The sequence below is a fragment of the Bacteroidota bacterium genome, assembly GCA_020402865.1.
In the GTDB taxonomy this organism is placed as follows: domain Bacteria; phylum Bacteroidota; class Bacteroidia; order Palsa-965; family Palsa-965.
In genome coordinates this window covers 1-230686 of the sequence record JADBYT010000010.1, presented here as the reverse complement: position 1 = coordinate 230686, position 230686 = coordinate 1, and the positions used below count along the sequence as shown (strand labels likewise).

The 230686-nt window shown below is 49.0% G+C and carries 191 protein-coding genes, 1 tRNA gene and 1 pseudogene (1 of these 193 cut by a window edge); 93 read left to right on the top strand and 100 right to left on the bottom strand.

The annotated features are described in order from the left end of the window. The 5 genes from IM638_09040 to IM638_09020 form a co-directional block, all read left to right on the top strand. Window positions 1–1601 carry the 3' portion of a T9SS type A sorting domain-containing protein gene (locus tag IM638_09040; protein ID MCA6363172.1) on the top strand. 334 nt of this gene lie to the left of the window's left edge, so only the last 1601 of its 1935 coding nucleotides appear in the window; the start codon falls outside the window, past its left edge; its stop codon occupies window positions 1599–1601. A gap of 194 nt (window positions 1602–1795) precedes the next feature. Next, window positions 1796–2047, top strand: coding sequence for a hypothetical protein (locus tag IM638_09035; GenBank protein MCA6363171.1), 252 nt, complete (start codon window positions 1796–1798; stop codon window positions 2045–2047). A 397-nt stretch (window positions 2048–2444) separates the two neighbouring features. Next, the gene (locus IM638_09030) at window positions 2445–2939 is read left to right on the top strand and encodes a cytidine deaminase (GenBank protein ID MCA6363170.1); all 495 of its coding nucleotides are present in this window, start codon (window positions 2445–2447) and stop codon (window positions 2937–2939) included. Between the two features lie 100 nt (window positions 2940–3039). Next, entirely contained in the window at window positions 3040–4062 is a 1023-nt protein-coding gene (pdhA, locus tag IM638_09025) for a pyruvate dehydrogenase (acetyl-transferring) E1 component subunit alpha (GenBank protein ID MCA6363169.1), read from the top strand. Between the two features lie 64 nt (window positions 4063–4126). Continuing rightward, window positions 4127–5401 (top strand): pyruvate dehydrogenase complex dihydrolipoamide acetyltransferase, encoded by a 1275-nt coding sequence (locus tag IM638_09020; GenBank protein MCA6363168.1) that lies wholly within the window; start codon window positions 4127–4129, stop codon window positions 5399–5401. Between the two features lie 60 nt (window positions 5402–5461). Here IM638_09020 and IM638_09015 read toward each other — a convergent pair whose 3' ends face one another. After that, the gene (locus tag IM638_09015) at window positions 5462–5932 is read right to left on the bottom strand and encodes an SRPBCC family protein (GenBank protein ID MCA6363167.1); all 471 of its coding nucleotides are present in this window, start codon (window positions 5930–5932) and stop codon (window positions 5462–5464) included. Window positions 5933–5979: 47 nt separating this feature from the next. Here IM638_09015 and recG point away from each other — a divergent pair, with 47 nt between their 5' ends. Further along, window positions 5980–8085: an ATP-dependent DNA helicase RecG gene (recG, locus tag IM638_09010; protein ID MCA6363166.1), complete on the top strand. Its 2106-nt coding sequence runs from the start codon at window positions 5980–5982 to the stop codon at window positions 8083–8085. A 321-nt stretch (window positions 8086–8406) separates the two neighbouring features. Here the strand turns inward: recG and IM638_09005 are convergent, their stop codons facing one another. Next, window positions 8407–11535 (bottom strand): DUF2723 domain-containing protein, encoded by a 3129-nt coding sequence (locus IM638_09005; protein ID MCA6363165.1) that lies wholly within the window; start codon window positions 11533–11535, stop codon window positions 8407–8409. A 57-nt stretch (window positions 11536–11592) separates the two neighbouring features. Beyond that, entirely contained in the window at window positions 11593–12252 is a 660-nt protein-coding gene (locus tag IM638_09000; GenBank protein ID MCA6363164.1) for a hypothetical protein, read from the bottom strand. An 82-nt stretch (window positions 12253–12334) separates the two neighbouring features. On the opposite strand from IM638_09000, the gene IM638_08995 reads away from it, so the two are divergent. Then, window positions 12335–14818, top strand: coding sequence for a phenylalanine--tRNA ligase subunit beta (locus IM638_08995; GenBank protein MCA6363163.1), 2484 nt, complete (start codon window positions 12335–12337; stop codon window positions 14816–14818). A gap of 72 nt (window positions 14819–14890) precedes the next feature. On the opposite strand, the gene IM638_08990 is transcribed toward IM638_08995, so the two are convergent. The 3 genes from IM638_08990 to IM638_08980 form a co-directional block, all read right to left on the bottom strand. Beyond that, the gene (locus IM638_08990) at window positions 14891–16081 is read right to left on the bottom strand and encodes a hypothetical protein (GenBank protein MCA6363162.1); all 1191 of its coding nucleotides are present in this window, start codon (window positions 16079–16081) and stop codon (window positions 14891–14893) included. Window positions 16082–16116: 35 nt separating this feature from the next. Further along, complete coding sequence (locus tag IM638_08985; protein ID MCA6363161.1) at window positions 16117–16536, bottom strand: hypothetical protein; 420 nt, start codon at window positions 16534–16536, stop codon at window positions 16117–16119. 109 nt (window positions 16537–16645) lie between these two features. Then, window positions 16646–17041: a DUF983 domain-containing protein gene (locus IM638_08980; GenBank protein ID MCA6363160.1), complete on the bottom strand. Its 396-nt coding sequence runs from the start codon at window positions 17039–17041 to the stop codon at window positions 16646–16648. Between the two features lie 151 nt (window positions 17042–17192). Here IM638_08980 and IM638_08975 point away from each other — a divergent pair, with 151 nt between their 5' ends. From IM638_08975 to IM638_08965, 3 genes are all read left to right on the top strand, one after another. Beyond that, window positions 17193–17696, top strand: a complete 504-nt coding sequence (locus tag IM638_08975; protein MCA6363159.1) for a hypothetical protein — start codon at window positions 17193–17195, stop codon at window positions 17694–17696. A gap of 245 nt (window positions 17697–17941) precedes the next feature. Next, on the top strand, window positions 17942–19336 hold the full coding sequence (locus IM638_08970; protein ID MCA6363158.1) for a DUF1800 domain-containing protein: 1395 nt from the start codon (window positions 17942–17944) through the stop codon (window positions 19334–19336). 4 nt (window positions 19337–19340) lie between these two features. After that, window positions 19341–20579 (top strand): DUF1501 domain-containing protein, encoded by a 1239-nt coding sequence (locus IM638_08965; GenBank protein MCA6363157.1) that lies wholly within the window; start codon window positions 19341–19343, stop codon window positions 20577–20579. Between the two features lie 9 nt (window positions 20580–20588). Here the strand turns inward: IM638_08965 and IM638_08960 are convergent, their stop codons facing one another. Further along, window positions 20589–21191: a ribonuclease HII gene (locus IM638_08960; protein MCA6363156.1), complete on the bottom strand. Its 603-nt coding sequence runs from the start codon at window positions 21189–21191 to the stop codon at window positions 20589–20591. Next, complete coding sequence (locus IM638_08955; GenBank protein MCA6363155.1) at window positions 21184–22335, bottom strand: glycosyltransferase family 4 protein; 1152 nt, start codon at window positions 22333–22335, stop codon at window positions 21184–21186. The genes IM638_08960 and IM638_08955 overlap by 8 nt, the downstream gene beginning before the upstream one ends. Window positions 22336–22395: 60 nt before the next feature. Between IM638_08955 and IM638_08950 the strand changes: the two genes are divergently transcribed. The 5 genes from IM638_08950 to IM638_08930 all read left to right on the top strand — a co-directional run bounded on the left by IM638_08950 (window position 22396) and on the right by IM638_08930 (window position 26152). Then, the gene (locus IM638_08950) at window positions 22396–22830 is read left to right on the top strand and encodes a hypothetical protein (GenBank protein ID MCA6363154.1); all 435 of its coding nucleotides are present in this window, start codon (window positions 22396–22398) and stop codon (window positions 22828–22830) included. A gap of 54 nt (window positions 22831–22884) precedes the next feature. Next, window positions 22885–23061, top strand: coding sequence for a hypothetical protein (locus IM638_08945; GenBank protein ID MCA6363153.1), 177 nt, complete (start codon window positions 22885–22887; stop codon window positions 23059–23061). After that, window positions 23058–23621, top strand: a complete 564-nt coding sequence (locus tag IM638_08940; protein MCA6363152.1) for a hypothetical protein — start codon at window positions 23058–23060, stop codon at window positions 23619–23621. Before IM638_08945 ends, IM638_08940 begins: the two co-directional genes overlap by 4 nt. Window positions 23622–23726: 105 nt before the next feature. Beyond that, window positions 23727–25733, top strand: a complete 2007-nt coding sequence (locus tag IM638_08935; GenBank protein MCA6363151.1) for a urocanate hydratase — start codon at window positions 23727–23729, stop codon at window positions 25731–25733. 209 nt (window positions 25734–25942) lie between these two features. Further along, a complete protein-coding gene (locus IM638_08930; GenBank protein MCA6363150.1) occupies window positions 25943–26152 on the top strand; it encodes a DUF2892 domain-containing protein in 210 nt (69 codons plus the stop codon). A 190-nt stretch (window positions 26153–26342) separates the two neighbouring features. Here the strand turns inward: IM638_08930 and IM638_08925 are convergent, their stop codons facing one another. After that, on the bottom strand, window positions 26343–27461 hold the full coding sequence (locus IM638_08925) for a hypothetical protein (GenBank protein MCA6363149.1): 1119 nt from the start codon (window positions 27459–27461) through the stop codon (window positions 26343–26345). Continuing rightward, a complete protein-coding gene (locus tag IM638_08920) occupies window positions 27458–28027 on the bottom strand; it encodes a sigma-70 family RNA polymerase sigma factor (GenBank protein MCA6363148.1) in 570 nt (189 codons plus the stop codon). The genes IM638_08925 and IM638_08920 overlap by 4 nt, the downstream gene beginning before the upstream one ends. A 97-nt stretch (window positions 28028–28124) precedes the next feature. On the opposite strand from IM638_08920, the gene IM638_08915 reads away from it, so the two are divergent. Beyond that, entirely contained in the window at window positions 28125–29483 is a 1359-nt protein-coding gene (locus tag IM638_08915) for a T9SS type A sorting domain-containing protein (protein MCA6363147.1), read from the top strand. Here IM638_08915 and IM638_08910 read toward each other — a convergent pair. The 6 genes from IM638_08910 to IM638_08885 form a co-directional block, all read right to left on the bottom strand. Continuing rightward, complete coding sequence (locus IM638_08910; protein MCA6363146.1) at window positions 29480–30241, bottom strand: MerR family transcriptional regulator; 762 nt, start codon at window positions 30239–30241, stop codon at window positions 29480–29482. The genes IM638_08915 and IM638_08910 overlap by 4 nt on opposite strands. 106 nt (window positions 30242–30347) lie before the next feature. Further along, the gene (locus IM638_08905; protein ID MCA6363145.1) at window positions 30348–30899 is read right to left on the bottom strand and encodes a hypothetical protein; all 552 of its coding nucleotides are present in this window, start codon (window positions 30897–30899) and stop codon (window positions 30348–30350) included. A gap of 68 nt (window positions 30900–30967) precedes the next feature. Then, window positions 30968–32005: a 2-oxoacid:ferredoxin oxidoreductase subunit beta gene (locus IM638_08900; GenBank protein ID MCA6363144.1), complete on the bottom strand. Its 1038-nt coding sequence runs from the start codon at window positions 32003–32005 to the stop codon at window positions 30968–30970. A gap of 40 nt (window positions 32006–32045) precedes the next feature. Then, the gene (locus tag IM638_08895; protein MCA6363143.1) at window positions 32046–33893 is read right to left on the bottom strand and encodes a 2-oxoacid:acceptor oxidoreductase subunit alpha; all 1848 of its coding nucleotides are present in this window, start codon (window positions 33891–33893) and stop codon (window positions 32046–32048) included. Between the two features lie 126 nt (window positions 33894–34019). Then, window positions 34020–34292, bottom strand: a complete 273-nt coding sequence (locus IM638_08890) for a NifU family protein (protein ID MCA6363142.1) — start codon at window positions 34290–34292, stop codon at window positions 34020–34022. A 37-nt stretch (window positions 34293–34329) separates the two neighbouring features. Beyond that, on the bottom strand, window positions 34330–35415 hold the full coding sequence (locus IM638_08885; protein MCA6363141.1) for an Mrp/NBP35 family ATP-binding protein: 1086 nt from the start codon (window positions 35413–35415) through the stop codon (window positions 34330–34332). A gap of 13 nt (window positions 35416–35428) precedes the next feature. On the opposite strand from IM638_08885, the gene IM638_08880 reads away from it, so the two are divergent. Together IM638_08880 and IM638_08875 are read left to right on the top strand one after the other, a co-directional pair. Further along, window positions 35429–36001 carry a hypothetical protein gene (locus tag IM638_08880; GenBank protein MCA6363140.1) on the top strand — a complete coding sequence of 191 codons (573 nt, stop codon included), beginning with the start codon at window positions 35429–35431 and terminating at the stop codon, window positions 35999–36001. A 9-nt stretch (window positions 36002–36010) separates the two neighbouring features. Further along, a complete protein-coding gene (locus IM638_08875; protein ID MCA6363139.1) occupies window positions 36011–36847 on the top strand; it encodes an alpha/beta fold hydrolase in 837 nt (278 codons plus the stop codon). Window positions 36848–36853: 6 nt separating this feature from the next. Here IM638_08875 and IM638_08870 read toward each other — a convergent pair whose 3' ends face one another. The 6 genes from IM638_08870 to IM638_08845 form a co-directional block, all read right to left on the bottom strand. Next, a complete protein-coding gene (locus IM638_08870; protein ID MCA6363138.1) occupies window positions 36854–37411 on the bottom strand; it encodes a DNA-3-methyladenine glycosylase I in 558 nt (185 codons plus the stop codon). 1 nt (window position 37412) lies between these two features. Beyond that, window positions 37413–37757, bottom strand: a complete 345-nt coding sequence (locus IM638_08865; protein MCA6363137.1) for an MGMT family protein — start codon at window positions 37755–37757, stop codon at window positions 37413–37415. 232 nt (window positions 37758–37989) lie between these two features. Next, window positions 37990–39516: a TolC family protein gene (locus IM638_08860; protein ID MCA6363136.1), complete on the bottom strand. Its 1527-nt coding sequence runs from the start codon at window positions 39514–39516 to the stop codon at window positions 37990–37992. Then, window positions 39482–40873 (bottom strand): biotin/lipoyl-binding protein, encoded by a 1392-nt coding sequence (locus IM638_08855; protein MCA6363135.1) that lies wholly within the window; start codon window positions 40871–40873, stop codon window positions 39482–39484. The genes IM638_08860 and IM638_08855 overlap by 35 nt, the downstream gene beginning before the upstream one ends. A gap of 9 nt (window positions 40874–40882) precedes the next feature. Further along, complete coding sequence (locus IM638_08850; GenBank protein ID MCA6363134.1) at window positions 40883–42586, bottom strand: ATP-binding cassette domain-containing protein; 1704 nt, start codon at window positions 42584–42586, stop codon at window positions 40883–40885. A 506-nt stretch (window positions 42587–43092) separates the two neighbouring features. Further along, window positions 43093–43809, bottom strand: coding sequence for a TetR/AcrR family transcriptional regulator (locus IM638_08845; protein MCA6363133.1), 717 nt, complete (start codon window positions 43807–43809; stop codon window positions 43093–43095). Between the two features lie 341 nt (window positions 43810–44150). On the opposite strand from IM638_08845, the gene IM638_08840 reads away from it, so the two are divergent. Further along, complete coding sequence (locus IM638_08840; GenBank protein ID MCA6363132.1) at window positions 44151–44852, top strand: response regulator transcription factor; 702 nt, start codon at window positions 44151–44153, stop codon at window positions 44850–44852. Window positions 44853–44854: 2 nt separating this feature from the next. Here the strand turns inward: IM638_08840 and IM638_08835 are convergent, their stop codons facing one another. Continuing rightward, the gene (locus IM638_08835; protein MCA6363131.1) at window positions 44855–46096 is read right to left on the bottom strand and encodes a 3-phosphoshikimate 1-carboxyvinyltransferase; all 1242 of its coding nucleotides are present in this window, start codon (window positions 46094–46096) and stop codon (window positions 44855–44857) included. Window positions 46097–46119: 23 nt separating this feature from the next. Then, the gene (gene aroB / locus IM638_08830; protein MCA6363130.1) at window positions 46120–47196 is read right to left on the bottom strand and encodes a 3-dehydroquinate synthase; all 1077 of its coding nucleotides are present in this window, start codon (window positions 47194–47196) and stop codon (window positions 46120–46122) included. Window positions 47197–47364: 168 nt separating this feature from the next. Here aroB and IM638_08825 point away from each other — a divergent pair, with 168 nt between their 5' ends. Further along, the gene (locus tag IM638_08825; protein MCA6363129.1) at window positions 47365–48531 is read left to right on the top strand and encodes a proline dehydrogenase family protein; all 1167 of its coding nucleotides are present in this window, start codon (window positions 47365–47367) and stop codon (window positions 48529–48531) included. 49 nt (window positions 48532–48580) lie between these two features. On the opposite strand, the gene IM638_08820 is transcribed toward IM638_08825, so the two are convergent. The 11 genes from IM638_08820 to IM638_08770 form a co-directional block, all read right to left on the bottom strand. Next, window positions 48581–50065: an aminotransferase class V-fold PLP-dependent enzyme gene (locus IM638_08820; protein ID MCA6363128.1), complete on the bottom strand. Its 1485-nt coding sequence runs from the start codon at window positions 50063–50065 to the stop codon at window positions 48581–48583. Window positions 50066–50124: 59 nt separating this feature from the next. Beyond that, window positions 50125–50292 carry a hypothetical protein gene (locus tag IM638_08815; GenBank protein MCA6363127.1) on the bottom strand — a complete coding sequence of 56 codons (168 nt, stop codon included), beginning with the start codon at window positions 50290–50292 and terminating at the stop codon, window positions 50125–50127. A gap of 99 nt (window positions 50293–50391) precedes the next feature. Continuing rightward, complete coding sequence (locus tag IM638_08810) at window positions 50392–53493, bottom strand: M4 family metallopeptidase (GenBank protein ID MCA6363126.1); 3102 nt, start codon at window positions 53491–53493, stop codon at window positions 50392–50394. A gap of 297 nt (window positions 53494–53790) precedes the next feature. After that, window positions 53791–55935 carry a T9SS type A sorting domain-containing protein gene (locus tag IM638_08805; GenBank protein ID MCA6363125.1) on the bottom strand — a complete coding sequence of 715 codons (2145 nt, stop codon included), beginning with the start codon at window positions 55933–55935 and terminating at the stop codon, window positions 53791–53793. Between the two features lie 190 nt (window positions 55936–56125). Next, complete coding sequence (locus IM638_08800) at window positions 56126–56530, bottom strand: hypothetical protein (GenBank protein MCA6363124.1); 405 nt, start codon at window positions 56528–56530, stop codon at window positions 56126–56128. Further along, window positions 56530–57750, bottom strand: a complete 1221-nt coding sequence (locus IM638_08795) for an alanine dehydrogenase (protein ID MCA6363123.1) — start codon at window positions 57748–57750, stop codon at window positions 56530–56532. Before IM638_08795 ends, IM638_08800 begins: the two co-directional genes overlap by 1 nt. Before the next feature lie 125 nt (window positions 57751–57875). Next, window positions 57876–58202 (bottom strand): YegP family protein, encoded by a 327-nt coding sequence (locus tag IM638_08790; GenBank protein ID MCA6363122.1) that lies wholly within the window; start codon window positions 58200–58202, stop codon window positions 57876–57878. A 98-nt stretch (window positions 58203–58300) separates the two neighbouring features. Continuing rightward, complete coding sequence (tsaE, locus tag IM638_08785) at window positions 58301–58717, bottom strand: tRNA (adenosine(37)-N6)-threonylcarbamoyltransferase complex ATPase subunit type 1 TsaE (protein MCA6363121.1); 417 nt, start codon at window positions 58715–58717, stop codon at window positions 58301–58303. Further along, window positions 58714–60267: a bifunctional response regulator/alkaline phosphatase family protein gene (locus tag IM638_08780; protein ID MCA6363120.1), complete on the bottom strand. Its 1554-nt coding sequence runs from the start codon at window positions 60265–60267 to the stop codon at window positions 58714–58716. The genes tsaE and IM638_08780 overlap by 4 nt, the downstream gene beginning before the upstream one ends. Before the next feature lie 299 nt (window positions 60268–60566). After that, window positions 60567–61490, bottom strand: a complete 924-nt coding sequence (locus IM638_08775; protein ID MCA6363119.1) for an LD-carboxypeptidase — start codon at window positions 61488–61490, stop codon at window positions 60567–60569. Window positions 61491–61535: 45 nt separating this feature from the next. Next, complete coding sequence (locus IM638_08770) at window positions 61536–62351, bottom strand: phenylalanine 4-monooxygenase (protein ID MCA6363118.1); 816 nt, start codon at window positions 62349–62351, stop codon at window positions 61536–61538. A gap of 295 nt (window positions 62352–62646) precedes the next feature. Here IM638_08770 and metG point away from each other — a divergent pair, with 295 nt between their 5' ends. From metG to IM638_08755, 3 genes are read left to right on the top strand one after another with little or no spacing between them, the layout of a single operon-like run. Then, the gene (gene metG, locus IM638_08765; GenBank protein MCA6363117.1) at window positions 62647–64791 is read left to right on the top strand and encodes a methionine--tRNA ligase; all 2145 of its coding nucleotides are present in this window, start codon (window positions 62647–62649) and stop codon (window positions 64789–64791) included. Between the two features lie 5 nt (window positions 64792–64796). Further along, window positions 64797–65315: a hypothetical protein gene (locus IM638_08760; GenBank protein ID MCA6363116.1), complete on the top strand. Its 519-nt coding sequence runs from the start codon at window positions 64797–64799 to the stop codon at window positions 65313–65315. 9 nt (window positions 65316–65324) lie between these two features. Beyond that, entirely contained in the window at window positions 65325–66344 is a 1020-nt protein-coding gene (locus tag IM638_08755; protein MCA6363115.1) for an adenosine deaminase, read from the top strand. A gap of 9 nt (window positions 66345–66353) precedes the next feature. On the opposite strand, the gene IM638_08750 is transcribed toward IM638_08755, so the two are convergent. Continuing rightward, entirely contained in the window at window positions 66354–67031 is a 678-nt protein-coding gene (locus tag IM638_08750) for a hypothetical protein (GenBank protein ID MCA6363114.1), read from the bottom strand. A gap of 173 nt (window positions 67032–67204) precedes the next feature. On the opposite strand from IM638_08750, the gene IM638_08745 reads away from it, so the two are divergent. After that, a tRNA-Arg gene (locus tag IM638_08745) sits at window positions 67205–67276 on the top strand. Window positions 67277–67725: 449 nt separating this feature from the next. Here IM638_08745 and IM638_08740 read toward each other — a convergent pair. After that, a complete protein-coding gene (locus IM638_08740) occupies window positions 67726–68514 on the bottom strand; it encodes a hypothetical protein (GenBank protein ID MCA6363113.1) in 789 nt (262 codons plus the stop codon). Between the two features lie 320 nt (window positions 68515–68834). Between IM638_08740 and IM638_08735 the strand changes: the two genes are divergently transcribed. Next, window positions 68835–69800 (top strand): hypothetical protein, encoded by a 966-nt coding sequence (locus tag IM638_08735; GenBank protein MCA6363112.1) that lies wholly within the window; start codon window positions 68835–68837, stop codon window positions 69798–69800. A gap of 155 nt (window positions 69801–69955) precedes the next feature. Here the strand turns inward: IM638_08735 and IM638_08730 are convergent, their stop codons facing one another. Further along, window positions 69956–71731, bottom strand: coding sequence for a hypothetical protein (locus tag IM638_08730; protein ID MCA6363111.1), 1776 nt, complete (start codon window positions 71729–71731; stop codon window positions 69956–69958). Window positions 71732–71944: 213 nt separating this feature from the next. Continuing rightward, on the bottom strand, window positions 71945–73354 hold the full coding sequence (locus IM638_08725) for a hypothetical protein (protein ID MCA6363110.1): 1410 nt from the start codon (window positions 73352–73354) through the stop codon (window positions 71945–71947). A gap of 414 nt (window positions 73355–73768) precedes the next feature. Between IM638_08725 and IM638_08720 the strand changes: the two genes are divergently transcribed. Beyond that, on the top strand, window positions 73769–74725 hold the full coding sequence (locus tag IM638_08720; protein ID MCA6363109.1) for a sodium-dependent bicarbonate transport family permease: 957 nt from the start codon (window positions 73769–73771) through the stop codon (window positions 74723–74725). A 10-nt stretch (window positions 74726–74735) separates the two neighbouring features. Here the strand turns inward: IM638_08720 and IM638_08715 are convergent, their stop codons facing one another. After that, window positions 74736–76121, bottom strand: coding sequence for an MATE family efflux transporter (locus IM638_08715; GenBank protein MCA6363108.1), 1386 nt, complete (start codon window positions 76119–76121; stop codon window positions 74736–74738). 222 nt (window positions 76122–76343) lie between these two features. Here IM638_08715 and IM638_08710 point away from each other — a divergent pair, with 222 nt between their 5' ends. Then, window positions 76344–76835 carry a DUF1905 domain-containing protein gene (locus tag IM638_08710; protein MCA6363107.1) on the top strand — a complete coding sequence of 164 codons (492 nt, stop codon included), beginning with the start codon at window positions 76344–76346 and terminating at the stop codon, window positions 76833–76835. Between the two features lie 50 nt (window positions 76836–76885). Here IM638_08710 and IM638_08705 read toward each other — a convergent pair whose 3' ends face one another. Beyond that, window positions 76886–79177, bottom strand: coding sequence for a bifunctional SulP family inorganic anion transporter/carbonic anhydrase (locus tag IM638_08705; GenBank protein ID MCA6363106.1), 2292 nt, complete (start codon window positions 79175–79177; stop codon window positions 76886–76888). 65 nt (window positions 79178–79242) lie between these two features. Further along, a complete protein-coding gene (locus tag IM638_08700; GenBank protein MCA6363105.1) occupies window positions 79243–79578 on the bottom strand; it encodes a hypothetical protein in 336 nt (111 codons plus the stop codon). Between the two features lie 234 nt (window positions 79579–79812). Between IM638_08700 and IM638_08695 the strand changes: the two genes are divergently transcribed. The 4 genes from IM638_08695 to IM638_08680 all read left to right on the top strand — a co-directional run bounded on the left by IM638_08695 (window position 79813) and on the right by IM638_08680 (window position 82778). Continuing rightward, a complete protein-coding gene (locus IM638_08695; protein ID MCA6363104.1) occupies window positions 79813–80901 on the top strand; it encodes a glycosyltransferase family 4 protein in 1089 nt (362 codons plus the stop codon). Between the two features lie 469 nt (window positions 80902–81370). After that, window positions 81371–81604, top strand: coding sequence for a helix-turn-helix transcriptional regulator (locus tag IM638_08690; GenBank protein ID MCA6363103.1), 234 nt, complete (start codon window positions 81371–81373; stop codon window positions 81602–81604). A gap of 71 nt (window positions 81605–81675) precedes the next feature. Then, entirely contained in the window at window positions 81676–82083 is a 408-nt protein-coding gene (locus IM638_08685) for a hypothetical protein (GenBank protein ID MCA6363102.1), read from the top strand. 26 nt (window positions 82084–82109) lie between these two features. Further along, window positions 82110–82778 (top strand): hypothetical protein, encoded by a 669-nt coding sequence (locus IM638_08680; GenBank protein MCA6363101.1) that lies wholly within the window; start codon window positions 82110–82112, stop codon window positions 82776–82778. Window positions 82779–82910: 132 nt separating this feature from the next. Here the strand turns inward: IM638_08680 and IM638_08675 are convergent. Beyond that, window positions 82911–83177: pseudogene (locus tag IM638_08675) on the bottom strand (hypothetical protein). A 213-nt stretch (window positions 83178–83390) separates the two neighbouring features. Between IM638_08675 and IM638_08670 the strand changes: the two are divergent. The 10 genes from IM638_08670 (at window position 83391) to IM638_08625 (ending at window position 91646) form a co-directional block, all read left to right on the top strand. Further along, entirely contained in the window at window positions 83391–84521 is a 1131-nt protein-coding gene (locus tag IM638_08670; protein ID MCA6363100.1) for a Re/Si-specific NAD(P)(+) transhydrogenase subunit alpha, read from the top strand. Between the two features lie 20 nt (window positions 84522–84541). Further along, a complete protein-coding gene (locus tag IM638_08665) occupies window positions 84542–84850 on the top strand; it encodes an NAD(P) transhydrogenase subunit alpha (GenBank protein ID MCA6363099.1) in 309 nt (102 codons plus the stop codon). A gap of 19 nt (window positions 84851–84869) precedes the next feature. Next, the gene (locus IM638_08660) at window positions 84870–86294 is read left to right on the top strand and encodes an NAD(P)(+) transhydrogenase (Re/Si-specific) subunit beta (protein MCA6363098.1); all 1425 of its coding nucleotides are present in this window, start codon (window positions 84870–84872) and stop codon (window positions 86292–86294) included. Window positions 86295–86460: 166 nt separating this feature from the next. Beyond that, the gene (locus tag IM638_08655; GenBank protein MCA6363097.1) at window positions 86461–86847 is read left to right on the top strand and encodes a hypothetical protein; all 387 of its coding nucleotides are present in this window, start codon (window positions 86461–86463) and stop codon (window positions 86845–86847) included. 31 nt (window positions 86848–86878) lie between these two features. Then, window positions 86879–87580, top strand: coding sequence for a hypothetical protein (locus IM638_08650; GenBank protein ID MCA6363096.1), 702 nt, complete (start codon window positions 86879–86881; stop codon window positions 87578–87580). Beyond that, on the top strand, window positions 87526–88308 hold the full coding sequence (locus IM638_08645; protein ID MCA6363095.1) for a sensor histidine kinase: 783 nt from the start codon (window positions 87526–87528) through the stop codon (window positions 88306–88308). The genes IM638_08650 and IM638_08645 overlap by 55 nt, the downstream gene beginning before the upstream one ends. Beyond that, window positions 88308–88988 (top strand): response regulator transcription factor, encoded by a 681-nt coding sequence (locus IM638_08640; GenBank protein ID MCA6363094.1) that lies wholly within the window; start codon window positions 88308–88310, stop codon window positions 88986–88988. The genes IM638_08645 and IM638_08640 overlap by 1 nt, the downstream gene beginning before the upstream one ends. A 167-nt stretch (window positions 88989–89155) precedes the next feature. After that, the gene (locus tag IM638_08635) at window positions 89156–90601 is read left to right on the top strand and encodes a hypothetical protein (GenBank protein ID MCA6363093.1); all 1446 of its coding nucleotides are present in this window, start codon (window positions 89156–89158) and stop codon (window positions 90599–90601) included. Window positions 90602–90619: 18 nt separating this feature from the next. Then, window positions 90620–90874: a hypothetical protein gene (locus tag IM638_08630; protein ID MCA6363092.1), complete on the top strand. Its 255-nt coding sequence runs from the start codon at window positions 90620–90622 to the stop codon at window positions 90872–90874. Between the two features lies 1 nt (window position 90875). After that, window positions 90876–91646: a zeta toxin family protein gene (locus IM638_08625; protein MCA6363091.1), complete on the top strand. Its 771-nt coding sequence runs from the start codon at window positions 90876–90878 to the stop codon at window positions 91644–91646. 51 nt (window positions 91647–91697) lie between these two features. Here IM638_08625 and IM638_08620 read toward each other — a convergent pair whose 3' ends face one another. Beyond that, entirely contained in the window at window positions 91698–93836 is a 2139-nt protein-coding gene (locus tag IM638_08620; GenBank protein ID MCA6363090.1) for a S9 family peptidase, read from the bottom strand. 295 nt (window positions 93837–94131) lie between these two features. Between IM638_08620 and IM638_08615 the strand changes: the two genes are divergently transcribed. Further along, window positions 94132–95082: a hypothetical protein gene (locus tag IM638_08615; GenBank protein MCA6363089.1), complete on the top strand. Its 951-nt coding sequence runs from the start codon at window positions 94132–94134 to the stop codon at window positions 95080–95082. A gap of 177 nt (window positions 95083–95259) precedes the next feature. Here IM638_08615 and IM638_08610 read toward each other — a convergent pair whose 3' ends face one another. After that, on the bottom strand, window positions 95260–98280 hold the full coding sequence (locus IM638_08610; GenBank protein MCA6363088.1) for a histidine kinase: 3021 nt from the start codon (window positions 98278–98280) through the stop codon (window positions 95260–95262). 145 nt (window positions 98281–98425) lie between these two features. Between IM638_08610 and IM638_08605 the strand changes: the two genes are divergently transcribed. Both IM638_08605 and IM638_08600 read left to right on the top strand, forming a co-directional pair. Continuing rightward, window positions 98426–98752 (top strand): thioredoxin family protein, encoded by a 327-nt coding sequence (locus tag IM638_08605; GenBank protein MCA6363087.1) that lies wholly within the window; start codon window positions 98426–98428, stop codon window positions 98750–98752. Window positions 98753–98756: 4 nt separating this feature from the next. Then, window positions 98757–98999, top strand: a complete 243-nt coding sequence (locus IM638_08600; protein ID MCA6363086.1) for a hypothetical protein — start codon at window positions 98757–98759, stop codon at window positions 98997–98999. A gap of 15 nt (window positions 99000–99014) precedes the next feature. Here IM638_08600 and IM638_08595 read toward each other — a convergent pair whose 3' ends face one another. The 6 genes from IM638_08595 to IM638_08570 all read right to left on the bottom strand — a co-directional run bounded on the left by IM638_08595 (window position 99015) and on the right by IM638_08570 (window position 104139). After that, a complete protein-coding gene (locus IM638_08595; protein MCA6363085.1) occupies window positions 99015–100094 on the bottom strand; it encodes an acyltransferase in 1080 nt (359 codons plus the stop codon). 178 nt (window positions 100095–100272) lie between these two features. Beyond that, window positions 100273–100701, bottom strand: a complete 429-nt coding sequence (locus IM638_08590; GenBank protein MCA6363084.1) for a hypothetical protein — start codon at window positions 100699–100701, stop codon at window positions 100273–100275. 121 nt (window positions 100702–100822) lie between these two features. Next, window positions 100823–101935, bottom strand: coding sequence for an acyl-CoA/acyl-ACP dehydrogenase (locus tag IM638_08585; GenBank protein ID MCA6363083.1), 1113 nt, complete (start codon window positions 101933–101935; stop codon window positions 100823–100825). Beyond that, window positions 101932–103413, bottom strand: coding sequence for an amino acid adenylation domain-containing protein (locus IM638_08580; protein MCA6363082.1), 1482 nt, complete (start codon window positions 103411–103413; stop codon window positions 101932–101934). Before IM638_08580 ends, IM638_08585 begins: the two co-directional genes overlap by 4 nt. After that, entirely contained in the window at window positions 103404–103667 is a 264-nt protein-coding gene (locus IM638_08575; protein MCA6363081.1) for an acyl carrier protein, read from the bottom strand. The genes IM638_08580 and IM638_08575 overlap by 10 nt, the downstream gene beginning before the upstream one ends. A gap of 4 nt (window positions 103668–103671) precedes the next feature. Then, window positions 103672–104139, bottom strand: coding sequence for a hypothetical protein (locus IM638_08570; GenBank protein MCA6363080.1), 468 nt, complete (start codon window positions 104137–104139; stop codon window positions 103672–103674). Window positions 104140–104228: 89 nt separating this feature from the next. Here IM638_08570 and IM638_08565 point away from each other — a divergent pair, with 89 nt between their 5' ends. The 4 genes from IM638_08565 (at window position 104229) to IM638_08550 (ending at window position 109492) form a co-directional block, all read left to right on the top strand. Next, entirely contained in the window at window positions 104229–104900 is a 672-nt protein-coding gene (locus IM638_08565) for a gliding motility lipoprotein GldD (protein ID MCA6363079.1), read from the top strand. After that, on the top strand, window positions 104897–106261 hold the full coding sequence (locus IM638_08560) for an FAD/NAD(P)-binding protein (protein ID MCA6363078.1): 1365 nt from the start codon (window positions 104897–104899) through the stop codon (window positions 106259–106261). Before IM638_08565 ends, IM638_08560 begins: the two co-directional genes overlap by 4 nt. A 233-nt stretch (window positions 106262–106494) precedes the next feature. After that, the gene (locus tag IM638_08555; protein ID MCA6363077.1) at window positions 106495–106953 is read left to right on the top strand and encodes an SET domain-containing protein-lysine N-methyltransferase; all 459 of its coding nucleotides are present in this window, start codon (window positions 106495–106497) and stop codon (window positions 106951–106953) included. A 154-nt stretch (window positions 106954–107107) separates the two neighbouring features. Beyond that, the gene (locus IM638_08550) at window positions 107108–109492 is read left to right on the top strand and encodes an immune inhibitor A (protein MCA6363076.1); all 2385 of its coding nucleotides are present in this window, start codon (window positions 107108–107110) and stop codon (window positions 109490–109492) included. A 23-nt stretch (window positions 109493–109515) separates the two neighbouring features. Here IM638_08550 and IM638_08545 read toward each other — a convergent pair whose 3' ends face one another. Further along, window positions 109516–110568 (bottom strand): COX15/CtaA family protein, encoded by a 1053-nt coding sequence (locus tag IM638_08545; GenBank protein ID MCA6363075.1) that lies wholly within the window; start codon window positions 110566–110568, stop codon window positions 109516–109518. An 81-nt stretch (window positions 110569–110649) separates the two neighbouring features. On the opposite strand from IM638_08545, the gene IM638_08540 reads away from it, so the two are divergent. Together IM638_08540 and IM638_08535 are read left to right on the top strand one after the other, a co-directional pair. Next, window positions 110650–111897 (top strand): HD domain-containing protein, encoded by a 1248-nt coding sequence (locus IM638_08540; GenBank protein MCA6363074.1) that lies wholly within the window; start codon window positions 110650–110652, stop codon window positions 111895–111897. Window positions 111898–111906: 9 nt separating this feature from the next. Continuing rightward, window positions 111907–113127 carry a TCR/Tet family MFS transporter gene (locus tag IM638_08535; GenBank protein ID MCA6363073.1) on the top strand — a complete coding sequence of 407 codons (1221 nt, stop codon included), beginning with the start codon at window positions 111907–111909 and terminating at the stop codon, window positions 113125–113127. 219 nt (window positions 113128–113346) lie between these two features. Here IM638_08535 and IM638_08530 read toward each other — a convergent pair whose 3' ends face one another. Genes IM638_08530 through IM638_08505 form a run of 6 tightly spaced genes read right to left on the bottom strand, consistent with a single transcriptional unit; the run spans window position 113347 to window position 120099 of the window. Continuing rightward, a complete protein-coding gene (locus IM638_08530; GenBank protein ID MCA6363072.1) occupies window positions 113347–114717 on the bottom strand; it encodes a B12-binding domain-containing radical SAM protein in 1371 nt (456 codons plus the stop codon). Next, on the bottom strand, window positions 114714–115499 hold the full coding sequence (locus IM638_08525) for a class I SAM-dependent methyltransferase (protein MCA6363071.1): 786 nt from the start codon (window positions 115497–115499) through the stop codon (window positions 114714–114716). Before IM638_08525 ends, IM638_08530 begins: the two co-directional genes overlap by 4 nt. Then, complete coding sequence (locus tag IM638_08520; GenBank protein MCA6363070.1) at window positions 115480–116940, bottom strand: B12-binding domain-containing radical SAM protein; 1461 nt, start codon at window positions 116938–116940, stop codon at window positions 115480–115482. Before IM638_08520 ends, IM638_08525 begins: the two co-directional genes overlap by 20 nt. A 42-nt stretch (window positions 116941–116982) precedes the next feature. After that, window positions 116983–117906: a nucleotidyltransferase domain-containing protein gene (locus IM638_08515; GenBank protein ID MCA6363069.1), complete on the bottom strand. Its 924-nt coding sequence runs from the start codon at window positions 117904–117906 to the stop codon at window positions 116983–116985. Then, window positions 117899–118597: a methyltransferase gene (locus tag IM638_08510; GenBank protein MCA6363068.1), complete on the bottom strand. Its 699-nt coding sequence runs from the start codon at window positions 118595–118597 to the stop codon at window positions 117899–117901. Before IM638_08510 ends, IM638_08515 begins: the two co-directional genes overlap by 8 nt. Continuing rightward, window positions 118597–120099, bottom strand: coding sequence for a B12-binding domain-containing radical SAM protein (locus IM638_08505; protein ID MCA6363067.1), 1503 nt, complete (start codon window positions 120097–120099; stop codon window positions 118597–118599). The genes IM638_08510 and IM638_08505 overlap by 1 nt, the downstream gene beginning before the upstream one ends. A gap of 100 nt (window positions 120100–120199) precedes the next feature. Between IM638_08505 and IM638_08500 the strand changes: the two genes are divergently transcribed. Next, the gene (locus IM638_08500) at window positions 120200–121582 is read left to right on the top strand and encodes a hypothetical protein (protein ID MCA6363066.1); all 1383 of its coding nucleotides are present in this window, start codon (window positions 120200–120202) and stop codon (window positions 121580–121582) included. Window position 121583: 1 nt separating this feature from the next. Then, window positions 121584–122990, top strand: coding sequence for an MBOAT family protein (locus IM638_08495; protein MCA6363065.1), 1407 nt, complete (start codon window positions 121584–121586; stop codon window positions 122988–122990). Here IM638_08495 and IM638_08490 read toward each other — a convergent pair. Together IM638_08490 and IM638_08485 are read right to left on the bottom strand one after the other, a co-directional pair. Further along, window positions 122975–124996, bottom strand: coding sequence for a hypothetical protein (locus IM638_08490; protein ID MCA6363064.1), 2022 nt, complete (start codon window positions 124994–124996; stop codon window positions 122975–122977). The two genes, IM638_08495 and IM638_08490, sit on opposite strands and share 16 nt — an antisense overlap. Window positions 124997–125124: 128 nt before the next feature. Then, window positions 125125–127269: a T9SS type A sorting domain-containing protein gene (locus tag IM638_08485; GenBank protein ID MCA6363063.1), complete on the bottom strand. Its 2145-nt coding sequence runs from the start codon at window positions 127267–127269 to the stop codon at window positions 125125–125127. A 296-nt stretch (window positions 127270–127565) separates the two neighbouring features. Between IM638_08485 and IM638_08480 the strand changes: the two genes are divergently transcribed. The 16 genes from IM638_08480 (at window position 127566) to IM638_08405 (ending at window position 144075) form a co-directional block, all read left to right on the top strand. After that, window positions 127566–128363, top strand: coding sequence for a hypothetical protein (locus IM638_08480; protein MCA6363062.1), 798 nt, complete (start codon window positions 127566–127568; stop codon window positions 128361–128363). Between the two features lie 3 nt (window positions 128364–128366). Then, complete coding sequence (locus IM638_08475) at window positions 128367–129845, top strand: O-antigen ligase family protein (protein ID MCA6363061.1); 1479 nt, start codon at window positions 128367–128369, stop codon at window positions 129843–129845. Beyond that, window positions 129826–130770, top strand: coding sequence for an FkbM family methyltransferase (locus tag IM638_08470; GenBank protein MCA6363060.1), 945 nt, complete (start codon window positions 129826–129828; stop codon window positions 130768–130770). The genes IM638_08475 and IM638_08470 overlap by 20 nt, the downstream gene beginning before the upstream one ends. Then, on the top strand, window positions 130767–132347 hold the full coding sequence (locus tag IM638_08465) for a DUF2029 domain-containing protein (GenBank protein MCA6363059.1): 1581 nt from the start codon (window positions 130767–130769) through the stop codon (window positions 132345–132347). The genes IM638_08470 and IM638_08465 overlap by 4 nt, the downstream gene beginning before the upstream one ends. Beyond that, the gene (locus IM638_08460; GenBank protein ID MCA6363058.1) at window positions 132344–133486 is read left to right on the top strand and encodes a hypothetical protein; all 1143 of its coding nucleotides are present in this window, start codon (window positions 132344–132346) and stop codon (window positions 133484–133486) included. Before IM638_08465 ends, IM638_08460 begins: the two co-directional genes overlap by 4 nt. A 76-nt stretch (window positions 133487–133562) precedes the next feature. After that, window positions 133563–134528 carry a T9SS type A sorting domain-containing protein gene (locus IM638_08455; GenBank protein MCA6363057.1) on the top strand — a complete coding sequence of 322 codons (966 nt, stop codon included), beginning with the start codon at window positions 133563–133565 and terminating at the stop codon, window positions 134526–134528. A gap of 93 nt (window positions 134529–134621) precedes the next feature. Next, complete coding sequence (gene lpxD, locus IM638_08450) at window positions 134622–135659, top strand: UDP-3-O-(3-hydroxymyristoyl)glucosamine N-acyltransferase (protein ID MCA6363056.1); 1038 nt, start codon at window positions 134622–134624, stop codon at window positions 135657–135659. A 21-nt stretch (window positions 135660–135680) separates the two neighbouring features. Then, on the top strand, window positions 135681–137111 hold the full coding sequence (locus IM638_08445) for a bifunctional UDP-3-O-[3-hydroxymyristoyl] N-acetylglucosamine deacetylase/3-hydroxyacyl-ACP dehydratase (protein ID MCA6363055.1): 1431 nt from the start codon (window positions 135681–135683) through the stop codon (window positions 137109–137111). Continuing rightward, entirely contained in the window at window positions 137108–137884 is a 777-nt protein-coding gene (gene lpxA / locus IM638_08440; GenBank protein MCA6363054.1) for an acyl-ACP--UDP-N-acetylglucosamine O-acyltransferase, read from the top strand. The genes IM638_08445 and lpxA overlap by 4 nt, the downstream gene beginning before the upstream one ends. A 372-nt stretch (window positions 137885–138256) precedes the next feature. Next, window positions 138257–138877 carry a hypothetical protein gene (locus IM638_08435; GenBank protein MCA6363053.1) on the top strand — a complete coding sequence of 207 codons (621 nt, stop codon included), beginning with the start codon at window positions 138257–138259 and terminating at the stop codon, window positions 138875–138877. 77 nt (window positions 138878–138954) lie between these two features. Next, window positions 138955–139506, top strand: a complete 552-nt coding sequence (locus IM638_08430) for a hypothetical protein (protein MCA6363052.1) — start codon at window positions 138955–138957, stop codon at window positions 139504–139506. A 26-nt stretch (window positions 139507–139532) separates the two neighbouring features. Beyond that, entirely contained in the window at window positions 139533–140147 is a 615-nt protein-coding gene (locus tag IM638_08425) for an ATP-binding cassette domain-containing protein (GenBank protein ID MCA6363051.1), read from the top strand. A 2-nt stretch (window positions 140148–140149) separates the two neighbouring features. Further along, a complete protein-coding gene (locus IM638_08420; protein ID MCA6363050.1) occupies window positions 140150–140605 on the top strand; it encodes a hypothetical protein in 456 nt (151 codons plus the stop codon). Between the two features lie 62 nt (window positions 140606–140667). Continuing rightward, window positions 140668–141231: an elongation factor P gene (efp, locus tag IM638_08415; protein MCA6363049.1), complete on the top strand. Its 564-nt coding sequence runs from the start codon at window positions 140668–140670 to the stop codon at window positions 141229–141231. A gap of 568 nt (window positions 141232–141799) precedes the next feature. Then, window positions 141800–142738, top strand: coding sequence for a UDP-3-O-(3-hydroxymyristoyl)glucosamine N-acyltransferase (locus tag IM638_08410; protein ID MCA6363048.1), 939 nt, complete (start codon window positions 141800–141802; stop codon window positions 142736–142738). Between the two features lie 98 nt (window positions 142739–142836). After that, entirely contained in the window at window positions 142837–144075 is a 1239-nt protein-coding gene (locus tag IM638_08405) for a PP2C family protein-serine/threonine phosphatase (protein MCA6363047.1), read from the top strand. On the opposite strand, the gene IM638_08400 is transcribed toward IM638_08405, so the two are convergent. The 4 genes from IM638_08400 to IM638_08385 all read right to left on the bottom strand — a co-directional run bounded on the left by IM638_08400 (window position 144072) and on the right by IM638_08385 (window position 149247). After that, window positions 144072–145541 carry an O-antigen ligase family protein gene (locus tag IM638_08400; protein MCA6363046.1) on the bottom strand — a complete coding sequence of 490 codons (1470 nt, stop codon included), beginning with the start codon at window positions 145539–145541 and terminating at the stop codon, window positions 144072–144074. The two genes, IM638_08405 and IM638_08400, sit on opposite strands and share 4 nt — an antisense overlap. Further along, a complete protein-coding gene (locus IM638_08395) occupies window positions 145531–146475 on the bottom strand; it encodes a hypothetical protein (protein MCA6363045.1) in 945 nt (314 codons plus the stop codon). The genes IM638_08400 and IM638_08395 overlap by 11 nt, the downstream gene beginning before the upstream one ends. 7 nt (window positions 146476–146482) lie before the next feature. Continuing rightward, window positions 146483–147511, bottom strand: a complete 1029-nt coding sequence (locus IM638_08390; GenBank protein MCA6363044.1) for a hypothetical protein — start codon at window positions 147509–147511, stop codon at window positions 146483–146485. Between the two features lie 161 nt (window positions 147512–147672). Continuing rightward, on the bottom strand, window positions 147673–149247 hold the full coding sequence (locus tag IM638_08385) for an oligosaccharide flippase family protein (GenBank protein ID MCA6363043.1): 1575 nt from the start codon (window positions 149245–149247) through the stop codon (window positions 147673–147675). 176 nt (window positions 149248–149423) lie between these two features. On the opposite strand from IM638_08385, the gene IM638_08380 reads away from it, so the two are divergent. The 8 genes from IM638_08380 (at window position 149424) to IM638_08345 (ending at window position 160687) form a co-directional block, all read left to right on the top strand. Beyond that, window positions 149424–149774: a hypothetical protein gene (locus tag IM638_08380; GenBank protein MCA6363042.1), complete on the top strand. Its 351-nt coding sequence runs from the start codon at window positions 149424–149426 to the stop codon at window positions 149772–149774. A gap of 163 nt (window positions 149775–149937) precedes the next feature. Next, on the top strand, window positions 149938–151539 hold the full coding sequence (locus tag IM638_08375; GenBank protein MCA6363041.1) for a SulP family inorganic anion transporter: 1602 nt from the start codon (window positions 149938–149940) through the stop codon (window positions 151537–151539). Window positions 151540–151550: 11 nt separating this feature from the next. Beyond that, on the top strand, window positions 151551–152888 hold the full coding sequence (locus IM638_08370; GenBank protein MCA6363040.1) for a hypothetical protein: 1338 nt from the start codon (window positions 151551–151553) through the stop codon (window positions 152886–152888). 29 nt (window positions 152889–152917) lie between these two features. Next, window positions 152918–155422, top strand: coding sequence for a DUF2309 domain-containing protein (locus IM638_08365; GenBank protein ID MCA6363039.1), 2505 nt, complete (start codon window positions 152918–152920; stop codon window positions 155420–155422). Window position 155423: 1 nt separating this feature from the next. After that, entirely contained in the window at window positions 155424–157289 is a 1866-nt protein-coding gene (locus tag IM638_08360; GenBank protein MCA6363038.1) for a hypothetical protein, read from the top strand. A gap of 154 nt (window positions 157290–157443) precedes the next feature. Beyond that, entirely contained in the window at window positions 157444–158313 is an 870-nt protein-coding gene (locus tag IM638_08355; GenBank protein ID MCA6363037.1) for a pyridoxal-phosphate dependent enzyme, read from the top strand. 80 nt (window positions 158314–158393) lie between these two features. After that, the gene (locus IM638_08350; protein MCA6363036.1) at window positions 158394–159257 is read left to right on the top strand and encodes a hypothetical protein; all 864 of its coding nucleotides are present in this window, start codon (window positions 158394–158396) and stop codon (window positions 159255–159257) included. Between the two features lie 632 nt (window positions 159258–159889). Then, complete coding sequence (locus IM638_08345; GenBank protein MCA6363035.1) at window positions 159890–160687, top strand: glucosaminidase domain-containing protein; 798 nt, start codon at window positions 159890–159892, stop codon at window positions 160685–160687. Window positions 160688–160693: 6 nt separating this feature from the next. Here the strand turns inward: IM638_08345 and IM638_08340 are convergent, their stop codons facing one another. From IM638_08340 to IM638_08325, 4 genes are all read right to left on the bottom strand, one after another. Further along, on the bottom strand, window positions 160694–161185 hold the full coding sequence (locus IM638_08340) for a hypothetical protein (GenBank protein ID MCA6363034.1): 492 nt from the start codon (window positions 161183–161185) through the stop codon (window positions 160694–160696). Continuing rightward, on the bottom strand, window positions 161182–162432 hold the full coding sequence (locus IM638_08335) for a hypothetical protein (GenBank protein ID MCA6363033.1): 1251 nt from the start codon (window positions 162430–162432) through the stop codon (window positions 161182–161184). Before IM638_08335 ends, IM638_08340 begins: the two co-directional genes overlap by 4 nt. Before the next feature lie 3 nt (window positions 162433–162435). Beyond that, complete coding sequence (locus tag IM638_08330; GenBank protein MCA6363032.1) at window positions 162436–162936, bottom strand: hypothetical protein; 501 nt, start codon at window positions 162934–162936, stop codon at window positions 162436–162438. Between the two features lie 233 nt (window positions 162937–163169). Beyond that, entirely contained in the window at window positions 163170–164399 is a 1230-nt protein-coding gene (locus IM638_08325) for a hypothetical protein (protein MCA6363031.1), read from the bottom strand. Window positions 164400–164523: 124 nt separating this feature from the next. On the opposite strand from IM638_08325, the gene IM638_08320 reads away from it, so the two are divergent. Further along, on the top strand, window positions 164524–164859 hold the full coding sequence (locus IM638_08320) for a hypothetical protein (GenBank protein ID MCA6363030.1): 336 nt from the start codon (window positions 164524–164526) through the stop codon (window positions 164857–164859). A 15-nt stretch (window positions 164860–164874) separates the two neighbouring features. Then, window positions 164875–165027 carry a hypothetical protein gene (locus tag IM638_08315; protein MCA6363029.1) on the top strand — a complete coding sequence of 51 codons (153 nt, stop codon included), beginning with the start codon at window positions 164875–164877 and terminating at the stop codon, window positions 165025–165027. A gap of 18 nt (window positions 165028–165045) precedes the next feature. On the opposite strand, the gene IM638_08310 is transcribed toward IM638_08315, so the two are convergent. From IM638_08310 to IM638_08295, 4 genes are all read right to left on the bottom strand, one after another. Beyond that, entirely contained in the window at window positions 165046–165603 is a 558-nt protein-coding gene (locus IM638_08310) for a gamma-glutamyl-gamma-aminobutyrate hydrolase family protein (GenBank protein ID MCA6363028.1), read from the bottom strand. Window positions 165604–165703: 100 nt separating this feature from the next. Beyond that, the gene (locus IM638_08305) at window positions 165704–168238 is read right to left on the bottom strand and encodes an OmpA family protein (protein ID MCA6363027.1); all 2535 of its coding nucleotides are present in this window, start codon (window positions 168236–168238) and stop codon (window positions 165704–165706) included. Between the two features lie 102 nt (window positions 168239–168340). After that, on the bottom strand, window positions 168341–171043 hold the full coding sequence (locus IM638_08300) for a DUF3352 domain-containing protein (GenBank protein MCA6363026.1): 2703 nt from the start codon (window positions 171041–171043) through the stop codon (window positions 168341–168343). 79 nt (window positions 171044–171122) lie between these two features. Further along, the gene (locus tag IM638_08295) at window positions 171123–171683 is read right to left on the bottom strand and encodes a hypothetical protein (protein ID MCA6363025.1); all 561 of its coding nucleotides are present in this window, start codon (window positions 171681–171683) and stop codon (window positions 171123–171125) included. A 171-nt stretch (window positions 171684–171854) separates the two neighbouring features. Here IM638_08295 and IM638_08290 point away from each other — a divergent pair, with 171 nt between their 5' ends. Beyond that, window positions 171855–172487, top strand: a complete 633-nt coding sequence (locus IM638_08290) for a peroxiredoxin (protein ID MCA6363024.1) — start codon at window positions 171855–171857, stop codon at window positions 172485–172487. A gap of 65 nt (window positions 172488–172552) precedes the next feature. Here the strand turns inward: IM638_08290 and IM638_08285 are convergent, their stop codons facing one another. Together IM638_08285 and IM638_08280 are read right to left on the bottom strand one after the other, a co-directional pair. Beyond that, on the bottom strand, window positions 172553–173575 hold the full coding sequence (locus IM638_08285; GenBank protein ID MCA6363023.1) for a hypothetical protein: 1023 nt from the start codon (window positions 173573–173575) through the stop codon (window positions 172553–172555). A 95-nt stretch (window positions 173576–173670) separates the two neighbouring features. Then, window positions 173671–175020: a DUF4932 domain-containing protein gene (locus tag IM638_08280; protein MCA6363022.1), complete on the bottom strand. Its 1350-nt coding sequence runs from the start codon at window positions 175018–175020 to the stop codon at window positions 173671–173673. Between the two features lie 168 nt (window positions 175021–175188). Between IM638_08280 and IM638_08275 the strand changes: the two genes are divergently transcribed. The 4 genes from IM638_08275 (at window position 175189) to IM638_08260 (ending at window position 179136) form a co-directional block, all read left to right on the top strand. Continuing rightward, window positions 175189–176085 (top strand): SprT-like domain-containing protein, encoded by an 897-nt coding sequence (locus IM638_08275; protein ID MCA6363021.1) that lies wholly within the window; start codon window positions 175189–175191, stop codon window positions 176083–176085. Window positions 176086–176272: 187 nt separating this feature from the next. After that, entirely contained in the window at window positions 176273–177526 is a 1254-nt protein-coding gene (locus IM638_08270) for a pyridoxal phosphate-dependent aminotransferase (GenBank protein MCA6363020.1), read from the top strand. A 24-nt stretch (window positions 177527–177550) separates the two neighbouring features. Next, window positions 177551–178639 carry a mannose-1-phosphate guanylyltransferase gene (locus tag IM638_08265; GenBank protein ID MCA6363019.1) on the top strand — a complete coding sequence of 363 codons (1089 nt, stop codon included), beginning with the start codon at window positions 177551–177553 and terminating at the stop codon, window positions 178637–178639. A 5-nt stretch (window positions 178640–178644) separates the two neighbouring features. Further along, a complete protein-coding gene (locus IM638_08260) occupies window positions 178645–179136 on the top strand; it encodes a hypothetical protein (protein MCA6363018.1) in 492 nt (163 codons plus the stop codon). A gap of 11 nt (window positions 179137–179147) precedes the next feature. On the opposite strand, the gene IM638_08255 is transcribed toward IM638_08260, so the two are convergent. The 7 genes from IM638_08255 to IM638_08225 all read right to left on the bottom strand — a co-directional run bounded on the left by IM638_08255 (window position 179148) and on the right by IM638_08225 (window position 186089). Further along, window positions 179148–179765, bottom strand: a complete 618-nt coding sequence (locus IM638_08255; protein ID MCA6363017.1) for a hypothetical protein — start codon at window positions 179763–179765, stop codon at window positions 179148–179150. Window positions 179766–179855: 90 nt separating this feature from the next. Then, window positions 179856–181253 (bottom strand): class II fumarate hydratase, encoded by a 1398-nt coding sequence (gene fumC / locus IM638_08250; GenBank protein MCA6363016.1) that lies wholly within the window; start codon window positions 181251–181253, stop codon window positions 179856–179858. Window positions 181254–181272: 19 nt separating this feature from the next. After that, window positions 181273–181845 carry a hypothetical protein gene (locus IM638_08245; protein ID MCA6363015.1) on the bottom strand — a complete coding sequence of 191 codons (573 nt, stop codon included), beginning with the start codon at window positions 181843–181845 and terminating at the stop codon, window positions 181273–181275. Next, window positions 181845–183005 (bottom strand): AAA family ATPase, encoded by a 1161-nt coding sequence (locus IM638_08240; GenBank protein MCA6363014.1) that lies wholly within the window; start codon window positions 183003–183005, stop codon window positions 181845–181847. Before IM638_08240 ends, IM638_08245 begins: the two co-directional genes overlap by 1 nt. A 13-nt stretch (window positions 183006–183018) precedes the next feature. Next, complete coding sequence (gene arsC, locus IM638_08235; protein ID MCA6363013.1) at window positions 183019–183375, bottom strand: arsenate reductase (glutaredoxin); 357 nt, start codon at window positions 183373–183375, stop codon at window positions 183019–183021. Between the two features lies 1 nt (window position 183376). Beyond that, window positions 183377–184496 (bottom strand): peptide chain release factor 2 gene (gene prfB / locus IM638_08230; GenBank protein MCA6363012.1). Its coding sequence is split into 2 segments (ribosomal slippage): window positions 183377–184441 and window positions 184443–184496, totalling 1119 coding nucleotides; the frame shifts between segments, so codons are not numbered across the junction. Between the two features lie 294 nt (window positions 184497–184790). Next, complete coding sequence (locus IM638_08225; protein ID MCA6363011.1) at window positions 184791–186089, bottom strand: T9SS type A sorting domain-containing protein; 1299 nt, start codon at window positions 186087–186089, stop codon at window positions 184791–184793. A 260-nt stretch (window positions 186090–186349) separates the two neighbouring features. Between IM638_08225 and IM638_08220 the strand changes: the two genes are divergently transcribed. Continuing rightward, window positions 186350–187600 carry a T9SS type A sorting domain-containing protein gene (locus tag IM638_08220; protein MCA6363010.1) on the top strand — a complete coding sequence of 417 codons (1251 nt, stop codon included), beginning with the start codon at window positions 186350–186352 and terminating at the stop codon, window positions 187598–187600. A gap of 61 nt (window positions 187601–187661) precedes the next feature. Here the strand turns inward: IM638_08220 and IM638_08215 are convergent, their stop codons facing one another. Both IM638_08215 and gcvP read right to left on the bottom strand, forming a co-directional pair. Then, entirely contained in the window at window positions 187662–188699 is a 1038-nt protein-coding gene (locus IM638_08215) for a T9SS type A sorting domain-containing protein (GenBank protein ID MCA6363009.1), read from the bottom strand. A 437-nt stretch (window positions 188700–189136) separates the two neighbouring features. Next, the gene (gcvP, locus tag IM638_08210) at window positions 189137–191989 is read right to left on the bottom strand and encodes an aminomethyl-transferring glycine dehydrogenase (protein MCA6363008.1); all 2853 of its coding nucleotides are present in this window, start codon (window positions 191987–191989) and stop codon (window positions 189137–189139) included. Window positions 191990–192168: 179 nt separating this feature from the next. On the opposite strand from gcvP, the gene IM638_08205 reads away from it, so the two are divergent. Together IM638_08205 and IM638_08200 are read left to right on the top strand one after the other, a co-directional pair. Further along, window positions 192169–192738 carry a DUF1003 domain-containing protein gene (locus IM638_08205; protein MCA6363007.1) on the top strand — a complete coding sequence of 190 codons (570 nt, stop codon included), beginning with the start codon at window positions 192169–192171 and terminating at the stop codon, window positions 192736–192738. Window positions 192739–192836: 98 nt separating this feature from the next. Further along, window positions 192837–193094 carry a hypothetical protein gene (locus IM638_08200; protein ID MCA6363006.1) on the top strand — a complete coding sequence of 86 codons (258 nt, stop codon included), beginning with the start codon at window positions 192837–192839 and terminating at the stop codon, window positions 193092–193094. A 137-nt stretch (window positions 193095–193231) separates the two neighbouring features. On the opposite strand, the gene fbp is transcribed toward IM638_08200, so the two are convergent. Next, window positions 193232–194248 (bottom strand): class 1 fructose-bisphosphatase, encoded by a 1017-nt coding sequence (gene fbp / locus IM638_08195; protein MCA6363005.1) that lies wholly within the window; start codon window positions 194246–194248, stop codon window positions 193232–193234. Window positions 194249–194583: 335 nt separating this feature from the next. Between fbp and IM638_08190 the strand changes: the two genes are divergently transcribed. Genes IM638_08190 through IM638_08170 form a run of 5 tightly spaced genes read left to right on the top strand, consistent with a single transcriptional unit; the run spans window position 194584 to window position 202208 of the window. Next, window positions 194584–197238: a T9SS type A sorting domain-containing protein gene (locus IM638_08190; GenBank protein MCA6363004.1), complete on the top strand. Its 2655-nt coding sequence runs from the start codon at window positions 194584–194586 to the stop codon at window positions 197236–197238. A 58-nt stretch (window positions 197239–197296) separates the two neighbouring features. Further along, window positions 197297–199957: a T9SS type A sorting domain-containing protein gene (locus IM638_08185; GenBank protein MCA6363003.1), complete on the top strand. Its 2661-nt coding sequence runs from the start codon at window positions 197297–197299 to the stop codon at window positions 199955–199957. A 47-nt stretch (window positions 199958–200004) separates the two neighbouring features. Beyond that, a complete protein-coding gene (locus tag IM638_08180) occupies window positions 200005–200478 on the top strand; it encodes a GNAT family N-acetyltransferase (protein MCA6363002.1) in 474 nt (157 codons plus the stop codon). 11 nt (window positions 200479–200489) lie between these two features. Next, a complete protein-coding gene (locus IM638_08175) occupies window positions 200490–201773 on the top strand; it encodes an aspartate kinase (GenBank protein ID MCA6363001.1) in 1284 nt (427 codons plus the stop codon). 54 nt (window positions 201774–201827) lie between these two features. Then, window positions 201828–202208, top strand: a complete 381-nt coding sequence (locus tag IM638_08170; protein MCA6363000.1) for a DUF1987 family protein — start codon at window positions 201828–201830, stop codon at window positions 202206–202208. Here the strand turns inward: IM638_08170 and IM638_08165 are convergent, their stop codons facing one another. The 14 genes from IM638_08165 to kynU all read right to left on the bottom strand — a co-directional run bounded on the left by IM638_08165 (window position 202209) and on the right by kynU (window position 217450). Continuing rightward, window positions 202209–203159 carry a hydroxyacid dehydrogenase gene (locus IM638_08165; protein MCA6362999.1) on the bottom strand — a complete coding sequence of 317 codons (951 nt, stop codon included), beginning with the start codon at window positions 203157–203159 and terminating at the stop codon, window positions 202209–202211. It abuts the gene before it with no gap. 3 nt (window positions 203160–203162) lie between these two features. Further along, a complete protein-coding gene (gene mgtE, locus IM638_08160; GenBank protein ID MCA6362998.1) occupies window positions 203163–204557 on the bottom strand; it encodes a magnesium transporter in 1395 nt (464 codons plus the stop codon). 76 nt (window positions 204558–204633) lie between these two features. Beyond that, window positions 204634–205425: a 16S rRNA (adenine(1518)-N(6)/adenine(1519)-N(6))-dimethyltransferase RsmA gene (gene rsmA / locus IM638_08155; protein MCA6362997.1), complete on the bottom strand. Its 792-nt coding sequence runs from the start codon at window positions 205423–205425 to the stop codon at window positions 204634–204636. A 1-nt stretch (window position 205426) separates the two neighbouring features. Continuing rightward, entirely contained in the window at window positions 205427–207379 is a 1953-nt protein-coding gene (locus IM638_08150; GenBank protein ID MCA6362996.1) for an AAA family ATPase, read from the bottom strand. Window positions 207380–207467: 88 nt separating this feature from the next. Then, window positions 207468–207770 carry a DUF4286 family protein gene (locus tag IM638_08145; GenBank protein ID MCA6362995.1) on the bottom strand — a complete coding sequence of 101 codons (303 nt, stop codon included), beginning with the start codon at window positions 207768–207770 and terminating at the stop codon, window positions 207468–207470. Next, window positions 207770–209629, bottom strand: a complete 1860-nt coding sequence (locus IM638_08140; GenBank protein MCA6362994.1) for a tetratricopeptide repeat protein — start codon at window positions 209627–209629, stop codon at window positions 207770–207772. The genes IM638_08145 and IM638_08140 overlap by 1 nt, the downstream gene beginning before the upstream one ends. 2 nt (window positions 209630–209631) lie before the next feature. After that, window positions 209632–210258, bottom strand: a complete 627-nt coding sequence (locus IM638_08135) for a hypothetical protein (protein ID MCA6362993.1) — start codon at window positions 210256–210258, stop codon at window positions 209632–209634. Between the two features lie 11 nt (window positions 210259–210269). Further along, entirely contained in the window at window positions 210270–211544 is a 1275-nt protein-coding gene (gene serS / locus IM638_08130) for a serine--tRNA ligase (protein MCA6362992.1), read from the bottom strand. A gap of 44 nt (window positions 211545–211588) precedes the next feature. Next, window positions 211589–212338: a sulfite exporter TauE/SafE family protein gene (locus IM638_08125; GenBank protein MCA6362991.1), complete on the bottom strand. Its 750-nt coding sequence runs from the start codon at window positions 212336–212338 to the stop codon at window positions 211589–211591. Window positions 212339–212423: 85 nt separating this feature from the next. Further along, window positions 212424–213692 (bottom strand): carboxylesterase family protein, encoded by a 1269-nt coding sequence (locus tag IM638_08120; protein MCA6362990.1) that lies wholly within the window; start codon window positions 213690–213692, stop codon window positions 212424–212426. 135 nt (window positions 213693–213827) lie between these two features. Then, window positions 213828–214091, bottom strand: a complete 264-nt coding sequence (gene rpmA / locus IM638_08115) for a 50S ribosomal protein L27 (GenBank protein MCA6362989.1) — start codon at window positions 214089–214091, stop codon at window positions 213828–213830. Between the two features lie 28 nt (window positions 214092–214119). Then, window positions 214120–214674 carry a 50S ribosomal protein L21 gene (rplU, locus tag IM638_08110; GenBank protein ID MCA6362988.1) on the bottom strand — a complete coding sequence of 185 codons (555 nt, stop codon included), beginning with the start codon at window positions 214672–214674 and terminating at the stop codon, window positions 214120–214122. A gap of 145 nt (window positions 214675–214819) precedes the next feature. Further along, window positions 214820–216163 (bottom strand): FAD-dependent monooxygenase, encoded by a 1344-nt coding sequence (locus IM638_08105; protein ID MCA6362987.1) that lies wholly within the window; start codon window positions 216161–216163, stop codon window positions 214820–214822. Window positions 216164–216175: 12 nt separating this feature from the next. Further along, window positions 216176–217450: a kynureninase gene (kynU, locus tag IM638_08100; GenBank protein MCA6362986.1), complete on the bottom strand. Its 1275-nt coding sequence runs from the start codon at window positions 217448–217450 to the stop codon at window positions 216176–216178. A 219-nt stretch (window positions 217451–217669) separates the two neighbouring features. On the opposite strand from kynU, the gene hemL reads away from it, so the two are divergent. Beyond that, a complete protein-coding gene (gene hemL / locus IM638_08095) occupies window positions 217670–218968 on the top strand; it encodes a glutamate-1-semialdehyde 2,1-aminomutase (GenBank protein ID MCA6362985.1) in 1299 nt (432 codons plus the stop codon). Here hemL and IM638_08090 read toward each other — a convergent pair. Together IM638_08090 and IM638_08085 are read right to left on the bottom strand one after the other, a co-directional pair. Then, window positions 218958–219923: a hypothetical protein gene (locus IM638_08090; protein ID MCA6362984.1), complete on the bottom strand. Its 966-nt coding sequence runs from the start codon at window positions 219921–219923 to the stop codon at window positions 218958–218960. The genes hemL and IM638_08090 overlap by 11 nt on opposite strands. Before the next feature lie 10 nt (window positions 219924–219933). Next, window positions 219934–220410: a hypothetical protein gene (locus IM638_08085; protein MCA6362983.1), complete on the bottom strand. Its 477-nt coding sequence runs from the start codon at window positions 220408–220410 to the stop codon at window positions 219934–219936. Window positions 220411–221113: 703 nt separating this feature from the next. Between IM638_08085 and IM638_08080 the strand changes: the two genes are divergently transcribed. Beyond that, window positions 221114–230686, top strand: a 9573-nt coding sequence (locus IM638_08080) for a PKD domain-containing protein (protein ID MCA6362982.1), incomplete at its 3' end; no start/stop codon positions are given.

Sequence of the window (230686 nt, the reverse complement as noted above, 5' to 3'; positions counted from 1 at the left end):
CTGCAACGTATTATGACTTGTTTGGAATAAGTCCGTCGAATTTTTATGCTATGTGGGATACCAACTTCACGGCAGAGTTTAAGCGTTTTCTGCTGGCATTCAAAGCGAGAAACTATCTTGCCAACCCCAATGTAAAGTTCATGTATGTGCCCGGAGGCTGGCGGTACAACGAATGGAATCTCGGCGAAATGGTTGACGAAATTAATGCCAACGCACCCATCAGCCCGGCAAATTTTATAGTGTGGTTTCAGCAGCACCTTGATGATTATGCGGATGCATCAAACGGGTATCCGCATAAAATGATGTTCACCGGGTTTGGCAAAATTGAGAATCCGGCGCTTTATGGCACAAATGCAAACTGGTTTTTTGCTGCAAACGATACCGCACAAGGAAACAACATACTTACAAGTTATGCAGTGTCTATAGGAATGAGTGTGCGTGAAGGAGCGCAGGAATATTTCAATACAAGTTCAGATATGTTTGCGTGGGGCGCTCCGTCTGAGGCAATCAACAACATCAGCTATCAGTATATCAATGAAAGCCATCCGCTGCATTCAGATTCATTGCGCAGGATCGGTACTGAGAATGAAGGCTTTTGCGATCCGCTGATGTTGCAGGGGGGAGTATGTTCATATTATCATATCAAAATGAGTACACTCAAAGCGTTGCAACTTCGTGTAAACTGGCTCAATTCGCGCGATAATCTTGTGGCCTACGATACCAGCCTGTTTGCCTATGCACGCAAAACAATGAACAAAAACGTGCATAATTCGCCTGATGTATGGGTCGCATTGAGGCAGGTGCATGATCCTTTTTTCAGTGCCATACCTCCAAATCCTGTTTACAATTCGCCGCTCTGGGTGCACAGGGTTACATTGCCTTTCAGAAACTGGGAGAAATGGTTGTATCAGCGCGAGGTGGCTCCCGATGGTATGGTAGTTCCTGTGTATCAGCTTTCGTCAAGTACAGTTTTTGATTATTATAATTTCTACGCCTTTGAAGCGCTTAGAACCGACAGGGTAAACGGGTCGGATTATATTTATTTTGATGTGGATTCAGGTTTTATTTCAGGAGGAGTAAATGATGTGCAGCTGAAAATTACCTATCTCGATAATTTCAGCGGCACTTGGTGGGTGGAGTATGATGATTCAGGAGTACAACCATACAAGCCGTCGCAGCCAATTGTAAACCAGAATGATAATTCGTGGAAAACGGTTACACTCAGTTTTCCGGATGCCGGATTTTTCGGAAGACAAAACGGAGGCATGGATTTCAGGATTTACAACGGGGGCAACAGCGATATTCAGGTGCGTTTTGTGAGGCTGGTAAAGAACAACGATCCGCTATCGGTTTCATCAACAGAAGCTGGCTTCGGTCCGCTGAATCTGGTGCCGAATCCGGCCGCGTCACAGGTACGTATCCAGACTGAAAAGGAAATAGAACAGATTGAAGTGTTTGATCTGCTCGGTAATGTGGTGTTGAGTGTACGCACAGGTGCGCATGAGCTGAACATAGAAGGTCTGGCACAGGGAATGTATTTTGTATCTGTTCGTTTTCGTAACGAACCGCATGTTCACACCTGTAAGTTGCTGAAGGAATAACGGTAGCGGTTTCGGTGCTGTTTATATATCTTTACCAGTAAATACAACGCCTATGCGCACCTTTCAGGTAACCACTACCGTTACCGGATACGCTTCTGATGCAGGGCTTCCGGCCGGAAATATAATGTAGCCTGTGCATGTCTGGTAATTGAATTATCAAGGTTTTTGTTAACTTTATAGGAAATACACACATTATGACTTCTGCACAACTGAGAGCGCAAATTGCACAGTATGTTCATCAGGTTGATGAGGAGTACCTGACTGTACTTAAAGTTATTCTTGAAGACAGGCTTAAAGTAAAAAAAGCGGGTGCCGGTTTTTTTACGAAAGAGGAAGAAAACGAACTTGAGAGACGTGAGGGGGAGTATCTGAAAGGTAACATGCCATCTGATACGCTTGAAGTTGTAAATGAACGGGTATTGAAATACATCAGAAGGAGTCGTTAGCCGTTTTTCTTTTTTTGAATAATCGTGACCTGTATTTTGAAAACCCATCCATGCGTTCAAAAAAAGTCACTAAAGTTATTCTACTGGAGTCGGCCGAAATTGATTTTCAGTTATTTGCCGAATATTATGAAACACAACAACCTGGGCTTGGAGAACGATTTATTATCGAATTCACAAACCAGCTGGAGTATGTAAAGCAGTTTCCGTCTTCTTTATCAATACAAGTTCAAAAGATTCAGGGTTGCACATCTTCCTGTATTTCCATGTATAATTGTTTACAAAGTGATTCATGCTTCAATAGTCGTACATGCAGTTATGCATAATCGTCAGAATCCGCTTCGGCTTCTGAAAATGAAGTAGCTTTCTTTCTCTATCTTTACCAGTAAATACAACGCCTATGCGCACCTTTCAGGTAACCACTACCGTTACCGAATACGCTTCTGATGCCGAGCTTCCGGCCGCCGACCTTGAACTGCTCAATGCTGCACGGGCCATTTCAAAAGATGCCTGGGCGCCATACTCGCAGTTTTACGTAGGCGCGGCGTTGCGTCTGGCCAATGGCGAAATTGTTACCGGGAACAATCAGGAAAATGTGGCTTATCCATCCGGCCTCTGTGCCGAGCGCGTGGCCATTTTCTCGGCGGGGGCGCTTCACCCCGACGAGCCTGTGACCACCATTGCCGTGAGCTGCCGCTCAAGCCAGTTTGAGGTAAACAAGCCCATGTCGCCCTGCGGCGCCTGCAGGCAGGCCATGGCCGAGTACGAAACCCGCTGGAATCAGCCCATCCGCGTTATTCTGGCCGGGCAGCAAGGCGCTGTACACGTGGTTAACAGCATCCGCGACCTGCTCCCGCTCATGTTTGAGGCCGGCGAACTGCGCAAAGACCGCTAACCCTCGCTTCACTGCTTTTTAATGCCGCCCGGCAGCCACCATTCTGCCAAATGCCATTTTCCGTTATCTTTGTCAACCTTGTACTAAAACAGCGCTACTGATGGCGACCAAAACAAAGAAACAAGCGGCCGGAGCTGCCCAATTTGACAAAGCAACTTACCTCACCTGGTACGAATCGATGCTGCTTATGCGCCGGTTTGAAGAAAAATGCGGTGAACTTTATATCCAGCAGAAAATCCGCGGCTTCTGCCACCTTTACATTGGGCAGGAAGCACTGGTAGCCGGTGCCGAATCGGCCATTACCAAAGACGACCGCATGATTACGGCTTACCGCGATCATGCGCACCCCATCGGCCGCGGCCTGCATCCCAAATACATCCTCGCAGAGCTTTACGGTAAAATTACCGGCTGCTCAAAAGGCAAAGGCGGCTCCATGCACCTGTTCTCCAAAGAATTCAATTTCTACGGCGGACATGGCATTGTAGGCGGACAAATTCCCCTCGGCGCGGGCATTGCCTTTGCCGATATGTACAACAATAACGGCCGCGTTACGCTCACCTACATGGGCGACGGAGCCGTGCGTCAGGGCGCGCTGCATGAAGCGTTTAACATGGCCATGTTGTGGAAGATTCCCGTAATCTTCATTATCGAAAACAACAACTACGCCATGGGTACGTCGGTTGAGCGTACCAGCAACGTTACCGACCTTTACACCCTCGGCGAATCATACGACATGCCTTCGTGGGCGGTTGACGGCATGAGCTGCGAAGCCGTACACGAAGCCATTGCCAAAGCAGCCGAGCATTGCCGCGCCGGAAAAGGCCCCGTGCTGCTCGAAATGAAAACATACCGTTACCGTGGTCATTCCATGTCTGATCCCGCCAAGTACCGCACAAAGGAAGAACTGGAAGAGTACAAGCGCCAGGATCCGATTGAGCGTGTAATTACCACACTCCGCGAAAATGGCTGGATCGACGATAAAGGCATTGAAGACATGGAAGCCAAAGTGGAAGCCATTGTAAACGAATCAGTGAAGTTTGCCGAAGAGTCGGATTTCCCGGCCGTGGAAGAACTTTACAAAGACGTGTACATGCAGGCCGATTATCCCTATATCATGGATTAATCTTCCGCGTTCACACAATCATCTACAAATTACCCGAATACAACGCACTCAAGCATAATACCAAATGGCAGAAGTAGTTCGAATGCCCAAACTCAGCGATACCATGACCGATGGTGTGGTAGCGTCGTGGAACAAGAAAGTAGGAGATACCGTGAAACGCGGCGATTTGCTGGCCGAAATTGAAACCGACAAGGCCACTATGGAGTTCGAGTCGTTTTACAATGGCACGCTCTTGCACATTGGTGTGGAAAAAGGGCAGGGTGCTCCGGTTGATGCCATTTTGGCTATTATCGGTGCTCCGGGCGAAGATATTTCGGCCTTGCTTACCGCTGCTCCCGCAGCGCCCAAAGCAGAGGCACCTAAAGCCGAAGCTCCCAAGGCCGAAGCACCGCAGCCTGTGGCCGAAGTGAAAGCGGCTCCCGTTACTGCGGCTCCCGTGGTTCAGGTGGCAGTTGCTGCCGCTTCTGAAAATGGTGATGCCCGCGTGAAAGCTTCGCCGCTGGCCAAGAAAATGGCTGCCGAAAAAGGCATCGACCTCCAGCAGGTAAAAGGCTCGGGCGATTACGGCCGCGTGGTAAAACGCGATGTGGAACAGTGGCATCCTTCCATGGTGCCGCCCGCCGCACAATTCCTCGCTGCACCGGTTGTGGCCGGACAGGAAAGCTACACGGAAGAGCCTGTGTCGCAAATGCGCAAAACCATTGCCCGCCGTCTGGCCGAAAGCAAATTCAGTGCGCCGCACTTCTACCTCACCATGGAAATAGACATGGAAGAGGCCACCAAAGCCCGCGAGGCAATCAATGCCGTGTCGCCGGTAAAAGTGTCGTTCAACGATATCGTAATCCGCGCCGTAGCGGCTTCGTTGCGAAAGCATCCCAAAGTAAACAGCTCCTGGCTGGGCGATAAAATCCGCTACAACCAGCACGTACACATCGGTGTAGCTGTGGCTGTGGAAGATGGCCTGCTGGTTCCTGTGGTGCGTTTTGCCGATCAGAAATCACTCTCGCAAATTGCTTCTGAAGTGAAAACCGCTGCGCAGAAAGCAAAAGACAAAAAGCTTCAGCCTGCCGATTGGGAAGGAAATACTTTTACCATTTCCAACCTCGGCATGTTTGGTATCGAAGAATTTACCGCCATCATCAATCCGCCCGATGCGTGCATCCTCGCAGTAGGTGGCATCAAAGATACACCTGTGGTGAAAAACGGACAGGTTGTTCCGGGTAAAGTAATGAAAGTAACTCTCTCCTGCGATCACCGCGTGGTGGATGGTGCAAGCGGTTCGGCTTTCCTGCAGTCGCTTAAAGCTATGCTCGAAAATCCGGTGACCATTCTCGTATAAATCATTACAATAATCACACAAAACAGGCTTCGGATTTTCCGAAGCCTGTTTTGTTTTTTGTTATTCTCCCGGCTTTTCTGCAACTGCTTCTGCCATTTTTTTTAATTCTTCATTTCGGGTGAGCAAGAGTCGGGTCATGTATTTTTTCAGGAAGAGATATTCTGCAATTTTCCCCGCAAAACCAAGCGGCGCTGCGCATTCAAATACATCGCGCATGATTGTGCCTGTTCCGCCGGCTTCAAAGTAGTGATGATGTTTCAGTGATTTGAAAGGCCCTTTTACCTGTTCATCGCAAAAGTAATTTGGCACTTGCATAGCTGTAATTGCAATGGTCATGTGCTGTGTAAAACCGAAATGGCGAGCTTCCCAGGTCACAGTATCGTTTAGTTTAAGCAGGCCTGAAGTGCGGCCGGCAATGGCTTTTTCCGACGTGTGGGAAAGCGAGGAAAGATGTGCATCCACACTGCGCGAGAGGTTGAAACAGGTTTCGGCAGGTGCATGTATGTGCGTGATTAATTCAATGTGTATCACGCCATGAAGATAACTCAACTGCAGAAACTCTTTGTATTTTCGCAACAGTGGATAACAGTTTTCTCGACAATCCGGTTGAGTATTTAAAAGGCGTGGGACCCGAAAGGGCCAAGCTGCTTAAATCAGAACTCAGCATTGCCAGCTATGGCGATTTGCTGCGCTGGTATCCTTACCGTTATGTGGACCGCACACGGTTTTACCGCACCAACGAGATTAATGCTGATTTGCCTTACGTGCAGTTGCGCGGTCAAATTCTGCATGCCGAAATTGTGGGGCAGAAGCAGGGCCGTCGGTTGGTGGCACATCTTACGGATGCACATGGATCAGTGGAACTGGTGTGGTTTCAGGGATTGAAGTGGCTCGACGGGAAGTACAAGCCGGGGAAAGAATACATTGTGTTTGGAAAGCCTTCGGTGTACAATGGCCGCATCAATATTGCGCACCCCGAAGTGGAAGAGGTGAGTGAAGAGTTGCTGAAGCGTGCAAGTGCCCTGCAGCCCATGTATTCGTCAACTGAGAAAACTAAAATGAAAGGGCTGGATTCAAAAGGAATTTTGAAACTGCTCAAAGTACTGGTGCCTCAGATTGCGGGTAAAATTCCTGAAATTCTGCCCGCTTCGCTGCTTGAAAAGTACAAGCTGCCCGGCCGCGAGGAGGCGCTGCGTGAAATACATTTTCCGACTGATTTAAAAAAGCTCGAACGTGCGCAGAAGCGGATCAAGTTTGAAGAATTTCTCTTCATCCAAATCAAGCTGCTGCGGGTGCGGCATTTGCGGCAGGATAATGTGCAGGGGCATGTGTTTAACCGCGTGGGCGACATGTTCAATACGTTTTTTGAACAGCACCTGCCGTTTCCGCTTACCAATGCGCAGAAACGTGTAATACGAGAAATACGCGGCGATATGGGCAGCGGTAAGCAGATGAACCGTTTGCTGCAGGGCGATGTGGGCAGCGGTAAAACTGTGGTGGCGCTCATGTGTATGCTGCTCGCAAACGACAATGGCTTTCAGGCCTGCCTCATGGCTCCCACTGAAATTCTCGCGCAGCAGCATTTTCTCACACTCACACAACTTACAGGCGATATGCCGGTGCAGATAGGCTTGCTCACCGGCAGCACCAAAACGGCCGCACGAAGGCAGTTACACGCCGCTCTGCGCGCCGGCGAAATGCACATACTCGTAGGCACGCATGCGCTCATTGAAGACGAAGTGCAGTTTGCCAACCTCGGCCTTGTGGTCATCGACGAGCAGCATCGCTTTGGGGTGGAGCAGCGTTCCAAACTCTGGCGTAAAAATGTGCACCCTCCGCATATTCTGGTTATGACAGCCACGCCTATTCCGCGTACGCTGGCCATGACACTCTACGGCGATCTTGATACATCAGTAATCGACGAATTGCCTGCAGGCCGAAAACCCATTCGCACACTGCATTTTTACGACTCGGCACGCGAACGGTTGTTTGGATTTATGCGCGAGGAAATAGCCAAAGGCCGTCAGATTTATGTAGTTTATCCGCTCATTCAGGAGTCGGAAAAGATGGACTATAAAGACCTGATGGATGGCTACGAAAGCATTTCGCGCGCATTTCCGCTGCCCGAATTCCGCGTAAGCATTGTGCATGGAAAAATGAAACCGGCCGACAAGGATTTCGAGATGCAGCGTTTTGTGCGTGGCGAAACGCAGATCATGGTGGCCACTACGGTAATTGAAGTAGGCGTAAATGTGCCCAACGCGTCGGTGATGGTGATTGAAAGTGCCGAGCGTTTTGGCCTTTCGCAGCTGCATCAGTTGCGTGGCCGTGTGGGCCGTGGTGCAGAGCAATCGTGGTGCATACTCATGAGCGGCCCCAAGCTGGGCAAAGAATCGAAACTACGCATGGACACGATGGTGCGCACCAACGATGGTTTCGAAATTGCCGAAGTGGACCTTCAGCTTCGCGGCCCCGGTGATCTTGAAGGCACCCGCCAGAGCGGCACACTCGGCCTGCGTCTCGCCGACTTAACCAAAGACGGCCCCATCCTCCAGCATGCCCGCATAGCAGCCTCCGAAATTCTCGAAGCCGACCCGCAGCTTGCTTCACCCGCCAATCATCCCCTTCGCGATGAACTCAACCGCGAGCACAACGACTCCGTAAACTGGAGCAAAATCTCCTGAGGAAATATCCCGCAAGCCCCACTCCTGGCGCGATGCTCGCACCACAGCAGATCCCCGTAATGGCGCGATGCTCGCGCCATAGTACAGTGCCATAGTACAGCGCCATAGTACAGTGCCATAGTACAGCGCCATAGTACAGCGCCATAGTACCGCGCCATAGTACAGCGCCATAGTACAGCGCCATAGTACAGTGCCATAGTACACCGCCAAAGTACAGCACCAAAGTACAGCGCTATAGTAAAAACTCCACAATACAGCCGCCAACATAATCCGTCGCCCCCCCCAAAAAAAACATCCTACCCCAAACACACACAAAAAAAACTACCTCAACGAATCCAAACTATCCTTATCCCGCAAACTATCTACTCCCGGCGTCATCTCCTGCGGTAACCCAAGCTCCACATACGGCGCAGCCGTAGTGTAAATTTCATCGGCCAGTTTTTCGTTGCCCGCAAGCAGCGCAAGCTCGTATAATTTCTGCAACGTAGCCTGCTGCTCATAACGATCATAAGGCGGGATGTGCATAAACGAATACCAGCGCAAACTTTCTACGGCGTGCGTGAGCGAAATACGTGTCATTTTTTCAGCCAGCGCATCGTTGCCGCTTGCAAACGCCACAGCAGTAAGGGCAGTCCAGTATTCATCGGGCGGGGTTTGTGTGTGCGGAATTTCTTCTATGCATTGTGCAATAAGTTGAGCGGCCTGTTCCGGTTTGTTTTCACGCATCAGCACCTCGGCAGCCACGGCACACATGCTGCGCATGGGAGAGCAAAACATGCGTTCCACGGTTTCGTCGGCATACACGCGTTCGTTTTTCAAACCGCCCCAGCCAAACTTCTGTTGAAACAGTGTAAATGTTTTTGAAGTGGCACAGGCCGGATCAGTCGTCAGGTTGCGGTCGGCGTCGGGATGAAAGAAAGGAGTGAGGCGCCACGCCAGCCCTTCGGCTTGCAGATAGTCGTTCAATCCGCTGTAGGCCGAACCGGGCATGCCGGGTGCAAAGTACACCGGCCGCTCCCAGTTGTGATGCGCAAGAATGTCAAGCACCACAAGCTGGTCTTTCATCATGTAGCTGTTTGAGAATGACCACACAATAGTATCGTGTGCCGCCTGCATTTCTGATGTGCTGAGGCCGGCCTGCTTTGCATACGCAGTTTTGTTTACAGGCAGGTAGGCCGCCTGAGCCGGAATGATGCTGCTTGTGTCGCCGTAACTGTCAATGCGAAATTCGCCTTTACGTGTGCTGGTGGCGTAGGCAATAATGCTGTCGGCCCGCATGGGAAGTATGGTGCGCGGATCAATATTTACGTAATCGCGCTTGCCTTGTTTGTAGTGGTGGTGCTGCATGCTGATAGGCAGCGGCGCCGAAGTATATTGCCGGCGTTTCATCTGGTCGATGTACCAGTCGTTTTGCAGCAGCGAGAGGCACACTACCCGCACATCGCGTCGTATGCCAAGCACTTCCTGCGCAAACCAGAGCGTAAATGTGTCGTTGTCGGCATACGTAATTAATATCGCATTCTCAGCGCACGATTCGAGCAGGTTGATGGCAAAATCGCGCGCTGCGGTGCGTCCCGATCGGTTATGATCGTCGTAATTCTGTTGCAGCAAAATTACCGGCGAAAGCATCGATACAACTAATGTAACGCTTAATGCAGCCGGAATTTTTTTCAGCATTGTGTGTATCCATTCGAACAACGGAAACACACCAAGCCCGATCCAGAATGCCCAGGCATAAAAAGAACCCACAAACGCATAGTCACGTTCGCGCGGCTGCCACGGCGTCATGTTCAGATAAACTGCAATGGCAAGTCCGGTAAACAAAAACAGCAGCAGTGTGATAAATCCATCGCGGGAGGAAACTTTGAAATGCCAAACAATACCCAGCAAGCCCAGCAGCAGCGGAATGTAGAAATAGAAATTTGACGCTTTGTTATTTCGCTGCGCCTGCGGCATAAAGTGTTGGCCTTTGCGCACGTCATCTTTGCGCATACTCCAGCGCACATTGCCTTCGGCATCATTACCACTGCTGGCGTGGTCGTTTTGTCGGCCCACAAAATTCCACATGAAATAGCGCGTGTACATCCAGCCAATCTGCTGTCCCCAGAAGTATTTCATGTTTTGTCCCTGAGACGGAATTTTCACATACTCGCCGCCATTGCCGGTTAAACTTACATCTGCACTGTCTGCAGGTTCACCCGTAAAACTTTTGTACGCCTGGGCGTGTCCGGAGCTCCACATACGCGGGAAAAACATGCTGGCGCGGTCGTCGTAGTTGGCTACCGCTGCTTTTCCGCTGAAACTGATGATATATTTCCCTGTGCGTTCATCGCGCGCATAAACAGGATTTGCGTCAACCCACGGCTTTTCCGCATCAAGCGGAGTGGCGTAGGTGCGTCCGTAAAGCAGCGGCCAGTCGCCGTATTGCTCGCGGTTGAGGTACGAAAGCAGGCTTACGGCATTGGAGGTGTTGCCTTCGTTAATTGGCGGTGAAGCCTGCGCGCGGATAATGAGAATAAAGAAACTCGAATAGCCGATGAGCAGCGTAGTAAGTGCAAGCAACGAAGTGTTAAGCACCCTGTATCTGCGCAGCTGTGTAAAAAGGATGCCACCTGCAAGCAAAACAGTAAGCAGTGCAAAATAAAAAATGGTGCCACTGTTGAACGGTAAGTTCAGCTCATTCACAAAAAACAATTCTGTTTTTCCGCACAAGTTCACCACACCCGGAATCAGCACATTCTGAATCCCCCCCAGCAGCAGCAGTGAGGCACTTCCCGCCAGCAGCAGACCAAGTCGTGTAACATGGGTGTAGGTTCTGAAATACCAGATAAATACCAGCGCCGGAATACAAAGCAGGTTAAGCAGATGCACGCCAACCGAAAGGCCGATCATGTAAGCAATAAACACCAACCAGCGATCAGCGCCGGGTTCGCCGGCCACTGCTTCCCAGCGCAGCATGCCCCACACCACAATAGCCGTAAACAGCGACGAAAGCGCATACACTTCACCCTCCACTGCCGAGAACCAGAACGTATCGGTAAATGCAAACGAGAGTGCCCCAATTGCGCCCGCCAGCAGCGGCAGGTATTGTAGCAGCGGAGTTTGATAACGGTCTGCGCGTTTACCGGCCGCTTTGCGGGCAAGTGCTGCAATGCTCAGATACAAAAAGAATATAGTAAATGCACTGGCCAGCGCCGAAAGCAGATTGATGAGTAATGCCACATGCCCGGTATTGCCGAATGAAAGCAAACCCGCAAGGCGTCCAAGTAGCAGAAACAGCGGCGCTCCGGGCGGATGCCCCACTTCAATGCCCCATGCACAGGCAATGTATTCACCGCAATCCCAGAAACTGGCTGTGTCTTCTACCGTGCGTGCGTAAACAATAAAAGCAATCAGAAATACAATCCAGGCCGTAAACCGGTGCAGTCGCTGGTGAGGGTAAACTGTCATTGACATGCACAAATATACTCAGTATGGCAGGTGCGCTGATAAGTGTGTGGGTTGTGTTTACAGAAATATTAAGAGGAGGATAATTCCAAATAGCAAAACAGGCAGCATCATACAGGCAAAGGAAATCCAGAATGTACGCCGGACTAACAGGTAATTGTCAGGGCTGTAGGTGCCTTCGGGTGCATTGCGGAGCCGGGCATAGGCAACCCACAGCAGAATAAGTGAAATAAATGCGAAAAAAGGGCCTATGCCGCTCAGTACCAAAGTAGCCAAGCCGATTATCATAAATGTATTTGCTGTTTCAAGCGGAGGCACAATGGGTAAGCCTTCGGGATCTTTATTGTATTTAAGCAGGTGTTTGATGCGTTGTTTGGGACTTAATTCATTTCCCTGCTCTTCCTCTACAATAAATGTATCGGGCACGTGCGCTGATTCACGTATTGATACCTGATTGTATGTGGTAGAATTTGCAGGTGTTTCGGGTGATGCTGTTTCGGATGTGTTTTCTGTGTGACTGGTTGGCTTAACAGGCGAAGCGTCGTCCAGCGAATCGGCATTTTTAGCTGAAACGGTGCGATTATGTTCGCGAATAAGTGAATGGCGCTCAATATAAAATCCATCACGGTAACGACGTTTCTGAATGCTGCAGGATTGAACAAACGTAACAAGGAGAAGAAGGTAAAAGAAGGGGAGACGAAAAGTAAACAGGCGTATCATTTGAATAATATTTTGAAGATTACAAGGTACAGTTTCCCGTGAAACCCTACAAATTCCTACTTTTGAGGCTCTAAATTAGATCATGAAAATAGCCTATACCTGGCTTCGGGACTATCTGCCCGAAACCGAAACGAACCGTACTGCTCAGGAACTTTCTGTTTTACTCACCGGTTGCGGTCTTGAAGTAGAAAGCGTGGAGCCCTTTGAGCGTATCCCCGGCGGCCTGCGCGGTTTAGTAGTGGGTGAAGTAATCAGCTGTGCGAAACATCCCAATGCCGATAAACTTTCGCTCACTTCCGTAAATGTGGGGGCTGAGCAGCTTCTTTCCATTGTGTGTGGTGCGCCTAACGTGGCCGCCGGCCAAAAGGTAATTGTGGCTGTGGTTGGTACTACAGTGCATCCCGTAAGCGGCGAACCTTTTGAAATAAAAAAATCTAAAATACGCGGCGAGCTTTCCGAAGGCATGATCTGCGCCGAAGATGAAATTGGTCTCGGCCAGTCGCATGCCGGTATTATGGTGCTGGATGCTTCGGCGGTGCCCGGAACGCCAGCGGCTGAGTATTTTGGCTTGGAAACCGAAGAAGTTTTCGAAATCGGTCTTACGCCCAACCGCGCTGATGCGGCTTCGCACTACGGTGTGGCCCGTGATCTCAACGCCGTTTTTCTGGCGCAGGAGTTGCGCAATAATCCGCTTGCCGAACCGGCTGCGCTGCGTTTTCCCGAAGTGTTTTCGTTTACCGATGAACTGCCCGCATCGCCGGTTACTGTTCAAGTAGCCAACCCTGAAGCCTGCGCACGCTATGCCGGCATTCATCTCACAAACATTACCGTAAAGCCTTCGCCCGAATGGATGCAGCAGCGTTTACGCGCCATTGGTCTGCGACCCATCAACAACGTGGTGGACATTACCAACTACGTGCTGCACGAACTTGGTCAGCCCCTGCATGCGTTTGATGCTGCACAAATTGCTGGCAAAGGCATTGTGGTACGCAAAGCTGCTGCCGGCGAAACATTTGTTACACTTGATGGTAACGAACGTAAACTGCATGAGCAGGATCTGATGATTTGCGATGCCGCTGCGCCCATGTGCATTGCCGGTGTATTCGGCGGTTTGCACTCGGGTGTGACCGAAGCTACCACCGAAATTTTTCTCGAAAGTGCTTACTTCGATGCGGTGCATGTGCGCAAAACCGCCAAGCGCCTCGGCCTGAAAACCGATTCGTCGTTCCGCTTCGAACGCGGGACTGACCCCGATATGGTGATTCGTGCGCTTGAACGTGCCGTGTGGCTGCTTCAGGAGCTTGCAGGCGCCGAAGTAATTACTGCTCCGGTTGATATCTATCCGCAACCCGTGCAGCCGGTAGAAATTGCATTTACCTACAACCGTTGCGATACACTTATTGGCAAATCCATCGACCGGAACACCATCAAGCGTATCATTGAGGCGCTGGGTATGGAAATTGAAAGCACCGGCAACGATACGCTGCTGCTGGCCGTGCCGCCGTTTAAAGTAGATGTTACACGCGAAGCCGATGTGGTAGAAGAAGTTCTGCGCATTTACGGCTATAACAACATCGACTTTCCCGAACAGGTGAAAAGCTCACTCTCGTGGAGCAAAAAGCCCGACGGCGAACAACTGCGCGAACGAATCAGCGAAATGCTGGTGGCTGCCGGATTTATCGAAATGCTCAATAACTCACTCACCCGCGCCGCCTACACCGATGGTATAGAAGGTATGGCGGCTGGTAATGTGGCGCTGCTCAATCCCCTCAGCAGTGATCTCGGTATTCTGCGCCGTACACTGCTCTTTGGCGGACTCGAAACCATTACCTACAACCAGAACCGCAAAGCAGCTGATTTACGCCTGTTCGAATTTGGTTCAGTGTACAGTCGTTTGACCGAAACGGCAGGCCCCGGTCGTTTGCCTTATCACGAGGAATTTCAGCTTGGGCTTTGGCTCACCGGAGGCCGCCACACCGAAAGCTGGAACCACACCAAAGGCAATGTAACTTTCAGCGACCTTAAAACTGCTGTTGATCAAATTCTCGCACGCACAGGCGTACAGGAGCTAAAAGCCGAAGCACTGCAAAACGACACCCTGCTGGCCGAAGGCGTTGTACTGCTCAACCGCAAAACTGAAGTGGTGCGCTACGGACGTGTGCGCACCGCGCATCTGAAAAGCACCGAAACATCAGGCGAAGTGTTTTACGCCGCATTCAACTGGAATGCACTGCTGCAAACTATAGCTAAAACTCCCGCCATACGCTTCACCGAAGTGCCCAAGTTCCCCGCCGTGCGCCGTGATCTTGCACTCGTAATCAGCAAACAGGTAAACTACCGCGATCTCGAACAGCTTGCCCTGCAAACCGAAAAACAATTACTGCGCAGCGTAAACCTGTTTGATGTGTATGAAGGTGAAAAATTAGGCAGCGACAAAAAATCATATGCGCTCAGCTTCATCCTGCAAGATGAAAACGCTACGCTTACCGATAAGCAAATTGAAAAGGTAATGGAAAAACTGACCAAAGCCTTTACGGAAAAACTGGGCGCAGTAATTCGTTCATAAAATCTGCTTCGCGATAAAATAACAACGGCTGTCATTGCAAAATGACAGCCGTTGTTATATAAGAATATTTAATTACTTTACTAACTGCGTATTTATATACGTACGGATACGATCAGCATTATTCTTCGAAAAATCCTGATACTGCTCGCGGAAGTTTACGTGATACATGCTCACAAATACATAGCAGTCGAGGTAACCTTCTTTCTCCATTTTACGGGCAAAGCCAAACTCTTTTTCGTCAGAATCATCTTTCTTGAGCATATATTCCCAGCTATACACTTCCATGTATTTCTGGTTGGTAAGCTCTGTTGATTTATTGATTACACCGTCGTCGTTGCAATTGTCCACAATTTTATCTTTTGCGGTGCGGTAAAACGACCAGGGCTCTTTGCTGGCAGCTTCCTGATTGGTGTTCATGCGGTTGGGCAGGTAGGTGCGCGACATCCAGTGGCGGTTGAAACTCTTGCCTTGCTTCTCGCAGATTTCACCCAGCGACTCGAAATAATCGTTGTCGGGATAATTGATGATACCTTCCACGCAGGCATTATAGGCATCATCCCACCGCTTCAGTTTCGAGTAGGCTTCGATAAGACCGGAGTAAGGTTTTGTGCGGGTGGGCTGCATCCGTTTTGATTTTTCGTACCAATTGGCCGCTTTTTCCCACTCCTCCATTTTCTCGTAGGCCATGGCAATACTTACTGTGGCATTGTAGTAAGTGCTGTCTTCGCGCAGGGCTTTTTGATATTGCTTAATGGCTGCACTCCAGTTTTCCTGACTGTATTCTTCATCCCCTTGCCGGTAGGCCGAGCGGGCATCATCGGAAACAGCCGTATCCACTTTTGTGGCCACCAGTTCGTCGAACAGGATAGTGGATGCAAGACCTTGTTTTTCGCAAAGCAGGGTAGCCAGTTTGCATTGTGCAATCATCTCAATATTGTACTGTACAAACTTGAGTTTATCCACGTTTACCGTATAGGTTTTCGGGCTGTTCGCTTTGCGGATCAGCTCCTGCATGTCGGTATTGTATTGCACTTTATAGCGGATGTACTCATAAAGTACACGCAGATCCCAGATGGAATTATCATAGAGATAGCTGGGATTAGCCTGCACTTTAGCCAGCGTAGTGACTGCTTTATCGTATTTCCCTTTTTTGAAATATTCTTTCGACTTCTCGATTTTTTTTGCATCAGCTGCCGCATATTGAGCCGACAGGCCTGTAAACAGCAGGATGCCAATGAATAGTGCTGAAATTTTTTTAAACATCAGGTAGCGTTTGGTTAAGTATGGAGGGATTGGAGTTATTGACGTGTACAGGTGGCCGTACAATTGTCAATGGTAGTTCCGTTGTTTACTGTGTAGGTGAGTGTAAATGTATTGTTACCGGAAAGTGTGCCCGAACCGCTGAGCTGGTTTCCGTTAAGGGTTTGCTGCGGTATGGTGAGGGTATTTCCGCTCACGCTCATGCGAGCTTTGTGCTGGTTGCCGAGATCGTAAAAATTCTCCAGCAGCACTTCCGAGGAGTTCGTGGTTGATTTGCTGATGAGCACCACGTAGTTGCTGGTGCCAGCCTGTGAGCTGTTTTCGGCCACATTCCAGCCGTCCACAAATTTATCCCGCTCATCGGCAGGGTCGGGTGTTTCTTCCGGCGCACAGGATGGCAGGAAGGCAAGACTAAGCATTAGAATGCCTGCGGCAAGTGTGGTACGTTTTCCAAACATGATGAACAAATATGGTGAATTTCATTCACCCGATCAAAAGCAGTGCCAACTGTAGCTATGCTTTTGAGCATAAATACCGGCATGAGGAAAAGTAACACCTGAAAATGAATCAGACAGGCTGATTACGGAGTTTTTGCCGAAGCTCAGGGTCGAAACGCACAAAAATATTCAGCCAGATATTGCGCGACCAGCGGAAAACCAGCGGGAAAGAGAGGATATAAATACCTAACACAGTACCTAAAAGCAGCGGAAAAGCGGCGTTAAATCCGAAGTAAAGCACTGCGGCCGGAATAAACATCAGAATAATAGAAACACCATAACTCACATACATGGCGCCATAATAAAAACCGGTTTCCGGCTCATAGGGCTGATTGCAGCAGGAGCAGCTTTTACGCATTTCACCTAACTGGCGGAGGTGGAAGGGATTATTATCCACATACAAATCACCAAGATTGCATTTCGGGCATTTCGACGCAAAAATGCTGTAAAGTGGGCCTTGTTTCATAGATAGCGGGCTTTCGGATGCAAAATTAACTTAGCTGCATGAGTTTAAAAGTGACCAAAATCACCTAATACGCCGGTTTTAGCCGGTTTTTGTTCAATAAACCAGCTTTGAAAGTCTGAAAAATGTGTATAATTGAACAAAACCAGACTACATGAAACACTATTTCCTTGCCATTACAGCAGTGTTTGCACTGCTCATTACCTCCTGCGGCCCCACCCAAAAAGATGCTATCGCTTTTAATGACAAACTAGTTGATCTGAGCGATAAGGTAAATGACCTTTCCGATCAGATGGCTGATCAGCTCGACGGGCATAACCTTGATACGCTCAATGCTGTTTATGGTAAATTTTCGGCTGCAATTAAAAATGCCCTCGCCGAAACCAAACAGATGAAGCCGATTGATGAAAAAGATCCCGGCTACTACAACGCTGCGATTGCACATTTTGAAAACATGAGCAAATTATGCGACGCGGAAGTGAAACGGATTGTAGCCACTACGGCTAAATTTGCCAGCGGCGCCGAACCCACAGAGGAGGAGCTGGCTTCACTTGAAACCGATATTCAGAACTACGACAGCCAGTCGCAGAAAACGATGGATGCTGTAAAAGCCGAGCAAAGGAAGTTCAGCCAGAAATGGGACTTTATGCTGCGCTAAATAAAAAATACTAACAGTTACTTAGAAGCGGACCGGAACAACACCGGTTCGCTTTTTTTATGCAGGTGTGCAGCCGCCCACATACTGGATATATAATACAGGCGTTTGATTTACATCAAACAAATTATGCTTCGACGCTTGGTCAGGGGTAAAAGTTACAAGCGTATAAAAATTTATCCGGCACAGGAATTGCCATTGCATGGTATAGGAAATCCGGATTATCTTCAACCAAAATACACACCACAATGAAAGGAAAAGCACTGAGCAGACAGGAACTACAGCATCTGATGCTGCGTGCCGGTTTTGGCGTCCGACCTTCTGATCTTGTAAGGTTTGAAGGGAAAACTCGTGAAGAAGCGGTGGATATGCTTTTTCAGGATGCCACCATCAACCAGCCCATTCTTTACATTCCGCGCCCCGACACTAAAGACAATGGCGAAGTGTCCACCCTCAAAGCCCTGCTTATGGTGCTTAAATCGAAGGAAGATACTGAAAAACTGAATCTGGCCTGGCTCGACAGGATGGCTGTGGCACGGGCAGTACTGCGCGAAAAAATGCTTCTTTTCTGGCACAATCATTTTGCCACCGGCACTGCATTTGCCTGGCTTATGCAGGTGCAGCACAATATGCTTCGTGATCATGCGCTGGGTAATTTCCGCACCATGCTTCACGCGGTGGCGAAAGATCCTTCCATGATTATTTATCTCAATAATCAGCAGAACAAGAAAAAAGCACCAAATGAAAACTTCGCCCGAGAAGTAATGGAGCTTTTCACACTTGGCGAAGGACAGGGTTATACCGAGTTTGATATTAAAGAGGCTGCACGCGCGTTTACGGGATGGACCGTAAACATGAAAGGCGAATATGAGTTCAAGCCCGAAGATCACGACGAGGGCGAAAAAACGATTTTCGGCAAAACAGGTCGTTTCAGCGGCGAAGATGTGCTGGAAATGCTGCTCGAACGAAAGCAAACCGCCACCTATGTGTGCCGGAAAATGTATCGCCTTTTCGTAAACGCAACCATAAATGAAGATCACGTGGCCGAACTGGCTAAGGTATTTTACAATTCCGGCTATGATATTTCGGCCACGGTGAAGTATATGCTGCTTGCCGACTGGTTTTATGCGCAGCGCAATATTGGCTGTATCGTTTCATCGCCCACTGAATTAATAGTACGCTACAAACGTTTGCTTAAACTCGATACTGAAGATAAACAGGTACTGGCCTTGCAGGATATTCTTGGACAAACGCTGTTCTTCCCGCCTAACGTGGCCGGATGGAAAGGCGGCCGGAACTGGATCGACAGTCTCTCGCTGCTTTACCGCGTGCATCTGCCCACTGCAATTGTGCAACAGGGTACCGTGAAAATAAAACGCAAACCGGCGTTTGAAGAAAAGAACGACGGAAAAAGCCGCGAGGAAAAACGTATCAATATTAAATCAGACTGGAGTGAACTGGTACAGTTTTTCAAGCCTTCGAAAGACCTTACCAACGATGTAATTGCTTACTTCATTCAATCGCCGCAGATGCGTATTGACCGCAAGGCCATTGAAGCCGAAGTGGACAACTCAACGCCCGAACGACGCATTATCACCACCATAGCAGCCGTAATGAAGCTGCCCGAATATCAACTCATTTAAGGCCATGGGAACGTACTCAAGAAAAGACTTTTTGCGATTGAGCGGACTGGCATCTGCCTCGCTGCTGTTGCCCAATTTCCTCAAAGCGGCAGCCGAAGCCGATGTGCAGCGTAAACTGCTTGCCGGAAATACCAACGGCCGCATCCTTGTGGTGATCCAGCTTTCGGGTGGAAACGACGGCCTGAATACACTTGTGCCCTTTGGCGATGATCTCTATCACAGCAACCGCCCCGGCATTGGCCTGAAGGCAAATGATATTATCACCATCGACAAGCATTTTGCCTTTAACGGAGTGATGAAAGGCTTGGCTGATTTGCACAATGCCGGGCATCTGGCCATGTTCAACAGCGTAGGCTATCCCAATCCGAACCGCTCGCATTTCCGCTCTACCGACATCTGGCAAAGTGCCAGCGGGGCCGATCAGAACTGGAGCACCGGCTGGATTGGCCGTTACCTCGACAGCTGCTGCATGGGGCAGCCGCAAAAGCCGCACCTCGCGCTCGAAGTGGACGAAGTGCTCAGCATGGCGCTCAAAGGCAACATAAACAGCGGCATTGCAGCCGGCAACCCGAAACGCCTGTACAACCTCAGCAACGACAAACTCGTGCGCAACGTGTCGGCCGCGTATGTGCCACACGATCACGGGCATGAGCACGATGAACATAATGTGGAGTATCTGCACAAAACGCTTGCCTCCACTATTCAAAGCGCCGATTATCTGCACACACATGCCGACGGCTTCCGCTCAAAACGCATCTATCCGCAGCACGAGTTTGGCCGGCAAATGAAAATGATTGCCGAACTCATCCGCGCCGAAAGTGAAACCGTAATTTATTACGTATCACTCCCCGGCTTTGATACGCACGTATCGCAAAACGGTCAGCAAAACCGTTTGCTCAATGTGTATAGCGATGCCCTGAAACAGTTTGCCGAAGACCTCAAGGAAGGCGGCCGCTGGGACGATACCGTGGTAATGACTTTCTCCGAGTTTGGCCGCCGCGTAAAACAAAACGCCGGCAAAGGAACCGATCACGGCACCGCAAACGTGCTTTTTCTGGCGGGCGGAAGCCTGCAGCAGAAAGGCATCCTCAACGAGGCACCCGACCTCAAAAATCTCGATAACGGCGATTTGATTTATAAAGTCGATTTCCGCGAAGTGTATGCCACACTGCTGGAAAAATGGTTGAAAACGGATGCCGAGAAAGTGCTGGGCGGACCGTTTAAGCTTTGGGATTTTGTGTAGGGTGAAAGCTCAAAACTTCAGTTCCAGCTGATCGGGCAACTGCCTGAAACTCTTGCGGTGATGCGCCGTGAGGCCGTATTGCACAATGGCCGCACGATGTTTGGCCGTGCCATAGCCTTTGTTCTTCAGCCAGTCGTACTGCGGAAATTCTTCGTGCAGCGCATCCATGTAATCGTCGCGGTAAGTTTTGGCGAGGATGCTGGCGGCAGCAATACTTTTGTATTTTCCGTCGCCGCCAATGATGCAGGCATGCGGAATGCCTGGATAAGCCGGCTTGAAGCGGTTGCCATCAATGAGCAGGAAGCCGGGCGTGGTTTTTAGTTGCGCAATGGCTTTGTGCATGGCGGCAAACGAAGCGCGGAGAATATTCAGTTCGTCAATTTCATCCACACTCATGCTGGCCACGGCCCAGGCAATGGCTTTTTCTTCGATGTACGGACGTACTTCGCGGCGCTGGGCATCGCTCAGTTGCTTCGAGTCGTTAAGCAGTTTATGCTTGAAATCGGGCGGAAGAATAACTGCGGCAGCATATACCGGCCCGGCCAGACAGCCGCGCCCGGCTTCGTCGCAGCCGGCTTCGGTGTGTTCGTGCTGATACCGGTTTTTAAGCATGCGTGTGTACACATTGTTCCATGCACGTCCAGATTTTTTCGGCCGACTCTTGCCATGAAAAGGCCTTGCTGCGTTGGGCGGCTTTATCAATGAGCTGAGCGCGCAGGACTTGATCGTTGTCTATTTTTTCCAGTGCGGCTGCAATGGCCGCTACATCAAACGGGTCGGCATAAAGTGCCGCATCGCCGCCCACTTCGGGCATTGATGTGACATTGGCGGTGAGCACGGGCACGCGGCAGGCCATGGCTTCCACAATGGGAATGCCGAAGCCTTCGAAGTATGGCAGATAGGTCACAGCATGCGCCGCTCCTGTAATGCGCACAAGTTCTTCGTCGCTGAGGCGGCCGGTAAATACCACTTCTTTTTTATCGGGCAGTTGTGCCAGCAGCGAATCAAGCGCGTGGTATTTCCAGTAAGGCGCACCGGTAATAAGCAGTTTGGTGGCCGTAGGGTGTTTTTGTTTGTACTGCACGAATGCTTCTACCAAACGCACTAAGTTTTTGCGCGGATGCAATGCGCCTACAAACAAAAAGTACGGTGCACCGCCGCTGTACTGCTCGCGCACGGCCTTCACGGCATCTGCTTCCAATGGCTGAAAAGCTTCGGAGGCCGCATTGTAAACCACATCAATTTTTGTCGCATCAATTGTATAACGGTCTGCAATATCCGCTTTCGAAAATTCGGAAACAGTAAGAATGCGTTCGCCTTTTTGCGCAAACAGCGGAAAGTTTTTACGATACCATTTCGAATATTTCCGCGAAAGATCCTGCGGATAATGCTCGAAATTGAGATCATGAATTACCGGCAAACAGGGCGTTTGCGTATTGAGCGGTAAAAATCCGTCGGGCGAATAAAACAGGTCAGGCTTCAGATCGCGCAGCACACCGCGCACCGACCAGTTGAGCCAGAGGTTATAAAGCCACGGACGGCGTGCCGGGGGAAACAGCTTTACAGGTGTTATATTGTCGGAATAAATGAAACGCTCATCCACTTCGCGGTCAAACAAAAACACAAAATGATCGTCGGGACGCATTTGTGTAATGCGTTTAAGCGTTTCATCCGTAAAGCGGCCAATTCCGTCGAGCCTGTCGGGAATAAGCAGGCGTGTATTTACAACCACAAGCATGGCGGCAAAGATAACCAAGAGTTTACCACTTTCAGGTGAATACTTTGTATCTTCACAGCTCACATATAACACACGCCCATGCTTGATAATCTGATCAATCTGGTAAAAGAACACGCCGGCGATGCAATCGTTAACAACCCGGCCATTCCCAACGAGAAAAACGACGACGCCATCAAAACCACCGGCGAGTCAATTCTCAATTCACTCAAATCACAAGCCTCCGGCGGCGATCTCAGCAGCCTGATGAATATGTTCAAAGGCGGTGATGCCGCTTCAAGCCCTGTGGCCAGTGCCGTACAAGGAAATGTAGCGGCTGATCTTGCCAAAAAATTCGGCCTCGATTCAGGTGCCGCCGGCAACATCGCTTCTTCACTCATTCCCATGGTGATGAATAAATTCGTAAACAAAACCAACGACCCCAACGACAGCAGCTTCGACCTCGGCGATATTATGAAAAATATCGGTGGCGGCGGCGGCGGAATTGGTGGTATGATCTCCAATTTCCTCAAGTAATTAATCCTGTAAATTTGTACCGCCGGAGCACCAGCTTCGGCGGTTTTTACATCCATGTCGCGCTTCGATAAATTAGATCCCGATGATTATTATATGAATGAAGACGGCTATGTCGTGTTCACCGAAAAGTATCATCTTAAACGTGGCTATTGCTGCAAGAATGGCTGCAAGCATTGTCCGTACGGGTATAATAAGAAGACGGGGAGGTTTGATAAAAAGAAGGAAAAATGAAGTTACCGAATTTGATATTGGTCGTGTTTAGCCACTTGCTTTTTTTGTCTTCAGATTTATTTGCACAATCTGATTCATTGTCTTCTCAGCTTGTTTCATCAGCGATTGTAGATTCATCAAAAACGATAAGTGAGACCGATTCATGCCATTTATTTGCTGAGTATGTGTACAAACTTTTTCTTGACCACAATATTGATTCATTGAAATTGCTCTGCAATGTTGACTGTGTTAGTGGAGTTGATAGAATTTATGTATCTCTACTAAATGAATGGCCATTGAAATCGGTTTTGAATTATCAAGATACCAGCCGTCTGATTTCTAATAATAATTGTTTGTTTTCAATTGATGTGATTGACGAAAAAAACTTAGATTTAAGAATTAGAATCACTATTTACCAAGGTCGTCTTTCGAACGGTGAAATGCTCATTTCAAAGATTACGTATAAGCGTTTAAATATGCCAGAGCTAAATATTCATGAATTCAATCGTGAACTACAACGGAAATTTTATAATCAGATAGAATACCGTCATCAACAAGATAGGCGTTACAGTCCTCGTTGATATTGGTAGTTTGTATTTTAATGTTAAAAAGATGCACCTGCGCAATGCTTGTGCATCATGTTAAAATCTCAGGATTCGTATTTTTACACATATTTTAGATAATCTATGAACACAGCCGAATTTCAGGCCGCTATTCTTCGCGGTATTCCCGATACGCTTCCCGAACCCAAGCCGTTTGATGCGGCGCTCAATCACGCACCCAAACGGAAAGCCATACTCACTCCGGCTGAGGAAAAGCTGGCCCTGCGCAATGCGCTGCGTTATTTCGACGCAAAGCATCATGCTGTGCTGTCGCCTGAATTTGCACAGGAACTGAAAACATACGGGCGGATTTACATGTACCGCTTCCGTCCCGACTATAAAATTTTCGCACGCCCCATTGCCGAGTATCCGCAGCGTTCGGTGCAGGCTGCAGCTATCATGCACATGCTGAGCAACAACCTCGACTATGCCGTGGCGCAGCATCCGCACGAACTTATTACTTACGGCGGCAATGGAGCCGTGTTCCAGAACTGGGCGCAGTATCTGCTTACCATGCAGTATCTCGCCACCATGACCGACGAACAAACGCTGGTGCTGTATTCAGGCCACCCGCTCGGTCTTTTTCCTTCGCACAAGGATGCGCCGCGCGTAGTAGTGACCAACGGCATGATGATTCCCAATTACTCGAAGCCTGACGACTGGGAACGTTTCAATGCGCTGGGCGTAACGCAGTACGGACAAATGACCGCCGGCTCATTCATGTACATCGGGCCGCAGGGCATTGTACACGGCACCACCATTACGGTGATGAATGCTGCGCGTAAAATTGCCGCTAACGAAGAAGACCGAAAAGGCCGCCTGTTTGTGACCTGCGGCCTTGGCGGCATGAGCGGTGCGCAGCCTAAAGCCGGTAAAATTGCCGGGCTGGTGGCCGTGGTGGCCGAAGTAAATCCGAAAGCCACACACACACGTCACTCGCAGGGATGGGTGGACGAAGTGTATGAAAATATTGATGAGCTGATGGCGCGCATTGCCAACGCGCAGGCCGCAAAAGAAGCAGTGTCGCTGGCTTATCAGGGTAATGTGGTGGATTTGTGGGAACGCCTTGTGCGCGATAATGTGCATGTGGATATTGGCTCCGATCAGTCGTCGCTGCACAACCCGTGGGCGGGCGGTTACTATCCGGCCGGGCTTTCGTTTGATGAAGCCAACCGCATGATGGCCGAGGAGCCGCAGAAATTTCACGGCATTGTGCAGGAGTCGCTGCGCAGGCAGGCGGCTGCAATAAATACACTTTCGGAGCGCGGCATGTATTTCTTCGATTACGGTAATGCATTTTTGCTCGAAGCCATGCGCGCCGGGGCCGATATTGTGAAGGAAGACGGCACATTCCGCTATCCTTCCTATGTGCAGGATATTCTCGGCCCCATGTGCTTCGACTACGGCTTCGGGCCGTTCCGCTGGGTGTGCACTTCGGCCGATGCCGCTGATCTGGCGGTAACCGATGCGCTGGCGCTGGAAGTAATGGAAGATATTTACAAAACTGCACCTGCCGAAATCAAACAGCAGTTGCACGACAATATCCTCTGGATACGCGATGCCATGCAGAACAACCTTGTGGTTGGTTCGCAGGCGCGTATTTTGTATGCCGACAGTGAAGGACGTATCCGCATTGCATCGGCCATTAACAAAGCCATACGCGAAGGCCGTGTGAAAGCACCTGTGGTACTTGGCCGCGATCACCACGATGTATCGGGCACCGATTCGCCTTACCGCGAAACTTCCAATATTTATGATGGTTCGCGCTTCACGGCCGACATGGCCGTGCAGAATTTCGTGGGCGACGGCTTTCGCGGCGCTACATGGATTTCATTGCACAACGGTGGCGGCGTAGGCTGGGGCGAAGTGATCAACGGCGGCTTCGGACTCGTACTCGATGGCAGCGACGATGCCGAACGTCGTTTGCAGAGCATGCTGTTCTGGGATGTAAACAACGGCATTGCCCGCCGCAGCTGGGCGCGTAACGATGAAGCCATTTTCGCCATCAAACGCGAAATGGAACGCACGCCGCAGCTGAAAGTTACCCTGCCCAATCTGGTTGACGACAGCCTGCTCGACGGGCTGGTTTGACCGGCCTCATTTTCTTTACTGATTTCTCTCAGGTTGCTGTGTAACTCCGGTCACAGTGATCCGAAATTGCATGTAGTTACTTTGATGTATCCACATGACAAACAAACAAAAGCTCTTCCGATTGTTGCTGGTGTGCATCACCTGCGCGGCGCTGGTCACAGCGGGAGTGCTCATTTTCGGATAAACAATTAACCAAACACTACACAACCATGAAAACCAACGTAGGAAACATCGACCGGATCATCCGCCTTATTGTGGCAGTACTCTTTGCCGTACTTTATTTTGGCGGATTTGTTACCGGCACCATCGGACTTGTACTTGTAATTCTGGGGGGCGTTTTTGCAGTTACTGCAGCCATTGGATTTTGCCCGCTGTACAGCATTTTCGGACTAAGCACCTGTCCGGTGAAGGCGAAGTAGGTAAGGAGTAAACAATTTGAATAAAGTAATGTGAAGCGGAGAAGAGTTGACGTGCGGTGCGAAGTTGATTTGAGAAGTTGAATGAAAGAGGGATGCAGGAATTGTTGCGGAAGATGTGAAGGGAGAGGGTTGAAGTGAAACAGCCCGTTTGGCAGTTGTGCTGAACGGGCTGTTTTGTAGAGTGGAATTATTAAAGTGTCTTTAGTTTTTCAGCGGCCTGCTTACTGTAAAATGTGTTGCCGGCGGCAATTTTTTTGAGCAGTGTTTCGGCTTGTTCATTATCGCCGTTGCCAATGAGGGCGATGGCTTTGTACCATTCGGCTTCTTCGCGGAAAGCATTGTTTTCAGCGGTTATCACGGCATCCAGAAGCGGAATTGCTTTGCTGTGCATTTCGAGTTTAATGTACGATACGGCCATGTAGAAACGCGCATTCACATCGTCGGGCGAATTTTTCAGCAGTATTTCAAACTTGCTGATGCAGCGTCCGTAGCGTTGTGTGCGAAACGCTTCCAGTCCTTCACGCATAACCTGATCAGCCATGATTACAAAATCTTCTTCGCGGCCGCCTTCGGTTCTGCGTTCATCTTCGTTGGCGGGTGTACCGCTCACGCGGAGTTTCTGCGTTTTGAGCGGACGGTTGTAAAGCCTGTCGTAGTCGGTAATTTTTAAATCGAGGATGTAGCGGATGGGGAAATTGTACACAGGTTCACGGAGCTTTTCTTCGGCCGGTGCAGGCTGGGGAGCGGGCGGAAGTGCGGGTGGAGCGGGTGGCTGTACTTCGGGCGGAAGCGGAATGCCTTGTACTTCGGGCAGCGGCTCGGGTGTTTGTGTGGCATCAACCGGTTTGGCCACCACGGGTTCGGCTTTCGGATTTACGAAATGATCGGTGGCGGGGTTGAGTACAATTTCCTGTGGTGTGGCAGCGGGTGGTGTGCTGGAAGGTTTGGCAGCCACTACAGGCTGATTGCTTTTTGGTTTTTCGTTGGCGGGCCAGAAAGCAATGGCGGCAACTACTACGGCAGCCACGCCCGCACCGCCTGCCAGCCAGTTGAGCCATGATTTGGAAGCTGCTGCGCTGCCGCCACTCATGCCGCTGCGTGCAGCAATTTCGGCCTGCAGCGCAGTTACATCGGCCAGCGCATCGGGAAATGCCGCAAAACCGGCTGCAGCTGTGGCGGCAAGCTCGTCGTTACCCAGCAGGCGCTCTACACGCTGCCGCTCCTCCGGGCCGAGACGGTTGTGCACATAATCGTGCAGCAACGCGGCGCTGAGGGGGGTAACGATGTGGGAATGTGTATCTGGTTTCATTGGTTTCCGGTTAAGGCCAGCTTTAAATTACGCTTGCCGTTTTGCAGGTGGCTTTTCACTTCCTTCTCGCTGAAGCCCGTGAGCTCGGCAATTTCGCGGTACGATTTATCGCCGAAATAAAACAGTTCAATGCAGCGGCGCTGTTCTTCACCCAAACTGCGCACCGCCTGCTCCAGTCGTTTAAGCTGGTCTTCACGCTGCGCGGGGTCGGTGTCGTCAAGCAAATCGCTTTTGCTCTCTGCTGCATATGCCTCATCGCGTCCGCGCTGTACCTGTTGTTTGCGCAGCTCCGAAATGCAGTGGTTGCGCGCTACCGTATTTACCCACACGCCAAAATTATCGGGCTGCTGGGTGCGCAGCGATTCAAACAGCCGCTCAAAAATCTGCAACACTGCATCGCGCGCCAGTTCACGGTCGCTCAGGTAATGCAGGCAAGCACCGTACACCAGATGCGCATAACGGTTGTAAAGCTCGCCCACAAACGCCTTGTCGCCACCCTTGCGGTAGCGGTCCATCAACTCCTGATCGCTGAGATCATTTGTCCGTTTACGGGGAAATAGACGCATATTTCTGACGCTTGTAACTCTATGACGCAGCACACTATCAAATTGCATACGCCCTGTAAAGATATTTTTTATGGCTGCTTTTTTCTAATTTCAGTCAATGAAACGCCTCATTTTCATTCTTTTCTGTACACTCAGCATTTCTTTGCAAGCACAGCTTCCTGCCGGAAACCGCCAGATGGGCATGGTGCTGGAAATGGCGCAGAACAACAATTTCGACTCTGCCACCGTGCGCGGCCTGCAGCTTTGTATGGATTACACACATTTCGTATCCAACTGGGCCATCTGCGAAACAGCCCCCGGCCAGTTCAACGGTGTGGGCATGTCGTTTCTCGATATCATCAATGTCTATTATCCAGCCTGGGGCATAAAAGTTGAATTAAATATTCCTGTCCTCAACACCGTGGCCCGCGAAGTGCCTGCCGATCTTGACACCGTCCGCTTCAACAGTCCGGTAATGATCAGTCGTTTCCGCACCTATCTCGATACACTTTTTGCACACATTCCGGCGGTTGATCTGGTGATGCTGAGTATCGGCAACGAAAGCGATGTACTTTTTGCAAATGATCCGCAGCTGATGGCCGACTTTCAGCTTTTTTACGATTCCGCTGCGCAGTATGCGCGGCAGCGTTACCAGCAATTGTACAACCGGCCGCTTAAAGTGGGCACCACGCTTACGTGGAGCGGACTCACATCGCCTTCGCTTTCGGCTTCGCTGGCGCAGCTTAACGCCTTGTCTGATGTGATAGCCGTAACGTATTATCCGCTCACCGGCAATTTTCAGATGCGTGCGCCAAACAGTCCGCTGGCCGATTTTGCGGCCCTCACGGCAATTTACAACGACACCGCGCGGCCTGTGTGGTTTGTGGAATGCGGCTATTCCTCGTCCGACTCGTGCGGAAGTTCGTATCAGGCGCAGGCCGATTTTTACGATTACGTGTTTCAGGCCTGGGACGCCAATGCCACAGTCATCAGAGGCATTTCACCCTTTCTGCTGCACGAATGGAGCCAGCCCGTGGTGGATACGCTGGCCGTATATTACGGACTTGCCGGCAACGTGCCGTTTAAAGAGTACCTGCGTACATTGGGCATACGCACATACGCAGGCAATGGTGTAAACAAGCCGGCGTATGAGGCGATACGTTGCAATGTAAATGCGCGCAACTTCTGCACCACAGGCTGTGTGCTGGGTGTGGAAGACGTGCAATCGCAGGAATTGCAGGCACAACCCAATCCGGCCAGCGAGTTTGTAACCTTTACACTTCCGCCGCAGGCTGTATTGCTGAATGCAGAAGTGTACAGCCTTTCCGGGCAGCTTGTGGCTGTGTGGACAGCTCCGCAAAGCACAGCGCCCGTAAGTTTCTCAGTAGCTGACCTGCCTGCTGGCGTGTGGCTGTGTCGTTTGCAAATGGTTGATGGAAGTGTACACACTTCGCGCATTGTTACAGCGCCGCGTTAACTGTATTGCGCGGCTTTCCCGCTGTTGCAGTAGTGCAGCATGGCGCTGTGCATGTAATCTGCAAGGCCGGGCGTAAAGCGGTTGAAATAGGCAGCAAAGCGCTCGTCGGTGATATACATTTCAGCAAGGCCGCGATAGCCTTCTTCGCGTGCATCCCAAAATGAACGGATATGACGATGATGTTGTGCAATGAGTTGCTGCACTTCGTCGCTTGCTTCCGGAAGATGCATTGAAGCCGCAATAGCTTGTGCAATAGTTTCTCCCTGTTTGTAAAGCGCCTGCAACGACTCCTTGCTCAATTTGCGTAGTTTTTCTTCTGAGCCGGTAACGTTGTCGTGCCCCCATTTTTCAATAGCTTCCTGTCGATAGGCCCCGGCATTTGTGAAACCTTCATACAATTCTTCGTCGGTTAGCATAGTCTGATTGTTTGTTAACGAATGAATGGTTTTATGAATGGTAATCAGCAACTGCGTGTTTTGCAAATCACGAAGATGAAGCTGTCTGCGCTGTTCAAGCAACGAATTGAGAAGGTCGAAATCCGGATCATCAAGCAACCCGATGATTTGCTGAAGCGTGTAGCCAAGTTCACGGTAAAACAATATCTGCTGAAGACGCAGCAGCTCTTCGCGCCCATAAATCCGGTAGCGCGATTCGGTGCGCTGTGCCGGTTTCAGCAAACCAATTTCGTCGTAATGATGCAGTGTACGCACACTCACACCCGATACAACCGAAAGTTGTTTAACCGTGTACAGTTTCATTTCCGTTGTTTTTGATTACCGGCACAAATAAAGGCTGTCACGTTGGGTAAGAGTCAAGAACTATTTTTTAGAAAGAAGCTAAGATGTTGTTTTTCAGTGAAAAAAATTATTTTGAAAGAATATATGAGTAATATCTCCCGAAAAATTCCAGAATATGTTTTTTCCTGGCAAAAGAAACAATAAGTGTTTCAATGCCCATGGAAGTTTCAAGTTCGAGAGTAATGCTGAATTTGTTTCCCGTGCTGAGAAAAAGACTGGCTAACATGCCCATTAACGAACCAGTTATGATAGGAAAATACCCCATTCTGCTGTGGTTGAAACGCGCATCAGCAATGAAACAAAATATAATCATCCCTAATATTAGTAATACACTTGGCCTAAAATTGGCTTGCCGGTACATTAATTTTTGAACGATTATTCTTTTGATGGAACTGTCCTCCAACGCAAAATTCAAATCTTTAACTTCTACATTGGCAAGGCCAATTTGTAATCCCCGTTCACATTTAATTAATACAATTTCTGTTTTCCCCGGAATGACATAATTACTCAATTCTCCTGTGGCTTTTTCAATAAGGACTGTCAGTGGCCAGTAATCAGTCTGATCAATCGGTTTTCCGATGAAATCTTCAAGCAGATTAGTTTTGATTGGTGTAAGCATGTAGCTGAAGGGTTAATAAAAAAGCGGGACAAACAATCCCGCTTAATTCATTTTAAAAATAGGAAATCCTACGCAATCGTCCACACATTCCGTCCGCGAATCAACGCATCCAGATCGCCTTCGCCTTTTTCGGCAATGGCCTGTGCAATTTGAGCGGCCAGATCGTCTTCGTAGCAGCTGCGTTTTTCTTCGTAGAATACGCCGAAGGGGCGCGGCAAATGGCCCTCGTTTTTCGGATCGTCGAAGAAGCGGACCAGCAGTGTGGCTTTGCCCAGGTCAAACTCGTCGTGTATCCACAGGTCGTTTACGCTGTAATCGGCAAGGTTTACCACACGCGGGGTAAATCCGTCGAGGCGGATGCCTTTGTCGGCATTCTCGCCAAACACGAGCGGTTTGCCTTGTTCGAGGAATACAGTCTCGGCTTTCTTCGAGGCTTTTTCGGTGAAAATTTCAAAGGCGCCGTCGTTAAACACATTGCAGTTCTGGTAAATTTCCAGCAGCGATGTGCCTTTGTGCGCATTGGCACGCGAAAGCATGTTGCGCAGGTGCGATGGATCGCGGTCCATTGAACGTGCAATGAAGGTGCCCGAAGCCCCGAGGCAAAGCGCCAGCGGATTAAACGGATGATCGAGCGAGCCCATGGGCGTTGACTTCGTAACCTGCCCAACCGGCGAGGTTGGCGAATACTGCCCTTTGGTGAGTCCGTAAATTTCGTTGTTGAATAACAACACATTTACATCCAGATTGCGGCGCAAAAGATGGATAAGGTGATTGCCACCTATGGAAAGCGAATCGCCGTCGCCGGTAATAATCCACACGCTCAGTTCGGGGCGTGTGGCCTTTAAACCGCTTGCAATGGCTGTGGCACGGCCATGAATGCTGTGCATGCCATAAGTTTCCATGTAATACGGAAAACGCGACGAGCAGCCGATGCCGGAAATGAATACAATGTCTTCGCGTTTCAACCCTATTTCGGGCATCACGCTTTGTACTTGTTTGAGTATGGAATAGTCGCCGCAGCCCGGGCACCAGCGTACTTCCTGATCAGTCACGAAGTCTTTTGCGGTGAGCTTTGGCGTTTCGGGTGATTGTAAGGTGGTTTCCATTTGTATGAATGCGCCGTTCTTATCGGCGAGTGGAAATGTGTTATTTATTGTAAAGGTTTTTAACAGCCTCGCAAATTTCGGAAGAAGTAAAGGGCACACCTTTAATTTTGTTGAGCGGCGTGGCGTTTACCTGAAATTCATCGCGGATGAGTTTGATGAGCTGGCCGTTGTTTATTTCGGGCACCAGCACATGGTCGTAGCGCGCAATCATTTCGCCGAGGTTTTTGGGGAACGGGAAAAGATAGCGTACATGTGCGTGTGCGGCGTCAACGCCTTCGCTGCGCAAATCATTGAGTGCGGTTTTTACAGAGCCGTAGGTGGAGCCCCAGCCCAGCACCAGCACTTTGCCTTTCTCCGGGCCGCTGTCGAGTTGTTGGGCAGGAATGTAGTCGGCAATGCGGGCAATGCGTTCGGCGCGCATTTTCACCATGTACTGGTGATTTTCGGGGTCGTAGGAAATATTGCCCGTGTCTTTTTCCTTTTCAATGCCGCCTACACGGTGCTCAAGTCCGGGTGTGCCGGGAATTGCCCAGGGGCGCACTAATTTTTCGTTGCGCTTGTAGGGCATGAATTTTTCGCCGGGAGCGAGTTCGTTTTTGGCAAAGCGCACTTCAATAGGCTTCAGGTCGTCGGCTTTCGGAAACTTCCACGGTTCGGCACCGTTGGCAATGTAGCCGTCGCTGAGCATAAACACCGGCGTCATATGCTCAATGGCAATGCGCGTGGCTTCGTAAGCCACTTCGAAACAGTCTGACGGTGTTGACGAAGCAATCACCGGCACGGGGCATTCGCCGTTGCGGCCGTAGAGCGCCTGCAGCAAATCGGCCTGTTCGGTTTTTGTAGGCAGGCCGGTGCTGGGGCCGCCGCGTTGTACGTTTATGATTACCAGCGGCAGTTCGAGCATGGCGGCGAGGCCAATGGCTTCGGTTTTAAGCGCAATGCCGGGGCCTGACGAAGCTGTTACGCCCAGATTGCCGCCAAACGAGGCGCCAATGGCCGAGGTGATGCCGGCAATTTCGTCTTCGGCCTGATAGGTTTTTACACCAAAGTTTTTATGCTTCGAAAGTTCGTGCAGAATGTCGGATGCCGGTGTAATAGGATAGGTGCCGTAGAACAGCGTTAGTCCGCTCTTTTTAGCTGCGGCAATAAGTCCGAGCGCAATGCCTGCATTGCCGGTAATGCTGCGGTATGTGCCTGTTTCGAGCGTAGCTGCTTTTACCTCGTAGCGGGTCATGGGCTGCTCAATGGTATCGCCGTAGTGATAACCGGCGGTAAGCACTTTGGTGTTGGCTTCCACCAGTTCGGGGCGTTTGCGGAACTGCTCGCGCAGGAAATCGTTAATCGAATCGAGCGAGCGGTTGTACATCCAGCACACAAAACCGAGCACGAACATGTTCTTCGAGCGGTCGGTTTCCTTTGTGCCCATGCCCGATCCGGCCAGTGCGGTGCGGGTGAGTTTGGTTACATCAATTTCAATGACACGGTAACGGTCAAGCGAACCATCGCGCAGCGGATTTACGCCGTCGGGGAATTTTGCCAGTTTGAGGTTTTTGGGATCAAAGCCATCGGTGTTGGCAATAATGGTTCCGCCTTCGCGCAGCTGGCGCAGGTTGGCTTTGAGGGCGGCGGCATTCATCACCACAAGCACATCGCAGGCATCGCCGGGCGAGTGGATGGCAACGCTGCCAAAATGCACCTGAAAGCCCGATACGCCTGCCAGCGTACCTTGCGGGGCGCGAATTTCGGCGGGGAAGTTGGGGAACGTGCTGATGTCGTTTCCGTGAAGGGCCGCAGCGGTGGTAAACTGCGTGCCGGTGAGTTGTATGCCGTCGCCGGAATCGCCGGCAAAAAGTATAACAACGCTTTGTTTTTGTTCCTGAGTGGCCATTTTACAACAGCTATAACAAACAAAAAAAGGTTTCTCCTTTGGAGGATGAAACCTTTTTTGCAGTTTTTGTTTTCATTTTGAGTAGGCCGGATATTCCGGCAGCATATTTACGAGGCCGCCCAAGGCTTAGTTTTGTGCGGCAGCGGTATTCAGGTTAACAGCTTCCACGGCTTTCACTTCGGGCGCTGCGCGGCGCACGGCCTCTTCGATACCGGCTTTAAAGGTCATCATGTTCATGGAACATGAGCGGCAGGCTCCTTCGAGTTCAAGCCGCACGATATTGTCTTCGGTAACTTCCACAAGGCGAACATCTCCGCCATCGGTTTGAAGGAAAGGGCGCAGTTGCTGAAGCGCATCTTCAATACGGGCTACAAGTTCGGCAGGCTGAGTGAGCGACATGGCTATTCTGTGAAATGTGGTGCAAAAGTACGAAAAATCAGCTTACGGCTTCGGTTCTGGCGGTGTTTGCATTAATCATGGCCACCTGCCGTACCACGTTTCCTGCCATTTCGAGCAAAGCCTGTGCCTGTGGCGTGGTTTGCTGCAACACAGCAGGGCGGCCTACATCGCCGGCCTCGCAAATGCTTTGTACAAGCGGAATCTGACCGAGCAGCGGAATGTCCATTTTTTCGGCCAGTGCCACCGCACCGCCCTGTCCGAAAATGTAGTATTTGTTTTCAGGAAGCTCGGCAGGCGTAAACCAGGCCATATTTTCCACAATGCCCAGCACAGGTACATTTACCGTGGGCATGCGGAACATGGCAATGCCTTTCTGCGCATCGGCCAGCGCCACATTTTGCGGGGTGCTCACCACAATGGCGCCGGTAAGCGGCAGCGAACTCACCAGCGAGAGGTGTATATCGCCGGTGCCGGGCGGAAGGTCCACAATCAGGTAGTCGAGCTCGCCCCAGTCGGCATCATTGATGAGCTGGTTAAGGGCTTTTGTAGCCATCGGCCCGCGCCAGGCCACAGCCTGATTTACATCGGAGAAAAAGCCGATTGACAGGATTTTCACACCGTAGCTTTCAACCGGCACCATGAGCTGGTGTCCGTTTACATTGGTAAGCTTGGGCTGTTCGTGCATCACATCAAACATAATGTGTGCCGAGGGGCCGTAAATATCAGCATCAATCAGCCCCACTTTTGCGCCCTGCATGGCCAGTCCGGCCGCAAGGTTGGAGGCAATTGTTGATTTGCCCACACCGCCCTTGCCCGACGAAACGGCAATGATGTTGCGCACGCCCGGCAGCACAGGGCCGTTGCGGCGGCTGCTGGTGTTGGCGGTCATGTGTACGTTTACATTGGCATCCTTGCTTACATAATACTTCACCGCATTTTCGCAGGCGCGTTGTATCATGTCTTTCATGGGGCAGGCCGGCGTGGTGAGCACTACGGTAAATGATACATCATTACCGTTTACTACCACATCCTGCAACATGCCCAGTGTTACTATATCTTTCTTCAGGTCCGGATCGTCCACATTGCGGAGCGCATCAATAACCTGTTCTTTGGTAATGGCCATAAAGCTGAATTTTATGCAAAAATACGCAGCCCTTGCCGAATGGTGGTTGTGTGTGGAACGAATATTGCGGTTTGCTGCTATCTTTAATCCTGATCGTTGTCAGCAAACCATGCATAACCGTTTCCGTTTTTTCGCCACAGGCATTTTGCTTCTGCTGCTTTCCGCGCAGGCTGTGGCACAGAAGCAATACACCATTCACCTGAGTTTTGATAAAATTTATCTCGACGGCGATTCGGTGGTTTTCCGCGCACCTAAAATTTTAACCCTGCGCACGGCTGCCCGCACCGATACGCTTGAAGTAGCTAAACTCCGCAATACACCATTAGCCTTTGTGGCTGATGTGCGCAAAGTGATGCGCGGCAAACAAAGCGTTACGCAAATCGGTTACGCATTTTTCAAAAAAGTGAACGGCCGCTGGCAACTCATCCGCCATTTTGGTTACACTGATCGTTACAGCCTGCTGGCACCTCCGCCGGGCTTTGCACAGAAATCGGCTAAACTAAAGCCGCGCGAGGAATATCATTGCGAGTATGGTGTGCCCGTACAGTTTGCTGCGTGGTTTCGGATGGATGTATATTGGTCGTAACTTTGCGGCATGTCGCAAACCATGCTGGCTTTTTACAGGGCCTGGATTCAGTTTCTCTTCTTCATTGTACCAGACAAGGCGGCATTTCGTGTGCTGATGCTTTTTGCCACGCCGCGTGTACGCAAATCGCGTGAACGTGAAACGGAGGCGCTTTCACAAGCCAGGGCTGCTGATATGGAGGTTGATGGTAAACGCATACGCACCTACACCTGGGGCAACGGCGCGCCCGCTGTGCTGCTTATGCATGGCTGGGAAGGGCAGTCGGGCAATATGGGTGGTGTGGCGCAGGCACTGGTGGCAAAGGGATACACCTGCATGGCGTTTGATGCGCCTGCACACGGAGCCAGCGAAGGGAAACGCTCCACACTTTTTGCCTATTCCAAAGCAGCCGGCGAAATGCTTGCGCGTTTTCCTGAAATTTCGGTGGTAATTTCGCATTCGTTCGGAAGTGCCACTGCAGTTTATACACTTGCGCGTGTACCGCATCAGGTAAAAAAGCTTGCATTACTCAGCACACCCGATAGTTTGCCGGATACGTTTGAAGAGTTCTACGACCTGCTTAAACTCAAAGCCAGCCAGCGCGAGCGCGTGTATCGTTTTTTTGAAGCCAATTTCCATCACAAAGTAAACGAGCTTCAGGTAAGCCACGATATTTCTTTAATCAACGTGCCGCAGGCTGTATTGCTGCATGATCGCAACGACTCACAGATTCCGTTCAGGAGTGCAGAAAAGGTTGCAGCTTCCTGGCCGGAGCTGAAACTGATACCACTACAGGATGTAGGGCATTACCGCATGTTGTGGAATGAAGAGGTAATTAATCGCGCTATTGCCGAACTCAGTCTCTGAGTTCAATTACTTTTTGCGCATCCACGCAGGTTTTTTTGCAGCCACGTGTTTAAACACCGCACAGTTTTCAGTATGCGCGCCGGAAAGATATCCGGTACTCATCAGAAATTCATTTACAATTTCACCACCCGTAAACCGGAAGGTTTTCTTAAAAATTTTCACCCATTCCTCTTTTGTTTTCGGGTGATGAAGGTCAATCCAATTCTTAAACGAACCATGTTCTTTCTGAAGCTGCAACACCACATTGGCGTTGTGTATGGCGGCATCAATCTTCAGCCGGTTGCGGATAATTCCGGCATCGTTAAGTAAACGCTGCCGGTCTTTCTCGCCATATTTTGCAATACGTGCTATGCTGAAGTTGTGGTAGGCTTTTTCAAAATTTTCTTTCTTGTTTAATATCGTTGTCCACGACAAACCGGCCTGATTGATTTCAAGAATCAGACGCCCGAAAAGAGCATCATCATCGGGCAGCGGAAAACCATATTCGTGATTATGATAATGAATGTGCGGGTTACCGGAACTGGGATCCAGCGTTTTTACAAAATCACAGTAGGTAGCAGCCATGTCAGAGTTTCAATTCTTCGGAAGGATCCCAGAACAGTTTTTTGAAATGAATCACCTGATCGTTTTGCACCACCACACCTTCATTTTCTAGGAGTTCCTGCATCAGGTTGGGATGGCTGAAATGATGTTTGCCGGTAAGCAAGCCCTGCCGGTTTACCACACGGTGCGCCGGTACGGGCGAGTGGTGGCTGTGCGAACTGTTCATGGCCCAGCCCACCATGCGCGAAGAACCTTTTACACCGAGATAGTTGGCAATGGCTCCGTAAGTGGTTACGCGGCCAAACGGAACGAGGCGGACCACTTCATAAACCATATAAAAAAAGTCGTCGTGGTTTTTGGTTTTCATGCGGCAGCCGGATAAACAGGTGAGGTTGTTTCGTCGTTTCCACTCTTAAAATACGAAACAACGGGCAGCCTTGTACTATCCATTTTCTGTATTTCATTTAGCTTGATACCGAAATACAGAAACGACGGGCATTTTAACGCTTAAAAACTTATTAGCCCCGGTTTGTTCATTTCTCGAACAGCCGCAAACGACTCCCTCCCATTTGTGAAAAAACGCAACTGTTTTATGTTACTTATGCTGCAAGCAGTCGCCCGGCAGCCCAATACATTTCGGCTTTTGTTTTGGCGTATTTGGCCTGCGTTTCGTAGTACTTTATTTGTGCGTTGATAAGAGCAGTTTCGCGTGTATTTACGAGGAAGAACGAGCTTTCTCCCGCATCAAACCGCCGTTGTTCACCATCGCGCAGCAACTCTGCATTGCGCACCTGTTGTTCCTGTAAACGCAACTGTTGTTCCAATGCGAGCCAGTTGTTGTACACCTGATTGATCTCGGTAGTAATGTCGCGTTGCATTTGCTGTTTTTCATAGGCTACCTGCTGCTGTTTGATTTCGGTAAGAGCCAGTTTGCCGCGCTCCTGTCGCAAAAAAAGCGAATAGCTGAACGTAATGCCATATTTGTAGTTGTTGGCATAATACTGATCAGTTACCGCCATGCCAAACCCGGTGGCTTCCTTTGCCAGCATGTTGTATTCGAAGTTGAGTTTCGGCTTCAGCTTATCGGCCTGATAACGGCGCTCAATGGCAAGCTGACTGGTTTTTACATCGAGCTTCACAATTTCGGGGTGACGCATTTGTGCACTCATCACAAGGTTATTCAGGCTGTCAACAGGAAGTCCGCTTATTTGTGTGCCTTCGGCGGCGGGCAATACTTGTGGTGTAAGTTCAAGCGGTGTGCCATCTTCACTCCAGAGGTGATTGGATACTTTGAGCATGGCGTTGTTGTAATCAGCCAGTGCCTGTATGCGCTGGTTGTCGCGGTCCTGCACGGCAATTAATGCTTCCACGGTATCAATCACAGGCAAATCACCAAACAGCGCACGTGATTGTACTGCTTTAAAGCGATTGAATGCCAGCGTATAGCCTTGTTCGAGCAATTGCAGGCGGTTCCATGCAAAGTACCAGTCCCAGTAATCTTTGGTAGCCTGCAACAGCAGTTTGTTCACCATTTTAAGCTGATCGGCTTCGGCGAGCATGGGGAGCAACTGTGCCTGCTTAATTACATTCCGGCGTTCATCAATAATCAATCCCTGGCCGAGCGGCACACTAATGCCCGCATACCAAAGGCCCGACGAAGGGGTGCGGATATCGGAAGACACATATTGCCCGGTGTTTGATTCGAACCCGGCTTTCAGATCCACGCCAACCCATGTGGGTGCTTTCAGTGTATTGTCCCACATGGTGTAGTAGCGCGAAGAGGTAAGTTCTTTTTCGCCCAGCGTAGAGGATAGCTTCGGATCAAGCATCCCTCTCGACATGCGGAGTTCGGCTTTGGCAGCTTCGCTGAATGTGGCGGCTTGCTTTACTACCGGGTGGCGGTTTGCGAGCAATGCATAAAAATCGCGCAGCATCATTATACCGGCTTTCATGCTGTCGGCTGCGGGGGCATTGCTTTGTTGTGCATAAGCAGCAGGTGTGTGTGTACTGTACACAATTATTGCCGCAGCGAGCACACCGGCCACACGAAAAAACCAGCGTTTGGGCGATTTTTTTGCTACGAGATATGAATTACTCTTTGGCATCATCATTTTTAGTGGCTGCATCTTTGGCTTTTTTGTAATCTTTATCTGCTTCCTCTTTCAGGTCGCCCATGTAGTCGGGTGGGAAGCCATTCATCTGCCGCCAGAGTTCATACCATACCGGTACGTCTTTCAGCATGGCCCAGCCATATACACCCGAACCCACGCGCAGTTGTTTGGGCCAGGGATCGTCTTCCGGGTCAGGAATAACAAGGATACGATACTGACCTTTGGTGTCGATATTATCAATCACCGCCACCACACCGCCAAAGGTACCGAAACTGTAATTGGGCCATCCGTTAAACACCAGTGCCGGCCATCCGTCGAACTGCAAACGTACTTTCCGGCCTTTAGCAAGCAGCGGAATATCCATTGGTTGCACGTAAAGCTCAATAGCCAGTTGTGCGTTGGCAGGCATAATGGTGGCAATTACATCGCCTTCCTTTACCGTTTCGCCCATACCTTGCTTTTTCACCTGCACCAGATAGCCGTCTTGCGGTGCCATCACTGCATAGAAGCCTTGTCGCAGCTGCATACTCCGGTATTCCACATTAAGTTTCGAGATTTCGCCCTGGGCTTCGTACTCCGATGAGAGTGCAGTGTTGAGTTCCGATTCGGCTTTCGAAATTTTATCGAGATACTCCGCCTCAATGGAGCCAAGTTCAATTTGTGCGTTCAGTTGTTCGTTGCGGCTGATGAGCAGTTTGTTTTCGGCCGAGATGCGTTTGGCCTGTGTTTCCTGCACTTTCAGCCGGCGCCGCTCAAGATCGGTTAGTGAAATGAGGTCTCTCTTGAAAAGCGAATCGGCCCGGCGTTGCTGCACCACAGCAATTTCATAGTCTGCAAATGCAGCAATTACATCGGTGCTGTCGCTAATTACTTTTAAACGGGCCTGCCGCATTTTGTTTTGCGCTTTTTGTGTACTCAACTGCTGGGCCGATTGCAGTGCACGGATTTGTGTAGCCAAGGCACCTACTTTTTGCGCATACGACTCGCGCGAGCCCTGCTTGGCAGTAATTTGTTCGGCCAGACGCTTTACAAGATTCGTGTCAAGAAATTTTTCTTTTACCTCAGTCAGTCGCACAATCGTATCACCTTTCTTCACAAACTGCCCTTCCCGCACATACCACTGGGCAATCTGACCGGCAATAACGCTTTGTAATTCCTGCGGACGATCCTGTGGCGCATACGAAGTAATTTTTCCGTAAGAACCTATGTTCTGCGTCCATGGCAGAAACATGCAAAGTATGAGTACAATTAAAATACCCACGCACCACTGTGCCACACGTTTACTCAAACGTGGGTTACGCACCATGGCCACCGCCTGAAAACGTTTGCGTTGAATCAGGCTTTCTCCAATATCATCGTGTTGTTGTGCCATTTCCGTAGCTTATTTTATATAAAGAAGTGATTGCAGTTCGCTATTGCTGCTGAGGTTTTCCCAGCTTCCTTCTACGCTCAGACTGCCATTGTTGAGCAGCAGAATACGTTCGCATTTTTGCATGATAAACGGATCGTTGGAAATAAATATCACAGTCCAGGTTCTGTTCATGCTGAATAAATGATTGAGTACTCTTTCTTTTTCACTGCGCTCCACGCCAAGCAGAAAATCGTCGAGCAGCAAAAGACGTGGATTGGAACAAATGCTTCGTGCAAGAATTATTTTGCGCATCACACTGCCGGGTACACGCTGGTTTCCTCCCACAAGGCGTGTGCTCAGGCCTTCGGGTAATGTATGCAGCCACTCGGTAAGGCCGGCAATGTTTATAGCCTCAATTACATCGGGAAGCATTACCTGATGGCGGCCCAGCGTAATGTTTTCAAGCACGGAGCCATCAAACAATTCTTCCTGAGCCACATAATCGCCTACCTGTGCAAGCAAACTTTCGCGGTCGAGATCCCGCAACGGTATGCCGTCATAAGTAATCACGCCGTTCCATGAGTTCAGCAAGCCCAGCATAATATTTACAAGCGAAGTTTTTCCCGAACCATTATGTCCTGATATACAGATCCGCTCACTGGCATTAATTTTAAACGAAAGCTGATTCAACACAGGTCTTGCTCGGTCTGGGAAACGATAATACAAATCCTGAACCTGAATACTGATGCCCTTGTTCGTGTCCTGACCCGGCATTCGGATATGACCTGTTTTGTCGATGGGCAAATCAGTTACATGTGCAATTTTGTCAATGCTTGTTAGTACATCATAAACCGTATCCAGTTTGAGAATTATTTTTTCCACCGCAGCCATGATAAGAATGATCACAATTTCGGATGCTACAAACTGACCAATGTTTATCTGCTTTGTTACAATAAGAATGCAACCCGCTACCAGCAAACCACCTGTAATAAGCGTTTTGAAAAGCACAAAACTTACATATTGAGTAACCAGTACCTTGAAGTGTTTTTTCCGGGCGGCGAGATAATGTGTTACCAAACCATCGGTGCGTTCCATCGACAGGTTGGTTTCACCTGCAAGTTTAAAGGTGCTGAGTCCGCGTGCAAGTTCTTCGAGCCAGTTGGCGATACGGTATTTGTATTTCGATTCCTTGATGCTGGTTTCCAAACCGCGCGGGCCTGTGAAGCGCAAAATGAGGAACAGGCAGAAGATAAGCACTACGCCAAGTGTAATGAACACCGAGTTGTAAAGCGAAAGCAGCAGCAGACCAAAAATGATTTGCAGCACCGCCCCCGAAAACTCAAGTAAAAGAGTGGCTAAGCCTTTTTGCAGAGTAACAATATCAAAAAAGCGGTTTACCAGTTCGGGCGGGTAATCTTTAAGTACCGATTCAATGCGCACACGCGGAATGCGGAAGGCAAACTCAAAAGCGGTTTTTGTGAATATGCGCCGCTGAATATGTTCGGCAAGATACAGCTGCATAATCTGAAGCCCGCCGCCGATAAGCAATGCCAGCACAATAACCACAATGAGTACAATTACCGATGTGGCGATACGCCCGCTCGATACAAAACCGATAATGGTTTGTACACCCAGGGGAAGTGTAAGACCGATAAGGCCTACAATTACCGCATAGATAATGATGTACCAGATTTCGCGGCGTTCATAGCGTACCAAACGGCCAAAGCGACGCATAAGTTCCCAGCGCACCGGCGTTTCAAGCGTTTGTCCGTTTTCATCATACTCACTGAACAGCGGTTTGTTCGGGTAGCAGGTGCTTACTACAGCGCACGAACTGCCATCGCGCATAACCCGATGCAGCTTTCCAGGGAAATCGGCAAATGAATGAAAAGGCTTCTGCTCAACCGTATCCTGGTGAACGATGTGCATTACCGGATTGCCCTTTTTGTCGTGGGCAACTACCACAGGTGTAATGGCTTCATTTACTTCGCAGATAAACAGGGCAGGGTAGTATGCCGAGTTGAACTGTGTCATAAATTCATCTTCAGCAACTTCGTCGCGCAGAATAACAAGTTCGTTTCTTTTGGCTATCTGTACAAAAGCATCCAGAAATGATTCGGGTTTCGAAAGCCGTTCGCCGGTAAACACAACCTCCGTATCGCGCAGCAGATAATCTTCGGGTTGAAGGTCGTAGGCACGAAGTATAACAGACAGGGTTGAACGGATTAGTTCTGGTGTGGTCATTTTGCGTGTTGTGCTTTAGAGGCTTTGTGTGTGATACAGCTATAAAGAATGTGTTCGAGCAGGCCGGTTAATGATTTGTTTTCAGAATCGTTCAGCCTCACTTCTGTAAACTGCGGAAAATGTTCGGCATACCACCGTTGCTGATGAGCCTGCTGTATGAGCAGACCGGCCAGCGCACGCGGGTAGGGGTACAATGGATTTACAGCATGAATATAATCGGCAATGCGTTTGGTAAATACTTCCTGATGCGCGTAGGCACGGGCCGATGTATGTTCGCCGGCAAGTTGCAGTTTTCCCCATTCTTCCACCACAAGCCGCTGAAGTAGTTTTTCATTTATCCAGGGGGTCATAGCCCCTGTATCCGTACTGCCCGCCAGCACCTGCAAGGTCAGCTCAAGCTGCTTTGTGCTTTGCGTAATGTTGTTGGTTTTAAAGCTCACTTTATAGTCGAGCCACGCCCAGTACCAGGCTACCAGATAACCAAGTAATTCGTGCTTGTTGTGGAAATAACGATACACCGAGGCTTCGGTAGAATTGCTGGTGCGGGCCAGTTTTGAAAATGTAAACGCTTCCAGCCCCAGTTCATTCAGCATTTCTACCGCATCTGATAACAGCCTGCGGCCCAGTTCTGTTTCCTGCGGATCACGTAAATACAACCTGTTGTCAACCACAATTCGCACAAAGGGCAATTGCGGACAAAAGTTGTCGTGCATTTTACCATTAGGGTTTACCCCGACTGATGTTTGTTTTTTTGCCACCTTGATTATTATTTCACTACAAAAGAACAACCAACAAGTATAATAGTTTTACTATTATTGATTAAATGGTTATTAAAGCAAATTAAAGTAGTTTTAAGGTGCTGAAAATGAGTTTATTGTGATTTTTGAGTTGAGTTAAAGCCAGATTAATAAGTGGTAAATCCTGACTGTTAGATGAACATGCGCTGTTGGGCCGGTGAAAAGTTTACACAGGTAATAATAATGCCGCCGGGTGTAAACAATAACTTAATACACCATTAACAATCACCACAGGCTGCACATCTAATTTCGCCGGCATGCAATTGTCTCCTTCTGCAGGTCGTGATTTTTTTCGTTTATTAATTGCCGACAGTGATCGGGATATGCTTCAGGTGTTGAAGTCAGCTACTGAAATGGCTGGTTATGAAGTGAAGACGGTTTCATCGGGTCAGGAGGTGCTTGAGCAGGTTACGAAGTTTATGCCCCATTTGATTTTGCTGGAAGTATCGTTAAATGGCACAGATGGTATTGAAGTGTGTCATGAACTTCGTCAACAGCCGGGGCTTAACCGTGTACTTGTTGCTTTTTATACCTCACGTAACGAAGATTATACGCAGATTGCCGCATTCGAAGCCGGAGCTGATGATTATCTGCTCAAGCCGGTAAAATCGTCGGTACTCCTGGCACGTATTGGTGCATTGCTGAAACGTCACCGAGGCACCGAACGGCAGGGGAAAATTGTAAGCGGCTCATTAGTGCTGGACCGCGAACGTTATCTGGTATTCCGCGATCAGCAGGAAATTATGCTGGCGCGTAAGGAGTTTGAGCTGCTTGCTTTGCTGCTTGCCACACCGCGCAAGGTTTATACCCGCCAGGAAATTTATCGTGAAATATGGGGTGGTGAGTTTGGCGAGAAAAACCGCACCATTGATGTGCACATCCGCAAACTCCGCGAAAAAGTGGGCGATCAGTATATCAAAACCATCAAGGGAATCGGTTACGCATTTGATGCGGCCTGATTTCAGGTGCCAATTTCAAAGCCTGTTTTTTTCAGCTCTTCCCAGAAACCGGGATACGACTTTCGAACCACATCGGGATCGTTTATCCTTAGTCCGTTCATCCGCAGGGCAAGCGGTGCAAACGACATTGCCATACGATGATCCTTATAGGTATCTATGGCTACAGAAGCTGGCAGGGGCGAGGTTTCTGTAATTTCTAGGCTGATGTTGTTTGCGGTGGTGCGGATGTTGAGTTTGCCGAGTTCGGTCTGGAGTGCGGCAATGCGGTCAGTTTCCTTAATGCGAAGTGTTTGCAGTCCGTTGAGCAGCGTGGGCATACGAAGTCCGGCAGCAATTACCGAAACCGACTGGGCAATGTCGGGACAGTCTTCAAAATCAAATGCAAAATTCAGGCAGTGACTGCCAGCTTTACGCAGGCGCAGGCCGCCGTTTTCAAAAGTGGCCGAGAGCCCCCAGAAAGGTGCAAGATCCGCCAGCACACGATCGCCCTGCAGGCTGTTTTCGTGTAAACCAGCCAGTACCAGATCAGCCTCCCGGGCCAGCGCCGCCATTGCAAACCAAGGCGCAGCTGCGCTCCAGTCGCGTTCAATAACCACCTGCGTATCTTCGGTCGAATAGGCCTGCGGACTTACTGAAAGCACGTCATCGTGCCAGAGTGCCGCTGCGCCATACCGTTCCATCAAACGCATGGTCATATTGATGTAAGGCACCGAAACAACCTCGCTGGTGAACCGGATCACAAGCCCGTTGTGAAATACTGGCGCGATAAGCAGGAGTGCAGTCACAAACTGACTGCTTACATTGCCGCTCATCATCACTTCGCCGCCACTGAGTTTTTTTCCGGTAATCCTGAGCGGGGCATAGCCTTCCCGGTCAATGTATTCAATTTCAGCCCCCAGTTGCCTCAGCGCATTTACCAGTTCGCCAATGGGCCTTTCCTTCATACGCTCAGAGCCGGTAAGTATGCGCACACCGGGCGTAATAGAAAACAGGGCCGTGAGAAAACGCATGGTCGTTCCTGCTGCACCTACATCATATACATCACTGCTGTTTTCCTGTTTCGACTGAAGTATGAGTTGTTGAAGGGTTTGCGAATCTTCAGCCTCACTCACAGGCAAAGTATCGCAGTTGTTGCCCAATAGCGCGCTGATAATGAGCAGGCGGTTACATTCGCTTTTTGAAAGCGGCAACTCAACTGTACCTTGAAGGATGCCTGTAGGATGGCGCAGGGTGACGAACTTCATAATTATGCCGCAAAACGGCTGTGCTATATTACGAAATCTGTGCGGTATTGGTTCATTGCGGCAATTAAATCAGCCGCGTTTACTTCGATGCCGCAAACTGGTTTTCCAATTGCAGTGAGTAGGGAAAGCCTGATGCTGCCGTCTTCATTTTTTTTATCGTGGCGCATAAGTTCCACCAGCCTGTCGGTAGCAGAGGCGTCAAAATGTACATGCGGGAAGCGTTGCGCAATTTGTGCCGTTATTTCGGCAGCCTGCAACGCATCCAGACCTGCGTATTTCACGGAAAGCAATGTTTCGCAAATCATGCCCGCTGCCACGGCTTCGCCGTGGAGCAATGTACTTTGTGATTGTTCAAGAAAAAACGTTTCGAGCGCATGCCCCACGGTATGGCCGAAATTCAGCACACGGCGCAGGTCTTTCTCAAACGGATCGGCGTCAGTTACGGCCTGTTTAATTGCAACTGAACGGGCAATAATTTCTTCCCAGTGTTCGGCATTGGCCGGATCAGTAGTGCAAAGCAGCTGCCAGTATGCTGCATCGGCAATAAGTGCATGCTTGAATGCCTCTGCAAAACCCGATAGCAGTTCGCGTTTGGGCAGTGTGTGCAAAAAATGCGGATCAATAAATACGCCCCGGGCATGCGCAAACACACCCACTTCGTTTTTCAAACCATCCAGATCAATTCCGGTTTTTCCTCCACAGGCCGCATCAATCATGGCCAGCAGTGTGGTGGGAACATTTACAAACGCAATGCCGCGTTTATATGTGGCGGCCACAAAACCGCCCAGATCAGTAATTACACCGCCGCCCAGATTCACGATCAGGCTTTTCCGGTCGGCACCCAGTTCGCCCAATACGCGCCACACCTGCGTGCACACTTCAATGTCTTTGTTTGCTTCACCGCTTTCAAGCTCAATAATTTCGGCACCTTCCAGATTGGCTGTTTCGTGCATGAGCCGGGGCAGGCAATTGCTGAGTGTGTTTTCATCCACCACAATAAAAATACGGGAGAATGAATTTGCCGAAAGGAAAGCGTCAAGCGATTCGTATGCGGTTTCTGAGCCGATTACGGGAGGGGGGATGCTGTTGATTTGATTCACGGTGCAAAATTACATAATAGATGCATTTCAGGGCTGTTTGGTTGTGCCTATGATCAGGTTCTGTTGAAGTTTTGCGGCCAAAGAGGCATAAATCGTAAAAACTGCACGAAAGATAAGTTTATGGCCCGGTGAAAACCGTTATTTTTGCCCAGCTCCAAGACAAGCTGCATGATTTCATTCGACAATACAGCAGTGGCATTTTCCGGTAAATCGGATGCTGATCTGCGTCGCTCTTACTGGCTGTTCCGTATGATTGGCAGCCCTGTTTTTGTAAATATTGGCAAAGCCCTTGCTACGTTTGCAATCAATTTCCGGCTTCCGGTTAAAGGAATTATCAAGGCCACTATCTTCAAACAGTTTGTAGGTGGTGAAAACATTGAAGAATGCAGCCGTACTGTTGCCGAACTGGGTAAGTACAAAGTGGGCACCATTCTCGATTATTCGGTTGAAGGGAAAGAGTCGGAAACCGATTTTGATCATGGTGCAGAAGAAATTATTGCCACGGTTAACCGCGCCCGGAACGATGCGAATATTCCTTTTTGTGTATTCAAAGTAACGGGCCTTGCCAGGTTTGCCTTGCTTGAGAAAGTAAGTGCCGGCCAAACACTCTCTGAAGATGAAGCCGCCGAATGGCAGCGGGTACATAAACGTGTAGAAAAAATATGCACCACTGCCCGCGATGCGCACAAACCGATTTTTATTGATGCCGAGGAAAGCTGGATTCAACAAGCCATTGACGATCTGGCCGATGATATGATGGAGCTTTGCAACAAGCAGGAAGCTATCGTTTACAATACATTCCAGCTTTACCGCAAAGATCGTCTGGATTTTCTCAAAGCATCGCATCGGAAAGCCTCAGAAAAAGGCTATTTCATTGGCGCAAAACTTGTGCGCGGAGCCTATATGGAGAAAGAACGTGCACGGGCTTCGCAAATGGGCTATGCTTCTCCCATTCAGGATACAAAAGAAAACAGCGACCGCGACTACGACCTTGCCGTGCGCTTCTGTATTGAGCATATTGATCGTGTGGCGCTTTGCGCAGGTACACACAATGAAAACAGTTCGCGCCAGCTTGCTGCTTTGCTTCACGGAAAGAATATTCCGCACAATCATCGCCATGTGTTCTTTTCGCAGCTTCTTGGCATGAGTGATCACATCAGTTTCAACCTCTCGCATGCCGGATACAATGTAGCAAAATATGTTCCCTACGGGCCTGTGCGCGATGTGTTGCCCTACCTCATCCGCCGTGCTCAGGAAAATACAAGCGTAAAAGGCCAGACCGGCCGCGAGCTCAGCCTGATTATCAAAGAAAAGGAACGGCGCAAAAACAAATAAGGGAATACCCGTGAGGTTATTCCCTTATTTACATGTGTACATCTTTTGTTTACGCGAGAGGCATATTCAGCAACTCTTCCATCTTCTCCTTCATGTCTGCACCTTTGGCAAGTTGTCTCGGCGCTATACGCTGATGCGCAAGGTCGATCTCGTATTCAAGCAGCCATTGTGCATGGTTTTGCGCCAGTTGTGAAATGCTTGAGGCAATATATTCCGCCTCTTCGTTGGTCATGGTGGGGTGTACGGAAAGTCGTATCCAGCCCGGCTTCTGAGAAAAGTCGCCGTGTGTCACCATGCTCATAATTGAGTCTGACTGTTGTTTGTTTACATCAAACAGGAAGTGCCCGTAGGTGGCAGCGCAGGCACAGCCTCCACGCACCTGTATGCCGAATTTATCATTCAGCAGTTTTACGCCGTGGTTGAAATTAAGCCCGTCAATATAAAATGAAAGTACGCCAAGCCGGTCGGCATGCTGTGGAGCAAGGAAGTGAAGATTAGGGATACTGCCGAGCCTGTTCCAGAAGAAATCAACCAGCTCATGCTCGCGGGCAAGAATGTTTTCGGTGCCCATTTCTTCCTTTAGCTTGATGCAGAGTGCTGTTCGTATGGTTTGCAGAAAAGCAGGTGTGCCACCGTCTTCACGCTCTTCAATCGAATCGTGATAGAGCCTTGTGCCCCAGGGGTTGGTCCATGTAACCGTGCCGCCTCCGGGATGGTCAGGTACGTGGTTTTTGTAGAGTTTTTTGTTGAAGATAAGCACACCGCTGGTGCCGGGTCCACCCAAAAACTTATGTGGCGAAAAATAAATCGCATCAAGATGTGCACCATCCTCTTCGGGGTGCATATCTATATTTACATAAGGTGCCGAACAGGCAAAATCTACAAAGCAGTAACCACCTGCGGCATGTATCTGACGGGCAATTTCCTGATAGGGCGTAATAATTCCGGTTACATTGGAACAGGCCGTAATGGCTGCTATTTTCAGCTTGCGTGATGCGTATTTTTTCAATAGCTCACCCAATGCATCGGGATTCACAAGACCGTTGTCTGTGGGTGGAATGATAACCACTTCGGCAATCGTCTCAAGCCAGCTTGTCTGGTTTGAATGATGCTCCATGTGTGTAATAAATACCACCGGCCGCTCATCATCATTCAGTTTGATTAACGGCGCATATTGTTCATGCACACGCATGCCCAGAATACGCTGCAGCTTATTCACCGCACCGGTCATTCCGCTGCCGGCAATAATGAGTATATCTTCTTCGGCGGCATTTACATGTGCACGAATTACTTCGCGTGCTTTGTGGTAAGCATGTGTCATGGCCGTGCCTGTTGCATTGGCTTCAGTATGCGTATTGGCTACAAATGGCAAAATTTCTTCGCGCATTCGTTTTTCAATAGGTGCATACATCCGGCCGCTGGCAATCCAGTCGGCATACACAATCGGTAAAACCTTACCACAGGGAGAAACGAAGGTTTGGTCTATACCAATAATATTTTGCCTGTAAGGCAGAAAATGGGAAGAAGTATTCATGTGTCCACTATTGAGGTCAACAACGGTTGTGGCATCCGTTTGTTGGTTGTTGAGTGTGTTTAGCCGAATAAAAGTAGAAAAATATTCAAAACCACACTATTTTTATTTTTTGGGGAGCGCCAGCCTGCCACCCCGCCAATCTTCTCAGGCAGAATTTTATTCTCCTTTTCCGTTCCTTTTGTCTTTATCCTGCTTCTGTTCTTCTCCTGTAAAGCAGCTTCATTCATTGGTTTTCCGTTTACAAAGCCAGCAGATGATTTCAGCGTTTAGCGCAAAAAAAACTCCGGCGCAATAATTTATTGCGCCGGAGTTTTTTGTAATGCAGCTTAGTGTTGCTTAATAATACGTTGAATGTGCCTGTGGCTGCCGTTCTGTACCTGGATCAGATAGATGCCCTGCGACCATGCTGCCGCCGGGAGTTGTATGCGTTGTCCTTCAGCAGAAGCTATGCGCTGAGAAAAAACGGTGCGTCCGGCTACGTCGGTAATTGTAATTACAGTTTCTTCACCGCTTTCGGTACCGCTGATTTCCAGCATCGGATCGCTGCTGAACGGGTTGGGCATTACATTCACCACAAGTCCGCCGGTTGCTGTTGAAGCAAGTCCTGTACATACTTCCACAAGTACATTGCTGGTAACTGAAGTGCTACAGTTGCTCTGGTCGATATAGGTGTATGTGAGCGTGTGTGTGCCAATGCCTGCCGCCATCGGGTCAAACATATTATTGGTTACACCCGGGCCGCTGTATGTGCCGCCTGCGGGCTGGCCGCCGCTAAGCGCGAAAGCAGAGAGAGAGAGGCAGGTTGTGTCATACGCTGCGGCAGAGTATTGCACGGCGGGATTGCCAATGGTGGCCGTAACCGGCACGCGGGGGCCAATGCAATCGGGCAGGGTGAGTGTCCAGTTATAGAGGTAATAATAAAATGCCGAACCTGCTGATGAGCCTGTGATGCTGAGTACATTATTCAGCGTGTAGGGATAGCTGGCTCCCGCATTGTTTCGGTAAAGATTCATTTGCGTGCCGCCAATGCGGTAGCTGCCGGGAGTGAGGGGCAGGTTCACGTTTACGGTTTGTACACCTGAAGCCGGAACGGCCACTGTAACCTGCTGAAGCTGGTTGCCGGTATTGTCCCACAACGTGAATGTGCGGTTACCCGCAGCCCCTGCATTTACCACGGCTGTAGAAAGTGTACAGGGCTGGTAAACGGTAAATTCAAGGTACTGTGTAGAGGTGTTGTTATGCTGGCCGCCGGTGCCGAAATTGTTGTTGGCAGGGCCGGCATTGCCCGGAGCTTGTGCCGTTTGTGCCTGCACATAGTAATTGGTGGTGGTGCTGATTACCGGTGTGGTAAAGGTGTTGCCCTGTGCAAGTGATGTGCCGCCTGTGGGCTGAGCAAACCAATACAATGTGCCGGGGCCGCTGGCGCCAAGTGTAACCGTGCCCGGATCGCAGCGGGAGGCTGGTGTGGCTGCGGGTGCCGCTGGCGGATTGATGCTGATGTAATTTGTTTGCAGAATCGTATCGGTGCCACAGGCGCCGCTGCCAATGAGCTGTACGGTATAGGTGCCGGGCTGTGTGTAGGTGTGTGTAGGACTGAACTGTGTGCTGGTGTTGTTATCGCCAAAGTTCCATACGGCATTGCTGATGTTTGTGCTGGTGTTGGTAAAGTTTACCACAGCAGGCACAGTACAGGAAGCCGTCAAATCAGCACTGAAAGAAGCCGCAGCCACGGCTGAATACGGACCACCCACGCCGCAGGCATACCAGGCATTTGCAGTAGCCGTTACTTCGGGGGTGCATGCACCGTAAAGATCCTGAGCCGACTGTATCGCGTAGGTGCGGGCATCGGCATATTGTGAAGTGTTGATGAGATACACCGTAAGGTTGCGGAATGCAATGGCCGAAGCTTTGGTGATACCCTGGCCGGTTACATTAAATGCATTGTTCAGGTCGTTGGTGCCGCTGCCTCCCTGACAAAGCAGGTAGTACCAGTAGTTTTGTACACCGCTGTTGGTGTGTACGCCTCCATTATCGGCGCTGCCGGTGTAGTAGTTCGTGCCGTTGTAGCAGTCGGGATCGCCATACTGGTTCGGGTTGCTCATGCTGCGCAGCGGTGTGCCGGCAGGCACGCTTATTTCTTCGCCCATGAGGAAGTTGGCCGAAGCGGGCTTGGCGTAAAACTCAATGGCTGTTCCAAAAATATCAGAGAATGATTCGTTGAGTGCGCCTGACTCGTAGGAATAATCAAGGTTTGCGCTGTACTCCGTAACGCCGTGCGTAAACTCGTGGCCGCATACATCAAGGCTGGTGAGCGGGTTAAAACCACCCGGCGATTGACTGCCGTCGCCATAAGTCATGCGCTGGCCGTCCCAGAACGCATTGTTGTAATTGGTGCTGTAATGCACATACGAGTACATGGCAAAGCCATTGTTGTCAATACCATTACGGTTGTGCTGCGAGGTGTAGTAATCGTAGGTTTCTTCGGCACCCCAGTGTGCATCATAAGCCACATTGTCAACTGTGCTTGTCCATGTGGTGGTGGTGCTTGTAAAATCAGTGGCGCTGCCGTAGTTGGTGCCGTTGTTCATGTCGAGTGTAATTACACCCTGGCCGCGGCCTGCTTCACGCAAACGGTAAGAGCTGGCCGAAACCTGATCGCACACAATCGGCTGATTGCCGCTGTAACGGGTGTTTGCCGTAGCATTCACATCGGCGTGACAAATGCGGTCAATTTCATGCACAATTTCGCCGCTTGTGGCATCCACGTATATGTAGCGACGGCTCAGCGGCGCATCGGCATAAACGTCAAATGCCCATACTAAACGCATATCGCGTGTGTAAATATCACCGCGAGCAGCAGTCACCATCAGTTCACCCATCGGATAATAGGTGGCGTTGGCATTTTTATTCAATTGCTTAAGCAGGGCTTCCTCTTCGGGCATTTCCCATTTGTAGCGTTGTGCACCAATGTGTGAAAGCGCACGGCTCAGCGCAAGTCCTGCATCAATAACCGGCGTGGTTGACACACTCAGGTGATCGAAAAACATGCCGTTTACTGATTCTACACGGCCGTTGCGTTCGTGTACAAGATATTCACCTCCTTTTACCTTCACGCCATTCAGGTACTGCTGATAACGGGTGTGGGTAAAACCAAGGGCATCGCGCTCAGTGCGGTACTGTTGCCAGGTGTCTTCGCTGCGCAGCTGAAGCACAGGCTTCAAAACAGTAAAAATCTCGGTGCCGGTATATTTTGCATCATCCGCAAAACGAACAAAAGAAGGCACCTGCGACTGGCGGTTTATAACCACATAGGAACTTCCCGGACAGATTTTAGAAGCCTGTGCACCGGAAAACTCCTGTTGTGACTGCGCATTGAGCGCGGCCGAAGCTGTAAACAGCAACGTACCTAGTAAACGAAATTTCTTCATTGTGGACTGGTGTGGTATTGGTGTGTTGGTCAGGTAATTAAAGCGTTACTAATATAGGGAGTACAGCACGCAAATTCCATACGCAATTACTAGGTTTTTATGGTATTTGACCTGAGCTCACAATAAAGATGAACGAATAACCGGAGATTTTGGTTTTTGTGGAGGATTTGACTGAAACATGCTCCTTTATCTATGAAATAACTATCAATTTACAGTGAATTGCGTTGTCTGAAATAGATGTCATATGCAGAAAAAAAGAGGCCGGTATTTTGCCGGCCTCTGGATTACTGGGTTTTGTTAACGATGTATAATGATTTCGCGCGTTTCGGTGTGCGAGCGGGTATAAATCTTTATCAGATAAGCCCCTTGCGGCAATTCGGCAATATTAAGCAGCGTAAGGCTGTTTTGGGGTTTGGTTTTCAACACCACCCGCCCGGTGAGATCAGTTATTTCAATCAGTTCTGCAACCTGATTGCTAACGGCTACCTGAATTTCATCGGATGCCGGGTTGGGATATACTGAAATTGATTCGCCGGAAAGCGCGGTTTCTTCGGCTTCTCCCTCCATGCGGCAGGGGAATGTGCTTACCGTAATCTGATCGGTAACTGAACATCCCGCAGCATCCGTAACGGTCAGTACATAGTTTACCGATGTGCAATGACGTACCCAGGGTGCCGGGCAACTGGTGGCCGTATGTGTGCCGCCATGCGAACAGGTAAGTCCTGTGGCCGGTGACCAGTTGTAGGTGTAAGGCGCAGTGCCTCCGCTTACTGTGGGAGCCATTGTGTAAAGTCCGTTGCAGCACATTGCATGATCGGCTCCGGCATTTACACTCAGCGTACTCACCGTTACCGTAACACTTGCAGCATCAGAAGGGCAGCCCGGAGCAGAACCAGTCACCGTATATACAGTTGTTGAAGCAGGACAGGCAGTGGGATTCGAAACACTTGTGCTGCTTAATCCGGCTGCCGGCGACCAGCTGTAAGCAGTAGCGCCCGAAGAAGTCAGACCCGTACAACCGCCCGGACAAAGCGAGGTGTTTGTGCCGGCAATTACGTTTGGCAGGCAACTCACCATAATTACCTGTTCGCTGATTGCCGATCCGCAATTGTTGTTCGCTACAAGTCGGATTTTATAATAGGCCGGGCAAGGGAAAAATGCTGGCAGCAAAGAGGTGAGATTCGCATTGCCCGCCGTTCCCGGTGTATTCCCCAAACTATTCCACGAACCGGTAAGTACACCCGCCGAGGTACAAGGCGCAAGACTCCACTGGTGACTGGTTTCGTTGGTTGCAGAACTTCCGTTAACAAGTATTGCCTCATTCGAGCAGTAAGGGGTGGTGGTGGTAAATGCTGCGGTGGGCGCAACTTCTACTGTTACATTTCGGCTGTAAGTAACAGTAGCACATCCATAATCTACATTACAAGTGATGGCGCCACTGCCGCCCGGCGAAACTCCGTTTTGCGAACCGTTGCCGGTTGCCGACGTGAAACAGGCTCCCGGTACACCATTGCTCAAAAAAGACCCCGCTGGCGCCGACCAGCTGAATCCGGTAGAACCCGTAAAACCGCAGTTTAATGTTACTGTGCTGTTTCCGTTTGAAAGTTTATAAATACCCGATGTGTTGTAGCAAAGTACAGGAGGCCCCGTTAGTGTAGGATTAAGGTTGCAGATAGAAATGTTATCCACTTTACCATAGGTAAGATTGGTAGTAACGCCATTTAATGGGAGATTGCCGATTTGCATGGAAGACAACCCGGTAATTGCGGCATTAATTGCAAAACAGGAACTGCCAATAGATACAGTACGTGCGGCATCAGAAAATAAACTGAGCTTACCTTGGGTGGGGCTTAGCCTTTGCAGCCGTGCATAAAAAGTGACTCCCTGCGCGCCTGCAGGAAGATTTATGTTTCCTGATGCAGTAGATGTAACGCTGCTTGTGGTGGAATAGCCGTATGCTCCCGTTCTTAATTTTCCCCCGGCAGTAATATACCAATCCGCACTGTTTGTGGATGCGATGGGTGATCTTGTCAGATAAACAGCAATTGTAGTAATGTTGGCAAATTCAATATTGGGCGGATTTCCATTGGGAATAAGTCTTCGGCCGCCAATATTTATCATCGGCGATCCAGCTTCGGTAAATCCAATCAGTGTGGCGCAAGGGCCAACCGATCCCGCATCAATCCTGAAGTCAAATTCACATGTCCAGCTGTTGTCACTTAATACCGGAATTGAATTGTTGTACACAAAACGGGGCAAGTAACCTGATGCAGCTCCGCTAAATGTAACCTGTGTTGAACTGATAGCTACTCCCGTATTTACTTGCGTCCAGCCTGCCGAACTGCTGAAATCATACGTGGTACATTGCGCATCTGCATATCCGGCCGTAAACAAACCGGCCAGCAGCAGCGAAAGCGATTTTAGCGTTTTTGTTGCTTTCATGGAAAATAATGAGTTGGTGAGCCGCCAAAATACGTGCAGCACAACCGCGTGTGTGTACTAAATGTAAATTCGCCGGGATGTAATGTAGATTCGGTGGGGTTAACTGTAAATTTGTTTACGGCAGATAATAACCGTACTGATGAACGGGTTTATTCATCAGTTTCTATGATACGAAATGCCAAGGGAAGGATCAGTTGCAGTTACACTCGCCGGTTGGAAACACTTTCAGCAGTTTCACGGTAGAGTCTTTCATGCAGGCGGAAAAATAGGCATCTACAAATTTTCCGTTTACCGGACAGGTAAGCAGGTATTCATGACAAGGTTCCTGCTGTGGTTTGCTGCGTGAAAGATCAACCTCCGCTTGTGGAATGGCTGCTTTGAGCTGATCAAGGGTAACACCTTCGCAGCCTAATTTGCAGAGTGCGGTGCTGTCGGTGCTGAATGTTTTTGCATTTACCAGCAGTGTGCGTACACGGCTGGCCGGTGTCCAGCCGTCGAGAATTTTATCGCCGTAGGCAACGTATAAAATCAGTACGCCCAGCCCGAAGCCAAAGCCATAGAGCATAATGCGGCGTTTCCAGGTCATTCGGTTCATCAGAGGGCAGCTACAAGCAGGTCAATGTCTTTCGACGGGAGATTGAACAATTCGCCGAGGTATTTATTGGTGAGAATGCCGTTGTAGAAATACACCCCGTTGCGCACACCCGAACTGTGGCGCAGCATATTGCCCAGCCCGCCCTCGTCGCCAATGTTCTGGAGAATAGGCGTGAAGATTGTGCTCAGTGCGTAGGATGCAGTGCGCGCCACGCGCGATGCAATGTTGGGCACGCAGTAATGCACCACACCATGCTTGCGGAAAACCGGACTGGTATGATTTGTTACGCGCGATGTTTCGAAACAGCCGCCCTGGTCTATGCTCACATCCACAATCACCGAACCGGTTTTCATGTCCTGCACCATTTCTTCCGTCACAATACAGGGTGTGCGCCCGCCCGATGCACGTATGGCACCAATGGCTACGTCGGCAGTTTTCAGATGCTTGGCCAGTACTTTGGGCTGTACGGTTGAAGTGAAAATGCGTGTGCCCAGTACATTCTGCAAACGGCGCAGGCGATATACCGAACTGTCGAATACCTTTACCGTAGCGCCCAGTCCGAGTGCGGCCCGTGCGGCATATTCGCCTACGGTGCCTGCGCCCAGAATCACTACTTCGGTAGGCGCCACACCGGCAATGCCGCCAAGTATGGAGCCCTGGCCGTTGTTTACGTTGCTCAGCAGCTCGGCCGCAATAAGTATGGAGGTGCCGCCTGCAATTTCGCCCATTGAGCGGATTACCGGAAACACACCGTCTTCGTCTTTTATCCACTCGTAAGCAATGGCCGTCACTTTTTTGTCCATCAGCTTGCGCACAAAGTTCTCAGGCTGTGCGGGCAGCTGCAGGGTAGAGAAAAGTATTTGCTTGGGCTGCATCAGCTCAATTTCTTCCAGCGAAGGCGGCGCTACTTTGAGAATGATCTCGCAGTTCTTGTACAGCTCTTCAGTGGTGTAGGCAATGCGGGCACCGTGTTCGCTGTAATCGTTATCCTGAAAGTTGGCGTTTTTGCCGGCACCGGTTTCCACCATTACTTCGTGCCCCTGGTTCACCAGCAGTCCCGCATCATCGGGCACCAGCGAAACGCGGTTTTCCTGAAAAGTAATTTCTTTTGGAATGCCAATGCGCAAACTGCCCTTCTTGCGGGCTACTTCCAGCATTTCTTCCTGAGGCATCAGTGCGCCCTTGGTGAGCGACAAAAGCACATCGCGCGAAGTTTTCATACGGGTGTGTTCAACAGCAGGTGTGTGTTACAGGCCGGTAGGCCTGTCTCAAGGGTTGAAGGTACGAAGAAAAACTACAGGAGAGAGAAGTGATCGTTAACTAATTCTGTACCTCATCGGTGTATTTAAGCCGCGTCTTCAATTTGTGCTTCACGGTATCTTATTACAAGATGAATGCCCATTTCTCTTCCCGAGATACTTGCGTAGTAAGAACTTTTACCAATAGTTTCTCCATTCGATGCTTTCACCAAGAAATACAATTTACCATTCGATGCAGTTTTGCGAATAAATGCAGTTTCACTAACTGCATTAAGCGCAATGGATTGAATACCATTTCTACAAGCCTGCTTGGTGCTGTAACCCTCACTTTGCAAAATAATGTGGTCGTTATCAGTTATTAGTTTGAACTGATATTCGCCATTTGATCGTTTTGTAATGAGGTATTTACTCATAATTCAAATATACTGTATTCAAATATTCTTACATAGACATACTTATTGTCAATTTAATAATTATAGATCAATAGGGAGTTTCGAGAAAAAATAACGGGTTATTTAACCCTCATCACTCTCAACTCCCCCGCAATCTCCAAAAACACATTCACACAATCATCCGGCAGCAATTCCTCCGCACGCTCCGGCCATTCAATAAAACAAAACTCACCGCTCCACACCGCTTCTTCAAGCCCTGCATCAAATGCTTCCTGCGCATTGCGCAGCCGGTACAAATCAAAATGATGCACCGGCCCGTGCGCACTTTCGTAGGTGTTCACCAGCGCAAACGACGGACTGCTCGTGTGATCTTTCACACCCAGCGCAACGCATAATGCTTTTATAAACGTGGTTTTACCAGCGCCCAGCTGCCCGTGAAAAGCAAATACACGCGCATTTGGAAAAGCGGCAAGCAAAGCCGCTGCCATTTCATCCAGCTGCAACAAGGCAAACGGACCAAGCTCAAAACCACTCATCGCGGACTCAGCGTGATGTACGGAATAATCATTTCCTCCAGCGAAATACCGCCGTGCTGAAACGTGTTGCGGTAGTAGCTCACGTAGTGGTTGTAGTTGTTCGGATAGGCAAAAAACATATCCTGCCGCGCAAAAATGTAGGCACTGCTCACATTGTTCTTCGGCAAAAACACATCGGCCGGGTTGCGTACTTCAAACACATCGCGCTTCACATAGTCCAGACTTTTGCCCTGTTTGTAGCGCAGGTTGGTGTTCACGTTGCGGTCGCCAACTACTTTCGACGGCTCGGTCACTTTTATCGTGCCGTGGTCGGTAGTAATTACAAGGCGGCATTTTTTCTCAGCCACCAAACGGATTATATCATGCAGCGGCGAATGCTCAAACCACGATTGTGTGATGGAACGGTAAGCCGCATCATCATCGGCAAGCTCGCGTATTACTTCCATCTCCGTGCGTGCGTGCGAGAGCATGTCCACAAAGTTGTACACAATCACATTCAGCTTGTTTTGCATCAGGTTGTTTATGTTCTCCACCAGCTTTTTGCCGGCGCCGTAGTTGGTTACCTTGTGGTACGAGAACTTCACATCGCCGCTTATGCGCTTCAGGTTGGCGGCAAGGAATTCTTCTTCGTGCAGATTTTTTCCGCCCTCATCATCATCATTCTTCCACAACTGCGGAAAACGTTTTTCAATTTCCGACGGCATCAGTCCGGCAAACAGCGCATTGCGCGCATACTGTGTGGCAGTGGGTAAAATGCTGTAAAACAACTCCTCGTTGTCCACCTTAAAGTATTGCGAAATTACCGGCTGCAGCACTTTCCACTGATCGTAACGGAGGTTATCAATCAGCACAAAAAACGTAGTGCCGTCTTTTTCCAGTTGCGGAGCCAGTTTGTTTTTCAGCAGCGTATGCGAAAGTACCGGCGCATCCTTGTCTTTGCCGTTCAGCCAGTTTATGTAGTGCTGCTCAATAAATTTTCCAAACGCCACATTGGCTTCACGCTTCTGCATGGTCAGCACTTCATACATGCTCTGGTCGTCAGACTTGTCCAGTTCCAGTTCCCAGAACACAAGCTTTTTATATACTTCGCCCCACTCGGTGTGCGTAAGCCGGTCGCTCAGGGTCATGCCTATGCTGCGGAATTCCTGCTGGTAGCCGCTGGTTGTTTTTTCGCTGATCAGACGGCGGTTGTCGAGAATTTTTTTCAGCGAGAGCAGAATCTGGTTCGGATTCACCGGCTTAATCAGGTAGTCGGCAATTTTCGAACCTATGGCATCTTCCATCAGATTCTCTTCTTCGCTTTTGGTAATCATCACCACCGGCAAATCGTTGCGCACGGCTTTCAGGCGGGTAAGCGTTTCAAGACCCGAAAGGCCGGGCATATTTTCGTCCAGAAAAACAATATCAAATTCCTGTTTGCCGATAAGCTCAAGTGCTTCGGTACCGCTGTTGGCGGTGGTTACATTATATCCTTTCTCTTTTAAAAAAAGCAGATGCGGTTTCAGCAGATCAATTTCGTCGTCTGCCCAGAGTATTTGTGCCTGATCCATAAAGTAGTTTGCGTGGCGTGAATTAGTGCAACGCTTTTCAAAGATAGTTATTGTTTGGCAGATGAATGGGGCGGTATGAAGGAGCGAATCATAAGTGCAATAAATAACCGGTAGTTCCTGTCTTCCGCTATACTCCTCGCCCCCAAACTAAAAAACAAATCAAAATCGCTTAACTCTGCGAGAGTTATAAACTCTCGCAGAGTTAAACAACCGCTGTTTTTTAGTTTGGGGGCTGCGGGGTGCCGCTACAGCCAGGGCTAGGATAAATACCACCTGTGTTTCAAACTACATGTGTTATACTAAACTAAAGCATCCTGCCACAAAGTGCACCCGCCAGAATCTGCCGTAAGCCTCGCCGGCATACCCAGCCGCAGCGCCACATTGCGGCTTTCGTGCCCGGCCGGAAAACCAAAGGCCACCGGATAATCATACTCACGCACAGCGTCAAGAATTATTTCCCCGGCTGTTTTGCCAAAGGGCACCGTGTTGTCTTTCATATCGCTCATGCCGCCCACAAGCAGTCCGGCCAATCCGCTCAGGTGCCCTGCACGCTTCAGGCTCAGCAGCATGCGGTCTATGTGGTAGAGGTACTCGTCGAGATCCTCGATGAAAAGTATTTTGCCCCTTGTATTCACGGCCGATGCACTTCCGTTGAGCGCATACAGCAGCGAGAGGTTGCCGCCCGTAAGTACGCCTTCCGCAATGCCTGCGCGGTTAGGCACAGCGGTGGTGTTTGCCGCGGTGTAGTGCAGCGTGCGTCCGCAAAGCGCGTCCACCAGCGTGCGCACCGACTCTGCATCTTTGCCAAAGTTGATGGGCATGGTGCAATGCAGCGTGGCATGGTCCAGCGTGTGCAGGTGGCTGTGCAGCACAGTTACATCGCTGTAGCCGGCTATCCATTTCGGATGTGGCTCAAGCGCAGTAAAGTTGAGACGGTCCACAATACGCAGCGTGCCGTAGCCGCCGCGTGCGCTGAGTATGCAGTGCACATCGGGCGCATTTATCCAGTGCTGCAAATCGGCGGTGCGCGCGGCATCGCTGCCCGAGAACTGGTTTTCGGCGCCAAACAAGGCTTCGTTGTAAACTACGCGAAAGCCGTAATCGCGCAGCATTCCGGCCGCAGGCTCCACTTCCTCGCGGGCAATTTTGCGGGCCGGGGCAGCTATGGCAATGGTATCGCCGGGTTTCAGAAAAGGCGGTGTCCGTTTCGGATTCAACTCCATACTTTTTACGTAAAGCTGATTGATCCGAAAAGTAGGCACAAATCTTCAACCTGCAATTTCAACCGCGGGTGCCGTCATTTCCGCACTGCCTTTCTGTTCGTGCAGCCGCAGGCTTTCCTTCGCAATTTTGCCCGCAGCCACATCCCGCAAAAAAGCTTCCGTTTCGGGCAAACAATTCCAAAGTTGCGCCCAGCTTTCCAGCACAAAATAATCGGTTTGTATGGCATCGTTGCGGAAAGGCATGCTCAGCACAGCCTGCACCGAAAAATCGTGCCGTTTCACCTGCGCATCGTGCATCACATAATTCGTTTCGCCAAACGACGAAAGTAATCCTGCTCCGTAAATTCTTACCTCGCCGGCTTCGCGTATCAGCCCGAATTCAATCGTAAACCAGTAAAGCCGCTCAAGCAAAGCCAATGCAGTTGCATCATGCTTCCACCGCAGCCCAAGCTGCCCGAAACGGCAGGCAAAATCGGCATACTCCCCGTGGTAGAACAGCGGAATGTGCCCGAAAATATCGTGAAACATATCGGGCTCTTCCAGGTAATCGAGCTGATGCCGCTGCCGCAGCCAGGTGGATGAACAAAACCGCCGGAGGGCAAGCAGTTCCATAAATTCCGTAACAGGTATTATACCCTTTACCACTTCCACCTCCCAGCCGGTAGCCGCATTCAGGTGCGGACTAAGCACCGAAAAATCGGGCACTTCGCCGGCTTTCAGTGCCGATTGGTTTATGCATTCAAGATACTCGCGGCAGGCTTTATCCTGTAGCGAAGCCAGCTGGCGTGTAAACAGGATTTCCCATACTTCGTGGTCGTCGCGGGTGTAGCGGTTCCAGTGCTGAATCATTTTACGTTTCATTTTTTGGTTTGATGATTGATTGGAAACACCCGGCAGAAAGGCAAAAAAATAACCCGGCCTTTCGAACCGGGTTGTGACTGATATAGATAAACTATTACACACCGGGTTCGGGAACCTGGTAGTAATAATATGAGTTAGCGGCAGTGAGCATAAATTTCATACGGCAAATATAGAGGCATTTTATGATTAACGCCAAATCAGCACTGTTATTTTTTACGGTATTGCCTGTTAATTCAGGCATTTCGGCAATTCCTTATCTTTGTCAGCTATATCCTCTGATATTTATCCGCAGTTTATGTCTCAACCCAAACGCTATACCGTAACCGCCGCACTCATTTATGCCAACGGGCCCATTCACATCGGGCACCTGGCCGGCTGTTACCTTCCTTCCGATATTTATGTGCGCTACCTCCGCCTCAAGGGCGAAGACGTGCTTTTTGTAAGTGGTACCGACGAACACGGCGTGCCCATTATGATACGCGGTTTTATGGAAAAAAAATCGCCGCAGGAAGTGGTTGATCAGTACTATCAGGTAATTGATAAGTCGTTTAAAGATTTCGGTATCGAATTCGATATTTATTCGCGCACCAGCAAACCGGTACACCATCAGTTTTCGTCGGAGTTCTTTACCACACTATACGACAAGGGCTATTTCACCGAAAAACTTACCGAGCAGAATTACGACGAAACCGCAAAAATGTTTCTCGTAGATCGTTTCATTGTAGGCACCTGTCCGCATTGCGCCAACCCGAAAGCCTACGGCGATCAGTGCGAAAAATGCGGCTCTGACCTCAGCCCTGATGAACTCATCAATCCACACTCGGCGCTATCAGGCACACCGCCGGTAAAGAAAGAAACCACCAACTGGTTCCTGCCGCTCGATCAGATGCAGCAGCAGCTTGAAGAATACATCGGCAAGCATACCGAGTGGAAAACCAACGTAGCCGGCCAATGTCGTGGCTGGCTTAAACAGGGGCTGCATCCCCGCGCCATGACGCGCGATCTTAACTGGGGCGTACCCGTGCCGCTGCCCAATGCCCAGGGCAAAGTAATGTATGTGTGGTTTGATGCGCCCATTGGCTACATCACCGCATCAAAAGAATGGTTTGAGCAGCCCGACACACGCAAAACACTCACCTACGGCGGAAAGCCGCTGGGCAATTCGTGGGAGCCTTACTGGAAAAACGCCGATACCAAACTCGTGCACTTCATCGGCAAAGACAATATTGTTTTTCATTGCCTCATTTTCCCGGCCATGCTCATGGCACACGAAGGGTATGTGCTGCCCGACAATGTGCCTGCCAACGAGTTCCTGAATCTCGAAGGCGACAAAATTTCCACTTCGCGCAACTGGGCCATCTGGCTGCACGAGTACCTCGAAGAAATGCCCGGCAAGCAGGACGAACTCCGCTACGTACTCACTGCCACCAGTCCCGAAACCAGCGACAGCGATTTCACCTGGGCCGATTACGAAGCGCGCGTAAACAACGAGCTCACGGCCGTGTTCAGCAATTTTGTGCACCGCACTATGGTGCTCACGCACAAGAACTACGCGGGCAAAGTACCGTCGGCCGAAAGATACACGCGGGAAGATCTGTTGCTGCTCGAAGACATTGCCAAATTCCCGGCCCGCATTGGTGCTGCTATCGAGAACTACCGCTTCCGCGAAGCGCAGCAGGAAGTAATGGGGCTGGCAAGGCTTGGCAACAAGTATTTGTCAGACAATGAGCCGTGGAAGAATCCGGATCCGGAGCGCGTAAAAACCATTCTCAACGTATCGCTGCAGGTATGTGCGTGTCTGAGCATTGTGTGCCAGCCGTTCCTGCCGTTTACGTCGGAGAAGCTGCGCCGCATGCTCAACATCGGCGCCATGAACTGGAACAATGCGTTAAGCACAAACCTGCTTGCCGAAGGGCATCAGCTCAACGAGCCGGTAATGCTCTTTGCAAAAGTTGATCCGGCGCTGCTCAAAAATCAGCTTGCCAAGCTCGATGTAATCCGCAAAGAGCTGGAAGAAAAACGCAAAGCCGATGACGCTGCGCAGAAAGCCCGCGAAAAAGGCAACGCCGCAACACCCGCTACCGACACAAAAGCCATGGAACCCGCCAAAGCCGAAACCACATTCGATGCGTTTTCGCAAATGGACATCCGCATCGGCACCATCACTGCTGCCGAGCGCGTTCCCAAAAGCGACAAACTCCTCAAACTCACGGTTGACACTGGTCTCGATACACGCACCGTGCTTTCGGGCATCGCCAAATACTTTGCGCCCGAAAATATCATCGGCCAGCAGGTAACCATTCTTGTGAACCTTGCTCCGCGTAAAATGATGGGCGTAGAATCGCAAGGCATGATTCTCATGGCCGAGAATAGCGCCGGAGAATTGAGTTTTGTAGTGCCGGGTTCGGGTGGAGTGAATAATGGTAGTACGGTGAGGTAAATGCTATGTTTGGGTTAGTTAATCTGTTTTTATTTATAAGGGGAATTTTCAAATCGACAGCTGCAAAAGGTGCCGATAAGCATCATCCTGAGTTTGCGATGTCAAGGGTGCTGAAATTTCAAAATGGGATGCTGAACCTGAGGCAGGTTTTCGATTCCAGGCTCGAAAATTATTTCTACGCCAGTTTGCCTGCTCATGTAAGTGTTCATCAAATACATGAGCATATTTCCAAATTAATTTCGTCTCCTCCAACACAGCCTTATCTGAGAATATACTATGTGTTGCCACTTTCTGAATCCGAGTGGTTGTTGTGCTGTACAGTTAGATGGATAGATGCAGCTTCTTCGGGATTGGGTGCTGTAGTTACATATCCAAATGCTGGATATGCAGAGCTTGCAGTTCGAGTTACAGCAGATAGAAAACAAATTCGTATTAATGGGGCTGATTACAAAACTAATGAAGAAAGAGGTGGGCTTCAACAGGCCGCATACCATGTAGTTTCAGGTTTGTTGGGGAAAAAGTAACTTGTACCAATGACATCACTCGAACAATTCATCACCGGCATACCCAAGTCCGAACTCCACCTCCACATCGAAGGCTCGTTCGAACCCGAACTCATGTTTGCCATTGCACAACGCAACGGCATTTCGCTTAAATACAAATCGGCCGAGGAAGTGAAGGAAGCGTACAAATTCAGCAACCTCCAGGACTTCCTCGATATTTACTACGCCGGTGCGGGCGTGTTGTTGCACGAGCAGGACTTTTACGACCTCACCCGCGCCTATCTGCTCAAGTGCAAAGAGCAGAACGTGGTACACACCGAAATTTTCTTCGATCCGCAAACGCATACCGATCGCGGTGTGGCATTCGACACGGTGATAAACGGCATCTGGCGTGCATTGCGCGAGGCCGAGGCAGAATGGGGCATTACCTCACTGCTTATTATGTCGTACCTGCGGCATCTAAGCGAGGAATCGGCGTTTGAAACCTTGCAGCACGGCATTCGTCACAAAGACAAAATTGTGGCCGTGGGGCTTGATTCTTCGGAGAAAGGCAATCCGCCATCCAAATTCGAGCGTGTCTTTGCTGCTTCTCGCGAGGCTGGTTTCCTTACCGTGGCACACGCCGGCGAGGAAGGCCCGGCCGAATACATTCACGAAGCATTAAACCTGCTGCACGTTTCGCGCATCGACCACGGCAACCGCTGCCTCGACGATGAACAGCTCGTGCAGCGACTGGTGCAGCTGAAAATGCCGCTCACACTTTGTCCGCTTTCAAACGTGGCCCTGCGCGTTATTCAGCGCATGGAAGAACATCCTGTAAAGCGCATGCTTGCACTCGGCCTTCACGCCACCATTCATTCTGATGATCCGGCTTACTTTGGCGGTTACATGAACGAGAATTACCTCGAAACCGCCCGCGCACTCAATCTTACTAAAGAAGATGTGCTGCAGCTTGTTATCAACTCGTTCGAAGCCGGTTTCGATAGCGAAGCACAGAAAGCTAAGAATAGTGCAGCCGCCAGAGCTTACTATGAAAAGCATCGCAGTTAATACATGTATTCATCTCGGCCGAATCAGGTAACATACACGAATATTGATTCCCAGATCAGGTGTAAAGCGTTCTTTCAGATCATATTTTCTGTTGAATATACTCGATGCAACACCATCAAAATCCTGCATGATCTGATCGTTTTGCGATTCAGAAAACCCATACAGATCCTGATCCCGGTATCTTACACCCAGCCATATTCCCGCTTCAATATCAATATTGCGCAATAACACTTCACGATAACCGTAACCAATCCGGAAATGCTCTGTATGCAGATGATAACGTCCTTTATACGAATACAATAAACTATCATTAGCGTCTTTTACATACGTTAAATTACTGTAGCGATAATTCATTGCGCCAATTTGTAAACCCATCCAGCTGTATGAATTACCTGTTATAGTTTTGGGCAGCACTCGTTTTATTTCAATAAATGTGCTTACACCTCTGGGCTTTTTCATTCGCTTGCTGGGAATACCGTAAAGTGTAAGCTGTGCTCCGGCCATCCAGTCATTACCAAGTGTTTGAATAAAACCGGCACGCAGCCCCGACGGACTGCCAAATCGCATGGCGTAAAGCGGATCGACGTAAAGTGTCAACCCTTTTCGCCAGCTTACGGTGTCAATCTGCGCGTAGATTTCGGTGTTTGCAAACTGTAAAAAGAAAAAGCAAAACAGAATTTTTCGCATAACAGGAATTATTACGCTGCAAATGACCTTAATCCGGCACGAAATAACAAATTGAAATCTTCCGGTATGACAGGTGTTTTTGGCATTTATCCCCAAAAGACTGATGTGTTATTGCATTTTTTGCATTCACCACCACGGATTGCACAGGAGTGTGTAAATTTACATTCTGTTCTGGCCCCGTAGTTCAATGGATAGAATAGAAGTTTCCTAAACTTTTGATACAGGTTCGATTCCTGTCGGGGCTACAAAATCAGAGCGGAGAAACAGAGCAGAGAGCGGATTATTTTTCTCCGCTCTCGTTCTGTTTCTCCGCTCTCTCGTTCCTTGTCTCTCCGCTCTCGTTCTGTTTCTCCGCTCTCTCGTTCCGTTTCTCTACGCTCTCGTTCTGTTTCTCCGCTCTCTCGTTCCTTTTCTCTCCGCTCTCGTTCTGTTTCTCCGCTCTCTCGTTCCTTTTCTCTCCGCTCTAGTTCTGTTTCTCCGCTCTCTCGTTCCTTGTCTCTCCGCTCTCGTTCTGTTTCTCCGCTCTCTCGTTCCTTTTCTCTCCGCTCTCGTTCCGTTTCTCCGCTCTCTCGTCCCTTTTCTCTACGCTCTCGTTCTGTTTCTCCGCTCTCTCGTTCCGTTTCTCCGCTCTCTATTCAGAATATTAGTTTCCTAAACTTTTAATACAGGTTCGATTCCTTTTTTTTTCGAACGTTTACTTGGCGAGCTGCAGGTAATCAAACATTTTTTTAATGATCAGATTTTGTGGCATTTCGTTGCTTTCAGTAAGTCTGAAATGACCTGCATTACCCAGCTTAGGTTCAAATGCACTAATCCATGCCTGCGCTATCGGATCGTTTGGGGCTTGATTTGGCCAGCTGCCCGAGAAGGTTGAAACAACAGCCTCATTGTAAGGAATCTGATACACATAGTGTGCATTACTTTTTGTAATTGTATTTAACTGAACCACAAAATCAGTTGGTGGCCACGGCGACTCCGGTGCCGGATTTATTTTGCAGCCGCACATCATAGTTACAGTGGCACCCGCACTCAATGTACTGCCCGAAAGCACAGCATTAACGTTTGAAATACACAGTCCGGGAATTTCAACAACAATGCCTTCGGGGTAAAACGGGGTGCCAATAGCTGTATCCGGCAAAACCGTTATCAACGTCATGGTGCAGGCCGCCTGATCGGGATATGATAAAGGCCCGGCTGCAACCAGCCAGAATTGTGTAGGTTCTGAAATATTTACTGAAAGTGTAATGCCTACCGTATTCTGATCGGTAGCAAACGGATTGCAGCGGGCAACCGGATTCATGAGTGTGGCTGGGCCAGCCTCAACCGGTGATGCAGTGTTGGTTAAACCTCCCGCAACAATTGTTTGAAGCGATGCATCAAACAAAACTATGGCTGCACTGTGCTTGTTACTGTTGGCGGCATCCGGCCCCAGATATTTTCCACCTCTTGCAGCCGGACGGATAAGAATGTTTGTTGGGTTCATTTGTGTTGGTTTGTTTGGGTTAATACATAGTCAGACTATTAAAAACAACCCGGTTTTTGTTCAATGCAATACCTCCAAATTAAATCAGATGGAATTTTACAGAATAGCATCTTGTCATACTGATTTAATAGGCTAATCCGGGCCGGGTCTTCAAATGGGTCTGTTTACAGCTGATGCCAGATAATTGAATTTTACGAATGTATAGGATCAATTGCTTATTATGCGCGTATAAATACGTGATTATTGTTGAATGTATGTATATGCTGGCATCTTTGAATACAAGCTGATTGCCAGTTATACCGTATCAATATATTTGAAATATGAACACACTCTTTTCGTTTAAAAAAAGGTATTCTCTGCAGGCGCCTGTCTTTTCCATCAAGTCTAAAATTGCTGTACTTGCAGTCATAGCGTTATTCATATTTACCTCTCATGTTAATGTTCAGAATCCGGCTAATCCATCGGAAACGGCGTTTGTTAATTTCAGCCTGGGAAGTAACAGCATGTCTTCTACAGCACCCCATTCCGTTACGCTATACGGCTGTAACACTATTATTTCGGGCAACGGTTATTTATGGAATACCGCCAATCAGGTGTTGTCGGGCATTCCTTACGGCTGGCAGACTGATACGATAAACGGAAAGCCAACGAAGTATTACGTTTCCAAGTATTACATTTCTTCCCCGCCGGTTTTCGATGTAAAAAAAGAAAATGATCCGGGTACACTATATGATATCGGCCTGGTTATTCCAGACGAATTTGAGCTGGCGGGTAAAAAGCCTGTTCAATTGGTTTATCTTAATTACAATATTTTGAAACCAGTTCAGATCAAATATTTTGATGTCAGCTTTGATCAATCATTTAAAGAAAACGGACAAGATGTTGTGCCATTTAAGGTAGCGTGTGCCGATTTTCCGTGGTTGGATAAAAACAAGATTGCCGGTGCTGAAGGCGCCTCCGGTATTGGGTCATTGGATACAAATTCGGGCAAACCCGAAAGACTTTTTTTGCCTTATTACACAACCGTTAGCCAGCCAGCCGGTAATTCCCTGCCTTTAACAGACACTACATTTTTAGATTGCCGCGTTACAATTCTTAATGATATTCTTTTATACAACGAAGTTTTTTTTGTGCTTGAGGCTAAAAGCGGAAAAAAAACATACGCCACCAGCATTAATCTTAAAGATTTTAAAGATGAAGATATTACCATTACGCTGCATTGTAAAAAACGAAAGAGTCCGCCCTGTGGCTGTGTGGAGCCGGGAATGGGGAATAAGGGTAAATAATCAGGGGAATTACAGATACGACCGGTGGATATGAAAAGAGGCTGTCTCAATCCTTTTAAGACAGCCTCCCTTTTCATAACTACAAAACAATTCACTTAGTTTCATCATAAAAAATCAGGAGCAGTAATGCTTAAATTACTGCTCCTGATTCAACTTTATCCGATCATACATACTGCGCCGGAACCCCAGGTAATATTGTTTGAAATAGTAATACCTGCTGTTACATCGGCTGCACTTACCTTGCAGCACATATTATAAGAGGGTGCGGGGCCCTGAATCAGCAAATCAACACCGGGCGTAACAGAAACAGTTGCTGAAGCTGGAGTTTGATCTGAAGTTGCAGCTGCTACACTACCCATCACATGTCCATTCTGTACCACTACAATGCTGCTTGAAGTGGAATAGTTTTCTACGGTCACCGAAACAACTGTGGTTGATATGGGACAGGCTACACCTGATCCCCAGTCAACTGCTGTTGTAAACGTCATGCCATCGGTTACAGAAGCGGCAGGTACATCGCAAAGTGCAATCCATGTGGGCGAAGATTCTGTTCCGCTGTTTCCCAAAACAGAAATTGTATGACCGCTAACCACATGAATATTCGCACTTGTGGGAACTATGGGAGGTCCCTGGCTGGAAGCGGCTCCTACTTTGCCAATTACACCACCCTGCTGAATGATCAGTACACTATTACTTGAATAGTTGCTTACAGTTACTGTGCTGTCGGGTACGAGATAGGTTTTGAGAGGCAACAGATCAGGCCAGCTGAGTGAAATCGAGCTCATACCGGGAGGCGTTGTTGAAGATGGTGCAGTGACCGGAACCATTGGAGTCGTTTCTGCATCAGGGACAGAAATAGCAGATACATTACTAAACTGTGTAGCAAGATTAGTATCACCGTCAGTAAATTGCGGGCTAAGGCTATTATCGTTATTCACAGTGTAAATTCCATAGCCTGCACCTTCATCGATTAACTGAAACGCAATTTGTCCGGAGAGTTGCTTGTAGTATGTTTCGGTGCCGGGATACAATGTGGGCACGTCATTCCAGCTGCGTGCAGCATTGGGTTGGGGAAGACCTCCTGATTCGGTGAGAAATGCGGGGACAGGATATTTCGGCGCCTCATTATTTGCAAGCCCAGAATAAGCCACTGATGCCTGCCCGCTTCCCGATACATAGCGGTAGCTGTTGATACCGATGAAATCCATAATTTTGTCTGCATTGCCCGAAGTATAAAATTGAGCAATAATATCGGTGCCAATTATTCCTTGCTGATACGCATTCGGGTTGCCGGTTCCCCACGAAGATTCAGGCCCGTCCTGCATGGCAACACCTACGGGGATCTGTCGGTAGTTATTCCCTTTTATGTGATTCTTAATATCCCGTGCAAATGATTTCATTGACTGTGCTACAGTGTATTGCAGCGTAACAGTTGCGGTTACCACTTCGGCGTCTGAAAGAGCAGGGTTAGCAGACTTAATGTTTGACGCCATTTGTCCGGGAAATTCTACTTCGTTTCCTACTGAAAAGCAAAATGTATTGTTATAATTCTGAAACTCGTCAACAACCCTCGCCGCATGCACAAATGTAGCCTGCGTATATTCTCCGGTCATCTGGTTTACCGAATTATAGGAAGTTGCCAGTCCCACCATTACATAAATATTATTCTTTTCGAGCAGCTTCATGGTTTTGCCGTGGCTGCGGTTGGGATCAACCTGATACACACGTACACAATTTACATTAAGTGATACCAGCTTTGGAATCACATCATTGGCCATAAATTCCGCATGCTCGTCAGAGAGAATATCTTCAATATTTTGCAGTTTGGTATTCAATACTGCATTGGCCGATAAGGCAATACCCCTTACCATAAACCGTGAGGTGCCGCACATGAATTGTTTTCCCTGGATTGTAATTGGTTGAATGCTCATATTTAATGTTTAAGAAGATGAAAATATGTGTCTGGAACTGTCAGAGCCTGTTAGGATTTTCTTACAAATGATTTTGGTTTTTCAGTTTTTTCGACTGACTAATTCTTCAAAATCATAGCCCAATAAGATTGTCTGACAGTTTGCATGTTGAGCAGAAGTTTTTCATTTCAGATGATCAACTTCCTGATTGCTTTTTGCTAACGGGCTCTTAAACTATTTTGCAGGAGGTGTACCTGCTACATTTCGTGTTACAGTAACTGCAAATAGTTTGTTTGATGCCGATGAGTTACTCTGTCCATTATTATTAGCAGCACCGGCTATGATTCCGCCAAACACATAGCCAATTACCACTGGCTGGTTGGCAGGCAGCGCATCAAAATCAACAATGCCGTAGGTGGCGTTGTACATCGGTGCATTGGCAGCTTCGATAAACACACTTTCGGCACCGTAAAATTTATTGTCGCTGGCAGTCATTAGTGCCGATTCGGTTGTGTATGTAGTAGTGTTGGGTGTAAGGTTGTGTGAAACCGTAATCACCTTTTTAGTAAAGCTGGCATTGTTGCTATCCGCTGCATTTTCCACAATACCGCCAAAAATGGTGGTGTACATTTTGTTTGAACTTTTGCTGTACAAAGCAAGGTTTGCAGCCGAGTAGTTGTTGCTGTATTGGTGTGAAGTATCCACTGAATATGTGGCGGTTTGTCCGTTCACACTCACATAAATGGGGTGATTAAACGGTGTGCCATTGCCCGAAGTAAATACGCCGCCATAAATTGAAATGCCTAAGTTGCCATTTGTCTGCATTCCGGGAGCCACTACCAGATCACGGCGGCGGAATTGTGTGGTGCTATCGGGCAGGCCGTCGGTAATGGTTTGGTAGCTGGCGGTGTTGAGGCTTATGCTGGTAGTTGTTTGTGTGATGGTGAATGAATGTACGGCATCAAGATATTCCTGCAAACCGGGTGGCGGCGTATTGGCATTGTACGCGCCCTGATAGCGGTGGCCTACTGTGAGGTAGAAACGCCCGTTAATTTTAAACAGTTCGCCACCGGTGGCACACACAAAATTGTCCTGCGCCGCATACACTACTGAACTGCGCAACTGCGCGCCACTGTGACTTTTTACTGCCGCCACCATTTGCGATACCATTACACGCGAAAATGTACTGTCGGTGATAAATGTACTGTCGTTTGGTGAAGTGTATGTAGCTCCATAACCACCGCAGAGATAAAGCGAATCGCCGTCTTGTGTGTGCTGGATATTGGTAAACGAAAACTGATCCTTCAAAGCGGCCGGCAAACTATCCACACTCATACTGTCGAGCGTATGCGTGGATAATGTGTAGGCATAAATCCATTTATTGGCTTTCTTGCGAGGGAAAGCATCATTTCCATCATTGGGAAAACCATGAAATCCATTTGTACGTCCGCCAATAAATAACCACGCATCGTTGGTTTGCCCAAATACAAACGATTGCAGCGCCGGGAGGTTGGGAAATGTGTCGATTTGAGAAATGGTGTAGGAGAGTGTGGTCTCACCTGTTTGGGTATTGTTTCCGGGATTATCCGAACAGCCTTGCACAAAAAGTGCTGTGGCAAATATCGCAGGGAAGAATTTTTTCATTGTGTGCGTTTTTTTTTGAGGTTGGTTTATGCCAAAGAACAATTATCTCTGTGGCATACACAATCAAAACAGCCATTATTTGATCCAATTACAGCAAAACGGGCAATTCTACGTATGGGCGAAAGGTACTTTTCCGCTGGTTGAACTGTGGTTGTTTGGCTGAATACGCGCAACAGCAGCTGGCTGATGGTATGCTCATATTTACAGGAGTATTAGGAACACGTTATTGACTTCGTATGAAGTGAGGGAATTACCGAGGAAAAAATATTGCCCTGCTTATGTGGCTTGTATTTCGGGATCAAAGCCAAGAAGGAGGTGTGTTTTTAATATCGGGGTTAAATTGGGGTTAATCCCTTTTAATCTGATATTAAAGCAAGCTGTGCAAAGTGTACCTTCGCCGAAATTTTGTCGGAAATGCTGCAATTATTGGATCCTGTTGTACTGTTTTTTATGCTTGGTGTATTTGCCGGGCTCATTAAATCAGACCTTCGTATTCCGCAATCGTTCCACAATACGCTCAGCATTTATCTTCTTCTTTCAATTGGGATAAAGGGAGGAATTGAACTCTACAAAAATGCCTCCTCCGATCTTCTTCTTCCTGCGTTAGGCACCATTTTTCTTGGTTTACTGATTACGTTTCTTGCATTTTACATTCTGTATCGTGTCGGCCGGTTTGATAAGAACAATGCCATTGCCATTGCTACACATTATGGTTCAGTAAGTGCGGTTACATTTGCAGTGGTGCTCAATTACCTGCACGAACAGAAAATCGGCTACGAAGAGTTTTGTACGGTGCTGCTTGTACTGCTCGAAATTCCATCTATAGCGGCTGGTGTAGCCATGGCGCGCATGAATAACCGCAGTGAGCCTGCCAAACTAGGGAAAGTGGTGCACGAAGTACTTTTCGGGAAAACCATTTTACTGCTGCTGGGAGGCTTGTTTATTGGTTGGGTAACTGCTTATACCGACAATAAGGCGCTCAACTTTTTCTTCTTCGACCTATTTAAAGGTTTCCTCGCCATCTTCATGCTGGAAATGGGGATTGTGGCCGCTGAGAAAACGCGTTTGCTAAAAAAGGTAGGGCCGTTTCTGCTTGGTTTCGGAGTAGGTATGCCCATAATTTCGGCCATGCTGGGAATTGTGATGGGCTGGCTTACGGGCCTTTCAGTGGGTGGTGCAATTGTGTTGGCCACTATGGCCGCAAGCGCATCGTATATAGCTGCGCCTGCGGCTATGAAAATTGCAATTCCCAGAGCACGTCCAACGTTGTATCTTACCTCCGCGCTGGGAATTACGTTTCCGTTTAACGTAATTATCGGTATTCGCATTTACCATGCTATTGCTGTATGGTTTTATGGGTTGGTGAGTTAATTCCCTGTTTTTATACCTGCACAGTCTTCCATTTTCCTTTCCTGAACCACCACCACGCACACAGCGCAATAGCTGTTTCGGCAATCGGGATGGCTGCAAAAATTCCGGTTACATCGGTGTGAAATAATTTAGTGAGCAGATACGCCAGCGGAATCTGGAAAAGCCAGAAGCAGAAAAAGTTAATGAGCGTAGGTGTGCGCGTATCGCCTGCACCGTTTAGTGCCTGTGTCATTACCATGCCAATGCCATAAAATACATAGCCCATTCCGATTATCCGCAAGGCTTCTGCGCCATAAGCAGCCACGGCAGCATCTTGTGTAAAAATACCAATGATGGGTTCGGCAAAGCACACAAAAAGTAAGGTTACAAATGCCATGAAAATGACATTATACTTTGCGGTAAGAAACACGCTTTCCTCAGCACGTGCCGGAAGTCCCGCTCCCAGATTTTGCCCTACCAGTGTAGCAGCAGCATTGCTGAGCCCCCAGGCCGGAAGAATGAAAAACACCACATTGCGAATAGCGATCTGATAACCGGCTGATGCGGTTGTGCTGCCGGTTTCGGCCACCAGACGGGCAAGTACAATCCAGCTTCCGCTGGCAATGATAAACTGAAATGTAGCCGGCCAGGCAATATTCACAATGCTTTTAACCACATCACGGTCAAAACCAAAACTGCTGCGCTGCATTTTCAGCATACCTTTTCCTTTAAACAGCTGATAAAGTTGATACAGCACACCCGACCCGCGACCAATAACCGTAGCCACCGCAGCACCTTTTAACCCCATCCATTCAATAAACAGCGGACAAAGAATAATATTTATCAAACTGCCCAGCCACAGGCTTTTCATGGCCATGGCTGCATCACCTGCACCCCGGAAAATTCCGTTTATCAGAAACAGAAAAATTACCGTGGGACTTCCCGCCATCATAATTTTCGTGAAAATTACTCCATCGGCAATCACTGCTTCCGAAGCGCCCATGAGCCGCAATATATCTTCGGCAAAAATGAAACCTGCAATGGCAATTCCCACCGATACATATAACGAAAGCATAATTGCCTGCATGCCTGCATGTGCAGCATCTTTCTCATTTTTTTCGCCCACCCGCCGCGCTACAATAGCCGTAGCTGCTGTGCTCAATCCTATAGCCAGTGAGTAAACCAATGTAACTACTGCCTCTGTAAGACCTACCGTGGCTATTGCATTCTCGCCTAGCTTACCCACAAAAAACATATCCACCACTGCGAAAATGCTCTCCATGGCCAGCTCTAAAATCATTGGTACTGCAAGCAGAAATACGGCTAAACGAATGCTTCCTTGGGTAAAATCCTGCTCACCGCCACTTACTGACTGACGAATGAGCGCAAAAAACTTTTTAATGCCCGTTTTTGACATAATTGAAAAAGAAATAAATGTATTGAAGCATCATAGCTACAATACGGTGTGAAGAAATAAATGAATAGCATCCGCTGCGGAGGGATCAGAAAAAAGGATAGCAGATGCGATACCGGAAATGGATCAGAGCTTCATGTGGTAAAAATAAACCAATTTTGCTTTGCGCGAAGTAGTAGTTGCGACAAAAAGCAGGTAATTCGTGTAAAATACAGATGACTGCAAATGGCAAAAAAAATCAAACCGCTTGTGGAGGGTGAGTTTCTGCTGGAGAAATTTGATGGTAAAGGTGGCTGGACTTTTGCGCGTTTACCGCTTACGGTAAACAGCAGCAGTCCGTTTGGCTGGGTGCGTGTTAAAGGTACGATTGATGATTACACAATTTCGCAGTTTCATCTTATGCCAATGGGAAATGGTTTTTTGTTTCTTTCGGTAAAAGCCGAAATCCGTAAAAAGATCAGCAAGCAGGCTGGGGATAGGGTTAATCTGATTTTGTTTGAAGATGATTCGCTGCTTCAAACACCGGAGGATTTTCAGCTTTGTCTTAATGATGATCCGGATGCAAACCGGTTTTACCAATCGCTATCAGAAAGTGAAAAAAGGTTTTATGTAAACTGGATCATGGATGCAAAGCGTGAAGAAACCCGTATAGACCGCATGGCTAAAGCCATAAACAAACTTGCCTCGAAGCTCAGATTTCACGACAAGGCCGAATAGCAAGGGCTGCTTCAGTGATGAAGCAGCCCTGATTATGTGTTGCAATAAATTTATGCCGAGAGTTTGTCTTTGGCTTTTTCTGAATCTACGTTGGTTTGCGGTAAACGCACATCCACAAAATTTACAGCGCCGCTGGCAAGGTTATACATGCCGCCGGCAATTCCAATTCTTCCCTCATTGAAAAGGTTTTCCAGAATCGGACTGCGCATCAGAATTTCATCAGTTACGTTGCGCACGTTCAGTTCGGCTACGTGGTCTGTAAAGGCTTTCTCGTCTTCGTTTACCAGTTTTAATTGTTTGGCTTGATTTACCGCACGGCGTGCTTTGCCCAGCAAACCGCTCAGGTGTCCGAGCTGATATTCGTTGCAGGCGCCTTTTATGGCTCCGCAATCGGTATGGCCAAGCACAACAATGAGTTTTGAATTCATTACTGCACAGGCAAACTCCATACTGCCGATTATATCATCATTAAGCACATTACCTGCAATACGCACACTGAATACATCGCCCAATCCCTGGTCGAAAATAAATTCAACAGAAGTGCGGGAGTCAATGCAGCTCAGTATAATTGCAAACGGATATTGGCCTTCGCGCGTTTCGTTTACCATTTGCAAATGGTCATGGTCGAAACGAAGGTTGTTAACAAAACGTTTATTGCCATCTCTAAGAATATCAAGCGCCTGAGCAGGAGTGAGGTTGGCAAGCTCTTCTTTACTATGTGTTCTCATTTCGATCAGATTTTTGATTTGGGAAGAATTAGGTAGTTCAAATTCAGGTTGATTGGTTGGTGGAAGGAATGTGAAGTGAATATTTCGCTCTCCGGCCTTTTGGGCGAATTCGGAAATGATTTCCTTCACATCATAGTCAATGTATGCACTGTTTCTTGCATCAACTGTTAGTTTAGCATTGTCTGGTATTTGTTCAAGCGAGCGTTGTATGCTTGCTTTATTGAGAAAAGAAACATTTTCGGATAGCACAATATTTATTTCGTTTTCCTGTGTGCTGCTTTCCGGTGTATGGCTTTTGAATGGTGTTTTGAAGTTTGTTTGCAGAATGAAATAAGCTCCTGTAACCAGACCGATTCCGATTCCGATAAGCAGATCGGTAAGCAGAATAGCCACAATAGTTACAATGAACGGAATAAACTGATCCCAACCGGCTTTAAACATACCTTTCATAAGCGATGGCTTGGCCAGTTTGTAACCCACCAGAATAAGCACTGCGGCCAGTGCGGCATTGGGTATTTTATTGAGCAATCCGGGAATTAGCACCGCACAGCCAAGCATAATAATACCGTGGGTAATGGTGGCCAGTTTGGTTTTGCCCCCGGCCTGAATGTTGGCCGAACTGCGTACAATAACCTGTGTAAGCGGCAAACCGCCAAGTAAACCAGCAATCATATTGCCAATTCCCTGCGCCTTCAGCTCGCGGTTGGCCGGCGATATGCGTTTCTCAGGATCGAGTTTGTCGGTTGCTTCCAGGCAGAGCAGTGTTTCTATGCTGGCTACCAAAGCAATTACCATAGCCGTTTTCCATACTCCTGCATGCCCGAAAGCACTGAAATCAGGTAGTTTGAACAATCCCGAAAACTCGTCGAAACTTTGCGGCGTAGGCAGGTTTACAAAGTGAATTACATTGTGCTGCGTATCATTCATCAGCATAAAATGATTGCCCAGCGAGGGAAGTATTCCTACCAGAAACACCCCCGCCAGCACGGCCAGCATGGCACCGGGAATAAGGGTAAGCACTTTAATGCGTTTGATAAATTTCGATTCCCACAAAAGCATCAACAGAATTCCGGTTACGCAGATAACCAGCGCCCCGTCATTCACTGCCAAAAGGGCTTCACCAATTTCGCTGAACGTGTTGTTGCCGTCTTCCTGCCAGAACGCCATATCACCCACCCAGTCTTTATCAACCCCCAGTGCATGCGGAAGCTGCTTGAGAATAATGGTAATACCAATGGCCGCCAGCATACCTTTTATCACTGACGAAGGGAAATAATAGGCGATGATTCCGGCTCGAAGAAAACCGAACACAAGCTGGATAAGCCCGGCCAGAATAACCGAAGGCACAAACTGCGCCCAGCTGCCGGCCGATAGTACAGCTGCCGCCACAATGGTGGTTAATCCGGCCGCAGGCCCGCTCACACCAAGCTGTGAGCCACTGAAAATACCGGTAATTATACCTCCCACCACACCGGTAATAATACCGGCAAAAGGAGGTGCTCCGGAAGCCAGTGCCACACCCAGACATAAAGGGAGTGCCACGAAAAATACGACTATGCCTGCCGGAATATCGGCACGCAGTCTGCCGCTGAGCGGCAATGCAGATGATTTCATATGATGGTAAGCGTGTTGGGTTGGGAAAAGATCATTATCCTCAACTTTTCAGATGAGGCGCTGCGCTATGCGCATTCCGGCGGAGGAGAGGTGGGATGGCCGGTATAGGAATCAGCCAGCGAATTTTCAAGTGAAATAATGTGATCTTTGGAAAGCAGCGAGGGAACTGAAAGGTCTGCCACTAAGCAAACAAGCATATCATCCACAGCCTCTTTTGTTTCCTTACCGTCTTTCCCGGCTTCATTTTTCTCACTTTCTTCAGCCTTTTCCGAAATCAAACAAACCAGTTCATCATCAACGCCCGCCCATTGTGCCGCGTAGCGGGTAAGGCCGGTTTGTATCGCACTGAAAAAGAAAAGTGCAAGTACAAACAGAAGGCGCGATGTGATTGATTGAAACATAACCGGTTGCTAAGATAGGAACTTGCTTTTAATTCATTATTAATGAATAAGAATTTGCAAATAATCTTTTTGCATTTATTCACATTGGTTTTGTCGAATATAGGAGCGGGATTATTGTGTAAGCTGTAAACAAACTCTTGGTTATCTTTGCCCGGAAGCCGGAAAGCACTTATTTTAATGTCCTCCGTTCGGGCCAATTGCCCGGATAGATGGCCGTTATTCCGGCCGGGATTTATGAGCCGAAAGAAAATACTGTTTATCGCCAGCCATCGCCCCGACCGTGCGCCTAACCAGCGTTTCAGGTTTGAACAGTATTTTGATTATTTGCGTGAACAGGGGTTTGATTGCGAGCTTTCGTGGTTCATAAGCGAACGCGACGATGCCTATTTTTACCGTCCGGGTTATGTGTGGCGTAAAATGACGGTGCAGGTCAAATCAATATTCAGGCGGATTGGCGATTTACGCCGTGCGCGAAAAGCTGATCTTATTTTTGTATGCCGTGAAGCACTCATGCTGCGCTTTACCTGGTTTGAAAAACGTTTTTTCCGTTCGGGTGCCAAAGTGGTGTATGATTTTGATGATGCAATCTGGCACCTTGATATTTCGGAAGCCAATAAAAGTTTCGGCTGGCTCAAACGCCCCGAAAAAACAAGCGATTTAATCGCACTGAGCCATTTGGTTTTTGCCGGTAACAATTATCTGGCCACCTATGCAAAGCAGTATAATTCCAACGTACTCGTAATTCCATCTACAATTGATACCGATGCCTGTCTGCCCAAACAGCATACAAACAATGGGAGCCCGGTTGTAATTGGCTGGATGGGCAGCATCACCACCATTAAGCATTTTGAGTTTGCCCTGCCCGCGTTGCGCATTCTTCGCGAACGTTTTGGCAGCCGCATTGCCTTTAAAGTGGTTGGCGATCCCACTTACCGGAATGCCGAGCTTGGCATTGAAGGCACGCCGTGGCGCTCAGACAAAGAATCCGAATTGCTGCAAAGCATGGACATCGGGCTTATGCCGCTGCCCGATGATGAATGGACAAAAGGCAAATGTGGTTTGAAAGGCCTGCAATACATGGCCGCCGGTTTGCCGGCAATTATGTCGCCCGTGGGCGTAAATACCGAAATTATTCAGCACGGCGAAAACGGTTTTCTGGCGGAAGGTGTGGATGAATGGGTCGGAATCATCTCGCAGCTGGTAGAGTCGGCCGGATTGAGGCAGCGCATCGGAGAAGCTGCGCGTAAAACAGTAGTTGAGAAATACTCGGTGCTCGCGCAGCGCGATGTGTATGTGAAGGCGTTTAACAGTTTGTGCACGTAAAAGTAATAGTTACAGGTTCATTTAATATGTCCTGATAAGATACCGATACCAGTTACTCAAATTACTTTTACCACTTTAGTCTGTCGAAGTCAGACTCAGCTATCCGGCAGGCCGGGCTTTATAATTTTATCTGCATATTTTACGGAGGTAATTTTTGATGTTTTATTTCTAATGATATTTAGCTTTTAACTTTCACCCGTCACGTGGGTTTTACTTGCCCTTTTATCTGATCCTGAAAGTAGATTTAATCAGTAATAGTCCGGCAAAATCAAAGCATTCAAAAAAAATCCTGCAATTCTTGAATTATTAATATGGTTATTTAGATTATTAAAAAATAATTAATAAGCCACATTACTATATATGTTTTTAATTGATTAATGTTTTATGAATGAGTAATATCATATGTTTATTATTTGTTTAGTTTCCAAAGTTTCATTTGTTCGATTAAATAAATTTAATGATTAATACTATGGCCGTAAACGAAAATATAATTCTGACAAACCGAATCCGCTTGATCAGGATAAGTTATGGGTACACTCAGGCAGATATTGCTGACAAGCTTAGTATATCCTCCTCTGCTTATGGGAAAATTGAACGAAACCCACTGAATGCATCAATCAAAACACTGAAAAAAATTTCATCGGCAATCGGAGTTTCTTTTCGTTTTTTGATAGACATAGAAAATAATAATCACACTGAATAAATACAACTTTTAGGTTGTTTTAAATTATAAAATAAATTAATTATTTTGAGATAAACTAAGCACTTAAAAAAATGTTAGCATCAGGACTTTTTTCAGGACAAACCTCATTAAAGCCCGATTGTATTATCGGGCACAAAATTCAGTTCGGTGGATGTGAGCCAGGCCTAGGCGGTTGTTTAATTGCCTATCCGCCCGATCAGCCCTGGCTGGGAGATAAAATAAGTATAACGCTTTACCAGCCCAGTGAAACCAATGAAGGAGCATCAGGTATTCAAATGGCAATTGTGTTCAATGATAAATTACCTTCCGGGAATGACGTTTTTATGAACGGACAGGAGGGTGATACTGAAGTTTGCCAGGAATATGTTCTTCCGCTGCAATGCACAGGCATAACAGTTTTAGCAAATTCCTATCCGGTACAGTATGATAACCGTTTCTCCAACGGTTATGTAATTGTAGATGTGAAAGTAGTTGAGTAATTATTCATTTTCTAAAAAGCCATGATATGCAAAAGTTTAAAACTATTCTTACGAATCCAGCTAACCTGAATAATCCTTATGAGTATATCGGGATTAATCATAATTTCATAATGAGCAGCCTGTCTCATAATTTTGGGACCGAGATTATCGCGATTTCAGATCTTCACGCTCGTCAGGAATTCATTAAGGAAAAAGTGAATGAACTCACCCAGTATTATTGGGGATTTTCAAACGGGCTTGGTTTTTTAGACACCGTGTACGGGTATAACGGATTATACTCTGATGCAGATTTTGAAAACTATAAGCCGATAATTGAGAATATCAATATTTCAACTCAGGATCAGCAAATACTTATTGCATTTTTTGATAATCTGACTGATGGTATTGCACTTGATGATGCAAATTTGGTGTCTCAGGCAATCACGCGTGCCTATAGTCTGGAGATGAATATTATTAAAGAAGTTTCGACGAATAATCAAATTGTTCTGGCAACTACCGCAATAGCGAGATACAGTCTTTTCTGGGCGCAAACAAATTTAAACCCCGACGACGTTGCTGCAAAAAAAATAAAATGGCAGCATGTGTTAGCAGATTGTGTAGGAGGGCTTCTTGGAGGAGTGCTTGTAGGACCTGGCGGAATTCTTTCAGGAGCAGCTTCAGGAACAGCTATTTACTATTACTGTACGATGGCGTAAAGGGTAATGATATCGTATTGAAGTATGCAATTTTGATAAGGTTGTCCGGAATTTTCGGGCAACCTTATTCTATTTACAACTCGGTGATGCACCAACGGTTTGTCTTTTGACTGCGAAAAGCATTTTTTCATCTCACACCAACTTCTTCAAAATTGCAATCTGCCCCAGATGATAGTGTGTATGCTCCACAAGCGGCTGGCCCTGCAATACCTTTGTTACCTCAGCAATGTAATAGTTGATGTGAAACACAAGCGCCGCAATACTGTTGCAGCTTCATGCACGGGCAACGGCCTGCTGCCAGGTAATTGTACTGAGGATGTCTTTTACGTTTGATGAAGTCCAGTTACCGCCGTTGTGTACCTGATGCAGATGGCTGGCAATTTCTTTGCTGTAGTTCATGGCCTGAAAATCAGATTGCAGTATTTTTCCGGTAAGGTGAAAGTACGATGATCGTTGTTAATTCATCGCCTGTTTTATCGATTGGTTTGATTTTCAGTACTATAAACTCCCGGCTAATCAATCGTAATGCGTGTGGCTACATTGTCAAACCCGTAAAAAATCGTACTTTCGGCCGTCCTGTTCCCGAACCACAGGACCAACCAAATTTCAGACATGAAACTTGCAGTTCCGAAAGAGACCAAATTCAAGGAAAACCGAGTGGCGATTACGCCCGATGTGGTGAAAGACCTTGTAAAACGAGGCTTTGAAGTGAGCATAGAAACGGGTGCCGGTACGGCCTCGTTTTTTGCCGATGCAGCCTACACCGCTGCCGGTGCAGCCATTGTAAACAGCAAAACCGAACTGCTGCCGCAGGCTGATGTGGTGCTGAGCGTAAATGCACCCGCTCCGGCTGAAATTGCGCAAATGAAGCGCGGCGCCATTCTTATTTCATTCATGTGGGCCGCCACTAATCCTGAGCTTGTTGAGGCCTGTGCCAAAGCCGGTATTTCGGCATTCTCCATGGATGCCGTGCCGCGTATTTCCCGTGCGCAGAAAATGGATGCGCTCAGCTCTCAGGCCAACCTTGCCGGATACAAAGCCGTGCTGCTTTGCGCCGACACTATTGGCAAAATTCTGCCCATGATGACCACCGCCGCCGGAACCATTCGTCCGGCTAAAGTGGTAATTTTTGGTGCCGGCGTGGCAGGTTTGCAGGCCATCGCCACCGCAAAACGCCTCGGCGCTGTGGTGGAAGTAACCGACATCCGCCCCGAAACCAAAGAACAGGTCGAATCGCTCGGCGGTAAATTCATCGAAGTAAAAGGCGATGCCTCCATCAAAATCGAAGGCGGCTACGTGAAAGGCGTTTCCGAAGAATTCCTCAAAATGCAGCAGGAACTCGTGGCCAAACACGTTAAGGAAGCCGACATCGTAATTACCACGGCACTCATTCCCGGACGTAAAGCGCCCGTGCTGGTTACCGAAGAAATGGTAAAAAGCATGCGCTTCGGCTCTGTTATTCTCGACATGGCCGTGGAGCAGGGCGGTAACGTAGTAGGCAGCGAAATGAATAAAACCATCGTAAAAGACGGCGTTACCATTATCGGAGAAAGCAACATCCCGTCGCTGCTGCCCATGAACGCCAGCGATCTTTATGCCCGCAACATACAGACACTGCTGCTGCATCTGGCCGATAAAGATGCATTCAAGTGGGAAATGGACGAGGAAATTACCAAAGGCTCGCTTATCGTACATAATGGTGCGGCCGTTCATCCCTCGGTACAGAAACCCGTAAACGCCTGATCTCAACACACCGTATAAGTATGGAAACAATTCTCAATTTCATCAACGAGTACAAGGAAATGATCTATTTTGTGGTCCTTTCCATCTTCGTGGGTGTGGAAGTAATAGGTGGTGTACCCACCGTACTGCACACACCGCTCATGTCGGGCGCCAACGCAATTCACGGCGTGGTTATCGTAGGAGCCATTCATGTAATGCTCAATGTAAATCCCGATAATATTCTTGCACTCATTCTCGGCACGCTGGCCGTACTGCTGGGAACACTTAACGTTGTGGGCGGATTTGTGGTGACAGACCGAATGCTCGAAATGTTTAAAAAGAAAAAGTAATCTGCCCACACCAGCAAGTATGAAACATCATCTTTTAGAGATTTGTTATCTCATCGGTTCGGTAACGTTCATCATTGGTATGAAAATGATGGGCAACGCCAAAACCGCCCGCCGTGGTAACCTCGTGGGTGCCGCCGGTATGATTATCGCTATTCTCGGCACAATTTTCCTGCACGAGAATAAAGTGGAGGTGATTGACGGTGTGCCCACCGCAACGCCGGTTTCGCCCACTGTTTATGGTTTAATTTTCGGTGCTATTGGCCTGGGTACGGTAATTGGCTGGATGACGGCCAAGAAAGTACAGATGACCAAAATGCCCGAACTCGTGTCGATGTTTAACGGCATGGGTGGTGCCTGCGCGGCACTCATCGGACTGATGGAATACGAACACAACATGAATCAGACCGGTGCGCTTATTGCCATTATTGCCGGCATGGTCATTGGCAGTGTATCGTTTTCGGGCTCCATTATTGCATACCTCAAGCTCAATGGTACCATGAACAAACCTATACGCCTGCCTGCATACAACATCATCAACACCATTGTAATGGTTGGTGTTGTTGCGTTTGCGGGCTGGATGGTGTATGCCTCGCCTGCCGGACATATGATGCTGTATGCACTTTTTGCAGTAGCACTGGTGTATGGTATTTTGTTTACAGTGCCCATTGGCGGCGCCGATATGCCGGTAGTAATTTCGCTGCTCAACTCGTTTACCGGTCTGGCTGCGGCTTTTGGCGGTTTCCTTTACGATAACTATGTAATGCTCACCGGCGGTATCCTCGTAGGTTCGGCCGGTACGCTGCTCACACTCGAAATGTGCAAAGCCATGAACCGCCCGCTCAGCAACGTAATCTTCGGCGCGTTCGGTGGCGGCGGTGCCACTGCTGGCGGCGGTTCGGAAGTAAAGGGCAGCATCAAGGATGTGGGCGTTTCCGACCTTGCCGTGATGATGAACTACTCGAAAAAAGTAGTAATCGTTCCCGGCTACGGTCTTGCTGTAGCACAGGCGCAGCATATTATTCACGAACTTGAAATGCTGCTCGAAGAGCGCGGTGTGGAAGTGAAATACGCTATTCACCCCGTAGCCGGCCGTATGCCCGGACACATGAACGTACTGCTGGCCGAGTCGAATGTGGCCTACGAAAAGCTGGTGGAAATGGACGATATTAACCCCGAGTTTGAGCAAACCGACGTAGTGCTGGTAGTAGGTGCAAACGATGTGGTAAATCCAGCCGCCAAAACTGATCCTGCATCGCCCATTTACGGCATGCCCATTCTCGAAGTGGATCGCGCCAAACATATTGTAGTAAACAAACGTTCAATGAGTGCCGGTTATGCCGGTATCGACAACCTGCTTTTCTACGATCAGAAGTGTTCCATGTTTTTCGGCGATGCCAAGAAAGCCCTCACCGAACTGGTGGCCGAACTCAAAACAATGGATTAATCATTACATAACCTTTTCAAAATCCCGTCTGGTGTATATCAGACGGGATTTTTGTTGATAAGCGGGGTGATTATTGGGTATTTCTGCCTGTTTATTGTTTTCACTTTTATTTTACGCATCTGTCTGGTATCTTGCCCTCATTAACCTAAACAAAAACGAACCCAAAATGAGTCAAATTCCTTTTTGCCCCCCAAGTCAGAACCCTGATAGTGCAACTGCAGCAAAACCAATGCTTCAGGCATGGATTAATTTCCTTGCTGCCAATCCCGAATTAAAAGGTACACGTGCACTGCGCTTTGATATGGCCGATGTACAAAACCTCGGTGATCAGGCTGTAGCATTCCGGATTTATTTTGGCATCCGTACCAATAGCGATGGCTCCACACAATTTGATGGTATGATTGTGGGTGTTGATTCAAACGGAAATGATATTGTGGATGCTACAAATCCGACAGCTTCCGGAATTTGGGATTTTGCAAAACCCTGTCCCACGGTTTGCGACCAGAATAACAGCCCCATGCTGAATCCGGCGGCAGTTTCGTGCCCTGAATAAGGCACAAATAATTACCTAATTCAAACGGCACATGTACATACCTGACGAACTGGTTCGCTTTATTATGGAGCTGGCCGCGTGGTTTGTGCTTGTGCCGTTTGTTACGGCTATTTATGTCTGGGGGGTTAAACGTGATATGCGTATTGAGCAGAAAATGATTGCAGCCTATATTTTCCTGGCTGTACTTACCGAAATAGCTGCCGGTATCATGCACGAAATAAATCCCGAAAATAATCTTCCCATATTGCATATTTATACGCTGCTGCAGTTTTTACTTATCGCCCTACTGTTCAGGCAGTTTATCAGAAAAAAAATCCATCATCAGATCTGGCTTACTGTTACACTGCTCTTTTTATGTGGCAGTATAATCAACTCACTTTTTATTCAGTCTATCTGGATGTTTAATGGTTATGCCCGCGCTGCCGAAAGCCTCATTATTGTGCTGTTTGTAATTGGATATTTCTACCGGCTGCTATTCAATGAAGAAGCAAAAACACCGCTTTACAGTATTCCGATGTTTTGGATCAGCACGGCACTGATGTTTTATTTTTCAGCCTGTTTTTTCGTGTTCCTGATGAGTGGGGACGTACTGATAATGTCTTCGAAAGTGTTCACCATAAGTTGGGCATTTCATGATTTGATACTGATTATTCACTACATTTTTTTAACCGCTGCGCTATGGCCAACACGGCAGCCGACACCATTTACGTCACCCTCTTTGCGGGCACATTGATTATGCTCGTGCTTTCGTGCACGCTCATACTGTTCATTGTGTTTTATCACCGGCGTAATTTGCGCAGGCAGGCCGAAGTGTATGCACTCGAAGCCGATCATCAGCGCCGTTTACTTGAAAGTGTGCTGCAGGCGGTTGAGAATGAACGCCGCCGCTTTGCGCAAGATCTTCACGACGAAATCGGAGGGGCGCTTTCTGCATTACGTATGCAGCTTAGCCGGCTTGGCGGTAATCCGCAGGCGGTTGAATTACAGGAAATTGCCGGCACAGGAAAAGAAGTGGTTGACTCGGCTGTGCAGAGTGTACGGCGTATTGCCTACGACCTGTTGCCTCCAGGGCTTGAAGTGTTCGGACTGGGCTATGCGGCAAGTGAACTTTGCAAGCGTACTGAATCAGTAACCCGGATTAGTATTACTTTTAACGGCGATACTGATTTAACACTTAGCGATAAAACACACGAACTTATGCTTTACCGCATTCTTCAGGAACTGCTTGGCAATGCCGTAAAACACAGCGGCGCAAGCGAAATTGAAGTGCGGCTTGGGCCCGGGAAACAAGGTGTGGAACTCTATTACCGCGACAATGGCGCCGGCTTCAATCCTGACGCGATTAAGCACGGACTCGGACTAAAAAATATGGAAAGCCGTGTGCAGATGCTTGCCGGAAAATGGGAAGTAGTAACTGCTCCCGGTAAAGGAACACAGGTAACCGTTCAATTGCCAGAATAATGAATACAGCAAGCCAAAGCATCCGCGTAATGATTGCCGACGATCATCTTTTGTTTCGTCGCGGTCTCATTTCACTCATCGAAGAACAACCCGGGCTGAAGGTGGTGAGTGAAGCCAGCAACGGGAAGGAATTGCTTGAGCAGCTCCGTAATATGGAACACATGCCCGATGTGCTGCTGCTCGATCTTAACATGCCGGTAATGAATGGCATCGAAGCCATACGCCACTTGCGCAACATGGCACCCGATATGAAAATTATCGTGCTCACCGTGCATAATGAAGAACGTTTTATTATTCACTTTGTAGAACAGGGCGTAAACGGTTATCTTCTTAAAACGGTGGAACCCGATGAACTCGGCCGGGCCATTCGCTTTGTGACTGAACACGATTTTTATTTTAACGATCTTACCCTGCAAGCTATGCGCACAGGTACGCAAAGCAAAACCCGCATGCGCGAAAAAACACTGGCAGCTCCGGCCGGCTTAACCGCACGCGAAATAGAAATCCTCCAGCTCATCTGCCAGGAATTTACCGCCGCCGAAATTGCCGAAAAACTCTTCCTCAGTGTGCGCACCGTAGAAGGACACAGAAACAACCTGCTCGAAAAAACAGGATCGAAAAATGCCGCCGGACTGGTGATGTTTGCCGTGCGTAACCGTATTGTGGAGCCGGAATTGTAATTGCTGCGGGTGTAGAAAATTAAAAAAGGTGTCTGTGGGGTCAGACACCTTTTTCGTTCGGGGTTTAAAAAGCTTTACACCGGAAAGTTCAGCTTGAAGCAAAAATCCTTTTTTCCCGGTCGGGCGACATACGTATTTTTACCTGTTTTTCATTCATTGGCTCTAAGATGCTGAATTACCGCAGGTTATTCTGGCCATTACTGGTGTTGCTGCTGCTGCGCAGCGGGGCGGAGCTTTGGCACTATAACCTGCATATTACCGATAACGATCAGTCGCTTTACTGGCTTGCAGCACACGATCTTGCACGGGGAACAGGTATTCCGGCATTTGTTTACGGGCAGGATTACAATTATTTCGTGGAGCCGTGGCTGGCAGCTTTACCGGTAAAGGCAGGGCTTTCGCCGGTGTATGTGCTGCCTGTGGTTACTGCTTTTATGGCGCTGCTGCCTTTTCTGGCGTTTGCGTGGTATGCGCGTAAAGCAGGGCGCAATGGCGGTGCTTTGCTCTGGCTGCTGGTGCCGCTGCTGCTGCCTTCGGGCTGGTATATTATTACGGCCATGCCGCGCGGCTTTGTAAACGGACTGTTCCTTTTTGCACTCTGGCCGCCGTTGCAGCAACTGAAGCGCGAATGGTTGCGCTGGCTGCTTTCGGGCATGCTGCTGGCAGCGGGGTTGTGTGTAAATGCAAATACGCTCCCGCTTGCAGTGGCCGTGTTTATTGTGGAAGGCTGGCCGCATTTCAGGCGATTGGCGTTTTACCTCTGGCATGTGGCGGCTGCGGCGCCGGTTTTTGCTGTGCATTATTTCATTACGCAGGCGGCGCAGCAGCAGCCGGGCGGATTGTTGCATCCGAACTGGAGCCTGCAATGGACGGCCGGCTACTTTGCAGAAGGGCTGCAGCATGTGAGCCAGTGGCTGCGCTGGATTGTGCCGGGCAATGCGGCTTTGTGGCTGCTGCTGCCTTTGGCGGCACTGCTGGCATGGCTGTGCATATATCAGCAGCGGCGCAGTTTGCTGTTTGCACTTGCGGCTGTGGTGCTGGTGCTGGTGTGCTCGCTGGGCATCAATAAACTGCACGACGGCCGCGAACATCTGCACTATGCCTTTACGCGCATGTGGCTGGCATTGCCGCTCTTGGCCGGTGTGCTGGCCGAACGCGTAAAACTGCCGCCGCGCGCGGCATTGTCGGTGTTTAGTGTATGCACAATTGCGGCTTTTTTTTCAATCGGTGCTCCCGATGCAAAATCTCAATCGCCGGAGTTGCCGCTGCGTATTATACATATTAACACACTGCAAAAACAGTCTGATCAGCTCATTCAATTCATCCGGAAAGAAAAAGCAAATCAGGTGCTCGGCCTCGGCTATCCGGTGTGGGTGGGCGATCAGCAACTGCTTTTTCACTTCACCGAAATACGCATGAAAAGGCCGCCGTTTTTCGTCATCCCCGAATATGAACGCCGCCGGGACAGAGTGAATGCCGCTCACCACGGTACACTGTTACTGCTGGGTGGCGATGCGGAAAAATGGATGAGGTTCGGAACAGTTTTGCGTGAAGTGAATGTGGCCGGCATGAAAGGTGCATTGGTGAGAAGTAATGTGCAACTGTTGGAGTAATTGAGTAAATTTAGGGTGATGAAAAAGAAAAAAGGTAGCGGTGTGGGCGGTAAACTTACTACAAAACTGCTCGAAGGACTGGCTTCAAAAGCATCCAGAAAAGCGGTTCAGAAGGCTTTTGAGTCAGGTGAATCTGTACTCTTTATCAGAAAAGGTAAACTGATGAAACGTAATCCGGATGGTTCTCTTGAAGTGCTGGAAGAAAATGAGTCGTTGGCCGAAGAGCATATCAAACTGAAAAAAGGCGATGTGCTTAAACTAAAGTTGAAATAAGTTGACGTTCAAACTCAAAAAAAAGGCACTGTTTACCGAAAAGCCAGCTGTAAAAAGACTCCGCATTTTTGCTGACCCAAATGGTTCGGGTAAATCTACGCTGTATCATGAGGTAAAGCTGTATCTGGGCAGTAAAATTGGTGTGTGGGTGAATGCTGATGAAATTCAGCGCGAACTGAACAACGAGTTTAAGCTCAGTTTTTTACAATATGAGCTTGTGGTTTTACAGGAAATGTTTACCCGTTTTGTCAGTCAACTTTCCCGCAAATTTGAGATAAACAGATTCCAAATACAGGATAACGTACTTTATGTAGTTGATAGAGCAGTAACGGATGCATATCACGCTTCAATGATTGCCGAATTTATTCGGGAATCGCTTTTGCAACAAAATAAATCCATTGCCTTTGAAACTGTAATGTCTCACCCGTCAAAGATTGACTGGATGAGAAAAGCGCAGACAATGGGCTATAGAGTTTATCTTTATTATGTCACTACTGATAGTGTGAAAATTCAGAAAGACCGTGTGCGTTTACGTGTTTTGCAAAACGGACATTCGGTTGATGAAGACAAAATTGAATCACGCTATTATCGGTCATTAGCACTTTTGTCTGATGCAATGGCTGTTTCAACACGAGCATGGCTGCTTGATAATTCAGAAGTTTCAGGCTCCATGAAACTGATTGCTGAAATGCGCGAAGACCAGTTTCTCGAACTGAAATCAGACTTCTTTCCTGAATGGTTTTGGCACTATGTGGTCAGGAAATTGACATAAAAAACGCCGGATGTAAATTTCCGGCGTTTTCAGTTTTAACCAAAATCAATCTTAGTACGTCATTCCCAGATTGCCAAACACAAAGGCCCAGATATCAGCGGCTTCTTCAATCTGCTTTTCGGTAGGTTTGCCCGAACCGTGTCCGGCATTTTTGTCGATGCGGATGAGCACCGGGTTTGTGCCTTGCTGGTTTTCCTGCAGCGTGGCGGCAAATTTAAACGAGTGTGCGGGCACCACACGGTCATCGTGATCGCCGGTGGTGATGAGTGTGGCGGGATAGCTGGCCGGCTTTACATTATGCAGCGGCGAGTATTTGTAAAGGCATTTGAATTCTTCTTCTTTCTCGCTCAGGCCGTAATCGCTGGCCCAGTAGCGGCCAATGGTAAACTGATGGTAGCGAAGCATGTCAAGCACGCCCACCATCGGGATACACACTTTAAACAAATCAGGGCGTTGCGTCATTACCGCGCCAATAAGCAGTCCGCCGTTTGAGCGTCCCTGCACGGCTAATTTTTCCTTGCTGGTGTATCCCTGCGCAATGAGGTATTCGCCACCGGCAATGAAATCGTCAAATACGTTTTGCTTTTTGCACAGGATGCCGGCTTCGTGCCATTCTTCGCCGTATTCATTGCCTCCGCGTATGCCGGCCACCGCATACACACCGCCTGCTTCGAGAAACACGGCGCGGTCAATACGAAACTCCGGGCCGTAGTGCGACGAGAAGCCGCCGTAGCCAAACATGAAGCAGGGATTGCTGCCGTCGAGTTTCAAGCCCTTTTTATGTGTAATGAACATGGGCACCAGTGTGCCGTCTTTGCTCTTGTACTTCACCTGCTTGGTTTCGTAAGCCTCGCTGTCGAAATTAATTTGGGGCTGGCTGTAAAGCGTGGTGGTATTGGTAAGCAGGTTGTATTTGAAAATGCTTGGCGGCGCGGTAAAGCGTGATACGGTGAAAAACACCAGGCTGTCTTTGCGGTGGCCGTTGATCTCGCCCACATCGCACATTTCGGGAATGGGCATTTCGCCCACAGCTTTACCGGTGCTGTCGCAAATGGTGAGTTTCGATTTTACTTCCACCAGATGCTGTGCAATGTATTTATCGCCGGCAAGCGATACGCTTTCAAGCAGGTTATCGCTTTGCGGAATAATGGTGGTCCAGGCCGAAGGGGCCGGATTGTCGATGTTTATTGATACCAGCTTGAAACGCGGTGCGCCGTTGTTGGTAAGCACAATGAGGTTGCGGCCGCGCACATCAACCACCGAGTAGTCGGGGTCTTTGTCGGTTTTGATGTCAACAATGGATTTAAACTGCGCATTGGGCTGTGTGAGATCTTTAATGAGCAGGCCGTTTCCGCTTGTTGACTGATAGGTGTAAACAATGAGCCAGCGTTCATCGTCAGAAACCTGTGCGCCAAAGCTGCGGTTGGGATGCGCATCGTCTTTATACACCAGCACATCTTTGCTTTGCGGTTCGCCCACGGTATGGTAATAGAGTTTCTGCTTTTCGTTTCTGGCTGAAAGTTCGCTGCCGCCGGGCGCATCATAACGGCCATAGAAAAAGCCATTGCCTTTCCACGAAGCACCGGAAAATTTCGACCATTTTATTTCATCGCTCAGTGGCTTGCCTGTGGCAATGTCAAGCACATAAAACTCATTCCAGTCCGAACCTCCCCGGCTTATGCTGTAGGCCATATATTTCCCGTCTTTCGATACGCTGGTGCCGGTGAGCGAAACGGTTCCGTCTTTCGAAAGTGTATTCGGGTCAATAATCTGTTTTTCGGGTGCGTTGAGGCCATCTTTCATAAACAGCACCGACTGATTCTGCATGCCGTTGTTGCGCGAGAAGAAGTAGCGGTTGCCTTTGCGGTAGGGCGCACTCATTTTCTCGAAATTCCAGATTTCGCGCAGGCGGTTTTTTATTTTCTCGCGCGAGGGAAGTTTCGAGAGATAATCGAATGTGAGTTTATTCTGTTCGTCAACCCAGGCACCGGTTTCGGCACTGGTGTCGTTTTCGAGCCAGTTGTACGGGTCGTTCACCTTCACGCCAAAGTAAGTATGCACAGTATCCACTTTGCGCGTTTTAGGGTAGGTGAGGGCTACCGGCTTGTTTTCGGACGTGTCGGGCTTTTTATCGCCGCAGGAAGCTGCCAGAATAAGCAGACTGGCAGGCAGAACAAAACGTATGGTCATCAAGGTGAGTTTTTAATTCGGCCCAAATTAAGCCAAAATTATTGCCCGGGAATTAAAAAATGGGACGAACGGAACGGGGAACGGGAAGGACGGTTCATTATCTTTGGGCAAAATGAGGTTGTACAAATTTCATCCTTCGGCTTTGTTATGGTGAATTTTTCCCCATCCTGCGTTGCATTTCTTGTCGATACTTTCTAAGTATCGCCTGCCAAAAGCGCCTTGTCTGAGAAAAACTGCACGCATAACAAATCTCAAAAACAAAATTTGAACAGCCTCTATTACTGATTCTGCCCGTATGGAAAAAGAAGCACCCAAAAGAAAACCCGCCAAAATTCATCGCATTTACCGCAATCATGAGCTGGAATACAGTGATGATCTTCAGCTGGACAGCCTGAACCGCGATGAATTTTATCTGGTAAATGAAATCACCTACACGCCCGACGGGAAAGTTGTGACTGAAAAAGAACTTGACGACAGCGGGAATGTGATTCAGGAAATACGCAATCAGTACAACGAGAAAGGTGAACTCATTCACCACGAACTTTTTTCTGACGGTTTTCAGGCCGAAAACATTACCTATGCTTACAACGAGAAAGGACTGGTAACCGAAGAACGGCAAATGTTTGAAGAAGGCTTCCCGATTGTTCGCCGCTTTGTGTATGATGAGAAGGAACGGCTTGTTGAAATTATTACCGAAGACGACGACGGCGAACTTTCTGAACGCGAAACATACGAATACAGCACCGAGTTTCCGGATAAAGTGCTGAAATTAGTGAAGTACGACGAAGACAATAAACCCGCGCACGAAGAAGAAAGCGTGTATGAAGCGTTTACCGGGGAAGATGGTAAAGTAACACCCCGTCTGAAACAAATTACAGCCCGCGATCTGGTTTACGATACGATGCGTAAAACAGATTTTTACGATGCCCGTTCACGCGAGGATCAGATTGCACAGGTATCCAGCAACCGCGCCGGGAAAACTATTGAAATTATTTACGCGGTTTATAACGAAGAAGGACAGGTAATTGAAGAACGCGTAGAGTCGGTTAATGCGGCCGAGAACATGGAGTTTTACTACGTGCGCGATGAATACGACCGTATTCTGGAAGAAGAGCGCCGGCAGAAAGATAAAATCCTGCTCAAGGTAAACCGCCGGTTCAATGCAGCGCATTACGTGGAATTACTTTCTTACCGCTCGGCTACGGGTGGCGCCTACATTCAGTTTTCGGAGCTTGAGTATTACTGAGTTTTGTTTTTTGGAACACAGGTGAGCTGAATGTATAGCCCGGGGAGCACGTTTTATGCCGCCTGCGGAAAAGTGTTTTTTGAAGCATGCCGGCGGCATATTAGAAGCACCGGAGCAGGTGTTGTTTTATTGCACCGCAGTTCCGCTCCTCATTTTTCAGGAAATTCCCTTTTCAGCTTACTCATTTTCCACGCTTACTGCACCAATGGTTACAAGTACTTCGGTGCCCTGAGGTAAATCCTTTATTTCAAAACCGCTTTCGGCTTTGCCGGGTTCGTTGAGTTGTCTGAGCCGTTCGCGGGTAATGGACATGGCTGCCGATTCGTGCTGCTTTGTTTCGTGGCTTTCGAGTTCTGACGCGCGTTTGCGGCCCACGCCATTATCGGTAATGCTTACCCGCAGGCGATTTTCATCGAGCACAAAGCGAATGGTAATTCTGCCGCCGCTTTGCAAATGACGAATGCCGTGTACCACCGCATTTTCGGCAAAAGGCTGTATGAGCATGACCGGCAAATAGGTGGCTTCGGGCAGCTGCACGCCTGCGGTGTCCACCTCAAACGTAAAACGATTGCCGAGGCAAAGTGCTTCGAGTGTGAGGTAATGCTGCAAAAGTTCGGCTTCCTGTTCCACACTCGTCCACTGCTGCCGCGAATTGTCGAGTGTAAGGCGCATGAGTTTGCCGAATTTGGCTAAGTATTTCCGCGCCTCGGCACTGTCGTTGCGGGCAATAAAGCCCTGGATGGATTGCAGCGCATTGAAAATAAAATGCGGATTCATTTGCAGGCGCAATGCCTTTTGCTCCAGTTCCAGCAAACTCTTTTCGAGTTTCAGCTTTTCAATGCGCGCTGCGTTGCGCTTTCGTATTCCGGCCACGCGCCAGCGGAAAATAAGCACGATTAATAAAATCAACGCAGCCGCAGCCGCAATGCGGAATGCCCATGTGGCCCAGAACGGCGGCGTAATGCGGAAACGGAAAACCTGTTCGCCGCTCATGTACCCGTCGGCATTGCGTGCCTGCAGGATAAATGCGTAGTCGCCCGGCGGAAGGTTTGAATATGTGGCCTGCCGTTCGGCGTTTTCGGGCGACCAGCCCTTGTCAAAACCATCCAGCTTCCAGCGAAACCGCACACCCTCGGCATTGGTCAGATCAATGGCTGTGAAATCAAAACGCAGGGCATTCTGGTGGTAAGGCAGCACGAGCGAATCGGGCAAACCAAACCAGTTTTTTGCACCCTGCCCGTAAGGCGTTTCCTGAATAGGGTTGAAGAACAAACGCAGCCCGGTAATATGCACGGCGGGCGGAATGCGGTTGTCGCTGTCGGCATCGGGATTATAGCGTGTGGCGCCGTTTACCGTGCCAAACCAAAGTTGCCCTTTGCTGTCTGTGCACGATGCATTGAGACTTACTTCAATGCCCGCCAGTCCTTCGCCGCGGCCGTAGTGCTTTACCTGCTTAAGTTTGCCGCCCGCCTCAAACCGCATGCGATCCAGCCCGCGCTCGCTGCCGGCCCAGATGTCGCCGTTGCGGTCGGGCTGAAGCAGATAAATATTGTTTGAGGCAAGTCCGTCTTTTTTAGTAAACGTGGTTACATTATTACCTGCACGGCTTACTCCGCCGCCTGCTGTGCCTAACCACATATTGCCCTGCGCATCGCGCACCACGGCGCGCACCGCATTTGATGCCAGCCCCGAAGCATCGGTAATACGCCGCTGTACGGCTACTTTTTCGCTGTCGTAAGCAAACACATATACGCCTTCAGTAAGGCTTGCTGCCCACATTTGTCCTTTTGAATCGAGGCAAAGCTGCTGAAACCTGTCGGCTGTAACGCCTTGTTTTCGGTCAATTTTTTCGAACTGCTTTGTGGTTTTATTCATCCGGCACAAACCGCCGCCCGCCGTGGCGAACCATACGTGGCCGCTGGTGTCGGTGAGAATGTCAGTTACAAAACTTCCGCTCAGTCCGCTTTTGCGGTCGTAGTGTGTAAATGCGCCGTTGCTGAATGAGTACGCACCTTCGCCCACCGTGCCAAACCACATGGTGCCCGAAGTGTCTTCGTAAATGCAGCGCACTTTTGCAGTGGTAAAACCTGCGCCCTGGTAATAGTTTACGTAGTACGTGCCGTCGTACATGGTTACGCCGCCGTTTGACGTTGCAAACCACATATTGCCTTTGCTGTCGGCATGCACGGCGTAAACCCACGAGCCCATGTCGCCGCTTTTTTCGTTGAAATGCAAAAAGCGTTCGCTGTCGAGCCGGCACAGTCCGCCGCCCGAAGTACCAAACCATGCATTGCCGCGGCTGTCGCAAAGAATGCGCATCACCACATTGCTGCAAAGTCCCTCGCGTTCGCCGAAAGTGGTGGCGGTGTAGCCGCTGTCGGTTGGACTAATGCGCGCCGCGCCGCTGGCTGTGGCGGCCCAGAGGTTGCCGGCGGCATCGCTGCTTATTTCGTGCACCGTGTTGTTAGGCAGTCCGCTGCGCTGATCGAATCGGGTAAGCGTGTTGTTTGCATCAATGCGTACAATGCCCGCGCCGTAGGTGGCCAGCCATATTTCGCCTTTGGCGTTGCCGGTAATGCTGCGGATGCTTTTTTCGGGAAGCCCGTCGAGCGGATCGGTAATGGAAATTTGTCCGTTGCTGATGCGGATGAGCGCGTTTTCTGCGCCAATCCACATGGTGCCGTTGGGGTCTTCGTACAGCGCGTGGGTGCGGTCGGTGGGCAATCCTTTTTTGTAATGATAATGCTGTATCACGGCGTTGCCCTGCAACACAATTACGCCGGTGTCTTCGGTAGCTACCCAGAGTTGTCCGGTGCGGTCGGCTAAAATTGCATTTACCAATCCGGCATTACCGGGAAGCGGTACCGGTGTGAATTTTGTGCCGTCGAAAAAGGCTAATCCTTCGTCGGTGCCGGCCCATACTTTTCCGTCGGGCGTGGCGGTGAGGCAGCGTACAAAATTGCCGGGCAGTCCGTTTTCTTCGGAGAATGTGGTAAACGCAATGCCGTCGAACCGGCTTACACCGCCGCCGCGCGTGCCTGCCCAGAGGTAGCCGCGCGTGTCTTCGGCCAGTGCATACACCTGCGACTGTGCCAGCCCTTCGGCCACCGACCAGTTGCGGAAATTGAACTGCTGCCCGGTCAGCGGTGTGGCCGGGAAACAAAGTAAACACGCAAAGCAAACGAGAATGCGGAGCATCGGGAAGCGACGGTGGTTAAAGGTAATCTGCCAGCGGCAATCGTACAACCTGCTGTTGGTGAAAAATGTATTGCACAGAAAGTGACAGGAGTCACAGCAAGAAATGAAGTGCTTTGTTACTTTTGCACGCCAATTTCAAAAATTTATGTCCGTACAACTTTCAACCGATACTGATTTTCAAATACTGCTTGCCTCCAACGAGCGCGTAATGGTAAAATATTATGCCGACTGGTGTGGCTCGTGCAAGCTGTTTTCGCCCAAATACAAACGTATTGCCGGCGATGAGGCTAATACCGCTGTGGCATTTCTTGATGTGAATGCCGAAGAAAACGAGCAGGCCCGCAAGCTGGCCGGAGTGGACAATCTGCCGTTCTTTGCCACGTTTTACAAGGGCGAATTACTTGAAGGTTCGGCTACTTCGAAAGAAGAAAACGTAAAAGCCATGATTGAACGGCTGATGGCCAAAAACTAAGCACATGAAAATTCCCGCCATAAAACTGCTGGCCGAAACAGCTACGATTGAAGAGCTGAAACTGGCCGAAGAAGCACTTTACAACGAACAGCAGCCTGCCATTACGGTTCCCGGCGATGATGAAGGCGAACAGCTTACACATGTGCTGGCTGTGTTGTGGATACGTGAAGAAATGGAAGTGAGGGGAATTGCGTTTCCGGCTGCGTTGCGGGAATATACTTCGCGGGTCAGGAACTCGATTTCGTGAGTGAGTTGCGCGGTTTCAAGGCAGGTATTTGTCGCGCAGCATCAGTAAGGGTTTTTCTATGCCTCTGTACAGCAGATAAGCCAACAACACTGAGCAAATGCAATAACCGACGAAATACGACCATGCAATTGCGGCAGGCGGATTTTCGGGGAATACGGAAAGGGTGTATTCCCACAAGTGAGAATGCACAAGGTATAGTGAGTAGGAAACAATACTTACAAACCGGACAACCGATATGATCGTTGATTTGCGTGTGGTTTGCATGCGCGAAGCCAGAAGCACAAAGCTTGCGAATCCCATGCCCGTTAGCGGGAGAAGCAGGATGCAGGTGTAATAATTAATTGAATCGCTGGTTCCGCCGCCGAGTAAATAGACCAATGTGGCTCCGCTCATTAGTGAGAAGCTGATGGCCGCAAGTTGTTTGGTGCTGATATTTTTGATTGGAATAGCTGCGGCAAGCAAACCATATCCGATTGCATCAAGGCGATACAGTACAATTTTACGCACCAATGCATCCCAACTTCCGGCCTCTGCCGAATGAAGTGCAGGGTGAAAGAACCGGATCATTGTTCCTGCAGAAATAAGCAGCAAACTATAACGTAATAACGAGTTTTGGCCTGATAGCCGCGAGGTTTTCCCAATAATTATCAAGCCTAACGGAGTAAACAGGTAAGCCCATTCTTCCACAGAAAGACTCCATGCAATACCGAAATATTCGGGATGTGGCGTGCAGAGGTTTTGTGTGAATACAAAGTAGGATGAGATTTCAGGGAAGGGTTGATTGTGAAGTAGCCGATTTAAGAGGGGAAACAGGAGTAAGGCAAAATAGTAGGCGGGAAGTGTACGCATCCATCTTCGCCCCCAAAAATGAAGTGGATTGAGGGAAGAAACGGATGAATCTGTTTCACGAATTAAAATGCGTCCAATGAGGAATCCGCTCAATGCGAAGAAAAGCTCTACCCCAATTTGTCCCAGTGCGGGGGATATATGTAGTTGAAACCACGCACTCAACGGTGAAAACCGGAATGCATGCGAGAGCACAACCAGCAGAATAGCTGTTGCGCGTATAATATCCAGACCAACTAATCTATTCATAAAAACACCATCAATCGTGTGTTTTTATCAAACGTAAGCCGGATTAACTCAAGGGAGACGGGAGAGGGTTATTCCTTACTTTATGGAGCTTGATTATTGTAAATGTATATATAAAAATCCTGTCTTTACAGGTTAGTGTGTTTAATTAATAAACAGCCTCTCAGGATGAACTCAATTGTCATCGGTAGATTGCGACCTTATATTTTTTACCTTTTTTTATGCGTATCGTATATTCGAAACAGTATTTCACATAAGCAGCGGCCGAGGGTTCTGTAGTGTCGCGATAAGTTGTAAGATAGATTGTATCGTTAGAACATACTGCTAATCCTTTGAATGATTGTAAATCATAAACAGCTTCTGTTCTGATAATAAGAGTAGAGTCGTTACGTTTTTTCTTTGAAACTACCTGAGCTGCTATTTGAGATTTGTAAAGTATAAAGTCTTTATCACGGGGGGATTTACAGATTGATTCCGTACTGAATTTTAGTAGTCTGATTTCATCACAATTAGGAAGATTATTGATCTCTTCTATTATTTTTTTGATTCTTTGGTGTTTGGGTTCAATCGGAAATTTTTCAGTAGTAACTTGCTCTTGTACTGGCATCACAGTTTTGGATGGAGAGCTGTTTCCCGGTTTTTAATGGCACGAGATGCAGGTCAGACATGTGATGATATAAATTAATGAAAGGAATTGATTTTTGGAAAACCGTATTGTTGTATATTTTAAATTATCCCAGCATCCCCCGCAACACCTCATTCGGTCCCGAATAAATACAGGCGGCCTGCGCATCGGCAAGAAACTGCGTAAGCGCGTAGGCAGAAGTAATTCCGTTGCCGCCATGCAACTGTACGGCGGCTGAAGCCACGCGTACAAAGGCTTCGCTGGCGTGTATTTTGGCTTTGATGGCGGCGGTGTTTGCATTTTTACCGGCATCAAGTTGTGTGGCGGCTTTGTACACCAGCAGGCGCGCGGTTTCAATATCCACCGCCATTTCGGCCAGTTTAAACTGTACGGCCTGATGCTGTGCAAGCGTGCCGTTGCCGGTTTGACGTTGCTTTACATAATCGGTGCAGCGGTTGAGCAAAAGCTGCATGGTGCCGCAATGCAAAGCCGAAAGCAGCGTGCGTTCCCAGTTCATTGATTGCATGAAGATGCTTACGCCGGCGCCGGGTTTGCCCAGCAAAGCGGTTTCTTCGGCGTGTACATCGTTAAGCATGAGTTCGGCGGCGGGCGAAGTTTGCAGGGCTTCTTTTGCCAGCGACGGCCCCACATGCAGAATTTCGCGCGGCAGCAGAAAGGCGGAGATACCGCCGAAAAATCCCTTTTGCGCATCGGTAAGTGCATACACCACAAACAGCTGCGCCAGCGGGGCATTGGTGCAAAAAACCTTGTGTCCGCTGAGTGTGTAGCCCGCGGCATTTTTCACCGCGCCGGTGTGCAGCGCAAACGCATTACTGCCCGAATGCGATTCGGTAATGGCGTTGGCAATGATGCAGCGGCCGTTGCTTACTTCATGCAAAACTTCCTGCTGCGCGGCATTGCCATGAAGCCACACGGGTATTACGCCCGCGCAAAGATGTGCGCCCAGCGAAAACAGCAGGCCGGTATCGCTGCAGGTGGTGGCTAATGCTTCGAGCGCCACGGCTGCTTCTGTGGCGCTGAGTGCGGCACCGCCAACGGCTTCGGGTAAAATCAAACCGGTGTAGCCGGCGTTGGCAAGCTGCTGCCAGGCTTCGGGCGCAAAGCAGTGTGCACCGGCTTCGGGCTGCGGAAGTGCGCGCCCGAGTTCCAGCGCCTGTGCGCGTATGGCAAGCTGCGATGCGGTGTAGCCAAAGTTCATAGCTGCTGTTTCAGTGCCTGATAGTCGATTTTGCCGCTGCCGGTTTTCGGAAGCTGTGCCATGAAGATAATGCGTTCGGGAATCATGTAATGCGGCAAATGTGCGGCACAATGATTTTTCAGAGTCAGCAGCATTTCGCCGGCCGGTGTATTCAACGCTATAAATGCGGCGAGAAAGGCATAGCCGTCGGTGTCTGTGCCGCCAATTACGGCGGCTTCGTGCACATGTTCCGACTGCAGCAGCACGTGTTCAATTTGTTCCGGTTCCACGCGGTAGCCGCGCTTTTTCAGCATGCGGTCGGTGCGGCCTTCATACACATAATTCCCGTTTTCAAGCCGCACACGGTCGCCGCTGTGGTACCAGGTTTTTCCATCGGCCTCGCTGAATTTTTCGCTGTTCAGTGCATCGCGGTTCCAGTATCCCGGCGAAAGCTGCGGCCCGGCAATGAGCAGTTCGCCGTTGCTTTCGTTAATACGAAGTTCCATACCTGTACAGGCTTTGCCAATCGGGTAGGGCTGTGTGCGCGTGTCGTCAACCGGTCTTTCTATTTCGTACCAGGTGCACACATTGCTTTCGGTTGGGCCGTAGAGGTTGTAAAAACGCGCCTGCGGAAGTTGCTGCATCCACTGGTGCAAGGCTTTTGGTTCGAATACTTCGCCGGCAAAGAGCACACGTTTGATATGTGGATATTGCTGCTTTGCCGCGCCGCCAAATTGCTGCAGCAACCGCAAGGTGCTGGGTGTGGTGTAGAGGTTGGTGATTCCTCGTTGTGCAATGTGCTGCGCCAGAAATCGGGCATTACTTACTTCGTTTTGCCCATAAAGCACTACACTTCCGCCGCACACAAATGCACCAAACAAATCGAGAAGCGAAAGATCGAAATAGAGCGGAGCGATGCCTGCAAATAGTTCATCGCTGCTGAAATTAAACGTGTCTTGTGCCCAGTAGATGAATGCCAGAATATTGGCATGTGTAAGAGTTACACCTTTCGGTTTACCAGTTGAACCAGATGTAAAAAGGATGTAAGCCAGATCATCCTTGTGGGCTTCTGTTTGGGCGAGGAAATATCCTAAATAGCCGTAATCAAATTCATAAAGTTGAGTATATCCCTTGTGCGGCACAACAGGCAGGTGAGGCCAATCTTCTCTGAATAATATCAATTGTGGTTGCAGATCCTGAACAAGAAAATCTAATCGTTCGGAGCTAATTGTTGGATCAAAAGGAACTACAGCACATCCGCATTTCAATACCGCAAGCAAATGGCATATTGTAGTTATCGATTTGTCGTCCATAAGCAAAACCCGTTGCTTAGGAACAAGCCCGTTACGTGTAAGATAATCAGCAATTTGGTTTACCCCTTCAGAAAGCCAACCGTACAAGGCATATCGGTCATCACTGTGAGAAATAGCTTCCTTTTCCGGAAACTGTTTTGCTGTCCGTTCAAACAGTTCATACAGCGATGCAGGATTTACTGACATTTCTTAGCCACAAATTCAGTAATCACATTCACTGTATTCAAATTATCCTGATCCACCTCGTGCGCTTCAAATTCAATATTGAACGTGGTTTCGAGATGGCTCACTAATTTGAGCGCCAAAATGGAATCCATAAGGCGCGAGCTGATGAGCGGCGTGTCATCAGTAAATGAAGTATCCGGTTTTCCGGCAAATAAATTTTCATCCAGAAAACGGCGTACTTCGGCTTTAATGGTATCGTTACTAACGTTCGGCATACACTTATTTTTTCTTCTTTTTGCTTTGTGTTTCGGTGAGCCAGTAGTGCAGGTGCAGTGAAAACGGCTGCATGCCCAGTTCAGGATCGGTAAGGTAATGCAGGGTATAATTCCTTTTGTTGTAAGAATAGCTGCGTGGCGTTTCTTTGTTGAGGAAGAGGATAAATACTTTATCGGGTTGGATATTGTTGCTGAAATAGGGCTGGCCGAGTGTATCCACCGCCAGCGAAAAAAGTGCAGCAGTTACGGCAATGGTATCGCCGGCTTTCAGCGTTTCTGATTTATATACTTCCTGCACCACCAGCCTGTAGGTATCGGGTGTAGGATTATTTTTTTGTGCGGGAAATCCCGGCGCATTACATACACGTACCTGAACCACGTGCCCCGATTGTTTGAGCAGCTGGGCGGCGATGGTTTTTTTTGCCAAAACCGGTGTTGAAATGAACAGAAAGAAAATAAGCAGGCGGTGCATACGTTGATTTTAGGATTTGTTCTCCAAATCTATGCCGAAAATCGACACAAAAATGAGTGCGAGGCCGCTCAAAAATTATCTTTGCTGCTATGCGTATGTTTCGCCTGCTTATTTTAATGCTTGCCGCAGCCTCGTTTTCCCTTGCCGGATGCGATGATGACGATGATGAAGTGCAAACGCCCCGTCCGCGCGGCTATTTCCGTATTGCCCTTCCCGAAAAGAAATGGGTAAGCTATGATGCCGAATGCCCGTACACGTTTGAAATGCCCGATTATGCAAGGGTTACAAGAAGCATGTCGAACACTCCGGAGCCCTGCTGGCGCGATGTGCAGATGGATCGTTTCGGGGCCACCGTTTACCTGAGTTACAAGGAAATTACCAACGATACCATGCTTGAGGAGCTTATCAATACCTCGTGGCAGCTTACCGAAAAGCATCGCTCCAAAGCACAGGGCCGCAAGGAAATGGAAGTGATCCGTCCGGAGGATAAGGTATATGGTACGTTGGTGGATGTGGGTGCGAGTGCCGCCACAGCCATTCAGTTTTATTTAACCGACAGCACGAAACATTTCATTCGCGGCTCGCTTTATTTTATGGCGGTGCCCAATAAAGATTCGCTTAAGCCGGTGCTTGATTTTATCCGCCAGGATGTGGAGCATATTACGCAAACGCTGAAGTGGAAAGATGTATCGCTGCCCAAAGGCGGTGAAATACCTGCAAAGCCTCAGCCGGCGGCCGAAGCAGAGAGGAAAAGGAAATGAGCGGTACTGCACACCTGATTATTGCCGGAGGCGGTACCTCAGGCACATTGCTGGCGCTGCATCTCCTGCGAAGCGATGTGCAGAAGAAATTTAAAATTACCCTTGCCGAGCGCAGCGGTTCGTTTGGCGGTGGTCTTGCCTACGGCGCGCACAACAAACAGCATCATCTGCTCAATGTGCGTGTAAAGCAGCTTTCGTGCTTTGCCGATGTACCCAACGATTTTCACGATTATCTGCTTTCCACCGGCCGCACGGTATCGGCCAACGATTTTGTGCCGCGTGTGTATTTCGGCGAGTACCTTGCGCAACGTTTGCAGCAGGCCGTGCACGAAAGCAACGGGCGGCTGCAACTGCTAACCGCTGAAATTACGGCCGCGCAGTACACGGATTCCGGTGTACGCTGCACACTATCTGCAGGCGGCGAATTACATGGCACGCATCTGGTGCTGGCCTGCGGCAATTTGCTGCCTGCGCCGCCTGCTGCGGCTGCCACAGTAGTTTCGCATGCGGCGTACGAAAAAAATCCCTGGCACTACGATACATTTCACGGGCTGGATGCAGCGGCCACTGTGCTGCTCATCGGCTCCGGCCTCACCATGGCCGATCTTGTGTGCGAGCTTCACAGCCGCGGGCACCGTGGTAAAATTTTATCGGTGTCGCCGCATGGTTTTTTACCGGCACAGCATCAGCCGCCGCAAATGCCCTGGCTGCCTTTTGGCGAACAAATGCTGGCCGCAGCTGATCTTGGCACACAACTGCGCATCTTCCGCGGGCAGCTCCGCGAGGCCGAAAAGCGGGGTATTGGCTGGACAGCCGTTACCGACAGTCTGCGCCCCTGGCTGCAAAAACTCTGGCTGCAAGGCAACGATGCATGGCGTAATGATTTTATGCAACACGTACGTCACATCTGGGGTGTGGCCCGTCACCGTTTGCCGCCTGCCACGGCGGCTGTGGTGTACGAGTGCATTGCGCGCGGGCAACTTACTGTAGCAGCTGGCCGCATCACGTCACTTGAGGCAAAAGGCGATTTAATTACTGCGCAGTGGAAACCTCGCGGTAAAGACACACGGCAAACAATTGAAGCCGCTAAAGTGATAAACTGCACCGGCCCTTCATCCAAATGGCTGAGCGAAGGCAATGCGCTGGTGAAGCAAATGGCTGCAGCCGGAATGCTTGCCTACGACCGCTCCGCGCTTGGCCTTCATGCCACCGAAACCGGACAGCTTATTGATGCAGCCGGAAATGAACAATCCGGCCTCTTCGCGCTCGGCCCCATGATTCGCGGTGTGCTCTGGGAAATTACGGCGGTACCTGAAATTCGTGCGCAGGCAGCTGCATTGGCGGAAACACTTTGCACCTGACGAATTTCGGCTCCGCCCGATTTGACAGGGCTGTTTCTTTACGCCATCATTTATTGATGGCGCAATACATTCAGACAAAAAACATTCATCATCCGTTAAGTCCGGCGAAGCGTCCCCACAATCAAGCGCAGCGCCAATTTAAATTCATAAAAACGACGTAAGCCATCTGTCAAATCGAGCGGAGCCGAGATTTGACAGATTATGCTAAATTTGCAACTCCTCAATTCAAACCAATGAAAGAAGCCAAGAAGCCCAAATACTACGTGAAGGAATCAAAAGTGCACGGACGTGGTGTTTTTGCTGCCAAAAACATTAAAAAGGGCAAAAAAATTATTGAATACACCGGTGAAATTATTTCGTGGGATGAAGCTGATGACCGTTTTGAAGACAAGGGCGATCACTCGCACACCATGTTTTTCAGTATTGAGGGAAATCGTGTAATTGACGGGAATGTGAATGGCAGTGAAGCCCGTTTCATTAATCACAGCTGCGCGCCCAACTGCGAAGCGCTAGAGAAAAAAGGGCGTGTGTTTATTTATGCGAAGAAAAAAATAAAGCAGGACGAGGAATTATTTTACGATTACATGCTGATTTACGAAGGCAAGATTACCAAAAAAGTATTGAAGAAATACGCTTGTTTCTGCGGCAGTAAGAAATGCCGGGGTACGCAGCTTGACCTCCATAACAAATAACCATTGCTGTTTTCTGTTTTGGAGTGAAGTGGCGGGTTGGTAAAACCGGTTGAAATCCTGTTTTTTACAGTATCTGGCTGATTTTGTGCGAAGAAAGAGGTTTTCTGCGCAAAAGGTTCTGTTTATCTTTATCGCAAACGAACTTTTTACTGCAATGAAACACCTGCGCCTGCTGATCTTCTTTTTTACGTTTTCCATTACCTCTTTTGCACAACAGCCTGAATGGTCGCGGGTGCGGATTTACACCGGTTCCGATGGCTTGCTGAAACTGGCACAGGCCGGTATTTGTGTGGATCATGGCGAGATTAAGCAGGGCTATTCATTTACTACTGATCTTTCGCGGCAGGAGCTTGCGCGTGTGCAGCAGCTCGGGCTAAGTTTTGATGTGCTTATTGCCGATGTGCAGCAACATTACATTGCACAAAACGATCCGCAGCGTCTGGCGGCAGCTTCAGCAAACACACAGGCCGTAAACTGCACTGCACCTGTGGTGTATCCTACCCCAGCCAATTTTACGCTTGGCTCAATGGGGGGCTTTTTTACCTACAACGAAATTCTCTGGCACCTCGATAATATGGCCACGCTTTATCCCAATCTGGTAAAGGCGCGTGCTCCTATCGACAGCAATTTAACAACGGCAGAAGGGCGTTATGTGTACTGGCTTAAACTGTCTGATAATGCTTCTGCTGATGAGCCGGAACCCGAAATGCTTTATTCGGCCGCTCACCATGCGCGAGAACCGGCGGGTGTTTCGCAGCTTATTCTGTATATGTATTATCTGCTCGAAAACTACAATTCAAATCCCGAAATTCAGTACCTGCTCAATAATACAGAATTGTATTTTGTGCCCTGTGTAAATCCCGACGGATATATCTATAATGAAACGAATAACCCTCAGGGAGGTGGTATGTGGCGGAAAAACAGGTTTGATAATGGTGATGGAACCTACGGAATTGACCTAAACCGTAATTACGGTTATAATTGGGGTTATGATAATAACGGATCTTCACCTGTTTCAAGTGATGATACCTACCGTGGGGCTTCGGCGTTCTCAGAAGCGGAGACACAATTGATGCGGCAGTTTGCCAATGCGCATCAGTTTCGCATCGCACTTAATTATCATACCTACAGCAATCTGCTTATTTGTCCGTGGGGCTACGAATACCAGACATTTACGCCCGATTCGGCCTTGTTTTCGACCTGGGGAGCTTTGCTTACCGCCGATAATAATTATGCGTTTGGGACCGCCGATCAGACTGTAGGCTACACGGCCAACGGAAATTCCGACGACTGGATGTATGGCGAACAAAGCACCAAGCCCAAGATTATGGCGATGACACCCGAAGCCGGCGATCAGGCCGATGGTTTCTGGCCGGCGCAGAACCGCATTATCGACATCTGCAAGCTGAATATTCCGATGGACTTGTATGCTGCTCGTTTACTGCTGGCTTATGGCATTGCACACGATCGCGGCGACCGTTACCTGCGCCAGACTTCAGGCTATCTGCACTACGATTTTCAACGGCTCGGACTTGACACTACGCCGGTTTATACGGTAAGCATTACACCGCTTTCGCCGTGGATGACTGCAACCGGCCCGGCCCGCACGTACAATGGTATTTCGCTGCTGCAAACAGTGCAGGATTCTATTTCCTATACACTCAATGCCGCCACGCCGCAGGGAACATCTATCACTTACATTCTTTCCATCAGCAATGGCAATTTTACGTGGAGCGATACGCTGACCAAAATTTACGGCACCACCACCATATTGCTTGCCAACAGCGGAAGTTCCATTACCGGCTGGACGGCCAGCGGCGGCTGGAACACCACCACTTCACAGTTCTGGTCGGCGCCGTCGTGCATAACCGACAGCCCCAACGGAAATTATCCGCCCGGCGCCAACTCACGACTAACTACAGTGAGTGCACTTGATCTTACTACGTCAATAAGTGCAAACCTCACCTTCTACACCCGCTTTGAAATTGAGCCGGGCTACGATTACGCGCAAGCGCAGGTTTCAACCGATGGCGGTGCTTCGTGGACTGCACTTTGCGGCCGTTATACCACCAACAACAATAACATCGACAACGGCAATGCGGCGTGGACTGGTTTCCAAAGCGGCTGGGTAAAAGAGCAGATGCCGCTTGATGATTATTTGGGTCAGCAAATTCTTCTTCGCTTCCGCCTCCGCGCCGACTTTGGCGTGGAATACGACGGATTTTTCTTTGATGATTTGCTGGTGGAAGTAATTGATACCGCCTCTGTAGGAATGCCAGAAATGCAGGTCGCCACACTCTCACAAAACATGCCTAATCCGGCCGATAATTACACGTATATCAATACCGGTAATTTGCAGCAGAACGGTGTGCTTGAAATTTACAACAGTGTGGGACAGCTTGCCATGAGTATGCCGGTAAATGCAGGCACACAGGCTGTACGTATAAATACAGCGCAACTTATGCAGGGCGTGTATTTTTACCGGTTGCAGGTGAATGGTGTGGTTTCGGAAACGAAGCGGATGCAGGTGGTGCGGTAGTTATTACGGTTTTTCGGTTACTGCTATTTCCTTTTCATCCGCAGCAACAACCAAAACTGCAATCCAAACACCACCGTGGCTATAACCACGTGCAATGGTTGCAGGCTGGCGGGAATGCCTGCGCGGTGCAGAATTACGCCTATGGCATATTCGGCAAGCAGCAGCAGGATAATTGCTGCAGCACCGCGTTTGAGTGATGCAAGGCGGCGAAGCATCCAGTAAAGCATGCCGTTGAGCGCCACCACAAGCAACGCCAGCAGCTGATGAATGCTGTAGGTGCCGCTGAGTTGCGAAGTCCAGGTATCGCGGCCGGTGTTGCCGGTAAGTTTGTAGAGCGTATCTACTTCCTGCCGCACCTGTGTGCCGGCAATAATCTGTGCAAGCGTTAAGGCTAGCAGAAACACCAGTCCGTACATAACCAGATTGCCGGTAACGGCTGGCGTTTGTGCATACACCTGTTTGCGCAGGCGGTTGTTTACCACCAGCACAATGGCCACAATGGCCAGCGCGCTCATCATGTGCATGGTGATTTTCAGCGGCGCGAGATTATTGTCAACCACTACTTTGCCCAGCCATGCAATGTAGCCCAGCACCACCATGCCCAGCAGCAGCCAGAGCACAGTTCCCTTATCGCGTCTGAAACGTGTGAGGGCGATGGCCAGCATGATGAGCATGCCAAAACCACTAAGCGCACCGATGAGGCGATTGATGTATTCGACCCAGGTGTGCAGGGCGTTGAATTTGGCGTAATTGTGCGTGGGGTATTTTTCCCACTGGCTGCGGTTGAATGATGTGCTTCCGGTAAAATCAGCCGGTGCGCGCCAAAGCGTATCATTTACAATCACCATGTGGCCTTTTTTATAGTCTTTGCCCGGATGATAGGCCACAAGGTTACTGTCGGTGGGCGGAATGTAGAAGCCAAAACACTTGGGCCAGTCGGGGCAACCCATGCCTGAACCGGTGGCGCGTACTACCGAGCCGGCTACGATTACAAGGTAAAGTAAAACAAGTGTAACCAGACCGGCGCGGAGCAGCAATCGGTCGCGTTTGGCGGTTGAGTCAGGCGGCTGCATCATTTCGGGTACAAAAATACGTATCTCTGCGGGCGCTGAATGGTTAAAAAACAGACATAAATCAGCTATTTTTACGGCTTCCGTATGAAACGCAGTGTTAAGGGCAAGATTTTTAACGATCCGGTTTATGGTTTTGTAACCGTGCCCACCGATCTTACATTCCGCCTGATTGAGCATCCCTACTTTCAGCGTTTGCGCCGCATCCGCCAGTTGGGGCTTACCAATCTTGTGTATCCCGGCGCGCTGCACACCCGTTTTCATCATGCTATGGGTGCCATGCACCTTATGGTAGAGGCCATAAGCGAAATACGCAGCAAAGGCACCGTCATTACCGACGAAGAAGCTGAAGCCGCGTACATCGCCATTCTCCTGCATGATATCGGGCACGGTCCGTTTTCGCATGCGCTTGAAACAAGCATTGTGCATAATGTAACGCACGAAGATGTTTCGGGGCTGATTATGGACAGGCTGAATGATGTGTTTGAAGGCAGACTCACCCTTGCCATTAAAATCTTCCGCAACAAGTATCAGAAGAAATTCCTGCATCAGCTGGTATCAAGTCAGCTTGATATGGACAGGCTTGATTATCTGCGCCGCGATAGTTTTTTCACCGGCGTGTCGGAAGGTATTGTAAGCAGCGATCGTATTGTGAAAATGCTGGATGTGGTGGATGATGAGCTGGTGGTGGAAGACAAAGGCATTTACAGTATTGAGAAATTCATCATTGCACGCAGGCTCATGTACTGGCAGGTGTATTTACACAAAACTGTGCTCAGCGCCGAGCACTTGCTGGTGAATATTTTGAAGCGGGCCAAAGAACTTGCCATGAGCGGCGAGGAGCTTTTTTGCACACCTTCGCTGAGTGTGTTTCTGCACAGCCGCATCACCAAATCATCATTTGTAAAGCAGCCCGAAGTGCTGGAAGCTTTTGCCGAGCTTGATGATTACGACATTATGTCGTCGATAAAAGTGTGGGCAAAACACAAGGATAAGATTCTCTCGCAGTTATGCAGCCAGATGGTAAACCGCCAGCTTTATGCGGTGGAATTGCAGAACAAGCCTTTTGATGGGTCGTATGTAGAGAATTTGTATGAAAAGGCCACAAAGCAATTTAATATTTCAAAAGCTGAAATGCCGTACTATGTGTTTACCGGTGCGGTGCAGAATAATGCCTACAGCAGCGACGAGAATATAAGTATCAATATTAAGTTCAAGAACGGGCAGATAATGGATATTGCCGAAGCTGCGGATATTTTCAATATTTCTGTGCTGTCTAAGCCGGTGAAAAAATATTTCCTGTGCTATCCCAAATCATTACGCACTACTAAATAACCGCGCTTAATGAATCCACGTCAAAGCAAGCAGGCCCTGCTTTTTATCTTCATCACAATTTTTGTGGATGTGATGGGATTGGGCATAATTATTCCGGTTTTACCGGGTCTGCTTGAAAAAATGACCGGTCTGGAAGCTAACGAGGCTGCGCAATGGGGCGGTGTGCTGGCGCTGGTGTATGCGGCCATGCAGTTTTTGTTTTCGCCGCTGCTGGGAAGTCTCAGCGACCGTTTTGGCCGCCGCCCGGTGCTGCTGATGTCATTGCTTGGCTTTGGTCTTGATTACCTCTTGCTGGGTTTTGCGCCTACGGTGTGGTGGCTGTTTCTGGGGCGGTTGATTGCAGGGGTAACGGGTGCAAGCTTTACCGTGGCAAGTGCTTACATAGCTGACATAAGCCCGGAAGATAAGCGCGAACAGAATTTCGGACTGATTGGTGCGGCGTTTGGTCTTGGGTTTATTGCCGGGCCTGCAATTGGCGGCTGGCTTGCAGGTTTAGGTGAACGTGTGCCGTTTTTTGTAGCCGCCGGGCTTTCACTGCTTAATGCGTTGTACGGTTTTCTGGTTATTCCTGAATCGTTGCTGCCCGAGAACCGGCGCAAGTTTAGCTGGAAGCGCGCAAATCCGGTAGGCGCATTGATTTCATTGGCTCGTTATCCGCTTGTGCTGCGCATGGGTGTGGCGTTTTTCCTTATCAACATGGCCGGGCAGTCGTTGCAATCGGTTTGGAATTTTTACACCGAATACCGTTTGGGCTGGGAGCCGGGCATGATCGGGCTTTCGCTTGCCTTTGTGGGGATAATGGTTGCTTTGGTGCAGGGCGGATTAAGCCGTGTGCTTATTCCTAAGTTAGGTAACCGCCGTTCCATTCTTATCGGAATTTCGATGTACGGACTGGGTATGTTCATTGCGGGTATGGCAAACAGTAGTTTCTGGATGTTTGCCTGTGTGGTGCCCCTTGCGTTTGGTGGTTTGGCCGGGCCTACTATTCAGGGTATTCTTTCGAAGAAAGTGGGTAAAGATGAGCAGGGCGAATTGCAGGGATTTATTACAAGCGTAATGAGTTTAACGGCAATGATTGGTCCGGTGCTTATGACTACGCTCTTTGCATGGTTTACCGACGGCACGATCAGTACAAATCTTCCCGGCGCACCTTACTTTGCATCTGCGTTGTTTTGTGTGGCGGCTTTGGTGTGGATGATTTATGTGTTGAGGAAATTTAAGGTGGAGTAAGTTGACGCTATTTTTGTTGCACAGGTGAATTGATTTTCCAGCCCCGGCTGCAATGGAAAGCCCGGAAGGTTTATAACGTGTTTCGGGTAAAAACTACTGAGGACTTGTAATGGAAGACGGGAGCCAACGGTTTTTTAACGCACCATCAGGTTCGCTCCACCTCAATTTTCATTTATATATACGGAGATATTGCTGGCAGCCGGCAAGCTGAAAAAGCTCTTACGCATTCCACTGCATGAGCAGCTGCGCGAACACGCCTTTGCCGGTGAGATACATTTTGCGCAGCGGATTTTGTGTACGTGAGGCGCCCACGGCATTGTACACCCAGCGCACGGCATACTCGTAATACTTGCGGCTGTAAGTGCGCCGGAAGTCGATTTCGCGGTCGGTGGATTGTGCCCAGTTGAGTGTGGTGGTGAATTTATCTTCCACTTCCTCGTACAGCCGTGTGCCTTTAATGGGATAGGCAATGGTGATGGTGTACTGATCGGGTGCCGACTCTACAAGGTGGCGGATGGTTTCCTTAATATCTGCGCGGGTTTCGCCGGGATAGCCGAGCATGATGAAGGTGCCGGCTTCGATGCCTTGTTTGCGGCTCAGCTTAATCATGTTGCGCACCTGCTGCACATCAACCCGGCGATCCATTGCATCAATGATACGCTGCGAGCCGCTTTCGGCGCCGATCCACACACGGAAACAGCCGCTCTGGCGCAGAAGTTCAATTACTTCTTCGTTCATGCGATCGGCGCGGGAAATGATTTCGTAGCTTACCCTGAGCTGGCGGCGTTCAATTTCGTCGGCAAATTCCTTGAGCCATTTGTGGCTGATGGTAAACACATCGTCCACAAACCAGATTTTATCGGGCTTGTAGTTTTGCTGAATGCTTTCGAGTTCATCCACCACCAGCGCAGGACTTCTGCGCCGGTAAGTGCCGCCATACACGGCGCGGCTGCACCACTTGCAGGTGTAAGGGCAACCGCGCATGGTGCTTACCGATACCATGCTGTAGCCATGCCGTTCTTTCCACGCATTGAGGTAAAGATGCAGATCAACCTTGTGGCGGTTTGGAAACGGAAGCTCGTCGATGTTGCGCACGAGTTTGCGTTCGGCATTCATTTTCAGCGCACCGTTGTGCCACACGGCAGTGCCATCAATATGCAGCGGAATTTCTTTTGTTTCGCCAATGGCTTTTACCACCTCAAGCATGGTTTCCTCGCCTTCGCCCACCACCAGCAGGTCGGCGCCGTGGGTGAGAAATTTTTCGGCGTGGTTGCGCACTTCGGGACCACCAAGCACCACGGGAATGTGTTTGAGCTGCGCATCGTTTTTCACTGCATTCACCAACCGAAGTACATTGAGTTTGGTCATGAGGTTGGTGTACACGGCAATTACATCGGGCCGGAAGCTGCGTATTTTATTTAGCTGAAGTTCGAAAGTTTGAAAGGTGCTGTCGAATACTTCATTTTCAATACCGTGTTTTTCGAGCCAGGCCGAGATGTACAGAATGCCCAGCGGTACATACGGTTTCATGATGGCCTGTTCCTTAGGGTCATCGGCCAGAAAGTAGCCATGAGTGAGCAGTACTTTCATACGTCGCTTGGTTCAAGTGTAATGAGAAAATGATCGGCTGCATTGGCGCACCAGCTGCCGCGCGCAAGCAAACGGTCGAGGGCAGCAAGTATTGAAAATAAGAAGCTTTTGCGTGCAAAAAACGGGTCGAGGTATGAAGGTGGAACAAACAGGCCCACCGCGGCCGCATTTTTAATTCGGAAGTGAGGCTGGAAGAATGAGGCAAATTCTCGCGGGGTGTAATACCACGTGTTTACTTCTCGGCCTTCGATTATGGCTTTTACTGCTGTTTTGCTGTTGCGGCGTGTGCGGCGCGCATCGCGCTTGAGCAGGAAGTAGAATCTTTCCCACCAGCAGCCACGCCCCATTACTACCAGTACTGCTTTTCCGTCAGGTGTCAGCCGTTTGGCAAGTGCGGGCGCAAGCTGTCTGAGTTCATCGGGCGAGAGGCAGTTGAGCCCGCCGAAGTTTGAAAACACCAGATCGACCTGCTGTTGCGGGAGTTGTTCGGGCATGCGTAAATCGGCCATGCTTACCGATACATTTTTTTCCGCAGCATTTTTGGTGCGTGCTGTGTGTACCATGCCTTCGGCCGCATCGGTAGCAAACACGGTGCAGCCTTGCCGGGCAAGCCAGTGTGCATCCTGTCCGGTGCCGCAGTTGAGTTCGAGCACGGTGCAGTCTTTTTTCAATTCACGCGCGAGCAGGCTGTACACGCGGTTGCGTTGTGCCATGCCGGTTTTGCTGTGCGTAAAATGCGCATCATACAGCGGCGCATACTCGTTAAAGGCTGCGTGCTGCATCGGGTTCGGTGCTTATGAGTTTGCGTTTTTCGGCCAGTGCCGAGAAGTGATAGTATGGCAGTGCCAGCATGCGCCGCAAGCCTGCACGGCTGCGCAAACTTTTTACAGGCGCCCGAAGCAGATGCAGCGACTGGTGTTTGCGGTACGACTTGTGCACATAACGGTGCAGCTGCTTGTAAAACGCGGGCTGATAGGTGTTGCTGAACATGAGTGCAAGCTCATCGCTGTCTGTCCAGTTTGTTTTGTGTTTTAGTTCGGCTTTTACGCGTTCGTAAAATTCGGTGCCGGGCAGGGGATAGGAAACGGAGATGCCGATGTCGTAAGGCAAAAGTTCGTTTACCATAGCGATGGTTTTTTTAATATCGTCCATCGTTTCGCCCGGATAGCCGAACTGCAGGAAGAATGCGGGTTTGATGCCGTGTTTTTTGAGCAGCCGGGTGGCTTCGTGTATCTGTTCCACCTTTGTGCCTTTGTCCATGGCATCGAGAATTTTCTGCGATCCGCTTTCGGCGCCCATCCACACCATATCACAGCCGGAGGCAGCAAGGTGGCGGATGTTGTCTTCCTGCAAAAGCAAATCGGCGCGCGACTGAATTTTGTAACTGAATTTTAGTTTGCGTTGCAGCACGGCGGCGCTGAAATCGCGCAGCCATCCGGGTTTAAGGCCAAAAATATCATCGGCAAACCAGATGTGAGTGAAGCCGAATTTTTGCTGCAGCTGCTCAATCATGCCCGCAATATTTTCGGGCGAGTGCGTGTTGTATCGGTTGCCGTAAATAGGTTTGGCGCACCAGTTGCATTTGTACGGACAGCCGCGTGTGGTAACCATGTTGAGCGAAAAGTAGCCGTGGTTTTTGAGCCACATTTCGCGGTAGGGTGTAATGTTTACGAGATCCCACGCAGGCAGGGGAAGAGTGTCGAGGTCGCGGATTACTTCGCGTTTGGCTGTACGTTGCAGTTCGCCATCGAGGTAGATGAGTCCTTTGATATGTTGCGTGGGCTCGTTTTTATCAAGCGCGGTGATGAGTTCAAGCAGCGTTTGTTCGGCTTCACCGGCAATAATAAAATCGGCACCGTGCTTGAGGTAGCTTTCTGCGTGGTCGGTAGAATCGGAACTTGAAACGATGACTTTGCAGCCGTATTTTTTAGCCAGCTGCTGCATTTTCCAGGCGGCCTCGCGCATGTTGGTGAGGCACATTTTGGTAAGGTAATTGAAGCCGTCGTCGTAAATAACCAGCACATCCGGTTTTTCTGCGGCAAGTGTGTGTTCAACGGCATCGGGAGTTTCTTCAAACTGCACATCATGCAGCAGTACATGATGCCCGTTCTGGCGCAGGTAAGCCGCGGCATACAAGGTAGCCAGGGGAGGGTAAGGTGTGGCTGTTTCCCATTGTTTGGGATCGAAACGCAGAAAGTACGAATGTGTAAAAAGTAACTTCACGTATGGCGATGCTGCACAGGTTATTTACTCAGATTTAGGCTTTCAGGCCACAACCAGTTTGGGTTCATCCTCTACCATCAGGTGGTTAAGTTTTTGCCGGTAGGTGCTTAGTACCCTGTACTGGAAGCCGCGCGGGTGATGTTTGGATACATTGCGGCGCGAACGCAGATTAAGCTCAAACTCTTCTTCTTTCAGGTGCGGGAACTTTTTCTTCCAACGGTTGTAGGTAATGCGAAAACAGAATTCGTCAATCGAGTCACCAACCTTTCCTTTAAGCAGAAACTGAATCAGGCGCGACAGTATTCCTTTGGGGGCGGTGGCCGGAATAGTATTTGCAGTATGTAAAAGCCGGTTGGGTAAATAGCTTTTGGCCCAGGTATTCTGCCGGATAAATGCAGCGTACATTTTTCCGCCCGACATGGGTATAAGCGTGAGGATTTCGGTGGCGGTGAAAATATTTTTATCCGGAATTTCGAGCGAGTTGCTGTCGATCAGATAATTGATGCAAAAATACCTGCGCGAATTGAAAAGGAATATTTTTTTGAAAAGGATAAGTAATGTGCGTGCAATCCAGAGCCGCCCGGGTTTTGCAATGAGGAAATAATCCACATCGCCGTAGCGGTCGAGTACGCCTTTGGAGAATGAACCTGAAATACAAACGGCTTCAATAAACGGGAAGCGGGAAATGAGTGTGCTGAAACGTTTTACCTTTTTTAGTGCGGCATCGGCCCGGATCTGATTTACTTCGCGGGCTTCCACATGTGAAGTGCAGGTATCGGCAAGAAAATAATAGCCACGCATTTCACGTACAATGCCGGTAATAAGCAATGCATTCAATTCGCGCTGTAAATCGTCTTTGGTTCCGGTGAAAGTGCCGAACGTAAGCAGTTCGTAATCTTTCAGCGGAAACCGGAAAACATCGTAATACGCGAGTGTACGCAGAATGGATTTCTGCAACTCATTCATGGGTTTTGGTTCTATGCTCAGCTACGAAAATATAGTTTTTTTCCCATTTGATTTTGCGTTCTTCTACCCGATTCAGGCTAAAGCCGTATTTCCCAGCAATTTTAATTATTCGATCAATTTCGCAGTTTTCGGCCAGAATGATGAATACTTGTGAGTTCTTACGCAGGCGGGCGGGGAGCTGCAGAAACAATTTTTCAAAAAACTCGCCCTCACTTCCACAATTCCAGGCAAGTTGTTCGGGTTTTTCCTGTGGTTTAAAAAAATAGGGGGGATTTACAAGAATTACATCAAAACGCAGCTGCGGCGGATATTTTTCGAACAGATCAGAATGAAAAACCCGCCAGGAGCCGGTTTCGGGAAAATGTTTAGTATTGAGTGTGTGATTTTTTGCGGCACAATTTACTGCCCGTTCATCAATATCCGAACAGCTCACATGAGCACCTTTTTCCCGTGCAATCAGCCCGATGAGTCCGCTGCCGGTGCAGGGCTCGGCTACTGTTTTCCCTGTCAGATCAAGTCGCTGTGTAAATTCGGCAAGGTATTCGGAACTAAAAAAGTAGCGCGGATGAAACACCCCCGGGGCAATTTCGAGATTCAGATTTCCGAATGTATAGTGCGAAGTATATCGAAGCCGGCGCCTGAGCAGCGGTTTGGTAACGTAACTGGCAAACAATCGTTGAAACGCATCCATCAAAATCCTTCGGTTTCAGGTTGACGGTATTTCCACATTTTCTGAAGCACTTTTATTTCGTAGGGATGGCGATATACCTTGAGCTTATAGCGCAGCGCACTAAGTGTACGTATTGTTTTGCGCTGCCAGTTGTTCAGGCGTACATCAGAAACGGTAGGGTAATAGCCGTTCAGCACCGTTTCAAAATGACGTATTTTATCAATCATGTAGGGCTTCAGCCATGGTGTGAGCGGATTTTTGCGCAAATCGAAATTCTCCCATTCTGCATTAATCCAGTCTTCCAGTTTTTCCGGAAAACGGAAACCGGTGGCTGATACTTTTTTAAACAGTTCGCTGTCTTCGGTAGGCACCGGCGAATAGACGTAAATAATTACTTCCGTATCGGGATTGGCTTCTTTTATTTCGCGGATGAAGGCAATGTCCTGCTCGATGAGTTGGTTTACTTCTTCTTCCGTATCGGCCGGAAAGCCGAGTACGAATGAGTATTCGGGAATGATATCGAATTTGCGCAGGCGTTTGGCAAAGCGCAAAATCTGCTCGCGTGTTTGTGTGCCGCCTTTGTCCATTTTCTTCAGCATGGAATCATTGCCTGTTTCGGCGCCGAAGAAAATCATTTTGCACCCTGACTTCCTCATCAGTTCAAGCGTTTCATCCTTGTAGCGGTCAATGGTATCAATTCGCCCCTCGCCCCACCATACGATATTGTCGTTCATAACGAGCTTGGCAAATTCGGCAGTGCGTTTTTCCGAAACGAAGAAATTATTGTCGTGAAATTCCACCGCATTGCCACCAAATTTTTCGCGCAAAAAACTAATATCCTTGTATATCAATTCGGCTGATTTACCTTTCCATCGTGCGTTATAGATAGGTACAACTGCGCAAAACGAGCAGGTAAACGGACAACCAAAGCTGCTGTGATAGGCAATGGTTTTTGAGCCGAGATACGTTTTGGCCAGATACCGGCTCATCGGGTATTGTGCGTTTAGTTTTTCATACGGAAATGGCGGCAGCGTATCCTGATCGTAGATTTCGTCTTTCCGGGTATGCGTTATTTTTTCGTTGCGGCGGTATATCAGATTGGGAATTGCATCAAGATCGCCGCCGTGTTCAAGATAATTGAGGAGTTGAGGAAAAGCCCTGTCGCCGGGGCCATTTACAATATAATCTACAAAGCCGCTTTCAAGCACCGGTTTCGGATGGTTTGACGGGAAGTATCCGCCCCAGATTATGGTAATACCGGGGAATTCGTTTCGGATGGCTTTTGATATGGGAATGGCCTGCCGGAGTTGCGGGCCGGGCATTACGGTAGAGGCAAAATAGCTGAATTTCCCTGTTTGCAGGTGTTTGCGGATTACCGGCCAGGGATCCTGATCAATGTTGCCGTCCACAATCTGCCACTGGTGGCTGTGGTCAATTGACGAGGCAACCTGCAGTACACTGTTCGGAATGCGAGGTTTGGTGGGCGTTGCAAGCGGGTTGAAAAGTAATACGTTCACAAAAATAGCTTGGTTTTTGCCTGCATAAAATGCAAACAGGCTCTCAAATATCCGTTACTTTCTGCAAATTCGCTAATTACTTTACCGCCACCCCTGTTATCTGAACATGAAATCTGAAAATGCCCAAGCGCCGCCTAAACGATTGCTGAGACTTTTAGCAATCTTACTTTTTCTGCTGCTTAGTTTGCCCGGCCTGCAGCGCTGGCTGCATCTGAGTGAGGAGCGTGAGCTTGACGGGTACTCGCCGCGTGTAGCCGAAAATCCGGAGTTTACGGATACCGGGTGGTTTGCAGGCTCGTTTCAGCAACAAAAGGGCGAATGGCTCAATCAAAATTTCGGATACAGAAATACGTTGTTGCGGCTGCACAATCAGATTGGTTATTCGTGGTGGAATCATTCCTATACCAATGCGGTGATTGTGGGGAAGGAAGGTTATCTGTTTGACCAGACCTACATTGATGCGTGGACGGGAAAAGATTTTGTGGGTGAAGAAAAAATTAAACGTCAGGCCGGAATGCTGCTGGAAGTACAGCAAAAGCTGGCGGCACGGGGTACCACGCTGCTGATTGTGATGGCGCCGGGCAAAGCGTCGTTTTTCAATTCTTTTATACGTGAAGAGCCTGAATTGCGCAAGCGTAAAACGATACGTAATTACGACACCTACGTTGCGCAATTCCGTAAGCGGGGCATTGAGTTTATCGACGGGAGAAACTGGTTTGAGCAATGGCGGCAGACTTCGCGGTATCCGCTGTTTCCGAAATGTGGCATACACTGGAGCACCTATGCCGCCACGTTTGTAGCCGACAGCGTGAGCCGCCGTCTCGGGCATTTGCGTGGTACAGTGCTGGCGCCTTTGGTGGTTGACCGGATCGTGTTTGGCGATTCGGTAAATCTCGTGGACAGCGATGTGGGGCGCGGGATGAATCTGCTTTTCGAGCCAGAAGGTTTTCCAATGGCTTATCCGGTATATCATTTTGAGGAGGCAAAAAGCACCGAAAAGCCTTCGCTGCTTGCTATTGGCGACAGTTATTTCTGGACACATGATCCGGGCCGTTTCAATGGTACGGTGTACAGCCAGACTGATTTCTTTTATTACAACCGCGACTGGCATCCGTTTGGTGGTGCACAGCGAAAGGTGATTGAGGCAGATGCACTCAGGCAGGCGCTGGCACATGACGTGGTGGTGATTTATTGTACGGATGCCAACCTTGATGAATTCGGCTGGGGATTTATTGAGCAGGTGTATGCACAGCTGCAGGCCGCACCCGCGCTTCCGCAAATTGCTGAAAAAGAAAAACCGAAAGGACTTTCGCCTGCTTTTGCAAAAACTATTCCGCCCGATGTGGCGAAGATGATGATGGCCATCAGAGGCAACCCCGACTGGTATGCTACAGTAGCGGAGAAAGCAAAGCAGAAAGGTATTGCAGCCGATTCAATGCTTTATCTTGATGCGCGGTTTATGATTGACGAACAAAAGAAAAAGAAGTAGCATGGATTTTCACAAGGCGCTTTTTCTTACCGTCTTTCTGCCGCTGTTTCTGCTGCTATACGGCATTGCTGACCGCAAGTTTAAAAATGCGCTTTTGCTTGCTGCCAGTTTGTTTTTTTATGCCTGGTGTGAGCCGGTTTTTGTTTTTGTACTGGTAGCCACTACATTTTTCGATTTTGTGCTGGTACGCATCATGGCACGGCAGGAAGGCGTGCGGCGAAAAGTTGTGCTGGCTGTTTCCCTGTGCATGAATCTTTCGCTGCTGGGCTGGTTTAAATACCGGCTGTTTTTTGTATCGCTTTTTGGCGGCACAGTTACTGCACAGGATGAAGCGTTGCTGCTTGTTGCATTACCACTCGGAATTTCGTTTTATACGTTCGAAACAATTACCTATCTGCTTGATGTTTACCGGCGCGAACAACAGCCGCTGAACCGTTTCGGTGATTATCTGCTTTACATTCTGCTTTTCCCCAAACTACTTGCCGGGCCTATTATCCGATACGGCGAAATAGCTTCGCAGCTTCAGGAAAGAAGTGCGCAGGAAACACTCGAAAACAGACTTGGCGGATTTTACAGGCTTTGCATTGGTCTGGGGAAAAAAGTGCTTATTGCTGATCAGCTGGCGTTGTATTATACCGACTACACACTTACCGGGATTGATTTTCATACGCTTGGTGCGGGAAGTGCCTGGCTGGCGCTGCTGGCCTGCTTTTTCAGAATGTATTTTGATTTTTCGGGTTATACGGATATTGCGCTGGGGCTGGGGCGGATTTTCGGATTCAGGTTACCTGAAAACTTCAATAACCCGCTGCTTTCGCCAAATATTACGGAGTTTTGGAAACGCTGGCACATGACGCTCACGGCCTGGATGCGTAATTACCTCTATATCCCGCTGGGCGGAAGCCGTGGAGGAAAATGGATTACCTACCGGAATCTGGGAATTGTGTTTCTGGTAAGCGGATTGTGGCATGGTGCGCACTGGAATTTCCTGCTCTGGGGCGTATTTCACGGCTTGCTGATTATTGGTGAGCGTGTGGTGAAATTTCGGATGCCGCGTGTTTTGGGAGTTGTGTTTACAATTGCAGCCGTGTCTTATTCCATGTCGTTATTCTTTATTCAGGACTTGGATAAAATGCTTCAGTTTCAGCAGGCCTTGTTCGGGTTTAATTCGGCCACTCTTTCACACTGGCCCCGCACCGAATTCTGGCTGCCTTTTGCAGCTGCAGTTTGCTTTTCGTTTTTTGCCTGCACGCCGTTTACAAAACGTGTGCAGGATACGGTGTTTACAGGTTATCCCTCTTCGGCCGGACATATTTCACTTGCACTGATCAGCGCGGTTTTGTTTGTGCTTTCGCTGAGTTACAGTGCTTCGGTAAATTACAATACGTTTGTTTATTTCCGTTTCTGATTCACGTTTCGTGTAACTGCAAATACTTTTTGCTCCTGCGCATCATAGGCATGCGTATCGAAACGGGTTGACTGAATGACTTTACCTTTTTCATCCACAACCACCGCATTAAATCCGCGGGCATTGAGCGAGTGTTCGGTGCCGTTTACTTTAATCACCGACCAGTTTCCGCTGTTGTTGCCGCACGAACGCAGAGCTACATGGTATGCGCCGGTTTGAAGGTTGACAGCAGCAGAGTCGTTTTGCTCGAATTTTTCGGCAGCTAATTTCCCCTGTCTGATGATAAGCGTGTAGCCCTGTCTGAACTTCAAACTGTCGGGCGATGCGCCGATGCTTTTCAGGTATGCTTTTGTTTCTTCTGAAAGGCTGTTCATGCCTTCGTCGCGAATGCTGAGCAGAATGGTTTCCGTGGTATGCGCCTGAAGCCATTTTCCAAGCGTGGGCTGGTTTTGTGGCTGCAAGATGCTGTAATAATCCATACTGCGTATTTGCTCGTAGTTTTTCGGTGTAATCCAGAATGTATCAATTCCGGCACTTTCAATGCTGTACAGATTATTGTGGAATTTTGTATCGGATGAATAATTCCACCGCTCGAAAATATTTCGCGTGATATTGTCAGGCTCACCGAAAAGCACGTGGCTGCCGGGTTTGATAAGTTTCAGATACGGATCCAGTTCCCCGCCGAGTTCAATTTCACGTTGCTTTATTTTATTGCCGGTTTCGCTGGCAAAAAGCTGGCTGTGTTTCCAGTTCCAGATATAGTAACCGGGCATATCATCAATATTTGGCGAATTGTTCCAGAGCAGTGTTTGCGGGTTATACATGCCCTGTGCGGTATGAATAAATACGCTAAAAAATCCAAACACGGCCAGACCGGGAATAAAGCGCCTGAGTTTACCCTGTAGTTGCCATTCGTGTATGGTTAATGCCAGCATTACAGCCAGTGGTGGCAAGGCATCGGTAAGCAGGCGGGGCCCAAAACACCAGCCGCCCCACCAGTTCCGCTGTGTGGCCGCCAGTACAACCTGAAGCAGTAGCCAGCCTGCGGCCGCCAGATAGAAACGGTTTTTTCGCAACGATGCATTGAATAGTCCGCCAAAGGCAAAGAGCAGAACCGGCGTAAATACAAACAATCCCCGCGCCGGACTGAAAAGCATTGCCAACAGTCGTGTGGTGATGGAGGAATTTGCAAACGAATAGCTTGTCCAGAAAAACGGATTATAGTAAGGAGGTACAAACAATTCGAACGTGCGCTCAGAAATAAGGACAAAAAGCAGGAACCAGGCCAGCAGCACACCGGCATATACAAATATGTTTTTGCGGCTGCGCCAGAATACCCATGCTGTAACTAATGCCGCCAGTCCGATTGCCGAAGGCCGGCAGATCCAGGCCATAAATACGAGTGTAGCCAGTAGGGCTGGCCGCACTTTTTCAAGGCCATTCAGTTCGGCTTTTACAATGATGTGTACCAACAGCAGTACGGCAATAATTTCGTAGTTGAAACTCCACAGTGCCGTACCCACACTGCTCATATACGCAGTGCCGAAGGCAAAGAATACGGCTACTGTAAAAGCAATCATTTCACCAGTAAGCAACGCAAGCAGCCGGTGAGTAAGCAGAAAAATGAATACTGCCGTAATCGCGGCCAGCCACGTTTGCAGCCACGCATCATGCGCCGCAATGCTCATGTCGAGCCCGAATACATTGGCTGCCGCCACCACAGGCACACTGATAAATGCGCTGCCCAGCGGATAAGAATAATAAATGGTTTCGTTGCGCTGGCGGTTGGTATATTTCCAAGTCCCGTTTGCAAACTGCTCAGGTGTGGAAGAAACTTTATAGCGGTATAAATTGATACTGCCGTGCTGCGCAATCGACTGGGAAGTAAGTAACGTAAGCTGCGAATCGCTGAAGGTATAATTGAGTTTCGCGCACCAGATGGTGAAAAACAACAGTACCGATGTGAGTATGCGCGCTATGGTAAACGCAGGAACAGGTAGCGACATGTTTCAAATGTAATGGAAAATTTTTTCCGCAGATAGTTTCCCGTTAAATGGCCGTGCAGTGCTACTATACCTGCAAAAAAACGACCCGGCAGATTTTCGGCCGGGTCGTGCAGGTATGGATTTGTGTTTTATTTTTCAATCAACACTTTCTGAACGGAATTGCCTATGCGTACAAAGTACATGCCAGCCGGCTGGTTTTCGAGATTGATTGGTACAAGGCCCTGATTGGTTTCACGCGTGCTGTACACGAGATTGCCAAGCACATCGGTTACTTCAATTGTGGTATTGGTTTGACTGAGTTGTACGGTGAAAATGCCCTGACTTGGATTTGGCATAATTACAAACGAAGCGGTGTTGTTTTCGGTAAAACCAATGCCTGAACATATTTCGACTATAATAGTAACGGAAGACGTTCCAGAACAGCCGGCGCTGTCGGTATAGGAATAGGTTAATGTATAGGTTCCTGGACCAAATGACGGATCAAACTGGTTTCCAATAACTGATGTTCCGCTGTATATTCCGCCAGACGGAGTACCCACAAGAATTACATTAGAATCACTTTGGCAAACAGTATCTGTGCTTGAGGCACTGATGGTAGTAAGTGTTACCACCGGGCTGTTGTTGATGGTGATAAATGTACTGTCGGTATTCGAGCAGCCGTTGTTATCTGTGATGGTAAGGTAGTAGAGGCCGGTGGTATCCACAAGCAATGTATTGCCGGTTGAATTATCGCTCCACAGAAAATTGCCTGATGTGGCGTTGGTGGCAATCGTAAAGGTATCGCAGGCTGTGGTGTTTGCACTGATACTGAAATTGGGCAGCGCATTAACCGTAATGTTTACCGTGTCCGATCCCGCACAGCCATTGCTGTCTGTAACCAGCACCGATATGCTTGCGCTTGCAGTTATGAGTGCTGTTTGCGTGGTATCACCGGTGCTCCATGCAAATGCTGCGCCTGCGTTTCCTGCATCAAGTGTACCGCTGTCGCAGAAAGCAGTATCGTTGCCGATGTTTACTGTTGGGTTGGTTACATTAATTACGGCAATTCCCACAGAAGCGGAGTCGGCACAGCCGTTGAGGTCGGTTTTGATCATGTTGTACACGCCCGGTGCGGCTACAGTAATACTGTTGGTTGTAGCCGATGAAAGCGCCACTCCGTTATAATACCACTGGCTGCTCCCGCCCGATGAGCCGGTGAGTGTGGTGGTACTGTTTGGACAAACCGCAGCATTGCCTGAAAGAGAAACCACCGGTGCATTTTTCACCACAACAGTAAACTGAAATGCTGTGTCGGCAGCTACACCATTATCCAGTACTACATGCACTGTGTACGAGCCGGGTGTGTTGTAAATGTGCCATGAGCCTGAGGCTGTAGCCGCTTCGGTTGTTTGTGTGGCATCGCCCCAGTGAAAGGTTGCTAAATCGAAAAGCTGAAGATTACCCATGCCCACAAACATCGTATCCACACGCTCACAAATTGAATCAGTGCTTTGTACAAAGCTCGGCGGCATTACTATTCCGCGAAGATCATCAGGCAGTGATGCAATGGAGGGTGAGTAAACACCCGAAGTGCTTACCCGTGCAAAGGTGCTGTTGATGCTTGAGTTAATAAACTTGGTGGGGGCAACGTACATGGTGCCGAATGTTTCGCCTCCAGGTGTTCCGGTAATCGGAATGTTCACGGGTGTGTAGGCTACATTTGTAGCGGCCATTTTTTCAAACACCACAGTACCGTTTCCAGACCAGTGATAAATGAAATCATCAGCGCGGTTGTAAAGAATCACTTCGCCGTCGGCACCATTACCCATTGCATACAGCAGTGTTTTGGAGGCCGTGTTTTTGTCAATCAGATACAATGCTTCCGGTACCGTAGCACCGTCACCGGTGGCGCCCAGCAATTGCCCGTCGGCACGAAAGGTGATGGATGAAAAATTATCGCCAAGGTTTCCGATAAAACTGCATACCCCGGTAACCGGATTAATGGTAGCCAGCACGCGGCCGCTTACTGCTGAGAGTTTCAGGATGGCGTAGGTTTGATAGGTGGTCGGGTCGTAGGCCATTCCGGTAATTCCTGTGATGGTAAAAGAAGGAATAGAAGGAGCAACACGATGAACTACCGTCCACGAAGTGGTATCAATTCCCCAGAGCGAATCCTGAAACGGACTGGCTCCATAAATAATGTGAGGTGCCGAAGGTGCCTGTGCCTGGCATTTAGACGTAAAGGAAAAAAGAGCAAAAAAGCCCAGTAAGATGGCAGGTAAACATTTTGTCATGGGGTAATGGATTAGCGGTTCAAATTTAGAGCAATTGCCCGGCTTAACCACGATTATTGCCGAACAATCCATCAATATCAGGCAAAAATACCCGCTAACCAGTACGATCTCTGCGGCTAAAGTTCCTATGAATGCTGAAAAATAGCTATCATTGACAAATAATTACCCTACTTATGAATGTATTTGAAGAAGAGCGAGTTCACTCGTCCGTTCTCGCCATGTATTTTCGTTATTGGAAGCTAATTGCAATAACGGTGTTGTGTTGTTCGGTGCTGGCTTTTGTGGCGACAATGTTTATGAAAGAACGTTACCGGGCAAAAGCATCATTTTTTATACCCTACGATATTTCACTTGAAAAAACAGTTGATGATCCTAAACTTGGGTATGATACTGAGGCCGATCGTATGCTGCAAATTCTCAACTCCGAAAAACTGAAAGATTCGGTGGTAAAGAAATTTGATCTGGTGACGTATTTCAAAATTGATACTTCGGAATATATCTGGCCGCAGAAACTTACGAATAAGTACCGGCAGCGCATTTTTGCCAACCGCACAAACATTATGTCAATTGTAATTGAAGCCGAAACCTACGATCCGAAGTTTTCGGCCAGAATTGTAAATTATATTGTAGAATGCAGCGGACGAATGCGTCAGGAAATGTACAGGGTAAATACACGTCTTGCTGAAGAAGCGTTCAGGAAAGAATACGTGGCCAAACAACAGGTGGTTGACAGCCTGGCCCGTATGATTGGCGATTTGCGTAAAGACGAGCACGGTAATTATCCGCTGCTGGAGAATCTGGTTATTAACGGCAACAGCAATTCATCAAGTACGCAAAAGGAAATACTTACTCAACGTTTTATTTACGAGAATGCGCAGCTAAATGATATGCGTACAAAATACGAAACAGCACGCAATACATCTGCCCGCCCCATTCCCGGATTTTACAATATTGATCCGGCCTATCCGATCTATGAACCAAGCTATCCGCTTAAAGGATTTAATATTGCAATCGGCTTCTTTGGTTCGTTGTTTATGATTCTGGCAATGCTCTATGGCCGTTATGTGCTTCTCAAAATCCGCAAACGCGATTAGATCTTGAAACAGCTTCGCGCCATTCGATTTGAATACTGGGCTTTCGCAATCTGCATATTGCTGAGCGCAGTTTCGATGTATTCGATAGCTACGGGGCGATATGTGTGGATTTATACCTCGCTTTTTTTAGGATTTATAGCTTTTGTACTCGGTTTTTTTCTGTTGCATCGTCAGCAGTTAATCAAACTCTTATTTTTTATGGTGCCGCTTTCGGTAGGTGTGGCACTCATGGAGGAAACCGAGATACAGTTGCCCACTGAGCCTATGATCGGGCTGCTGATGATTCTGCTGGTGGCTACATCAGCCGGTTTTGCCGGATTACGGAAAGATTTGTGGAATAATGCTGTAAGCAGGCTGCTGATGTTCGAACTGCTCTGGCTTGCCGCCTGCACCATAACCAGTGAGTTGAAGCTGGTTTCGTTAAAATATACATTTATACGATCGTGTTATGCAGGTGTGTTTTTCTTCCTTGCGCTGCAATGGATGCGCAGCGAAAAGAAGCCCGAGAAATTTTATATTCTTTACCTGCTGGGAATGATATTCCCGATTATTGTTACGCTTATCAGTCATGGTCAGTTGGGTTTTTCACCCCGCACGGCCTACCACATGCCTAAGCCATTTTACAACGATCATACCGTATTTGGAGCCTGCCTTGCATTTGTGATTCCCTTTGTGGCTTTACAGGCGCTTACTAAAAGAGAAGAAGGCGAAACGCGGCAGGGAAAATACATCTGGGTATGTGTGCTTATCGCACTGCTCATTGTTGAATTTTTATCATACTCGCGTGCGGCATGGCTTAGTCTTGCGGCCTCGCTGGGCTTGCTGGTGCTGGTAAAACTGCGTACTACGGGGTTTGTTTTCCTGTTGCTGCTTCTGTTGGCTGGCGGCATTACGGTTCTGACCAGCGACTGGATTTATGAAAAAATTGCCACAAGAGAAGCTGTTAGCGGAAAGCCTGGTGATGATGTGGGGCAGCATTTGAAATCGATTACCAATTTCGAAACCGACGCATCGAATAAAGAACGTATCAACCGCTGGAAATGCGCCATACGTATGGGGTTTGATAAGCCGGTGTTTGGCTACGGCCCCCGTACATATAAGTATTATTACGGTCTGTTTCAGTTGCGCGAAGACATGACATATACCAGTACATTTAGTGGCACCAAAGGACATGCGCATTCTGATTATCTGGCGTTTTTTGCCGAGGCAGGCTGGGTGGGGCTGCTGCTTCATATTGCGTTGTTTGTGGGGGTTGTAATGAAAGGGTTGAATGTGCTTCGCCGTAATATTGTTTCGCGGCACCGGAAAATACTGCTGGCCGCATTGCTTGGGTTTTTTACCTATTTCGTACATGGTATTTTCAATGGATTTATGGAAGATGATAAAATGGCCTCACTCGTATTTTTCAGTATGGCTGTGATTGTGTTCGTGGATGAGCAAACCCGTAATCCTGAAAAGAATTATGGCGTGGTCGCAACTTGATACATTGCTGGACGGCCGTTCGCTGATCGTGGTGGATGCCGGGGCGCGAAACGGCTTTACGCTTATGCCGCAGCTGCATGCATATATGAATATGTATGCGTTTGAGCCCGATACACAATCGGTGGATACACTGCGAAAGCAGTATGCTTCGGCTCCGTTCCGGAATTCAGCTGTTTTTGATATTGCGCTTTCCGATAAAACAGGCAAAGCCCAATTTCATCAGGCACTTCATCCCAGTATGAGTTCGCTGCTTCGGTCAGCCCCTGAGAATATGCGCCGCTACACCGGCCGGATGAAAGATAGTGCGAAGTGGGTGAAAAGTATGGAGCGGGTGGCAGAAGCAGAAGTACAGGCCGAAACACTTGATAATTTTGCGGCTTCGGCCAATATCAGTTACATCGACTTTCTTAAACTCGATACGCAGGGCAGTGAACTGCGCATTCTGCACGGTGCTGCCGGTTTACTGCAGCGTAAGCAGGTAGGCATTGTTTTCACCGAAGTGATGTTCGTGCCGGTGTATGAGGGGCAACCCTGTTTTACGGATATTGACCTGTGGATGCGAAACTGCGGGTATATGCTGGTTGATTTGCGCATATACACAGACGTGCACGATTCACTGAACCGTATTACTGCCGGACGGGTAAGCGAATCGCCGCGTATTGGAACAGGTGGCGATGCCGTGTATATTCCTGCAAATGATGAATCCGTAATACAGCCGTTATCTACAGCCATCATGCTTGCAGCGCTGGGCTATTTCAGTTTGTCTGAACACATGCTGCACACGCATACACCACTTTCAACGGCAGAAACAGAAACATTGTTCCGCATCATGTCAAAGCAGCCTTTTCGTGCGCGGGTAAAGCGGGTGCTCAAACGTTTCACGCCGCCCGTTTTTCATTACTGGTACAGCCGCATCACACAATGATTCAGGAAAAGAAAGAAAACAATACCGCTGTTCTGCTTCCGCTCTGTGTGCTGCTGCTCGGGCTGGCGGCAGTATATTACTGTTACCATAAACCACTTTCCGATTTTGGTAACTACTACTACGGCGCGGCACTCATGCAAAAAAGCGATTACCGTTTGGTGTATGATGTGCATCGGTTTAATGAAGCGGTGAGTATGGCCGGCGGGAAGGATTTGTTTCTGAATCATACTACGGTTCCACCGCAAACGCCCTTGTTTTATAAACCATTCAGCTATGTGCCTGATCCTTTCCTGGCGCGTGGTATATTTAATGTGCTGGGCGTTTGCTGTTTCGCGTTTATGCTTTACAGGCTGCTCCGGCAGTATGCGGCACTGAGCTTTCCGCGCAGTATGCTGTTGCTGGCAGCAATGGCTTATCCGCTTTATCAGAATATTGCTTTCGGTCAAACTTACTTGTTTATCGCATCGTTGCTTATTGCGGCCTGGCTGGCGAATTTGCGTGGACGAGCTATACTTACCGGCTTATGGCTGGCACTGGCTGTGATTTTGAAAGTTACGCCCGTAGTGGCGCTTCTTTACTTTCTGGTGCGCAGGCAGTGGAATGTGTTTTGGTCTTTTCTGGCAGTGTACGCAGCTATTACCGGAATAGCGATTGGGCTTTATGGCACGGAGGTGTTTGAAATGTATTATTTGCATTTGCTTCCGCGTATTGCAGACGGATATATTAATGATCCGTATTCGGCCAGTTATCACGGGCTTATCGTGTTGTTGCGGCATCTGGGGCAGTATGATGCTGTGCTCAATCCGAATCCTGTTTTTACAATTTCGCCGGCAATAATTGTGCTTATTAATCTGGCGGTTTTACTGCCATTGCTGGCTGTTGCGCTTTTCAGAAGCGGTATTCAGAAGTCTGGCGAAACCGGGGCGTTTGTATTGCTGCTGTTGTTTTTGTTTCTCGGTTCGGGCTATTTCTCTACCTATTCGCTGCTCATTTTGCCGCCGTTTTTCATCTTGCATCGCCGCGGAGCAGCACCGGTTATGCAAATGCTTTTGTTGCTGATTATTTGTGCGGTTCCGCCCCGTATGTTTGAACACGCACCGGTTGCATTACAGCATTTCAAACTTTATGCGCTTGTGCTGCTGTTTGCCCTTACTGCTGCCCGCCCTGAGCGCGGTGTGCGCATGAATGCGGTAGCTGCATTGCTGTTGTTGAGTTTTGCCGCTGTGCAAATTGTCAAAGTCTTTTTACCGCACAGTGGTCCGCAGTTTGCTTATTTCAGCCGCACAATTTCTCAGCATTATGTAACTGATTATATGATTGAAGGCAATGCACTTCGAGCTACTGTTTACAACAAAGCGGGTAAAGAAAAGATTACTCTCCCGCTTGCAGCCGCAGCACACTGTGAGGTGAAATTACCAGCAAAACCTGAGTATGCAGGGCCGGGTAATGTATTGTTTAAAAATATTGTTTGTCGCAACGATTCTGTTATTTTTATGAGCGATGCAGGTCGCGGGGCAGGGTTATATCACCTTTACGCAATGCCGCGCAGTAAATTTCCGTTTCATCAGCTGAAATGAAAAACAGGTATCTGGCTTTTATGTTGCTTTGTGTGGTTGCTGCTGCTGTGCATTGTGCGCAGCCTGTATCCAACGCATCAGTGCCTGATCATACCCTGCGTTTGAAATGGATGAAGGCTTATCCTGATGAACATTGGGCCCAGGTACGCGAAGGCTTGCGCTGGACATTTTCATTTCTCGGTGCAAATTTGCCTCAAGGAAGTTTCGATAAAGCCATTCCGGTTAACGATTCGCTTGGCTTTGTGCTTGATCTTTCGCAGCTTGGTTTTTCGGCACCGGCATTAACTGTGCTCGATTCCATTATCACGAAAATAAAAACAGGCGAAGAATACCGAAAAGCCGGGAGCATTGATTTATCAAGGTTTGTAGTCTTGCTGATTGGAGTTTCTGAAAATTATTATGCCATAACCGGAGCCGAAAAAACGCTGAATGCGTTTATTAAAAAACACCAACTCGAAAAACCATTGCAGTTTGGCGTAACGCGTTCAGCAGTTGCCGCGCATCACCGGCTGGTGGAGTTTAATGGTGATACCAGCGATGTCCTCAATTTTGCTTTTCTGGCTGTGGAAAGCGAGGGCGATTTGGAGAAGGGGACTTTCAGCGCCAATGTTTTCGAGGCATTCGACATTATGCCCAACGGGCAGTTGCGGTTTTCGGTATATGATGCAAAAGGCAATTTAATAGCTGGTTCGCCCAAACATTTAGGCGAAGCCGGTAAGCCTGCAAAATGCCTCTGGTGCCATGAAATACATATTGCAGGTTTGTTTGTGCCCAATACCGCTGTAAACGGAATGCTGAGCAATGATAAATTTACGGCTTGGCGCAATGCGTTTCAGCGCAATCTCGATAAATACCGCAACACGCTGAAAGACGATCTCGACTATTCGAAAACACAAGACCACACGTTTATGGAATTGCTGTACATCAGTTTCATGGAACCATCGCTCATGCGGTTGAGCAGCGAGTGGCAATTATCGCCGTCAGCTGCACAGCAAAAAATGGGTGCTGCGCCCGATCATGTGTATGAGGAGTTTCCGCATCTCGGTGAGTTGTATTACCGGTATTATGCGGATAGTGTGGCGGGTGTGAAAGAGCTTAACGTTCCGGTTTCGGTAAGGGAATACTTGGGGGAGAAGTAATATTTTTTTGGAAAGGTCTAATTATGTAACTTTAAGTATGTTGATATCACCCTAAAGTTAATTACATCATTAGTTAATGATTAAACGGCTGCTTATTATCCTGCTCATCCTTGCTCCTGTAATTGCAGCGAGCCAGAATTATCGCCCGCTACCTGATTCAAGCGCCCACTGGCAACTTTACCGGTATGTATCTTCCGCCCCTGGCAATTGGTATATAGAATATTCATATTATCAAACAGATTCACTTGCCAGCGATACGCTGATTTCCGGAGAGCAATATTCAAAACTGTTCATACATACTTCATCAACACCATTTACAGCTTACGCGGGTTGCTACCGTACAGACACAACTGGTAAAACATGGTGGATTAATGCCCAGGACACCCTGCCTTCATTGTTGGTAGATATTGCTGTACAGCAGGGTGATACGGTGTTTAACGTATTTGGGTATGATATTACGGGTTCGCAAACTTACTATACACTTGTGGTAGATACTGTTAAGCCTTATGTGGCGTGGAATACGACGTTGAAAAGTATTTATTTAAGAAGTATTTCTCCATTTGGTGGTTACCGGTTTTTGTGGATTGAGTCGGTGGGTAGTGCGAACAGTTTTTTAAACCGAATCGGAACAGGATTGCCATCCACTGATTCTTGGTTGATATGTGCAGGGAATAATGATACGACGTGGTTTTACCGCGACGAAATGTATATCAGTCCATGGTTCGGAGATATTTTTGATACATTACCCGCAATTTCGGGGCCTTGCAGTTTGAATGCTTCTGTGTTTGTTGGTGTTGATGTGGTTGAAACGGATTATTTCCGTACTTACCCCAATCCGGCCACAACAAATTTCATCGTCGAGCCAGGCTCCGGCACACCTTCCACATTACGCATATACACACTCGCCGGCCAGCTTCTGTACGGGCAGCGCATACAAGGCCGCTCGGAAATTGAAGTGAGTGATTTGCCCGGAGGCATCTACCTGCTCGAACTGGAAACGCCGGATGGAGTTGCCCGGCAGAAACTCGTGCTGCAACGCTGAGGGGCGGAAACGTATCAAAAGGCTGCGCGAAGGGTGCGAAAACCGGCCTGAAATGCATGTTTTCCAACCGGTTTTTCTCGTATTTTTGGGGCGATGCAATTTAAAGCCGAACAAATTGCGGCACTTACCGGTGGCACTGTAGAAGGTGATGCCGGTGCAGCCGTTTCCAAACTCGCCAAAATTGAAGAGGGCGAGCCGGGTTCCATTACTTTTCTCTCGAACCCGTTGTATGCGCAGCATATCTACACCACCCGCGCCACCATTGCCATTGTAAACGCCGATTTTACGCCCGAACAGACCCTGCCCGAAACGCTTACGCTGATTCGTGTGGCCGATGCCCGCCAGGCGTTTGCCCAATTGCTGGATGCTTACAACCAGTTCCGTTTCAGCAAAACGGGCGTGGATGCTTCGGCAGTAGTGTCGGGCTCGGCCAAAATTGGCAACAACGTGTACATCGGGCCGCTGGCCGTAATCAGCGACCATGCCGTAATTGGCGATAATGCCCGCATACACGCCCATGTATTTGTGGGCGAAGCCGCACGTATTGGCAACAATACCTTGCTGCACAGCGGCGTGCGCATTTATCACGACTGTGTGGTGGGCAACGACTGCATCATTCAGGCCGGTGCCATCATCGGCGGCGACGGATTCGGCTTTCAGCCCAACAGCACCAACAACTACCAGAAAGTACCGCACATTGGCAATGTGGTTATTGAAGACAACGTGGAGATAGGCGCCAACACTACGGTTGACCGCGCCACACTCGGCTCTACAATTATCCGTCGCGGCGTAAAGCTCGACAACCTCATACAGATTGCCCACAACGTGGAAATTGGTGAAAACACCGTAATCGCCGCACAAACCGGCGTGGCGGGAAGCACCAGGATAGGCGCAAATTGCATGATTGGCGGGCAGGTGGGCATTGTGGGCCACCTCAACATTGGCAACGGTGTTAAAATTGCCGCACAGTCGGGCATTGGCGCACACATTGCCGATAACGAAATTATGCAGGGCTCACCCGCTTTCGGCATCGGCGATTACAAACGTTCGTATGTGCTTTTCCGCGGGCTGCCCGCGCTCAGCGACAAAGTAAAAGCCATTGAAAAGCTTCTCAACCTCAACGGAAAATAACAGCCTCTCACACTATACTTCATGAGCATTAAGCAACGCACACTGCAGGCATCATGCACCGTTTCGGGCGTAGGTTTACACACCGGAAAACCCGTAAACCTCACCTTTCATCCCGCCCCCGAAAATCACGGCTTTAAATTCCGCCGCATCGACCTTCCCGGACAACCGGTTATTGAGGCTGATGTGGACAATGTAACCGACACCGCACGCGGCACCACGCTTGAGAAAAACGGTGGCCGCGTAAGCACCGTGGAGCATGCACTGGCCGCTCTTATGGGTTGCGACCTCGATAACGTGCTCATGGATATTGACGGACCCGAAGTACCCATTATCGACGGAAGCGCATGGCCGTTTGTGCAGGCGCTCGAAGCCGTGGGCTTTGTGGAACAGGATGCAGAACGTTATTACTTCGAGCTGAAGGAAAACCTCACCTACGAAGATCCGGTAAAGAAGGTGGAAATGCTGGCCGTGCCGCAGGATGAATTCCGCGTAACGGTAATGGTTGATTACAACAGCGAAATCCTCGGTACGCAGCACGCCTCGATGTACAAGCTGAGCGAGTTTAACGAGAACATAGCCCGCTGCCGCACGTTTGTGTTCATTCACGAACTTGAGGCGCTGCTGCAGCATAATCTTATTAAAGGCGGTGATCTGGACAATGCCATTGTGCTGGTGGATCGCGAACTGCCTGATGAAAAACTCGACCACCTGCGCAAAGTATTCAACAAGCCCGATGTGGAAGTAAAAGGCCGTGGCGTACTCAACAATACGCAGCTGCATTACTACAACGAGCCCGCCCGCCACAAACTGCTCGACATTGTGGGCGATCTGGCGCTGGTGGGTGTACACATGAAAGTGCATATTCTGGCCGCACGTCCGGGCCACGCCGGCAATGTGGACTTTGCCCGCAAGCTCAAGGCGCTGGTGAAGAAAGAGCGCAGCAAAAAAGCAGAACCGAATTTTGATCCGCAGGCACCGGCTATTTTTGATGTGCGTGAGATCATGAAAATTCTTCCGCATCGTCAGCCCTTCCTCATGGTTGATAAGATTACCGAGATCAGCGAAACGCATGTGGTGGGTGTGAAAAACATTACCATGACTGAGTTCTGGACACAAGGCCATTTTCCCGACGAGCCGATTATGCCGGGCGTGCTGCTGGTGGAAGCCATGGCGCAAACCGGTGGCGTGCTTTGTTTGAAAACCGTGCCCGATCCGGAAAACTATCAAACGTATTTCCTCAAAATGGAAGGCGTGAAGTTTAAGCAGAAAGTGGTGCCCGGCGATTCGTGCGTGTTCAGGCTCGAACTGATTGACCCGATCCGTCGCGGACTCTGCCACATGAAAGGCACTACGTATGTAAACAACAAAGTAGTGGCCGAAGCCGACATGCTTGCACAGATTGTGAAAGTGCGCGGCCTTGAAAAGAAAGAAGCTCAACCCGCCGGTGTATGATTTCTCCGCTCGCCTACATTCATCCCGATGCTAAACTGGCAGCCGGTGTAACCGTTGAACCTTTCGCCTACATACAGGGCGATGTGGAAATTGGCGAAGGCTCCTGGATAGGGCCAAACGCCACAATTATGGACGGTGCACGCATTGGCAAAAACTGCCGCATCTTTCCCGGTGCGGTAATCAGCGCCATTCCGCAGGATCTGAAATTTGCAGGCGAGAAAACCACAACCGAAATAGGCGACAACACCACCATTCGCGAATGCGTAACGCTGAACCGAGGCACGGTTGACAAATACAAAACCGTAATCGGCAGCAACTGTCTGCTCATGGCCTACGTGCATGTGGGGCACGACAGTATGGTGGGTAATCATGTAATACTTGCCAATTCGGTCAATCTCTCCGGCCACGTAACCATCGAAGACTGGGCCATACTGGAAGGTTATGTGGGGGTGGGGCAGTTTGTGCGTATTGGTGCGCATTCGTTTATTGGCGGACAAACAGGCGTGCGCAAAAACGTGCCGCCGTTTGTAAAAGCTGCCCGTGAGCCGCTGGCTTATGTGGGCGTGAATAGTATCGGATTAAGTCGTCGCGGATTCAGCCGCGAAAGTATATTGGCCATTGAAGATGTTTACCGCACGCTGTATGTGAAAGGGCTGAATGTGTCGAATGCGGTTTCGGTAATAGAGAAGGAAGCACCGGAATCGGCGGAGAAAGAGCAGATACTTACGTTTATCCGCAACTCGAAAGACGGCATCATCCGCGGCCTTGTATAAACAGCGGGCAAAGTCCGCGGTCAAAAGTTTACATCGCCGCAGGCGATAACACAACGCTGCGGAAAGTTTATATCGCCGCAGGCGATAATAACAACGCTGCGGAAAGTTTATATCGCCGCAGGCGATAATAACAACGCTGCGGAAAGTTTATATCGCCGCAGGCGATAATAACTTTTCGCTAATCTTTCGCAAGTCTCCAGACTTGCGAATACTACCCATAGCACATCCCCCCCCAAAAAAAACTAACAGGCTCTGATAAATCCCCGCATCCCCCCCATAAACTCACTCCAAAACCTCTCACACCCCCATTATTTATATCCCGTTCGTTTACCATCCTGCTTTTATATTTGCATGGTACCAAATTGTTAACCCATGCGCGCCACACTTCGCATATCCCTTTTAACAGCTCTTCTTGCCGGTTTCACGGCCTGTTCATCAAACGGCGATACATCACTTACTGATTCCGTTACCGGACCACCGGCAATTACCGACTCAAAGCCGGCAACAGCCAGTCCGGAAAAGAAAAAAGCAGAATTTACCTGCACCCTCGGCGGCACACCGTGGAGCGGAGCCGGTTTTTTCAACTCGCACCTCTATTATGCCGGTGGCAACAGCATGTTTAATAAGCCCTATCCGCATGCCATGATTACCTTCAGGTCGGTTGATGAAAAAGACACCCGTCAGCTCAATATCGTCATCAATAATTTCGATGGTAAAACGGGCGTAGTGCCTCAGAAAAACCTCGAAATCCTGCTCACCGGCAGCCCCGACGGCGATTCGAAAAACTCCGTAATGCTGGGCAACGGCTTGAAAAATGCGCCCTCGCCGTTTACGGTTGAAATCACCAAATGGGAAAATGTGGACGCCAAAAAAGCTATTGCCTCCGGCAAAGTGAGCGGAAAATTAACCGGCTACATGGGCGATAAAGGTTCGGAAATTGCCAACGGTGTATTTACCGATATTGAAGTGCAGGTGTTTACCGAGAAATACTAACACACACAACCCGAGAAGATGAGGCCACCCCTGAAAAGCTGGCCTCATCTTTGTATTTTAGAGGGAAATTAACTCGCATGCGCCACTATACGTTTTTCGTACTTCTTATTTTCCCCTTTCTTTTTCAAAGCAGCAATCCGGCTCCTGCCCGCGTGCAAACCTGGCTCAATGGCCATGTGGAGCGCTGGGACGTGGAAATAGGCGATAAAAAAGGGGAGTTTGAAATCGGGTTTAAGAACGATCCCAACTCATGGCGTTACATTAGCGAGGGGAAAGAAGTACTGATTGAAACGTATTTCAAAGATCATTTCAATCACTGGCAGTTTACGATGGGCAGTCAGCGGTTTTATCTCGAAACACAGATGCCCGGATCGTGGACACGCTGGCAGCTTAGCGGCGATTCATTGAAGATGATGCGTATTGAAACATTTTACGGTCAAAGCTGGGACAACTGGAATTTTAACGCCGAAGCCGGGCGTTGCCAGATTTCTACGCGCATTCACAACCGGTTTGAAGACTGGGAAATAAGCGGGCCGCACGATAAACTGAGTGAGGGGGAGCGCGTGGCCGCGTTGTTTCTGCCGGTGCTCATCGGGCGCATTCAGCAAAAGGGATTGTTTACGAATTAACTGATCCTGCTTACCTTCGCCTGCGTATGCAAATTGAGTTGCAGGCCGTTGGGCGCAGGTTTAACCGCGAGTGGATTTTCCGCAATGTGAATTACACATTTGCCGGAGGCTCGCACACCGTGCTTACCGGCGGCAACGGCTCCGGAAAATCTACACTGCTTCAGGTAATTGCCGGCAACCTTTTGCCCAGCGAAGGCAGGGTGCAGCGGCAAAATACCGACGAGGCCAGTGTGTACCGCCACCTGAGCATGGCCGCGCCCTACCTCGAACTCATGGAAGAATTTACGCTGGCCGAGAGCATTGCGTTTCAGCAAAAGTTCAAGCCCTGGCGCGCACAGCTTTCCAATGCCGATGTGCTCAAACTTTCGGGCCTCAGCCACGCCGCACACAAAGCCATACGCCACTATTCATCAGGCATGAAACAACGCGCGCGGCTTACACTGGCCATTCTTGCCGATACGCCCCTGCTGCTGCTCGACGAGCCCTGCGCCAACCTCGATCAGGCCGCCATGCAATGGTATGCGCAGCTGGTTACAGCACATATCGGCAACCGCACCGTAATTGTATGCTCCAACCGCCAGCAGGCCGAGCATTTTTTCTGCACCGCCGAACTGGGCATCGAACAATTTAAACACGTGTAAACATGGCTGCCACGCCACTTACCGATGCCTGGCGCATAAACTGCCGCCACACGCTTTTCCTGCTGCACGAACTCACCCAGCAACAACTTGAGTACCGGCAAACGGCCCGCGGAAAAACCGTGGCTTCACAGTTCCGCCATCTGGGCATGATACGCAAAGCCTGGCTCGAAGTAATTGCCCCGGCTACCGGCAAAAGCATCACACCGCCCCATGCCGAAACTGTAAATGCTTCCGAAATAGCCGGTTTCCTCACTGAAACAGGCAATTTGCTGGCCGTACAGCTCGAAACTGCCGAAAAAACAGGCACACTCAAAGGCTACAAACAAGGTCCGGCTTTGTTTCTGGCTTACGCCTGCGCACACGAGGCGCATCACCGCGGACAAATACTGCTTTACCTCAAAACAGGCAAGCTGCCATTTGATAAGGTGAAAAGCTATAAACTCTGGGAATGGAAATAGCCCTATTTTGCTATCTTTGCGCCTCATTCCTATTAACGTTCAACTGATTAAACTCAATTACAATGGCAGATACCGGTGATGTAAGCCTCGGTACGTTCCTCCGCTACAATGGCGAACTCGTTCAGGTTGTAGAATGGCAGCACAGAACGCCCGGCAACCTTCGTGCTTTTTATCAGGGCAAAATGCGCGTGCTCAGCAACGGAAAACTCGTAGAAAACCGTTTCCGCTCCGGCGAAGGCGTTGAGATTGTGTATGTAGAATATCGCAACCTCCAGTTCATTTACCCCGAAGACAATAATATTGTCCTCATGGATAAAGACACCTTTGAGCAAATTTATCTGCCCAAAGACATGATTACCAGCGGCCTCGAATTCCTCAAGGAAGGTATGGACGTAAAAGTATGGTTTGAAAGCGAACAGCCCATTTCGGCCGAAGCACCCAACCATGTGGAACTCCTCATCACCTACACTGAGCCCGGCCTCAAAGGCGATACCGCCACAAACACCCTCAAGCCCGCTACAGTAGAAACCGGCGCAGAAGTACGTGTGCCGCTCTTCTGCTCAGAAGGCGACATGATCCGCATCGACACCCGCACCGGCGCGTATGTGGAGCGTGTAAAACAATAATTGCGTCGCACCCCGCATAAAAAAGTCCGGCCACAAGCCGGATTTTTTTATGCAACAATAGTTCTCATCGCCGCAGGCGATAGAAAACCAGCTGCCCCAGCTGCCCCCCGGCTGCGCCCGGTTTAGTTGCCAAAGGCAACCAAACCGGGCGCAACATTTTGTCAAGTCTCCAGACTTGACAACACCAAGCCTGCGCAGCAGCATTATGCTGCAAAAAGTTTACATCGCCGCAGGTGATAGAAACTTTTCGCTAAAATGAAGCAAGTCTCCAGACTTGCGAAACGGCGCATGTGGCCTGGCTGGCATTTTGGGGTGGGTTTGTTATTTTGTGCTTTTTGTCCTCAATCTCCGCCCTGCATCATCCATCGTGCAGATCCGGGAATCGGAGGCTGGGAGCGGCCCGCCTGAATTCCAAAATTCCGTTCGCTCCGGTCTTCACTGCAAGGCTTCGCCGGCATTTGCCACAAAACAGCATCTATACAGGCTCAGGCTTTCCGTTCAGCCCGGGCTATAAATTCATACCGCTTTCCCTCCGTTCAAACCTTCCGGCTTCGTACCTTTACCTGCAATGAAAATTACACCGCACACCCTGGCCGATGTGGCCGCACTGCTCAGCGCCGAGTATGCCGGCCCGGCCAATTTGCCCGTTACCGGTCTCAACGAAGTACACATGGTTGAACACGGCGACCTCATGTTTGTCGATCATCCCAAGTATTACGACAAAGCATTGAGCAGCGCAGCCACCACTGTGCTCATCAACAAAAAAGTAGATGCGCCCGAAGGCAAGGGGCTTATTTTCTGCGACGAGCCGTTTACCGCCTTCAACACGCTGGTGCGTCATTTTCAGCCGCTCAGCTACTCGCTCAAACCCGTAAGCGATACCGCAGTAGTGGGCGAGGGCACCGTGCTGCATCCGGGCGTGTACATTGGCAACAAGGTAACCGTAGGCCGCAACTGTGTGCTTATGCCGGGCGTGGTGCTTTACGATAATGTTGTAATCGGCAACGATGTAATTATCCATGCAGGCGCCATCATTGGCGGGCATGCGTTCTACTATAAAAAACGCGCTGATCATTTCGAGAAACTGCAAACCTGCGGCCGCGTGGTCATTCACGATCACGTGGAAATTGGCGCAGGCTGCACCATTGATGCCGGTGTTACCGGCGACACCGTAATTGGCCGCCATACTAAGCTCGACAATCAGGTGCATATCGGCCACGATACGGTAATCGGCGAAATGTGTTTGCTGGCTGCGCAGGTGGGCATTGCCGGTGTGTGCCGCATTGGCAACCGTGTTACACTCTGGGGCCAGGTGGGCATTGCCAGCGATCTGGTGATAAACGACGGAGCCGTGGTTATGGCACAGTCGGGTGTAACAAAAGATATTCCAGCCGGTTCCGTGCAGTTTGGCTCGCCGAGCGACGATTCGCGGCAGCGCCTGCGCGAAATGGCCAGCATGCGCCAGCTGCCGGGGTGGATTGAGAAATTCCGCAAAGCCGGACTGTAATCCGGCCTTTTCTGAATTTATTCCGGCCATTTGTCGGTTAAACTCAGGTATTTGTCTAATTTTAGCATCTCCCCTGCTCAGAAGCTGGTAAATTTAGCATGATGGTAAAGAACAGCAGAGGCAGTGTTGGGCTCAGCGCCAAGCGTATTAAGGATTTTAAACTTAATGCGCTGCTTGAAGTTACCAACTCCATCAACAACAACGTTTCAACCTCCGAACTGCTCACCACGTTCGAGTCAATTGTGCGTGATAATCTGAACATCGGCAAACTGGTGCTGTTCAGTTTCGACGGACAGGGCTGGCGTTGCCTGCTTCAGTTCGGGGTTGATAATTCGTTTGCCGATATTGATGTGGCCAGCGAATTTGCCGGTATTACCGATATACGTACCATCGACATTGCCGCGCATCCGCTTGAACGTTCGTTCGAAATCATTATTCCGGTTTACCATAAATCGCTGCCGCTGGCTTATGTGCTGGTGGGTGATATTGATGAGGATGAAAGCGGAATGAGTGCGGCCATCAAGCATTTGCCTTTTGTGCAAACGCTTACCAACATTATCGTGGTAGCCATTGAAAACAAGAAGCTCGCCAAAGACAATATCCGGCAGGCTACCATGCGCCGCGAACTCGAACTGGCCTGGGAAGTACAGCGCCAGCTTTTTCCCGAAGAGCTTCCCAACGACGAGCAGTTTGATATGAATGCCGTGTATTTGCCCCACCTTCAGGTTGGCGGCGATTACTACGATTTTGTGCGCATCAACGAAAACGAGGTGGCGCTTTGCGTAGCCGACGTGTCGGGAAAAGGCGTGCCGGCCGCGTTGCTTATGTCAAACTTTCAGGCAAATATCCGCGTGCTGCTTCAGTATATGCCTGATCTTACCGAGCTTGTGCGCGAACTCAATACCAAAGTAAACCACAGTGCCAAAGGCGATCGTTTCATTACGCTGTTTGTAGCCAAGTACAACCTGGTTACACGCGTAATGCACTACATCAACGCCGGGCACAATCCGCCCATTCTCATCGCGTCCGACGGTGTTACGCAGCTTACCATTGGCTGCACCGGTCTGGGCATGGTTGATGAGTTGAGTAAAGTGAAAGAAGGTATTCTCAACATCAGTCCTAACTCCATGCTGTGCTGCTATACTGACGGGCTGGTGGAGCAAACAAACGAGGCTGGTGAAGAATTTGGTATAGAACGTCTGCAGTACCTTGCATGGGAGGAGCACGAGCTAACGCCCAAAGATTTCAATGCCATGCTGCTCAATCAGATTGAAGCGCACAAGGAGCATCTGAACTACGTAGATGATATTGCGCTGTTTACCTGCAGATTGCACTAACGGGCATCGGTTTCCGAAACCTCATTCTCTTTTTTCTCAGGCACCAGCCAAATATCAGCTGCCACCAGCATGGCTGCAAAGGCCCAGAACGGAATGGCCGCTTTGTCGGTATCCAGAAAGTTGTTGAGCGTGCCGTGAATGAAATACGTAACCAGCCCCAGCAGCACAGCCAGCAGCACCGAACGCATTTCGCCGGGCTGCATGCGGTGGTAAAGCCGCCAGCCGGTCCATATTATTGTAATCACCACACCCAGCATCGACAAAAGTCCGAACACACCGCTTTCGCAAAGCGGGCCGATGTATTCGCTGTGTGCATTACCGAGGTCGCCGGCGTTGGTGCTGATGATTGTTTTTTCGCCCGAAAGCTGAAACGGAGCATACTGAAAACTGTATGTGCCCGGTCCCCAGCCGAAGAACGGACGCTCATCGAACATGCGCATGGCCGAACTCCAGCGGTTGAGGCGTTCGAGGTTGGACGCGTCGGTAGAAATGTTGGAAATGGATTCAATGTGCTCGGCCAGATCATCGGAAGTGTCCTGCCTGTTTTTTTCGAGCTTCATTACAATATCCGTCCACGAAAAAAGCAGAATGGCAATGGCCGTAATGACTACACCTGCAATGTATATAAACCGGATGCGCAGGCGCAGAATAATAAACAGAAAGAGCGCACCGATAAGGCTCACCCACGCTGCGCGGGTATAGGAGAATACAAGTGCCGTAGTGAAAATGAGCAGCAGCAGCCCGGCAATAATGCGCAGGTTAATTCCGTAGCGGCGGCTCATGGTAAATGCAATGATGGCCGGATAAAACATGGCCAGCGCCGCGCCGTATGCGGTGTGGTCGTTGTAGAAGGGCGACATTACCCAGTGTGCGGAATCCTGATCGAAGCCGTAGAGCGAGTGGTTGAAAATGGTGTAGCCGATAACAATGGTAAAAGGCAGAATATAGAGCCAGAGAAAACGGCGCACATTGCTCATGTTGCGGAACAGCTGCACACCAAGAAAGTAAAACGGCACCACAAACCACAGGCGGGCAATGAAAAATTTGAGCGATACAAGCGGCATTTCACTGGTCATAGTGGTTACCGCAATCCAAGCCAGATTAAACAATATGGCCATTGTAACCGGATGCACAAGGAAACGCCGGTCGAATTTGCCCTGCTGTATAAACTTCAGCAGCATGAGCATGAGAATGCCCGCCAGCAAAGGCTCTACCGGCAAGCTAAGCCCGATACGGATATCCTGATCGGCCAGCACAACCGAAAGCGGCGTAAGAAACACGCAGATCAGGAGCAGTTTATCGAGTGCAAAAATGGCCAGAGCGGCCACCAGTAATACCGCCGGAAGCAGGTTTAGCCAGTAAAATTCATTGAGCATGCAAACCGTATTGGCCGCCAGAAAAATGGCACACCAGCCATACACCCACCAGAGCGTGCGCTTGTTGGCTATGTGTGTATCAGGCTGCATGCGCGGGTGCTTTTGTTTTTTTATCGAGCAATAGAAAAAGCAGGAAGCCGAAGAAAAGTGCCGAGCAGGTGGTTACAACCACAATGAGCCAGCGCACGGGATAGGATTTCGAATCGGCCGGGTAGGGCGAGGCCACCACGTTTGAATAGGTGAGCTCTTTGGTAAGGTCGCTCAGTGCGCGGTCGTATTCGGAGCGTACATTACCATAATCTTTGCGAAGCTGTGCAAGCTGGTCGCTATACCAGAGCAGATCACCGCCTTTGCGGCGCAGGTTGTTGTAAAGCGTATCAGCCTTGGCATTGCGGCCGTCGTTTTTAAGAATGCCGCGTGTTACCTCGCGCGCCTGTCCTTTATAATCGAGCAGGCCGTAGTTTTCGCGCAGCAACTGCATTTCTTTTTCCATCGTGTCAATCTGCATCTGCTTTTGCAGCAACTGACCTTTAAAAATGTTTACTACTTCCTGTGTTTTTTCGCGCTGCAGGCTGCGTGCTTTCACATTTACAAACCCGATCAGCGCCTTCACCATTGCACAGGCCGAATCGGGATTGGTATCGTAAATGTAAATCTGTACCGATTCAAATTCTGTTTTACGCACTTCTACGTTTTCATCGTAAGCAGCCAGCAAACGGGCTTTCCCGGCCTTTACAGTGGTATCAATAGAATAGGCTTTCGAAAGATTAAAACGCCGTACCATCATCTGGCGCACATCGGTAGAGTTGAACAATTGCAGCAATTGCTCCGAAGGAGTTTCGCTTGAATAAGGGATAATATTTACCGGATAAACCACCGCCATTGATTTATAGCGTGGTTTGATAAATGTTTCTCCCGAAAAAACAAAGCTGCATACGGCTGCCAGAGCACCAATAATGCTAAGGTGCAAAAAACGCTTACGGGCTATCTGTAGCAGGCCGGATTGCTCGAAAAGGTCTGACATTTTTGGATCAGGAAGGTTGTTGAGTTTGCTTTCGGATGCGTTGGATATTATCGAAAAGAATAAGTCCCAGTACACCGAAAATTAAAGTTGTTACTGTGCTTACCGCCACAATAAGCCAACGTACCGGATACGATTTACGTTCGGCCGGGAAGGCTTTGTTTACGATAAACTTATAGGTAAGCGATTGTTCGTTATCCACTTTGGCCTCCTCGTACTTTGTTTTGAGCAGGTTAAGCTGCTGGCGCTGGATATAGAGGTTTTCACGAATCGACATATAAGCCGAACCGTATGAGGCAATGATGTTAAGCTGTTCGCGCAGTGAGGCAAGCGCACGCTGATCGCCTTTGGCAAGGGCAATGGCATACTGCTCACTGGTTACTTCCGATTGTGATTCGTAGTCATATACACCTGCTTTGTTCAGCTTGGCCAGCGAATCCTGCATGCCTTCCACTTCCGCTTTTTTCGAAAGGTATTCAGCCTCCACAATACGGAAAGCCTGGCCGGCACGGTCGCGCTGCATACGTGTTTTAGTGGAGTCGAGCAGCGCCGCAATGTCGTTGGCAATAGCCGCAGCCATTACACGGTCTTCATCCAGCACTTCCACTTTAACCGACATAAACTCCGTGCGCTTGAACGAAATGTTATCGTTATACATCTCATACAAACGGGTGTTTTTGTACTTGTCGGCCGTGTCAATCCGGTAATGCTCCATCAGGTTGTATTTCTTGCAGATGGCAGAACGGATTTCGTCTGAATTCAGAATCTGCATCATTTGCTCGGCCTGCTCTTCTTCACCAAACTGAAGTACGTCCTGTTTGCCGGTTACGTCTTCCGTAAGAAGGGCCTTTGAAATGGAGTTCGATTGTACAGGGAACATGATCACCGACGATTTGAATTTTTCGCGGATCATGAGTGATACCACCGATGACAAGGCTGCTGCTGCAATGCCAATGATAATTAACGGTTTCCGCCAGCGCCAGAGAAAGTCGAGCAGACTGGCTGAATTGAATGAATTTTCGTTGCTTCGGGTTGTCATGAACGAAAGTTGTGTTTCCTGATGTGTGTGCGCCTCCGGCAAAGTGGTATGGGGACACCCCGCTTCGGGCAGGGGCAAAAGTAACAAAAAACCGTTGCCAGCCCTTCAAAAGGCCGCTAAACGGTTTTCAAGGCAATTTATTGCCACATCCCCCAAAAAGATTATCCGTATTTCATTATCCGGAACATCCCCTTCACGCTGATCAGCCTTGTGGCAAATGCCCAGGCCAGCGAAGTGCCGGTCATTACGATAAATCCTAAAATCCAGCCTGATTTGCCCGGCTGCATCAGGTAGGTGTGACAAACCTGTGCAATGGCAATGACCCCCGCTGTATAAACCACCAGTGTGGTAAGCAGCCGCCAGTTTACGCGGAATTTAAACCAGCGTTGCACAATAAGTACCTGAGCCACAGCTGTAAGCACTTGTGTGGCAAGGCTGGAAATGGCCGTGCCCCGTGCTTCCATCTGGAAGTGTTTGATAAACAGGTAGTTCATGCCAACGTTGAAGATCATGCCCGAAAGCGCCACCACGTTTAATTGTCGCAAATTGCCATTGGCCGTAAGCAGTGTGCCGAAAATATAGGTAGTGGAAATGGCTACAAAACAACTCATCAGCACACTGAACACAAAAGTCACATCGCCCAGATGTTCAGTGCCATAAAGCATGCCCATCAGGTTCTCGCGGTAAAAGGCACATCCTACGGCAATCACCACGGCCGGGGTAATGAGCAGGGTAAATGAAAGCTTCACCAGCGGCTCCACCGATTCGCGGAACTTGAGCATGCGCGAGAACATGGGCAGCAGCAGCACCGAAAACAGGTAGGCAATCATGTTGGTGGCATCAAGCAGGCGATAGGCTTTGGCGTAAATACCGGCCTGCTCCGGTCCCGAATGTTCGAGTTCGTCGGCCAGTGCATCGCGTTCCCGCTTTTCGGCCTCGTTAAGCACCAGATCAGGATCGCGCAGCACTTTCAGGCGTTCGGCCTTCACCGCATCGCCCTGCGGCAGCATACGCTCAAGCATTACCGAGTCGATACGGTTGTAAAAGGTCATCAGCAGCACCAGCACCGCAAACGGAAAGCTCTTGCGCAGAATCATTACCGAAAACGGCCGGCTCCACCGCAGTTTAACGGTATGCGTATGCCGCGCCACCGCAAAAAACGCCACCGCAGCCGTAATCAGGTAGCCCACCGTTTGCGCATACACAAAGTCCATAATATCCACCCGGCGCGGAAACAGGTTGGTCCACAGCATCGTTCCCACAATGGCAATCATCAGCACCCTGTCGAGCACCGAAATCAACGCATCCGTCTTAAACAAATGCAGCCCCTGCAAATTCGAGCGCAGGTAAAGCACCATCGAAATCAGAAACTGGTTAAAGCCCAGCATCAGCAGCAGTTTGAGCAGCCGCGTATCGTATCCGATAATTAGTCCGACCACAATAGTGGCAATAATATAAAGTACTGCAAGCGCCAGCTTAAGCACAAACAGCGCCGAGAAATGCTTGGTAAGCAGGTGGCTGTTCTGGGCAATATTCTTGTTGTTGAAATTGGTAATGCCTACATCAAGCAGGATGTTGAGCAGAAACGAAAAGTTAAACAGCGCAAAGTACTCGCCGTAAGCAGCGTTGCCCACTTCATTCTGCACATTTGGTTCAATAACCAGAATCCAGAACGGCTTTATAAGCAGGTTCAGGAAAAGGAGAATGACTAAGTTGGTGACGAAACTTCGCTGCATGAGTTCGGATGAAGGCGCGAAAATATGGAAAATTTATGGAGTGGACGTGCCTGAGACTCATTACAAACCTCAGTCAAACCGCCCGGTAGGGCTGAGAAATGAGAAAAGTTTAACATTTCGGTGTTGGTTAGCGTACAACTTGTTTGGAAAAACCATTTACTTTTGCTCTGATGAAGATGCACGGATTAATACAAAGAAGTCTTGCAGCAATACTGCTGCTGCTTTTCTGCGCGCTTCAGGTTCAGCTTTCTGCGGCACAGGTTTCAAAACTGCCGCAGTTAAAGCAAAACGGCTTCAATGCCGCACACAGTCAGACGAATACCAATGGTGGTTTTGAATTTCTGACCGATACCGAGGATTATGAAAACGAAGAGCATCTCGAAGCTGTACAAACGCTTCCGGTGCTCGAACTTTTTTATCTGCTTTTAGCACCGGCACCGCACACTCCGGTTGCATGGGTATGCCGCAATGAGATAACGGCAGGTGCCGTTCCGCTTTTTGTGGCGCAGCAGAATTTCCGTATTTGATTTCTGATGTTTTCGTGGCCTTGCTGCATTTTTTGCGGCAGGGCTTTTTGTTGTGCCTGAAAAATTAAGTGCCACTGCCGGTGCATGCCGGTTAAACGTGTCGCACACCGGTACAACCTCTTTCTGAAGTGAGTTAACCGAAAACATCATTCATCCGATTTTTATGAATCAGTTAAATAAGAAACTGCTGCCCAAAGACGGGCTGGCGGGCTTAAAAGAAAATTTCACGCGCGATGCGCTCAGTGGCTTTCTGGTATTTCTTATTGCCATGCCGCTTAGTTTAGGAATTGCCAAAGCCAGCGATTTCCCTCCAGTAATGGGATTGCTCACAGCCATTATCGGCGGAGTAATAGTAAGTCTGGTGGCCGGGTCAAAACTCACCATTAAAGGGCCGGCTGCGGGGCTTATTGTTATTTGCTCAGGTGCTGTGGCTGCTTTCGGCGGAGGCGAAAATGGCTGGAAAATGGCGCTGGCGGCAATTCTAGTAGCCGGTTTGCTGCAAATTGTTTTTGGCTTTCTGCGCTTTGGCAAACTTTCCGATTTTTTTCCGGCCGCAGCCATTCACGGTATGCTGGCAGCCATCGGACTCATTATTATTTCCAAGCAGGTGCATACGTTGCTGGGTATTGATCCCTCGCTGCTTAAAGGAAAAGAGCCGCTCGAATTGTTTGCCATGATTCCCGAAAGCATTGCACATGCCAACTGGCATATCGAAATAATTGGTCTGCTCGGGCTAAGTATTCTCTTTGGGCTTTCGGCAATCAAACATCCGCTGGTGAAGAAAATTCCGGTGCCGCTGCTGGTACTCGGTATTGCTATTCCGCTTGGCATACTCATGAATTTTAAAACCGACGAGCCAGCCTACGCGCTGGTAAAAGTGGGCAGCCTGTTTGATAAAATCGGGTTCAACGTTGATTTCTCTGCCATCACCGCACACCCCGGAGCATTTGTACAATATGTAATCTTGTTTGCGCTCATCGGCAGCATCGAATCGTTGCTTACAGTCAAAGCAATAGACGGACTTGATCCGTTCAAACGCAAGTCAGACACCAACCGCGATCTGGTAGCAGTGGGCCTTGGCAACACCCTTTCGGCTGTACTTGGCGGTTTGCCCATGATTTCGGAAGTGGCCCGCAGTTCGGCCAACGTGGCCAATGGTGCGCGCACGCGCTGGGCCAATTTTTTTCACGGCCTGTTTCTGCTCATCTTCCTTATTGCTGCCGTGCCGCTCATCGAAATGATTCCCAATGCCGCACTTGCAGCCATGCTCATTTTTGTAGGCTTCAGGCTGGCTCACCCGCGCGAATTCATTCATACCTGGCACATCGGCAAAGAACAGTTTTTAATTTTCATCAGCACCCTCGTGCTCACACTTGCCACCGATTTGCTCATCGGTGTTTTTTCCGGTGTACTTATCAAGTTCATTATTCATCTCGTAAATGGTGCCGGTTTACGCAATATGTTCCGCTCCGATTTCGAAGTATTGCAGCCCGATGGAAGGACTTATATCGTGCGTATTAAAGGTTCGGCAGTGTTTACCAATTTGCTCGGATTGAAAAAAGCATTGATGGAAATTCCGGTTGAAGGTGATGTTACGGTTGATTTTTCGAGGGTGAAAATGGTTGATCATACCACTCTTAAAACTATTCAAACCATCAAAGATGATGTAGAAGCGGAAGGCGGTTCATTTTCCATTCTCGGCCTTGAAGGAATGAAAGCCATGTCGGCCGAGCCTACTGCTACACGTATTTCGGTATTGAATTAATTCGGGCAGCTATGAGAAAAATTCTTTTGTTGCTCAGCGCAGTAATTATACACCTCTTGTTGCCTGCACAGAATACGAAGCGAACCAAAGATGGTCTTGCGATGTATCTCAGTGCTGATAGCTCGTTATACCTTAAATCAACCGTGTGTTTGCAAACCTGGGTGCGCTACAATCAGAACAATCCGGGCAGTACCTTTTTCGGTAAAAGGCAGAGCGATGTATTTGATATCGGGATACGCCGGTTCAGGATGCAGTTGTTTGGGAAAATTGCTCCACGGGTGTTTGTGTATTCACAGTTTGGTATTAATAATTTCAATTCGCTTTCGGCACGCAAATCGGGCGCTTTCTTTCATGATCTGGTTACCGAATATGAAGTGTTGCCAAATTACCTCAGTATTGGTGCCGGGCTTACCGGCTGGAGCGGACTTGGTCGTTATGCATCGCCTTCGGTGGCTTTATTCCTGATGTCGGATGCACCGTTGTTTGAGCAGGCTACCAATGATGTAACGGATCAGTTTCTCCGGAAACTTTCTGTTTATTCAAAAGGTAAGATAGGACGTATTGATTACCGATTTGTCCTCAGTAAGCCTTTTGCGATTGAAACCATGAATGGTTTTTCTGTTTCCGATACATCGCTGGCTTCGCGTGCATATTATAATCCGGCTCCGGCGCGTTTGCAGGAGCAGACTTATGTGCAGTATCAGTTTTTTGATAAGGAAACTAATGTTACTCCTTATACTACCGGGTGTTATCTGGGTAAAAAGAAAGTGTTTAATATCGGAGCAGGGATGGTTTATCAGCCTGATATGATGCGCTACCGCAATTCGGAAGGAGCTGTACTTACGCACCCGATGGCTTTGTTCGCCGCCGATGTATTTCTTGATCTTCCATTGAATAAAGAAACCGGAACCGCATTAACTGTGTATGGCGGCTACTTTCATTACGATTTCGGGCCCGGCTACTACCGCAATGTAGGGGTGTTTAATGTGGCCAACGGGCTTGAGGCCGGTAGTAAAACGGTGTCAGGCTTTGGTGATGCATTTCCGATGGCGGGCACGGGTTCGGCTGTTTATGTGCAAAGCGGATTTTTACTCCCGGCAAAGTTTACAGCCAGTCACGGAAAACTCCAGCTGGTGGTTTCGGTGTTTAGTGCAAAATGGGATGCGTTCAAACAACCGGTAAATGTATTTGAAGGTGGAGTAAACTGGCTGATCAACGGACACAATGCCAAGCTCAATCTCAACTATCAGAGCCGTCCGGTATTTGCGCTCAATGCCGCCGGCGAACCCGCTACCGGCAGTGCATTGCGCAAAGGGATGTATTATATCCAGTATCAGATTTTAATTTAACGAATGAAGCAAAAGAAAGGGATAATCTGATGAAAAAGCAGAGCGATTTTAATGAACACAAAGTGCTGCACAGACTTAGTCATTACCTGCCTGCGCAGGCACCGCTTAAAGATTTTATTCACCACAATACACTTCATGCATTTCAGCATTTGCCGTTTGATGAAGCATTGCGTCAGGCTGAAGCTGTGTTTGGCTACAAAACCTCGTTGTCGGTAGCCGAATACAGGAATTATTATCAGGCCGGTGAAATTGATCACAGTGTATTGGAGGATGTGCTGCTTGCCCGGAAAGGTTCGGGTGAGCTTGACAGGTGGATGCATTGCATGCTTGAAAAGCATTACGAGACTAATGTATGCGCACGTATCGGGCAATTGCGAAGCCGCTGGCGCGATGTGTATCGCCTTGATCTCGATTCGCGTGTACATCCGCGTTTGTTTCGCATTCTCTGCAGCTATCTCGATCAAGGTATTGCCATTCACAATTTCCCGGTGCATGAAAAAGGATTGCTTAGTTCATTGCGCATTCTGGAAAAGAGCAGTTTTACCAGTTTCTTTTCCACAGCACGAGTACGCAGCATGCTGCTCGAAGGACATTGCGGACTTGCGCATCTTTTGAAAATTGTGGTGGGTGATGCAGCGTATTACGAACGTTATTTGTTTGATCAGCAGTTTGCGCATCAGGGCTGGTCGGGCATGGTGGCCGCAATTGAACTGCAGCCCGAAACACTTATCGACCGCAAACCAATCACACTACACGATTTAATTGTGCTCGAGCTTTTGCTGGAGATTGATTGTCTCGATCAGGAATTTGGCGTGGTGTGGGCTCCTGTGGCCACCGGACTCGATAATCCGCTGCCTGATTTGTTTGCTTCTGTTCCTCAAACCGAGGCCGGCGAAGTGCTCAGCATGTGGCAGGAGGCGCTGGAGTGGACGTATTACCGGAAAGTGCTTGGTGGAATAAAATCGTTGCCTGCTGTGGCGCCCGATAAGCCGGCTGAGCGTAAGTTTCAGGCTGTATTTTGTATCGACGATCGCGAGTGTTCGCTGCGGCGTTACATTGAACAGCAAGAGCCGGCCTGCGAAACATTTGGCACACCGGGCTTCTTTGGTGTGGAGTTTTTCTATCAGCCCGATCATGGCAAGTTTACCACCAAGCTTTGTCCGGCCCCGGTTACACCAAAATTTCTGATCAAGGAAAACGGCGCAGCACAAACACGTAAAAAGGAAATTCACTTTACACGGCACACTCACCGACTACTGCCGGGCTGGCTCATTTCGCAAACGCTTGGCTTCTGGTCGGCATTGCAGTTGTTTGTGAGTTTATTCAGGCCGCGTATGACGGCTGCGGCAGCTTCATCGCTGCGGCACATGGATCAGTTCTCGCAGCTTACCGTAGAGTGTACGCACCCCGAACATCATGAGCATGGTTTGCAGGTAGGCTTTACTGTGCCCGAAATGATTCAGCGAGTGGAAGCTCAGTTGCGAAGCATCGGACTGATTGACAATTTTTCGCCGTTAGTGTATGTGGTAGGACACGGCTCAAGCAGTATCAATAATCCGCACTATGCAGCCTACGACTGCGGTGCATGTTCGGGAAGGCCGGGTTCGGTAAATGCACGTGTGTTCTGCTTCATGGCCAACCACCCAAAAGTGCGCGAAGGACTTGAGCTTCTCGGTATCCATATTCCGGCGCATACCCGTTTTGTGGGTGGCTTACATGACACCACGCGCGACGAAACTTTGTTTTACGACGAAGAACAACTTTCGCCTGCACAGACGCAGTTGCATCAGCAAAATCTCCTCGTGTTTGAAAAAGCACTCGATGCCAACGCAAAAGAGCGTGCCCGTCGCTTCGAATTGGTAAACAAAAAGATGCCACCGCATAAAGTGCACGAACAGATGCGCCTCAGATCGGTTTCACTTTTCGAGCCGCGCCCTGAACTTAACCACGCCACAAATGCGCTTTGCGTGGTTGGCCGGCGAAGCCTTACCCGCGGACTTTTTCTCGACCGGCGCTCCTTTCTCAATTCATACAATTATCAGATCGACCCGGAAGGAAATTACCTGTTCAATATTCTTAAGGCAGTAGCGCCGGTATGTGGTGGTATTAACCTCGAATACTATTTTTCGCGGGTTGATAATCAAAAACTCGGCGCTGGTACAAAACTTCCACACAATGTAATGGGGCTTATTGGCGTAGCCAATGGTATCGACGGCGATCTTCGTCCCGGCCTGCCTTCGCAAATGATTGAGGTACATGATCCGGTACGGCTTCTGGTCATCGTGGAACATTTTCCGGATGTTGTGCTTAAAGCTATCAGCCAGAATGCCGACACCTATCAATGGTTTGCAAACAACTGGGTGCATCTTGTGGCTGTGCATCCGCTCACACGTTCGTTTTACATTTTCAAAAACGAAACGTTTGTACCGCTCAGTCTCGATTCCATGCCTTCGCTTCCAGTACGCAATCTCGAATTGCTGCTCGAACAGCATGCTGATAATTTCCCTGTGTATATGCTGCAAAATTTAAATTGATATGGATCACCTGCTTCATTTGTTTATCCTTCTGCCACTTGCCGGTTTTCTGGTAAGTCTGGTTTTGCCGCGCGGCCGCGAATCGCTCATTTCTGCAGTCGCTTTTGGTACAACGGGCATTCACCTGCTCAGTGCGCTGATGTTCGTGGTGTACTGGTTGTTTAACGGCCATCCTACACTTAATCTGAAAGACATTTCACTCTATCGTTCCACCGATTATGAGTTCTTTCTCGATTTTTGTTTCGATAAAGTGACAGTTGTTTATCTGCTGGCAGGATCGTTGCTTGCCACTATGGTTACACGTTACAGCCGTTACTACCTGCATCGTGAACCGGGATACCGCCGCTACTTCAATACCATTTTATTTTTCTTCACCGGTTACAACCTGGTTGTATTTTCAGGTAATCTCGAAACTTTGTTTATCGGCTGGGAAGTGCTTGGTATTTCATCGTTCCTGCTCATTGCATTTTACCGCGACAGGTATTTGCCGGTGAAAAATGCCATGAAGGTTTTTTCGGTGTATCGTATTGGTGATGTGGGTTTGATTCTTGCCATGTGGATCAGTCATCATCTCTTTCACGAGAACATCACTTTTCAGCGGCTTAGTAATTACGATCAGGTACATCATTTACTCACCACACAATCGTGGGTTGGCTTTGCCCTGTCAATAACCATTCTTATTGCAGCAGCAGCAAAATCGGCGCAGTTGCCGTTTACCTCGTGGCTGCCTCGTGCTATGGAGGGGCCGACGCCATCGTCGGCTATTTTTTACGGTTCGCTGGCTGTACACATGGGTGTGTTTTTGCTTTTACGCACCTTCCCGTTTTGGGAGCATCAGTTTTCGGTGCGTATTTTAATTGGTGTGCTTGGGGCCGTAACCAGCTTCATAGCATCGGGCGTGGCGCGTGTGCAGTCGTCGGTAAAAAGTCAGATTGCCTATGCTTCTGCAGCACAAATCGGACTCATTTTTATTGAAGTGGCGGCAGGGCTGGAAACACTTGCGCTTATTCATTTTGCGGGCAATGCATTTTTGCGCACCTATCAGTTGCTGGTGTCGCCATCGGTAGTAAGCTATCTCATCCGCGAGCAGTTTTACAACTTCAAGCCGCGCGAGCATACATTTGAAGATACGTTGCCCCGCAAAATTGAATACACGTATTACATGCTTTGCCTTAAGGAGTGGAACCTCGATTCGTTTTTACAGCGCATTATCTGGGAGCCCTTGCGCCGTGCCGGGAAATGGATGAATCGTATAAGCGTAAAAAATCTTATGCTGCTTTTCATTCCGCTTTACATGCTTGGCTGGCTGCTGCACCTTGCCGACGATAAACTGCCGCATTACATCCAGCATAATTTACCCATTGTGCTGGCTGTGGTGGCTTTGTTTATGGTGCTCAAAGCCTTTGCAGAACGCCGCAATATTATGCTTGGCTGGATACTTATTGTAATGAATCATTGCTGGATGGCGCTGGCCGTTTCGTTCAATGAGCATTTTAGTTTTTCGCATCTCATGCTCTATCTGAGCGGTGTGGGTATTTCCGGACTGGTTGGTTATCTGGCGTTGCGCCGGCTTTCGTTGTTTGAGAAAGCCGACCTGAATCATTTTTATGGTCACGCCTGGGAGCATCCCAAAATTGCACTTGTGTTTTTAATGGCCTGTTTGGGTATGTCGGGCTTTCCCATTACCAGCACTTTCATTGGCGAAGATTTGTTGTTCAGTCATATCCACACCAGTCAGGTGCTGCTTGCCGTAATAGCTTCCTTATGTTTTGTGATTGATGGTATTACGCTGGTACGTTATTATGCGCGCATTTTCCTCGGGCCGCATGTAAAAACGTATCACGAAGTGGCCTACAAATCGTCTTAGTTTTTTCCCGGGGGAAAGAGGCCTGCTGTGTTCCCCGCACAGTATCGCAGTTCGGCGGCACAGAATCCGGATAAGGGTCATGTTTGCCAACAGTGTGCCGCCGGCTGCGTTTGGCTTTACTGTTATTCACCGCAGGGAATTCGCATCTTTGTGCATGCTTAAACTGCCGCCTGCTGCGCCGCTGCAAGTTGTACAACCGCTTCCCGGCTGGCCTTCTGACATGGAGGTGGCACTGCTGCGTATGGATCTGGTGCATGCGCGCTATGGCGGCAACAAGTATTACAAACTTTATTACAATGTGCTGGAAGCGCAGCAGCTTGGTTTACCCTTGCTCACGTTTGGCGGCGCATATTCCAATCACATTGCCGCCACCGCAGCAGCTGCGGCCGAAGCGGGTATTCCGGCCACGGGCATCATTCGCGGCGATGAGTTGCATGCGGATGCTAACGATGTATTGCGCTTTGCAGCTTCGTGTGGCATGCAGTTATATTTTGTAAGCCGCAGCGAATACCGCCGCCGCTACGATGCCGGGTATCACAGCGAACTTAAGCAACGCTTCGGTGCATTTTACAGTGTGCCCGAAGGCGGCACTAATGCACTTGCCGTAAAAGGTTTTGCCCACGCGCTTCCGCCCGAAGCATACAAGTATGCACACATTGTATGCGCTACAGGCACCGGCGGCACACTGGCGGGGTTAGCAGCAGCTGCAAAACCACATCAGCGTGTAACCGGCATTGCAGTGGTGAATGATTCGGTGCGCATCAGGGAGCGGGTGGGCGGGTTGTTGCGGCCTTACCCGGATGCGGCGCAGTGGGAGCTGGAGGAGCGGTTTACGTTTGGCGGGTATGCACAGGCGGATGCGGAGCTGGAGGTGTTTTGCAGGGAGGTTTCGGCGGTGTGGGGGATTAATGCGGATTTGCAGTATGTGGGGAAGATGTTGTTTGGGGTGAATGCGATGGTGGGGGAGGGAGAGTTGGGGCGTGATGTATTGATAGTGTGTTCGGGGCGGGATAGTCAGATCTAAGGATATTGTAGTGTATTATAATTGAATTATTTTTATTGTTATGGATTATTTATATTTTAGAAAAAAAATATTAGCGAAAAATGAAAGATGTTCTTGATAGTATTAGAGAAAGAGTAGCGAACCCCCTGATTTTCTCTTTTTTAGCATCTTGGCTTATCGCTAACTGGCGAATAATTGTTGGTTTGTTCTGGTTTGACAGCAACGATATAAATAGTGCAGGCTACTATTCATTGATTGATTTTATTGAAAAAACAATAAATCCCTATAATGGATTCTTGATCCCATTTTTTTGTGCTATCGGTTACGTATTGTTGAATCCAATAGTCAAGAACTGGATTCGTGCTTTTCATGCGTGGACAACAAAATGGGGTGAAAAAAGACGATTAAAAATTCTTCAAGATGCGTATATAGGGATAGATAAATATTTTTCTCTTAAACAACAACTTAATAGAAAAGTGACTGAATTGACTGAGCTCATCAATAAAGAGTCCGAGACTTTTGAAGAAGTCAAAAAGGTTAAAAGTCAGTATTTGAAAGAGAAGATGTTAAGTGATGAATTGCATTTGAAAATCGAGCAGTTGGAGGCATCTCAAAATTTACTTTTTAATCACCGGTTTTTAGATGGGTATTGGATAAATAGTTATCAATACCCTAATGGGAAAAAAGGTAAAGAAGAGGTAGTTATTCACGCTGGTCAATATTCGATAACAGGTACGTTTAATGTACAACAAAAAACTTTTGACATCTCTGACTTTGTCTATAATCCCAATACGAAACAGATTTTTTTTATCAAAACAATAGTTCCTGAATTAAAAGATAAAGTACCTGCTAATGATCGCATTCATATTAATAGACTTGAGTTGGTTAATAATGATTTATTAGTTGGCTTGGAAGACGGGGAAATTAAAATTGAGTATAGAAAGAAGTTAGCTCTTGTGGGTTAGAGCGGGCAATATTCACATATCAACTAATCCCCCCTGTTAAAATCCCGCTTTCCCCCACCTTCATTTGCACACCCCGGCTCAGCATAGTTTTGTAGCATGCGCCTTGAACCGAGTCGGCTTATTCTGTTTCTGCTTTCACTTCGCGGCTTTGCACAGCCTTCTGAGCGGAAGTTGTTGACTGCCCATTATATTTCGCGTTACAAGGATGATGCGGTACGTGAAATTGTTGAACGCTTTTTGGATCAGGTGTTGATTGTTTGTTTGAAGTGATAATTATTTTTGAAAATGACTCTGAAGCAATTTCAAATATTCGTGCTAAGATTTCGGAATTAGTTATTTGGGTTAAATCAATCAACTTGAATTGATAGGCTCATAATTTTCGGAAAAGGAAGGAGAAATCAGTGCGTATGAAAATTGCACTTCCACTATCAACACCCCCCTGTTAAAATCCCGCCTTCCCCCACCCATTTGCACACCCCGGCTCCGCATAGTTTTGTAGCATGCGCCTTGTACCGAGCCGGCTCATTCTTTTTATTCTCCTGCTTTCATTTCGCGGCTTTGCACAGCCATCGGAGCGGAAGCTGATGCCTGCCGACTATATTTCGCGCTACAAGGACGATGCGGTGCGTGAAATGCAGCTCTCGCGGGTGCCAGCAAGTATTACGCTGGCGCAGGGCATGCTTGAAAGTGATAACGGAAACAGCGCCCTGGCTGTGTATGCCAATAACCATTTTGGTATTAAATGCCATACCGAGTGGACAGGCGAAACCTACATTCAGGACGACGATGAGAAGAATGAGTGCTTCCGCAAATACAAATCGGTTTACGACTCGTATCAGGATCACTCCAATTTTCTCAGCACGCGCAAACGGTATGCAGCGTTGTTTGAACTCAAAACTACCGACTACAAAGGCTGGGCACGCGGACTGAAAGAAGCCGGCTACGCCACAGATCCTAAATATGCCGATCGTCTCATCGACATTATCGAACGCAACAAGCTTTATGAGTTTGATGTGCAGCAGCCTTTGCCCTCGGTTATCGTGCAGTCGCAGCCGAAGCCGCATACCGTTTCGGCCACCGCAAGCGGCCGCGAAATTTTGCGCAACAACGATGTGAAATGTGTGGTGGTGAAAAAAGGCGATACCTTTTACAAACTTGCGCAGGAACTCGGCCTCGAAGTGTGGCAGCTTTACAAATACAACGAACTCGATAAAAACGCCGTGCTCAAGCCGGGGCAGATGATTTACCTGCAGCCCAAACGCAAAAAATCGCGCAGCGAAATTTCGCATACCGTAAAGCCCGACGAAACCCTGCATCAGATTGCACAGCAGTATGGCGTAAAAATCAGTGCGCTTTACAAGCTCAACAACCTCAAGCCCGGTGCAACCGTAAAAACGGGCGATGTAATTCTGCTGCGACGCAAAAGATAGCTGTCGCTACTTTTCTCTGAATGCAGCCAGCTCAGGCTCAAGTCCGGTAAGCGTTTTCCCGAATCGTGCAAACTTCAGTGTCCGCTGTTCATCATACACCAGCAACGCCGAAACACCTTTGCCTTCTTTTACCTGCGCAATCGCGTCGGTAAACAGCGTTGTGTTCCACAAAATTTTTACATGGGCTGTATCGGTTTGCTGAAATACCGATTCAAGTATGGCCGGGCGCTCAATACTGCGCACCTCGTTAAACAACGCTACAAGTTGCACGGTATCGGTATTGCGCATGCTTTGCCGGCGGAAAAACTGACTGAATATGCGCATGCACGGAATGCAGTCGTTGGCATTCATGGCAAACACGAGTGTATGTTTGCTTCGTGGCTGTGTGTTGAGCCATTGCTGCAGTGTGTTTATTTCAGGCGTTGTGGCTTCCTGTTTTTTCACAGCTTGGTGGCAACCCCAGAGCAGTGCCGGAATCAGTATCAGCAGCATTCTCATTGTATGGAAAGTTGATAGGTATCAATAAAATACTGCTCACCGCTGCGGTTGATGAAGTAATACGTGTTTGCATGTTTACCAAAATACGCACCGCAGTTCATCGCTTTTGTAAACACAAGTTTCCCGGCCTCTGCATCGTAAATGCGAAACTGTATAGCGGTGTCGGCCTTCACTTCTTCTCTGTACACACTGTATAACAAGAAATTTTCCTGTACATCGAAATCGGCAAAAAGTTTTTCCTTTTTGCTGTACTCCGGTTGAGGCGAAAACAGTTTTTTCTCCGGCAGCAAATACCAGCCGGCTGCAGTTTGCAGCAGTAATTCATTGCCAGACTTTCCAAATGCGAGGCGGTGCCGCGTGTGTTCGCGTATGTCGGATAAATAGCCGGGGATGTCTGATGTACGAAGGGCAACCTGTTTCCAGCCTATGCTTTCGTTCATGCCAAGTTGTGCGGCAAGCAGCAGGCTGTCGGCAGCCGTAATTTGTTGCGTTTCGGGCAGTGTAAAGAGTAACGGATAATCGTATGCTGTGCCGTAAATAGTATTCTGATGCACGGTAAAGCCAAGTGCAAGGCTGCAAAATGCATAACCTTTGGTTTTGCGTACAGTATCCTGCTCGTTGATGTAGCGGATGCGGCGAATCTGAAAAGCAGTATCGGTTTCAATCAGAAACTGGGCATTGCCGAACGACTGAAAGTTTTCGGCGGTGAGTCCGGGTGTTTGTAAAAGTTTTTTTGTTTGTTCGGCGGCATCGCCCGCACTTCCGAACAAGGATGCTGCCGCAAGTTCGAGTGTGCGGTAATGCCAGTCGATACTGATTTTATACACAATGTAAAACGTACCGTTGCTGTAGTCAAACGCTTCCACACCAAAAAATGGTTTGAATAAATCGTCGCCTGTTAGTGTTGTGGCTGTGTCGGGAGGCAGATACACAATACCGCGCGCCGAATCAAACGGCCAGGAAATTTTTCGTAATGCGGTATTCAGCGAATCGGCCGAAGAAAAACTACGTACCATTTTTCCGCTGCTGCAATTGTACACGCCAAGTGTGCCCGACGATACAAAGGCAATTTGATCGGGCCCTGTGGCTGCAATATGTTGCGGCTGGCTGCGGATAATGAGAGCCGATTCATCAACAGCGGTATGACCGGTTTGCGTAAATTTTACGGCACTGCTGCCGCCGCCGCAACTGCAAAGCAGCGCGGCGGCAAACAACAGCCCCCATGAAAAGAGTCCGGTTCCTCTCATACATTACAGTTCATCAAACGTAAACGTGAATCCGCCTGCATCGCTCGAAATATCACGGAATCCGCGAATGAGACGAATAACCGGCGACGGTTCATTGAGAATCAGGGCGTCTTCGCCGGTGCTTGCACTTACATCGGCAGCCACGGAGATCAGGTCGCTCGGAATTACATTAAGCGAATTATCGCCGCTTCGATCACCGATAATAATTACACCACATACACCTTGTGTCCCTACACAACGGTTGTTGTAAGTAATAGTGGGGAATCCCTGACCCGGTACAAACACCCCCGGCACGGTTTTTACAATCGGTCCGCGATTGTTGTTTGCCGCATCCTGCAGCTCACGGAAGTATTCGGGCGATGCCGCTTCAATTACTTCCAGCGCCGTGCGTTGCTTGTAATCATTCATTGCAGGCTGTACAGCTACATTTGTTTCTTTTGTGCAGCTGCCAAGCAGCAACGCAGCACCCAACAGCGCCGCTCCGAAAAATTTCTGGTTCGTCATGTGTATTGGTTTTTGGTTCAGCGCAAATGTATAATTGAAAATGAAAAATGATAATCCGTAAATCAAAAATTGTATCCTAAAGCAGGCTATTTTAAATGTCCGCGTTTTTTGAAAATGCGGGCTGAATTACATGTTTTTTACACGTAAAAAGCTGTTTTTAAATGGTGTAAACGAATGTCTTGGCAGGGTAAATTTCTCAATGTTGGTGGAGCTTATCCAAACCATCGTTACAACTATGCAAAAAACAAATACCCGGCAAAAATTGCGGCTACAATGCCCGCCAGATCAGTAAGCAGGCCGAATGCTACTGCATAGCGGGTTTTGGTTACACCGGCAGCGCCAAAGTAAACAGCCACGATGTAAAGTGTAGTGTCTGCAGCGCCCTGCATGATGCAGGAGATGCGGCCGGGCAGGCTGTCGGGGCCGTATATTTTCATGGTTTCCACCATCATGGAGCGGGCGCCGCTTCCGCTGAGCGGTTTCATAAATGCAGTGGGCAGCGAGGGCACAAAACCTCCGTCGCCACCCATGCTGTGTACGAGGGCCAGCAGTCCGTTTTCCATGAGTTTCATGGCACCCGAGGCGCGGAATATGCTCACGGCCACCAGCATGGCTACTAAATAAGGAATGATGCTTACAGCTGTTTTGAATCCGTCTTTGGCGCCTTCCACAAACACTTCAAACAAATTGAGCCGCGCCCGCCAGCCCGCCAGCAGAAAAGCAATAATGATGCTTATGAGCAGGCCGTTGCCCACCACCGAGGTGTATTTTTCAATCACTTCGCGCGGCTGGCCGTAAAGCATGGCTACAAGGCCGACCACCATCAATGTAAGTGCGCCAAGCCAGCCCAGCAGCACGGCATCGGGGCGAATGCGCTGGCGAAACATGCAGAGCAGAATGCCTGTGAGTGTGGATACATACGTAGCCAGCAGAATGGGCATAAACACATCGGCCGGATTGGCTGCGCCGGCCTGTGCGCGGTAGGCGAGAATGCTCACCGGAATAAGCGTAAGGCTTGAGGTGTTTATCACCAGAAACATAATCTGCGCATCGCTGGCGGTGTCTTTTTGCGGATTTATTTCCTGCAGCCGCTGCATGGCTTTAAGCCCCGACGGCGTGGCCGCATTATCAAGCCCAAGCATGTTGGCCGAAAAATTCATCAGAATATGCCCCATGGCGGCATCCTGCCTGGGCACACCCGGAAACAACCTGCTGAAAAACGGTGAAGTGATGCGCGCCATAAAGCCAATGGCTCCGGCCTGTTCGCCGATGCGCATCAATCCCAGCCAGAGCGTCATTACACCCGTAAGGCCCAGCGCAATTTCAAACGCCGTTTTGGCTCCGTCGAAAAGTCCGGTGGTGAGTTCGCCAAACACGCCTGTTTCACCAAATACAAACAAACGCACCAGCGCCACCACAAAGCCAATGAGAAACAGGAAAAGCCAGATGTAATTGAGCAGCATACGGCCAAAGTAGCACAAAGCCGCCGCTGCCGGTTGTGAAGGCACGTTAAAGTATTAACACTGCATTGTGTTTATTAAGGCTAAACTGTATTTTTGAACTACTAACCTCTACATTTCGATGCGTATGGCGCCTGTCGTAATCATTGTCGTTATCCTTTTCTTCTGGATCTTCATTAAACCGAATTTGTTTGGCCGCAACACTGGTCATACGTCGCAGCAAAGCAATACGGATAACAGTTTCATGGATGCTTCTTCATATCATCATCCCCCGCATTCCCACTTGTCCGATCACTCACACAATCATTCGCATTCCAATCACACACATTTCAATCAGCACGATTCAAATTCCTCGTGGAGCGGCACCGACAGCAATTCCTCGTGGAGTGGCAGCGATACATCGTCGTTCAGCAGCGACTCCTCATCCTTTAGCAGCGATAGCGGGAGCAGCAGTGGTGATTAATTATATAAATGTATCATGTATCACTTGCTTTGGATAATTCCGGTTATACTTTTTCTGGCGGTGGTTGGCTACGGTATTTCTCTTATGTATAAAGAGGAGGGCCGCCGTTTTTCAATTGCCGATCTTTCAGAGTTGGTGATTGGATTATTCACCGGATTATTCAACTAGTAATAGGTTTGCGCGGTATTACTGTACTACGGAAAAGAAATTCCTGAACAGCTTCAATCCAATTTCCCCGCTCACTTCCGGATGAAACTGCACACCAAACAGCGGCAGTACCGGATGGCGCATGGCTTCAATCAGATAATCGGCCGAAGAGGCGAGATGAATGAACGACGAGGGCAGCGTGATGCCTTCGGTGTGATCTTCGGCCATGATTGTATGTTCGCCAAGGCCTTTGAAAAGCTGATCCTGTTTTACAATGCGGATGGGAACAGAAGTGCGCACGGCCGGGCCGCGATAAATTTTTGCGCCATGCAAAATGCCCATGACCTGATGGCCAAAGCAAATGCCCAGCACAGGCAGTTTCCCTTCTTTCGCCCAGCCAAATTTTTCGTGATACGGTGCATGATCCACTTCGGTAAGGAAGGTAGGCGAACCACTGAAAATTACTGCTTTCGCATCACGCAAATCGCTTTGCGAAAATTCGCGCCAGTCGGTGATGTGCGTCTGAAAGCCGCATTGAATAACCATTTCCGCGATGTGCGGTGTTTTGGTGCTTCCGAATTGAATGATGTGAATCATGCTGATGAGCTTGTTGTGGGAACGATAAGATGAACCAGCTAAAAATACAAACTGCGGACATATTGCCCGCAGTTTGTAGTTGTGTTAACTGGTGAGATGCTTATTCAATGATGAGCATTTCCACGCGACGGTTGCGCTGACGGCCTTCCGGCGTGGTGTTGGGCGCAATGGGACGTGTCTGGCCAAACCACTCAGTCTTGAGTTGCGACTCCGAAACGCCTTTCTTCATCAGATAGGCTTTAACGGCTTTGGCGCGTTTCTCAGACAGTTTGAGGTTGGCGGCGGGTTTGCCCACGTTATCGGTGTGGCCCGAAATCTTCAGCTTCCAGTTCGGCTTCTTCTTGAGCAGTTCGGCAAGTTCGTCGAGCGATGCGTAAGAAGTAGCGCGGATGATGTCTTTACCGCTTTCGAACTCGAGGTTATCGAATGCTTTCTTGAGGATTTCGGCTTCCTGCTGGGTGAGCTGAACAACTACATCAGGCACTTCCATGGGCTTGAGGTTGTTTTTCACCGGCTTCGGAATATCAAAACGGAACAGGCCGTCGCTCAGGCTGCGGATGGCACGTTTTGAATTGCCGTTTACAATTACACGTACATCGTTGGTGCCTTGTGTATTCTCACCGTCGAGACGGAACACGCATACAGAGTCAGCCGGCAGTGATTCGAATGTAAACGAACCGTCTTTGGCCTGACGTACAGAGTTCATGCTCTGACCTGCAATGTTTACGAGGTGCAAACGAATTTCGGGGCAGCCTTCGTTATCAACCGGACCTGCTTTCTCAGGGCACAGATCGAGTTTGTCCATTACACCGTCGCCGTCTTTATCCGGGCAGCCTTTAAATTCGGGCAGGCCGGCTTCTTCGGGACAATCATCTTCTTTGTCGATGATTTTGTCGCCGTCTTTATCCGGGCAACCGTTAAACTCTTGCGGACCGGCATCATCCGGGCAGGCATCCTGTTTGTCGGTAATGCCGTCGCCGTCTTTGTCAGGACAACCATTAAGTTGTTTCAGGCCGGGCTCATCGGGGCAAATATCTTCCGAATCCTGCACGTGGTCGCCATCTCGGTCGGGGCATCCGAGGAATTCCCATACGCCGGGTACATCTACGCACTTGTCTTTTTTGTCAGATACCTTATCCTTATCGCGGTCGCGAACGGCTTTGTAGTGGATGGGTACTTTCAGCGCCATATAGAAATCCGCACCGTACAAAATTTTATTGCCGTGTTCGCCTTTCTTAATGATAAACGGACTGAGGTTGGTGGTACCCAGCACCAGCGGCCCAAGTCTTACACCGGTACCAATGTTGAAGTTGCGGTGCTGATCAAAAGTCATCGGTACCCATACGCCGAACCATTTATGATCCCAGCGCGGCGAGAGGCTGATGCGTGAAAGCTCATGCACTTTCTCGGCATTTTTACGGAACTGGAATGCGTAGAACGGAGTAAGGTTCACATAAAAATCTTTCCAGATGTTATAGTCAATCTGGAAGCTGAATGCCAGCGGCAGATTCATGCGGTAGTCGCCGGCAGAATTTGTGGTCGAGCCCGCTCCGAAACGGTTGCGCAGTGTATCGTCAAATGCGCGGATGGGAATTGAATCGAACTCAAGGTTGTTTACATTCCACGAATTTACATCGGCAATAAAGTCGTTTGCAAATTCGCCTTTCTGGAATTTAATTGAACCCAGATCGGTGAGCGATGCACCTACGCGGAGCTTGTATTTGTTTTTATGGCGCATCCACAAATCGGTTTCGCCGTCCATGTCGTACTTGTACTTCTGATAATCGGGTCGCCATTCATATACAAAACCAAGATCGAGACCAATGCCGGGGCTGTTGAAGTTAAGTCGGTAGTTGGGCTGCTGGCCATCGGGGAATTCAAAATTGTCGGAGTGGCTGTAACGGATTTCAGAACGGAAGAAGGTAAGTGTCGAATCGTTCTGTACGAGATATTGCAGGTTGTCGGCAAAGAAATAAGCCGAGCCAAGACCAAGCAACAATTTCGGGCGCACACCAATTTTCATGAAGTGCTGTTTCTGATCAACCAGTGTGTGGCCCCAGGTTACACCAAACTCCGCCCAGGTCATGTACTGGATGCTGAGTTGTTTGTTTTCGATGCGCTGCAACCAGTTCTGGCTGTTTTCCAGACCGGAGTAGGCCAGTTCGGCAAGCGGTTCACCTACACCATCTACATTGAGATAGGTGCGGATGCTTCCGGTGAAAGCCAGTGCATTTTTCTCATTCAGTGTAATCATGAATGACGGAAGGTGCACACGGTTGCTGAAATAAACCGATTTATTGTAATCGCCCGTGCGGCGAAACAAATAACGATCGGTAAAGAGCGAATCCTCAAAGTTGGGGAATGCGCTGGTGCTGTCGGGCGGAAGCAGCGGCCCCACACGGTTGTCGAACGCTGTTTTGCGAAGACCAATGTAATTGTTGCTAAGACCAAAGCTGACACCGGTAAGCATAATGTCAACTTTGAAACGGCTGTCGGCAATTGAAGCAGGGTTCAGGTCGATACCGTTTACACCGGCATAATTGGTAGCGGTGTAGCCTATGAAATCCTGCTGGGCATTTACCGTAAAAGGCAACAGACCAAGCAGCAGCAGAAGGAATGCTGTAGTGCGTTTCATAACTTAGGTTTGGTTAAGTGTGGCAAAGATAGTTAAATAGGGCGTTGTGAGCCAGCTTAACTAAAAAGCGATGTGTTCGTTTTATCTGTAACAACATCAAGTTTAGTCAATGTTTACCGGCCATGCGCAGATGTAGCGCCCGTTTGCGCCGCATACCAGCGTGTAGGTGGTGGTGCTGTTAAGTCGGCCAATGCTGCAAGGGGTCTGCCCCGTAACCGGGCTTCCGGCTGATTCGGCACCGGAATTATGAATAAGGTGTAAGCGTGCTGTTTGCTGACTGTTCACTACAATACGCACATTGCTGTTTCCGAAATTGAATACCTGTGCCCGGCCATTGAGTTGGCCGTCGAAACTCTGATTAAGCATGAGTTTTTTGCTTTGGTCGAATACCTGCAGGCGTTTTCCGTGCGTGAAAATGTATTCGCGGCTGCCATCGCCGTTCGCATCGCCATAACTGAACTCCGGGCGGCTGTCGAAATCGCTCACATGCAGGCGTTCGAGGTTGCCGCTTAGTGAAAGGCGCACCACATTGCCAAGCGTATCGGCTGTTACCAGCCGTGTTTGTGCAAGGTCGCGGCCGGGCTCCAGCGTAAATGCATCGAGCGGCGCGGGCAGCTGTTCTTTCAGGTTTATACGAATCCCGCCCTGCCTGTCGCACACATACACGCGGCCGCTGCGGTCGGCAAATACAATGTAGTCTTTACCGCTTACGGCGCAGTGTTGTGCCGGTGTAACGATCACATCGGCTGCCGGGGCAAACTTCCAGCCTTCTACTTTTTCGCCTTTTATTGTGTAATTGTAAACGCGCTTATCTGTGCAGGCAATAAGCAAACGGTAGTTCCGGTCGTTGTCGTAATCCATTACCCGCAATGGTGAGCTGGCTTTGGCTGCAAGTTTAAGCGGAAATGGTGCAAGATTATTTCCGTTGCGGTCAATTACATGTATAGCCGATGCGGTGGCGAAGCAGATTTGCAGTTTGCCGTTCTTCAGCGCATCTACCTGCTGCACTTCTCCCAGAATCCGTTCGCCGATATTTTTCTTCCAGAAAATTTTCCCCGTGCTGCTGATCAGGTAAATGGTGTTGGCCTCATCCTGCACAAACACATCAAGCCCTTCAGTATTGTGGTTCACGAGCAGTTGCGGGCGCATGCTCACGGTTGTATCGAGCGGAGTTTCCCAAAGCGAGGAAAGAGTTTGTTTCGACTGCGGATTGTGGCGAAGCTGTGCGCTGGTGAAAAACAGGTTTTGTTCGGTGGCGCTGAAGCGCAGCATCACGCCGTCGAATTTATCAAGCAGCAGCATATTGCTGCGCAGCAGGCTTTCAAATTCATTATCTGCTTTGCTGCGCAGCAGATCGCTGCAACGGCCGCCGGCGGCGTAAATGGCAAGTGTGGCTTCTTCGCCGAGATTAGAGGCAAAGTCGGTGTAGGAAGGATCGCGGGCCAGTGTTTTACCGCTTTCGTTGGCCGCAGTAATGCGCTGCAATACTTCTGCACTGCGTGCAAACACCACGTATTGCTGCACTACCGTGTAGGAACAGGTGTGCAAACTGCTAAACAAGTGCCCGAATACGGCGGGCAGCATGCCGTTTGCACGCAGCATGCTGATGTTGTTCCCGCTGGTGTCGGCTTCGGTTTCACCGCTCAGGCGGGCGAGGCTTTCGCGTGCCAGTCCGGTGCTGCTGCTGCTGAGCAGCGCCACCGGTTCGGTGCTGCCGTCGGCATTGGGCAGCAGGGCAAGTGTTACTTCATTACCCAGCCAGGTGCCGAGGTCGTTTTCGGCATCAAAGCCATAGGCGCTGTGCAGCTTGTCGAGTGCTTCGCGGCGGGCAGCGGCACCGCCGGTTTTTTGCTGCTGTTTGTCAAACTCTTCGAGCCAGAGGCTGAAGTTGCTGAGCGCATAGCTGGTAAACAATACCGTGGTTGCAGGCAGTACGCTTTGCACTTCGGTGCGTTGCGGTTCCTGTCCGGCAAAGGCCGCAAGGAAATGCCCTGCCGAATCGCTTGCATTTGTATATCCGTTTAACAGCAGCAGGTTGGGGCGCAGGGTGGCATCAAGTTCCATCCATCCTCCGGTGTGCTGAAGCAGGTCAATTTCGGCCTGTGCGGATTCTCCGGCCAGTGAGGCCAGCACATCGCCGGTGCGGGCGCAATGGAGGTAAATGTTGGCCGGTACATTTTTGCCTGCCGTTTCAAGCACGGCCGCAAAACCGTCATCGTTCAGCAGCGAATGTTTGCGTTCGAGCTGATCAATGGCGGCGTTTACCAGTGCAGGCTGTGAGGAAATAAGCACAATGCCCTCGCATACCGCAGCCGTCCATTTAGGGTGCGTAAGCAGCCTGGCCTTGCCGCGCACGGTTTCAGTGGCAGGTGTTTTGCCGGCGGCTTTTTGGAGAAACTGAAGGGCATCGCTTTCGGCGGTGGCGGCAGTAAGACTCACAGCCACAAGGGCATCCGTACCGGCGGCGCTGTGGTGCAGCGAAAGCCACGTGGTGTTGCCGCTGAGCCAGCTTGACAGGCCGGCATCCGCTTTCAGCAATGAATCGGCAGTAACGGCTGCGCTGGTGGCGCTGCGGCTCCACTGAAGGGTTTGAATTTCTTCCCAGATGAGGTTGCCCCGGCGTAGTTTTTCCCAAAGCTGCTGCGGATCGCGGCTGGAAATGATGCACCACGCATTTTCGGGCACGGCCTCAAGCGCATTGCGCACCGGCGTTTTAAGCGCGGCCAGCCGAAGCCAGGCAAACACGCCGCCGCCCAGCAGCAAAACACCCAGCGCAATTAGCAGTATCCGGTTACGCTTACTCATTTTCCAACCCGAAAAATACAGGAACGCCTTTTACGGCTGCCCGCCGGTTTGGGAACTTATGAATAAGGAATTGTTGATGCTATTTTACATTTTTCAACTTCCAGGGTCCTTCCGGCTCTTTCTCATTATTAATTCTTAGCAAATCATCGGAAGTAATTACATCTGAATCAAACAATTCAATAAGCAAGTTAAGATCCCTTGCCGATGATTTATTAAGGTTGTTGATTTTTCTCATTGTATAATATCCAACCGCTATCAGTATCAATCCACCAGAAGTAAAAACACCACCATTACTCATCGACATATAATTTAATATCGGAATAACCAGAATACAAAGCAGAAACAAGAGCCAGCTTAAAATCAATACAATTCTGTCGGCAGAAACAAGACCAAATCTGAGTGTAATTTTGGATTTATCATCAAAGAGTTCGATTTTACCTTTAATATAAGGCTGCATATCCTTAATATCCGTATCACGGTTAATCAGTTCGAATGAATTACCTGATATTTTTCCTTCTAAAATTTTATGTGCATTTTCCTTGCGCTTCACAACGTTAAAAGGAAGCATTTTTTCACTTAGTTTCTCTTTTATTTCGTTGGGACTGAGCGGGCTGATTAATATATGGGTGACGTGCAGCATATATGCAGGGATTAGTATGATTCTGGGTTAAGGTAATAAATTCGTGATATTGGTCACATCGCGCAAGAATAAAAACCCCTTACTTTTGCGCCGCGAAACCGTGAAATGCCGCTGCAAAATTGCATCCGGTATCAACCACGTGAGCCAAACACAATTCAAGTTCACACAATTATGGAAGTATTAGTTGGAAAAAAGGCACCTGCCTTCAACGCCTCTGCTGTGATCAACGGCGAGGAAATTGTAGAAAATTTCAGCCTCGATCAGTATCTGGGCAAAAAGTATGTGGTATTCTTCTTTTACCCGAAAGATTTCACATTCGTATGCCCCACCGAGCTTCATGCATTTCAGGAAAAACTGGCCGAGTTTGAAGCCCGCAACGTAGCCGTGGTGGCCTGCTCTACCGATACCGAACAGTCGCACTGGGGCTGGCTGCAACTCAGCAAAAAACAAGGCGGCATTCAGGGCATCACCTATCCCCTTGTGGCCGATACCAACAAAACCATCAGCTACAACTACGGCGTACTTAACGGCGAATTTGATTTCGATGAAAACGGCCGTTTTAACGCCACTTCAGAACTTATTGCCTACCGTGGCCTTTTCCTGATCGACAAAGAAGGCAAAGTACGTCACCAGCTTGTAAACGATCTCCCCCTCGGCCGCAACGTTGACGAAGCCCTGCGCATGGTTGACGCGCTTCAGTATTTCGAAGACAAAGGCGAAGTTTGTCCCGCCAACTGGCAAAAAGGAAAAAGCGGCATGAACGCCACACACACCGGCGTGGCCGAATACCTTTCCATGAACTAAGCGTGCCACGCATAAACAAAAATCCCCGGTACAGACGTGCCGGGGATTTTTTTCTGAATGAAATTTTATTTCACAGGTTTCCAGAGGTGCTTATCAATATCATGATCTTCGAGTTGCAGATAGTAGGTTTTGTTGCGTGCTAAAATTGCGAGGGTCATACCGGTAAAAAATGCACCCAGTCCGGGCACGGCTACGTTATAATAGCGCCTCTCGTTAATTTCAAAATCGTGCCTGAATCCTATTCCTGCCAGCGGAGCTGCTACCAATGCGGCAGTTGCGCCTATTGCCATAAAGAAACCACCTGTTGTTTTCCACATTTCACGCCTCATCGTATTGTTCGTTACCGATACTAAATTACTGATCAGATATTCTTCAACCGTGTCTTTACTTGTTGTGTATTCCCACGAATTATTCGTTTCATCGTTCGTATATCTTTTCGAACTGAAATTGATATACACAGTAGAGTCTGTGGCACGATAAATATAACCGGTGAATTCGAGATAAATGTATTCACCCTCGCTCCGGAACTCGAACGAAACTTCAGCTTGCTGCCACGGATCAATCGTATAGAATCTGCCGGTATCGCGTGTGTTTTGAAGAATTAATGGCTCGCGTTTTTTTGAAACCGGTTGCTGATTGCTGTTGCCATTTATGTTTAACTCAAAGTCTCTCACATACTCAGTGGCAATTTTCCGAAATTGTAATTCAATCGGTGTGCCACCTTCTGAGGTTGTAAGTGTAAGCTGTGAATCGGTGAGGAGTTTGATGCAATAAATGTGTTCGGGTCTGAAATTACTGCTTACCCAGGTAGCCGAATATTCGTAACCATGTACCGCAATAAAGCATGAGTCATGTATAAAACGATACATTTCGTGCCACTGCCGTGTTGACTTTGTGACCGAGTCGCGCATGGTGTGTGTGATGCTTCTGTCGGTAAAAGTGCGCTTGTGTACTTGTCCCGAAAGGGATTGCGACTTTCCGTCTATCCGCATATCGGTACGCAGCCAAGTGCCGTTGATAAACGGAAACGGTTGCTGGGCAAAATGCTGTAAAGGAATAAGCAGCAGAAGCAGTAACAGGCGTGTCATGTTTTTGGGGTGTTTGGATGAGTAACGCCTAAAAATAAAAAAGATACGGCCATCCATACTGACGGCCGCATCTTTTTACCGGTTCCCAGCAAATACTAATTATTTTTCATCCACCCCAGCATATTGCTGTGCAGGGTGTTTGCATCTGCCACACCCTTCCGGTGTTGTGCAAGTGCTTCGTTTGAAAATGCACCAAACTTTATCAGCCCCTGTTCTTTTTCCATGCTTTCAATCAGCATTGCATACGTGCTTGTAAAATCGGTGGCGTTCATGTGGTCGTTCATGTAGAGTGCGAGCATACCTGCAGTTATGTAGGCATTGAAGGTTTCGTTGGCCGTGCGGTTGTTACTGCCGGAGTTCCATTGCGCGGTATTGAGCGAGGTAGCTTCGGCTACAGGTTGTGCATACGCTTTGGCCAGCTCGGTAAAAATCATTTTCCAGAGGTTGTAGCGCGTGGCAGCTGCGGTTTCCTTGCGCAGGTTTGCGGCATCTGCTGAATAAGTGAAAATAACCGCCTCAGTGAATTTGTTGTTGTCAAAAGTGTGTATCTGGTGGCTGTTTCCGGCCAGCGGCGAAAGAATAACGCGGTAAGCATTGAAACGTGCCGGGTAACGCTGTTCGAGCCAGCTTTTCATGTCTTTCATATTTACCCACTGGTTGTGTGTGGCAGCAAGCTGATTGTAATATTCTTTATGCCGCGCATAAAACTTGCGGAAGCCTGATCGTTTGGCAAAATCTTCAATCTGCAGTTTAAAATCGCGTATGCCCAAACGGCCGTTGAAGTTTTTGTAATCGGCTGTTTCCACAAGCTCATCGAATTTGAATGTATAGCCAAAACCCGAATTACGGAATGAAAGATACATGCCGGGATCTTCGTCGAGCGCCTTACTCAATGCATCTACCAGCGGCGAGCCTTCGAACATGGCAAAATGAGTTTGTACTTCCTTGTAGTAGGCTTTCTGCATGTCAACCAATCCGGCATTACGGCGGCAATGCGGCGTAAGCGAAAGCAGAATATTGGTAAGCTCATATACTTCGGGCACCTCGGCAAGAACCTGATTGTTGAACTGAAGTTTATGTTCCTCTGTAAATTTTGCTTCAGGATTCATAAACGCGGTTAGATATACGTTTACCATGCGCGAACCGTTGCTTACTTCCACCTTTACCCTCGGTAAATCGCTGTGGCGGAAATTGATGGTTTCCCTTCCGTTGCTGATGCCGAATGTATAAGGCATTTGTTGTGAGCCGAAGTTGAAACGCAGTACTGAGTCGGCCTCACTTACACGGTAGGCCTGTTTCAGATTGAGTTCGGGCGATTGAAGCCAGAGCGTGTCGTTCAGACACACCAGACGGCCGGCGGGTTTGATGGGCTGGGGAAGTGGGGCGGCCAGACTGGTCAAGGCTACGCCAGCCACAAGCACTGTGGTAAGTATCAGCGTTTTCATGGGAATGTATGTTTGTAAATATGACGGCTACTTATGCGGAGAGGTTACAGCCGGATTAAAATTTATAGTTCGTTAACATATCAGCTTCTATGTTAATAACCGGTCGATGAAATTGCCTGTTGCATTTCAAAAACAACTTACGGCTGATTTATTTTTGTGTAAATGAATATGAATCAAACCGAGCGCAATCAGGCCATTTTGCGGAAGTACATTCCCGAAGCGGCTGTGCCCATGATGGCGGAATGGATTGTGCAGTTTGATTTCAAACTCAAAATTAAACGCAGCCGCCAGTCGAAATACGGCGATTACCGCGCACCGCTGCCGGGGACCAATCATCAGATTACCATTAATCACGATTTGAATCCGTATGCGTTTTTGCTTACGCTGGTGCATGAGGTTGCGCACCTGCTTACGTATGAGCGGCACGGGCATCGCGTAAAGCCGCATGGCGAAGAATGGAAGACGGCATTTAAAGACCTGATGCGGCCGGTAATTCGGCTCGACGTGTTTCCCGCTGATGTGCGTGCGGCCATTATCAGTTACATGCAAAACCCGGCTGCCACCAGCTGCTCGGATTTGCAGCTCATGCGCACATTGCGCCGGCACGACGATGAGCAGGCAAAATACATTCATCTCGAAACGCTTCCCTTTGATGCCGTGTTTATGTACAACGGCCGCCGGTTCCGCAAAGGCGAAAAACGCCGCACGCGCTATCTCTGCATAGAGCTTGATACGCGGCGCAAATACCTGTTTAGCGCACTGGCCGATGTAGAGCCCGAGCACCGTGAGGAGATGCCGCCACGCGTGGCCGCACACAGTATTCCTCCTCCTGCGCGGCCACTGCACACATCCGCAGTTCCCGAAACATCCGCAGCTCCCTCACTGCCTCCGCCTGCTGAAGAGCGCGTGCCGCTGGCAGCTTTGCCCGAAGGCGCGCTGTTTGAACTAAACGGTATCGTCCACAAAAAAGGCACTGCCGTACATATACACCTTCAGTGCACAGTGGTTGTTACCGGTGCCGTAGTGCGTTTTAGTCCGGCTGTGCTTGTGCGAAGGATAGGCTGAGTTTGCAGGCGTTTAGCCTTCTGGTAGTAAATCTGATTTTCCGGGTAATTAGCATGAAAAATCAGATTGCAGCTGCGGCCTATTTTGCTATCTTTGCGCGGCTTTTAAGCCTGCACAAAAGCCGCTAACGCATATTTCAATGAGTACAGTTTCTGCACACTCGCCCGCACAGCTTCCGGTATCGGATATGGCGGAGTCGCTCATCGGTTCCGAAATCATCAAACTTGCCGGTGAAGTCAATGAAAAAATCCGCAACGGAGAAACGGTTTACAACCTCACTATTGGTGATTTCAATCCGAAAATTTTCCCTATTCCGCAGGAACTTAAACAGGCCATTGTGGATGCCTATGCGGCCGATGAAACAAACTACCCAGCAGCCGATGGTATGCTTGAACTGCGCAAAGCCGTTTCAAACCTCATCAGCCAGCGTCAGGGTCTGAACTATGCGCCTGATGAAATTCTCATTGCCGGCGGCGCACGTCCGGTAATCTACGCCATCTTCCGCACGCTCATTAATCCCGGCGATAAAATTCTGTTCCCGGTTCCGTCGTGGAACAACAACCACTATACACACCTGAGCACCGGCAGTTACGCGCAGCAGATTTGTATTGAAACCACACCGGCAAACAAGTTTATGCCCACAGCGGCCGAACTTGCTCCGTACATTGGCAATGCTGCGCTGCTTGCACTCTGCTCGCCCCTTAATCCTACGGGCACCACATTCTCACAGAAAGATCTTACCGACATCTGCGAGCTGGTAATCGCTGAGAATCAAAAGCGCCTTGCCGAAAACCGCAAGCCGCTTTATGTGATGTACGATCAGATTTACTGGGCGCTCACCTTTGGCAATACCAAACACTACGACCCCGTTTCACTGCGCGAAGAAATGCGCCCTTACACCATTTTTGTCGATGGCATTTCGAAATCGCTTGCGGCTACCGGTGTGCGTGTGGGCTGGGCTATGGGCCCCAAAGCAGTGATCGATAAAATGAAATCCATTCTCTCGCACGTGGGAGCCTGGGCGCCCAAAGCCGAGCAAATGGCTACGGCACGCTACCTGAGCAACCTGCCGCAGTATGATGCGTTTCTCGATAAAATACGTGGCGAGGTGCTTACCCGTCTCAACGGATTTCACGAAGGCATTCAACGCCTTAAAGCCGCAGGGCATCCGGTTGATTCCATTGCGCCCGAAGCGGCCATATACCTTACCATTCAGCTTCAGCTGCACGGTAAAAAAACACCTGCAGGCAATGTACTTGCCACCACACGCGATGTAACACGCTATATACTTGATGAAGCTAAAATTGCCGTAGTGCCGTTCAATGCCTTTGGTGCTTCGGCCGATTCAAGCTGGTATCGTCTCTCGGTAGGCACCTGCCGCGCCGAAGATGTGGCTGTAATCATCAACAGCCTTGAGGCTGCACTTAACCGTCTCGTTTGATTATACAGGTTAGCATTGAGTGAAATGAATAATAAGTATTGTGTAATAATGGCAGGCGGTGTGGGGTCGCGTTTCTGGCCAATGAGCCGCACCACACATCCCAAGCAGTTTATTGATGTACTCGGTACAGGCCGCACGCTGCTTCAGCAAACCTGGGACCGCTCACTGCGTGTGTGTGATCCCGCAAATATTTTTGTGGTCACCAATGAGGGGTATGTCAATCTTGTACGTGAACAATTGCCGGGTATCCCCCCGCAAAATATTCTTGCTGAACCCGCCCGTAAAAACACTGCCCCCTGTGTAGCCTATGCGGCATGGAAAATTCACTCGCTCAATCCTGATGCGGTTATGGTGGTGGCTCCGTCTGATCACCTCATTACCAAAGAAAAAACTTACGAAAAAGCAATCAAAGCCTGTATGACCAAAGCCGCAGGCTCTGATTGCTTAATCACAATCGGTATCCGCCCCACACGCCCCGATACCGGCTACGGCTATATACAGTTTCGCCAGTCGGATGCACTCGAACTTGATAAGCGCATCAAAAAGGTGAAAACATTTACCGAAAAGCCTAACCATGAAATGGCGCAGTTCTTTTTAGACAGCGGCGACTTTTTGTGGAACGCGGGCATTTTTGTGTGGAGTGCCAAAAGCATTATGAAAGCCTTTGAAGAACACGCCTCGGAAATGGCGGGTATCTTCAACGAAGGTGCCGGAAAATGGAACACAACCGAAGAGGCCGAGTTTTTGCGCGATGCCTACAACCGGTGCAAAAACATTTCCATCGACTACGCCATTATGGAAAAGGCCGATAATGTGTATGTGCGTTCTTCCATCATCGGCTGGTCTGATCTGGGCACCTGGGGCTCGCTTTACACACACATTAAACAGGATGAAAACCTGAATGCCGTGGTGGGAAAACAGGTGATGCTGTACGATACAAAGAATTGTGTGGTTCACGTGCCCAAAGATAAACTGGTGGTTATTGAAGGGCTGGATGATTACATTGTGGTGGAATCTGATAATATTCTGCTCATTTGCAAAAAGCAGGACGAGCAGCAGATACGCACATTTGTGAATGATGTGAAAGTGGCCCGTGGCGATAAATTTGTTTGATAACCATGCTTAGGATCTTCATTTTCTTTTCGCTGCTTCTGCTGGCTGGATGCAAACCCAAGCCCACACCCCGTCAGGCAACCATAATTCCTGATACCACGGCCGGGGGCCGAAAAGTGCTGAGTTATAAACCTGCTGAGGTAATTGGTAACTGGCACTCGCACAGCCAGTGGAATAACCGTGAAGTAACCTTAAAAGTACGACCCGACTCGACGCTGGTGTTTATCGGTAAAGCCATGGAGAAAGATACAAGCTATCTGGTCGCTATCGGCGACTGGGTAATTGTGGATGATACGCTTCTGGTGATGAAATTGATTAAAGATGGCAGAACCTACCAGCCTGACGAACTTTTTCCGGAGTTGTATGCAAACGGTGCCACGCCTAAAGTAGTAAGCGCCCCCATTACTGCTTCATTTATTATTGGTGATGCACATTTGTATAACCTCACCAAAGCCAACACGCGAGATACTTCTCAGTATTACGATCGGATAAAGTAACTGGTGCAGGATTAATTACGCTTTACCGGTTCCTTTCCGCGCACATAGCCGCGGTACGCTCCTGAGAAAAATACATCCACACGCAATCCCACAATCTGATTCAGGTCGTTGATGTCGGCAAAAAGAGCTGCACCCACGCCAAAGTCATAGTTGAGTTTAAGGATGTATTGGTATTCGAGGTAAAGGCCCGCTTTCTGATAAGGGTTTTCTCCGTCGTAATGTCCGGCATAAATAAACCGGTAACCGGTATTGTAACTTATTCCGGCCAGGTAGGCGATGTTTCTTTTTTCGTTTTCGTGGCGCTTGAAAATATATCCTGCATGTACGTTGTAGTTGTTCCAGGTGCCAAAACGGTCGCCTGAAAACATACCGCCGAAGCGGAAATAGTACTGTTTGATGTGAAAGTTGAAGTTGAGCCCAAGTGCAAGTTGTGTGCGCGGATTGTCGGAATGCCATGCCGGGCCGGCGCCGCCGCTTATCCAGTTGTTGTAAACCCGGAAGCGTTTGTTTTCAAACACCACTTCTTTTTTGGGGTTGAATACAGTGTCGGCCTGTGCAGCGAGTTTGAGCACGGGAGTGGCGCACAATACGGTGCACACAAGCAGGCGGAGTAGGAGTGAGGCATTCATTATCGCAGCATCTTCGTTGTAAATATACGCAGACCGGCCCTGCTTTGGTATTGCGGAACCGGTCTGCGGTGTAAACGAGTTGGCAAGTGGTTATTTCAGCGAGCCGGTCATGTCTTCAGGGCGTACCCACTGGTCGAATTCTTCGGCAGTGAGGTAGCCTGTTTCTACGGCGGCGGCTTTGAGTGTTTTGCCTTCCTTGTGTGCTTTTTTGGCAATTTCGGCGGCTTTGTAGTAGCCGATGTGCGGGTTGAGGGCAGTAACCAGCATGAGTGAATTTTCGAGATGCTGTTTAATTACCGGCTCGTTGGCGAGTATGCCGTCGGCACATTTTTCGGTAAACGATACGCAGGCATCGCCAATGAGGCGGGCGCTCTGCAGCACGTTGGCGGCAATGAGGGGCTTGAACACGTTGAGTTCAAAATGTCCGTTTGAACCGCCAATGCTCACAGCCACATCGTTGCCCATTACCTGGGCGCACACCATGGTGAGGGCTTCGGGCTGGGTGGGATTTACTTTGCCAGGCATAATGGATGAGCCGGGCTCGTTGTCGGGGATAATGATTTCGCCAATGCCGCAGCGGGGGCCTGAACTGAGCATGCGGATGTCGTTGGCAATTTTCATAAGCGCCACTGCCGCGCGCTTGAGTGCGCCCGAGAGTTCCACCATGGCATCGTGTGCCGCCAGTGCTTCAAATTTGTTGGGCGCAGTTACAAACGGCAGGCCGGTAAACTCGGCAATTTTCTTTGCTACCAGCACATCGTAGCCGGCAGGTGTGTTAAGGCCGGTGCCTACTGCGGTGCCGCCCAGCGCAAGTTCGCGCACCATTTCAAGGGCATTACGCACAGCGCGCATGCTGTTGTCGAGCTGCTGCACGTAGCCGCCAAATTCCTGACCCAGTGTAAGCGGCGTGGCATCCATAAAGTGGGTGCGGCCTGTTTTTACAATACCTGCAAACTCGGCCGATTTTTTGGCAAGGCTGTCGCGCAGGCGCTGCAGGCCGGGCAGGGTGTTTTCAACCGTCAGTTTGTAGGCCGCGATGTGCATCGCCGTGGGGTAGGTATCGTTCGACGATTGCGACTTGTTTACATCGTCGTTCGGGTTCAGTGCCTTTTTCTCGTCGGTAAGCTGTCCGCCGCTTATTACGTGGCCGCGGTAGGCAATAACTTCGTTGGCGTTCATGTTGCTTTGCGTGCCCGAACCGGTTTGCCAGATTACCAGCGGAAACTGCTCGTCGAGCTTACCTGCCAGAATTTCGTCGCACACCTGCGAAATAAGGTCGCGCTTTGCGGCATCCAGCACGCCAAGATCGTGGTTGGCGTGGGCGGCTGCTTTTTTCAGGTAGGCAAAAGCGTAAATAATTTCCTTGGGCATGCTGGCCTCGGGGCCAATGCGGAAGTTGTTGCGCGAACGTTCGGTTTGTGCGCCCCAGTATTTATCGGCAGGTACCTGTACCTCGCCCATGGTGTCTTTTTCTATGCGGTAGTTCATTGTTGGGTGTGGTGTTATTTTATGTAGTTAATATTTTCTTTTCCAGCGAATTGATAAAACTGGCGAAGAACCGAACTTTTAAAAGTTTATTAAAGTCTAACTTTTCAAACAATTCAGGGCTTTCGCTTTCTATATAAGCACATCGTTTCTGTATATAACCTTTAGGGTCATGTTGAAGCATTGGATCGTCAGAATAACTTATCGAAACACCATATTTGTCGTTAATTGGTTTGGTGTCTGCTAGCAATAGCGCCTCTATCTCATAAATGCTTAACAGGTGTATTGTGTTTTTATTTAAAGTTCGTCTGATTCGGGCATAAGAAGCAATTCGCCGTCTTCGGTGCTTTATATCTCCATTTTCTAAGGCATCCAAATCCCGAATAATAATTACCAGATCAGGCTTCTCAATTTGATATTCAATCCGTACTTTTTTGATTAATACACTTCCTGACTTAATATCATCTAATTCTCCACCTCTGATGTTGTTTAGCATAGTAAAAAAAGTACAATACTTTTCATACCTCTTGCTCAGGAGTGCAGCTACTGACTTTGTATCATTGGGCGATTCCCCAATAAGGGCAATTCGTTTCATTAGTTATCGTCAGGTTCTAAGTCAGAATGAAGCCAATACAAGCTCAAATAGCCAACTTCTTGCATATATGCAATTGCCTTTTCTTTTTGCCTTTCGGTTAGGTGAGTTAGAGTTGTTCCTGATTGCTTCGTGTAACTGCAAATAATGATTGAATCCAACTCGTCCTGGTCTAACACATTTAGCGTTTGTGGGTTATGTGTGGTTATTATAATTTGTTTATGCAAAGATTCTTCCTTGAGAAATGTAACTAATTGATGTAATTGATGGGGGTGTATTCCAAGTTCTGGCTCTTCAATTAAATATATTGCCCCGTTAAACCCGTTGGGATCCGAAATAAATTCAGAAATAATATATGAGACTCTTTTTGAACCGTCAGATAATTGATTGTGTGACAGCCAACTGTTATTTGTGTAGAATAAAAAAAACAGGTTGCTAATCTTTAATTCATTGTTGTCCTTGTCTAAGGTTACGTTAAATTGTTCAGAAAGTTTTATTTCTTTTATTGAAGAAAATAGACTTAGTCTGCGAGAAAATAGTTCGCAGTATTGATTAATAGATGACCTCAATATTTTATCAATGTTATTGATGTCTAAGTTTGTGTTTTTAACAGCAACTTCAGAAATAGCTGAAAGCAAAAATCGTGGAACTATTCCATTTCCAGTAATTGATGGAATGAGTCGGATTAAGGGGCGCTTAGCGGAAGGGTTAATACTAATTGAGACTTCTTCCGGTAGAGTCCAGCTATATATGTGGTCTGGTATGCCATGTCTGATTTGCCGAACAAAAACGAAAGATTCTTGTTCCATTAAAAACAAACTTGGGTGTGTTTTTTCCTCAGATGTGTAAGGTATATTGTCAATAAAATAACTTTCATTACTTCGGTCAATGAAAACTTCACCTCCAATGTTTTCAGTGGTGTTTTCTTGAACAATTCTCAGCTCATGTTTCGACGAGATTGTAATGTCACTTTTGCAATTATTGAAAGATTCGGATAAACGAAATTTCAAACTCGCATTTAAAAAATCCAGGAAAGAAGTTTTTCCACTGCTATTTTTACCAATAATAATATTCAACCCCGGTTTAAAGTCAATTTGAGTATCAATAAGCGTTCGATAGCCGCTTAATGAAGCCCTTTTGAGGTAAATTCTTTCCTTACTCATGCTATAAAAGTAATTATTTAACCAATTCCAACACCCGTTCCACCGGCCTCCCAATCACCGCCTTCTTCCCCTTCACCACCACCGGCCGCTCAATCAGCACCGGATATTTCACCAGCGCCTTCACCCACTGCTTCTCCGTCATTTTCTTCCCCGCAAACTTCTCCTTAAACAACGGCTCCTTGGTACGCACAAGCTCTGCCGCAGAAATATTCAGTTTCTGCAGCAGATCATTGAGCATGTCTTCGGTAAGGGTATCGGTGAGGTAATTAATCACCGTCACCTCGGCGTTCAACTCATCCAGCACACACATGGCTTCGCGGCTTTTTGCGCAGCGGTTGTTGTGCCAGATGGTTATTTTAGCTTTGGCCATATTACTTCTTATCGGTTGCCAGTTCGGTGTTCCAGCTTGCGCCGTATTCCATCAGGTAGGCTTTGATAAAGTCGTTCAAATTGCCGTCAAGCACGCCCTGCGCGTCAGAGGTTTCGTAGTCGGTGCGCAGGTCTTTTACCAGTTTGTACGGGTGCAGCACGTAGTTGCGTATCTGCGATCCCCATTCAATCTTTTTCATTGTGCCGCGTATCGCCTGGGTGGACTCCATGCGCTTGCGCATCTCTATTTCATAAAGCTGCGACTTGAGCAGGCGTATGGCATTGTCGCGGTTGGTGTGCTGCGAACGCGATTCCTGGTTTTTAATAATAATGCCGGTGGGCTTGTGATACAGGCGTACCGCGGTTTCCACCTTGTTTACGTTCTGTCCGCCCGCTCCGCCCGAACGGAAGGTTTCCCATTCGCAGTCGGCCGGATTCACTTCAATGTCAATCGTGTCGTCAATAAGCGGGTAGCAGTAAACCGACGAAAACGAGGTGTGGCGGCGCGCATTCGAGTCAAACGGCGAAATACGCACCAGACGGTGCACACCGTTTTCGCCTTTCAGGTAGCCAAAGGCATTTTCGCCTTCAAACTCAAGCGTCACCGATTTTACACCGGCCGTTTCGCCTTCCTGCAGGTCGGCCTCTTTTACCTTGTAGCCGTTTTTCTCGCCCCACATTATATACATGCGCATCAGCATCGACGTCCAGTCCTGACTTTCGGTGCCGCCTGCGCCGGAGTTAATGGTAAGCACGGCGTTCAGGTGGTCTTCGCGGCCGCTCAGCATGTTGCGGAACTCCAGGTCTTCAATCTTGGTCACCGTTTCGGCAAACTGCGCGTCAAGATCGGCCTCGCTGGCATCACCGGCTTTGAAAAATTCAAACATCACGTTCAGATCTTCCACGGCGGCATCCAGCCCGGCAAAGGCTTCGGTCCAGTTCTTTTTCTTTTTTATTTCCTTCAGCAGCGCCTCGGCCTGTTTCGGGTCATCCCAAAAACCGGCAGCCTGACTTTGCGCTTCCTCCTGGGCTATTTTCAACAGTTTCCCATCGATGTCAAAGATGCCTCCTTAACGCATCCCGACGCCCGGCCAATTCCTTAATTTGTTCTATCGTAATCATGGCCGCAAAGGTAACAAAAAGCACGGCTGCGTAAGGGGGAATTATTCTTAGAGCCTGTTACTAAGAAAAATCCTAACAGGCTCTTATGCAGGAGCGAACCGGGGAAGCAGTAAAAAAACACCTGTCCCCGCCATCCGCTATACTCCTCGTCGCCCCCGCAAAAAAGCGGGAGCTCCTGCGGGGTGCCGCTCCTGTCGGGGCTATTTATTCATACCGTCTGGCGTTCCAAAAAGCCATAAAAAAAACGGCAGCCATGTAAAATCAGGCTGCCGTTTCACGTGTAAAAAGACTTTATTAGTCAGCTACCACCATGCGGCGGGTCACTTTCTGTCCGTCCACATTCAGGGTGTAGAAATACACACCGGCTTCAAGGTTGCTGGTGTTGAAGTTAATCTGGTAGCTTCCGCCAGCCTGTGTGCCCTGGTCAAAGCTCATTACCACTTTACCGGTTACATCAAAAATGTCGAGCTGTACGTCGCCGCCATTTTCAAGTGTGTAGCGGATGGTGGTTTCGCCGGTAGCCGGGTTGGGTACGTTTTGTGAAAGGCCGATGTTGGCGGGAATTTCTTCCTGCACACCTACGTTGAGTGAAGTTACTTTGTAAGTAATCAGGTGGTGCTCAAACGCAAACGGATCGGTGTAGGCATAGGCCGGAATAAAGAAACCGTTCCAGTTCTGGTTCTGGTTATAACGCACATCGGTAGGTACAATGTGTGAAGCGTTCCAGTCGCAGTTCGGATTTGACGAGTTGGGGCAGTACACATAGGTGGGGAAAGTGCTGGCACCGTTTTCTTCAATGCTGGCAAAGAAGAATGCATTTTTGCTGGCAATTGTATCGCCAAGTGCATAGCTGTAGCCAGGCTTAAAGGTGATCGAGGTGCCTACAAGTCTGCCACCGGGTACCGATAAGTTGGCCGCCCAGAATTTTTCGCCAAGTACGGCAGAAGCGGTATCCGCTGCAGTCAAAGGAATTTTAATTACGGTTTTGCCAGTTGCATTTACTGAGTTCGACAAATACAAATACCGCATGGCTTTGAAGTAAAGCGTATCACTGCCATAGTCGGCAGCCATGCCTGTGAAATAATAGGTGGGCATGTTGGCGGCTGTAGCATTGGTGTACAGCTCAACAATCAGTGTGTCTGTAATTGAGGTGTTGGGGTGGTTACGCTCATAGAGGTAGAGGATAGACATGGAGTCAACCGTATAGCTGTTCCACGAATTCCAGGAAATACCATCCTGCGCCTGAAAATTGTCGGAGTACACGTCAAGTACATCGCCAATATTATGTAACCAGATTGCACTAAAGTTACCTGCGCCAAATTCGCCAAGCATAAGCGAGTCGGTGCAGAGGTAGTTGGCGTTTACTTCGCCCAAACCACCATTAATGTTGTCCATGGTAATACCGTAGTTCAGCCAGTAGCTTTCGGTAGTACGGTTGCCATTTTGCTGAAATTTCTGTTTGTAAGCAGGCCAATTTACGTTAGCTTGTTTTGTAACAGCCGGGTAGGTTTTATTCACAGTCTGAACCTGCTGGCCAAACACAGTACCGGCAATGCCAACCGCCAGTACGAAAAGAGTAGTTTTATTAATCATGTAGTTACCGGTTTAATAGATGAACATTTAGGTTATGAAGGTATGAACTTACTTTTAGATTTAGGCGACGACAGCCGTTTTTTTGCCGATTAAATTGATAATTGGTGCAACTTAAGGGTTAGTCGGGTGGCTTAATTTTACAGGTGGTTGTTAATTTAATGATTAAAAGCGGCAAAAAAAACCGGCTAAATGTTAGATAAATGGAACTAATTATTAGTTTTGTTAGTTGAATACAGTCTAAACATTTAGCTTCAAAAAACATGAAAAAAATTTACATGCTTGCTCTGGCAGGCCTCGCTGCAGTTACTGTTAATGCGCAGCGTGCCGGCAATCAGGTTTCAGCACCCCGTACAGTAAACAATCCCCAGTTGCGCACTGAACAAACCTCACGTTTCCGTGCTCAGATGAACGAAGACAACCGCGCTTCTTACTGGCTGTGCTACGCACTTCAGCTTGATGATCCCAACGCAGGTCCTTCTGCTAGTCTGGCTTCTGCTGATTTCATGCTCATTTTCCCCGATTCAAACATCATCGTTGGTCAGTACACCACCGGGGAAACTGCATACCCGCAGTTCCACAAAGGCGCTACCATGCTCGATCCCAAAAACATGCCTGTTCAGGGTATCTCTGCATCTACTCCCTACATGCTTGATTCAGTAGGTATTGTTTATGGTTACCTGCGCAACACCGCTTCTTCAGTAACCGATACCCTTCAGGTGCAAATCATCAGACATGATGCTTCATTGCTTTGGGATCTTACCAACGCTACCTATCAGGACATCACCTACACCTTTTCAAATAACTCAATTACCCAGTCGCAGGTACTTGCTACCTATAACATTCTGCTCACCGAGTCAGACAGCTCAAACTCTCCTGCTGAGATCTTCATCAACACCTCAAACGTTCCCCAGCAGGCTGCCGGTAACCGCATTGGTGTTGTAGTAAGCTACAAGCCCGGTTATACCTACACCGCTACCGATTCTATTCAGCAGAAAAACTCGTTCTACGTATTTTCGTACGAGAACAACGGCCTCGGTACCGATCCCACATTCTACGGTATCATCAGCGACGGCACTTCAGACATGAACTGCTCATACGCACTGCCGGTATCTGTTCGTTACGACTTCAACCCCAACGGCTGGAATGGTTATTTCATTCCTGAGTGGGCTTACACCACCGCTTTCGCTTACGAGAACCACATTATCGAGTTCAAAGTATCTGAAGTAGTAGGTATCGAAGAAGCTAACCTCGGCCTTGCTGCCAGCACCTGGCCCAACCCGGCAAACAACGAAATCTTCGTAGGCTACAGCCTGAAGAATGATGCCGATGTAACCATCGAAGTAACCGACCTCACCGGCCGCGTAGTAATGAGCCAGCGCGAAGGTGACCGTGGTCAGGGCGAATACCGTGTTGCACTCAACACCGAAAACCTTGCCGAAGGTACTTACATCGTAAACGTACGCACCGAAGGTGCTGCTAAAGTGTCTTCTAAAATTGTTGTGAAGCACTAAGCTGCATTAGCTATTACCAAAAGGGGGCTGCAATTGTGCAGCCCCCTTTTTTATGCAGTGGTTATTGCTTAATCAGTTTCACGGCAATGTTTGCACTTCCGGCATTCAACGCCAGATAGTAAACACCAGCAGCAAGGTTTGCTCCCTCAATATTGTGCAGGTACTGCCCGGCTGGCTGATCGCCCAAATGAGTTGTTTGTACCACTTTACCGGTAGCATCCAGAAGCATCAGCGTTACATTCTTTGTCTCGTTGCTCAATGAATAGCTTACCTGAGCTAAGTCAGTAAACGGGTTGGCGGATACAATACCTAGTTTAGCACCGTTTATAAACGGTGTTTCCTGCACACCGGTACCTAATTCCACAATCGGAAATATTCCGAGTTCGAATTTTGCTTCCCATGACGCGGCACTGGCAAATGAGAACCAGTTATTGTCAGACCATTGTTCCCAGTTGTAATCATCTTGGGCAAACTCGCCGTCGGATGTAGATACAAGTCCTAGTGTATCGCCAGAAGCAAATTGAACATTGCTTATATCGAAGCCAACTCCAAAGGCTCCTCCCAGATACGGTGTGGTAGAAAAGGTGTGTACATATGCAGAAGTTAAAGACGTACTTGTGTCCACCTGAGAAAGAGGAACTGCATCTGATACAATTGCGGTTCCCGGGCAGGGAGTGTCAAAACTTGTGCTTGTGGGGGAAGTGGTGGAATTGCCAAGTGCATCAATAGCATATATGCGCATATTTACTACACTGTTGGATGTGGTTACGGTTTTAGCTCCAAACCAGTATATGGCTCCGTTTACAACCACAGGCTGACCAGGATCAAATACCTGTACCTTTTGCTTGTCGCCATAACCATTAGTGCCGGTTACGAATCCACCACCATTTGCTACTCCTACACTGTATATAACTGCTGTACCCGTTGACCAGTCAAAACCTGCACCAATGGTGTCTGTTGAAGCTACCATCTGTGTAGCGGGTTGATTACTCTGGCCTGAAACCGGATTTACCGCTAGGGCGTTACCGGTTTGGCGCTGTGCAAGTAACGGAATCGTAGAAATTGAAGTGGCGAGAATGAGTAAATGTTTAACTTTCATAGTCTGTTTTTATTTTCAAAAATAAGTTCGATGCGCCCGTAGGTTATCTTCTTTTGTTAACTGGATAATCTAATACGATTGTCTAAATTTATTTAGCAATAATTCTAAATAAACTAAATGATTAGGTTTGTGGAAATATGATAACCGGGTTGTTTATTTTTCTTCAATACTAATGTCTGTCGTGTTTTTAGCGATCTGATATACAGTTTTTACCTGTGCAGACTTATCTGTGTGTGAAAAATTGACGGGGACTAAATTCAATAAAATAGTAAGTGGTTATTTCTAAAAGTTATCTGGTTATTGTATGCGGATAATTCAGTCTGTAGTTATTAAGACTGTAACTAACGCAGCCTAAAAAGCTTGTTAGGTATAGGTATAATAAAACAAGCCGCATCAGTTACGAAGCGGCTTGTAAACTAAACAGATGAACGGATTACTTACGCTTCAGCTTCCGCGTATGCTTGAATCGGAAGGCATGAGCATACCAGGTTACGGTCGCCGTAGGCGTTGTCCACACGGCCTACGCTGGGCCAGAATTTCATATCACGAACCCACTCAAGCGGGTAGGCGGCTTTTTCGCGCGGATAGGTGTGGTTCCAGTTGGTGCTTACCACTGTTGCGGCAGTATGCGGTGCGTTTTTAAGCACGTTGTCGGTACCGTCGGCATTGCCTTCTGCAATCTCTGCAATTTCGTGGCGAATCATAATCATAGCCTCACAGAAACGGTCGAGTTCGGTTTTGGGCTCGCTTTCGGTAGGTTCTACCATAAGCGTATCGTGTACAGGAAATGCCACGGTGGGCGCGTGGAAGCCATAATCCATAAGGCGTTTGGCAATATCGGCCACTTCAACTTTGGCGGTGCGCTTAAACTCGGCGCAGTCAAGAATCATTTCGTGTGCACAGCGTCCGTTTACATTGGTGTACAAAATCGGGTAGTGCTTTTCCAAACGGGCTTTGATGTAGTTGGCGTTAAGAATAGCCAGTTTGGTTGACTCCGTCATGCCGAAACCGCCCAGCATTTTGGCGTAGCCGTAGGAAATGAGCAGAATGAGCGCACTGCCGTAGGGTGCAGCCGACACGGCCGGAATGGCTTGCTCGCCACCGGTTTTTACAAGCGGATGGCCGGGCAGGAAGGGGACAAGGTGTTTGGCCACACCAATGGGCCCCATGCCGGGACCGCCGCCGCCGTGCGGGATAGCGAAGGTTTTGTGCAGGTTCAGGTGACATACATCAGCACCAATGTTGCCGGGGCTGGTAAGGCCCACCTGCGCATTCATGTTGGCTCCGTCCATATACACCTGTCCGCCGTTTTCGTGAATGATGGAGGTGATTTCCATGATGGCTTCCTCAAATACACCGTGTGTAGAAGGATAGGTAACCATCAGGCACGAGAGGCGGTCTTTGTATTGTTCGGCTTTGGCGCGCAGGTCGGCTACGTCAATGTTGCCGTGATCGTCGCACTTCACCACCACAATGTCCATACCGGCCATGGCGGCTGAAGCGGGATTTGTGCCGTGAGCTGATGATGGGATTAGGGCCACGTTGCGGTGATGATCGCCGCGGCTGATGTGCCAGGCGCGGATTACCATAAGGCCGGCATACTCGCCCTGAGCGCCTGAGTTGGGCTGAAACGACATGGCCGCGAAGCCGGTGGCATCACTCAGAATTTCGTTGAGTTCGTTGATTACCTGTGTGTATCCCTCGGCCTGACTGGCAGGCACAAAGGGGTGCATGTTGGCAAATTCGGGCCAGGTAATGGGAATGAGTTCCGATGCGGCGTTGAGCTTCATGGTGCACGAGCCGAGCGAAATCATTGAATGCACCAGCGAAAGGTCTTTGTTTTCGAGGCGCTTGATGTAACGCATCATTTCGGTTTCAGAATGGTGCGTGTTGAAGATCGGGTGGGTGAGGTAGCTGCTTGTGCGGGCAAGATTGCCGTTTACCGGGCTTGCGGCCGAAGCAACCAGTGCAGCGCCAAAAATTGCGGCCAGATCGTTCAGGTCGTTTTCGCGCACAGTCTGGTCAAGGCTGATGCTTACGGTGTTGTTTCCGAAACGCAGGTTGATTCCTGCTGCTTCGGCTTTGCTGCGTAATGTATCGGCACTGAGGCCGGCGGGCAATTCGTAGGTGAGGGTATCGAAGTACACCTGATTTACGCGCTTCATTCCGGCGGCATCAAGCGATGCCGCGAGACGGGCTGTTGCCGTATGTACTTCTTCGGCAATGCTGCGTATGCCTTCGGGACCGTGATAAACGGCATACATAGAAGCCATAATGGCCAGCAGCGCCTGCGCAGTGCAGATGTTTGAGGTGGCTTTGTCGCGCTTGATGTGCTGCTCCCGTGTTTGCAGCGCCATGCGCAGGGCGTGGTTGCCATGACTGTCAACTGAAACGCCGATGATGCGGCCGGGCATGAGGCGCTTGAAATCTTCGCGGGCAGCGAAGAATGCGGCATGAGGACCGCCGTAGCCCATGGGCACGCCAAAGCGTTGCGAGTTGCCAAATACTACATCTGCACCCCATTCACCGGGAGGTGTGAGCAGCGCAAGAGCCAGCAGGTCGGTAGCTACGGCCACACCGGCACCGGCTGCATGTGCAGCATCAGTAAAGGCTTTGTAGCCGGCCACTTCGCCCTGCATGTCGGGATATTGAAGCACGGCACCAAACACCATTTCGTTAAACGTGTAGGTGCTGTGATCGCCAATAATCAACTCAATGCCCAGAGGTGCTGAGCGGGTTTTGAGCAAATCAATGGTTTGCGGATTGCAACGGTCGGATACGAAGAACTGGTTGGCATTGCGTTTCACGGCGTCGCGGCTGCGGTTGCCGTAAAGCATGGTCATAGCCTCGGCTGCGGCGGTAGCTTCATCAAGCAGCGATGCATTGGCCATGGGCATGGCGGTAAGATCCATTACCATGGTCTGGAAATTGAGCAGCGCTTCGAGGCGGCCCTGTGCAATTTCGGCCTGATAGGGCGTATAAGCTGTGTACCAGCCCGGATTTTCGAGAATATTACGCAGGATTACCGGCGGCGTGATGGTGCCGTAGTAGCCCAAACCAATGTAGCTGCGGAAAAGTTTGTTTTTGCCTGCAATGCCTTTGAGGTAATTCAGGTAATCAAATTCACTCATTCCCCGGGCAAATTTCAGCGGCTGCTTCAGCCGGATGGCTGCCGGAATGGTTTGTTCAATGAGTTCATCCACCGAACCGATGCCGATGGTGTTAAGCATTTCCTGCACCTCTTTTGCCGAGGGGCCGATGTGACGTCGCACGAAGCTGTCCGTAGCCATATTGTTGTTGGATGTGTTGTGTAAAAAACAGGCACAAAGATAACCGTTTTTATGCCTCGGTTTCAGCCTTCGGGGCTGCCGGTTTTTTGTGTACTTTTTTGCCTCGAAAGTGAGCTAAACATTCACATTTTCTTGGTTTCGGCCAACTACCTATGTCATAGTTGTTTAAGGGTATTCTGATGGAAAACAGTACAGATTATTACGCAAAAAAGCTCAGCGAAACGGCAAATGAGCGCCTGCGCGAGCTTCATAAATTAGTTACGCTGGCCCTTGAAGAAGAAGAGTTGCTCACCCGCCAGCTGCTCGAAGCCGAAAAGCAGATAAAAACCACCCGCGCCGAGCGTATTGCCGATAAGGTAGCCTCTTTTGGCGGCAGCTGGCGGTTTATTATTTCCTTCAGTGTGATAATTGTGATTTGGATTGCCTTAAACACGTTCGTACTCGCCGCACATCCGTTTGACCCCTATCCGTTTATTCTGCTTAATTTAATTCTCAGCTGCATTGCCGCGCTTCAGGCGCCGGTTATTATGATGAGCCAGAACAGAAAGGAAGAACGCGACAGGCGCCGTGCCGAGAACGATTATCTTGTAAATCTGAAGGCCGAAATCGAAATCAGAAGCCTGCACAAAAAAATTGACCTTCTGCTCGAAGATCAGTACCAGAGTTTATTCGAAAGCCAGAGCCGGCAGCTTGAACTGATTCAGGAATTGTCGGCGCAAATCGCACAATTGAAAAACCGTATTCACTAATTCACTTTCTCCCCATGTATCAAAATTATCCTCCGCCTCCTCCCGGTTACAATCCGCAGTATGGTTATCCGGGCGGCTTTGTCCCGTCGCAACAGGATTTGCCCAATGCAACCGGCGTGCTGGTGCTGGGTATTCTCTCGCTTGTATTTACAGGTGGACTGGGCCTCATTCTGGCCATCATAGCACTGGTTATGAGTAATCAGGCATTAAAAGCGTATCGCCTGAACCCGCAGGCCTACACGGAAAAGTCACATTCGCGTGTAAAAGCCGGACGGGTGTGTGCGATAATTGAATTGTGCCTTGTAGCCCTTACGCTCTTAGTGCTGGTGCTTATTTTCGGCTTCTTTGCATTCTGACAGCTTCAGAAACGCGCTGCGCAAGAAACGCACTGCCGTTTTTACAAAATAAGAGCCTGTTTAAAAACAAATTTTAAACAGGCTCTAAAAAAACAGCCTCTGCTTAATTGCGGAGGCTGTTTTTCATTTTGTATTGATTACACCTGAGCTGCCGAATAGCGTTTCATATAATCACAGGCGGTGTCCACCATTTCGCTTGACCCTGCAAAGAACGGTGTGCGCTGGTGCAGTGTTTTGGGCTCAATTTCGAGAATGCGCTGGAAACCGTCGGTAGCCTTGCCCCCGGCCTGTTCAATGATAAATGCCATCGGGCTGCACTCGTAAAGCAGGCGGAGTTTGCCTTTGGGGGAGGAGGCGGTGGTGGGATAAATGTAAATGCCGCCGGTAATGAGGTTTCGGTGAATATCGGCTACAGCCGAGCCGATATAGCGCGACGAGTAGGGGCGCTTTGATGCCTTGTCTTCTTCCTGGCAGTATTTAATGTATTTCTTCACGCCATCGGGAAAATGCACATAATTGCCTTCGTTTATTGAATAGCTTTTGCCGATGGAAGGTGTTTTCATATTTGGATGCGAGAGGCAGAACTCGCCGATAGACGGATCGAGTGTAAAGCCATTTACGCCTTTGCCGGTGGTGTACACCAGCATGGTGGAAGAACCATAAATGATGTAGCCGGCTGCCACCTGCTCGGTGCCGCGCTGCTGGAAGTCTTCGTGCGTGGCAGGGCCGGTGAGCGAAACACGGCGGTAGATCGAGAAAATGGTGCCCACCGATACATTTACATCAATGTTTGAAGAGCCATCGAGCGGATCCATGGCCACCACATACTTTGCATTGCGCGATTGCGGTGTGTCGATAGGAATAATATCTTCATTTTCTTCCGACGCAATGCCGCAACATTCGCCGCCTACGCTGAGCGCGGCAATAAACTGCTCGTTGGCAAACACATCAAGCTTTTTTACTGATTCGCCCTGCACATTGGTTTCACCGGCTTCGCCAAGAATGTCGGCCAGTCCGGCTTTGTTTACTTCACGGTGCACAATTTTGGCGGCAATGCCAATATCGCGCAGCAGACGCGAAAGTTCGCCTTTGGCGTAAGGGAAATCATTTTGTTTCTCGATGATGAATTGTCCGAGGGTCTTTACTTTGCTCATGTGGCTTGGATGCTTTTGGCAAAGATCGGAAAAGGCGGGGAAAGTTTTCCGGTTAGAGGCCTTTTAATCATTTTTACAGAGCAACATTCCCGGAAAAAGTGCTTTTGCGTTACCGCTTCTGTATTCTGTTTTCCCAATTACAGTGACCTTTTGCTGTTATCAAGCAGAAATTACGATTTGTACCGAGAATGATTCATACTCAATGATTCTGAAAAACAAACCTGGATTCTGCCAGTTATCAAATAAAACCAACCAATACCATATTAAATATTGTTTTTAATAATTGAATGACAGATATTAGCCATGCACATTCCCCAATCGCAACTTCTTCACTTATGAAATCCCTCTCCACCTTTTGGGGTATTGCACTGCTTATGTGCTCAATGAATCTCAATGTTCATGCACAGTTCAGCTACATTGATGCCCCTTCCCTTCCAAGTTCAGAAATCAACAACCGCTCTGCTCTGGCAGTGGACACCGCCGGCGGTGTTTGGGTTGGTTTCAATAAAAGTTTTGGTTATTACAATGGTTCCGGCTGGACAATGTACAACACAGCAACGGGTGCACCGTTTGGCCGGGTTGCGAATATAGTCCCGGCGGCCAGCGGTATATGGATTTCAGCAAGGGATTCAGGTATTGCTGTGCTTAATAACAACAGCTGGACCACCTACAACACACAAAACTCAGGACTGGTTAATGACTCTATTCAGGATTTAGAGGTTGACGGCAATTCTGTTTGGTGTGCTACAAAAAACGGACTTTCACTGTTTAACGGCACAACGTGGACGAATTTCACAACCGCCAACTCACTGCTGCTCGGCAATAAGATTACTCAAATTTCAGCAGTAAACGGATTTGTGTGGATCATCAGTGATGCAGGTGTAAATATGTACCACACTGCCAGTCAATCGTGGGCTGGCTGGCCGATTATTTCATTACCGCCAATTGGAACACCAACCAGTATTCTGAGTTTGGGCAACGATGTCTGGATTGGAGGTTCTGCTGGAACTGGTTATCTGAACAATGGTAGTTTTCATTCGATAAAAGAACTTACAGACGGTGTAGATTTTAGTGTTATCCAACTTACACCGGGACGACAAGGAATGCCCTTAGTGTTAAAAGGCTCACCCGGTCGCGCCCTAATTCAGCTGAATAGAAATAGTGTTCCTGAAATAATTATTACAAATACGATTTCAGCAAACACAGGAGCATCTTTTGTTGCTTTCAATCAGCAAAACTCGAATTACTATTATGTAGGAATGATAACTGATATTTCACCATTGCCGGGAGTACAGGTTGTTGCATACGGACAGTCCATGACTAATCTCAATTCATTTGTTGATTTTTCTAACAACCGCTATCTGAACATAAATGATGCGAATGTGTCTTTTTTGACAAGAGGTGATTTCGGCTGGAACCTGAGTAATGGTCAATTTGAAGTACCGAAAGGAAGCGGCACTCACTGTTTATTTAGTTCCGGGCTGTGGATCGGAGGTTTAGATGCGGGCGGACAATTGCATCAGGCTGGTATGACCTACCGCCAACGAGGAATTGACTTTTTCCCCGGGCCGCTTGATACAATTACCGCCGGCACCGACAGTCTTGTGGCTTACCAATATGATTATATCTGGAAAATTAACCGAGCAGATATAGAAGCATTCATTTACCATTTTGCGCAGGGTAATGTGCAGAACGGCTCTTTTACACCTGCCGGAGATATTCTCAACTGGCCGGCACACGGCACAGGAAATTATTCGCGCAATCTGGCTCCGTTTGTGGATGTAAACAACAACGGAATTTATGATCCGCTTGCCGGAGGCGATTATCCGAAAATCAAAGGCGATCAAATGCTGTATTGGATTTTCAATGATAATCTGGCACCACACACCGAAACCGGCGGACAACCATTTGGCATAGAAGTACACGCATCTGCATGGGCTTATGCTTGCCCGGCACTTCCCGACAGCCAACAGGTACTGAATACAACTTTATTTTATTCTTTCGAGTTGATTAACCGCAGCTCAACTACATACTCCGATGTTTATGCCGGCTTGTTTCAGGATTACGATCTTGGCTCACCGTTCGATGATTTTGTTGGCTCCGCTCCGGTATATAACACAGCTTTTGTATATAACGGAACACCAAACGATGGCGGCACACCGCAAGCCCAAATCGGAACTTACGGTGCACATCCTCCGGTATTCGGACTTACCGTTTTAGACGGACCGCCTGCGGATGCGTTTGATGGTATCGATAATGATAACGACGGCATTATTGATGAGGCTAATGAGAAAAATCTGCTTTCGCACTTCATGTATCACAACAATGATTTTACAATAACCGGCAATCCAGTTAATGCTACTCATTACTACAATTACCTTAGCGGATATTGGCTTGACGGCACACCACTCACTTACGGAGGAAACGGTTACGGCGGCACAACGGGCGCAACACATATATACTCAGAAACACCCTTCGCCACGGCACAATGGAATGAATCTTCGGCAAACAATATTCCGAGTGACCGCCGCGGAATTTCATCTACGTCTGTAAGTGCCCTCGCTCCGTCGGCATCAGCAACAATCACTTATGCACAAATCTGGAGTCGTGATACCACTGCGGTACATGGCACTCCGGGCTACATCAATTTCTTTTTGAATGATGTTCAGCGTGTGCAAAACTGGTATGCAGCAGGTAGTTTCCCGTCGTGTGTGACCTTTACAGTGGGCACCGGCAATGATCCGCAACAATTGCCCGATGCAAAACTTTATCCGAACCCCGGCAGCGATTTGGTTACACTCGATTATTTGCCGCAAACCAGCAATGCCCAGTTGCAAATTATCGACCTTGCCGGCAGGGTGGTACAGCAGGAGCAGTTGAATGCACAACCGCTCAACGTGTTTCATGCAGCCACATTGCAGCCGGGTGTCTATCAGCTGCGCGTAACAGATGGTGCGCAGGTAATTATTTTCCGCTTCGTGCGCCAGTAAAGCCACTTGCCAAAGCCACGCAGCCATTTACTACTTTATTGCAAACTGCCCTGCATGTATGAACTACATTCAGGGCAGTTTCGTTACTTTTGAACTGACCCTTCAGATGAATACACGTTACTTTTCTGTACTGCTGCATCTGTTGCTTTCGTTTACAGCCTATGCTCAAAACGGTGCAACTTATATAAGCATGCCTTCACCCTACAATCCGCAGGTGCTTCGTAATAAAAACTGTATTGCGGTAGATCCGGGCAATCGTGTGTGGGTGGGGTTTCAGAATATCGGAGTGGGTGTGTGGGATGGAAGCAGCTGGACAGTGTATGACAATTCCTCGTTTTTTCTGCCCGAAAACAATGTGCAGAGCGTGGCTTTCGACAGCACGGCTGGTGTGTGGGTGGGTACAAACAGCGGCGGAGTAACCCGTTTTGACGGGGTCAACTGGCTCTTGTTTGATAATGCCAACTCGGGTTTGCCCGATAACCATGTGGCCGGAATTTTATGCACGGCATCGGAAGTATGGATGGCTACGCGGGGTGGTGTGGCCGTTTACAACGGTAATTCGTGGACGGTTATGAATACCGCCAATTCGACACTGGCTTCCGATACTATAAACGCGATTACTATTGACCGGAACGGTGTAGTATGGGCTGCAACCGAAGGTGGTCTTTGTCGTTTTTCGGGCAACTGGCAAACACAAATTCCCGGTGTTTTTCAAACTGTAACCTGCGACAGCAGCGGTACAGTGTGGGCTTCTACCGCTGCCATGCTATGGCTGCAAAACGGGAGCTCATTTATCCCAGTTACACAACGCTACACATTCGATTACCAGCAATTCACCGGTACATCGTGCCTTACCGCCGGCCGATCTGGTGTATGGTTTACACAACCCAACGAAGTACTTACGCATATTGACAGCGGTAAGGTGAATGTGTATTATCCCGGTAGTATGTTTGGCACTGTGCAATGGCTTGCCCCGTCTGATTCGGGGGTGTATTTCGTGAATGCATTTACTACTGCCGTTACTGGTAATTCGTTTAAACTCACGCATTTCAATCCGCAGCCTTATCTGAGTTACGGAAGAGGTTTTACCGCACTTAATCTGCGCAAGCTCAATGTGAATGAAGTGAGCGCAAACATACTTACACAGGGCGATATGCACTGGACACTGGCAAATGCCGGCTACGAAGTCCCGAAAGGCAGTGGCAAGCATTCGATATTTACTTCGGCGTTGTGGATTGGCGGCCTCGACGATCAGAATGAGTTGCATCTGGCAGCTATGACTTACCGGCAGTCGGGAGTAGATTTTTACCCCGGGCCGATTGATACCGTTACAAAGAGCAGCAGCCTGGCCAATGCTTCGGCGTTTGACCGTGTGTGGATGGTTACGGCTTATGAAATAAGCGAGCTGCAATGGCGTTTTGCGAACGGACAATTACAGAACGGAAGCTACGTCCCCTCGCCCGATTTACGCGAATGGCCGGCACGTGGCAACGGAAATTATGCACATGCGCTTGCTCCGTTTGCAGATGCCAATGGCGACGGGCAATATTCTGTTTACGATGGCGATTATCCGCTTATCAAAGGCGATCAGTACGCATGGTGGGTATTTAATGATGTGATGCTGCCGCATACCGAAGGCGATGAACGCGCGCTTGGCGTGGAAGTGCATGCCGAAGCCTGGGCATACAATTGCAGCCAGTTGCCTGATTCGCTCCGCGATTTGAATTATGCTACGTTTTATCGGTTCAGTTTCATTAACCGGTCTGATACCAGTTATCATAATACCATACTTACCTATTACAGCGATGGTGATGTGGGTAACTGGCAGGACGACTGGATAGGATGCCGGCCTGAACTGAATTATATGTATATTATCAATGGTGACAGTGATGATAGTGATCCCAATCTGGAAGATTACGGATTATTTCCTCCGCAGAATGCCGTAGTGATTCTAGACGGTCCGCTGGCTGTGACCGGCGATAGTTTAGACAACAATAACAATGGTATTGCCGATGAGCCGGGCGAAAAAAACCGGTTAACGGGGATGATGGTTTCGGGCACACCTGCGCCTTATTTTTATGCCACTGCGGGTACGTTTTACAACTACATGAATCTGATGTGGCCCGACAGTACGCCTCTTTCTACGGGTGGAAATTTTGGTTACGGCGGCACTACACCCACGCGTTTTTTGTTTCCCGATCCGCTTTACGATACTACCGGCTGGAACGAGCGCACCGCAGGCAATGCCCCCGGCGACAGGCGCGCTTACACACATTGCGGGCCGTTTGATCTGGCTGCGGGCGATACGGCGGTATTTGAGTTTGCCATCATTACGCATTTCGATTCGGTGAATGCATGGGGCACGCAGCCTTATCATGCCGGGCTTGATACAACGGTGATGCGTATCGAAAGTTGGTTCAGACAAAATTCTTCAACAGCGTGTGTGCCTTTGTTTAATTCGGTGCAGGGGCCGCAGCCTCAAAGTCATATGCTCTGGCTGCAGCCCAACCCGGCAGCCGATGTGCTTTATGTGCAGCATGATTTCGGGCAGGATGCGGTGCAGGTGAGTGTGCTTGACTTGAGCGGGCGTACAGTGCTGCAGAGCAGGCAGGCGGCTTCAACATTTCAGCTTCGTATAGCCGCATTGCCGCCGGGTGTGTATGTGCTTCGGGTGCAAGGCAACACGGCGGTGGCTGCAAGAAGGTTTGTGAAGGAATAGCGCGCGGCGTGGACGAAAACCGTAATTTCGTGCCACGCTTACACACTATGTTCACCATTCGCAAAGCCGTGGCAGCCGATATGCCTGCCGTTTTTGAGCTCATCATGGAGCTTGCCGTTTACGAAAAAGCGCCCCACGAAGTCACCAACTCGCCCGCACAACTTGTGGCCGATGGTTTCGGTCCGCAGCCGCTGTTTGGCTGTTTTGTGGCCGAATACGAAAACCGCATTGTGGGAATTTCACTATTCTACTGGCGCTACTCCACCTGGAAAGCCAAACGCCTTTACCTCGAAGATATTATCGTTACCGAATCCATGCGTGGTAAAGGCCTGGGCAAACTGCTCATGGATCGTACCCTTCAGCATGCGCTCGACGAAGGCTGCTCCGGCATGCTCTGGCAGGTGCTCGACTGGAACGAGCCGGCAATTGCATTTTACAAAAAATACAATGCCACATTCAGCAGCGAATGGCTCAACGTAGGTATTGAAGCCGATCAGATCAAACAACTGCTTACTAAATAATTTCTTTTTGCATGAAAGTTTTCAAGTTTGGCGGCGCTTCGGTGAAAGATGCCACAGCTGTAAAAAACGTGGCCGGTATATTAAGCAGATATGCCGGTCAGCCGCTTGTGGTGGTTATTTCGGCAATGGGTAAAACCACCAACGCCCTCGAACGTCTCGCCGAATCATATTTTAAAGGTGATACGGAAACAGCGCAGCAGGTGCTGGATGAAGTACGAAACTACCATGCCGGAATTTTGCACGGACTTTTTACTGACCACTCACATGCAGTTTATACGGATATCCACAACACGCTGGTGGAGCTTGAATGGGTAATTGAAGATCAGCCTACGCATGATTTCGATTGCGAGTATGATCAGATTGTGTCGGTAGGGGAATTGCTTTCTACTAAAATTGTAAGTCACTACCTTACGCATACCGGTATGGCCAACCGCTGGCAGGATGTGCGCGACTGGATTAAGACAGATAATACTTACCGTGAAGCAAAAGTGGACTGGCCGCTTACGCAACATTGCATACGCGAATCGCTTTTTCAAAATTTATCTGTGCCGGTAATTACACAGGGTTTTCTCGGCGTTACATCTGAAAATTTCACCACCACACTTGGTCGCGAAGGTTCTGACTATACCGCAGCCATTGTAGCGCACTGCACCGATGCCGAGAGTGTTACGATCTGGAAAGACGTCCCCGGCGTGCTTAACGCTGATCCGAAATGGTTTGATCACACCGAACTCATTCCGCAGCTTTCCTATCAGGATGCTATCGAATTAACCTATTACGGTGCCACGGTTATTCATCCCAAAACCATAAAACCGCTGCAGAATAAAAACATTCCGCTTTATGTGCGTTCATTTATAAATCCTGATGCTGCCGGTACGGTTATTCAGGGAGCACAGGCAGCACTACCGGTGCCGTGTTTTATTTTTAAAATGGATCAGGTACTGCTTTCTATTGCCCCTAAAGATTTTTCATTCATTGTGGAGGATAGTCTGAGCCGTATTTTCGGATTGTTCAGTGCTTATGGTATTCATCTGAATATGATGCAGAATTCGGCGCTGCGTTTTTCGGTAGTGATTGATAATAATGCGCGTCGCATTCCTGCGCTTATCGAAGCACTGCGCAAAGATTTTCAGGTATTGATGAATGACAATCTCGAACTTGTTACCATCAGGCATTACAACCAGGCTACGCTTGACCGCGTAACACAAGGAAAGGATATGCTGCTGGAGGTGAAAAGTCGCTACACGGCTCAGATTGTAATGAAAAATAGTGGTGAAGCCGTTACTCCTGGTTAATTTCCAGTAATAAATTGAGCGGGTTTCTTATCTTTGTCTGTCTCCAAATTACCCATGAGCCGATTATATATTCCCGGAACCAACAGTACTGCCGAAGTTGATTTCAACCGTGAGTCAGGTACAATGTCGCTTACCGGTGTGTCTATTCCCGAAAATGCTGATTTGTTTTTCAAACCGCTGCATGAGTGGACCGACTCACTGATTGGACATTATTCGGGTAATCTTACGCTTTCTATTTGTCTTACCTATTTCAATACTACTACAGTAAGGCATTTGCTGCCCTTTATGCAGCGCCTTATCCAGAATTTTCGTGAAACGCTGGTAGTAGTTTGGAAATATGAGGAAGATGATGAGGAATTGCTTGAGCGAGGAGAAGAACTGAGCGATGTGCTTCAGTTTTCGTTTCAATACAAGTCTCTCCCGGTTGAAGATTAATCAGTAACCGCTACCAAGTGCGCTGATTATTTTTCCGGCCAGTACCTTTCCTATTTTTTCGTGACTTTCAAATGTCCACCCGGCTATGTGTGGTGAGAGCAGTACATTATCTGATCGAATCAGAAACTGCATAGGTTCAGGTAGTGTAGTCGCATCAATGGCTTCGAACGATACTTTTTCGTATTCAAGCACATCGAGACATGCGCCTTTTACATTGTCCAGTTGAAGGTGTTTTACCAATGCGGCGGTTTCGAGTACTTTGCCGCGTGCGGTGTTGATGAGCCAGATGGGTTTACGGAATGCGCTTAGAAACGCATCATTAATCATGTAGTGTGTTTCTGCAGTAAGCGGAATGTGCAGACTCAGTACATCGGCTTCTTCGAAAATGCGTTCGAGACTGCTTTCCTGCACAAATGCATTACCGAAACCGGTTTTGTATTTGTCGTACACAAGCACGTTTACATCAAAACCGCGCAGCCGCTGAGCAAAGGCCGAGCCCATGTTCCCGTAGCCGATAATACCTACGGTTTTTCCGCCAAGTTCATAGCCGCGATTACCCTCTCGTATCCATTTACCCTGCCGCACTTCGCGGTCGGCGCGGGCAAGGTTGTTCATCAGCGCGAGCAACATGCCAATGGCCTGTTCGCCCACGGCATCGCGGTTACCTTCGGGGGCATGTACACAGGTTATGCCGCGCGCTTCGGCATAATCCACATCAATATTTTCCATTCCTGCACCTGCGCGTGCAATACACTTGAGATCGGGCGAAGCATCAATAAATGCCGCATCCAGCTTAAACCTGCTTCTGATTACCACAGCGGCATAACCAGCCATGCGTTGCTGCACGTTCTCTTTCGGAAGCGTGTATTCTTCATCGCACTGAAATCCTGCTCCGCGCAGCATTTCAAGCATTACCGGATGGTTGGTGTCGAGAAAAAGAATTCGTTGCATGGATCAGAGCAAAGTACCTTCGAGCAAAGCTACCGAAACGGAGAAGTAAATGAGCAGCCCGGTTACATCAACCAGGGTAGCCACAAACGGCGCAGAAGAAACTGCCGGGTCAAGGCCGAGCCGTTTGAGCAGCAGCGGCAGCAGCGAGCCCGTTAAACAACCCCACAGCACCACAAACGTAAGCGTGATGCCCAATGTAAGGGCTATCTGAAACCAGTATGGCCCGTAATCGTCCACAAAATTCGACCAGATGGCGATGCGCAGAAAACCGATAATGCCCAGAATCAATCCAAGCACCAGACCCGATTTGAATTCCTTCTTCACAATCGACCACCAGTCGCGCACGGTGATTTCGCCCAGCGCCAGCGCGCGGATAATGAGCGAGGTGGCCTGTGAGCCGCTGTTTCCGCCACTCGAAATAATGAGCGGCATGAATACAGCCAGAATTACGGCCTTCTGGATTTTGTCGTCGAAAAAGCTGAGTGCCGTGGCGGTAAGCGTTTCGCCCACAAACAGCACTACCAGCCAGCCTACACGTTTGCGGATCATTCGCCAGAAGGGCGTGCTCATGTAGGGTTCTTCAAGTGCTTCCACACCACCCATTTTCTGCACGTCTTCCGTGTTCTCTTCACGAATCAAATCCACCACATCGTCAAACGTAATGCGGCCTACCAAACGGCCCAGCGAGTCGATTACGGGAATCACCACCAGGTCGTATTTATCCATGAGCTTGGCCACCTCTTCGGCCGGTGTGTGTGTGCGCACACTTACTACATTGGGGTTGCACACTTCACGCACTGGCGAATTGAGTGGTTTGGTGAGCAGACTCTTGAGCGAGAGCAGGCCCACTAATTTTTCGTCTTCGTCCACCACATAAATGGTGTACACAATATCCACTTCTTCGGCCTGCCGGCGAATTTCGCGCACCGCTTCGCGCACGGTTTTGTCGATGTGTACGCGCACGGTTTCTTTGCCCATGAGACCGCCGGCTGTGTCGGGGTCGAAGTTGAGCAGATCCACAATGTCGCTGGCCTGTTCAAGGTCTTCTACGTGCTGCAGAATTTCGTCCTGCTGCTCGTCGGGAAGTTCGGCCAGTACGTAGGCTGCATCGTCGGAGTCGAGGTTGTCAATAACCTGCTCGGCAATTTCTTTTGGCGAGAGGCCTTCGAGAACTTCCTCGCGGCGGTCGTCATCGAGCAGGAGCAGTGCTTCGGCAGCTACTTCGTCATCAAGCAGGCCGTAGGCTTTTACCGTGTCCTCGGTGTCGAGTCCGTTCAGGATTTCGGCGGCATCGGCCGGGTGCAGTCCGTTGAAATGCGCACGCACCGCTTCTGCATCCCCTGCGGCAAGCGCCGAGCGGATTTCGTCGAGAAAAGTATCGGTGAGCTGAAAGGCCATGATTACTGTTTTGCCGGAGCGGTGCAAAGGTAGGCAGAAACGGCATTCAACCCGATAGCCGTGGCAGAGGTAATGCTTATTTTACATTTGGTTGCCGCACCTCAAGCATATTGGTGAGCGCCACAAAATCGGCTACCGAAAGTTTTTCGGCCCGGTTGGCAAAGTATTCGTGGTTTTCGAAGCCGGGTTTTATGGCAAATGCCTTTACGGCATTGCGTATGGTTTTGCGGCGCTGGTTAAATGCGGCTTTAACCACGGCGGTAAAGAGTTTTTCATCGCAGCCAAGCAGCACCGTATCGTTACGTGTAAGCCGGATCACGGCCGATTTCACTTTGGGTGGCGGTGAAAATACATTTTCATGCACCGTAAACAGGTATTCGATTTTGTACCAGGCCTGAAGCAGTACGCTGAGAATACCATACGTTTTTGAGCCCGGCGGCTCGGCCACACGTTCGGCCACTTCTTTCTGAAACATGCCCACCAGTTCGGGCACCTGATTGCGATGTTCGAGTACTTTGAAAAGAATTTGCGAAGAAATATTGTAGGGGAAATTACCGATTACTGCAAAGTTGCTGCTGAAATACTGTTCGGGTTTCATGCGCAGAAAATCGCCGGCAATAATGCGCGGAGCCAGTGCGGGATAATGTTCCTGTAAATAAGCTACAGATTCAGTATCGATTTCGGCCACCCAGGTTTCAATTTCCGGTTGCTGCAAAAGGTATTTGGTAAGCACACCCATGCCGGGCCCTATTTCGAGCACCTGTGTATAGCTTCCGTTGCGGCGAAGGCTTTCGGCAATTTTGCGGGCAATGTTTTCATCGCGCAGAAAATGCTGGCCAAGGTGTTTTTTTGCGCGTACTGCTTCCATTTCAGCTTTCAATTAAGCTGATTAATTCGTCCCATTCCTTATACCAGTCGTGTTTTATGGGAGCCACCAATTCCTCAAAATATTCGTTAATGTCATCGGGTAATGAGGTTACACCAAATTCTGTACAAATTGCTCTAATTAGTTGTGCCACATCGTCCTTATCGGCAATCTGGTTAAGTCGCCCGGCTTCAATATCTATGGTAATTTCGTTGAAGAACTGAGGTGCAAATGAACCATCTTTTCCCTGAAACACATCTTTTATACCCATTTCACCAATCAGATTCTTTACCCTGTCGATTTCATCTTTCAATAAGCCTTTGTCATTAAAGTCTTTTATGTATTGATATTTTATTTTGCATAGTATGGAAGATTCATTAAATATAGTTTTACGCAAAAATCCCAGATCCACTGAGCCTGATTTTACTTTGGTTTTCAAAAAACCTTCCAGCATCCGCTCAAATTTATCCGGTTCTGATAACAACGTAGCTTCAAAAGTTCTTGACCTCCAAATATGAGTTTTTATTTTATAGTCTTTCTGAATTCGTGCTGCTAATTTCTTGCGTTGAGATTCGGTAATGAAATCCTTATCGAATACCAGTACCGATTTCTCCCATAGTGTTTTTTTATTCTTTATTGAGGTAAATAATTCTTTGTAGAAGTTAATTCTATCAAACATTACCGACAAGCTGCTGCAAGTCCAGTACATGGCTCTAACTTTTCTATTGTTGTATTTATTATTAAGTATATAATCTATATAATATGCATCAGTATTACCTTCTACAATAAAAATAATATCAGCCTCTACCGCATTCAGAAAATCAAGCGTTGATTCATATCCAAGACTTTGTAGTACTTTTAACTGTGGAGTGGCTTTGAAACCACGTCCTCCGGCTTTTGGTTTGTATCCATGAATAATGGGATAATAGGCAGATTGCTCTGCTCCGGTTACGTGAAAAACTTGTGAAGGAGGAGTGCTTCTGATTAGACTTTCGTTGTGAGATGTTAATACGATCTGATTGCCAGATGAACGGTCGGTAAGTGTTTGCAATAAGCGTTTTTGTATGTCGCGGTGAATATGTGAATCAGGTTCATCAAGCAAAACAAGTGTGAATGCCGCCTTTCGCTCGTAAATGGCAAGGAGTATTTCGATGATCTGAACTGTACCGCTTCCCATTTGAGACAGTTCGGTCATTATTCTTTTATTACCCACACTTACGCGCACAGCAATTTCCACATCGCTGTTTTTGTCTCCTGTAAACTCAAAGGAAACCTGATTCGGTTCGCCAGCTAACACAAATGATAAATCATTTTCATAATTCGACCAGTCGGTATTGCCTCGGGTTCGTAAATTATAAAGCCGGTTTCGTAGTACAACTGCCGATTCTCTTTCGCTTACCAAACGTTGTATGCGAGGGTTTGTTTCAAACGATTCTAGCTTTCGAATAAATGCTACTGGAGAAGCATAAATCTGATTTATCGGGGTTGGGAAGTAGCCGGAGAAAAACCGGTTAAACAAGGGAATGTCAAGTTGCTGAATAAGTTGTACGGAAAGACGATTCCCTTTTGAGTAGTTTATCCTAAAGCCAATGCTCAACTTTTCTTCATTGTCATTGATTAACGAGGCTTCTAATTCAATTCCCTGCGAATCATCAAGATTATGAAATAACTCATTCTGATTAGTAATTCGAACACATTCTATATCGTGATGTGAAAAATACCAAGCTAGTTGGGCGATAAAATAGTCACCTATATTTACTCCATCTCTTTTTTTCTTTGTACGCCCCTGCTGCTCAATCATTTTTGTAAATAACTCATGCCAAAGAGCCAATGCCTCAAGCACGGTGGTTTTTCCAGAGTTATTTAAACCGGTAAGCAAATTAATATCTTCATTCAGGTGAAAAACTGAATTTTTGAAGGATTTAAAATTGACTAACCGAAAGGATTGTATATACATTTCTAGTGATTATTTTTCTTAAAAATAATAAGATTAGATGAGTAATGGCGATTTTATGCTACGGTAGTCGATATTTCGTGAACAGTAACTACTTGACTTCTTCCAGCACGGTGCGGAAGGCTACAAATTTTCCGTTGTAGCGGTTTATCACATCTTTCTGAAGCGCCGGAGCGTGGTTTGTTTTGTAACGCTCGTAATCATCAATGGTTGCCGCACGATATTGAAACGAATAGCTTTTTCCCTGCTGTTCTTCCACGTTGATACGGAAAATGCGGCCTTCCATAAAACAGCCGGTAGCAAGCACATCAGGCACATGCACGGTTTTCATCCAGTGCAGCCATTCATCGTGCACATCATCATCAACATTGATGGTAACGTTGTATAAAATCATCAGTCGGCAACTTTATCACCGCGTAGTTCGCGGTAGCGTTTACGGGCATCTACCACAAACAAACTGCCGGGATATTGCGTGAGCAGTTTCTGGTAGCATTCCATGGCCTTTGTTTTATCGTCGAGGTGATACTCGTACAATTCGGCAAGGCGGAAAAGGGCATCGTCGGCAAGCACATCATCGCTGTACATGCTGAGTAGTTTGTTGAGGTGCGTGGCGGCCTCACTCCATTTTTGCTGACGTATTGCGATACGGTATCGCAGAAAGAGTACATCGTCGGCAATGGAGTGGGTGGAATACATTCGGTCAACCGAATCGAGGTAAATGCCGGCCTGCTCGAAGCGGTTCTGAAACAGCATGAGGTCGGCCTGTGCAAACCAGTTGAGCGGTTCGGGATTGCTGTCGAGCGCGAAATTGTCGGTAATAAGAATCGACAAATACATCGCGTCGTTTGAAATGAGTTTTGATGTGGAGCCTTTGAGCACATTGAGCTGCACCTGCGACCATTTAAAATCGCCGATGTAGAAGGCCACTTTTGCGTTGCGGTATTTTGCCTCTTGTCCTACGGGTTCGCGTTTGAATGCTTTTTCCACCTGTGAGTAGCGCAGCGAGGCTTCCCACACCTGCCCGTCGAGCAGCAGTACATCGCCGAGTTCGAGTTTGCTTTCTGCTTGTTTTTCGGGGTTTACGCCGGGCAGTGCAATGGCTTTTTCGAGCAGCTGCACGGCTTCGCCGGTTTTGAACAGGTAGAATGCCTGCAGGTGAGCAAGGCTACGCATGAGATCAATGGTGGTGCCGTCTTCGCCAAGCTCGGTGAGCGTGGTTTTCATTTCTGTTTCGAGCTGGATAAGCTCGGCGCGGGTGTAGTTACTGCGGGAGGTAAGTTGTTCGCTGCGCACCGTAACCCTGTCGGTACGGGCTTTGCGATAGTTTAGTGCAGCGGGCCCGAGTGAAATCACATAGTCATAGCCAGAAATGGCCGCATCATATTCTTCATTGGCACGTGCCACCTCGGCAAGTTCCATCACCGTGCTGCCTTCCGCCCTGCGGCGTTTGTCGATGGCTTTTGCCTGCACCATGGCAGCGCGGAAATCTTTCTGCTGCATAAACAGCCACATCAGCATTTCCGACCAGATCAGTTTATCGGGTTCTTTCTGCGAGCGTCGCAGTAATTCAGCGCGCAGCGCAGGTTCCACTTTTTCTTCGCGGTCTTCATCCATCCAGGCCTGCAATCTGTTTTGCACCTGCTGCCGTTCGCCCATTGAGTTCTGCGCAGCCAGATCAAGGCATTCATTCACCATCAATGCATATTCCTTGCGCAGGAAATACACTTCTGCCAGTTCGTTGCCAAAGCTGTACCGTTCGCCCATTTCGCGGCGCCCGCGTTTGAGTGCATCTATGGCAAACTGCGTTTCATTAAGTCCAAGAAAAGCATTGGCAAGATCAATCACCGCCGTGGCAGACGACATCGAATTAATGGCGTTGATGGCTGCATTGAATTCCTTTTTTGCCTTTTCTTCATCGCCCTGCGCCCGGTACACACGCCCCATATCCACGCGGAAGCGCAGATCGAGCGGATAGCGTTTGCTCTGGCGGGTCACAACCTTCTCGGCCTTGCGGAAGTTTTTTGTCTGAATGAGGCAGTTGAGATAATAATTGTAATAAAGCGCAATGGGATTGCGGTCGTACAATTTCTCGTAATACACCACAGCCTTGTCGTACTCGCCGGCAGCGTAGTATTGTCCGGCCAGCTGCTCATCGGGCGAAACGGTTTGCGGAGGTACAGGCTGACAAAGCGCGGCCTGAGGTGCGAAAAAAAGCACCATGGCGGGCAGCAGTATCAACCTGAGTATATTCACGCTTAATCGTTTTCTTTTTCGCTTTCCCTTTCACCTTCTTTACGGGGCGGTAAAGGCATGGGCACTGTTCCTGTGCGTTGTTTAATCAGTTCCAGATATTCATTAACGCGCGGAACCAGTGAATCGTATTTCATTGTGGCGTCGGCATGGCGTTTTTGAATATCTAAGGCAAATTCGCGCATTTGTGCAGCCTGACGTTTTTCGTAAGCCACTGCCGAATCAGGTGTGAGTCCGGCGGTGAGCTGGTTTGCGCGCAGGTCGCTTACGAGGTTGCCCAGATTAATTCGCGATGAGTCGATCGCTTCGCGGAGCAGGCGGTGGTTCTTTTCCACCACTTCAAAATCCTTGTACAGCGAGCGGTAATCGGTAAGAAACAGTGCCGTGTTAAAGTCAAGCGTATCGCCCATTTTGGGTATGCTTGACTGGATAAACTGTGCGTTGTTTTTGATTTGGCGGGCACTGTTTTCTGCTTTTCCCACGTCTATTTTCTGCAAAATAGAATCGGCACTGCTGAGTACAGACTGAAGTTTTTCGGCTTCAGCGGCCGCTTTTTCGTTTGCAGCTGGAGTACCGCAGCCAGTAAGAAAAGCCATTCCGATAGCTGCAGCAAGAATTCGGTTTATGTTCATTCGGCTCATGTTCAGTTAATCCATTCAAAACCGGTGTAGGTATGCAGCACTTCAGGCAGGCGTATGCCTTCGGGTGTCTGGTTGTTTTCGAGCAATGCGGCCACAATGCGGGGCAATGCAAGTGCGCTGCCGTTGAGTGTGTGTGCCAGCTGCGGTTTTTCGCTTCCTTCGCGGAAACGCAGTTTGAGGCGGTTGCTCTGGAAGCTTTCGAAGTTTGATACCGAGCTTACTTCAAGCCATTTCTGCTGCGCGGCAGAATACACTTCCATGTCGTACGTTTTTGCCGAAGCAAAACTCATGTCGCCGCCGCAAAGCAGCAGGGTGCGGAAGGGAAGGTTCAGTTCTTTAAGCAGGCCGGCCACGAAGTGACGCATTTCTTCGAGCACTTCGTAAGAGGCTGAAGGATGTGCCACCTGCACAATTTCCACTTTATCGAACTGATGCAGGCGGTTCAGGCCGCGCACATCTTTGCCGTATGAACCGGCTTCGCGGCGGAAGCAGGGTGTATAGCCGCAGTTCTTCACCGGAAGTTCTTCTGCTTTCAGAATCACGTCGCGGTAAATATTGGTAATGGGCACTTCGGCGGTTGGAATGAGGTAGAGTTCATCTTCCGTTACAAAGTACATCTGTCCTTCTTTATCGGGAAGCTGGCCTGTGCCGAATCCGGAGTCTTTGTTTACCAGAATGGGCGGCTGTACTTCGAGGTAACCGGCTGTAGTGGCACGGTCGAGGAAGAAGTTGATGAGTGCGCGTTGCAGGCGGGCACCTTTGCCTTTATACACGGGGAAGCCGGCGCCGGTAAGTTTTACGCCAAGCTCAAAATCAATGAGGTTGTATTTTGCGGCAAGGTCCCAGTGCGGTACAGCACCTTCGTGCAGTGCGGGAATGCTGCCATGCTCAAACACCACGGCATTGTCTTCGGGCGTGCGGCCTTCGGGTACTGCTTCGTTGGGCAGGTTGGGCAGCTGTACGAGAATTTCGTACAATTCGTTTTCGATGGTGCTGAGAACAGTTTCGAGTTTTTTCTCGGTTTCTTTCAGCACCGTGCTTTTGTTTTTGGCGTCGTCGGCTTCGGCTTTTTTGCCAGCTTTCATCAGCTCACCAATCTGGCGGGCAATCTGGTTGGCATCGGCCTTGAGGCTGTCTGATTCGGCCTGTGCGCGGCGGCGTTCGGTGTCTTTTGCAAGAATTGCGTCAACAACTTCGGCAGCGTTCTTCACGTGTTTTTTGGTGAGGCGCCGGATGGTTTCTTCCCTGTTGTCGCGGATAAAATTGAGTTGCAGCATATACGTTTGAAAATACAGTGTTCAAAGTTAGCACGTTTGCCTGTTCAGTGTGCCGTTAATTGTGGTAAATAGTCACTAATTACCAGCCAGATGCCCACCATCAGCAGCAAAACGAGCAGGAGTCTGCGCCAGAAGGTTTCTTCCAGACGCATCACTAATTTCTTGCCCAGCCAGGAGCCCGTCATTGCCACCAGCAAAAGCACCGGCACCCATATCAGCCCCGACTCCGGCATGTAATCGAAACGCAGATAAATCACAGCGCGCAGCAAATCAACACCCATGTCTATGGCCGCCGAGGTGGCAATAAACGCTTCCTTACCCAGCCCGAAAGCCGCCAGTCCCAGTCCGCGAATGGCGCCGCCAGTGCCTACAAGTCCGGCAAAAAATCCGGCTGTGCCGCCGGTAATAATGGCTGTTCCCGGGGCCGCTTTAAGTTTGAGGCGCGGCATTACAAGCAGCACAAGGCTGATGAGAATGATGGAAATGCCCAGCAGCAACGTAGCCGTTTGCGAACTCATGTGTGCGGTAAGTTCCGCGCCCAGCCACACCAGCGCCACACTCGGAATACCAAACTGCAACAGCAGCCTGCGGTTTATATGCCCGCGAAACAACCAGAGCTTCGAACTGTTGCTGAACACATGCAGCAAAGCGGTAAGCGCCAGCACCGTATGCAGATCGAAAAAAAGCCCGGCCACCGGCACAAAAAATACCGATGAGCCAAAACCGCCCACCGTGCCGATAATTTCGGCCAGTAGAGCAAGCAGCGAAAAGAGAATGCCGGCAATAATACTCATTGATGCTGCAAAGTAAGCCTTTTTAATGGCAGAAGGTGCAGCCTGATTTGCCGCACCTTCTGCTGTATTTCGTTGTTTATGTTGGTTACCGGAGTTTTACAAAGCGGAATGGGGTGGTTTTTTCCGCATCGGCAATCATTAGCACATAAGCGCCCTCACTCAGGCTGCTGCAGTCTATTTCACGTGTTGTGCTTACCTCAAGCACACACTGCCCTGCGGTATTGAAAATGCGGCACATAACGGGTTGCCCGGTTGGTGCGGAAAGTGTTAACCGGTCGGCCACCGGGTTTGGATAAGCAACCGGTAAAACCACCGGAGTTTCTGCCTCACCAGTAAGCCTGAGTGCGGGCGAGCAATCAGGAATTACGGTTGATGTGGCGTAGAAACTGGTGCAGGTGTTGCAAAAAATGCTGCGGAAGAAACACGAAGCCCGCGCCACACGGAATTCGATCTGCTGCAACGAAGAGCGGTACACACCATGACCGCCGCCGGGCTTTACCGTAAGGTCGTAGCAAACGCCGTAGCCCGCCAGTATATTTTGCAATCCGCGCGAGCCCACAACTACTCTCGGCGCAGAGCCGGGGCAATTGGCTTTAATTTCCGAGTCAATATTTACGGTCTGGTCTGCATCGCCATGAAAAGCCACCATCGGCACTGATTCTGCTGCGCTCACATAGCTTGATGGAATGCCGCCCCAGTTGTTATAGACGGCTCTGATGGTGTAGGTATTGGTGAGCGGATTGCCCACGGCATTGAGCGGGCCTGCGTTTTGCACAATTGAAGGAAAATCGGCATTGGCTTCAGCCTGCGAAAGGTAGATTACGCTTAATGCCGTGCCTGCGCCCGCACTGGCACCGCCAATGAAAAACCAGTTTGTGTTGATGGCCCAGTTTGAGGCGTTGGAAGCAGCAAAGCGCAGAGCCGCACGGGCATCCTGCACGGCGCGGTAAACCGCCTTGTTGTATTCATCGGGCCCCTGCGCGCATTCGTAGCCAAGCCGGTAGTCGATGGTGGCTGCTACATAGCCCCGGCGTGCAAACATGCGGCATTCTTCACGAAATTGCTGACGGCCGCCAATCTGAAAGCCGCCCCCGTGTATGAGCAGCACAAATGGACGTTGCGCAAGCGGATCGCCGTTGGGAAATAAGGGCAGATACACATCCATCCTGAGCGTGGCCGGTGTTTCCTGATAGAACTGCGGCTGGGTGTAGGGAATATCTCTGATGGAGTCATAGTCGCATACGGTTTGCTCGCTAAAGCGGTTACCCGGAGGACAGGTTTGAGCTGTACCTGAAATTCCAATCCACAATGCCGCAGCAAGTGCAATTAGTTTTTGAAGTGTGTACTTGTTCATGGTTAAGTGTTTTTTGTAAAGAGCACTTTCACCCGGCTTTGGTTTAAAGCTGTTGATAACAATGACCACACTGAAAAACGAAAAACCATTCCGGAAGTGCATCCGGAATGGTTTTATAAGGTAAGAATGAATCAGTTAGTCGGCCTGAATGGGATCAACTGATACATACGACTTGTTGTCGCGTTTTTTGCGGAAAGCAACAATACCGTCAACGAGTGCATACAAAGTATGGTCTTTGCCAATGCCTACGTTCTGACCGGGATTGTGACGTGTACCACGCTGGCGAACGATGATGTTGCCTGCAATGGCGAGCTGACCGCCGTAGATTTTCACGCCGAGGCGTTTACTTTCGGATTCGCGGCCGTTCTTTACTTTACCTTCACCTTTCTTGTGAGCCATGGTGTAAAGTTGTTATTGATTGATACTATTATTCGTCGGTTTTCTTTTTGGCAGCTTTTTTGGCCGGGGCTTTTTTCTCGCCGGTGGCGGCTTTCTTGGCTGCGGGCTTTTTAGCGGCTGCTTTTTTGGGCTTTTCTTCCTTCACTTCTTCAGCAACTTCTACGCTTTCGTTGTTCCACACTTTTTTAGCGGGTTTCACGCGTGAACGTTCTTTGAGGGTGAGGATTGAAGCGGCTTCGGCTTTGGCATCTGCGTCGCTGAGTTTGTCACCTTTGCCGAGAATGGCCTGGATGTAAAGCTCAGTGAGTTGCTGACGGTGACCGTTCATTTTCTGATAGCCTTTGCGGCGTTTCTTTTTGAAAACGATCACTTTGTCGCCTTTCAGGTGTGAAAGCACTTTTGCGGCCACACGGGCACCGTCAATTGAAGGTGTGCCTACTGTGATTTTGCCGCTGTTGTCAATGAGAAGGACCTTGTCGAGTTCGATGCTGGCACCTTCGTTAGCCTCAAGGCGGTGCACAAAGATCTTGCGGTCTTTGGCAACTTTGTATTGGAGCCCGGCTACTTCTACGATAGCGTACATAATTGAGTTGTGTTTAGTTTTTCCCTATTTCGGGAGGGCAAAGGTAGGTAATTTCCCTGCAGTGCGAATAAATTTCACCGAAAAATCCTCTGAAATTGCCAGTCGGGATAAATGGCTTGTTGTTATTTTATTGATAGTCAGTATTTTAAATTCTATCCAGGATAGCTTTTTCCACTTCTTCCGAATCCCAGCACTGCTCCAGATCGGGAAACAAGGCCATTACTTCCTGCATAATGGCTTCCTGTCGCTGTCCTTCGCGCAGGGCGGTGGAGTAGCGGATATGCGGGCTGTATGTAACCATTGAATACAGCGGAATCCATTTATCGGGGTATTTTGAACTGAAGCGTGCTTCGATTTTTTTCTGAAGCAGGAATTTCGGATCTGCCGTTTTATCGCGCATTTCAATGAAGTTGGCCAATGCCAGATCAGCCACGGCGTCGCCGTCGGGTTTGCGCAGGTGCTGATATTCATCGAGAATGGCAGGCCAGTTTTCAGCGTGTTTGTCGATGAGTTCGTTCAGCACCACGCAGTCTTCAAATCCGCAGTTCATTCCCTGCCCATAAAAAGGTACAATGGCATGAGCCGCATCACCAATCAGCGCCAGCTTGTCGCCAAATGTCCACGGATAACATTTTACAGTTACGAGTGATGAAGTGGGATTTGCAAAGTAATCGTCGAGCAGGGTAGGCATGAGCGGCACGGCATCGGGGAACACGCGGTCGAAAAATGCCTTCACATCGTTGCGCGTTTGAAGTGCGGCAAACGATTCTTCGCCTTCAAACGGGAAGAACAGCGTACAGGTAAAGCTGCCGTCGGGGTTGGGCAGTGCAATCATCATGTAGTTTTTGCGCGGCCAGATGTGCAGGGCATTTTTTTCGAGCAGAAACTCGCCGTTTGGCCCTGCCGGAATGTTGAGTTCCTTGTAGCCATGCTCAATATAAAATTGCCGGTATTCAAAACGGTCGTTGTTTAGCATCATGTTCAGCCGTGCGGCAGAGAAAGCACCGTCTGATCCGAAAATGAGGTCGGATGTATGGTGTGTTTCAGTCTGTGTGCTTACGTGCTTAAAGGAACTGTCGCCTTTTTTCAGGTCCACTTTTTCGCAGGCCTGTTCAAAATGCATGGTCACATTGGGTTGCGCCTCTGCCAGATCCATTAGCCGCATGTTAATGCCGCCGCGTGATACTGACCAGATGGCCTGCCCGTCTTTGCCATATTGCTGAAACACCTGAGAACCGTCGATATGATGGATCTGCCGGCCGTACATGGGAATTCCAATTTTACGTATTTCATCGGCAATGCCCACGCCCTCAAGTCCGCGCCAGCCGCGGTCGCTGAGGGCGAGGTTAATGGAGCGTCCGGCATAGGCGCCGCCTTTGCGCATATCGGCGCGGCGTTCAAACACATCTACTTTATAGCCGCGCTTGGCGAGGTAAATGGAAAGGAGAGAGCCTACGAGTCCGGCTCCGATAACGGTGGCTGATTTCATTTGCGGCATGGCTTAGTGGTTTTGCAGCGCTTTATTCAAAATTGCACCAAAGCGCCACACATCTTCAAACGAATTGTACAGCGGCACAGGAGCGGTGCGTATTACGTTGGGTTCGCGCCAGTCGGCAATAACGCCTCCGGCAGTGAGTGCATCAAAGAGTTTGCGTCCGCGGCCGTGAGCCACAATGCTGAGCTGGCAGCCGCGTTGGGTTTTATCGCGCGGAGTGATTATTTCGAGGCAGTTGCCGTGTGCGGCGCTCACGCTGTCGATCACAAATTCGAGGTAGCCGGTTAGTTTTTCGCTTTTGGCACAGAGTGCAGGCATGCCGGCTTGGGCAAAAATTTCGAGCGCGGCTTTGTGCGCGGCCATCGAAAGCACGGGCGCATTGCTGAGTTGCCAGCCTTCGGCACCGGGAACAGGCACAAAGCCTTTTTCCATTTTAAAGCGCGAGGCTTTATCATGCCCCCACCAGCCGGCAAGGCGCGGCAGGTTGCTGTGCGCGTGGCGCTCGTGTACAAATGCACCGGCTACACTGCCGGGGCCGCTGTTCAGGTATTTGTAGCTGCACCAGGCGGCAAAATCCACATTCCACTCGTGCAGCTTGAGTTGTACATTGCCTGCGGCATGCGCCAGATCCCAGCCTGCGTATGCCCCTGCACGGTGTGCGGCTGCCGTAATTGCGGCCATGTCGAAAAGCTGGCCGCTGTAGTAATTCACGCCGCCAATCATTACCAGTGCAAGCGATTCGCCGGCGTTTTCAATGGCTGCAACTACATCCTCGGTGCGAATCGTGTGTTCGCCTTCGCGCGGAGCCACTTCAATTATTGCATCCTCGGGTTCGTAGCCATGCCATTTTACCTGTGTTTCGAGTGCGTACTGGTCTGAAGGAAACGCTTTCTGCTCGCACAGAATTTTGTAACGCAGCCCGCGCGGACGGTAAAACGTAGCCATGAGGAAATGCAGGTTTGAAGTAAGCTGGTTCATTACCACTACTTCAATTGGCTTTGCACCCACTACGGCTGCGGCATTCGCTGTAAGCAGTTCGTGATACGAAAACCAGGGATTGCGCGCTTCAAAATGGCCTTCCACGCCAAACTTCGCCCAGTCGTCGAGTTCCTGCAATATCGAATCGCGTGTGGATCGTGGCTGTAAGCCAAGCGAGTTGCCTGTGAAGTAAACGGTGTCCTGCCCGTTATGCTGGGGAATAAGAAATTGCTGTCGGAATTCTTTCAGCGGATCAGCCGCGTCGGTTTGCTGCGCAAAGGCAAGTGTGTTTTCGTAATTCATAGCTAATGAACGAGGCGTAAAAATACGGATGTCTGCCGGAATGGAACTGACAACTGTCATTTTATATCAAACAGCAGGCCGGCAGCCTTATCATGTTTTGAATTATCCGCCTTGAAACAGGGCCTGGCAGCGGAGTTGTTTCAAATATGCAACGTTAAAGTTGAGGCGCTGACCTTAATTTGACAGATTTCAGAAACGGAGTAGTTAACTTTGCGGCCTATGAATACCACACGTTCGCAGCAGCTTTTTGAAACAGCTAAAGAATATTTTCCGGGCGGAGTAAATTCTCCGGTTCGCGCATTTCGTTCAGTAGGCGGCACACCGTTGTTTATCCGTAAGGGAAAAGGTTCCCGTATCTGGGATGCCGATGATAATGAGTTTATTGATTATTGCTGCTCATGGGGCCCGCTTATTCTGGGTCATGCCAATGATAGTGTGGTGAAAGCCGTGCAGGAAACCGTGGCCGACGGAAGTTCGTTTGGTGCGCCTACCGAGCTTGAAAATAAACTGGCTGAGCTGATTCTTACATTCAACAAGTACATTGAAAAAATCAGGTTTGTAAGCTCAGGTACTGAAGCGGTGATGAGTGCCATCCGGCTGGCGCGCGGCTATACGGGGCGTACAAAAATCCTGAAGTTCGAGGGATGCTACCACGGGCACAGCGATTCGCTGCTGGTGAAAGCCGGTTCAGGGCTGGTCACGTTTGGTAATACATCATCAGCCGGTGTGCCGGAGGCTTTTGTAAACGAAACCATTGTGGTGCCGCTTAACAACAAAGAGGCCGTGCGCGAAGCGTTTACGCAATTCGGTCATGAAATAGCTGCGGTTATTATTGAGCCCATTCCGGCCAACAACGGCTTGCTGCTTCAGGAAAAAAGCTACCTCGAATTTTTGCGCACAATTACGCGCGAGTATGGCAGCCTTCTCATTTTCGATGAGGTAATTTCGGGCTTCCGTGTTTGCTTTTGCGGAGCTGCCGGCTACTACAGCATCCAGCCCGATATTATCACTTACGGAAAAATTATCGGAGGCGGGCTGCCTGTGGGTGCCTATGGTGCAAGCAGGGAAATTATGAGCTGTATTTCGCCCGAAGGCGATGTGTATCAGGCAGGTACCTTGTCGGGTAATCCGGTAGCCATGAGTGCCGGACTGGCGCAGCTTTCGGCCTGTCTCGCTCCTGAATTTTACCAGCAGCAGGAAGCCAAAACACTGCGGCTTGTAAACGGCATCCGCGAGCACATTATGGCTAAGGGCTATGTAGCTAAGCTGTGGCACATTGGCTCTGTTTTCTGGATTGCCTTTACCGATAAAGAGTATATCCGCACGGCCGAAGAAATAGATCCGCAAAGCATGACCATTTTCCGCCGCATGTATCACGCCCTGCTTGAGCGCGGCATCTACCTCGGCCCGTCGGGCTACGAAGTTGGTTTTGTATCAGCCGCACACACCGAAGCCGATATCGACCACACCATTACAGCCTTTGCCGAAGCTATGGATGTGGCTTTTGCTACTGCATAAAACGGTAGGTCACAAACACAGCGGCCCACACCAGCATCAGCGAACCGTCGGTAAGAAAGGAAAAATAGTATTCGTGCCTGCGTGGTGTGGCTTTGGCTACGATGAATGCGGCGGGAATACAAGCCGCTGCAAAAGCAAGCAGGCCCCAGGAAAATTGGTTTTGCGGAAATGCAAAATACACACATGCCGCCGCAATGAGTAAAAGCACAATTACCGCCACCCACAGCGAACGTTTAATACCCAGTAAAACCGGCAAAGATTTTACACTGGCTCCGTCAATCAGGAAATCGCGTACATCAAACGGCACCGTAATGGCAAAGGCAAAAGCCGTGTAAACTGAAAAAATCAACAGCCTGTAGTCTTGCATTGGCATATACCGCAAATGGTCAGGCCAGCCCACTAAGCAATCGGCTCCATTTATACCGCAAAGCGGCCACATGCCGCACACTACAGCCCACACCAGTGCAATCAGGAAAATTTTTATGCCGGGCAAATCGCGCAGCCTTTTCCAGCGCGGCTTTGCGGGAATTAGCGGCAGTGCATAACCCGCCGAAATAATTCCTGCTGAAATGCACCAGAAATAAAATTCCTGCGTGGCCTCATTCAGCCCGAAATGATAACCGCTGCTGTCTTGTGTAAAAGCCCGCGAAACAAAAATCCCTGCACCAGCCAGCAAGGCCACTGTCATAAGCACAGTCATTACAAGGCGGTGTTTGTGAATCCACACATGGCGTTCAGTATGCTGCCGTTCAAAAGGGTTTAATTTCCACGATGCATACACGCGCTGCACATTGTAAAGGCAAAATGTGGCACAAAAACTAAACAGGGCCAGCCAGCCTTCTACACGAAAACCCATTATCATGCACGTCACATCGCTCCACGCCGCAGCACAGAGCGACACATGGAAATTGCCATAAACATAGAAAGCGAAAGCGGCTTTCAGTAAATGGCGCATGAAAAAAGTGTTAGTTATTTTTGATGATGGATGAAGTGATAAAACCGGCCGCAAAACCAATTCCTCCGGCAGCCAACGTTCGCATTGCACGTCGCTGACGGGCGTACTTTTCATATCCAAGCAGATATGTATCGTATTTCAGATTTTGCGGATGCGAAACAGTTCCCGGCCGCACCGGAATGCGAAATGCTACTGATAAACCGCTGAAGAGGAATGGAGGAGCAAGGCCCCACATTGACCTTGTAAACCCGCAGGCCACCCCCAGTGCAAAAGCACTCGCTGTCCAACCCGGACAACGGTAATAAAGCCTGGCATCACGCTCGCCCTGCAAAAAGTAACGCACTTCCTGTGGCGTGTAGTAGTTACCAAAAAGAGTATCTTGTTTATAGAAAATCACTTCCTGCCCGGTGTTTCCGTATTTAACTGAAAACACAAGCTCCTGATCGATAAAATCAGCTTTGAAATTCCCTTTCCTGGGTACAAGCATTCTGACCTGTTGGGATGCCGTGTCCTTTATATATCCCGTTACAATCTTACCGCTCATAAGATACACTGTATCCAATGGTTGAGCGGGTTGTTGTGCCGGAATGGCAGTAAAAAAGAACAGGGCCGTAAAAATAAACAGGAAATAACGCATTAGATTTTGGTTGTATTTCCAAAGATAACTGAATTCAGGGTTATGGCTTTTCAAATGGTGAAATATTGTTCAGCATTCCCCCTTCGGTTAGAACTTATCCTTTACAATAAACATTTACTGTATTACAGTAATATGTGCTTATGCTAGGCAAAACCAAACTCATTGATTTCAAGGGTTCTTGTTTTCTGGTAGATATTGACTTGTTTTCATCGAATTAGATAGATTGTACGATGAATATGATTTTTTCTTAGGTGAATAGTGTTTTTGTATCGATTATATATTTTTAAGTTAGATGTTTTACCGCTTTTCTCTTCAAAAAGGGCGGCGCAATAAATTTCTGATTATCAGTTATTTATGCGTGGTATCGAAAATATGAATTGCTTTGCATTAAAGGATAGCTTTACTTTGCTCACGGAAACCATCTAACCAATCCCTTGCGCCTCCTCCCATAACAAGCTTATACCTATAATATTACGATCAATAATTGATTTTGATAATAGGTAATAACTGTATTGCAGGTGCAGAGATCGGTTAGACCATCAATTTTTTTGATATGCTCCACTTTACGAAACGAATGTTTACGGCAGCAGTGCTTCTGTTTGCTCATGCACTTACAGCACAAACATTCAGCAGTGAACCCCAGGCCCGTTTTGAAGAAAATAAAGGGCAATGGGATCAGGCGGTGCTCTACCGTACTGAACTTAATAACGGATTTATCTACCATGAGCGTGGCGGATACACCGTACACTTCAGCAACCTTTCTGATGCCTATGAGGAATTTCACCATGGAGGTGGAGATGCGGCTGATGTACAAATCAAAAACGATGTCATAAAGGTGTCGTTTGTGGGGGCATCGTCAATTGTTCAAACACGCGCAGCTGGCCGCAATCCGGTTTCTCGTTCATACTTCACCAATAACAAACTCGTTAACCAGACCTCAGAAGTAGGTACGTTCAACGAAATTCGTTACGAACAGCTTTATCCGGGCATATCACTTAACTATCGCTCCTACCGCGACATTATTAAGTACGATTACATTATTGCTCCCGGCGCTGATGCTTCACTCATTCGTCTCGAATATAAAGGAGCAACCAAACAGGAAATCGATGCCGAGGGCAATCTGATTACCTCAAATTCGTTGGGTACGGTAAAAGAATATGCTCCTGTAGCCTACCAGGAAACTCCGTCGGGCCGTGTAAACGTGCTGGTGCAGTTTATGATCCAGAACGGAGAAGTGTCCTATTATTTCCCCAACGGATATGACTCGAACTATCCGCTGGTGATCGACCCGTTTCTGGCGGCATCAACCTATTCCGGCTCCACTGCCGATAACTGGGGCTTTACGGCTTGTCCCGGTCCTAACGGTGTAATGTGTATGGCGGGTGTGGCTTTTGCCGCAGGTTATCCCACAACAGCCGGTGCTTTCCAAACCACGTTTGCCGGTGCTACTGATGTAAGTATCAGTATTTTCAGTGCAAACGGACAAACACTTCTTGCTTCTACCTATCTCGGCGGTACAGGAAATGAGTATCCGCACTCCATCATAACCGCAGCCAATGGCGACCTTTATGTGCTTGGTCGCACAGAATCCAATAACTTCCCCGTCACTGCAGGCTGTTTCGATAATTCATTCAACGGTGGAACGACCGATATTTTTGTTGCGCGCTTCAACAGTACGCTCACCACACTTATCGCCTCTACTTATGTAGGTGGTAATGGTTTGGATGGCACCAACGTGTTGAATAGCTTTACCGGAACCACACAAACCCGTTTCTCCTACGCCGATAATGGCCGCGGTCAGATTCGTCTTGATGGTTCGGGCAATGTATGTGTGGCTTCCTGCACCCAGTCAACCAACTTCCCCACAACTGCTGGTGCTTTCGATAATACCCTAGGTGGTACGCAGGATGGTGTGGTATTTAAAATGAACAACACCCTCACTACACAAGTGTACAGCACACTGGTGGGTGGTGCAAACTTTGATGCCTGTTTTAGTTTACAGATTGGTGCCGGCAACACATTGTATGTAGCAGGATTAACCAACAGCAACAACTTCCCGACTACTGCTGGTGTTATTCATCCTGCTGCAATGGGAGGCGTGGATGGATTTGTGTTTCAGATAAACTCTGCAGGCAGCAATTTAATTGCGTCAACATATTTAGGTACGGCAAATAAAGACGGAGCTTTCAACGTTGATGTGAATACAAGCGGAGTATATGTGTATGGCTTAAGTGCCGGTGGTGCTTATCCGGTTACCGGCGGTGTATATTCCAATGCCAACAGTTGTCAGTTTATTCATGGATTAAACCTTACACTTACCACTACTCAGTTTTCTACGGTATTTGGTAATGGAGTAAATCCCAATCTTTCGCCCACTGCGTTTGAAGTGGATACCTGCAATAAAATCTATGCTGCAGGATGGGGGCGTTGCTTTGATGGTGGTAACAACATTGGTATGCCCACTACACCAGGGGCTTTCCAAACGATAACCGATAATTGCGACTTTTACTTTATTGTGCTTGAGCCCAACGCAGCTTCACTGCGTTATGGTACCTATTTTGGTCAGGGTGGCGGAACAGCCGATCACGTTGATGGTGGTACTAGTCTCTTCAGCAACAACAGCACCGAATCTGGTGTGGTTTATCAGGCAGTGTGTGCTTCTTGCGGAGCTCCTACCAACGGTTTCCCTGTAACACCGAGTGCATATTCGCCAAACGATGGAAGCACCAACTGTAACAATGCTGTTTTCAAATTCGATCTGGAAACCTATTCACCCGGTGCTGCGGCCATTGCATCTTCGGGCAGCGGTTGCGTAGGCGCTCCCATCACATTCACCAACAATAGTACAAACGCCACCAGCTACCTCTGGAATTTTGGCGATGCAACTACCAGCACGGCAACCAGTCCCTCGCATACCTATGCAACTGCCGGAACTTACACCGTAACGCTGGTAGCATATAACAGCACCACCTGTATTCTTTCTGATACAGCTACAACAGTAGTTACCATCACACAACCTTCGGTAAGTGTGTCGGTAACTGCGGGAACCAATCCTACATGTAACGGAAGTCCGGTAACTCTTACAGCTGCCGGAGCCAACACTTACACATGGAATCCGGGAGCACTTACCGGAACATCTGTAGTTGTTTCGCCTGCCACCACTACTACTTATACAGTAATAGGTACGCTCACGGCAACCGGATGTACGGATACGGCAACCATTACCATTACTGTAAATCCGATTCCCGCCACGCCTACAGCCAGCAGTAACAGTCCGGTGTGTACAGGCAACACAATCAATCTGAGTACACCCGCAGTAGCTGGTGCTACCTATGCCTGGACAGGTCCAGCAGCCTTCACATCATCGCTGCAAAACCCGACGCGTCCTTCAGCTACGGTTGCTATGGCCGGTACTTACAGCGTAACGGTAACGGTTGCAGGCTGTACATCGGCTACGGGTACTACCGCTGTAGTGGTTAACACCACCCCCGCCACACCCACAGCCAGCAGCAACAGTCCGGTTTGTACAGGCAACACTATAAACCTGAGCACGCCAGCTGTGGCCGGTGCCACCTATGCCTGGACAGGTCCTGCAGCTTTCTCGTCATCGTTGCAGAACCCCACCCGCCCGTCGGCAACGGCGGCTATGGCTGGTACCTACAGCGTAACGGTAACCACAAACGGTTGTACATCAGCAGTCGGAACAACGGCTGTAGTTGTAAATACAACGCCCGCCACACCTACGGCCAGCAGCAACAGTCCGGTTTGTACAGGCAACACCATAAACCTGAGCACGCCTGTTGTAGCTGGCGCCACTTATTCGTGGACCGGCCCCTCGGCTTTTGCGTCATCGCTGCAAAATCCAACCCGCCCTTCGGCTACAGTGGCAATGGCGGGCACCTATAGCGTAACCGTAACGGTTGGCGGATGTACATCGGCCACCGGAACCACTGCGGTAGTTGTGAATACCACACCTGCAACACCCACAGCCAGCAGCAACAGCCCTGTTTGCACAGGCAACACGCTTAACCTGAGTACGCCCGTTGTGGCTGGTGCTACCTATAGCTGGACCGGTCCCAACAGTTTCTCATCGGCATTACAGAATCCCACTATTACAGGTGTAACTGCTGCCGCTGCAGGCACATACAGTGTAACCGTAACGGTTGGCGGTTGTACATCGGCAGTTGGAACAACTGCTGTGGTTATTAATACCACACCCGCAGCTCCTACAGCCAGCAGCAACAGTCCGGTTTGTACCGGCAACACCATTAACCTGAGTACCCCGGTAGTAGCTGGTGCTACTTATGCCTGGACAGGCCCCTCAGCCTTCACCTCGTCACTTCAAAACCCGACCCGTCCTTCGGCCACATTGGCAATGGCCGGTACATACAGTGTTACTGTAACAGTGGGTGGTTGTACATCGGCTGCCGGAACTACGGCAGTTGTAATTAACAGTACACCTGCCACACCTACGGCCTCAAGCAACACACCTGTTTGTTCGGGCAATACGCTTAACCTATCTACTCCGCTTGTAGCGGGAGCCACATATTCGTGGACAGGCCCCAACAGCTTCACTTCGGCGCTCCAGAATCCTTCAATTACCAGCGTGACTACCGCAGCCAGCGGTACATACAGCGTTACGGTAACGGTGGGCGGTTGTACATCGGCAGTTGGAACCACTGCGGTTACTATTAATCCAACACCGGCCACACCTGCTCCCACAAGCAACTCGCCTGTATGTATAGGTAATACCATTAACCTGAGTACAGCCGCTGTGGCTGGTGCCAGTTACAGCTGGACCGGCCCTGCCGCATTCACTTCTTCGCTTCAGAATCCCACACGACCCTCGGCTACGTTGGCAATGGCGGGCACTTACAGTTTAACTGTAACTGTCGGCGGCTGTACCTCGGCTGCAGGCACTACTGTGGTTAACGTAGTATCGCCCCCGGCTACTCCCACGGCTTCTAGCAACTCACCAGTATGTACTGGCAATACGCTTAATCTTACCACACCGGCAGTTGCTGGCGCCACCTATGCCTGGACAGGTCCCAACAGCTTTAGCTCGGCGTTGCAGAACCCCAGTATTACAGGTGTAACAACCGCTGCTGCCGGAACATACAGCGTAACCGTAACAGTTGGTGGATGTACATCAGCAGCCGGGACTACCGTAGTTACTGTAAATACTACTCCGGCTGCGCCCACCGCATCAAGTAACTCGCCGGTATGTTCGGGCAATACATTAAACCTTTCAACTCCCGCGGTAGCCGGTGCCACCTATTCCTGGACCGGTCCGAACAGTTTCAGCTCGTCGCTTCAGAATCCTACAATCCCCGGTGTATCCACAGCTGCTACCGGCACTTACAGTGTTACGGTAACGGTAAATGGTTGTACTTCGGTTGCAGGCACCACAGCTGTAATCATTAATGCAACTCCGGCTACGCCTGCTGCTTCGAGCAATTCGCCGGTTTGTTCAGGTAATACGATTAACCTGAGTACGCCTGCAGTAGCCGGTGCTACTTACAGCTGGACAGGCCCGTCTGCATTTACTTCTTCGCTGCAAAACCCCACACGTCCTTCAGCCACTGTGGCTATGGCCGGTACTTACAGCGTAACGGTAACTGTTGCGGGTTGTACTTCAGGCATCGGCACAACGGCTGTTGTTGTGAATGCAACCCCGGCTACGCCCACTGCATCAAGCAACTCTCCGGTTTGTTCGGGCAACACCTTAAACCTTTCTACTCCTGCGGTGGCCGGTGCTACCTATACATGGACAGGTCCCAACAGCTTCACCTCTGCGCTTCAGAATCCCTCAATTACCAGCGTTACCACTGCTGCCAGCGGTACATATAGTGTTACTGTAACTGTTAACGGCTGTAGCTCTGTTGCCGGAACTACTGCGGTTACTGTAAATGCAACACCTGTTGCTCCCGCAGTATCGAGCAATACACCGGTTTGCGAAACCACTCCGCTCAACCTGACCGCTGCTACTGTTGCGGGTGCCACCTATGCCTGGACAGGCCCAAACAGCTTTAGTTCATCGCTTCAGAACCCGACAATCCCTTCTGCGACTCTTGCTGCAAACGGAACCTATTCACTTGTAATTACCGTGAATGGCTGTCCTTCGGCAATAACAACGACTGCAGTTTCAGTAGTAACCTGTACAGATACCGATGGCGACGGAATTTTTGATCCGTATGATCCGGATGATGATAACGATGGTATTCTGGATGTAACAGAAGGTACCATTGATTCTGACGGAGATGGCATTCCGAACTCGCTTGACCTCGACAGCGATAACGACGGTATTACCGATGTAGCTGAAAACGGTGGTGCTGATTCAGACGGTAACGGTATAATTGATAACTGCACCGATGTGGATAACGACGGCCTCTGCGGCGTAGTGGATCCTTCGACGGGCGGAACCCCGCTTACCACGTTGAACAATGATGGTGACGGTTTCCCGAATTTCCTTGATCTCGACAGCGATAACGACGGTATTGTAGATATTATTGAAGTAGGTGGAACTGACGCCAACGGCGATGGTCTGGTTGACGGCACTACCGACGTGGACAACGATGGTCTGCGTGATGCAGTTGATCCGAACCAGAGCGGTACACCGATTTTCACCACCGGCGCTGATGCCAACAACGATGGCCGTCCGGACAGTTATCCGACTGATAACACTGACGCCAATGGCCTGCCCAACTTCCTCGACATTGATGCCGATAACGACGGTATTGTGGACAATATTGAAGGGCAGTCAACAACGGGTTATACACCGCCCACCGGTACAGACACCGACGGCGATGGCATTGACAATGCTTACGATAACTTCGTTGGTTTCGGCGGTGCAGGTGTAACTCCTGTAAATACCGACGGTGCGACTGACGGTGCTGATTATGTGGACACCGACGCTGATAACGATGGCGATATTGATGCTCTTGAAGGTTGGGATACCGACAACAACGGTGTAGCCAACACGCTGCCCGCGGGTTCTGATGCCGACGGCGATGGTCTTGACGATAACTACGATACGAACGATGCCCTCTGGAACCCGACCAACGGCCAGACACCTACATCGTTCCCGAACCTTGACAATACTGCTACCACCGAACTCGACTGGCGCGAACCGCTTGACAATGACGGCGACGGTATTGCGGATATCAACGATCCGGATGATGACAACGACGGTGTAACCGATGTGGCCGAAGGCACAGGTGATACCGATGGAGATGGCATTCCGAATAATCTTGATCTCGACAGCGACAACGACGGAATTACTGATGTAATTGAAAACGGCCTTACCGATGCAAATGGTGATGGTATTGTGGATGGTTTCACCGATGTGGACAACGACGGTTTGAACGATGCGCAGGATCCGAGCCAGAGCGGTACACCGGTAACTCCCGGCGATACAGATGGCGATGGCGTTCCGAACTTCCTTGATCTCGACAGCGACAACGACGGTATTACCGACGTAGCCGAAAACGGCGGCGCTGATGCGGATGGCGATGGTCGCATTGACGGCTTTACCGATACAAACGGAAACGGCCTTGCCGACAGCGTGGATCCCTCGGCTGGCGGAACTACATTGGGTGCTCTGAACAGCGATGGCGACGGTGTGCCCAACTACCTCGATCTCGACAGCGATAACGATGGTATTGTGGACATTATCGAAGTAGGTGGTACCGATGCAAACGGCGATGGCCAGGTTGACGGAACTGCTGATGCGGACGGCGACGGCTTGCGTGATACGGTTGATCCCACACAAAGCGGTACACCGATTTTCACCACTGGCACGGATACTAACAACGACGGTCGTCCGAACAGCTACCCGAACGATAACGCCGACAGCAACGGTCTGCCCAACTTCCTTGATATTGATGCCGACAATGATGGTATTGTAGATAATATCGAAGGACAATCAACCGCAGGTTACATACCGCCCACAGGCACAGATACTGATGGCGATGGCATTGATGATGCTTACGACCTTACCGCAGGCTTTGGTGGTGCCGGTGTTACACCCGTGAACACCGATGCGGCTGCCGATGGTGCTGACTACGTAGATACCGATGCCGATAATGACGCTATCAGCGATGCCATTGAAGGCTGGGATACCAACGGCGATAACGTAGCCGACACCACACCTTCCGGTAACGATGCGGATGGCGATGGTTTAGATGATAACTATGATAACAACGATGCACTCTGGAACCCGACCAACGGACAAACGCCCACATCGTTCCCGAACCTCGACAATCCTTCAACCACACAGCTCGACTGGCGCGAAATTGAAGACTTCGACAACGATGGTGTGGCTAACGCATTCGATCCGGATGATGATAACGACGGCATCCTTGATGTAACCGAAGGAACCGTGGACACCGACGGCGACGGTAATCCTGATGCTACTGATCTCGACTCAGACAACGACGGTATTACAGACGTAGCTGAAAATGGCGGTGCCGATGCCGATGGTGATGGCTTCATTGATGGCTTCACCGATGCGGATAACGACGGTCTGGCCGATGTGATTGATCCTTCGCAAGGTGGTTCGCCGCTGGCCACGCTCGACAGCGATGGCGATGGTCGTCCGAACTACATTGATCTCGATAGCGACAATGACGGTATTGTGGACATCATCGAAACCGGCGGAACGGATGCTGACGGAAACGGTCTGGTGGACAATGCGGCTGATGCCGACAACGATGGTCTCTACGATGTGGTTGACCCCACACAGAGCGGTACACCGAACTTTACCACCGGTGCCGATACCAACAGCAACGGTCGTCCCGACAGTTATCCCAACGATAACACGGACGCCAACGGATTGCCCAACTTCCTCGATATCGACAGCGATAACGACGGTATCGTGGACAACATCGAAGGCCAGTCAACACCGGGCTACACAGCTCCCGCCGGTACAGATTCTGACAACGACGGTATTGATGATGCTTACGACAACTTTGCCGGTTTCGGTGGGGCAGGTGTAACACCTGTAAATACCGATGGTACGACTGATGGTGCCGACTATGTGGACACTGATGCCGATAACGACGGCATGAACGATGCCCTCGAAGGCTGGGATACCAACAACGACGGCAACCCCGACACCACACCTTCCGGCAACGATGCGGATGGTGATGGTCTAGACGATAACTACGATGCAAACGATGCGCTCTGGAACCCGACCAACGGGCAAACACCCAACTCGTTCCCGAACCTCGATAATCCTTCAACCACACAGCTCGACTGGCGCGAAACCGATGATTCGGACAACGACGGTGTGCTGAACAACGTGGATCCTGACGATGACAATGACGGTATTCTCGACATTGTAGAAGGAACAGGGGATACTGATGGTGACGGCATTCCGAACTACCTCGATCTTGACAGTGATAACGACGGAATTACTGACGTTCTCGAAGCCGGCGGATCTGATCCCGACGGAGACGGTATTATCGGTAACGGTCCGTTTGTAGATACTGACAATGATGGTCTGGGTGATCTTGTGGATCCCAGCACAGGCGGAACTCCGCTTCCGTATCCCGACACCGATGGCGACGGTATTCCGAATACACAGGATCTCGACAGCGATAATGATGGTATTACAGACGTAACTGAAGCCGGCGGCACCGATGCAAACGGTGACGGTATCATTGACGGCTTTACGGATACCGATAACGATGGTCTTGCCGACAGCGTAGATCCGAACAACGGTGGCACCCCGCTGCCCACACCGGATACCGATGGCGATGGCAACGACGATTACATTGATCTTGACAGCGACAACGACGGTATTACTGATGTAACCGAAGCCGGCGGCACCGATGCCAACGGCGACGGTATCATTGACGGCTTTACGGATACCGATAACGATGGTCTTGCCGACAGCGTAGATCCGAACAACGGCGGTACTCCGCTGCCCACACCGGATACTGATGGCGATGGAAATGACGATTACCTTGACCTCGACAGCGACAACGACGGCATTGCCGATGTAGTTGAAGCCGGCGGCACTGATGCCAACGGCGACGGTATCATTGATGGCTGTGCCGATACCGACAACGACGGTTTGAGCGATAACGTGGACACCAACAACGGTGGCACCGCACGGCTCAGT

Coding starts and splice junctions, on each gene's coding strand:
- IM638_08760 (MCA6363116.1), top strand. CDS start 64,797: ATGTTTGGGTTAGTTAATCTGTTTTTATTTATAAGGGGAATTTTCAAA.
- IM638_08645 (MCA6363095.1), top strand. CDS start 87,526: ATGGCCAACACGGCAGCCGACACCATTTACGTCACCCTCTTTGCGGGC.
- IM638_08880 (MCA6363140.1), top strand. CDS start 35,429: ATGCAAAAATACGCAGCCCTTGCCGAATGGTGGTTGTGTGTGGAACGA.
- IM638_08950 (MCA6363154.1), top strand. CDS start 22,396: ATGCTTGATAATCTGATCAATCTGGTAAAAGAACACGCCGGCGATGCA.
- IM638_08705 (MCA6363106.1), bottom strand. CDS start 79,177: ATGAAATCATCTGCATTGCCGCTCAGCGGCAGACTGCGTGCCGATATT.
- IM638_08190 (MCA6363004.1), top strand. CDS start 194,584: ATGAAATCCCTCTCCACCTTTTGGGGTATTGCACTGCTTATGTGCTCA.
- IM638_08595 (MCA6363085.1), bottom strand. CDS start 100,094: ATGAATAGATTAGTTGGTCTGGATATTATACGCGCAACAGCTATTCTG.
- IM638_08350 (MCA6363036.1), top strand. CDS start 158,394: ATGAAAGATGTTCTTGATAGTATTAGAGAAAGAGTAGCGAACCCCCTG.
- IM638_08225 (MCA6363011.1), bottom strand. CDS start 186,089: ATGATTAATAAAACTACTCTTTTCGTACTGGCGGTTGGCATTGCCGGT.
- IM638_08605 (MCA6363087.1), top strand. CDS start 98,426: ATGTCCGTACAACTTTCAACCGATACTGATTTTCAAATACTGCTTGCC.
- IM638_08120 (MCA6362990.1), bottom strand. CDS start 213,692: ATGAACAAGTACACACTTCAAAAACTAATTGCACTTGCTGCGGCATTG.
- IM638_08555 (MCA6363077.1), top strand. CDS start 106,495: ATGAAAGAAGCCAAGAAGCCCAAATACTACGTGAAGGAATCAAAAGTG.
- IM638_08360 (MCA6363038.1), top strand. CDS start 155,424: ATGGATCACCTGCTTCATTTGTTTATCCTTCTGCCACTTGCCGGTTTT.
- arsC (MCA6363013.1), bottom strand. CDS start 183,375: ATGGCCAAAGCTAAAATAACCATCTGGCACAACAACCGCTGCGCAAAA.
- IM638_08585 (MCA6363083.1), bottom strand. CDS start 101,935: ATGAACTTTGGCTACACCGCATCGCAGCTTGCCATACGCGCACAGGCG.
- gcvP (MCA6363008.1), bottom strand. CDS start 191,989: ATGGCTACGGACAGCTTCGTGCGACGTCACATCGGCCCCTCGGCAAAA.
- IM638_08540 (MCA6363074.1), top strand. CDS start 110,650: ATGAAACGCAGTGTTAAGGGCAAGATTTTTAACGATCCGGTTTATGGT.
- IM638_08770 (MCA6363118.1), bottom strand. CDS start 62,351: ATGAAACGTAAAATGATTCAGCACTGGAACCGCTACACCCGCGACGAC.
- pdhA (MCA6363169.1), top strand. CDS start 3,040: ATGGCGACCAAAACAAAGAAACAAGCGGCCGGAGCTGCCCAATTTGAC.
- IM638_08665 (MCA6363099.1), top strand. CDS start 84,542: ATGGAAACAATTCTCAATTTCATCAACGAGTACAAGGAAATGATCTAT.
- metG (MCA6363117.1), top strand. CDS start 62,647: ATGTCTCAACCCAAACGCTATACCGTAACCGCCGCACTCATTTATGCC.
- IM638_08995 (MCA6363163.1), top strand. CDS start 12,335: ATGAAAATAGCCTATACCTGGCTTCGGGACTATCTGCCCGAAACCGAA.
- IM638_08720 (MCA6363109.1), top strand. CDS start 73,769: ATGCTGCAATTATTGGATCCTGTTGTACTGTTTTTTATGCTTGGTGTA.
- IM638_08435 (MCA6363053.1), top strand. CDS start 138,257: ATGCGCGCCACACTTCGCATATCCCTTTTAACAGCTCTTCTTGCCGGT.
- IM638_08490 (MCA6363064.1), bottom strand. CDS start 124,996: ATGTCGCTACCTGTTCCTGCGTTTACCATAGCGCGCATACTCACATCG.
- lpxA (MCA6363054.1), top strand. CDS start 137,108: ATGATTTCTCCGCTCGCCTACATTCATCCCGATGCTAAACTGGCAGCC.
- tsaE (MCA6363121.1), bottom strand. CDS start 58,717: ATGAGTGGTTTTGAGCTTGGTCCGTTTGCCTTGTTGCAGCTGGATGAA.
- IM638_08940 (MCA6363152.1), top strand. CDS start 23,058: ATGAAGTTACCGAATTTGATATTGGTCGTGTTTAGCCACTTGCTTTTT.
- IM638_08980 (MCA6363160.1), bottom strand. CDS start 17,041: ATGAAACAAGGCCCACTTTACAGCATTTTTGCGTCGAAATGCCCGAAA.
- IM638_08615 (MCA6363089.1), top strand. CDS start 94,132: ATGGAAAAAGAAGCACCCAAAAGAAAACCCGCCAAAATTCATCGCATT.
- IM638_08375 (MCA6363041.1), top strand. CDS start 149,938: ATGAATCAGTTAAATAAGAAACTGCTGCCCAAAGACGGGCTGGCGGGC.
- IM638_08725 (MCA6363110.1), bottom strand. CDS start 73,354: ATGAAAAAATTCTTCCCTGCGATATTTGCCACAGCACTTTTTGTGCAA.
- IM638_08935 (MCA6363151.1), top strand. CDS start 23,727: ATGAACACAGCCGAATTTCAGGCCGCTATTCTTCGCGGTATTCCCGAT.
- IM638_08910 (MCA6363146.1), bottom strand. CDS start 30,241: ATGAAACTGTACACGGTTAAACAACTTTCGGTTGTATCGGGTGTGAGT.
- IM638_08150 (MCA6362996.1), bottom strand. CDS start 207,379: ATGTATATACAATCCTTTCGGTTAGTCAATTTTAAATCCTTCAAAAAT.
- IM638_08480 (MCA6363062.1), top strand. CDS start 127,566: ATGAAAGAACGTTACCGGGCAAAAGCATCATTTTTTATACCCTACGAT.
- IM638_08560 (MCA6363078.1), top strand. CDS start 104,897: ATGAGCGGTACTGCACACCTGATTATTGCCGGAGGCGGTACCTCAGGC.
- IM638_08915 (MCA6363147.1), top strand. CDS start 28,125: ATGAAACGCCTCATTTTCATTCTTTTCTGTACACTCAGCATTTCTTTG.
- IM638_08405 (MCA6363047.1), top strand. CDS start 142,837: ATGATGGTAAAGAACAGCAGAGGCAGTGTTGGGCTCAGCGCCAAGCGT.
- IM638_08875 (MCA6363139.1), top strand. CDS start 36,011: ATGTCGCAAACCATGCTGGCTTTTTACAGGGCCTGGATTCAGTTTCTC.
- IM638_08270 (MCA6363020.1), top strand. CDS start 176,273: ATGGCGGAGTCGCTCATCGGTTCCGAAATCATCAAACTTGCCGGTGAA.
- IM638_08600 (MCA6363086.1), top strand. CDS start 98,757: ATGAAAATTCCCGCCATAAAACTGCTGGCCGAAACAGCTACGATTGAA.
- IM638_08220 (MCA6363010.1), top strand. CDS start 186,350: ATGAAAAAAATTTACATGCTTGCTCTGGCAGGCCTCGCTGCAGTTACT.
- IM638_08535 (MCA6363073.1), top strand. CDS start 111,907: ATGAATCCACGTCAAAGCAAGCAGGCCCTGCTTTTTATCTTCATCACA.
- IM638_09020 (MCA6363168.1), top strand. CDS start 4,127: ATGGCAGAAGTAGTTCGAATGCCCAAACTCAGCGATACCATGACCGAT.
- IM638_08860 (MCA6363136.1), bottom strand. CDS start 39,516: ATGCAGCCACTAAAAATGATGATGCCAAAGAGTAATTCATATCTCGTA.
- IM638_08715 (MCA6363108.1), bottom strand. CDS start 76,121: ATGTCAAAAACGGGCATTAAAAAGTTTTTTGCGCTCATTCGTCAGTCA.
- IM638_08865 (MCA6363137.1), bottom strand. CDS start 37,757: ATGAAAACCAAAAACCACGACGACTTTTTTTATATGGTTTATGAAGTG.
- efp (MCA6363049.1), top strand. CDS start 140,668: ATGGCAGATACCGGTGATGTAAGCCTCGGTACGTTCCTCCGCTACAAT.
- IM638_08750 (MCA6363114.1), bottom strand. CDS start 67,031: ATGCGAAAAATTCTGTTTTGCTTTTTCTTTTTACAGTTTGCAAACACC.
- IM638_08870 (MCA6363138.1), bottom strand. CDS start 37,411: ATGGCTGCTACCTACTGTGATTTTGTAAAAACGCTGGATCCCAGTTCC.
- IM638_08385 (MCA6363043.1), bottom strand. CDS start 149,247: ATGCAGCGAAGTTTCGTCACCAACTTAGTCATTCTCCTTTTCCTGAAC.
- IM638_08245 (MCA6363015.1), bottom strand. CDS start 181,845: ATGAAACGAATTGCCCTTATTGGGGAATCGCCCAATGATACAAAGTCA.
- IM638_08460 (MCA6363058.1), top strand. CDS start 132,344: ATGAAAAACAGGTATCTGGCTTTTATGTTGCTTTGTGTGGTTGCTGCT.
- IM638_08820 (MCA6363128.1), bottom strand. CDS start 50,065: ATGAATACTTCTTCCCATTTTCTGCCTTACAGGCAAAATATTATTGGT.
- IM638_08310 (MCA6363028.1), bottom strand. CDS start 165,603: ATGATTCACATCATTCAATTCGGAAGCACCAAAACACCGCACATCGCG.
- rsmA (MCA6362997.1), bottom strand. CDS start 205,425: ATGGAAGCAGTACGCGCAAAAAAACACCTTGGCCAGCATTTTCTGCGC.
- IM638_08410 (MCA6363048.1), top strand. CDS start 141,800: ATGAAAATTACACCGCACACCCTGGCCGATGTGGCCGCACTGCTCAGC.
- IM638_08390 (MCA6363044.1), bottom strand. CDS start 147,511: ATGACAACCCGAAGCAACGAAAATTCATTCAATTCAGCCAGTCTGCTC.
- IM638_08810 (MCA6363126.1), bottom strand. CDS start 53,493: ATGAAGAAATTTCGTTTACTAGGTACGTTGCTGTTTACAGCTTCGGCC.
- IM638_08345 (MCA6363035.1), top strand. CDS start 159,890: ATGCAGCTCTCGCGGGTGCCAGCAAGTATTACGCTGGCGCAGGGCATG.
- IM638_08370 (MCA6363040.1), top strand. CDS start 151,551: ATGAGAAAAATTCTTTTGTTGCTCAGCGCAGTAATTATACACCTCTTG.
- IM638_08170 (MCA6363000.1), top strand. CDS start 201,828: ATGAGCCGATTATATATTCCCGGAACCAACAGTACTGCCGAAGTTGAT.
- IM638_08515 (MCA6363069.1), bottom strand. CDS start 117,906: ATGAATGAGTTGCAGAAATCCATTCTGCGTACACTCGCGTATTACGAT.
- IM638_08925 (MCA6363149.1), bottom strand. CDS start 27,461: ATGAAACCAGATACACATTCCCACATCGTTACCCCCCTCAGCGCCGCG.
- IM638_08985 (MCA6363161.1), bottom strand. CDS start 16,536: ATGTTTGGAAAACGTACCACACTTGCCGCAGGCATTCTAATGCTTAGT.
- IM638_08700 (MCA6363105.1), bottom strand. CDS start 79,578: ATGTTTCAATCAATCACATCGCGCCTTCTGTTTGTACTTGCACTTTTC.
- IM638_08630 (MCA6363092.1), top strand. CDS start 90,620: ATGAAAAAGAAAAAAGGTAGCGGTGTGGGCGGTAAACTTACTACAAAA.
- mgtE (MCA6362998.1), bottom strand. CDS start 204,557: ATGGCCTTTCAGCTCACCGATACTTTTCTCGACGAAATCCGCTCGGCG.
- IM638_08970 (MCA6363158.1), top strand. CDS start 17,942: ATGAAAGGAAAAGCACTGAGCAGACAGGAACTACAGCATCTGATGCTG.
- IM638_08660 (MCA6363098.1), top strand. CDS start 84,870: ATGAAACATCATCTTTTAGAGATTTGTTATCTCATCGGTTCGGTAACG.
- IM638_08740 (MCA6363113.1), bottom strand. CDS start 68,514: ATGAACCCAACAAACATTCTTATCCGTCCGGCTGCAAGAGGTGGAAAA.
- IM638_08695 (MCA6363104.1), top strand. CDS start 79,813: ATGAGCCGAAAGAAAATACTGTTTATCGCCAGCCATCGCCCCGACCGT.
- IM638_08465 (MCA6363059.1), top strand. CDS start 130,767: ATGATTCAGGAAAAGAAAGAAAACAATACCGCTGTTCTGCTTCCGCTC.
- IM638_08180 (MCA6363002.1), top strand. CDS start 200,005: ATGTTCACCATTCGCAAAGCCGTGGCAGCCGATATGCCTGCCGTTTTT.
- IM638_08905 (MCA6363145.1), bottom strand. CDS start 30,899: ATGCTTACACCAATCAAAACTAATCTGCTTGAAGATTTCATCGGAAAA.
- IM638_08455 (MCA6363057.1), top strand. CDS start 133,563: ATGATTAAACGGCTGCTTATTATCCTGCTCATCCTTGCTCCTGTAATT.
- IM638_08145 (MCA6362995.1), bottom strand. CDS start 207,770: ATGATTTTATACAACGTTACCATCAATGTTGATGATGATGTGCACGAT.
- IM638_08960 (MCA6363156.1), bottom strand. CDS start 21,191: ATGCTTAAAAACCGGTATCAGCACGAACACACCGAAGCCGGCTGCGAC.
- IM638_08650 (MCA6363096.1), top strand. CDS start 86,879: ATGTACATACCTGACGAACTGGTTCGCTTTATTATGGAGCTGGCCGCG.
- IM638_08845 (MCA6363133.1), bottom strand. CDS start 43,809: ATGCACGACAACTTTTGTCCGCAATTGCCCTTTGTGCGAATTGTGGTT.
- IM638_08380 (MCA6363042.1), top strand. CDS start 149,424: ATGCACGGATTAATACAAAGAAGTCTTGCAGCAATACTGCTGCTGCTT.
- IM638_08325 (MCA6363031.1), bottom strand. CDS start 164,399: ATGCTGCTCAATTACATCTGGCTTTTCCTGTTTCTCATTGGCTTTGTG.
- IM638_08105 (MCA6362987.1), bottom strand. CDS start 216,163: ATGAAATCAGCCACCGTTATCGGAGCCGGACTCGTAGGCTCTCTCCTT.
- IM638_08610 (MCA6363088.1), bottom strand. CDS start 98,280: ATGCTCCGCATTCTCGTTTGCTTTGCGTGTTTACTTTGTTTCCCGGCC.
- IM638_08975 (MCA6363159.1), top strand. CDS start 17,193: ATGAAACACTATTTCCTTGCCATTACAGCAGTGTTTGCACTGCTCATT.
- serS (MCA6362992.1), bottom strand. CDS start 211,544: ATGCTGCAACTCAATTTTATCCGCGACAACAGGGAAGAAACCATCCGG.
- IM638_08265 (MCA6363019.1), top strand. CDS start 177,551: ATGAATAATAAGTATTGTGTAATAATGGCAGGCGGTGTGGGGTCGCGT.
- IM638_08620 (MCA6363090.1), bottom strand. CDS start 93,836: ATGACCATACGTTTTGTTCTGCCTGCCAGTCTGCTTATTCTGGCAGCT.
- IM638_08680 (MCA6363101.1), top strand. CDS start 82,110: ATGCAAAAGTTTAAAACTATTCTTACGAATCCAGCTAACCTGAATAAT.
- IM638_08530 (MCA6363072.1), bottom strand. CDS start 114,717: ATGAAAGTACTGCTCACTCATGGCTACTTTCTGGCCGATGACCCTAAG.
- IM638_08685 (MCA6363102.1), top strand. CDS start 81,676: ATGTTAGCATCAGGACTTTTTTCAGGACAAACCTCATTAAAGCCCGAT.
- IM638_08305 (MCA6363027.1), bottom strand. CDS start 168,238: ATGAAACGCACTACAGCATTCCTTCTGCTGCTGCTTGGTCTGTTGCCT.
- IM638_08260 (MCA6363018.1), top strand. CDS start 178,645: ATGCTTAGGATCTTCATTTTCTTTTCGCTGCTTCTGCTGGCTGGATGC.
- fumC (MCA6363016.1), bottom strand. CDS start 181,253: ATGAACTACCGCATAGAAAAAGACACCATGGGCGAGGTACAGGTACCT.
- IM638_08445 (MCA6363055.1), top strand. CDS start 135,681: ATGAGCATTAAGCAACGCACACTGCAGGCATCATGCACCGTTTCGGGC.
- IM638_08635 (MCA6363093.1), top strand. CDS start 89,156: ATGCTGAATTACCGCAGGTTATTCTGGCCATTACTGGTGTTGCTGCTG.
- IM638_08855 (MCA6363135.1), bottom strand. CDS start 40,873: ATGGCACAACAACACGATGATATTGGAGAAAGCCTGATTCAACGCAAA.
- IM638_08990 (MCA6363162.1), bottom strand. CDS start 16,081: ATGTTTAAAAAAATTTCAGCACTATTCATTGGCATCCTGCTGTTTACA.
- IM638_08330 (MCA6363032.1), bottom strand. CDS start 162,936: ATGACGAACCAGAAATTTTTCGGAGCGGCGCTGTTGGGTGCTGCGTTG.
- IM638_08280 (MCA6363022.1), bottom strand. CDS start 175,020: ATGAAAACGCTGATACTTACCACAGTGCTTGTGGCTGGCGTAGCCTTG.
- IM638_08470 (MCA6363060.1), top strand. CDS start 129,826: ATGGCGTGGTCGCAACTTGATACATTGCTGGACGGCCGTTCGCTGATC.
- IM638_08655 (MCA6363097.1), top strand. CDS start 86,461: ATGAGTCAAATTCCTTTTTGCCCCCCAAGTCAGAACCCTGATAGTGCA.
- hemL (MCA6362985.1), top strand. CDS start 217,670: ATGAATACCACACGTTCGCAGCAGCTTTTTGAAACAGCTAAAGAATAT.
- IM638_08425 (MCA6363051.1), top strand. CDS start 139,533: ATGCAAATTGAGTTGCAGGCCGTTGGGCGCAGGTTTAACCGCGAGTGG.
- IM638_08205 (MCA6363007.1), top strand. CDS start 192,169: ATGGAAAACAGTACAGATTATTACGCAAAAAAGCTCAGCGAAACGGCA.
- IM638_09035 (MCA6363171.1), top strand. CDS start 1,796: ATGACTTCTGCACAACTGAGAGCGCAAATTGCACAGTATGTTCATCAG.
- IM638_08320 (MCA6363030.1), top strand. CDS start 164,524: ATGGCGCCTGTCGTAATCATTGTCGTTATCCTTTTCTTCTGGATCTTC.
- IM638_08215 (MCA6363009.1), bottom strand. CDS start 188,699: ATGAAAGTTAAACATTTACTCATTCTCGCCACTTCAATTTCTACGATT.
- IM638_08395 (MCA6363045.1), bottom strand. CDS start 146,475: ATGTCAGACCTTTTCGAGCAATCCGGCCTGCTACAGATAGCCCGTAAG.
- IM638_08575 (MCA6363081.1), bottom strand. CDS start 103,667: ATGCCGAACGTTAGTAACGATACCATTAAAGCCGAAGTACGCCGTTTT.
- IM638_08580 (MCA6363082.1), bottom strand. CDS start 103,413: ATGTCAGTAAATCCTGCATCGCTGTATGAACTGTTTGAACGGACAGCA.
- IM638_08430 (MCA6363052.1), top strand. CDS start 138,955: ATGCGCCACTATACGTTTTTCGTACTTCTTATTTTCCCCTTTCTTTTT.
- IM638_08125 (MCA6362991.1), bottom strand. CDS start 212,338: ATGAGTATTATTGCCGGCATTCTCTTTTCGCTGCTTGCTCTACTGGCC.
- IM638_08525 (MCA6363071.1), bottom strand. CDS start 115,499: ATGCAGCACGCAGCCTTTAACGAGTATGCGCCGCTGTATGATGCGCAT.
- rplU (MCA6362988.1), bottom strand. CDS start 214,674: ATGTACGCTATCGTAGAAGTAGCCGGGCTCCAATACAAAGTTGCCAAA.
- IM638_08135 (MCA6362993.1), bottom strand. CDS start 210,258: ATGAACATAAACCGAATTCTTGCTGCAGCTATCGGAATGGCTTTTCTT.
- IM638_08690 (MCA6363103.1), top strand. CDS start 81,371: ATGGCCGTAAACGAAAATATAATTCTGACAAACCGAATCCGCTTGATC.
- IM638_08570 (MCA6363080.1), bottom strand. CDS start 104,139: ATGCACCGCCTGCTTATTTTCTTTCTGTTCATTTCAACACCGGTTTTG.
- IM638_08780 (MCA6363120.1), bottom strand. CDS start 60,267: ATGGATCAGGCACAAATACTCTGGGCAGACGACGAAATTGATCTGCTG.
- lpxD (MCA6363056.1), top strand. CDS start 134,622: ATGCAATTTAAAGCCGAACAAATTGCGGCACTTACCGGTGGCACTGTA.
- IM638_08890 (MCA6363142.1), bottom strand. CDS start 34,292: ATGTCGCTCACTCAGCCTGCCGAACTTGTAGCCCGTATTGAAGATGCG.
- IM638_08090 (MCA6362984.1), bottom strand. CDS start 219,923: ATGCGCCATTTACTGAAAGCCGCTTTCGCTTTCTATGTTTATGGCAAT.
- IM638_08485 (MCA6363063.1), bottom strand. CDS start 127,269: ATGACAAAATGTTTACCTGCCATCTTACTGGGCTTTTTTGCTCTTTTT.
- IM638_08885 (MCA6363141.1), bottom strand. CDS start 35,415: ATGGCCATTACCAAAGAACAGGTTATTGATGCGCTCCGCAATGTGGAC.
- IM638_08165 (MCA6362999.1), bottom strand. CDS start 203,159: ATGCAACGAATTCTTTTTCTCGACACCAACCATCCGGTAATGCTTGAA.
- IM638_08825 (MCA6363129.1), top strand. CDS start 47,365: ATGATTTCATTCGACAATACAGCAGTGGCATTTTCCGGTAAATCGGAT.
- IM638_08500 (MCA6363066.1), top strand. CDS start 120,200: ATGAAATCTGAAAATGCCCAAGCGCCGCCTAAACGATTGCTGAGACTT.
- IM638_08355 (MCA6363037.1), top strand. CDS start 157,444: ATGCTTAAACTGCCGCCTGCTGCGCCGCTGCAAGTTGTACAACCGCTT.
- IM638_08335 (MCA6363033.1), bottom strand. CDS start 162,432: ATGAGAGGAACCGGACTCTTTTCATGGGGGCTGTTGTTTGCCGCCGCG.
- IM638_08565 (MCA6363079.1), top strand. CDS start 104,229: ATGCGTATGTTTCGCCTGCTTATTTTAATGCTTGCCGCAGCCTCGTTT.
- IM638_08495 (MCA6363065.1), top strand. CDS start 121,584: ATGGATTTTCACAAGGCGCTTTTTCTTACCGTCTTTCTGCCGCTGTTT.
- IM638_08510 (MCA6363068.1), bottom strand. CDS start 118,597: ATGGATGCGTTTCAACGATTGTTTGCCAGTTACGTTACCAAACCGCTG.
- IM638_08895 (MCA6363143.1), bottom strand. CDS start 33,893: ATGGCCACTCAGGAACAAAAACAAAGCGTTGTTATACTTTTTGCCGGC.
- IM638_08920 (MCA6363148.1), bottom strand. CDS start 28,027: ATGCGTCTATTTCCCCGTAAACGGACAAATGATCTCAGCGATCAGGAG.
- IM638_08850 (MCA6363134.1), bottom strand. CDS start 42,586: ATGCGTCGCTTTGGCCGTTTGGTACGCTATGAACGCCGCGAAATCTGG.
- IM638_08340 (MCA6363034.1), bottom strand. CDS start 161,185: ATGAGAATGCTGCTGATACTGATTCCGGCACTGCTCTGGGGTTGCCAC.
- rpmA (MCA6362989.1), bottom strand. CDS start 214,091: ATGGCTCACAAGAAAGGTGAAGGTAAAGTAAAGAACGGCCGCGAATCC.
- IM638_08365 (MCA6363039.1), top strand. CDS start 152,918: ATGAAAAAGCAGAGCGATTTTAATGAACACAAAGTGCTGCACAGACTT.
- IM638_08315 (MCA6363029.1), top strand. CDS start 164,875: ATGTATCACTTGCTTTGGATAATTCCGGTTATACTTTTTCTGGCGGTG.
- IM638_09030 (MCA6363170.1), top strand. CDS start 2,445: ATGCGCACCTTTCAGGTAACCACTACCGTTACCGAATACGCTTCTGAT.
- IM638_08755 (MCA6363115.1), top strand. CDS start 65,325: ATGACATCACTCGAACAATTCATCACCGGCATACCCAAGTCCGAACTC.
- IM638_08835 (MCA6363131.1), bottom strand. CDS start 46,096: ATGAAGTTCGTCACCCTGCGCCATCCTACAGGCATCCTTCAAGGTACA.
- IM638_08930 (MCA6363150.1), top strand. CDS start 25,943: ATGAAAACCAACGTAGGAAACATCGACCGGATCATCCGCCTTATTGTG.
- IM638_08790 (MCA6363122.1), bottom strand. CDS start 58,202: ATGAGTAAATACCTCATTACAAAACGATCAAATGGCGAATATCAGTTC.
- IM638_08185 (MCA6363003.1), top strand. CDS start 197,297: ATGAACTACATTCAGGGCAGTTTCGTTACTTTTGAACTGACCCTTCAG.
- IM638_08300 (MCA6363026.1), bottom strand. CDS start 171,043: ATGAGTAAGCGTAACCGGATACTGCTAATTGCGCTGGGTGTTTTGCTG.
- IM638_08175 (MCA6363001.1), top strand. CDS start 200,490: ATGAAAGTTTTCAAGTTTGGCGGCGCTTCGGTGAAAGATGCCACAGCT.
- IM638_08545 (MCA6363075.1), bottom strand. CDS start 110,568: ATGATGCAGCCGCCTGACTCAACCGCCAAACGCGACCGATTGCTGCTC.
- IM638_08085 (MCA6362983.1), bottom strand. CDS start 220,410: ATGCTTGTACCCAGGAAAGGGAATTTCAAAGCTGATTTTATCGATCAG.
- IM638_09005 (MCA6363165.1), bottom strand. CDS start 11,535: ATGACAGTTTACCCTCACCAGCGACTGCACCGGTTTACGGCCTGGATT.
- IM638_08400 (MCA6363046.1), bottom strand. CDS start 145,541: ATGCAGCCTGATACACACATAGCCAACAAGCGCACGCTCTGGTGGGTG.
- kynU (MCA6362986.1), bottom strand. CDS start 217,450: ATGAATTACGAAAACACACTTGCCTTTGCGCAGCAAACCGACGCGGCT.
- IM638_08730 (MCA6363111.1), bottom strand. CDS start 71,731: ATGAGCATTCAACCAATTACAATCCAGGGAAAACAATTCATGTGCGGC.
- IM638_08800 (MCA6363124.1), bottom strand. CDS start 56,530: ATGAACCGAATGACCTGGAAACGCCGCATTATGCTCTATGGCTTTGGC.
- IM638_08420 (MCA6363050.1), top strand. CDS start 140,150: ATGGCTGCCACGCCACTTACCGATGCCTGGCGCATAAACTGCCGCCAC.
- IM638_09000 (MCA6363164.1), bottom strand. CDS start 12,252: ATGATACGCCTGTTTACTTTTCGTCTCCCCTTCTTTTACCTTCTTCTC.
- IM638_08805 (MCA6363125.1), bottom strand. CDS start 55,935: ATGAAAGCAACAAAAACGCTAAAATCGCTTTCGCTGCTGCTGGCCGGT.
- IM638_08735 (MCA6363112.1), top strand. CDS start 68,835: ATGAACACACTCTTTTCGTTTAAAAAAAGGTATTCTCTGCAGGCGCCT.
- IM638_08640 (MCA6363094.1), top strand. CDS start 88,308: ATGAATACAGCAAGCCAAAGCATCCGCGTAATGATTGCCGACGATCAT.
- IM638_08290 (MCA6363024.1), top strand. CDS start 171,855: ATGGAAGTATTAGTTGGAAAAAAGGCACCTGCCTTCAACGCCTCTGCT.
- IM638_08255 (MCA6363017.1), bottom strand. CDS start 179,765: ATGAATGCCTCACTCCTACTCCGCCTGCTTGTGTGCACCGTATTGTGC.
- IM638_08240 (MCA6363014.1), bottom strand. CDS start 183,005: ATGAGTAAGGAAAGAATTTACCTCAAAAGGGCTTCATTAAGCGGCTAT.
- IM638_08840 (MCA6363132.1), top strand. CDS start 44,151: ATGCAATTGTCTCCTTCTGCAGGTCGTGATTTTTTTCGTTTATTAATT.
- IM638_08550 (MCA6363076.1), top strand. CDS start 107,108: ATGAAACACCTGCGCCTGCTGATCTTCTTTTTTACGTTTTCCATTACC.
- IM638_08965 (MCA6363157.1), top strand. CDS start 19,341: ATGGGAACGTACTCAAGAAAAGACTTTTTGCGATTGAGCGGACTGGCA.
- IM638_08670 (MCA6363100.1), top strand. CDS start 83,391: ATGAAACTTGCAGTTCCGAAAGAGACCAAATTCAAGGAAAACCGAGTG.
- IM638_08900 (MCA6363144.1), bottom strand. CDS start 32,005: ATGGAAACCACCTTACAATCACCCGAAACGCCAAAGCTCACCGCAAAA.
- IM638_08815 (MCA6363127.1), bottom strand. CDS start 50,292: ATGAATGAAGCTGCTTTACAGGAGAAGAACAGAAGCAGGATAAAGACA.
- IM638_08295 (MCA6363025.1), bottom strand. CDS start 171,683: ATGCTGCACGTCACCCATATATTAATCAGCCCGCTCAGTCCCAACGAA.
- fbp (MCA6363005.1), bottom strand. CDS start 194,248: ATGAGCAAAGTAAAGACCCTCGGACAATTCATCATCGAGAAACAAAAT.
- IM638_08710 (MCA6363107.1), top strand. CDS start 76,344: ATGGCAAAAAAAATCAAACCGCTTGTGGAGGGTGAGTTTCTGCTGGAG.
- IM638_08775 (MCA6363119.1), bottom strand. CDS start 61,490: ATGGAGTTGAATCCGAAACGGACACCGCCTTTTCTGAAACCCGGCGAT.
- IM638_08275 (MCA6363021.1), top strand. CDS start 175,189: ATGAATCAAACCGAGCGCAATCAGGCCATTTTGCGGAAGTACATTCCC.
- IM638_08285 (MCA6363023.1), bottom strand. CDS start 173,575: ATGACACGCCTGTTACTGCTTCTGCTGCTTATTCCTTTACAGCATTTT.
- IM638_08945 (MCA6363153.1), top strand. CDS start 22,885: ATGTCGCGCTTCGATAAATTAGATCCCGATGATTATTATATGAATGAA.
- IM638_08795 (MCA6363123.1), bottom strand. CDS start 57,750: ATGAAAACTTCGCGCGATGTGCTTTTGTCGCTCACCAAGGGCGCACTG.